The organism is Janthinobacterium sp. EB271-G4-7A (assembly GCF_020858075.1).
Lineage (GTDB): Bacteria > Pseudomonadota > Gammaproteobacteria > Burkholderiales > Burkholderiaceae_D > Janthinobacterium > Janthinobacterium lividum.
Genome location: NZ_JACYMI010000006.1, coordinates 1 through 225,952 on the forward strand (window position 1 = coordinate 1; position 225,952 = coordinate 225,952).

The window sequence follows — 225,952 nt, forward strand, 5'->3', positions numbered from 1 at the left end:
ACAGGACCGTGAAACAACTTTGCGCCGATGATAGTGCTGCAACCAGTGTGAAAGTAGGTTATCGTCAGGCTTGTTATATAAAAAAACCCCGCGTGTGCGGGGTTTTTTTTCGTCTGCAGCGTTCATCGGATCAGATGCCCCAGGTGATGCTTTCATTTTCCGCCTTGGCCGAGCGCAGCATTTCCATCAAGGGATAGGCGCGCTGCGAAAAATGCACTTTTTGCGCGCGCGCATGGGCGCCCGTTTCGCCATCTTCCAGGGTTTCCGGCGTATGCGCATCGTGTTCGATGTCGTTTTCCGGATGCAATTTGCTTTCCGCGACTTCTTTTTCCAGCAGGGCCAGGGCATCGCCCGCTTCCGCTGGCGTGATGACGCCGCGCGTGGGGTTCTTGTGCAGGATGTCGAGGATGCGTTGGGCATGTTCCTGGTACATCAGCACTTCTGGGGAGGATTTGGATTTGAATGAGATCAACATAAGCGCTTTCTGAAACTTGTTGTTAGTGTCGAAACAATATCACGACTTGAAATGTCGCACAGGCCGTCCGATTGCCCGGATTGCACATTTGCAAGCCGGATAGGGCCATCTGTTGGACACCGCACGCATTTACAAGAGCTTGTTTATCGTGAAAACACCCGTTTAAGCGATCGTTAAGTCTCAATCTAGTTTCACGGAGTCCATGAAGGTGTCGATGGTGTCACGCGACAGCTTGCTTTCTTCACCGAGAATGATGACCTGGAAGATGCGTTTGTCCTGCGCCACAAAACGGCCGACCAGCAGGACGGGCTTGCCCTGCTGCGTCCCCGTCGCTTCGATGCTCAGCGAACTGCGTTGATGGCTGCCGGCCGCCGTGCTGCTGGCCGCCGAGGCCGATTTTTCGCTGCGCACGGTACCGTTGATATTTTTCAACAGGGCCATCTGCATGGCGGGCAGGGCCGTTTGTGCCTGTTCCGCACTGTCGAGCACGGCGCTGCCAATGGCGAAGGTATTGCCATCGACCTCGCTGGCCGTCATGGTCAGGCTGACTTTCTTGCCATCGAGATCGATCTCGCGCGTCAGCACGGCCGGCTTGCCTGGAAACAGGGCCGTGAACTGGGCATCGGGGCTGCGATAGTCGCGCCAGTCGAATTTCGGACTACAGGCGGACAGGACGCTGGCAGCCGCGAGCGTCGCCAGGACGAGGGAAAGTGATGTTTTTTTCATCAGCAGATGGTAGCAGCGCCGTCCATCACGCGCAATCGTGCACGCGTGGGGCTCATGGCCGCCTTATATTTCACGCAGTACGCGCCGGTACTGGATCGCTTCGGCAACATGTGGCTGCACGATGGCCGGGCTGCCCGCCAGGTCCGCGATGCTGCGCGCCACGCGCAGTACCCGGTGATAGGTGCGCGCGGACCAGTGCAGACGCGTCATGGCGCCATGCAGCAACTGTTCGCCATGCTTTTCAAGGCGACAATGCTGCTCGATTTCCGTGTTGCTCAGCTGCTGGTTCGATTTTCCCTGGCGCGCCAGCTGCAAGGCATAGGCTGCCGCTACCCGCGTGGCGATCCGCTGCGTGCATTCTCCGGCACCGGCCTGCCGGCCCAGCGCGGCCGGCGGCATGGCGGCCACTTCAATCTGCAGGTCGATACGGTCGAGCAGCGGGCCGGACAGGCGATTGTGATAGCGCAGCACGGCGTCTGGCGTGCAGCGGCAGCGGCCGGAAGCGTGCCCCAGATAGCCGCACGGGCAGGGATTCATGGCGGCGATCAGTTGAAAGCGGGCAGGAAACTCGGCCTGGCGGGCCGCGCGTGAAATGCTGATCACGCCCGATTCCATGGGCTGACGCAGCACATCGAGTACCCGGCGCTGGAATTCGGCAATTTCATCGAGAAACAGCACGCCGCAGTGGGCCAGCGAGATTTCTCCCGGGCGCGGTACGTTGCCGCCACCCACCAGTGCCACGCCGGATGCTGTCTGGTGCGGGGAGCGATAGGGCCGCCGTTTCCAGTGTTCCACCTTGAAGTGGCCGCCCAGCGAATGCACGGCAGCCGATTCCAGCGCTTCTTCATCGCTCATGGGCGGCAGCACGCCGGGAAAGCGGCTGGCCAGCATGGTCTTGCCTGCGCCTGGCGGCCCCACCATCAAGACGTTGTGACCGCCCGCTGCCGCCACTTCCAGTGCCCGCCGCGCCTGCTGCTGCCCCTGCACGTCGGCAAAGTCGGGATACGGAAAAGCGTGCGCTACCAGCACGGGCTGGTGGCGTTGCAGGGCGTTCTGGCTGGCGTGCGCGGCAAAATGCGCGCAGACCTCGAGCAGGCTGTGGGCGGGATAGATGCAGGCATCGCCGACGAGAGCGGCCTCGTCCGCGTTTGCCTGCGGCAGGATGAAGGCGCGTGGCGCGCCCGACTGGTTGCGCTGCATGGCAAAGGTCATGGCCAGGGCGCCGCGGATGGGGCGCAACTGGCCTGAGAGCGACAGTTCGCCCGCGAATTCATAGTGATGTAATTGATCGCCCGGCAACTGGCCGGAGGCGGCCAGGATGCCCAGTGCAATGGGCAAGTCGAAGCGGCCCGATTCCTTGGGCAAGTCCGCTGGTGCCAGATTGGCCGTGATGCGCCGCGCCGGCATTTCAAAGCCGCAGTTTTGCAACGCGGCACGAACACGGTCGCGCGATTCCTTCACTTCCGTATCCGGCAAGCCGACAATCGTAAACGAAGGCAAGCCGTTGGCAAGGTGGACTTCGACACTTACCTCGGGCGCCTCCATGCCGGCCAGGGCGCGGCTTTTCAGGACGGCCAGGCTCATCAGACTCCCCTGTAGCGCGGGCGCGGGCAGGATCAGTCTAGCGCTAGAAACGCCGCCAGGCTTGAGGTATGCCAGCAAGGCCGTCAATAACGGGCCCTGCCGGCCGCAGTTTACGCCTTGGTGTCGTTCAGGCGCGTTTCCAGTTCGATCAGGCGCAATTCCAGTGCGTCCAGTTTGGCGCGGGTCTTGGCCAGTACTTGCGCCTGGATATCGAATTCCTCGCGCGTGACGAGATCGAGGCGGGCGAAGCCCTGGGTCATCATCGACTTCACGTTTTTCTCGATATCCTTGGCCGGCGAGTTTTCGATGGCTTGATGGATCTTGCCTTGCAAATCGTTAAAGAAGGTATTCATGTCCATGGTCAGTCCTTTTATGGTGCGGCCTGTGCATCGCACCATTGCGGTGCACAGCGGCGTTAATCTGGTGCGAATCTGGGCAAATTCACAATGCTTTAGCAGCCCGTACCCGCATGCCCAGAGGCTTGTAGGGTATGTGTGGCCGGAAACGCACCTGTCAAGGTGGCAATGGAGCTGGCACGTATTCTGCTAAAGAAGGTATGAACGCTTTGTGATCTCCAGCCAAGATTTTAAACCTCAACCGCTTTAAAAGTTCAATAAAAGGGAATCGCCATGAAGAATCTGTCCAAGAACATGACTTTAGCTGCAGCGTTGACGCTGGCCATGACCGCCATATGCGGTAGCGCCATGGCCCAGGATGCAGTGGCGGCGCCTGCTGCGGCCGAAGCCGTGCCTGATAACGTGGTGAGCTATAACGTGGCGCTGACCAGCGACTACCGTTACCGCGGCCTGTCGCAAAGCCGCTTGAAACCGGCCATCAGCGGCGGCGCCGACTATACCCATAACCCGACGGGCCTGTATGTGGGCACCTGGTTGTCGAGTATCAAATGGATCAAGGATGGCGGCGGCGACACCAATCTGGAATGGGATATCTACGGCGGCAAGCGGGGCGAGATCAGCAAGGATTTTACCTATGACGTGGGCGGCCTGTACTATTTCTATCCCTCGAATGGACTGAGCACCAATGCCAACACCTTCGAGCTGTACGGCCAACTCGGCTATGGCCCGATATATGTCAAATACTCGCATTCGACGACGAATCTGTTCGGTGTCGCCGACAGCAAGAACAGCGGCTACCTCGACGTGGGTGCCAACGTCGAGGTGCATGATGGCTACATGCTGAACCTGCATGTCGGACGTCAGAAGGTCGAGCACAACGATTCCCTCAGCTACAGCGATTACAAGATTGGCGTGACCAAGGACTTCGGCGTGGCGACCGTTTCCCTGGCGGCCGTCAAGGCCAATAACGTATCGCTGGCTCCGAACGGCAAGAATCTGGCGAAATCCGGTCTCGTGCTGACCGTGTCCAAAACCTTTTAAGCGAGACTGCCATGAAAATGATTACTGCAATCATTAAACCGTTCAAACTGGACGAAGTACGCGAAGCTTTGTCGGCTATCAATGTGCAAGGCATTACCGTCACGGAAGTCAAGGGCTTCGGCCGCCAGAAAGGCCACACGGAACTCTACCGTGGCGCCGAGTATGTCGTTGATTTCTTGCCAAAGACCAAGATCGAAGCGGCCGTCGATGACGCCATTGTCGACCAGGCCATCGAAGCGATCGAAGGTGCCGCGCGTACCGGTAAAATCGGTGATGGCAAGATTTTCGTCTACAACCTGGAACAGGTTATCCGCATCCGTACCGGTGAAACCGGCAACGAAGCGCTCTAAGGGGAATATTGATGCATAAAAATATAACAAAATTGCTAGCTGGGATAGCCTGCCTGTGTGCGTTTGGCATTGCCACGCCAAGCTTTGCCGATGCGCCCGCCAAGACGGAGGCGGCCACAACCACGGCCGTCGCCGCTCCCGCCGTCACGCCGGTTCCTGACGCAGCGCCTGCCGCCGCCGCTCCGGCCCCCGCTGCTGCCGCGCCAGCCGCCGCGCCTGTCGCCAACAAGGGCGATACCAGTTTCATGATGATCAGCACCTTGCTGGTGATCTTGATGACGATCCCCGGCCTGGCCCTGTTCTACGGCGGACTGGTGCGCTCGAAAAACATGCTGTCGGTGCTGATGCAAGTGTTCATGGTGTTCGCGCTGGTCATCGTGCTGTGGTGTATCTACGGCTACTCGATCGCCTTCACGGAAAAAACCGCCTTCTTCGGTGGCTTCGACCGCCTGTTCCTGAATGGTATCTGGGATCCGGCCAAGGGTACGTTTGCCGCCGCCGCCACCTTCAGCAAGGGCGTCGTCATTCCCGAGTTCGTCTTCGTTGCTTTCCAGGGCACGTTTGCCGCCATCACTTGCGCACTGATCGTCGGCGCCTTTGCCGAGCGCGCCAAGTTTTCCGCCGTGCTGGCCTTCGTCGTGCTGTGGTTCACGTTCGCCTACCTGCCAGCGGCTCACATGGTGTGGTTCTGGACCGGGCCTGACCTGATCACCAGCGCCGCCACCTCGGCCAGCGAAGCCCTGAAAGCGGGCTGGATCTGGCAAAAAGGCGCGCTGGACTTCGCCGGCGGCACCGTGGTGCACATCAATGCCGCTGTCGCCGGCCTGGTGGGCGCCATCATGATCGGCAAACGCGTCGGCTACGGCCGCGAATCGATGGCACCGCACTCGCTGACGATGACCATGATCGGCGCGTCGCTGCTGTGGGTGGGCTGGTTCGGTTTCAATGCCGGTTCCTCGATGGAAGCGGGCGACGTGGCTGCCCTGGCCTTCGTCAACACCTTGCTGGCAACGGCCGCCGCCACCCTGTCGTGGGTGTTTGGCGAGTGGATCAGCAAAGGCAAACCTTCCATGCTCGGTGGCGCGTCCGGCGCCGTGGCCGGCCTGGTGGCGATCACCCCGGCGGCCGGCTTTGTCGGCCCGATGGGCGGCCTGGTCATCGGCTTGCTGGCCGGTGTCGTCTGCCTGTGGGGCGTGAATGGCCTGAAACGCCTGATCGGCGCCGACGATTCGCTCGACGTGTTCGGCGTGCATGGCGTGGGCGGTATCCTCGGTGCCTTGCTGACGGGTGTGTTTGCTGCGCCACAACTGGGCGGCCAGGGCGTATTCGACTATGTCACCAACAAGATGTCGGCGGATCCGTACTCGATCGGCCACCAGGTGTGGGTGCAGGCGCAAGCGGTCGGCACCACCATCCTCTGGTCGGCCATCGTCTCCGTCATCGCCTATAAACTGGTCGACATCGTCATCGGCCTGCGCGTACCGGAAGAAGAAGAGCGCGAAGGCCTCGATATCACCAGCCACGGCGAGCAAGCGTATCATGGCTAAATAGCAATTATCTGGCATGCCAGCGCCCCGGCGCGGCATGTTCAGCTGGAAAAGGCACCTCATTGAGGTGCCTTTTTTTCGTTGTGGGAATGTAAAAGGTCTTTAAAACAAGGCTTTTGCCCCGATTTGGGGTACTTACACGGTAATATAGTCGGCAGTTCTGTGTGCTTTTTTGAATACTGCACATAATTTAAGGATGTAACTATGGTTCCCCATCTCGTCACGGCCCTGACCGGACCGCTGCTCGACCTCGAAAAAAAGATTCTGGCCGCGACGCCGGCCATTGAGCGCTGGTTTCGCATGGAGTGGCAAGAACACACGCCGCCCTTCTATTGCTCGGTAGACTTGCGTAACGCCGGCTACAAGCTGGCGCCCGTCGATACCAATCTGTTCCCAGGCGGTTTCCATAACCTGGCCACGGAAATGCTGCCCTTGTCCGTGCAGGCGGCCATGGCCGCCATCGACAAGTATTGCCCGGACGCCCGCAACCTGCTGATCGTGCCGGAATTGCACAACACTACGCCGCAGTATCTGCAGAACGTGGCGCGCCTGATGCAAATCTTCCGCCAGACGGGGCTGCACGTGCGTTTCGGCTCCTGGTCGCCCGACATCACCCAGCCGACACCCTTGGCGTTGCCAGATGGCAACATGCTCGTCATCGAGCCGCTCGTGCGTCTGAACAATGGCCGCCGCCTGGGCTTGAAGGATTTCGATCCGTGCACGATTCTGCTGAATAACGACTTGTCAGACGGCATCCCCGATATCTTGCAAAATATTCATGAGCAAAGCCTGCTGCCGCCCTTGCACGCGGGCTGGGCCTTGCGCCGCAAGAGCAACCACTACACGGCTTACGATGAAGTGGTGAAAAAATTCGGCAAGATGATCGATGTCGATCCGTGGATGCTCAATCCCTTCCACGCCAAGTGCAGCGACGTCAACTTCCAGGAAGGCGAGGGCGAAGATGCGCTGGCCGCCAGCGTCGACGTGCTGCTGGCCAAGATCCGCAAGAAATACAAGGAATACGGCATCAAGGAAAAGCCTTTCGTCATCGTCAAGCCCGATGCGGGCACGTATGGCACGGGCATCATGACGGTGCGCGACGCCAGCGAAGTGCGCGACCTGTCGCGCAAGCAGCGTGACAAGATGTCCATCGTCAAGGATGGCAAAGTCGTCACCGACGTGATCATCCAGGAAGGCGTGCCGACCTTTGAAAGCATCAAGGATGCCGTGGCCGAACCGGTCGTCTACATGATCGACCGCTACGTGGTGGGCGGTTTCTACCGCGTACATGCTGAGCGTGGCGTGGACCAGAACCTGAACGCGCCCGGTTCGCAGTACGTGCCGCTGGCATTTGCCCAGCAGCATGCCGTGCCGGACTTGAAGGCCAAGCCGGGCACGGCCGCGCCGAACCGCTTCTATGTGTATGGCGTGGTGGCGCGCCTGGCCTTGCTGGCCGCGTCGCTGGAAATGGAGCGCACGGACCCGAATCCCGAGGTGTATTGATCCACCAATGAGGCTTGCCGGGCGCGCCGACTACCGCGCCTGGCGATCTCGGCTAGAATCAAGCATTCCTTATCCAGGCTCCCCGATTGGACGCACCATGAAAATTGCATTCCTTGCCGACCCGCTGGCAGGCTTCAAGACTTACAAAGATTCCACCTTCGCCATGATGCGCGAGGCCGCCAAACGCGGCCATGCCGTGTACGCCTTCGAACAGAAGGACATGGCGCTGGAAGAGGGCATCGTCACGGCACGGGTACAGCACATCGAGCTGACGGGCGACGAACACGACTGGTACAAGGTGGTCTCCACCGAGGAAGTACGCCTGTCGGCCCTGGACGCCATCATCGAGCGCAAGGATCCGCCCTTCGACATGGAATACGTGTACGGCACGTATCTGCTGGAGCTGGCGGAAAAGCAGGGCGCCTGCGTCTTCAACAAGCCGTCCGCCATCCGCGACAACAATGAAAAACTGGCCATCGCCCAGTTTTCCGAATTCACCTCGCCGACCCTGGTGACGTCGAACGAAGCGCGCCTGCGCGCCTTCCACGCCAAGCACCAGGACGTCATCTTCAAGCCGCTCGACGGCATGGGCGGCACGGGCATCTTCCGCGTCAAGGCCGATGGCCTGAACCTGGGCGCCATCATCGAGACCCTGAGCGAGAACGGCGCGCAAACCATCATGGCGCAGCGGTTTATCCCCGACATCGACAAGGGCGACAAGCGTATCCTCGTCATCGGGGGCAAGCCGGTGCCATTTTCGCTGGCGCGCATCCCGCAGGCGGGCGAAGTGCGGGGCAACCTGGCCGCCGGCGGCACGGGCGTAGCGCAGCCATTGACGGCGCGCGACCTGGAAATCGCTGAAAAGCTGGGTCCGATCCTGGCCGCGCGCGGCCTGATGCTGGTAGGATTGGACGTGATCGGCGACTATCTGACGGAAGTCAATGTCACCAGCCCGACCTGCTTCCAGGAAATCATGCAGCAGACGGGTTTTGACGTGGCTGCCATGTTTGTCGACGCCGTCGAGCATGGCGTTGCGCAAACGCAGCAGCGCTAGAAAGTGGAATGGCTATGGTAGGGATTTTGCTCATGACACATGCACCGCTGGGACAGGCATTCATCGCCGCTTGCGCGCATGTGTTTCGCGGGCCAACGGAACGTTTTGAAGCCATCGACGTCGTCGCCGACCAGGACCTGGCGGAAGTGCAGAAGCTGGCGTCGGACGCCATCTGCCGCCTCGATGACGGCTCCGGCGTGCTGGTGATTACCGACGTGAAGGGCGGCACGCCGTCGAACTGCTGCAACAAGCTGGCCGATGCGGGTCGGGTGGAAGTCATCGCCGGCATCAGCCTGCCGATGCTGCTGCGCGCCATCACGTATCGCCGCGACACGCTCGACGTGGTGGTGGAGATGGCGCTGGCCGGTGCGCAAAGCGGCGCCGTGCGCGTCGATAACCGCATCCGCGTGGGCGAATAAGGAAGTACATGGCCGCCGCCCTGAAGGCGGCGGGTTTTATAGGCCAAGATTGTCATCAGCGTAGTGCATTCAGGGATAGAGACCATACAAAAATGATTCAAAAAGAACTCGAAATCATCAACAAGCTGGGATTGCACGCACGCGCTTCCGCCAAATTTACCCAGCTCGCCGCCAAGTTCAAGAGCGACGTCTGGCTGACCCGCAACGCGCGCCGCATCAACGCCAAGTCCATCATGGGCGTGATGATGCTGGCCGCCGGCAAGGGCGCGAAAGTGACCCTGGAAGCCGAGGGCGATGATGAGCTGGCATGTGTCGATGCGCTCACCGCCCTGATTAATGACAGGTTTGGCGAAGGCGAGTAATGCCCGCCGAACGCAGCCGCAGCCGCATTCCGACAGGTCACCCCATGGCATCTTTCACGCTCCACGGCATCCCGGTCTCCCGCGGCATCGCCATTGGCCGCGCGCATCTGCTGGCGCCGGCCGCCCTTGACGTCAAACATTACCTGGTCGCCCAGGAACAGATCGAAGCCGAAGTCCAGCGCCTGCAAAGCGCCATCGCCACCGTCCACAAGGAACTGCAAACCCTGTGGAACGAGCTGCCCAAGGATGCGCCCACGGAACTGGGCGCCTTCATCGACGTGCACGCGCTGATCCTGTCCGATCCGATGATTTCCGAAGCGCCGCTCGACATCATCCGCAAGCGCCACTACAACGCCGAATGGGCGCTGCTCACGCAGATCGATGAATTGTCGGCCCAGTTCGACGAAATCGAAGACCCGTATTTGCGCGAACGCAAGGCCGACATCCAGCAGGTTGCCGAACGCGTCTTGAAAGTCTTGCTGGGCACCGAGCAGCTGTTGCCCAAGGCGGCCGCCGAAGATGAATTGATGGCGCAGATGATCGTCGTCGCGCACGACATCTCGCCGGCCGACATGCTGCAGTTCCGCGACCGTTCCTTCATCGGCTTCATCACCGACGTGGGCGGGCAGAACTCGCACACGGCCATCGTCGCGCGCAGCCTGGATATCCCGGCCGCCGTCGGCATGTCGCAGGCGTCGATGCTGATCGAGCAGGACGACTGGCTGATCATCGACGGCGATGCCGGCGTCGTCATCGCCAACCCCAGCGCCCTGGTGCTGGAACAGTACCGCGAGCGCCAGACGGCCATGCAGCGCGCGCGCAAAAAGCTGGGCAAGCTGAAAAAGACGCCGGCCGTGACCAAATGCGGCACCCCCATCACCCTGCTGGCGAATATCGAGTTGCCCGAGGATTGCCCGTTTGCGCTGGAATCGGGCGCCAGCGGCGTGGGCCTGTTCCGCTCCGAATTCCTGTTCATGGGCCGCGCCCACAAGATACCCACCGAGGACGAGCAGTTCGAGGCTTACCGCAACACGGTGCAGTCGATGAAGGGACGCGTGGTGACGATCCGCACCTTGGACATCGGCGCCGACAAGCCGCTCGACCAGGCCGACCATACGGCATTGAATCCCGCCCTGGGCTTGCGCGCCATCCGTTACTGCCTGGCCGAGCCGCAACTGTTCCTGACGCAGCTGCGGGCCATTCTGCGCGCCTCCGCCTTTGGCAAGGTGCGCATCCTGATTCCCATGCTGGCGCATGCGTTCGAGATCGACCAGTCGCTGGCCATGATCGCGCAAGCCAAGGCCAGCCTGCGCGAGGAGGGCGTCAAGTTCGACGACGAGGTCGAAGTGGGCGCCATGATCGAGATCCCGGCCGCGGCGCTGGCCCTGCCCATGTTCGTCAAGCGCATGGATTTCCTGTCGATCGGCACGAATGACTTGATCCAGTACACGCTGGCCATCGACCGCGTCGACTATGAAGTGGCGCATTTGTACAACCCGCTGCACCCGGCCGTGCTGCAACTGATCTCCATGACGATCGCCGCCGGCCACAAGGCGGGCATCGACGTGGCCGTCTGCGGCGAAATGGCGGGCGACGTGAAGCTCACGCGCTTGCTGCTGGGCATGGGACTACGCGAGTTTTCCATGCACCCGGCGCAACTATTGGCGGTCAAGCAAGAGATCCTCAACAGCGACCTGGGCCTGATTGCGCCACAAATGCGCAAAATTATGCGTTCCATGGAACCAAATGTGATCGCGGAAGCCGTACAACAGTTGCAGCTCATGTAAACTGTCACCTATCGGCATCAGGACACATCGCGCGCGGCAAGATGTGTCCTGATGCTAAAGTTGCAGCACCTATCATCGCGGTGCTGCATCGACTATGGCCCGTGGGGCCAACCTCCTTTTATAAACCGACACACATGTCATCCATTGGAATCGTTTCGCCGCAAACCATGTATTTTGCGCAACCCTTGCAGCTGCAAAGCGGAGCATCGCTGCAAGACTATATGTTGATGTATGAAACCTACGGCACCCTGAACGCCGACAAATCGAACGCGGTGCTGGTCTGCCACGCCCTGAACGCCTCGCACCACGTGGCCGGCGTCTACGCGGATGAACCGAAAAGCACGGGCTGGTGGGACAATATGGTTGGTCCCGGCAAGCCGCTCGACACCAACAAATTCTTCGTCATCGGCGTCAACAACCTGGGTTCCTGCTTCGGTTCGACTGGCCCCATGCACACCAATCCCGCCACCGGCAAGCCGTATGGCGCCTCCTTCCCCGTCGTCACGGTGGAAGACTGGGTCAGCGCGCAGGCGCGCCTGGCCGATGAACTGGGCGTCAGGCAGTTTGCCGCCGTGATGGGGGGATCCCTGGGCGGCATGCAGGCGCTGGCGTGGAGCATCATGTTCCCCGAGCGCCTGCGCCACTGCGTGGTGATCGCCTCGACGGCCAAGCTGTCGGCGCAGAATATCGCCTTCAATGACGTGGCGCGCCAGGCCATCCTGTCCGATCCCGATTACCATGGCGGCGATTTCTATGCCCATGGCGTGGTGCCGAAGAACGGCTTGCGCGTGGCGCGCATGGTGGGCCACATCACGTATCTGTCGAACGATGACATGGCAGAGAAATTCGGCCGCAAGCTGCGCGACGCGGCGCAGACGGGCGACTACAAATTCGGCTTCGGCATCGACTTCGAGATCGAATCGTATCTGCGCTACCAGGGCGACAAGTTTTCCGAATACTTCGACGCCAACACGTATCTCTTGATCACCAAGGCGCTCGATTATTTCGATCCGGCGCGCGCGCATGGCGGCGACCTGGCCAAGGCCCTGTCGGGCACGAAGGCCAAGTTCTTCCTCGCCTCGTTTTCCACCGACTGGCGCTTTTCGCCCGAGCGCAGCCGGGAGATTGTCGAAGCGCTCGTATGCAACCGCCGCCAGGTCACGTATGCGGAAATCGATGCGCCGCACGGCCACGACGCCTTCCTGCTGGAAGATGCGCGCTACATGAACATGGTGCGCGCCTATTATGGCCAGGTATGGAACGACATCGGGGCGGGCTTGCCCGCTCCTGCACAGCACACCGCCGTCCGCCAGGGCGCGAAGGAGACCGCATGACTTTTGACGAATTGAGCGCGCTGCGCCCCGACCTGGCCTTCATCGCCCACTGGGTGCCGAATAACGCGCATGTGCTGGACGTGGGCTGCGGCGAAGGCGTGATGCTGCAGTATCTGCAAAGCGACAAGGAGTGCAGCGGCTACGGCATCGAGATCGCCGACGACAAGGTGCTGGCCAGTACCGTGCGCGGCGTGAACGTGATCCAGCAAGACATGGAGAAGGGCCTGGCCATCTTTGGCGACAACAGCTTCGATACGGTGCTGTGCCTGTCGTCCTTGCAGATGATGAAGCAGGTGGAGCCGTTGCTGCGCGACATCGTGCGCGTGGGCGCCGAGGCCATCGTCTCGTTCCCCAACTTCGCCTACTGGCCGCACCGCGTGGCGCTGCTCAAAGGCCGCATGCCCGTGTCGAAATCGCTGCCTTACCAGTGGTATGACACGCCCAACGTACGCTGCGCAACCATCAATGACTTCCGCGAACTGGCCGAGGAATGCGGCCTGGAAGTGATCGAATGCGTGGCCCTGGCCGAAGGCAAGATGGTCTCCGTGCTGCCGAACCTGCGCGGCGACCTGGCCGTCTTTCGCCTGCGTAAAAAAGCGGTGCATTGATGACCACAAGCCCGGCGCCAGGCTGGCGTTCCTATGCCAATGGCCGCATGCTGGCCGTGCTGGTGCTGGGCTTCAGTTCCGGCTTGCCCCTGTTCATCCTGCTGTACCTGCTGCAGGCATGGCTGGCCAAGTCGGGCTTGAACGTCAAGGCGCTGGGGTTGTTCGCCCTAGTGCAGTTCCCGTACATCTGGAAATTCCTGTGGGCGCCCCTGATGGACCGCTACCGCATCCTGGGACTGGGACGCCGGCGCGGCTGGATGGCCCTGACGCAAGTGGCGCTGTTCTTTTCCATCGGCGGCATGGGCATGCTCGATCCGCTCACGCAGATCGGCCTGATCGCGGCGGCCGCCGGCGGCGTGGCCTTCCTGTCGGCCAGCCAGGACATCGTCATCGACGCCTACCGGCGCGAAATCCTCAGCGATAACGAGCAGGGCCTGGGCGCCGCCGTCATCGTCAACGCGTATAAAGTGGCGGGCATGGTGCCGGGTGCGCTGTCGCTGATCCTGGCCGACCGCATGCCGTGGCAGCCCGTTTTCTGGATCACGGCCGCCTTCATGCTGCCAGGCCTCGTGTGCACCTTGCTGATCAGGGAGCCGACCGTGTACGGCTCGCCGCCGAAGACCATGCGCGAAGCGATCATCTTGCCGTTCCAGGAATTCATCGCGCGCGATGGTTGGCGTAACGCAATGTGGATCCTCGCCTTCGTATTACTGTATAAAATCGGCGACAGCATGGCCACGGCGCTGGCGACGAAGTTTTATCTCGACCTGGGTTTTTCCATGACGCAGATCGGCCTGGCCGCCAATACCACGGGTTTCTGGGCCAGCCTGGCCGGCGGCGTGGTGGGCGGCATCTGGATGCTCAAGCTGGGCATCAACCGGGGCCTGTGGGTGTTTGGCGCGCTGCAGGCCATCGCCATCCTCGGATTCGCCTGGCTGGCGCAGGTGGGGCCGAATACCATGCTATTGAGCGCCGTGATCGGCTTCGAAGCTTTCGCCAGCCTGGGCCTGGGTGCGGCCGCCTTTGTCGCGTTCCTGTCGCGCACCACGGACCCGCGCTACACGGCCACGCAATATGCCTTGTTTTCCAGCCTGAGCGCCGTGCCGCGCACCCTGATCAATGCCTCGGTGGGCTTCCTCGTCGCCGAGCTGGGCTGGTTCTCGTTTTTCATCGTTTGCTTCTTCCTGGCCTTCCCGGCCATGATGATGCTGCCTAAAATCGCTCCATGGAGGTCTGCCAATGGCACCAATATCCCTTAAACGTTACACCGTCCTGGCCAGCCTGTGCGCGGCCAACGCGCTGGCGCCCCTGTCCGTCTCCGCCCAGCAGGCGACAGTGCAGGATGGCATCAAGGTGCGTCCCTTGTCGACCTCGCGCATCTTTGCCGGCGGCGCCGATTTCAATGCACAGTCGAAGCAGCAATATACGCAGCTGGTCAACGAAGCGAAGGAAAAAAATGCGCTGGTGCCGGACAGCGATCCGCAAGTGAAACGCCTGCGCGCCATCGCCCAGCGCATCATCCCGTTCGCCACGCGCTGGAACGAGGCGGCGGCCAGCTGGAACTGGCAGATCAACCTGCTCAACTCCGACGAGGTCAACGCCTTTTGCATGCCGGGCGGGCAGATCGCCTTTTACAGCGGCATCATCACCAAGCTGAACCTGACCGACGATGAAGTGGCCGTCGTCATGGGCCATGAAATCTCGCACGCCTTGCGCGAACATTCGCAGGCGCAGGCCGGCAAGGGCAACCTGGCCGCCGTCGGCGCCAAGCTGGCCGGCGCCGGCCTGTCGGCCTGGCTCGGCGTCGACCCGAATCTGACCAGTACCGCCACGAATATGGCGGCCAAGGGGGTGATGCTGAAATTCTCGCGCGACGATGAACGCGAAGCGGACCTGATCGGCATGGACCTGGCCGCGCGCGCCGGCTTCGATCCGCGCGCCGGCGTGGTGCTGTGGCAGAAGATGGCGGCCGTGAGCGCGGGCGCGCCGCCAGAATTCCTCTCGACCCACCCGTCGGGCAAGGACCGCATCTCGCAGATGAACAGCCACATGACGCAAGTGCTGCCCCTGTACGCGCGCAGCAAGGGCGTCAGCGTGGACGCCTTGCCGCCATACCGCAGCAACGCCATCGCGCAGCGCTAGGATGTCGAACCGCCACATCGCCGCACCCTTGCCCATGCGCGACGGTGTGGCGCCCAGCTACCTGTGGCTGCCGGAAGGGCAGTGGCCCGACATGCTGGCGTTTCTGCTCGAGCGCTATCCGCAGATCAGCGCCACGCAATGGCGGGACCGCATGGCGCGCGGCGAAGTGGTCAACGGTGACGGCGCCGTGCTGGCGCCCGACAGCGCATACCGGCGCGGCATGCGTATTTTTTACTACCGCGAGCTGGAGCGCGAAACGCCGATCCCCTTCCAGGAAGAGATCCTGTTCCAGGACGAGCATTTGATCGTGGTCGACAAGCCGCACTTCCTGCCCATGACACCGGCCGGGCGTTTCGTGCAGGAGACCCTGCTGACGCGTCTGAAGAAAAAGCTGGACTGCGCCGAGCTGACGCCGATCCATCGCCTTGACCGCGAGACGGCCGGCGTGGTGATTTTTTCGCGCCAGATCGCCAGCCGCGGCGCGTATCAATCGCTGTTCCAGCGCCGCGAAGTGCGCAAGACGTACGAGGCGCTGGCGCCGCGCCTCGATGGCCGCGATTTTCCATTTGCCTACCGCAGCCGCATGGTCGAAGGCGCGCAGTTTTTCCTCATGCGCGAGGAAGCAGGCGAGCCGAATTCGGAAACCATCATCGACGTGATCGAAGAGCGCGGCGACGTCAACCTGTACCGGCTGCAGCCGCACACGGGGCGCAAGCACCAGCTGCGCGTGCACCTGGCGTCGCTGGGCATCCCCATCGTCAACGATGCGTTTTACCCGGTGGCCCTGCCGTGCAAGGAAGACGACATGTCGCAGCCCTTGCAGCTGCTGGCGCGGGCCATCGAATTTGCCGACCCGTTGACGGGCGAAATGCGCCATTTCGAAAGCCGGCGCGTGCTTGCGTAACCCACACCACCAAGGACACAGCCAACAATGTTGTCGGATTACGGTCCTGCGGACCTAATCCGACCTACGGCAGATCAGGCGTAAGCCGACACCACCCGCGACGTGTCAAAGATCAGCTCTTGAGCGTGTAATCGATGATCAGCGGCGCATGGTCGGAAAAACGCTCGTCCTTGTAGACGCTGACCGTATGCGCCTGGGCCGCGATGCCGGGCGTGGCGACGTGGTAGTCGATGCGCCAGCCCACGTTTTTCGCGTAGGCTTGTCCGCGGTTGCTCCACCAGGTGTACTGGTCTTCGCGCTTGTCCAGGCCGCGGTGCACATCGACAAAGCCCACTTCGTCGAAGACGCGCGTCAGCCACGCGCGTTCCTCGGGCAGGAAGCCGGAATTCTTCTTGTTGCCCTTCCAGTTTTTCAGGTCGATTTCGTGGTGGGCGATGTTCCAGTCGCCGCAGATGACCACTTCGCGGCCCAGCGCCTTCAATGCCAGCAGGTGCGGCAGGAACAGTTCCATGAAGCGGAACTTGGCTTCCTGGCGTTCCGGGCCGGAGGAGCCGGACGGGCAGTACACGGAAATGACGGACAGGTTGCCAAAATCACAGCGCACGTAGCGGCCTTCGGCATCGAATTCGGGGCTGCCGAAACCGATATGCACGGCGTCCGGTTCGACCTTGCTGTACACGCCCGTGCCGGAATAGCCCTTTTTCTCGGCGTAGTGGAAATGGCCATGGTAGCCGTGCGGGTTGAGGAATTCCGGCGTCATGTCGGGCAGTTGCGCCTTCAATTCCTGCACGCAGATGAAATCGGCCGTTTGCGTGCCCATCCAGTTGAAAAAGCCTTTTTTGGCGGCGGAACGGATGCCGTTCAGGTTGGCGGAGATAATTTTTGGCATAGGTCGAGAGTGAAAAGGGCGCTGGACGGGGCCGGCGGGCGCGGCATGGCGATTGTCTCGCCGGTGCGCGCGGATTAAAATACAGGCACTTTTAAAAAATGAGGCTAATGTGAATAATTTACGCCAGCAGTTTATCGCGTTTTCAGTATCCAAGGGAGTCTTGCGGTTTGGCGAGTTCACCACCAAGGCCGGACGCCAGTCGCCGTACTTCTTCAATGCGGGCCTGTTCCACGACGGCGCCACCCTGGCCGAGCTGGCGCAGTTCTACGCGCAGACCCTGCTCGACTCGGGCGTCGAATTCGACATGCTGTTCGGCCCCGCCTACAAGGGCATCACCCTGGCATCGGCCACCGCCGTGGCGCTGGCCGGCAAGGGCCGCAACACTTCGTTCGCCTTCAACCGCAAGGAAGCCAAGGACCATGGCGAAGGCGGCACCATCGTCGGCGCCAAGCTGCATGGCAAGGTTGTCATCATTGACGATGTGATCTCGGCCGGTACCTCGGTGCGCGAATCGGTGGACATGATCCGTGCCGCCGGCGCCGAGCCATGCGCCGTGCTGATCGCCCTGGACCGCATGGAGCGTTCCGGCCCGGACGGCCAGCTGTCGCCAAGTTCGGCGGTGCAGGAAGTGTCGAAACAGTACGGCATCCCCGTCATCTCGATCGGCAACCTGGACGACTTGTTCGGCTACCTGAATGGCGCGGGCGCCGATCCGGAACTGCTGAAACATAAAGAGGCTGTTTCCGCCTACCGCACGCGCTACGGTATTTAAGTCGTCTTGTCCAGCAGCGCCCGCAGCCGCGGGTCGCTGCAGGCGGTGGCAGCTTGCGGATGGCATTGCAGTAGCCGCCGCAGCAGCGCGCCGCCGATGCCGCGCCGCCGGAATGGCGGCTTCACGAACAGCATGTTCACCGTCACCCCGTCCCCGCACTTGCTGATGTCGAGCATGGCCACCTGCTGGCCGTCGATCCACGCACACAGCGCGCTGTCCCCTTGCCAGTCTATCTGCATCACGCCAGCCATGGCTTGAGCGCCGCATGCAAGCCCAGGGCAAACAGCCCGGCAAAAAAACACCGTTTGAATACCTGCTGCGCGATGCGTCCGCGCAGCCATTGACCGGCCAGCATGCCGGCCAGCGCCGGCAGCAGCGCATACGCGGAGGCGCCCGCCGCGCCCAGGCTGAAGTTGCCGTGCAGGGCCAGGCTGGCCGCCAGCGCCACGGTCGATGCCGTAAATGCCAGGCCCAGCGCCTGCACCAGCGCATCGCGCGCCAGCCCCAGTCCCTGCAGATATGGCACGGCGGGGATGACGAACACGCCCGTGGCGGCCGTCACCAGCCCTGTCGCCGCGCCCGCGACGGGCCCCAGCCACGCTTCGTGCCGGGCCGGCACGCGCAACTGCAGCGAGAACAAGCCGGCCAGCGCGTACAGCATCAGCGCCACGCCCAGCGCGACGACGGCCCAGACCCCGCTGTCGGTCGGCAGCAGGGCGCCGCCCGCCAGGGTGCCCGCCATGACGGCCGCCAGCATGGGCCACAAACGGCGCAGCAGGCCGCGCAGGCCCGGGCCCGCCGCCAGTTGCCAGACGTTCGTCACCATCGATGGCACGATCAGCAGGGCGGCCGCCTGCACGGGCGGCATGACAAGGCTGAGCGTGCCCATGGCCACCGTCGGCAAGCCCAGTCCGACTACGCCCTTGACGAAGCCAGCGACGAGGAAGCTGGCGCCGACAGCCAGCAGAAATGACGTCTCCATCTTTTTTATCCAGAGTGATTTTGCGTGGATTCTGCGCTTGCCCGGGGATTTCGCCAAGGTGGATTATTTTGAGTCAGCCTTAGTAAAATACGAAGGCTGATAAGATGGCGAAAAGGAGAGCCGCCATGCGCTTTGATCTGGTCGATTTGCAGCTGTTTGTCAACGTGGTGGAGGCGGGCAGCCTGACGGCGGGCGCCGCGCGCAGCCATCTCGCATTGGCCTCCAGCAGCGCGCGCGTGCGCGGCATGGAAGAGATGCTGGGCATGCCCCTGCTGCTGCGCGGGCGGCGCGGCGTGGAGCCGACGCCCGTGGGCCAGACCTTGCTGCATCATGCGCGCCTGGTGCTGCTGCAAATGGAAAAAATGCGCGGCGAGCTTGGCGAATTTGCGCGCGGCTTGAAAGGGCAGTTGCGGCTGCTGTGCAATACGGCCGCGCTCAGCGAGTTCTTGCCCGAGGCGCTCGGCGCTTTTCTCGACCGCCATCCGAACCTGACCATCGACCTGGAAGAGCGCCTCAGTTACGATATCGTCAAGGCTGTCTCGGAAGGGCTGGCCGACATGGGCATCGTGTCCGACTCGGTCGACATGCGCGGCTTGCAGACGTTCCTGTTCCGCCCCGACCGGCTGGTGGTCATCGCCGCGGCCGACGGCGTGCACCACCGCGCGCTCGGCCAGGATGGCGTCGTTGATTTTGCCAGCGTGCTGGATCACGATTTCATCGGCCTGGCCGACGACAGCGCGATGCAGCAGTACCTGGGCATGCATGCGGCGCGCCTGGGGCGTCCGTTGAAGGTGCGCGTGCGCCTGCGCAGTTTCGATGCCGTCTGCCGCATGGTGGCCAGCGGCGTGGGCATCAGCGTGGTGCCGCTGGCGGCTGCCAGCCGCTGCCAGCAGACGATGGCGCTGCGCTGCCTTGAATTATCCGATCCCTGGTCGGTACGCAATCTTACAATCTGCGTGCGCCAGTTCAGTGAATTACCCCTGTATGCGCGCCAGTTGATCGATCATCTGAAGGCGTGACAGGGCATGACAGGAGCAGCGATGCGTTTTTCAGAAGACAAGATGGCCAGCCTGCTGTGCAGCGACCAGGTCGAGCGGCCAATCCACATCTGGCAGCCGGAGCACATCCCGCCACGTGCAGTGATCCTGGCGATCCACGGCGGCATGGCGCATGCGGGCGATTACGTCACGCCGGCGCTGTATTTCCGCCAGCACGGTTTCGCCACCGTCAGCTTCGACATGGTGGGCCACGATGGCAAGCGCAAGGTCGATATCCCTTCGTTCGATGCCTTCCTCGACGACGCGGAGCTGTTCCTCGCTTGGGTCAAGCAGACGTATGCGGGCTTGCCCGTATTCGTCATGGGCCATTCCATGGGCGGCCTGATCGCCACGCACTTGGGGCTGCGGCGCTTCGCGGGCGACCCGGCGATCAAAGGCTTCATCATCTCATCGCCGTATTACGTGAATGCGATTCCCGTGCCGAAGGTGCTGCAGATGCTGTCGGGCTGGCTGGCGCAGCGCTTCCCCATGATGAAGGTGCCGCTAGGAAACTTGACCATGCTGCTGACGCACGATCAAACCATCACCGCGCGCCATTTCCAGGACGAGCGCGACGGCATACGCGCCAGTGCGGCGTCGGTGCGCTTTGCCCATGCACTGACGTCGGCGCAAAAGGAATTGGCGGGTGGCTTGTCGGACTGGCGCTTCCCCCTGTTCGCCGTGGTGGCGGGCGACGACAAGCTGGCCAACAGCCGCGCCACGGAGAGCATGCTGCGCAGCGTGCCCGATGGCCTGCTCGACTATCACTACTATCCGGCCAATTATCACGAGAACTTCAATGAAGTGAACCGCGACGTGATCTTCGCGGCCATTCTGGCGTGGATGGAGAAACTGCTGGCACCCGTAGCGCCGTGAGGCGCCAGTATCGTTATAATCGGTTCAACTGAATTCACCGCCGGCGCATGCCGGCCCGGTCCCCGCGGTACAGGGGAATACTCAAGGAACGAACGATGCGCTTGCTGATTGCCCTGTTACTCCCGTGGCTGACCTTTTTCACGATCGGCCGTCCGATCGCCGGCATCATTTGCCTGATCCTGCAAATCACCTTGATCGGCTGGCTGCCAGCGACGATCTGGGCCGTATATGCGCTGAGCCAGTACAAGACGGACCAGAAGATCGCCGAGGCCATGCGCCGGCGCTAACCTAAGACTGGCCTAAGCTGCGCTTCCTATCTTGATTCAACCGACATGAGGAGAGTGAGATGGCACCAGACAGACGCGGTACCTTGAACCTGGCGGCGGTAATGCTGGCCGCCGGGCTGTTGCTGGGAAGTGCGGCGCAGGCCCAAACCGACAGCGCACTGCCGCCCGTGCAGAAAAGCGGGGCGGTGGAATACCTGAGCGGCGGCATCGGCCTCGACGAGTCGACGGCCATCCAGAGCGCCAGTCCGCATTGGCCCTTGAGCCTCGTGTTTTCCGTGCAGGCGGCGGGCAAGGCGGAATTTGCCTCCGACGTGAAGCTAGAGATACGCGACGCCAAGGGTGGCGTGGCGCTGGAAACGACGGCCAGCGGACCGTTCCTGCTGGCAAAGCTGCCGCCAGGCCGCTACAGCCTGCGCGCCACGCTGGCCGGCAAGGCACTGGAACGCAAGGTGCAGGTCAAGGCGGGATCGTCCGCGCGCGTGGAACTGGTCTGGCCGGCGGGAACGAACCAGGGCCGGCCTTGATGCCGGGCGACGGCAAGGCACCTGAACGGGACTCGTCGGCGCGGGGCTTGTCGGCGCATATCCTGCCCACGTCGGCGACGATGGTCGGCGTGTGCATGACGGTGCTGTCGATCGGGCACCTGGCACCACGCGGCGAGGTACGCGTGGCCATCGACAAGCTGCTGGCCATCGATGCCATCGTCTTTCTCGTCAGCGCCGTGCTCTCGTTCATGTCGCTGCGCCCCGGCCAGTCGCGCTTGCGCCACGAATGGTGGGGCGAACTGCTGTTCCTTTGCGGCCTGGCCCTGCTGGCGCTGGGCGCCGTGGTGCTGGCCTTCGTTATCAACTGACCGCGAGCACGCGCCCTTCGGCCGCGCTTTGCAGCGCCAGTTCGATCAGGCGTATCGTCGCCGCCGCATCTTCGGCCGCCACGGGCGCCGCTGCGCCGTGCCGGATGGCGTCGGCCATGCCCTGGTAAAAGTCCTGGTAACGGCCCGCCTGCATCTCGAGGTGTTCGACATGTCCGTCCGGCTGCGTACCCAGGTGCAGGGCGCCGCGCACGGGATCCACGCCCCAGCCGGGCTGTCCCGGCCTGCCGCCCGCCTTCAGGGCATCTTCCTGCGGATCGAGGCCAAACTTCACGAAACTGCCCTTGTCGCCATGCACGGCGAAGCGCGCCGTCGGCGCCTTCACCAGGCAGCCCGCTTGCAGCACCACGCGCAGCCGGTCGTAGTACAGGACGATGTGCATGTAGTCGACGGCTTGCGCGCCATCGCGCTGCAGGACGATATCGGCATACAGCTTTTCCGGCTGGCCGAACAGCTGCATGGCCTGGTCCAGCATGTGCGGGCCCAGGTCGTACAGCAAACCGCCGCCCGGCGCGCCGGACTCGCGCCAGCGCTGGCGGATCTCGGGGCGGAAGCGGTCGAAATGCGATTCGACGCTGGCGATACGCCCCAGGGTACCCTGGGCCAGCAGCGCTTTCAGGGTCAGGAAGTCGCCATCCCAGCGCCGGTTGTGATACACGCTGAGCACCAGCTTGCGTTCTTTTGCCAGCGCGATCAGGCTCTGTGCTTCGGTGCTGGAAATGGTGAATGGCTTGTCGACCACCACGTGCTTGCCCGCTTGCAGGGCCGCTTGCGCCAGGCTGAAATGCGCTTCGTTGGGCGCGGCGATGACGACCAGTTCGATGGACGGATCGGCAAACAGTTGCGCGGGCTCCGCATACACGGTCGCGTGCGGCCAATCCTTGTGTACGAGCTCCGGCTTGCTGGAAGCGACGGCCGTCAGTTCCAGGGCTTCGATGGCGGAGAGCACAGGCGCGTGGAAGGTGGAGCCGGCAAAGCCGTAGCCCACCAGGCCGGTTTTGATCTTGTTCATGGCGTGTTCACAGGTGCGTGGAAGAATCCATGATCATACCCGCAAGCGGGCGGCGGCAGCGCTGCTGCGATGTTGCAACGCCGCCGCCGCTGCTTTTAGTTCAGGCTCCAGACGTATTGCACCTGGACGCTGGCGCTGACCGGCTTGCCGCCAGCGAGGGCCGGCTTGAACGTGCACTTGGCGATGCCGCTGCGCGCCGCCTCGTCGAGGGCCGGATGGCCGCTGCTTTTGACCACGCTCGATCCCGTTACCTTGCCGGTGGCATTCACGTCGAAGGACATGTTGACCGTGCCCTCTTCCTTTGCCTGCAGCGATGCGGCTGGCCAGACCGGCTTGCCGCAGACGCCAAAGTCGATGACGGGGCGGCGCTCCAGCACGGGCGCGCTGTCGGCGGCCATGGCCTGGCCGTAGATGCCGAGGCAGGCGCCGGCCAGGGCCAGCAGCGGTATGGCCGCTTTCCAGTTCAGGGTTTGTGGTGCGGGGCGCAGCAATCGTGTGATACGTGACATAAGATCTCCTCCGTTGGCCGCCTGGGCCAGGTGGTGGGTTGAGAACTGGAGACGTTCCAGTTCCGAGAGTGCAAGAGCCAGACGCCGCGGTTCGCCCAGTTGTCTTGCTGCGAAATCATCTGCAATGTGTTCGCGTTCGAGGCGCACGCCGCGTGAAATCCACCAGACGGCCGGGTGGAAGAACAGCAGCGCCTCGATGGCGTTTTGCAGCAGGTTGATCAGATAGTGGTGGCGCCGGATATGCGCCAGTTCGTGCGCCAGCAGCGCGTCGAGCAGGTGCGGCGGCATGCCGGTGACCAGCGAGGCGGGCACCAGCACCATGGGGCGCCAGATGCCGGCCGTGAGCGGGCTGGCGATGCCGTTTAGCACGCGCAGCCGCACGGGCCGCGTCACGCCGGCATCCTGGGCCATGCGCGACAGCCTTGTCTGCAGTTGTCCATGCGTGGCGCCGGTGTTCCTGGCGCTGCGCTCTATCCACAGCATGCCCAGCGCCATGCGCACGGCCAGCACGGCGGCGCACAGGGCCCACACGCCGACGATGGCGCGCAGCAGCAAGTCCAGGTCGGGCAGGCTGTCGGGCGCCAGCAGGGCGGTCGGCAGCAAGGCGCTGGAGTACCGGGCGCCCGTGGCATCGCCGCCGGCCAGGCGCAGACACAAGCCCGCCGCCGGCCATGCCAGGCAGGCCAGCAGGGCGCCGCAACCGACGGCGTAGCGCGCCTCCGGACGCGCATTGCGCAGGGCCGCCCACGCCAGCGCCGTGGCGCAGCCGATCAGCAAGCCTTGCCACAGGAAGTGCAGCAGGGTCCAGCCTAGCGCCGGCACGAAGCCGTTCATGACTGATCGTCCTTGAGCATTTTTTCGATTTCTTCGCGTTCGGTGCGCGACACGCCCGTGCGCAGCGCCGCCAGCACCAGCGCCTTGGCCGAACCGGCAAAGGCTTTCTGCATCAATTCCTTGAGCAGATTCGTCTGTAGGCTGTCCTGCGCCTGGGCCGGCGCATACACGTGCGAACGCTGGCTTGCGTCGCGGATCAGCAAGCCCTTGCCGTGCATGATCTGCATCAGGCGCAACACGGTGCCATACGTGATGGCAGGCTTGGCCAGCGCCATCGCCTCGTGCACCTGCTTGGCCGTGGCGGCGCCCAGCGGCCACAGTGCCTGCAGCAGATCGAGTTCGGCTGCCGTCGGTTTCGGGATGTCGTGCGTCTTGGCCATGCTGTTTTCCTCTTGCCTGAAATTCAATATGGCTAGATTAAACCTTGTAGACAAAAATGTATACTTTAATTTCTGGCGGTCTGAAAACGCCCTTGAATGAAGAGGAAAAGTCTAGACAAGACTGTTTATAAACGATGCGTACAGGCGAAAAAAAAGACGCCGCAGCGTCTTTTTTGGGGATGGGGGAGAGTTAGCCCGCCAGCTTGGCCTTCAGCAGTTCCGTCAGCTGGGCCGGGTTGGCCTTGCCCTTGGATGCTTTCATGGCCTGGCCGATCAGCGCGTTGATGGCCGCTTCCTTGCCGGCGCGGTATTGCTCCACCGACTTGGCGTTGGCCGCCAGTACTTCATCGACGATGGCTTCCAGGGCTCCCGAATCCGAGATCTGCTTCAGACCCTTGGCGTCGATGATGGCGTCGACCAGGTGCTCGTCGCTGGACTTCGCTTCCCACATGCCGGCGAAGACTTCCTTCGCCGCCTTGTTCGAGATCGTGCCGTCGGCGATGCGCTTGAGCATGGCGGCCAGCTGCGCGGCGGAGACGGGGGCGTCATCCAGGTCCACGCCTTCGCGGTTCAGGGTCGACGAGACGTCGCCCATCAGCCAGTTGGCGGCGGCCTTGGCGTTTTCCTTGCCGGCCTTGTCGACCACGGCGACGAAATAGGTGGCCATGGCTTTCGATTGCGTCAGCACCAGCGCATCGTAGTCCGGCAGCGCGTATTCGCTGATGAAACGGGCGCGCATGGCGGCCGGCAGTTCCGGCATCGAGGCCTTGACGGTGTCGATCCACGCTTGCGAGATGACCAGTGGCGGCAGGTCAGGATCCGGGAAGTAGCGGTAATCCTGGGCGTCTTCCTTGCTGCGCATTTCGCGCGTTTCCTTGCGGTCCGGATCATACAGGCGCGTCGCCTGCACGACCTTGCCCCCATCTTCGATCAGTTCGATCTGGCGGCGCACTTCGACGTGCACGGCTTCCTCGATGAAACGGAAGGAGTTCAGGTTCTTGATTTCGCAGCGGGTGCCGAATTCCTTCTGGCCGACGGGGCGCACGGAGACGTTGACGTCGCAGCGGAACGAGCCTTCCTGCATGTTGCCGTCGCACACGCCCAGCCACATGACCAGCGAGTGCAGCGCCTTGGCGTAGGCCACGGCTTCGGCGGCGCTGCGGATTTCCGGTTCCGAGACGATTTCCAGCAGCGGCGTGCCCGCGCGGTTCAAGTCGATGCCGCTCATGCCTGCGTAATCTTCGTGCAGCGATTTGCCGGCGTCTTCTTCCAGGTGGGCGCGCGTCAGGTTGACCGTCTTGGTGACGAATTCGCCATCCTTTTCATAGCCGAAGGTCAGGGCGCCGCCGATGACGACGGGGTCCTCGAATTGGCTGATCTGGTAGCCCTTCGGCGAATCCGGATAAAAATAGTTTTTGCGCGCGAAGACCGAGTGCGGCGCGACGGTGGCGCCGACGGCCAGGCCGAAGCGGATCGCGCGGTCGACGGCCTGCTTGTTCATCACCGGCAGCACGCCTGGCAGCGCCAGGTCGACTGGGCTCGCTTGCGTATTGGCTTCGGCGCCGTACTTGATCGGCGAACCGCTGAAAATTTTGGATTCGGTCGTGAGCTGCACGTGGTTCTCAAGACCGATGACGACTTCCCATTGCATAGTGTTCTCGCTTATTTTTTGGTGGCGCCGCCTGGGCGGCGCGAATTTTTTCTTAAATGCCTGCAGGGCTGCGCGTATGCCAGTCCGTCACTTGCTGGAACTGGTGGGCGATGTTCAGCAGCCTGGCTTCGCCAAAATAATTGCCGATGATTTGCAGGCCGACGGGGCGCTTGCCGTTTTTCTCGCCGTCGCCAAAGCCGCATGGAATCGACATGCCTGGCAGGCCTGCCAGGCTGGTCGACAGGGTGTAGATGTCGGCCAGGTAGTTCGCCACCGGGTCATCCGTCTTGTCGCCCAGGTCCCAGGCGACGGTCGGCGCGACCGGTCCCATGATGACGTCGCAGACGGCGTTCGGGCCATTCAGCACGGCGTCGAAATCCTGCGCGATCAGGCGGCGGATCTTTTGCGCCTTCAGGTAGTAGGCGTCGTAGTAGCCGTGGCACAGCACATAGGTGCCGACCATGATGCGGCGCTGTACTTCCGGGCCGAAGCCCTGCGCGCGCGACTTCTTGTACATGTCCTGCAAGTCCTTGTACTCGATGGCGCGGTGGCCATAGCGCACGCCGTCGTAGCGCGACAGGTTCGACGACGCTTCGGCCGGCGCGATCATGTAGTAGGCGGGAATCGACAGGGCCGTGTTCGGCAGCGAGATATCGACCAGGGTGGCGCCCAGCTTTTCATACTGCGCCAGCGCGCCGCGCACGGCCGCTTCCACGTCCTTGGCCAAGCCTTCGCCAAAGTACTCGCGCGGCACGCCGATGCGCAAGCCCGTGAGGGGCTGGTCAAGGTCGCGCGAAAAATCTTCCGCCACGCCGCCCTGTTCCGGCGACAGGCTGGTCGAGTCGCGTTCGTCGAAGCCGGCCATGGCGGTCAGCAGCAGGGCGCAGTCTTCGGCCGAGCGGGCCATCGGGCCGCCCTGGTCCAGCGACGAGGCAAAGGCGATCATGCCGAAGCGCGAGACGCGGCCATACGTCGGCTTGATGCCGGTGATGCCGCAAAAAGCGGCAGGCTGGCGGATCGAGCCGCCCGTGTCGGTGCCGGTGGCTGCCGGCGTCAGGCCAGCCGCGACGGCGGCGGCCGAGCCGCCGGACGAGCCGCCTGGCACGGCATTCTTGTCCCACGGATTCCGCACGGCGCCGAAGGCCGAGTTCTCGTTGCCGGAGCCCATGGCAAATTCATCGCAATTGACCTTGCCCAGGGTGACCATGCCGGCGGCCTGGAATTTCTCCACCACAGTGGCGTCAAACGGGCTGGCGTAGTCGGCCAGCATTTTCGAGCCGGCCGTCGTGCGCCAGCCTTTGGTGACGAACAAGTCCTTGTGCGCGATCGGCACGCCCGTCAATGGCGTGGCCGTGCCGGCGGCGATGCGTGCGTCCGCTTCGGCAGCCTGCGCCAGGGTCAGTGCACGGTCGACGTGCAAAAAGGCGTTCGAGTTGTCCGCTTCGATGCGGTCGAGGAAATGCGTCGCCAGCGCAACGGCGGAAATTTCCTTGTTCTGCAAGAGCGTGGACAGCTGTTTGATGGATTTTGTATGCATGGCGTTTCTATTTTTATCTATTCGGCAAGGTTGGGATTCGTGCACTGCGCCGTTCTAGCGCCTGACAGAAGCGTAGCGAGCGGAAGTGAGTTGTGGCCGAGAAGCGGAGCTGTGCTTTAGCACAGTGAGCATCGCAGGCCGCAAATCGCGACGCGCAGTAGCTTATGTCAGGTGCCAGTTACTCGATGACCTTGGGCACGAGATACAGGCCATCCTGTACCTTCGGCGCCACGGCCTGGTAGGCATCGCGGCGGTTTTGTTCCGTGGCGATGTCCTCGCGCAGACGCAGGGCGATATTGTCCATGTGGGCGGCCAGCGGGTGGCTCAAGGGCGCCACGCCATCGGTATTGACGGCTTGCATTTGTTCTGCCAGCGCAAAAATCTTGTTCAATTGGGCCAAAGACGTGACGGCCTGGTCGTCGGCCATTTCAAGTTGTGCCAGGTGGGCGATGCGTTTTACGTCGGAGAGTGTCAGGGACATGGCGAATGGCGCGGAGTGCCGCGCATTAGTATTAAGTTGGCGTTTTGATAAAACGCGGGTATTTACTGCTATTTTGCTCACAAAAATCGAGGAATGCCGCGTAACTCGCGGCTGCAAGAGTCGCACTTTTCCATGGTTTTTGAGCAAATCGCATTCAAATTATAAGGTAGAATGGCGGGTTAATGCGTTGCCGGCGCTGATGGACTGCTGCCGCAGCATAGAAAAGATTGCGCAAGCGCCAAGCGAAACCCGGAAAAATCGCCTTTTGGATTTTCAGGGTGCCTGAAAGCGCCCGCTTTGAAACTCCCCATAAACAGCTTTTGCGCAGCTCGATGCGCTACAGGACACTCATGTTTGGTTTTTTACGCAGGTATATCTCCACCGATCTGGCCATTGACTTGGGCACGGCCAACACCCTTATTTATGTACGCGGCCTCGGTATCGTCCTGGACGAGCCATCCGTCGTCGCCATCCGCCAGGAAGGCGGTCCGAATGGCAAGAAGACCATTCAGGCAGTCGGCAAGGAAGCCAAGCAGATGCTGGGCAAAGTGCCGGGCAATATCGAAGCGATTCGTCCGATGAAAGATGGCGTGATCGCCGACTTCACCGTGACCGAGCAGATGCTCAAGCAATTCATCCGCATGGTGCACGACTCGAAATTCTTCCGTCCATCGCCGCGCATCATCATTTGCGTGCCGTGCGGTTCGACCCAGGTTGAGCGCCGCGCGATCCGCGAATCGGCCCTGGGCGCCGGCGCCTCGCAGGTGTACCTGATCGAAGAACCGATGGCTGCGGCCATCGGCGCGGGCTTGCCCGTGTCCGAAGCGACCGGCTCGATGGTGGTCGACATCGGCGGCGGCACCACCGAAGTGGGCATCATTTCGCTGGGCGGCATGGTCTACAAAGGTTCCGTGCGCGTCGGCGGCGACAAATTCGATGAAGCCATCGTCAACTACATCCGCCGCAACTACGGCATGCTGATCGGCGAACAGACGGCTGAAGCCATCAAGAAGGCCATCGGTTCGGCCTTCCCTGGCTCGGAAGTGAAGGAAATGGAAGTCAAGGGCCGCAACCTGTCCGAAGGCATTCCGCGTTCGTTCACCATCTCCAGCAACGAAATCCTCGAAGCGCTGACCGACCCGCTGAACAACATCGTCTCGGCCGTGAAAAACGCGCTGGAACAGACGCCGCCGGAACTGGGCGCCGACATCGCCGAAAAAGGCATGATGCTGACGGGCGGCGGCGCACTGCTGCGCGACCTGGACCGCCTGCTGATGGAGGAAACCGGCCTGCCGGTGCTGGTGGCCGAGGATCCGCTCACCTGCGTGGTGCGCGGTTCCGGGATGGCCCTGGAACGTATGGACAAGCTCGGCTCGATCTTTTCCTACGAATAATCTGACAGAAGGGCCGGAAACCAACTCCGGCCTTTTTTTGGTTTTGGCGCCGGCGTTTGACCGGGGCCTGCACGTTGGCGCACTGCGCCTGGCCTGATTATTGGAAGTCATGGAATACAGTCCTCCGCCACTTTTCAAACAAGGCGCCTCCGCCCGCGTCAAGATGATGGTGTTCGCCGGCATTTCAATCGCCCTGTTGCTGGTCGATTCGCGCATGCACGCGCTGACGGCCGTGCGCCAGGCCGTCGGCACCGTGCTGTATCCGGTGCAGATGGCAGCCCTGGTGCCGCGCGATGTGGCGGTTGGTGTCGGCAACTACTTCTCTTCGCTGTCCGCCCTGGAAAAACAGGTGCGCGACCTGAAACACGAACAGATCGCCTCGGCGCAGATCCTGCAGCAGGCTCAGCTCAACATCGTTGAAAACAACCACCTGCGCAAGTTGATGGAAGCGCGCGAGCGCGTGCCCGTCAAGACCATGATGGCCGAAGTGCTGTACGACACGCGCGATTCGGCCACGCGCAAGATCGTGCTCGACCGGGGCATCCAGCATGGCGTGGAGCTGGGCCGCCCCGTGATCGACAACCTGGGCGTGGTGGGACAAGTCACGCGCGTGTTCCCGTTCACCTCCGAAGTGACGCTCCTGACCGATGAAGAGCAGGCCATTCCCGTGCAGCTGCTGCGCAATGGCGTGCGCAGCGTGGCCATCGGGCGCGGCAAGTCCGGCACCATGGAGCTGCGCTTCACGGCCCCCAGCGCCGACATCCAGATCGGCGACATCGTCATTACCTCGGGCCTCGACGGCCTGTATCCGGCCGGCCTGGCCGTGGCGCGCGTGACCCTGGTCGAGCGCAATGCGCATGGCCCGTTCGGCCGCGTCGTGTGCCAGCCGCTGGCCGGCATTGAACGCAACACCCAGCTGCTCATCTTGATGACGTCGCCGGAAATTCCGCCGCGTCCGCCCGCTGAAGAAGTCAAGACGGGGCGCAAGATCGCCGGCAAGATGGCGCCGATCAAGGATCCCGCCAAGGAGCCTGCCGCTGCGGCACCAGCGGCCGCCAATGCGGTGACCGCGCCGGCCGCGAAACCGCCTGCCAGCCCGGCGCCGAAACCGGCGGCGCCTGCCGCAACACCAGCAGCAACGCCAACACCTGCCGCCGTGCCACCGAAGGAAGCGACACGATGAACCGCCCGCATTACATCCTGCTGCCGGTCAGCCCCCTGTTCATCGGGTTTTCCCTGCTGTGCGCTTTCCTGCTGAATCTGCTTCCATGGGGGCAGTTCGTCGGCGTGCCCGATTTCGTCGCCCTGGTGCTGGTCTTCTGGGGCATCCACCAGCCGCGCAAGGTCGGTATCGGCGTGGCGTTTTTCATGGGCCTGATGATGGACGTGCACGACTCGACCCTGCTGGGCGAGAATGCGCTGGCCTATACCTTGCTGTCGTACTTCGCCATCATGATGCACCGCCGCGTGCTGTGGTTTCCCATCATGACGCAGGCGCTGCACGTGCTGCCGCTGCTGCTGCTGACGCAGGCGCTGCAATTGCTGACGCGCCTGATCGTTTCGGGCCGCTTCCCCGGCTGGCTCAATTTCATCGAGAGCTTCGTCGCCGTCGCCCTGTGGCCCATCGTCACGTGGATCTTGCTGGCGCCGCAGCGCCGTGCCGTGGACCGCGACCATAACCGGCCGATTTGACGGGCGCCTGCCATGACTGAACTTAAGAACACCGAGCGCGAACTGCATTTTTTCCGCATGCGCCTGACCATCCTGGGCGCGCTCGTCTTCGTCTGCTTTTCGCTGCTGCTGGCGCGCTTCATCTGGCTGCAGGTGATCAAGCACGAGGACTACGCGACCAAGGCCGAGGACAACCGTATCGCCGTGGTGCCCATCGTGCCCACGCGCGGCCTGATCCTCGACCGCAACGGCGTGGTCCTGGCGCGCAATTACTCGGCCTATACGCTGGAAATCACGCCATCGAAACTGAGCGCCAGCCTCGATTCCGTGATCGACGAGCTGTCGACCCTGGTGCAGGTCGACATCAAGGACCGCCGCCGCTTCAAGAAGCTGCTGGAAGAATCCAAGAACTTCGTCAGCGTGCCGCTGCGCACGCGATTGACGGACGAGGAAGTGGCGCGCTTCACGGCGCAGCGTTTCCGCTTCCCTGGCGTCGAGGTGCAGGCGCGCCTGTTCCGCCAGTATCCGATGGGCGAGGTGGCGTCGCACGTGGTGGGCTTCATCGGCCGCATCAACCGCAATGAAGCGAAGGCGCTGGAAGAGGGCGAGGACGCGGCCAATTACAACGGTACCGACCATATCGGCAAGGAAGGCCTGGAAAAAAGCTACGAAAAGCAGCTGCATGGCACCACCGGCTACGAAGAGGTGGAAGTGTCGGCCGGCGGGCGCGCCATGCGCACCCTGTCGCGCACGGCCGCCACCCCTGGCAACAATCTGATCCTGTCGATCGACATCGAGCTGCAGAAGGTGGTTGAGGAAGCGTTCGGCGAATGGCGCGGCGCGGCCGTGGCCATCGACCCGGCTACGGGCGACATCCTCGCTTACGTGTCCAAGCCAGGCTACGACCCGAACCTGTTCGTCGACGGCATCGACCAGCAAAGCTGGAACGAACTCAATACCTCGCTGGACCGGCCGATGGTCAATCGTCCCCTGTCCGGCACCTACGCGCCCGGCTCGACCTTCAAGCCTTTCATGGCGCTGGCCGCACTCGAATTGGGCAAGCGCACGCCGAGCCAGTCAATTTCCGATCCCGGTTTCTTCATCCTCGGCGGCCATACCTTCCGCGACGACAAGGTGGGCGGCCATGGCACGGTGGACATGCACAAGTCCATCGTCGTTTCGTGCAACACCTATTACTACCAACTGGGCCGCGACATGGGCATCGACGCCATCCACGACTTCATGAAGCCGTTCGGTTTTGGCCAGCTGACGGGCATCGACCTGAATAACGAAAAGACGGGCGTGCTGCCGTCGACGGAATGGAAGCGCAACCGCTTCAAGACGCCGCAGCAGAAAAAATGGGTGGGCGGCGACACGATTTCGGTGAGTAACGGCTCCGGCTACAACTCGTATACGCCGCTGCAGATCGCCCACGCGACGGCCAACCTGGCCAATAACGGCGTGGTGATGAAGCCGCATCTGGTGAAGATCATCGAGGACGCGGCTACGCGCGCGCGTACCCTGACGGTGCCCAAGGAAAGCTACCGCATCGCGCTCAAGCAGGAAAACATCGACGTCATCAAGCGCGCCATGGTGGGCGTGACCAGCGAGCAGGGTGGCACGGCCGCGCGTATCTTCACCGGCGTGCAGTACACGGTGGGCGGCAAGACGGGTACGGCACAGGTGGTGGGTATCAAGAAAAACGAGAAGTACAATGCCAAGCTGCTGGCCGAACGCCTGCGCGACAACGCCCTGTTTACGGCCTTTGCGCCGGCCGACAAGCCGCGCATCGCGATCGCCATCGTGGTGGAAAACGCGGGCTTTGGCGCCGGCGTGGCCGCGCCGATCGCGCGCAAGGCGCTCGACTACTACCTGCTGGGCAAGCGCCCGAGCGACAAGGAAAAGGACACCACCAAGGTGCCCAAGGAAGATGTCGACGAAGTGCGCACCCTGGAAGAAATCACTGACGAGCAGGCCGCCCCGGCGGTACCTGCCAGGCAATAAGGAAGCACATGCCCATTAACGAGAGGCGCTCGCTGTGGCGGCGCGCCAAACCCTATCTGGCGGTGTTCGATCCGCCGCTGATGATCATCATCCTGATGCTGCTCAGTACCAGCTTGCTGACCCTGTATTCGGCCAGCATCGGCATCCCGGGCAAGATCGAAGACCACCTGCGTAATATTTTGCTGTGCTTTTTCGTCATGTGGGTGGCAGCCAACGTCACGCCGCAGATGATGATGCGCATCGCCGTGCCGGCGTATACGATATCGGTGATCTTGCTGGTGGCCGTGGCGCTGTTCGGCACCATCAAGCTTGGTGCACGGCGCTGGCTGCATATCGGCGTGATCGACATCCAGCCGTCAGAATTCCTGAAGATCGCCACGCCGCTGATGCTGGCCTGGTTCTTCCAGCACAATGCGGGCGCCCTGCGCTGGAAATCGTTCCTGATGGCGGCGATACTGTTGCTGGTGCCCGTCTACCTGATTGCGCGCCAGCCCGACTTGGGCACGGCGCTGCTGGTGGTGGCGGCCGGCTTTACCGTCATCTTCCTGGCCGGTTTGTCGTGGAAGGTGCTGGCCGGCTTGCTGATCACCTTTGTTTCCTGCCTGCCGATCGCCTGGTCGCATCTGCATGATTATCAGCGCGACCGCGTGATGATGCTGATCGACCCGACCAAGGACCCGCTGGGCAAGGGATTCCATATCATCCAGTCCATCATCGCCATCGGTTCCGGCGGCATGACGGGCAAGGGCTGGACGCACGGCACGCAAGCCCACCTGGAATTTGTTCCCGAGCGCACGACCGATTTTATTTTTGCCGTATATTCCGAGGAATTCGGCCTGGTCGGTAACTTGATCCTGATGCTGATGTATTTGCTGCTGGTGGGACGGGGGCTGATGATCGCCGCCAACGCCCCCAGTTTTTTCACTCGCCTGCTGGCAGGAGCGATCACTATGATTTTCTTTACTTACGCCTTTGTAAACATGGGCATGGTCAGCGGCATCGTGCCGGTGGTCGGCGTTCCCTTGCCATTCCTTAGCTATGGCGGCACCGCGCTGCTGACCCTGGGCGTGGCCACCGGTATCCTGATGAGCATTCAGCGCCACCGCAAGCTGGTGCAGACCTGATGCGCGCGCCTTTCGATACTTTCGCCATGCGCGGGTTGGGCCTGACGGTCTTGCTGACCCTGGCCGCTTGCGGCACGACGCCGCAAAAACCCGCATCGAATAACGTGCCGCTGCCGTCCGGCGGCAAGGTCAAGGTGCCCGTGCGCCAGGATCCCACCTTGCCGGCATTGCCGGCGGCCGGCTCCGGGCGCGGCGGCTACTACAAGGATGACGGCCCGGGCGACAATCCGCCGGCCAACCTGCGCGACGTGCCCGATGCGGAAGTGCGCAACGAGCCGTATTCGACGCGCTCGAACCGTCCGTATGTCGTCTTCGGCAAGACCTACACGCCGATCACCGACAATGAGCCCTTCAAGCAAAAGGGCACGGGCACCTGGTATGGCAAGAAATTCCATGGCCAGCGCACCTCGTCGGGTGAGATCTACGATATGTACAAGATGACGGCGGCCCATCCGACCTTGCCGATTCCGTCGTATGCGCGCGTGACGAGCATCGACAGCGGCGAGCAGGTGATCGTGCGCATCAACGACCGCGGCCCCTTCCATGCCACGCGCGTCATCGACGTGTCGTACACGGCGGCGCTGAAACTGGGATTCCTCGGCAAGGGCAGTCACCAGGTGGTGGTCGAACGGCTGCTGCCTGCCGATATCGACGCCATCCTGGCCGCCCGTGCGGCACCGAAGCCGGTGCCGTCCGTGGTGGCCATCTCCATCGATACGCCGGTGGAAACGGGCGCCGTGGTGCAGCCGGAAGTGTCGTCGCAAATGCTGCCCGTCGACGCGACAGTCGCCGCACCGGCACCGGCGGCGCTGGCCAGCGGTTTCTATCTGCAGCTGGGCGCCTACTCGCGCGCCGACAATGCGGAAACGGGCCGCTCGCGCCTGGAACCCTACGCGGCAGCTTTGGGTACCTTGGGCGTGGTGCAGGCCGGGAATCTGTTCCGCCTGTACGGTGGCCCATTCTCGAGCCGCGCCGAGGCGGCCCGCGCGGCGGCGAATTTACCGGAATCGACGGGCATCAAGCCCATCGTCATTCAACGATAGGCGCGGGCCTGGGGTTTATTTGCAGCTGCGCAGTTCCTGGTCAGGGAATTGCGTTTTGATCTTCTCGAGACGCGCGCGCGTGGCGGCGTCGAGGTCGCGGAACTGGTAGGCCAGCTGCTTGCCGGCGCTGTAGCGCGGCGCGACGCGGGCGCTGTGCACGCCCTGTTTGTTGAGCGATGCCAGCTGGCTTTGCGCGCTGGTTTCCGACTTGAACACGCCCAGTGAAATACCCCAGCGCAGCGGGCTGCTTTCATTCATGATGAAGTAATTCGTCACGCCCAGTTGCTTCAATTCGCCGGCCTTGCGGTCGGCGCCTTCCTTGCTGCCCTGCGGCGGGATATACACCATGTAGCTGGAAATCTCCTGGCCGGCCACGTTGCGGCGCGACTGGCGGTCGCCCAGGTCCAATGCCGCCACTTGCGCTTCAAAGCGGCGCCCATCGGCCAGCAGGAAATTGCCCACTTCCGTGCAGGCATACGATGTCGGTGGTGCCGGTGCCGTCGGCGTCGCGCCCTCTTCGGCGGCGGGCGCCGTGGCCTGCTCCTGCGTCAGCAAGGTGAGCTTGCCCGCCTGCAGCTGGTTTTTCAGGCGCGCCGGTTCGCGCGTCTCGGTGCGAAAACTGCCCAGATAACCCTGGCCGATGGCCAGCACCAGCAGGTTGACGCCGGCCAGCAGCCAGAAGACGAATTTCAGCATACGTGGTTTCCTTGTGTTCCTGCGGTCCCGGCGCGCGCGGCCGCCTGCAGGCCGAGCATGACGATATTATCGACCAGATGCAGCGGCACGGCCAGCGCCAGGGCCGGTGCGATGCGCGGTGCGGCGCCGCCCGACAGCAAACAGGCGCTGGCACCATGCATGCGCACGGCCCGTTCGATGGCGCCCGCCTGTGCCGCCAGGCAGCCGGAGAGGATGGCGTCGTCCGTGTTGTCGGCAAAGCCGGCCGGCAGCACGGCGTCGCTGGCGATTTGCGGCAGCTGCGCCGTGTTGCGCGCCAGCGAGCTGGCCATCAATCCCAGTCCCGGCAAGATCATTCCGCCGAGGAAAACGCCATCGGCCGTGATGGCGTCGATGGTGGTGGCGGTGCCGCAATTGGCGACGATGACGGCCTGGCCAGGCGCCAGCGCCTGCGCGCCGATGGCGGCGGCAAAGCGGTCGCAACCCAGCTGCGACGGCGCGCGGTAGCCATTCGTAAGGCCCGCCAGCTGCGGCAGCGATACAAAGTCGCGGGCGACGACCGGCAGCATGGCGCGCAGGCGCGTGCCGATGGCGGCGCCTGCCACGTTCGACAGCAGCGCTTCGCTGATGCCGAGCGTCTCCCACTGCGCGGCCAGGGTGTCGATCTGCGCATGCGCGACGGCGCCGCTGGCCAGCCAGCCGCCGGCGGGACTGCCGGCGGCCACGAGTGCCCATTTGATGCGCGTATTGCCGGCGTCGATCAGCAGTAGCATGCGCTTACTCCCCGGTCAGGCGCAAGGAAACGTCGCCGGACATGATTTCCTGCAGGCCGCCATCGGTGCGCAGCAGCAGGCGGCCAAGGTGGTCCACGCCAGCCGCCACGCCTTGCTGCAGCAATTGGCCATTGTCGAGGATTTTCACGTGCTGGCCTTGCCAGGCGTGCAGCGCGTTCCAGCGTTCGGTAAACGGTGCAAAGCCCGTGTCGTCGAATTCGGCCAGCACGCCGGCCAGGCGGCTGAGCAGGGCGGCCACCAGGGTATTGCGTTCCATCTGCGCCAGCCAGGGCACGGCCGAGACGCTGCGCCCGATCTGCCGTTCCAGCGCATCGGGCATCAGCAGATTGATGCCGCAGCCGATGACGGCCCACACGCCGCCATCCGCTGCCTGCTGGGTCTCGACGAGGATGCCGGCCAGCTTGTGGCCATCCTTGAGCATATCGTTTGGCCACTTCAGCTGCACCGGCACGCCCAGCGACGTCATGGTCTCGGCCAGCGCCACGCCGACGGCCAGCGGCAAGCCGACCAGCTGATGCAGCGGACCCTTGAAGCGCCAGGCCAGCGAAAACATCAGGCTGGCGTCCGGCTGCGACACCCACGGCCGCCCGGCGCGCCCCCGTCCGGCCGTCTGCTGGCCGGCGATGCGCAGGGTGGGGCCGGCCAGGGTGGCGCAGCGCGCCAGCAGGTCGGCGTTGGTCGATCCCGTTTCGTCGACCACCTCAATGGCCACGTGGGAGGCGCCCGTGGCGCAATGGGCGGCGATGGCCGCGCTGTTCAGGTCTGAGTGCTTCGTCATGGGGAGAGGTTGGTTTTACTGGCTGCCGCCGGATGGCTTGCTGCGCGCCTTGTGCGGCGCGTTGGCGAAGGCCATGTCGTAGACGGCATTGGGCAGCGCGCGCAGCAGCTTGGCGACGACGCCCATCTGCCACGGGATCACGCGGTAGCTGTCGCCGTCGGCGATGGCGCGCGCGGCGCGCACGGCGAATTTTTCGGCCGGCATCAGGAATGGCATGCGGTAGGCATTGTGGCGCGTCATCGGCGTGTCGATGTAGCCGGGCGTGATGGTGACGACCTTGACGCCTGCGGGTTTCAATTCCAGGCGTAGCGATTCGCAGTAGCTGATGACGGCCGCCTTCGAGGCGCTGTAGGCTTCGGCGCCGGGCAGGCCGCGGATGCCGGCCACGCTGCCGATGCCTACCAGGCGCCCGCTGCCCTGGCTTTTCATGGCGGCGATGAAGGGCGCGAAGGTGGCGACGGTAGCCGTGACGTTGATGGCGATGAGGCGCGCGAAGGCGTCGAGGTCTTCCGCGTGTTCGCTCAAGGTACCGTAGGACACGCCGGCGCTGGCGATGACGACGTCAATGCCGCCCGCATGGGCGATGAAGTCACCGGCGGCGCTTTTCAGGGCGGCGTGGTCGCATACATCGACGGCGTAGGCGCGGTGGCGTTCAGGGTGGGGCAGGGAGGCGATCAGTTGCTGCAGGGTGTCGCCACGGCGCGCCAGCAAGCCCAAATGGGCGCCCTGGCGCGCGTACTGCAGCGCCAGGGCGGCGCCCAGTCCGCTCGACGCGCCCGTGATGAAAACGCGATGCATCAGGCGATGCCCGGGCGCGCCAGGGAAGTGGCCATGCTTATTTCTTTTCCGCTTTGGCTTTCGCGACCAGCACGTCCATCACGCTGAGCGCCTGGGCGTTCAGCTGCTCTTCGTTCCTGGCAGACTTGCTGCCCTGATCGGCCTGCGAAGGCGAGGTGATGTAGCGGCCGTCGATGGCGATCATGGGCCAGAACGTCACGTTATAGCCCTGCATCATGGCGTCAGCGCGGCGCACGCGGGCCGAGACGCCCATCGAACGGTAGGTGTCGATGAATTTCTGGCGGTCCACGCCCTGCTTGGCGACGAAATCGAATACGGCGTCGTCCGTGTTCAGGCGGTTGCGTTCCACGTGCATGGCGTGGAATACGCTGGTGTGCAGCTTGTCGACCAGGCCCATGGCTTGCAGGGTGAAGAACAAACGCTGCTGCGGCGCCACGCTGTCATCGCGCGACACGTGCACGCGCTTGAAGACGATGTTGTCGCCCTGTTTCTTGACCCAGGCCGCCAGCTGCGGTTCGAGCACGTTGCAATGCGGGCAGTAATAGGCGAAGAATTCCGTCACTTCGATTTTCTTGCCCGATTCCGTCGCCTGCGGCGTGGGCAGGGTTTCGTATTCGACGCCATTTTTCGGCTCGGCCGGCGAGGCAGATGCGCCCATGGCGGCGGTGCACAGGGCGGCGGCGATCAGGATGTTCTTCAGAAAACGCATGCTGGTTCCTTATTTTTGGTTGCGGACGACGGCGACATCGATGCCGTTTTCAGACAGTTTGGTGCGTGCGCGGTTCATCGCTTCGAGCTGGTTGAACGGCCCGATACGCACGCGGTGCAGCACGCCGGCGTCGGTGCTGCGGTCGCTGATGGCCGCTTCGAAGCCGAGCAGCGCCAGTTTGCCGCGCGTGCTTTCGGCGTCCGACATGTCATGGAAGGCGCCGGCCTGCAGATAATAAATCCATTTGTCGCTGGCTGCATCAGCCTTGGCCTCTTTTGCGTCGGCCTTGGCTTGCGGCGCGGGCGCCGCTGGTGCTGCCGCCGGCGTTTTCGGCGCAGGCTTGTCCTTCAATGTACCGATCAATTCCTGCAGCGCGTCCGGCGGCGGCGCCTTCGGCTGCTGCGCTGGCGCCGGCGCAGCAGGCTGCGTTGGCGTGACGATCTCGCGCGGCTCCTTGGAGAAGTCGCGCGCCGCTTCCTTGGCTGCTTCCTTGTTGCCGTACATCGGCTTGTTCGGGTCGGCGATCTGGCCGGCCGTCGGTTCGGTCGATTTGCCGGCCTTGCCCGACTTGTCGGTGAAAGGCGAGGCGCCCTTGGTGATCACCAGGGCGACTACCACGGCAATGCCCAGGCCGATGACCAGGCCAATGATGATGCCGACCAGGGTATTGCCCTGCTGGCGCCGGGTCGAAGAGAAACGGGAAGCGTGATTCATTGACTGTTAGACCTTCGCGATTACATTTTGTTTGGCGCGGACACGCCGATCAGTGCCAGGCCGTTGCGCAGTACCTGGCGCGCGGCGATGACGAGGGCCAGGCGGGCCATCTTGACGGATTCGTCCTCGACCAGCACTTTTTCGGCGAAGTAGAAGCTGTGCAGGTTGGCGGCCAGGTCGCGCAGGTAGAAGGCGACCTGGTGCGGGCCCAGTTCCGCTTGCGCGCGCGCCAGCATTTCCGGGTAGGCGGCCAGGGTCGCCAGCAGGGTCGCTTCGGTCGGCGCTGTCAGGGGAGACAAGTCGACGCCGGCGACCGTGCTGGCATCGCCGCCCCAGTTTTCCAGGATGCGGCAGATGCGCGCATGCGCGTACTGCACGTAATAGACCGGGTTTTCATCGGTGGTTTTCAGCGCCACGTCGACGTCGAAGACGAATTCCGTGTCGGCCTTGCGCGAGATCAGGAAGAAGCGCACGGCGTCGCGGCCCTTGGCGATGTCACCGCCGCCCGACCATTCGATCAGGTCGCGCACGGTCACGTAGGAGCCGGCGCGCTTCGAAATCTTGACTTCTTCGCCGTCCTTCATGACGGTGACCATCTTGTGCAGCACGTAGTCGGGGTAGCCTTGCGGGATGCCCATGTCGACGGCCTGCAGGCCGGCGCGCACGCGCGCGATGGTGCCGTGGTGGTCGCTGCCCTGGATATTGATGGCTTGCACGAAGCCGCGCTGCCATTTCACCAGGTGATAGGCCACGTCCGGCACGAAATACGTGTAGGTGCCGTCCGTCTTGCGCATGACGCGGTCCTTGTCGTCGCCGAAGTCGGTGGTGCGCAGCCACAGCGCGCCATCCTGTTCGTAGGTGTGACCCGCCTTGATCAGGGTTTCCACGGCGCTGTTGACCTTGCCGTCCGCGTACAGCGACGATTCCAGATAGTAATTGTCGAACTTCACGCCAAACGCCTGCAAGTCGATGTCCTGTTCATTGCGCAGGTAGGTGACGGCGAACGGGCGGATCGAATCGATGTCTTCCACGTTGCCATTGGCCGTAGCAGGCTGGCCATCGCTGGCCGAGACGGTCTTGCCGGCCTTGAAGTCGCTGGCGATATCGGCAATGTAGTCGCCGTTGTAGGCGGACTCGGGCCATTCTGCGTCGCCCGGCTTGAAGCCGCGCGCGCGCGCCTGCACGGAGTTGGCCAGGGTCTGGATCTGCACGCCGGCGTCGTTATAGTAGAACTCGCGCGTCACCTGGTAGCCTTGCGCGTCGAACAGCGAGGACAGGGCGTCGCCCAGGGCTGCCTGGCGGCCGTGGCCTACGTGCAGCGGACCGGTCGGGTTGGCCGAGACGAATTCCAGGATGACCTGCTTGCCGGCGCCTGCCGTGCTGCGGCCATAGCTGTCGGCCTCGCTCAGGATGGTGTTGACCACGGCTTGCTTGGCGGCGGCGGAGACGCGCACGTTGATGAAGCCGGGGCCGGCGATTTCCACTGCCTCGACCAGGCCCTTGCCGGCCGGATTGGCCAGCACGGCCGCAACGATGGTTTGTGCCAGTTCGCGGGGATTCTGTTTCAGCTGCTTGGCCAGTTGCATGGCGATATTGCAGGCGACGTCGCCATGCGATGCATCGCGTGGTCGCTCGAGCACTACGCTAGGCGCAAGCGAAGTGCCGGCCAGGACGGGAGCGAGGGCGGCCTGGAACAGGGCGATGATTTCTTGTTTCTGTTGGGCGAGCATGAGCAGGATGGCGGTGGAACCGCGTTAAGAATGAATAGAATGAATCAAAAAGCAAAACGGACGGCAAGTACCCAAGCCGCCCAGACTGCGTTAATTATACTGGTTTGCTGCCGGGAACAATACGCCAGCCGGCAGTGTCCCCGCGCCGGCGTGTTTCACGATATTATCAGGACAGCATGCCCATGTTGGTGCACGAAAACATCAGCATGGGACATTCTGCTTGTATATATGCAGTTTTTTGCCGCAATTTACATGTATCGCTGCAATCGCTTGGGTCAGAGGGCGCCACAAACGCTACAATCGACCCTTTATTGATGACGCGCGGCCGCGACTTTGCCACCATGCAGCCCGCCGCGCGCAGCCACACCGGATAACTATGAACAAGCGCCCCACGCTGAAATTGAAAACCAAGCCGGCGCCAGGCCAGGCTCCTGCCGCACCGAAACTGCGTCCCAGCTACCATCCCGACCTGAAACCGGTCTTGCAGCCAGGCTTCCAACCCGATTTGCGTGCCGATTCGCTGGCGTTTTGCCTGCTCGGCGCGGCCAATGCCGTGGCGCAAGTGCGCACGGGCACGGCCCTGCCGCAGGCGCTGGCCAAGGTGTTTGCGCAATCGAACGCCAGCCCGCAGGCGCGCGGCGCCATCCAGGATATTTCCTACCGTACCATGCGCCAGCTAGGCCGCAGCGAAACCCTGGTCGGCCTGATGACGTCGAAGGCGCCCGAGCCGCCGATGCTGGCCGCCCTGCTGTGCTGCGCGCTGTCGCTGATGTCCGCCGAGCCGGGCGAACAGCCGTACGAAGAATTCACGGTGGTCGACCAGGCCGTCACGGTCGCCACCTCGCACCCCGACCTGGCGCATGCCAAGGGCATGGTGAATGCCGTCTTGCGTCGTTTCTTGCGCGAGCGCAAGTCCTTGCTGGAAGCGGCCCTGCAGCAACCTTTGGCGCAATGGAATTATCCGCAGTGGTGGATCGACTCGCTGCGCCTGGCCTATCCGCGCGACTGGCAAGCCATTCTGACGGCCGGCAATGCCGTGCCGCCATTGACCTTGCGCGTGAATCGCCGCAAGAGCACGGTCGAAGCGTATCTGGCCGTGCTGGCCGAGGCGGGCATTGCCGCGCGCCAGGTGGGGCCGTTCGCCGTGCGCCTGGACAAGCCGATCGGCGTGGCCTTGATCCCCGGCTTCGAGCAGGGCGTCGTTTCCGTGCAGGATGCTGGCGCGCAATTGGCCGCGCCGCTGCTGGATTTGCAGGATGGCATGCGCGTGCTGGACGCCTGCGCGGCGCCGGGCGGCAAGACGTGCCATATCCTTGAGCTGGCCGACGTGCAGGTGACTGCCATCGATGCGGACGCCAAGCGCCTGCCGCGCATCGCGGAAAACCTCGAGCGCCTGGGCCTGGACGCCACCTTGAAGGCGCAGGATGCGCAATCGAGCGCGTGGTGGGACGGCCAGCAGTTCGACCGCATCCTGGCCGACGTGCCATGCACGGCTTCGGGCATCGTGCGCCGCCATCCTGATATCCGCTGGTTGCGCCGCAAGGGCGATGCGTTCCAACTTGCAACACTTTCATCCAAAATTCTGGACAACCTGTGGCAGATGCTGCGCCCCGATGGTAAATTGCTGTTCGTGACATGTTCATTGTGGCCGCAAGAGTCCGAGGCACAGGCGGCGGCATTTGCGGTACGCAATAATGCAACCCGATTGACAGCGCCTGGCCAGCTGTTGCCGACTGGCAGCGCGGAGCAGGACCACGACGGTTTGTTCTATGCGCTATTCCAAAAAAATGCGGCTTGAGCGATTCGTCGATACTTATCCTACGGACTACACCGGCACACTTGTGACAACACGACTCTTCCGACTCCTGGCCCTGCTGCTGATGCTGGCGTGTACCATGCCACGCGCGCATGCCGCCGATATGGTCGAGATCACCCGTGCCTACATCGAGTCGAGCGAAGAGGGCTACAAGCTGGCCGCCACGTATTCCTTCGAGCTCAATCACGACCTCGATGATGCGGTACAGCATGGCGTGCCGCTGTATTTCACGACCGAAATCGAACTGACCCGGCCCCGCTGGTACTGGTTCGATGAAAAAGCCATCGTGGCGCGCCAGACCAGCAAGCTGTCCTACAACGTGCTGACGCGCCAGTATCACGTGTCGGGCGTGGGCTTGCAGCAAAGTTTCCCCACCCTCGACGATGCGCTGTTCCTGATCCGCCGTCCCAGCCGCTGGCTGGTGGCGCGGCGCGGCGAGCTGAAAGTGGGGCAGACATATAACGTCACCTTGCGCATGGGCATGGACCGCGACTACCTGCCCAAGCCGATACAGGTCAATGCCTTCAATAACAGCGACTGGCGCCTGGCTTCGAATAAAAAAACCTTCTTGTATACGGCGGAGTAGTGAGTCAAGCATTGCGCTATCTGCTGGTGGTGGGCGGCGGAATCGTCAGTATCCTGCTGTTCCTGCTGGCGTCGGCTTCCGATAATTCCGGCTTTTTCGACCGCTACTACACCTGGCTGCTGGGCTTGAACGCGGCCGTGGCCGTATCCCTGCTGGCGCTGGTCGGCATTTCCCTGGCGCGCCTGTACGCGCGCTACAAGAGCGGCAAGTTCGGCTCCAAGCTGATGACGCGCCTGGTGATGCTGTTCGCCGCCGTCGGCATCCTGCCGGGCCTGGTGATTTTCCTTGTGTCCGTGCAATTCGTCTCCCATTCCATCGAATCCTGGTTCAACGTCAAGATCGAAGCGGCGCTGGAATCGGGGATTGAACTGGGCCGTGCCGGTCTCGATGCGGCCCTGGTCGAGCTCGACCACCGGGGCCGCAAGGCCGTCGAAGAACTGGGCGCCGACCCGGTGGCCGGCCCGGCCGTGCTGACCAGCCTGCTGCGCGAAGAGGGCATGCAAAATGTCATGCTTGTCAGCGGCGACGGCGTGCTGCTGGCCAGCGCCGGGCCGCATAGCGCAGCCGACTTGCCGACGCCGGCCATGCTGGTGCAGGCGGCCTTGCCGGCCGGCTATGCCTCCGCCGAGGGCGGGCTGGAGCTGCACGACGATGGCACGGAGTCGGGCGGCGGCGGTTTCCGCTCGGGCTTGCCGGCGTCGGTGGAAACGGCGGCCAGCCTGCGCCTGCGCGTGCTGGTGGCCGTGCCGGGGCCTTCCGTCTCGCCCCGCTACCTGCAATTGCTGCAATCGGTACCGCCCAAGCTGGCGACGAATGGCGAAGTGCTGCGCGCCGCCTACAGCGAATACAAGGAACGTTTCGTCGCGCGCGTGGGACTGCGCAAGATGTACATGGAAATCCTCACCTTGACCTTGCTGCTGGCCATCTTTGGCGCCATCGGCAGCGCTTTCCTGATCGCGGGCAACCTGGCCCAGCCCCTGCTGCTGCTGGCCGAAGGCACGCGCGCCGTAGCCGAGGGCGACCTGTCGCCGCGCCCCATCGTCGCCACCAAGGATGAACTGGGTACCCTGACGCAGTCGTTCAACATCATGACGCGCCAGCTGCTCGATGCGCGCACGGCCGTGGAAAGCAACCGCGCCGCCCTGCAAAACGCCAAGGCCCACCTGGAATCGGTGCTGGCGAACATGTCGGCCGGCGTGATGGTGCTCGACGGCGATTTCAAGCTGGTGACCTGCAACGAGTCGGTCGAACGCATCCTGCAGCATTCGGGCATGAGCATGGTGGGCCAGCCGCTGGCGCATATTGCTGGAATGGAAGAATTTGGCGGCGCCATCATCAGCGCCTTCACGGCGCAAAGCGCGCAATCGGCATCGGGCCGCAACCAGCAGCGCCTGCACTGGCAGCGCCAGATCGAGATTCCCCGACGCCTGGGCAGCAGTGCCGACGAGCATGACATCACTTTGCTGGCGCGGGGCTCGCGCCTGCCGCTGGAGTCCGGCAGCGGTTACATCGTCGTGTTCGATGATATTTCCGACGTGATTTCCGCGCAGCGCTCGATCGCCTGGGGCGAAGTGGCGCGCCGCCTGGCGCATGAAATCAAGAATCCGCTCACGCCGATCCAGCTGTCGGCCGAGCGCCTGCAGATGAAGCTCGAAGGCAAGCTGGAGCAGCCGGACGCCGACCTGCTCAGCCGCGCCACCACCACCATCGTCAAGCAGGTCGATGCGATGAAGCGCATGGTCGACGACTTCCGCGACTATGCGCGCACGCCGCCGGCCGTGCTCACGCCGCTGCGCTTGAACGAGCTGATCGAAGAGATACTGAACCTGTACCTGCGCGGCGACGATGGCGACATCATCCACCCGCTGCTGGCGCCGAATCTGCCGATGGTGATGGGCGATCCGACCCAATTGCGCCAGGTGATCCATAACCTGCTGCAGAATGCGCAGGACGCGATGACCGACTTGCCGCCGGACTCGCCGCATCCGCGGATTGACGTAAGGACGGAAGCAATTCATTATCGCAGTGCGGACGGCGGCGTGAATATCGCCGTGCGGCTGGCCATCAGCGACAATGGCCCTGGTTTCGCGCCAAAAATCCTGGCGCGGGCTTTCGAGCCGTATGTGACCTCGAAGGCGCGCGGCACGGGATTGGGCCTGGCGATGGTCAAGAAAATTATCGATGAACACGGCGGACGCATCGATATCGAGAACCGGGTCGACGGCAATGGCGCTTCGGTGGTCATTTTGCTGTTAAAGTTAGCTCCCGACACTCCTGCCCAGGAATTCCTGGCGTGAGGGTCTGGTTTAGTATTTAAAACACTAATAAAATCATAGTTGTCCGCCGCGTGCATCTTGTGCGCGACGGCCGGCGAAATGAGGAAGGCAAGACACGAATGGCAAACATACTCGTAGTGGATGATGAAATGGGTATCCGTGAGTTGCTCTCGGAAATTTTGGGCGACGAAGGACATGCTATCCAGCTGGCCGAAAATGCGCAGCAGGCGCGCGAAGCGCGTGCCGCCGGTGCGCCGGATCTGGTATTGCTGGATATCTGGATGCCCGACACCGACGGCGTCACCCTGCTCAAGGAGTGGCAGCGCGACGGCTTGCTGACCATGCCGGTAATCATGATGTCGGGCCATGCCACCATCGATACGGCGGTCGAGGCGACGCGCATCGGCGCCATGAACTTCCTGGAGAAACCGATTGCCCTGCAAAAACTGCTGAAGGCGGTCCAGCAAGGCTTGACGCGGGCACAGGAAACCGTGCGCGCGCCGAGCGTGGCGCCGCGTCCCGTGGCACCCGTGGTGGCCGAGGAAAGCAGCCATCCCGTGCCCAGCTTTGGCGGCAGCGCGCCGCAACAGCTGATGGTACGCCCGGGCATCGCCGTACCGGCGGTGGCCGAAGGCCATGGCTACAACCTGTCGTTCGACTTGCCCCTGCGCGAGGCGCGCGACGCGTTCGAGCGCATGTATTTCGAACACCACCTGGGGCGCGAAGGCGGCAGCATGACCCGCGTGGCGGAAAAAACGGGCCTCGAACGCACCCATTTGTACCGCAAGCTGAAACAGCTGGGCGTCGAACCGGGCAAGCTGGCCAAGAAAAGCCTGTGACGGCAGCCGTGCGGCGTCCGACGCCGCTGACCCTGGTCAGCGGTGGACGCGCCGCCGGGCGCGAGGCGGCCATCGCGCAAGCCTTGCCGCCGGACCAGCCGGCCGCCGTGATCCTTGAAGGATTGGCTGACGGTAACGGCATCCTGGCCGACCTGGCCGAGCAAGTTTCTCCATCCCCATCATTTCCATTGCAACTGTTGCGCATCGCGCCTGGTTGCCTGTGCTGCAGCGGCAATCTCGTATTGCGTGTAACATTGAATCGTCTGCTGCGCCATCCACCCGCGCGCTTGTTCATCAGCCTGGCCGACGCCTCGCACATCGAACAATTGCGCACCTGGCTCACTGCCAGTCCCTACGATGCCCTGCTGGCGCTGCAAGCAGACATGGTGGTTTCCTGACGATTTCCTGATCGACTTACCGCAAGCGCAGTTTGCATCTCGTTACAACTCTGTAGCCCGCAGGGTGGCATGGCCGCTTGAAATGGCACCGTGTAACCCCACCTCTGTTCTGACACCGCAGGAGCTTCTCCTGCTTGAGCGAAGGATGCAAAATGAACCTGATCTATAACAGCGAACAATATAGCGTCGTGGAATTCGGCGTCGATGGCAACCTGGAAGCCTTGCGCTTTGGCGGCTATGAAATCGTCGACAAGGGGGGCAAGCGGGAAACGTTTATCGCCGGCATCCTTGCGCAAAACTTCCGCCGCGACGTGACGGAGCTGATCGCCAGCGAACCCAGCATGGAAGAGATCGATGAATTTTTGGGCAGCTATGATTCCCTCATGAGCCAGCCCGTGCTGTTGCATTAGGGTGATGGCTATCGCCGCCATACCAATCCGCCAGGCGGCGTGGTATGGTGGCCGTGTTATCCCGCTGCAAACAGACCATGTGCCAACTTCTTGGAATGAATTGCAATGTCCCTACGGACATTGTCTTTAGTTTTACCGGCTTCGCCATGCGTGGCGGCCATACCGATACCCACCATGATGGCTGGGGCATCGCCTTTTTCGAGGGCGCCGGCGTGCGCCATTTCGTCGACCACCAGGCGGCCATCGCCTCGCCCGTGGCCGAACTGATCAAACGCTACCCCATCAAGTCGCGCAATGTCATCGCGCATATCCGCAAGGCCACGCAAGGCCAGGTGGCGCTGGAAAACTGCCACCCCTTCGTGCGCGAACTGTGGGGCCGCTACTGGGTCTTTGCCCACAATGGCGATTTGAAGGATTTCCATCCCGTGCTGACGGGCAGTTACCGCCCCGTCGGCTGCACGGACAGCGAACTGGCTTTCTGCTATCTGCTGCAGGAGTTGCATGCGCGCTTTGGCGATGCCCCGCCGGCGTTGCCGCAACTGCATGCCGCCCTGGTGGAGTTGTTGCCTGGCATCGCCGCCCACGGCACCTTCAACATGATGCTGTCGAGCGGCGAGGCGCTGTTTGCCCATTGCTCGACCAGCTTGCACTATCTGGTGCGACAACATCCGTTTCCAACTGCTAAACTCTCCGATGAAGACCTGAGCGTGGACTTTTCCCAGGTGACGACCCCCCAGGACAGAGTGGCCGTGATCGTTACCCAGCCGCTGACGACGAATGAGCAATGGACGGCGTTTGCGCCGGGTGAATTGAAATTATTTGTCGACGGGATGGTGCAAGAAACCCCTGCGCCCTAATTTGTTGACGACAATAAACTGGATTGCTGCCAAAATACCCACAGCGCGGGCGGAATTCAGCTAAAGTATTGTCAATAGTGAACCTTGATGCGGGCGCGGCGCGGCCGGTGTCACTCGACGTGATTGATGAAGAGTTAATGATCGATATTTCCAGCAACGACATCACCCCGAAACCCTTGCGCGTGCGCGAGTTCTATCTGGGGCGACAACCTATCCTTGACCGCAATCAAGCCTTGTTTGGCTATGAGTTGCTTTTCCGCAACGCTCCGGTCGGTCCCGCCAACATTACCAGCGACCTGTCCGCCACGGCATCCGTCATCGCTCACGCTTCCCAGCTGGGCATGGAAAAGGTCATCGGCGACGCGCTCGGTTTCGTCAACGTCGATGCCGACGTGATCATGAGCGACATCTTCGTGTTTCTGCCGCGTGAAAAAGTCGTGCTGGAAATCGTCGAATCGATGCCCGTCACGCCGGAAGTGCGCGCGCGCATCAGCGAACTGGTGGGCCATGGCTTCACCTTCGCGCTGGAAAACGTCGTATCCGATACGTCGCAAGTGCAGGAACTGCTGCCACTGGTGCAGTACGTCAAGATGGACATGAGCACGGTCGACCCGAAAGTGCTGGCAGCGCTGGCGCCCCGTTTCAAGCAGGAAAACAAGAAACTGGTGGCGGAAAAGGTCGAGACGCGCGAAGAATTCAAGTCGGGCCTGGATCTGGGCTTCGATTACTTCCAGGGCTATTACTTTGCCAAGCCGGCCATCATGACGGGCAAGAAGCTGTCGCCGTCGCAACTGGCCGTCATGGAACTGATGACCTTGGTTACATCGGACGCCGACAACATGGATATCGAGCGCGCCATCAAGCGCGACGTGTCGCTGGCCCTGAACCTGCTGCGCCTGGTTAATACGCCGGCCGTGGGCGCGCGCCAGCGCATCGATTCGCTGAGCCAGGCCGTGACCGTGCTGGGCCGCCGCCAATTGCAGCGCTGGCTGCAAATCATGCTGTACGCGGAACCAAGCAAGCGCGGCCATAGCATGACGCCGCTGCTGATGCTGGCCACCACGCGCGGCCGCCTGCTGGAATTGCTGGCGCATAAACTGCGCCCGAACCACGCCCATTCGGCCGATATCGCCTTTACGGTCGGCATCATGTCCCTGATGGATACCCTGTTCGGCGTGCCGATGTCGGAAATCCTCAGCCAGATCGAAGTCATCGACGAAGTGGCCGAAGCGCTGCTGTCGCGCGAGGGCTTCTACGGCGACCTGCTGCGCTTGGCCGAATGCATCGAGCGCATCGAAGACATGGAAGGCGAAATCGTGCCAACCTTGCGCGACCTGGCCATGTCGCCGGACGACCTGGTGGAGCTGGAAATGGCCGCCTACGAATGGAGCGATAACGTAGTCCGCTACGCGCTGTAGGTCGGATTAGCGCGGCCGCCAGGCCACGCGTCATCCGACTACATTGTTGACGCTGATCGTAGTGATGTCGGATTACGGCCTGCGGCCTAATCCGACCTACCCCATTTATCTAAAAGAGCCCTGCACGGCGTCGCCGTGGCAGGGCTTTTTTGCGCCGCTACGCAGCGGCGCCGGGCCAGTGCTTGTGCAGCTCGGGGTCGGTGCGCAGTTCCCACAGGGCCAGCACGACAACGGCGATACCGACGAGCAACTCGTTCCACATGACGACGGGCTGATCGGCCAGCCGCAGTACCCATGGCGAGGCCGCTACCCAGACGCCGACCAGCAGGTTGACGACGACGGCCCAGAAATAGGTCTTGTACAGGTCGAAGGCGGCCAGTACGGCGATCACCAGTCCCGAGACAAAGGCGTTGATCATCTGCGGTGAACCTTCGGGATAGGAAAAGGCCCAGGGCGAGACGACCAGCCATAGACCCAGCAACAGGATCACTTGATCCTGCCAGCGTTTCAGTTTGAAATTGGTTGCCATATATCCTCCTTGCCGGTTGGGAACGGGCCGGAGCGGGCATGCAGCATGCCAGCCGGCATACTGCGTTAGTGCGCTTCGGCGCGCGATAAGTTCCGCGCGCCTTGTGCATATATTATGACAGATTGGGTGCCAGCCAGCGTTCCACGTCCTCGATGTTGACGTTGCGGCGCTTGGCCATGTCTTCCACCTGGTCCATGCCGATCTTGCCGACGACGAAGTATTTCGACTCCGGGTGGGCAAAATAGAAGCCGGAGACGGCCGCGCCGGGGAACATGGCATACGATTCCGTCAGCTGCATGCCGATTTCCTCGGCCTGCATGACCTCGAACATCTGTTTCTTGACCGTGTGCTCCGGGCAAGCCGGGTAGCCGGGCGCGGGGCGGATGCCGACATACTTTTCGGCGATCATGTCGTCGTTGCCCAGGTGTTCATCCGGTACATAGCCCCACAAATCCTTGCGCACGCGCTCGTGCAGGTATTCGGCAAACGCCTCGGCAAGGCGGTCGGCCAGGGATTTGAGCATGATGGACGAGTAATCGTCGTGCGCATCCTCGAAGCGTTTTTCGTACTTTTCAATGCCCAGGCCGGACGTGACGGCGAACATGCCGATGTAATCCTTCACGCCCGATGCTTTCGGAGCAATGAAGTCGGCCAGGCACTGATTCGGACGCTGCACGCCGTCGACCACGGGTTTGACGCCTTGCTGGCGCATGCCGTAATAGGTGAACGCCACGGTACTGCGCGTATCGTCCGTGTACACCTCGATATCGTCGTCATTGACGCTGTTGGCCGGCAGCAAGGACACGACGCCATTGGCCGTCAGCCAGCGCCCGTCGATGAGTTTTTTCAGCAAGGCCTGGCCTTCCGCGTACACCTTGGTGGCCGCGTCGCCCACCACTTCATCCGTCAAAATGGCGGGGAAGGGACCTGCCAGGTCCCAGGTCTGGAAGAACGGGCCCCAGTCGATATAGTTGGCCAGCGTGGCCAGGTCGACATTCTTGAACACGCGGCGGCCGATGAACTTCGGTTTCACGGGCGTGCAGGGGCCGTCGAACGGCACGACCATCCTGTTGGCGCGCGCCTGCGCCAGCGGCAGGATGGGCAGGGCCTTCTTGTTGGCGTGCTGCTCGCGGATGCGCGCGTAATCGATTTCGATATCTTCCACGTATTTGTCGCGCTGCTCCGGCGTCAGTAAAGATTGCGCCACGGATACGGAACGCGAGGCATCCGGCACGTAGATGACGGGGCCTTCGTAGTTGTGCGCGATTTTTACGGCCGTGTGGGCACGGCTGGTGGTGGCGCCGCCGATCAGCAGGGGGATCTTCAGCATGCGGAAGTGTTCGTCGCGCTGCATTTCCTTGGCGACATACGCCATTTCTTCCAAGGATGGCGTGATCAGGCCCGAGAGACCAATGATGTCCGCGTTTTCCACCTTGGCGCGCGCGAGGATTTCCGAGCACGGCACCATCACGCCCATGTTGACCACTTCGAAGTTATTGCACTGCAGAACGACGGTGACGATATTCTTGCCGATGTCATGCACGTCGCCTTTCACGGTCGCCATGATGATCTTGCCTTTCGGCTTGGCGACGATGCCCGTGCGCTTTTCTTCCAGCAGCTTTTCTTCCTCGATAAACGGGATCAGATGGGCCACGGCCTGTTTCATCACGCGCGCCGATTTCACCACTTGCGGCAGGAACATTTTACCCTGGCCAAACAGGTCGCCGACCACGTCCATGCCGGCCATCAAGGGGCCCTCGATCACATGGATGGGGCGCCCGCCATTGTGCAGCAATTCCTGGCGCGCCTCTTCCGTGTCTTCCACGATGAATTGCGTGATGCCGTGCACCAGCGCGTGCGACAGGCGCGCCTGTACGGTGCCTTCGCGCCAGGCCAGGGTTTGCGCCTCGGCCTTGCCGCCCGCCTTCAGGGTGCCGGCAAATTCGATCATGCGCTCGGTCGAGTCTTCGCGGCGGTTCAGCACCACGTCTTCCACGCGCTCGCGCAATTCCGGGTCCAGGTTGTCATACACGCCCACCATGCCGGCGTTGACGATGCCCATGGTCATGCCGGCCTTGATGGCGTGGTACAGGAAGACGGTGTGGATGGCTTCGCGGGCTGGATCGTTGCCGCGGAAACTGAAGGACACGTTCGACACGCCGCCCGAGATCTTCGCGTACGGCAAGTTTTCCTTGATCCAGCGCGTGGCGTTGATGAAGTCGACGGCGTAGTTGTTGTGCTCTTCGATGCCGGTGGCGACGGCAAAGATGTTCGGATCGAAAATGATGTCTTCCGGCGGGAAGTCGAGCGCATCGATCAATAAATGGTATGCGCGGGCGCAAATCTCGATCTTGCGCTCGAAGGTATCGGCTTGCCCTTTTTCATCGAAGGCCATGACGATGACGGCCGCGCCATAGCGGCGGCACAGTTTTGCCTGGCGCAGGAATTCCTCTTCGCCTTCCTTCATGGAAATCGAGTTGACGATGGCCTTGCCTTGCACGCATTTCAGGCCCGCCTCGATGACGGACCACTTCGACGAGTCGACCATGATGGGTACGCGCGAAATATCGGGTTCCGAGGCGATCAGGTTCAAAAAGCGCGTCATGGCGGCCAGCGAATCGAGCATGGCTTCATCCATGTTGATGTCGATCACCTGCGCGCCGTTTTCCACTTGCTGGCGCGCCACGGACAGCGCTTCGTCGTATTGCTCGTTGAGAATCATGCGCGCAAACGCCTTGGAACCCGTGACGTTGGTGCGCTCGCCCACGTTGACGAACAGCGACTCGTCATTGACGACGAACGGCTCCAGGCCCGCCAGGCGCAAGTCGTGCGATGGGGCGGGCACGGTGCGCGGCGTGTTTTTCGACAGCAATTCGCCGATGGCGGCGATGTGCTCGGGCGTGGTGCCGCAGCAGCCGCCCGCCATGTTCAAAAAGCCCGCGTCGGCAAATTCGCGCAGCAGGGCGGACGTGTCTGCTGGCAACTCGTCAAAGCCCGTGTCGCTCATGGGGTTGGGCAAGCCCGCATTCGGGTAGATGCACACGAAGGTGTCGGCGATCTTGGCCAGCTCTTCCGCGTACGGGCGCATCAGGGCGGCGCCCAGCGCGCAGTTCAGGCCGATGGTCAGCGGTTTTGCGTGGCGCACGGAATTCCAGAAGGCGGGCACGGTCTGGCCCGACAAGATGCGGCCCGAGGCGTCCGTGACGGTGCCGGAAATCATCAGCGGCAGGCGCACGACATCCGGGTTTTGCTCGTAGAACAGGTCGATGGCGAACAGGGCCGCCTTGCAGTTCAGGGTATCGAAGATGGTTTCCACCAGCAGCACGTCGGCGCCGCCTTCCACCAGGCCCTGCGTCTGCTGCAGGTAGGCGGCCACCAGCTGGTCGAAGGTGACGTTGCGCGCTGCCGGGTCGTTGACGTCGGGCGAGATCGATGCCGTCTTCGGCGTGGGACCGAGGGCGCCGGCGACGAAGCGCGGCTTGTCCGGGGTGGAATACTTGTCGCAGGCGGCGCGCGCCAGCTTGGCTGCCTGCACGTTCATTTCATAGGCCAGGTGGGCCATGTGGTAATCGTCTTGCGCGATGGTCGTGGCGCCGAAGGTATTCGTTTCGATCAGGTCGGCGCCGGCCGCCAGGTAGCGCTCGTGGATTTCCTGGATGATGTGCGGCTGCGTCAGGGTCAGCAGCTCATTGTTGCCCTTGACGAACAGTTCGCGCGCGCCACTGTCGGCCGGCGCGGCGAAATCGATGAAGCGGCCGGCGGGGCCGCCGCGATACGCTTCTTCGTCGAGCTTGTACTGCTGGATGATCGTGCCCATGGCGCCGTCGAGGATCATGATCCGCTGCGCCAGAATGGCGCGCAAGGTGGCTTCGGTCGGGGACATGGCGGGGATCACGGTATCGTTCATTTCATGCTTTCAATAGGCAAACGGGCGGCGGCGCGGCGACAAGATTGGTACGAGGCGGATGCGGGCCAGCAGGATCAGCTGACGGAGAGTGCCGGCCGGGTAGGGCAGGCAGAAGGTGGCAATCGCCTGATTTCACCGGGTCTAAAATTATACGGCATCAGGCTGCTTTGGTTTTAAGCAAAAGCGGCCGTTCGCCCCACGGCTGGCCTTCTTGCAACACATCGCCTCCTGCCACGCCTGTTGTTGAAAATTACATTCCTGAAAATCTTACTCAAAACGTTAATTCTTCCGCCAAAGTTGGCAGAAAAATACCGCCCTCTAGGCTGTGGAAAAATTTCCACATTATTTGTGCTGCCTCAGCATATTTTTAATGAATTGAATGGCAATAGCTGCAAAGGAAATTAATTTTGATTTAAGGCAATACAGAGTGAGGGAAATAATGCTCAGAATAAAGTTTGCCAAGCAGATATTTTAACTATTATCAAAACCAATTGAATCAAAAGCATTAATAGTTGTCTTTGGGAATCGAATTAACCCATAATATTGGTTCTTAGAAATTAAATTCTCACCAAAAGTCACCAATATGTCACATTTATCTCGTGTCCTCCCCGGCATCGCGCTGCACAAACATGGTTGCCAGCCATGAAAAACCATCTGCTCGTAGCATTGTTTGTCGTGCTGGGCCTGTCCGCCTGCGGTGGCGGTGGTGGCGGTGGTGGCGACACGGTGGTGGCGACCACCTCGGGCACGCCCGTCCTGACTCCTGCCGTGACGGCCGTCTCGGCGGCGAATGTTGCCGTGGGCGGCAGCCTGGTGGTCACGGGCACAAATCTGGGCCGCGTGACGGCCTTCCAGGTGGGCGGCGTGACCGTTGCCACCAGTGCCGCCAGCGAGACCAGCGTGACCCTGGCCATGCCTGGCGTGCCCGTCACGGGTGCCTTGAGCCTGGTCAGCGCCAGCGGTACGGCGGCCACCAGCTATAACGTCAATGTGTACCTGCCGCTGAGCGTGGGCAGCGTCGCGCCGGCGACGGGCGGTGTCGGCTCCAGCGTGACGATCACGGGCGGCGGCATGGGGGCCGTGACAGCGGTACAGTTTGGCAATGGCGCGGCGGCAACGCCGCAAAGCCAGACGGCCAGCAGCGTGACAGTGGTGGTGCCTGCGGGTGCAGCGACAGGCGCGCTGACGGTGCGCGGTCCCTACAACGATGTGATCAGCAGCGACGCGTACACGGTCCTGGCCAGCGTGGCAGTGACGTCGATCACGTCGGCCGTCAACGGCGCGACCTTGTCGGTGACGGTGCAGGGCAGCAATCTCGACCAGGTCAGCTCGGCTTCGGTGGGCAATACGCCGGCCGTCATCGTCAGCGCCAGCGCCAGCCAGCTGCTGCTGTCCGCGCCAGCCTCGGCAACCGGCAATGTGATGTTGTCGGCCGCTTCGCGCATCGCCGTAAATGCGGGCACGGTGTCGGCCTTTACCTTGGGCAGCATTGATTTCGCGCAAGTACTGAATTTGAACGCCAGCAATACGGCTTTGCGTCTGACGCGCGGCAAGCCGGCCGCCGTGCGCGTGTCCGTGCTGGCCACGCAGGCGGGCCAGGCCAGCCCGGCCGTGACCTTGAATGCGACCGCCGCCAATGGCAGCAATCTGGGCAGCATCGCGATGACGGGGCCGGCGCTCTTGCCGACGACGACGAACGATGACAGTTTCAATGGCAATTTCAGTGCCGTCCTGCCCTCCGGCTGGATCTTGCCCGGCGTGCGCGTGCGCGTGACGGCCGTCGGCAATGACGGCGTGCAAGTGAGCCAGGAAGCGGCACCCATGGTGGCCAGCCTGGCCAGAATCCGTTTGGTACTCGTCCCCTTGAGCACCGACGATGGCGTGGCGCAACTGCCGGACGCCGAGGTGATCCGCGCTGCGCTGTTGCGCGTGTATCCGTATGCGACGGAAAATATCAGCATCACCACGCGCGCCGCGCTGAGCATGCCAGGCAGCAGCACGGCCGACAGCTGGTGGAGCGATACCCTGGGCAAGCTGGAAAACAAGCGCGCGCTGGAAGACAGCGGTGCCTATTACTATGGTTTCGTGCCGAGAATGTCCTCCACCCGCGCCGCCGGCCTGGCCTACATCAACCAGCGCAGCAGCGGCAGCGACTTCACGTCGGCCATCGGCCTGGATGCCCGCTTCAACAGCATCGCATCGGTCGATCCATTCGGCAATCAATGGCCTGAATGGCTGACCACGCTCGTGCACGAACTGGGCCACAACCACTCGCTGCAGCACGTTGCCTGCGGCGGCCCGGCCGGCGCCGCTGCCGACTACCCGTATGCGGATGGCAATCTGGGACCGCAACCCCTGTATAACAGCAACTATGCGGGCAGCATCGGCCAGCTGAGCAAGGCAGTCTATGGCAGCACGCCGATGAAAGACGTGATGAGCTATTGCAGCGGCGCCTGGTTCTCCGACTACAGCTATGCGCGGGTGCAGCAATTCCTGGAAAAACGCAGCACGCAGGGGACGGGCAGCAATGTGCTGGCCGCCAGCATGTCCGTGGCCGAGAACGGCTATCTGACCATTTCCGGCCGCATCACGCCAGCCGGCGTGGCCTTGCGCCCAGCCGTTGCCTCGTCGGCGCGCATCGGCGCCGCTGCCAGCGGCAGCGGCCATGCTTATACCTTGCGCGTGTTGACGGCGTCCGGACAGACTATCGACTTGCCCTTCGATGGCGTCTCCGTGGCCGACCATGGCGGCAACGCTATGAGCCACTTCCGCGTCAGCTTCGCCAATCCGGGCGAAATCAGCGATGTGCAAGTGCTGGCAAATGGCAAGGCTTTGGCCAAGCTGGAACGCCCGGCGCGCCGCAGCAAGGCTGCCGCCAACGATGCCACCTTTGATGCGACGCAAAGCGGCGGCCAATTGGTGCTGGTTTGGAATGCCGAGGCGGAACCGTATGCCGCCGTCATGCACGTGGCTGCCGATGGCCGCAAGACGGTGGTTGCCAGTGACTTGACGGGTGGCAAAGCCAATGTCGACGTGAGCGCCGTGCCGGCCGGTGGCCGTTTTGAAGTCAGCCTGTCGTCGTCCGTGGGCGCACGCCTGATGAAGGTGCAGCGCCGCTAAGCGCTGTGGCTGGATACAAAAAAGGCTTGCCGCGGCAAGCCTTTTTTTATGGCCATCGGCATGATGGCGCGGTGCAACCCGGTGAAGTCAGGCGAAGCGTTTGCCTTCGAGAGGGAAGCCCTTGATGAATTCGGCCGCGGGCAGGCGCTTGCCGCCCGGTTTTTGCAGTTCCGTCAGGCGCAGCGAGCCATTGCCGCAGGCCACGACGATGCCGTGCTGGGCGTCGGCTGCCAGCACCTGGCCGGGCGCTTCCTTGCTATCCGCTTCGAGCACGTCGGCGGCCCAGATCTTGATGGTGGTGCCATCGACCTGGCCGCAGGCGCCGGGAAACGGATTGAAGGCGCGGATTTTCAGGCCCAGTTCCAGTGCCGGCAGGCTGAAATCGAGCGCCGCTTCTTCCTTGGCGATCTTTGCCGCGTAGGTGACGCCCGCTTCCGGCTGCGGCACGGCTTCCAGCGGCTGCTGCTGCATCTTGCGCAGGGTTTCGACAATCATCTTGCCGCCCAGGGTGGCCAACTTGTCGTGCAGGGTGGCGGTGGAATCGCCCGCTTCGATGGGCGTGCGCTCGATGGCCAGCATGGGGCCCGTATCGAGGCCTTCTTCCATCTGCATGATGGTCACGCCCGTTTCATCGTCGCCCGCTTCGATGGCGCGGTGGATGGGCGCCGCGCCGCGCCAGCGCGGCAGCAATGAACCGTGGATATTGATGCAGGGTTTGATGTCGAGCGTGCTGCGCGGCAAGATCAAGCCGTAGGCCGCCACCACCATCACGTCGTAGTCGGTGGCCAGCAGGCGCGCGTGGGCTGCCTTCGCCTCGGCGGCGCGCTGCGGGTCCTTGCTGTCCATGCGCAGCGACAAGGGTTGCAGCACCTCGATGCCATGTTGCTGCGCATATTGCTTGACGGCCGATGCGTGCAGTTGCATGCCGCGTCCGGCAGGGCGGTCGGGCTGGGTCAGCACCAGCGGAATTTCGAATCCCGCTTCGTGCAAGTCTTTCAGGGCCGTGGCGGCAAATTCAGGCGTGCCTGCGAAGATCACTTTCATATGGTTCCTTGACGTGAGGTGTACAGGCCCGCGCCCAAATGCGCCAGGCTGGCGTGGTGTGACGACTTCTGTTGCGGCTTAGTCTATCAGCAGTGGCTTAGAAGCGGCGGTTCTGAGCGCGCAGGCTCGCTTCGCGCTCGAGACCACGGATTTCCTTGATCATCTTGGTCTTGATGCGGTTGCGCTTGAGCGGCGACAGGTATTCGACGAATACCTTGCCCAGCAAGTGATCCATCTCATGCTGGATGCAGACGGCCAGCAAGCCATCGGCTTCCAGTTCGAACTGTTTGCCGTGGCGGTCCAGGGCGCGCACCTTGATGCGGGCCGGGCGCTCGACGCCATCGTAGACGCCAGGCACGGACAGGCAGCCTTCATCGTAGACCTGCTTTTCTTCGCTGGCCCAGGTGATTTCCGGGTTGATGAACACTTGCAGCTGGTTTTTCTCTTCGGTGATGTCGATCACCATCATCTGGATATGCTCGTCCACTTGCGACGCGGCCAGGCCGACGCCCGGGGCGTCGTACATGGTTTCGGCCATGTCGTCGATCAGGGTTTGCAGGCGCGCGTCAAATTCGGTGACGGGCTTGGCGATCGTGTGCAGGCGAGGATCGGGGTAACGCAGGATATTTAATATGGACATACGGATTCGACTGGTTAAGGTGGGCGCCGGTGCGCCGGATTATTCATGCCTGGGCCATGCGAACGATGGCAGGGCTATTTTATTTGAGTACGCTACGGTTGGGCGCGTATGGCACAACGGCGCGGCAGATGCGTTTGCCAGTGCGCTATTCGTCTGCTGCAAAGGGAAATTTTATCACAGACGCCCATGCTCCTGTGGATGACGGGCCGTTTTGCCCGGCCATTGCGCGCATTGTTGCGCGCGTCGGTATCGCGTGCGCGCCATGGCGCTAGCATGGGATGGCACAGCACACAGCGAGGTTGTCATGCATGCAATTGCCACGACGGCAGACGCGGCCACGGAACTGGCGGGCTGGTTGCGCCTGCAGCATCTGCCCGGCGTGGGGCCGGTGGCGGCGCGTGCCTTGCTGGTCAGCTTCGGCTTGCCGCCGGCCATCTTCAGCGCGTCATTCGAGGCCTTGCGCGACGTGGTGCCGGCCAGCGTGGCGCGCGCCATCGTGCAGCCGCCCAGGCCGGTGGCCAACAGCCAGCTCGAGCTTACTCTGCAGTGGCTGCAAGGCCCCGGCAATGCCGTGCTGACCCTGGCCGATGCCGCGTATCCGCCCCTGCTGCTGGAAATCGCCGATCCGCCGCTCTTGTTATATGTACGGGGGCGGGCGGAATTGCTGTCGCGTCCCGGCGTGGCCATCATCGGCAGCCGCAATGCCAGCGCGCAAGGCATGCAGAATGCGGCCGCCTTTGCGCAAGCCCTCAGCACGGCAGGCTTGACCATCATTTCCGGGCTGGCGCTGGGCATCGACACGCACGCGCACGAGGGCGGCTTGCGCGGCGCGGGGGCAACCGTCGCCGTGATCGGCACGGGCGCCGATCTGGTGTATCCGCGACGTAACCTTGATCTGGCGCAAAGAATTGCCGAACAGGGTTGCATCGTCAGCGAGTATGCACTGGGGCTGCCCGCAATGCCAGGTAACTTTCCGCGCCGCAACCGCCTGATCAGCGGCCTGGCGCGCGGCGTGCTGGTGGTCGAGGCGGCCGCGCAATCGGGCTCCCTGATCACGGCCCGCCTGGCCGGCGAGCAGGGGCGCGATGTGTATGCCTTGCCCGGTTCCATCCATGCCACCCTGGCCAAGGGTTGCCATGCGCTCATCAAGCAGGGCGCCAAGCTGGTCGAGTCGGCCGATGACGTGCTGCAAGAGCTGCAGTGGCTGGGCGGCATCCCCGGCGCGCCGGCCGTGGTGGAAGACGAACCGCCGCTGCTGGCCGCGCTGGGCCATGATCCCCTTGATGCCGATACCCTGGCCGCGCGCAGCGGCCTGGCCATGGGCGCGCTGATGGGCGAATTGCTGGCGCTGGAGCTGGCGGGCCGGGTGGAGCGCATGCCAGGAGGACTGTTTCAACGCTGTAAATGACAGCTTGTCACTTGTGTGGCGGCCTTGCCGCACGGCGGCGCTTTGTCGGCGCGCACCCTTGTGTCGCAGCGAACTTAGCTGATAGAGTAGAGCCATGTTCGATATCCTGGTGTACCTCTACGAGACTTACTATCGCCCCGATGCCTGCCCCGAGCCGGCAGTCCTGGCGCGCAAACTGTCGGCCGTCGGTTTCGACGACGTGGAGATTTCCGAAGCGCTTGTCTGGCTGACGGATTTGAATGCCATGGCCGGCGTCGAGCAAACCCTGACGGCCAGTTCCACGGGCACGCGCTTCTATGTACAGCAGGAAAGCGACGTGCTGGGCACGGCCGCCATCGGCTTCATCCAGTTCCTGGAAAGCGCCAAGGTACTCTCGCCGCTGCAGCGCGAAATCGTCATCGAACGGGCGCTGGCGCTCGACGAGGCACCCGTGTCGCTGGGCAAGCTGAAAGTCATCGTGCTGATGCTGCTGTGGAGCCAGGGCAAGGAACCGGATGCCCTGATGTTCGACGACTTGTTCGTCGACGATGAAGACCTCCCGCCGCGCTTATTGCACTAATATATAGCCGTATTCTTCGCTGTCTGCCCGACCCTGGCGCCGCTGCCGCGCCATCCCCTTTACCATGTGCTGCACCAGCGCGCCCGCCAGCCTGTTGTGTTTGCGCTTGCGCATTCTTGCTTGCAGATAACTTGCCGAATTCTTCAATAGGCGCTTATCATTGGCCGCTTGACAAGACCACAAGTCACACGGCCTTGCGCAGACAAAAGCGTCGGCGCCTGGCAATGCACTGTATGATGCGCATGCTGAAACTATCCTAGAGCATTTTTCGAGACTAAAAAATATGACAAAAACCCTCATCATCGCCGAGAAGCCTTCTGTCGCGAACGATATCGCGAAGACGCTTGGCGGCTTTACCAAGCACGATGAGTACTTTGAATCGGATGAATACGTCCTGTCGTCGGCGGTCGGCCACTTGCTGGAGATCGCCGTACCGGAAGAATTCGACGTGAAGCGCGGCAAATGGAGTTTCGCGCACTTGCCGATGATTCCACCGTATTTCGCGCTGAACCCGATCGCCAAGACGGAAGCGCGCCTCAAAGTATTAAACAAGCTGATCAAACGCAAAGACGTCACCACCCTCATCAACGCATGCGATGCGGGGCGCGAAGGCGAGCTGATTTTCCGCCTGATCGCGCAGAACGCGAAAGCCAAGCAACCGGTCAAGCGCCTGTGGCTGCAGTCGATGACGCCGGGCGCCATCCGCGACGGTTTCTCGCACCTGCGCAGCGACGAAGAAATGCTGCCGCTGGCCGATGCGGCCCGCTGCCGTTCGGAAGCCGATTGGTTGATCGGTATCAATGGCACGCGCGCCATGACGGCGTTTAATTCGAAAGAAGGCGGCTTCTATCTGACCACCGTGGGCCGCGTGCAGACGCCGACCCTGTCGATCGTCGTCGAACGCGAAGACAAGATCAAGAAATTCGTGCCGCGCGACTTCTGGGAAGTGCGCGCCGAATTCGTCTGCGCGGCCGGTATCTATGAAGGCCGCTGGCTCGACACGAAGTTCAAGAAGGACGAGAACGACCCCGAGAAGCGCGCCGAGCGCCTGTGGAGCAAGACGGCTGCCGACTCGATCGCCACCGCCTGCCGCGGCCGCCAAGGCATCGTCACGGAAGAGTCGAAACCGACCACCTCGATGGCGCCGGGCCTGTTCGACCTGACCAGTCTGCAGCGCGAAGCGAACTCGCGTTTCGGCTTCTCCGCCAAGAACACCCTGGGCCTGGCCCAGGCGCTGTATGAAAAGCACAAGGTATTGACGTATCCGCGTACCGATTCGCGCCACCTGCCGGAAGACTACATGCCGACCGTGCTGCAGGCGCTGGAAACGGTCAAGGACAACAGCAACTACCACCAGTTCGCCAAGCAGATCATCGACAAGGGCTGGGTCAAGCCGAACAAGCGCATCTTCGACAATACCAAGATATCGGATCACTTCGCGATCATCCCGACGACGATCGCGCCAAAGAACTTGTCCGAGCCGGAACAGAAGCTGTACGACCTGGTCACGCGCCGCTTCATGGCCGTGTTCTTCCCGCCTGCGGAATTCCAGGTCACCACGCGCTACACGGAAGTGTCCGGCCATCAGTTTAAGACTGAAGGCAAGGTCATGACCAATCCGGGCTGGCTGGCCATCTACGGCAAGGAAGCATCGACGGACGCGGACAAGGAAAGCAATGGCAACGGCAATCTGGTGCCGGTCGCCAAGGGCGAGAAAGTACAGACGGAAAGCGTCAACGCCAACGGCCTGGTCACCAAGCCGCCTGCGCGCTTCACCGAGGCAACGTTGCTGTCGGCCATGGAAGGCGCCGGCAAGCTGATCGACGACGACGAGCTGCGCGATGCGATGGCTGGCAAGGGCCTCGGCACGCCAGCCACGCGCGCGGCCACCATCGAGGGCTTGCTGACGGAACGCTATCTGATCCGTGAAGGCCGCGAACTGATTCCGACGGCCAAGGCGTCGCAGCTGATGACCTTGCTCAAGGGCCTGGGCGTCAACGAATTGACGGCGCCGGAGCTGACGGGCGAGTGGGAATACAAGCTGTCGCAGATGGAAAAAGGCAAGATTTCGCGCGAAGAATTCATGCGCGAAATCGCGCAGATGACGCAAATCATCGTCAAGCGCGCCAAGGAATACGATAACGACACGATTCCCGGCGACTACGCGACCCTGGAAACGCCGTGCCCGAATTGCAGCGGCGTGGTAAAGGAAAACTACCGCCGTTTCGCCTGCACCAAGTGCGAATTCTCGATGAGCAAGACGCCGGGTTCGCGCCAGTTTGAAATCGCCGAAGTGGAGCAATTGCTGAAGGACCGCACCATCGGCCCGCTGCAAGGCTTCCGCTCGAAGATGGGCCGTCCTTTCGCCGCCATCCTGCGCATCGTGCGTGATGAAGAGATCAAGAATTTCAAGCTGGAATTCGATTTCGGCCAGAACGACGAGAGCGAAGATGGCGAAGGCGTCGATTTCACGGGCCAGACGCCTGTGGGGCCGTGCCCCAAGTGCAACGCCGGCGTGTACGAAATGGGCCTGGCCTATGTGTGCGAACACAGCGTAGCCAAGCCGAAGACGTGCGACTTCCGCAGCGGCCGCATCATCTTGCAGCAGGAAATCTTGCCGGAACAAATGGCAAAACTGCTCAACGATGGCAAGACGGACTTGCTGCCGGGCTTTGTTTCGCAGCGTACCCGCCGTCCATTCAAGGCCTTCCTCGTGCGTGGCAAGGATGGCAAGGTGAGCTTCGAGTTTGAAGAGCGCAAGGCCAAGCCGGGCGCGAAGACCAAGGCGGCAGCCGTCGAAGCCGAAGGCGAAGAAGGCGCGGCGCCAGCGAAGAAGACGGCCGTCAAGAAAGCGGCAGCCGTCAAAAAGGCGCCGGCCAAGAAAGCCACGGCCGTGAAAAAGCCGGCCGCCAAGAAGGCGCCGGCGAAGAAGGCGGCAGCGGCGGAGTAATCCGGCGCCAGCCAAACAAAAGCCAGGGATGTCCCTGGCTTTTTTTACGTCCCGAGGATAGATTAGTCCAGGTAGTCGGAATACTCGCGCTGCGCGTAGTTCTGCAAATTCGCCCACGGCTGCGCCTTGCTGACGGTCGGCTGCAGCTTGACGTCAACCCGGCGATAGAAGGTATTCGCGCGGTCGCCGCTTTCGATGATCAGGGGAATCTGCTTTTGTTCATCCCACAGGATGCGCTGGAACACGCCATTTTTTTCCACTTCGCGCCAGCGCGCGCCCGCCACGTTCGATGCCTGTTTCGACAGCGGCATGGCGGCCACCAGTTTCGGGTCCAGCAGATAGAAACTGTTTTCCCAGGAGCCGTCGAAATTGACGTTTTCGTATTCCGCCTTCGGGATCGCCACCACCACCTTGTCATGCGCATCGATGTATTCCACGCGCACGGTGTTCTTTTCCAGCATCACATGGCGCGGTATCAGCACGGGATTGAAGTGCTTGTGTTCATGCTGCGTGGCCTTCAGCGCCACTTTGGTGTTGTCGCCGTGCTTGTGGCCTGCATGCGTGTCCGTTGACGGCGCCAGCACGCGCTCGACCCACACGTGGCCGGGACGGCGCAGCATCTTTTCTTCGTAGCGGCTCTCGCGCGTCACGCCTTCTGGCGTCAGGACGCGGCTGTAATAGGTGATGCCCAGGTCCAGGTCGGCAGGAGCGGACGGCGTGGCAGGAGCGGCTTGCGCGCTGGCGGCAAAGCCGGCGGCGAGGAGGATGGCGATCAGGGACGATTTCATGGTGTTGCCTTTACGTGCAGAGGGGCGGAGGGCATACGCCATCCGCCCCGGTGGGGTTGCCGTGTTGATGTGGATCAGAAGCCGAAGGCCGCCTTCAGCAAGTCAAACACCTTGGTGTTGTCCAGGGTGCCCTTGAAGGTCTTGGAGCCGGCGCCCGTGGCCAGCAGCTTGACGTCGCCGCCGCCGTGGGTTTCGCTGGCCAGGCGCACGCCTGTTTCCTGCAGGTAGTTGTCTTTCAGGGCCGTGGCGCTGTCGACGTTGCTGCGCAGGGCAGGGCGGTTCGGGCCGTTGCCGAACACCAGGGTGGTGTAGGTATTGCCGTCCGCATCCTTGCTCGGCTGGTTATCCTTGTAGCCGCGGTTGATGTCGAGGATAGGGTTGCCGCGCTTGCCGTAGCCGTTGAAGGCCAGGGTGTGGTCATGGTCGGCCGTGACGACGATCAGGGTATTTTCCAGTTTCGGATCGGTTTCCCGGATCTTGCCGATGGCTGCCTTGATGGCGTCGTCGAAGGCGATGGTGTCCGTCAGCGCGCGCTTGGCGTTGATGCCGTGCAAGGCGTGGTCGATGCGGCCGCCTTCGACCATCAGGAAGTAGCCGTTGGCGTTCTTCGACAGCAAGTCGATGGCTTTCAGCGTCATTTCCGACAGGCTAGGCTGGGTCGCGCCTTCGCCCAGCGGCGGCGTGGCCGTGCGGTCCAGTTCATATTCCAGGTGGCTGCGGGTGCTGTACAGGCCGATGAATTTCTTGCCGCTCGGCGCTGCCGCCATTTCCGCTTTCGTCGCGGCCACGGTGTAGCCCTTGGCGGCAAATTCCGTCAACAGGTTGCGGCCATCGGCGCGGCCATACTTGTTGCTTGCCGACCAAGGCGTAAAGTGGTTGCGGCCGCCACCCATCAGCACGTCGACGCCATCGCCCAGGGCCGCGTTGTAGCCCGCGCCGCCCGGCGCCGTTTGCGCGGCGATCGCGTATTGCGCATTGCGGTTGCAGATGTGCGAGAAAGTCGTCGCCGGCGTGGCGTGCGTCAGTTCCGTGGTGGTGATGGCGCCCACGGCCTTGCCCTTGGCTTTCGCCAGTTCCAGGATGGTCGGCGCGCTCTTGCCGCCGGCCGGGCAATTGTCCACGCCCAGGTTGCCGTTGGCATCGCGGCTGGGTTCCTTGGCGATCGTGTCCTGCGCCATCGAGATGACTTCATTGTTCATCTTGACGCCGGTCATGTAGGCGGCCATTGATGGCGCGCTGTCCGTCGTTTGCGCATCGTTCGAGAACGTCTTGATGCGCGCCGTGCGTTCCAGCGTGTCCATCGTCAGGCTGCCGTCTTCCTTGTACTGGTAGATGCGCGCCGCCGTCACGACGGACGGGCCCATGCCGTCGCCGAGGAAGAAGATGACGTTCTTGGCGTCGGCGGCGTAGGCGCTGGCAACGCTGGCGGCCACGAGCGTGGTCAGCAAGGAGAATTTCAGGGCCGATTTCAGTGCGGCGGGTTTCGATGCAAGTTTCATGTGCTTGTCCAGTTCTTGTCTCTTGGGGATTACAGACCGCCGGCGGTCTTGACCAGGCCGAATACTTTGGTGTTGTCGATGGTGCCGAGGAAGGTTTCCGAACCTTTGCCGATGGCGCCCAGGAAGACGTCGGTGCCGCCATGGGTTTCATTGCCCGCCGTGGTGCGGATCACAGCTTCCTGGTGGTAATTATTGGCGCTGGTGACGGTTTCATCGAGGCTGGCCATGGCGGCGCGGCTCGACTGGGTGCGGTTTTCGCCATTGCCGAAGCCGATGATCGAATACGGTGCGCCATCGAGGTCTTTCTCGACCGCGCCGGTCACGTAGTTCTTCACCACGCCCAGCACGCCAGGGTTGCCGGCAGCCGTCTTGCCCGTGCGCTTGGCGTAGCCGTTCAGCACCAGGGTGTGGTCATGGTCGGCCGTGACGACGATCAGGGTATTGGCCAGGGTCGGGTCGGTGAGCTTGGCTTTGTTGATGGCCGCCTTGATGGCGTTATCGAATGCGACGGTATCTTGCAGCGCTTTCTTGGCTGTGGTTTCGTGCAGCGCATGGTCGATGCGGCCGCCTTCGACCATCAGGAAATAACCCTTCTTGTTCTTGGCCAATACATCCATGGCCTTGGTGGTCATTTCCGCCAGGCTCGGTTCCTTGGCGGCATCGCGGTCCAGGTCGTAGCTCATGTGGCTGGACGTGAACACGCCGAACAGGCGCTCCGTCTTGGCCGCATCGACGGCCTTGAAGTCGGCGCCCGTGTTGGCGACCGTGTAGCTCTTCGCTTTCAGTTCGGCGAGCAGGTCGCGTCCGTCGGAACGCTTGCCGCCATCCTTGAACGGCTTGAAGAATTGCGCGCCGCCACCGAGGACCACGTCCAGGCCGGCAGTGCCCAGCGCGCTGTTGTAGCCCGTGCCGCCAGGCACCAGGGCCGCGGCGATATCGTTTTCCAGGTCGCGGTGGCAGATGTGCGAATAGGTCGCCGCCGGCGTGGCGTGCGTCACGCGCGCCGTGCTGACGACGCCGGCGGCAAAGCCCTTGGCCTTGGCCAGTTCCAGCAGGGTGGTGGCGGGCGTGCCGTTGCCGGTGCCGCATTTGTTGACCAGCTTGTTGCCGTTCGCATCCGTGCCCGGATCGATGGCGACCGTGTTGGCCGACATCGAGATGACTTCATTGTTCATCTTGACGCCCGTCATGTAGGCGGCCATCGATGGCGCGCTGTCCGTCACTTGCGCATCGTTCGAGAACGTCTTGACGAAGGCTGTTTCCGGCAGGGTGTCCATGGTCAGCGCACCCTCTTCGCCCACCGAATAGATGCGCGCGGCCGTCATGGTGGTCAGGCCCATGCCGTCGCCGAGGAAGAAGATGACGTTTTTCGGCGGTGCTTCAGCCACTACCTCTTCTTTTTTGGCGTCGCTGCCGCAGGCGGCCAGCATCAGGGTGATGGCGACGCTGCAGCCAGCGACGGAAATTTTTCTGCGTGTCATGTGGTTCATCCGGCTAGGTTTGAAAGAGCTAGCAAGATAACAATCCAATGTGACGCCCTCATGACGCTGTGACACATTTGGCCACGCCGGTGCGCGTCCGCCTGGCGTGTTGTTTTAGCGCACGTCCTCGGTGGAAAAGTACACCGTGCCGCGCAAGCGGGCCGTTGTTCCCAGCTGCGCGCGCAAGGCCGCTTGCAAGGTGGCGGACGGAGTTTCCTGCACGCCCCGCTTGGCCGCCACGATGTCGCCATGCGGCGCCTGCGCAGGGCTGGTCCAGGCGACGATATGTTCGAAATCGGGGCGGCTGTCGATGCGCTTGACGAGGAAGCGCTGCGTGCCGTCGCCCACCTGCAGATAGCGCGCGCTGGCGTGCGCGGCGGGTGCCGGCGACAGCTGGCGCATCAGCAGGACGCGCTCGACGATGATGGCGGCGGCGCCGTAGCCGGGTTCGGCTTTTCCAGCCTTCTCGAAGTGCCCGCGCACCACCGTCGCGCGGAACTGGCGCAGCGGCAGCGGCGCGGCGGGCAGCAAGCGCGCCAGCTCGAAATGTTCCGGTTCGAGGGTCCACAGCGCCGTACGGCCATCGAGCTGCTGGCGCAGCCGCGCATCGAGGGCGGGGTCGGCCAGCCGCACTTGCAGCACCGCCTGGTAATCGTGGGGCGCATGGAACATCGGCAGGTGCGAGGCATACAGCCCTTGCTTGCCGCCAAACAGCACCATGCCATGCAGGCCCCAGGTCGGGGGCGCGGCGTGGGAGAGGCTGGACAACATCAGGAGCAGGGCGGGAAGGAAGAAACGTAGCATGGGAGGAATTGATGAGTTTTAATACCAGGATGATAGGGGCGGTATCATGCACGGTACAGCAACCATTTTTCACCTTTCGTGTCCCATTTGGAAATCATCATGCACATGAGCCTTGCCGACCTGCGCGTGTTTTGCAGCGCCGCGCGCCAGCCGACCCTGGGCGCAGCGGCGCTGGAATTGCACCTGACGCCATCGGCCGTGTCGAAAGCCTTGCGCCGCCTGGAGGGGGACATGGGCGCGCCCCTGTTTGACCGGAGCGGCAAGCAATTGCTGCTCAACGACAGCGGCCGTTTGCTGCTCGAGCGTGCGCGCAGCTTGCTGGCGCTGGCCGAACAGGCGCGCCTGGACGTGATGGGCGAACGGGGCGCCATCGATGGCCGCATCGCCGGCCCTGCCTTGCTGCTGTGGCGCCACGCGGAGACCCTGGCGGCGGCACTGGACGCCTATCCGCAGGCCAGCTTGCGTCTGCAACCGGCTTTCGAGGATGCGGCGCTGGCGGCCCTGGCGCGCGGCGATTGCCATGCGGCACTGGTGACGCAGGACGCCATCGCCCAGCGCGGCGCCGACTGGCCTGCCACCTGGCACAGCACGGCGCTGGGCAGCATGCGCATGCTGCTGGCAGCCGGGCGCGGCCATGTGCTGGCGCGCGGCGTGCCGGCAGCCTGCGCATCCGTGCGCTGCGCCATGCAGGACGTCTTGCCGCACGCGTTTGCCAGCCCTGCCCACTCCCTGCTGTGCGGCGAGGAGCGGGGCCGCCATGCCGATGGCTGGCGCGGGGTGGCAGGGCGCACCATCCGCTACTGGAGCGACGACGTGCAGCTGTTGCTGGGCTATGTGCAGTCCGGCCGGGCGCTGGCCTACCTGCCCGACTTCGCCGTGCGCGCGCACGATTTGCTGCAGGTCGAGCTGGCCGGCAGCGTTGATTGCAGCGAACAGGTGCTGCTCGTGTGGGATGGCGCGCTGGCGGGGCAATGGCTGCATGCATTGGCGCGGCAGCTGTCTATTCATCCGAAATAAGCAACAAACTATTGCGCTTTAACGGGTTTTTCTACCGGATTGAGCAACGTAAGATGCATGCATCCCAATCATTTTGTGAAGGCACAGCATGTTCTCCGAATCCATCAGCAGCGTTCTTGTTTCCACCCTGTTTGCCGCCGGCGCCGCTTCGGCCGCCGCCAGCGCTCCCTTGACCCTGGAAGTCTTCAACCCGGGCGAAGCGGCGATCTTCCCTGTCGCTTCCGTGCTGGTTGCGGGCAAGCATGACGCCGTGCTGATCGATGCGCAATTCTCGCGCGCCGAAGCGCAAAAGCTGGTGGAAAAGATACACGCCAGCGGCAAGAAACTGACGACCGTGTACATCAGCCACAGCGATCCCGATTTTTACTTTGGCCTCGACGTGATCAAGGCTGCTTTCCCGCAGGCGAAAATCGTTGCCACGCCGGAAACCGTCGCGGAAATCCGCCGCAAGGCCGACGCCAAGGTCGGCTACTGGGGTCCTATCCTGAAAGACAATGCGCCGAAAAGCATCGTCATTCCCGAAGCGTTGCAAGGCAAGCGCATCAGCCTGGAAGGCCAGTCGCTGGATATCGCCGGCCCGACGCCAGCGCGCACCTATGTGTGGATTCCATCGATCAAGGCCGTCGTCGGTGGCGTGGTACTGTTTGGCAACCTGCACGTATGGACGGCCGATACGCAAAGCCTGCAATCGCGCCAGGACTGGCTCAAGACGCTCGATGGCATCGCCGCCCTGAAACCCGTCACCGTCGTGCCCGGTCACTTCAAGGTGGGTTCGCCCCTGACGCCGGACAGCATCAGTTTTACGCGCGACTATCTGGTGACGTTTGAAGCGGAAACGGCCAAGGCCGCCAATTCGGCCGCCCTGATCGAAGCGATGAAAATGCGCTATCCGAAGCTGGGCCTTGATGGCGCCCTGGAAACGAGCGCCAAGGTGGCCAAGGGCGAAATGAAATGGTAAGCGGCAACAAGGAGTCAAGCATGCCCACACTGCACTACATTTTCGACCCCCTGTGCGGCTGGTGCTACGGCGCCGCGCCGCTGGTCGAGGCGGCGCGCGCCGTGCCCGGACTGACGGTGGTGTTTCACGGCGGCGGCATGATGACGGGCAGTAATCGCCGCAAGATCACGCCCGCCTGGCGCGGCTATGTGCTGCCGCATGACCGGCGCATCGAGCAATTGTCGGGCCAGCCGTTCGGCGACGCCTATATCGATGGCTTGCTGAACGACACGACGGCCATGATGGATTCGGAACCGCCGATCACGGCCATCCTGGCGGCCGAATCGCTGGCCGGCAAGGGCCTGGACATGCTGCAGCGCGTGCAACGCGCTCACTACGTGGACGGCTTGCGCATCGCCGACGTGCCCGTGCTGGTGACCTTGGCGCAAGAGCTGGGCATGGATGGGACGGCATTCCAGGCCGCGTATGCGCGACAGGCGGGCGCTGCCACGCAACGGCATATCGATGCCAGCCGCGCCTTGCTGGCGCAGGTGGGCGGGCAGGGCTTTCCCACGTTCGTGCTCGACGATGGCAGCGGCACGCTGTCCGTGATCGATATCGGCGGCTTTTTGGGCCAGCCCGCGAAGTTGCAGGCGCAACTGGGTGGCGTGTGCCATGCGCAAGGGTGCGCATTGTAAATAGCTATCGATTCGATAAAATCAATTAACTTTTCCTTTGTTGTTGACCTGGTTACACTGGTTCCATTAGTCAACAACGAAGGAAAAGCAGCATGAGCCAACAGCCGCCATTCAGTACCGCCTCGGGCATCCCCGTCGCCGACAACCAGAATTCCATCAGCGCCGGTCCCCGTGGCCCGCTGCTGCTGCAAGACTTCCACCTGATCGAAAAACTCCAGCATTTCAACCGCGAGCGCATCCCCGAGCGCGTCGTCCACGCAAAAGGTTCGGGCGCCTACGGCACTTTTACCGTCACGCACGACATTTCACGCTACACCAAGGCCAAGCTGTTCAGTGAAGTGGGCAAGCAGACGGCGACCTTTGCGCGCTTTTCCACCGTCGGCGGCGAACGCGGCAGTGCAGACACGGAACGCGACCCGCGCGGCTTCGCCGTGCGCTTCTATACGGAAGAGGGTAACTGGGACCTGGTCGGCAACAACACGCCCATGTTCTTCATCAAGGACCCGATCAAGTTCCCCGACTTCGTCCATACGCAAAAGCGCGATCCGCAAAGCAACCTGAAATCGGCCGAGATGATGTTCGATTTCTGGAGCCATGCGCCGGAAAGCCTGCACCAGGTCACCATGCTGTTCTCGGACCGCGGCACGCCGGACGGCTACCGCCACATGGATGGCTTCGGCAGCCACACGTATAGCCTGATCAATGCCGACGGCCAGCGCGTGTATGTGAAATGGCACTTCAAGACGCGCCAGGGCATCAGGAATCTGCCTGCCGCGGAAGCGGGCCGCCTGGCCGGCGCCGACCCCGATTACGCCCAGCGCGACCTGTTCGGTGCCATCGAACGCGGTGATTTCCCCCAGTGGGAAGTCAAGCTGCAGGTGGCGACGCAGGAGCAGCTCGATGCATGGGAGCAGCGCACGGGCTGGAACCCGTTCGACCTGACGAAAGTGTGGCCGCATGCGGACTTCCCGCTGCTGCCGGTAGGCATCTTCGAGCTGAACCGCAACCCGGACAATTACCACGCGGAAGTCGAGCAGGCGGCCTTTTCGCCGGCCAACGCCGTGCCGGGCATGGGATACTCGCCGGACAAGATGCTGCAAGGCCGGCTGTTCGCCTACCACGACGCCCAGCTGTACCGGGTCGGCACCAACCACCAGCATCTGCCCGTGAATGCGGCCCGCTGCCCCTTCCATAACCAGCAGCGCGACGGCGGCATGGCGATCCACAATGGCGGCGCGGCGCGCAACTATGCGAACGTGACGGCAGCGGGCACGCAACCGCAAGGCCTGGGCCACGGCGAGGGGGCGCTGGCGCTCGATGGCGGCGCGGCGCGCTACGATGGCCGCGGCGTGGAAGACGACTTTACGCAGGCCGGCAATCTGTTCCGTTTGATGTCGGCACAGGCCAAACAGAACCTGTTCGATAACCTGGCCGGTCCCTTGAGCCAGGTGCGCGCGGAAACATTGCAGCGTCAGCTGGGCCACTTCGACCAGGCCGATGCCGCCTACGGCGCCGGCGTGCGGGCCGCCCTGCAGGCGCGTGGCGTGACCCTGTAAGCGTGTGGCAGGCGGAACAAGCTGGTTCCGCCTGTTGTTGATCCAGCACAAATTAGAGATGAATACCAAATATTGCCGTATGGACATATTTGCCGCCCATGCGTAGACTTGTCGGTCTGATGATCGCGCAGCCTTCCCGGCGGCGTCCTGACTAGAAAGTCTTGCAATATGAATATGGCGAAGCTGTCGGTGCATGGGGACGACCCCACGCTCAAATCCATCCTTGAAGTCTTGCCCACCGATCCGGAACGGCAATGGCGCAAGGGCGAGGCGAAGGGCGCGGGCCGCGTGCATCTCGATTCCGGCTTCGAGGTGCTGATCGCGCAGGCATCCAAATCACAAGTGTTGCCCTCGCGCATACGCAGCTACCTGGCCGAATGCCGCTCGCGCGGCGTCAGCTTCAGCATGCCGCGCATCGTGGCCGAACTGCAACTGGAGTTGAATGGCGACGATACGCTCGATGCGCCGCTCGACCTCTCGCTGGCCGACATGCAGCACCTGACGGAAATGGGCATCAGCCTGAGTCTGGTGACGCGTTCCGCCGCAGCCTGATGAGCGCCTGACACTTAAAAAATGGCCACCTGTTCAGGGTGGCCATTTTTTGTCATGCTTCGGCGATGTCGACGGTGACCATATTGTCGTCCGGCTTGCGGTCGATCAGCTTGTTGTCGGGATCGATGCCCGCCTTGTCGGGGCGGCTGCCGACGATGACGGTATAGCTCGCTTCGCGCTTCGTCATGCGCAGGCGCTCGCGCAGCAGCGGATGGCCATTCGCGTCGTCGACGCCGATCTCGATCCAGTCGTGCAGGGGCGCGTCGTGTTCCTCGCCCTGTTCGCCGGCCGTCAATTTGCTCGCCTGCACCTTGATGGTGACGGCGTACTTGCCGTCGCTGCGTTTCGTGGCCGTGGCCGACAGGGCGCGGTTGTCGAACAGCACGATTTTCTCGAACAGGTCGTCGATCAGGTAAGCCTGCTCGGGCGGCGCGACCTGGCGCAAGCCGGCAATCAGGGCTGTCACGCTCGCATACGGCGGGCCTTTCTGGCCATAGGTCTTGAGCAAGTCGCGCAGCACACCGTTGACCTTGTCTTCGCCGATGATGTCTTGCAGCAAGTACATGGCCAGGCTGCCCTTGTTGTAGTGGATATACGCCTGGTTTTCATTCTCGGCCAGCGGCAATTCCTTCTTGCGCTCTTCGCTGCGCCCCATCAGGTATTGATTCAGGTCATAGCGCAGGAAGCGGCGCATCTTGGCCGGCCCCACGGTTTTCTTCATCACCATCAGGGCCGAATACTCGGCCAGGGTTTCGCTGAGCACGGTAGCGCCCCGCGTATTGCCGCCCACCAATTGATGCGCCCACCACTGATGCGCCACTTCATGCGCCGTGACGTAGAACGGATAATCGATGTCTTTCGGGTTCTTGTCATCCACCTTGGCGATGAAGCCCAGCCCTTCCGAGTACGGTATCGTGTTCGGGAACGATTGCGCAAACGTGGCGTAGCGGGGGAACTCGACGATGCGCAGGATCTTGTGCTGATAAGGGCCGAAGTTTTTCGTGTAGTACTCGAGCGCTTCCTTGCTGCCGCGCACGAAGCGGTCCAGATTGTATTCATGGCCCGGGTGGTAATACACGTCGATGGCCACGTCTTGCCAGCGTTCGTGCCTGACGGCGTAGCGGGCCGACTGGAACGCGTAGAAATTCAGGATCGGCTGCTCCATCGTGTAGTGGAAGTAATGGCGGCCCTTGGCGATCCAGTCGTTGTCCAGCATGCCAGGCGCGATGGCCGTCTGGCCATCGACGGTGCTGACGGTGGCGTCGAAGTTGATGCGGTCGGCGTCGTTGCTGACGTAATTGTCGGCCAATCCCTTCGCATCGTCGCGCGGCAAGGCCCGTTCGCGCGCCGGCAAGCCGTGTTTCTTGCGGTCGCGCGGGTCCGTCAATTCCTGCTGCGGTTGGTAGCCGATGTGCGGCAGCACGGCATTCGTGAAGAAGGTGCCGTTGGCGACCACGGGCGTGTCCTGGCCCAGGCCGAAGATGCCGCGCGGCGCATAGCGGACGTCGAAATCGAGGCCCAGGGTAGCGCCCGGCGCCAGTGGCGCGGCCAGGCGGTAGCTGTAGAAGCCCAGCTTGCCGTCATCGAGGCCGGGATGCACACGCGCGTCAAAACGCAGGCGCATGGTGGCGGTCGGGTCTTGCTGCACAAAAATGTGGCTGATCGGCAGGCTGGTCTTGTTTTGCAGCACATAGCGGCCCGTGACGGCGAGGGTGCGCTGCGCCGGATAGATGGCCACGTCGAGTTTCACGTCGGTGATTCTCGGCTGCGGCGTGGCGGCAAACTTGCGGTACTGGCGCTCGACACTGGCGCGGTCCGCATCGCGGGCGAATTCGGACTTGTAATCGTTGGCCACGTGGAAGACGTAGAACAGCACCGTGCCGGTGCCGAGGAAGAGCAGGGCGCCGCCGGCAAAGCTGGCCAGTACGCCGTGCGTCAGGCCATGGCGCGCCAGGCGCAGACGGATGCGCCAGCTATCCTGCGCGCCGCGGGGCCAGAACAGCAGGGACAGCACCGTCAGCATGACGGCCGCACCGCTCCAATACAGCAAGTACCAGCGCTCGCGTAACAGATAGTGGCCGGCGCCGTTCATGGCCGAATACACGAAGTCTGGTGTGTTGCCATACAGCAGCAGCGGGTCGCCCAGGCCCAGCGAGGAAAAGCTGATGCTGGCGATGTGGTACAGAATCATGGCGAAATACGCCAGGTACTTGTGGTTGATCAATACCTGCAAAAAGATGGCCAGCACGGCGATCAGCGCGTAGGACGGCAAGTGCGACAGGAACAGCGATTCCAGGTACAGGCCGGGGTCGAGGCGGTAATAGCCCTTGAAGATCTGAATCGACATGCCGCACAGCATGATGACCAGGCTCAGCAGTGCTTGCAGGCCGACCAGCGCAAACAGTTTCGACAGCAGGGGCAGCCAGTTCGGCACGGGCAGGGCGTCGAGCATCTGATACGTGCCCGCTTCCCGTTCGCGCCATACCAGCTCGCCCGCGTAGAAGGTGGTAATGATCAGCATGAACAGGGCGAACGAAGCGTTGACCATGTCCAGCACCTTTTCCGTCACCGGATAGGTATTTGTGCCGTAGATGGAGCCCATGTCCAGCGCGCCCGCATACATGGTCAGCACGCCGGCCAGCACGATGACGACAAAATAGATGTTCTTGATGGTTTCGCGCAGGTTCAGCCAGCTCATCTTGACGAGCAGGGCGGCCAGGCTGCGCTGCGCGAAGTCCGGTGTTTCCTGCGTGGACAGCGAGGCGCTCGACAGGCGCAGCGGGACGTCGCCCTCGCTGCGGCGCTTGCCGGCGCCCGCGTCCGTCGTGGCGTGGAACTGGAAGCGCCAGTAGCCGAGCAGCAATGCCACCAGGGCGAGGCCGGACCAGATGGCGCGGTTCAGCAGGTACACGCCTTCCAAGGTCACCAGGCGCGTGTTGCGCTCCGCGTTTGGCCAGTATTCCGTCAGGCGTATCAGCGCCGTCGTGCCGAAAGGATCGATCAGGGCGGCCAGGGTCTTGTAGTCGAGGTCGCGCGCCAGCGATGGGGCCACCAGGTAGCCGATCAGCATGACCACCGAGCTGATGTACACAGGCAGCATGCGCCGCGTCAGGGCCGCGATGACGAAGAAGATGGCGCCGAAGATGAACAGGTTGGGCAGCAGCGTAAACATATACGGCATCAGGTAGGCCAGCGCCCGTTGCGGCCCCAGCCGTTCCGGATCGATGCCGGGCAGCCAGGCGCCCAGCCAGGCACCGATGACGATGCTGGAAAACACCACGGCCAGCACCAGGTAGGCGCCGAGGAAGCGGCCGAAGACATACTGGTATTTCCTGATCGGCGCGCTGAAGAAGAAATGCTGCATGCCGTATTCGAAATCCTGCTGCACCGAGCGGCCCATCATGGCAGCTACCACCACGGCGCCGAAGCAGCCCAGCAGGCTGCACGTGAACGCCAGCGAGCGGGGCGCGTTGATCAGGAACTTGCCGCCGAAACTGATGCTCGCTTCCTTGAAGACGCCGCCGGCGGCAGCCATCCACAGCATGGCCAGCGCCAGAAACATGGCGAAATACACCCAGGTGGACAGCAGCTTGAGCCGCTGTCGCGCTTCAAAGCGGGCGATGGCAAGCATGGCCGTCCCCTCAGTCGCACTGCGGGGCGACGCGGTGGCGCCCGGCAATGGTGGCGAAATACAGGTCTTCCAGGTCGCCGATGGCTTCCTCGAAGCCATCGCCCGGGTCGTCGTCGCTGTAGACGTGGATCAAGGTGCGGCCCGACAGCAAGCGCGTGGAAATGACGGCGTGACGCTGCTGGAAGCTGGCCAGCTCCTTCTTCTCGACGAAGCGCGCCCAGATCTTGCAGCTGACTTCGTCGATCAGTTCCTGGGTCTTGCCGCACAGTAGCAAATGGCCCTTGTTGATGATGGCCATGTTGGCGCACAGGTCGGCCACGTCGGACACGATGTGGGTCGACAGAATCACCGTCTTGTCTTCGCCGATGTCGGACAGCAGATTATGGAAGCGCACCCGCTCCTGCGGGTCGAGGCCGGCCGTCGGTTCGTCGACGATGATCAGTTTCGGGTCGCCCAGCAGGGCTTGCGCGATGCCGAAGCGCTGGCGCATGCCGCCGGAAAAGCTGCCCAGGCGCTGGTGGCGCACGTCGAACAGATTGGTTTGCTGCAACAGGCCATCGACGACCTCGCGCCGGCGCGCCCGCTGCGACAAGCCTTTCAAGGTGGCGAAGTGGTCGAGCAGCTCGTAGGCCGTCACTTTCGGGTACAGGCCGAAGTCTTGCGGCAGGTAGCCCAGCATGCGGCGGATTTCGTCCTTGTCGTCGAGCACGTCGTAGTCGCCGAAGAAGATGGAGCCGGAATCGCATTCCTGCAAGGTGGCCAGGGTGCGCATCAGGGTCGACTTGCCGGCGCCATTCGGGCCCAGCAAGCCAAACATCCCGGGCGGTATCGTCAGCGACACGTTATCCAGCGCCGCCACGCCATTCGCGTAGGTCTTCGACAATTTGCGAATTTGCAATTCCATACAACTCCTAACTCATGCGTTGCAGCCCGATGGTGCAGGGCTTCTCTATGCTGGCATTGTATTGAATTTAAGACGTACTGGGCAGTTACATGCGATACACGGCATTTTCGCGTGGCCAGAGTGCAGATGGGCGGGGTGGACGGCACCCCGCTTCACCCTGGCTGGCGTGTCTAGTTGCGGAACAATACGGATTCCCGGTTGAACCACCAGCGGCACAGCATCAGCAGGGCGCCCGCGATCACCGTGGTCGAGGCCAGGATCACGCCGAACATGCGGTAATCCATGGTGCCCTTGACCAGTTCCTTCATGGCCAGCGACACGTTGGTCAGCGGCACCATGGCCCACATCCAGTTCAGCTCGACGCCGGGCAGCATGGCCGCCACCGTGGGCAGGATGACGAACAGCATCAATGGCGTGATCATGCCGGCCGCTTCCTTGTAGCTTTTCGCGTAGATCGAGATCGACAGCAGCAGCGAGGCGAAGATGGCGGCTGTCGGCACCAGCATCAGGGTCACCATGGCCAGGTCGGGCAAGCCGATGCTGCGCACCATGACGGCCATGTTGCCTTCCAGCGAACTGCCGAAGATGGCCAGCAGGGCGCCCATGCTGCCCACCATCAGCACGGCCGAGGTCATGCCCACCGTAAACAGCACGAGGAACTTGGCCAGCACGATGGCGCTGCGCGGCACGGGCGCCAGCAGCAGGGTTTCCAGGGTGCCACGCTCCTTTTCGCCGGCGCCCAGGTCGATGGCCGGGTACATGGCCGCCGTCAGGCACACCATCAGCAGCAGATAGGGCAGCATGCCGCCGACGATGGCGCCCATCTGCTCGCGTTCGTTGGCCGTCGATTGCTTGTCGAGCACGATAGGATTGAGGGCAAAGGCCAGTTGGGCCGGGCTCAGGTTCAGGGCCGACAGCGTCCCTTCGCGCAGGCTGGCGTTATAGGTTTCGACGATCTCGCGCACCCGCTGCTGGGTCACGTCGACAGTGCTGGCGCTGTTGTAGTGCAGCACCACCTTGGCTTGTTGCTGTTGCTGCAGCGCCTCTTCGAACCGGGGCGGAATGACGACGGCAAACTTGATGGTGTCGTCGCCGATGGCGCGGCGGATGTCGCCCTCGCTGGCCAGCGGCACTTCGCGCAGGTTGTGCTGCTGGGTAAAACGCGCGCTCAAGCCCGGCGAATGGTCCTTGCCGAACAGCGTGTAGCGCATTTCCGCCGTCTTGGCATTCTTGAACATATTGTTCGAGACATAGGCGAAGCCGCCAAAGATCAGCGGCATGGCAAAGATGGGGATCAGGATGGTGAAGATCAGCGTCTTGCGGTCGCGCGTGAGTTCCAGCAACTCTTTCAGATAAATGGTCCACATGGCTCAGGCTCCCTGGTTGATGACGCTGACAAAGGCGTCGTACAAGTCCGCGCTGCCGCCCAGGTGGCGCAGTTCGTTGACGGTGCCATTGAAGGCGGTGGTGCCGCGGTTGATGATGCAGACGCGGTCGCACAGCTTTTCTACCTCGTGCAGGTGGTGCGTGGAAAAGATCAGCGGCACGCGCAGCGCCTTGTAGCTGGCGATGAAGTCGAGCAGGATCTTGGCCGACATCACGTCCAGGCCCGTCGTCGGTTCGTCGAGGATGACCACCTGCGGCTCGTGCACGACGGTGCGGGCGATCGCGCACTTCTGTTTCATGCCCGTCGACAACTGATCGGCCCGCTTGCCGCCGTATTCTTCCATCTGCAGAAGTGCAAACAGTTCGTCGCAGCGGCGTTTCAGCTTGTCGGCCGGCATGCCATGCAGGCGGCCGAAATATTCCACGTTCTCGCGCGCCGTCAGGCGGCCGTACAGCCCCGTCGAGCCGGACAGGAAACCGATGCTCTGGCGCGCCACCAGCGGCTGGCGCAGCACGTCGACGCCGTTGACGAGGGCGCTGCCCGCGTCCGCTTGCAAGGCCGTCGACAGCAGGCGCAGGGTGGTGGTCTTGCCGGCGCCATTCGGGCCCAGCAGGCCCAGCACTTCGCCGGGGGCGCAGCTGAAACTGACGTCGCGTACGGCGTGAAACCAGCCTTCATGTTCGCGCGGATCGCTGACGTGCACGCCCTTGCCCTTATGGGGCGGCAGGCGAAAACGTTTTGCCAGGTGCTTGACTTCAATCATGTGCTTCATCCATTCGACGGTGAAGAACGAGAGTAGCATGTAAAAAATGTAACTTGCAAGGTGGAAATATCGTTTGGTCTATTGAAAAAAACAGCATCTTCATGCAAGCTGGCCCGGTGGGCGCCGGCGGACGGCGCGGGAGAGCGCAATGCAAACGATCGATCAGGCGATGCAGGACAAGGTACTGGCCGTGGCGCGCGCCGGCATGACCAGTGCCGAAGCCATCGGTTTCTTCCGCGTCAGCCTGGGGCTGTACTACCTGGCCGGCCTGATGACGGAGGAAACCCTCGATTTCAAGCAGATCGACGCGAAGTACAACCGGTTTATCTACCACTCGATAGGTGGCGGGCACAGCATCGCCAGCGTGCTGCAATTCATGAGCGGCGAGAAAGTCTTGCGCGTGCTGCAATCGGAGCGTTTTCGCACCGCGTTTGCCGAATACTGCCCGGACATCCCCGTCGACAGCATTTCTTTCCTGATTTCACTGAACCTGGGCGTGGCGAAAAGCCTGTCCGGCCTGGACGCCGTCGGCCCCGTGGTGGACTGGATCGAGCAGGAAAAAGCGCGCACAAGTCAATAAAGCCCCGTTCACCCTGCGCGCAGCGTGGGGACGGCTGGCCGCTATCGTCCTATAATTCATGCTTTACTACTCATGAGCATAGCCACGATGACCGCGAACCGCTATTTTGACCCCCTGGATCGTTTGATTGTTGGCGCCGACAAGGCCCTGCGCGTCATGGCGGGCGTGGCCTCGGCCTCGCGCCCCACGCCGGCCGCGCATGCGCCCGATGCGGAGCTGAGCCCGGCCGAGCAGCGCCACAGTGCCGGCTTGATGCGCGTCAACCATGTGGGCGAAGTGTGCGCACAAGCCCTGTACAACTCGCAGGCGCGCTATGCGCACAGCCCGGCCATCCGCGCCCAGTTCGACGAAGCGGGACGCGAAGAGGAAGACCACCTGGCATGGACGGCGCAGCGCCTGACGGAGCTGGGCTCGCGTCTGAGCCTGCTCAATCCCCTGTGGTATGCGGGTTCGTTTGCGCTGGGCACCATCGCCGCGCGCATGGGCGACGGCCGCAGCCTGGGTTTTGTGGTGGAAACGGAGCGCCAGGTGGAAGCGCACCTGGCCAGTCACTTGCAGGAATTGCCGCCGCAGGACGCCAAGTCGCGCGCCATCGTCAAGCAGATGGCCATCGACGAAGTGGAGCACGGCGCCGCCGCCCAGCGGCTGGGCGCCATCGATACCCCGGCGCCCGTGAAGGCGTTGATGGGCATCATGGGGAAAGTGATGACAAAAACGGCGTATTACTTGTAGGTCGGATTAGGCCGCAGGCCGTAATCCGACAACATTGCTGGCGTCGGCGGTGTTGTCGGATTACGCGCTGGCGCGCTAATCCGACCTACTCTTCGATAATCTCGAAGGAATGGGTAATTTCCGCCGTCTTCGCCAGCATGATCGACGCCGAGCAATATTTGTCATGCGACAAGGCCACGGCCCGTTCCACGGCCGTCGGTTTCAGGGACTTGCCCCGCACGGTGAAGTGGAAGTGGATCTTGGTAAATACTTTCGGGTCGGTGTCGGCGCGGTCGGCCTTCAGGGTCACTTCGCAGCCGCTGACGGCTTCGCGCCCGCGTTTCAGGATCAGCACCACGTCATAGGCGGTGCAGCCGCCCGTGCCCAGCAAGACCATTTCCATGGGGCGTGGCGCCAGGTTGTGGCCGCCGCCATCGGGCGCGCCATCCATGGTCACCAGGTGGCCGGAACCCGTTTCTGCCCGAAAACTCATGCCCGACGGGCCATTCCAGCTGACTTTGCATTCCATCGTACTCTCCGAAAATTGTAAGCGTTTTGTATTGTAATAGAGGAATGCCTGTCCATGTGCCGCCCGCCGGCCCGCAGCCGGCCTCGATTGCGGCTTGACGCGGCAAGGCAAAGCCGCTTATACTTGTCGGCTTTCCGTTCGCTCAGGAAAAGTAAATAAGGCAGAGTCCGCACGGCAGCATCGGCGGAACCACCATTTGAGCGTGTAATCTATTAGGAAGTCAACATGAAAACATTTTCCGCTAAAGGACATGAAGTCCAGCGCGATTGGTTCGTGGTTGACGCGACGGACAAAGTCCTCGGACGTGTTGCCAGCGAAGTGGCACTCCGACTGCGCGGCAAACACAAACCAGAATTTACTCCTCACGTCGATACCGGCGACTTCATCGTCGTCATCAACGCAGGCAAACTGCGTGTGACCGGTACCAAAGCTACTGAGAAAATTTACTACCGTCACTCTGGCTATCCAGGCGGCATCTACGAAACCAACTTCCAGAAAATGCAACAGCGTTTTCCAGGTCGCGCGCTTGAGAAAGCGGTCAAAGGCATGCTGCCTAAAGGCCCACTCGGCTACGCAATGATCAAGAAGCTGAAAGTGTACGCGGAAGGTTCCCATCCGCACGCTGCTCAGCAACCTAAAGCACTTGTTCTCTAAGGAACTGACATGATCGGTAATTACAATTATGGAACCGGCCGTCGCAAAAGTGCAGTGGCTCGGGTTTTTATCAAAGTTGGCACAGGCTTGATCGTTGTTAACGGCAAACCAGCAAACGAATACTTTTCGCGCGAAACGGGTCTGATGGTCATCCGTCAACCACTGGAACTGACCGGCAATGTCGAGCGTTTCGACATCAAAGTCAACGTCCATGGCGGCGGTGAGTCGGGCCAGGCTGGTGCAGTTCGTCACGGCATCACTCGCGCTCTGATCGACTACGATGCAGCGTTGAAACCGGAACTGGCGAAAGCCGGCTTCGTGACCCGCGATGCACGTGAAGTCGAGCGTAAAAAAGTTGGTCTGCGCAAAGCACGTCGCGCAAAGCAATTCTCGAAGCGTTAATTTCTACGCTACAGCACCTTCCGGGGTGCTGGTCGAAAAGCCGCTGGACTTCGGTCCCGCGGCTTTTTTGCATTTCAGCGGGATGCGCCGTTGCGCTGTAAAATACGCGAAAACCCGCAGGGGTAGCGTTTCCCCTCTTCTTTATGCAATCTTATGCAATCTATACACAAGGAAAGAACATGATCAAAGTTGGCATCGTCGGCGGCACTGGATACACGGGCGTGGAGTTGCTGCGCTTGCTCGCTACCCATCCAGATGTCCAGTTGACGGCGATTACCTCGCGCAAGGAAGATGGCTTGCCCGTTGCTGACATGTATCCTTCCCTGCGCGGCCATGTGAAACTGGCGTTTTCCTCGCCGGACAAGGCGAATCTGGAACAGTGCGACGTGGTCTTCTTTGCCACCCCGCATGGCGTTGCCATGGCGCAGGCACCAGCCTTGCTGGCCGCCGGCGTGAAAGTCATCGACCTGGCTGCCGATTTCCGCCTGAAAGACCAGGCCAAGTTCGAGCAGTGGTACAAGATTCCCCATACGGCTCCCGAGCTGATCGAACAGGCCGTATATGGCTTGCCGGAACTGAACCGCGAAGACATCAAGCAAGCGAAGCTGATCGCCAACCCCGGTTGCTACCCGACCACCATGCAGCTGGGCTTTTACCCGCTGCTCAAGGCGGGCCTGGTCAACGCGGGCGGCTTGATCGCCGACTGCAAGTCGGGCGTGTCGGGCGCCGGCCGCAAGGCGGAAATCGGCATCCTGTTTTCGGAAAGCAGCGACAGCTTCAAGGCCTACGGCGTGGCCGGCCACCGCCACCTGCCGGAAACGACGGCGCAATTGCAGCGTTTCACGGATGAGAAAGTGGCGCTGACCTTCACGCCGCACCTGGTGCCGATGATCCGCGGCATGCATTCGACCCTGTACGCGCAGCTGAACAAGGATGTCAGCAATGAGGAATTGCAATCCTTGTTTGAAGAGCAATACAAGGATGAGCCTTTCGTCGACGTGATGCCGTTCGGCGCGCACCCGGAAACCCGCTCCACGCGCGGTTCGAACATGCTGCGCCTGGCCTTGCACCGTCCCGAAGGCGGCAATACCGTCATCGTGCTGGTGGTGCAGGACAATCTGGTCAAGGGCGCGTCGGGTCAGGCCGTGCAGTGCATGAACTTGATGTTTGGCTTGAAAGAAACGGCCGGTTTGCAACACATCGCCCTGCTGCCGTAATTATCGGCGCCGCTGCTTGCGCGGGTCCGGCGCCTTTTTGCCGGACCTGTGATAAATTGGACTGCCACGTACCCCGACAGGATGACGTTCATGTTCGAGCGCAATGCGAAAAACCCCATCGACACCCTGATCGGCGCTTCCACGCGGATCGAGGGCGACCTGCTGTTTTGCGGCGGCTTGCGCATCGATGGCCATGTGCGCGGCAACGTCACGGGCGAGCCGGGCGAGCCCACGTATGTGGTGCTGGGCGAGGCGGGCCGCATCGATGGCGAAGTGCGCTGTTCGAGCCTGGTCGTCAGCGGCGAGATCAATGGCCCCGTGTATGTGTCGGAAATGCTTGAAATCCAGCCAAAAGCCCGCATTGTAGGAGAGGTCTATTACAAAGTGCTGGAAATGCACAGCGGCGCATTGGTGCAAGGCAAGCTGAGTCGCCACGACAGCGCCGACCCCGTGCTGCACCTGGCCGTATCGGAAATGTGAGCAGGAACAACACCGTCCAGCCGCATCAGCGGCGGCCGCAGCGCGAGTTGCGCCAACAGTCTATAATGACTTAATGTTTTCTAGTAGGAGTGCCTGATATGAATGCCGTCGCTGAAATGCAAGATGTGATCCCTTCCCCTATTATCTTTACCGATAGCGCCGCCGAAAAAGTCGCGCAGCTGATCGAAGAAGAAGGCAATCCCGACCTGAAATTGCGCGTGTTCGTGCAGGGTGGCGGCTGCTCCGGTTTCCAGTATGGCTTCACCTTCGATGAAATCGTCAACGAAGATGACACCACCATGGTCAAGAACGGCGTCCAGCTGTTGATCGACTCCATGAGCTACCAGTACCTGGTCGGCGCGGAAATCGACTACAAGGATGACCTGGAAGGCGCGCAGTTCGTGATCAAAAACCCAACTGCGACGTCCACCTGCGGTTGCGGTTCGTCTTTCTCCGTTTAAGCACTAAACTGGGCAAGCAAGACAATAGCGGATCTTCGATCCGCTATTTGTGTTTCTACGCCGGCTCAGCGCGGATACAGCGCCCCCAGTACGCGTAAGCCCTGCGCACCCGTCACGGCCGGCAAGTTGCCCGGCTTGCGCTGCGTAAAGCGCCAGGCCAGCCAGGCGAACGCCAAAGCTTCGACCTGGCTGGGCGCCACGCCCAGTGCTGCCGTCGATGCCACCGCCATGCCCGGCAATTCACGGGCCAGCGCCGCCATCAGGCTGGCGTTCTGCGCGCCGCCGCCACACACATACACGGTTTCCGCCCGTGCGCCGTCGCGCACGATGGCGTGCGCCAGGCTGGCGGCCGTCAGCTGGGTCAGGGTCGCCTGCACGTCGGCTGGCTTGGCTTGCGGATAGCTGGCCAGCTTGGCGCCCAGCCAGTCGGCATGGAACAGGTCGCGTCCCGTGCTTTTTGGTGCAGGCAAGTCAAAATAGGGCTCGTTGAGCAATTCTGCCAGCAGGGCAGGGATGACCTGGCCCGTGGCGGCCCAGGCGCCGTCGGCGTCGTAGGGCTGGCCCAGGTGCTGCAAGACCCAGCCATCCATCAATGCATTGCCGGGACCCGTGTCGTAGCCCGTCACCGTGCCGTCCGCGTGCAGCACGCTGATATTGCTGATGCCGCCGATATTGGCCAGCACGCGCGTGTGGCCCGGCAGATTGAAGATGGCCTGGTGAAAAGCGGGCACCAGCGGCGCGCCCTGGCCGCCGGCCGCCACGTCGCGGCTGCGCAAGTCGGCGATGACGTCGATGCCCGTCAGTTCGGCCAGCAGGGCCGGATTGTTCAGCTGGCGCGTGAAGCCCAGCTCCGGGCGGTGGCGGATGGTCTGGCCATGCGCGCCGATGGCAGCGATGGCGTCCGGGACTATGCCCGCGTTGCTCAGAAGCATGGCGACGCAATCGGCGTAATGGCGCACGAGTCGGTTTGCCGCCAGCGCTTCGCGTTCGATTTCATTCTGGCCCGCACTTTGCAGCGCCATCAGGTCGGCGCGCAGGCTGGCGGGAAAGGGAATGTACGCGTCGCCCAGGCTGCGCGTGCCCTCGTCGGAAAAGTCGACCAGCGCACCATCGACGCCATCGAGACTGGTGCCTGACATTAAACCGATATACAGCATGGGGTATTCCTTGAATGCGTAAGTGGTGAGGTGCATTGTGCCGCATTTGTGCCGGGCGCAGAAGCGCATGGGGAAAAACAAAGGCACCGGCCATTTGCATGGGCGGTGCCTTTATATGTTGCCCGAAGGCAGTGTTGCTTAGCGCGCAGCCAGTGCCGTGTCGTTCGGACGCAGCAGGGTGAAGCGGTGCATCATGTCAGCCGACACCATGCGGAAACGGCTCAGCTCGGCGGCCGTCAACGGCGCCTGGGCTTGTACGTTCAGCTTGCTTGGATCCTGTGCCACGCCGCCGACGCGGAATTCATAGTGCAAATGGGCGCCCGTCGACCAGCCGGTGGTGCCGACATAGCCGATCACATCGCCCTGGCTGACTTTTTGACCTTTTTTCAGGCCCGAAGCGAAGCGGCTCATGTGCGCGTAGGCGGTGGTGTAGTTGGCCCAGTGTTTCAGGACAACAACATTGCCGTAACCATTTTGCATGCCGACGGAATCGACCACGCCGTCGCCCGACGCGCGGATAGGCGTGCCCGTTGCCGCAGCGAAATCGATGCCTTTGTGCGCTTTCCAGTTGCCGGAAATCGGGTGCACGCGCATGGAGAAGCCGGACGAGATGCGGGAGAATTCGAGGGGGGATTTCAGGAAGGCTTTTTTGAGGGACTTGCCGTCGAAACTGTAGTAACCGCCGCCTTGCTTGCTGGCTGGGTCTTCGAACCAAACGGACTGGTAAGTCGTGCCGCGGTTGGTGAATTCACCGGCCAGGATGCGGCCCGCTCGGACAAATTCGCCATCTTGCCAGAATGTTTCGTAGACAACATTAAACGAGTCGCCGCGTTTCAGGTCGGAGCGGAAGTCGATATTGGTGGAGAACATTTCCACGATTTGCGCGGAAATCGAGTCTGGCAGGCGGGTGCCATCCAGGCTGGAGTCGGTGGCGGCGAACAGGGTGGAAGTAATCTTGCGCGCGTGCATTTCAACGCGGCGTTCCAGCTGGGCAGCTACTTCCGTGGCCACGAACTTGTCGCCCTTGCGGGTGATCAGGATGTTCTTGACCGATTTGTCCGTGCCGTCGACGAGCGTGGCGCGCATCCAGTTGAGGTCGCCGTTTTCGGACGTTTGCGCTTGCACGCGCTTGCCCGATTTCAGCAACATCACGCCGCGCGCGATCTTGTCGGTTTTAATGAAATTGGCGGCCGCCGCATCATCCACGCCGAGACGGGTCAGCAGGGTGGCGAGGGTATCGCCAGCGCGGACTTTTTCTTCGTGGGTGAAATTCTGGTCTACCTGTTCCATCGCGGAAATTTGCGAGGCGAGATCAGGCATTTCCAGGTTCTGGGCGATGGACGTGACCGGCAAGTCCGATGCGTCGGGCGCCATGGGCGACACAGCGACCGCGCCGAAGGCGGCCACGGCGAGCAGCACTGCGGAGGCACCGATAATGCGTGCCTTGCGTGTCGTCGTCAGCTGTGTGTACAAGCGTGAGCCTGTGATTTTATGTATAGGGTTCATGCAATCAGTTAAAATTTGCCCTTGAACGTGACCTGAACTAATGCTCTTTGTTATTGTTATTTTGGTTCGTTTTCATACGGCAAGATTGATGGGATCGAGCATTATAGCAAACTCCGCAAACCTACTACCATTTTGAGATCTACAGTCAAATTTTATGGAAATCAACACCACCGCATCGCCTACAAAGGCTAACGCCGCTCAGACCGCGCTTCCGCTGTCGGACAGAGTACAAGAAGCCCTCGCGATTACCAAGCGTGGCGTCGACGAACTCTTGATCGAAAGCGAATTTGCGCAAAAATTAGCCCGCTCCGAGAAAACCGGTGTTCCGCTGCGCATCAAACTGGGCCTGGACCCGACTGCACCCGACTTGCATCTGGGCCACACTGTCGTGCTGAACAAGATGCGCCAGCTGCAAAACCTCGGCCATCAAGTCATTTTCCTCATCGGCGACTTCACGTCCATGATCGGCGACCCTTCGGGCCGCAACGTCACGCGCCCGCCGTTGACCAAGGAACAGATCGAGATTAACGCGATGACGTATTTCGCGCAAGCATCTTTGGTGCTGGACGCCAGCAAGACCGAAATCCGCTATAACTCCGAGTGGTGCGATCCGCTGGGCGCGCGCGGCATCATCCAGCTCGCTTCCCACTACACGGTGGCGCGCATGATCGAGCGCGACGACTTCACCAAGCGCTTCCAGGGTGGCATTCCTATTTCCGTGCATGAATTCCTGTACCCACTGATGCAGGGTTACGATTCGGTGGCCCTGAAGTCGGACCTGGAACTGGGCGGCACGGACCAGAAGTTCAACCTGCTGGTGGGCCGCGAACTGCAAAAGCAGTACGGACAGGAGCAGCAGTGTATTTTGACCATGCCTCTGCTGGAAGGTTTGGACGGCGTGGAAAAAATGTCCAAGTCGAAGAATAACTATATCGGCATCACGGAACCGGGCAACACCATGTTCGCCAAGCTGATGAGCATTTCCGACGTCATGATGTGGCGCTACTACGAGCTGCTGTCGTGGCGCTCGATCGCCGAACTGGCCCAGCTGAAGCGCGAAGTCGAGGAAGGTCGCAATCCGCGCGATGCCAAGGTTGCGTTGGCGCAAGAGATCGTTGCCCGCTTCCACTCGCAGCAGGCGGCGGAAGAGGCGCTGGCCGACTTCGTCAACCGCTCGAAGGGCGGCATCCCCGACGATATCCCGGAAGTGACGCTGGCTGGCGCACCGCTGGGCATCCCGCAATTGCTCAAGCAAGCGGGCCTGTGCCCATCGACGTCGGAAGCCATGCGCAAGATCGACCAGGGCGGCGTGCGCATCGACGGCACCGTCATCAGCGACAAGGGCTTGCAAGTGGCGGCTGGCCAGTTCGTGTTGCAAGTTGGCAAGCGCAGTTTTGCGCGCGTCACCTTGACGGCATGATCGCGCTGCTGCAGCGCGTTACGCAGGCCAAGGTCGACGTGGCCGGCGCCACCATCGGCGCCATCGATGCCGGCCTGATGGTGCTCGTGTGCGCGGAGCGGGGCGATACGGAGAAGGAAGCGGACGCCCTGCTTATAAAACTGCTGGGCTATCGCGTGTTTGCCGACGAGGCGGGCAAGATGAACCGCAGCGTGACGGACGTGGCCGGCGGCTTGCTGCTGGTACCGCAGTTTACGCTGGCGGCCGACACCAAGTCCGGCACGCGCCCGTCGTTTACGCCGGCGGCCGCGCCGCAGGACGGCTTGCGCCTGTTCGCGCATTTCGTGGACCAGGCGCGCAGCCGCCACGCGACCGTGCAAACGGGACAGTTCGGCGCCGACATGCAGGTGTCGCTGACGAACGACGGGCCCGTCACCTTCTGGCTGCAAGTAAACGCAAAGCAATAACTAAAAAATATAAAGAGGAGCAAGCGATGAAATTGTGGAGCGAGACGTTTCGTGATGGCGGCCTGATGCCGGCCGACCATGCCTTTGCCGAGATCGATCCGGCCAGCCGCGTGCGCCTCGCCGGCAACCGCAATCCTCATCTGGCCTGGGACGAGGTGCCCAACGGCACCGAGTCGCTGGCCCTGTTCTGCATCGACCCCGATGCGCCGCAAGACGCCAGCCTGGCCAACCGCGATGACCAATCGCTGCCGCTGACGGCGCCGCGCGGCGACTTTTATCACTGGAGCTTGCTTGATATTCCCCTGGCCATGCGGGTTATTGCAGCCGGTGAGTTTTCCAGCGGCATCACGCCGCGCGGCAAGCCTGCCGCCAGCGGCGGTGCGTTGCCACTGCGCCAGGGCCTCAACGACTATACGGCCTGGTTTGCCGGCGATGCCGCCATGGCCGGGGACTATTACGGCTATGATGGCCCGTGCCCGCCGTGGAATGACGAGCGCATCCACCATTATATTTTTCGCCTGTACGCGCTCGACGTGCCGCGCCTGGCGCTGCCCGAGCGTTTCACGGGGCAGCAAGCCCATGCAGCCCTGTACGGCCACATCCTCGACGAAGCCCAGCTCGTCGTCGCCTATTCGCTTAACCCCGAATTGGCACTTACCCTGAAGAAATAAAGCATGAGCACCACGATTTTACTGATACGCCATGGCGAGACGGCCTGGAATGCGGGCCGCCGCCTGCAGGGCCATATCGACATCGCCCTGAACGAGGCGGGCCTGGCGCAAGCGGGGGCGCTGGGGCAGGCGCTGGCGGACGAACCGCTGGCCGCCATTATCGCCAGCGATCTGCAGCGCGCGCAGCAGACGGCGCAAGCCGTGGCCGATGTGAAAGATTTGCCCGTGCAAACGGATTCCTTGCTGCGCGAGCGCTGCTATGGCGCCTTCGAAGGCTTGCTGTATGCGGATATTGCCTCGCGCTATCCGCACGAATATGCACAGTGGCAATCGCGCCAGATCGATGCCGTGATGCCGTCGGGCGAGCGCCAGGCCGAAAGTTTCCGCCAGTTCTATGCGCGCGCGAACGGTGCCATCGCCCGCTGGGCCGGGAAATATGACGGCCAGACGATCGCCATCGTCGCCCACGGCGGCGTGCTCGAATGCGCCTACCGCGAGGCGGTCGGCATGACGCTCGACAGTCCGCGCGACTTCCAGGTCAAAAATGCCAGCGTCAACCGCTTTTCTTACGCGGACGGCAAGCTGCATTTGGTGCATTGGGGAAATATCGAACATTTGAGCGCGCCCGCGATGGACGAGCTGGGCTAAGAGCCGGACGAACCGACGGACGGGCTCGCCGAGCCTCTGTTTTGCTGTGCTGCACAAGCGCGGCGCCCGCCCAAGCGCACTGAAGCAAAAAAATAGTGCTTATTAATTAGGCAGGGAATCGGTTAAAATAGCAGGTTCCTCCGTCCATTCCAGGTTCTTCAGTGCAAATCGGCCCTCACATTCTGCGCAACAACGTTTTCGTCGCTCCCATGGCGGGTGTGACGGATCGGCCTTTCCGCCAGTTGTGCAAGCAGTTGGGTGCCGGCTACGCCGTGTCGGAAATGGCGGCGTCGAATCCGCGCCTGTGGGCGACGGAAAAAAGCTCGCGCCGCACGGACCACGAAGGCGAAATGGAGCCGAAGGCCGTGCAGATCGCCGGCGCCGATCCGCAAGACCTGGCCGACTGCGCCAAGTTCAATGTGGACCGGGGCGCGCAGATCATCGACATCAACATGGGTTGCCCCGTCAAAAAAGTGTGCAACAGCTGGTGCGGTTCGGCCCTGTTGCAAGATGAAAGCCTCGTCGAAAAGATCTTGCACGCCGTCGTCAATGCCGTCGATGTGCCCGTCACCCTGAAATTTCGCACGGGCTGGAACCGTTCCAACAAGAATGCCCTGACCATCGCCCGGATCGCCGAGCAAGCCGGCATCCAGATGCTGACTTTGCACGGCCGCACGCGCGCCGATGGCTACAAGGGTGATGCCGAATATGAAACGATTGCCGCCGTGAAAGCATCGGTGGGCATCCCCGTGGTGGCCAACGGCGACATTACCAGTCCTGAAAAGGCCCGCTTTGTGCTGGATCAAACGGGCGCCGATGCCGTCATGATCGGCCGCGCGGCGCAGGGCCGGCCGTGGATTTGCCGTGAAATCGACCATTTCCTGCGCACCGGCACCTTGCTGCCGGCGCCGTACGTGGATGAAGTGCGTACCCTGATGGACGAGCATTTGCGCGCCCATTACGCGTTTTACGGCGAATTCCTCGGCGTGCGCACGGCACGCAAGCACATCGGCTGGTATGTCAAGGATCTGGAAGGCGGCGAAGCGTTCCGCCAGCAAATGAACTTGCTGGAATCGACGGACGCGCAATTGCTGGCCGTCGATCAATTTTTTGAGTCGCAATGGAAATTTGGCGAACGGTTACAATACCGCCTCTCCGAATCCAGTGAAAGTGGCCTGATCGATGTGATCAAACCTGTGGCCACGGCAGCATGAGCAGATAGCAAGGCAGTGATATAAGTTATAAGCAATAGTGACAAGCAAGAGTGATCAGCAGTACAAGGGCGAGCGCCTATACAGAGCGTCATGCAATATTAATTACAACACCGAGGCAAGAGGGCAGCACGCGGACCGCATGGGCGGCGCGGCGCCGGATTGCCAGGTGTTCAGCCGGTTGAAGCATAAAAATGAGCAAAGAAAGCATTCAGGAAGTCGTACAGAAAAGTCTAGAAGATTACTTCAATGACCTGGGCGAACAGCAAGCATCGAATATCTATGACATGGTCGTGCTGACCGTGGAAAAGCCCATCCTGGAAGTCGTGATGACACGCGCCGATGGCAACCAGTCGCACGCCGCGCAGATGCTGGGCATCAACCGCAATACCCTGCGCAAGAAATTGCAGGAGCACGGTTTGCTGTAATGCCGGCATGCAAGTGACGCCAAGATTTGAATCCGCCGCAGCCCGGCACCGGGCCTGCGCCATTCGCCAAGAACACTTAACCACCTAGCCACAGCCATGATCAAACAAGCTCTCCTCTCCGTTTCCGACAAGACCGGCGTTCTCGAATTCGCCCGCGCCCTGTCCGCCCTCGGCGTCAACCTCCTGTCCACCGGCGGCACCGCCAAATTGCTGGCTGACAACGGTGTTCCCGTCACGGAAGTTGCCGATTACACGGGTTTCCCGGAGATGCTCGATGGCCGTGTGAAGACCCTGCACCCGAAAGTGCACGGCGGTATCCTGGCGCGCCGCGATTTCCCTGAGCACATGTCGAAACTGGTCGAGCACGACATGCCGACCATCGACATGGTGGTGGTCAACCTGTACCCGTTCCAGGGCACGGTCGCCAAGGCCGATTGCACCCTGGAAGATGCGATCGAAAATATCGATATCGGTGGCCCGACCATGCTGCGTTCGGCAGCCAAGAACCACAAGGACGTGGTTGTCATCTGCGACCCGACCGACTATGACGTGGTGCTGGCGGAAATGCGTGCGGCCGACGGCAAGGCAGGCGACGTCAGCTACGATACCAAGTTCATGCTGGCGAAAAAAGTCTTTGCGCACACGGCGCAATACGATGGCGCCATCACCAACTACCTGACCAGCCTGGGTCCGACGAAAGTGCACGCCGAGCGCGGCGCCTATCCGCAAATCTTGAACGTTGCCTTTGAAAAAGTGCAAGACATGCGCTACGGTGAAAACCCGCACCAGAGCGCCGCCTTCTACCGCGACCTGGTCGCCATCGATGGCGCGCTGGCCAACTACCGCCAGCTGCAAGGCAAGGAATTGTCGTATAACAACATCGCCGACGCCGATGCTGCCTGGGAATGTGTGAAGAGCATGGGCGGTTTCGAGCAAAGCGCCGCCTGCGTCATCGTCAAGCACGCGAATCCATGCGGCGTCGCCCTGGGCAAGAATGCGGCGGAAGCGTATGCGCGCGCCCTGCAGACGGACCCGACCTCGGCATTCGGCGGCATCATCGCGTTTAATACCGAACTGGATGGGGCCACGGCCGGCGAAATCGCCAAGCTGTTCGTCGAAGTGCTGATCGCCCCGTCGTTCTCCGCGGAAGCGAAACAGATTCTGTCGAGCAAGCAAAACGTGCGCATGCTGGAAATCCCGCTGGGCAGCGGCGTGCACGCCATGGACTTCAAGCGCGTCGGTGGCGGCTTGCTGGTGCAATCGCCGGACGCGAAAAACGTCGGCATCGGCGACTTGCGCGTGGTCAGCAAGCTGCAGCCTACGCCGCAGCAACTGGCCGACCTGATGTTCGCCTGGAAAGTGGCGAAATTCGTCAAGTCGAACGCCATCGTCTTCTGCGGCAATAACATGACCCTGGGCGTGGGCGCTGGCCAGATGAGCCGTATCGACTCGGCCCGCATCGCTTCCATCAAGGCGCACAACGCCGGCCTGTCGCTGACGGGCTCCGTCGTGGCGTCGGACGCCTTCTTCCCGTTCCGCGACGGCCTCGACGTTGTCGTCGACGCGGGCGCGACCTGCGTCATCCACCCGGGCGGCTCCATGCGCGACCAGGAAGTGATCGATGCGGCGGACGAGCGCGGCGTCGTGATGCTTTACACGGGCACGCGTCACTTCCGTCATTGATAATTGAACCCAACGGCAATGATCGGGGTCGGACCCTAAGGGTCCGACCCCAGATGTTGGTTTGGGTTGCTGCGACACAATACGGCAGGCACCGGTTATTCACCGGTGCCTGCCGTATTCATTATAGAATCTGGCGATGATTATTCTTGGCATCGATCCTGGCCTGCGCACGACCGGCTTTGGGGTCATTGAAAAACACGGCAACAAGCTGCGCTATATCGCGTCGGGTACCGTCAAGACAGGTTCCGAAGGGGAATTACCGCCGCGCCTGAAGGTCATCCTGCAGGGCGTGAGCGAAATCGTCGGCACCTATCAGCCCGACTGCGCGGCCATCGAGAAAGTGTTTGTCAACGTCAATCCCCAATCGACCTTGCTGCTGGGCCAGGCGCGCGGCGCGGCTATTTGCGCGCTGGTCAACGCCGACCTGTCGGTGGCCGAATACACGGCGCTGCAAGTGAAGCAGGCCGTCACGGGCCATGGCAAGGCGGCCAAGGAGCAGGTGCAGGAGATGGTGTCGCGGCTGCTGTCCTTGCCAGGCTTGCCCGGCACGGATGCGGCCGATGCCTTGGGCGTGGCCATTTGCCACGCCAACAGCATCGATGCGCTGGCCATGCTCGGCGCGCTGGCGCCCCAGCTGCAGGGGCTGCGCATGAAGCGCGGCCGTTTAGTGGGATAGCTGCATGGCCCTCATATATATATACACAACATTAGGAACACGCGATGATAGGCCGTCTCTCCGGTATTTTGCTTGAAAAGAATCCGCCACAATTGCTGGTCGATTGCCAGGGCGTCGGCTATGAAGTCGACGTGCCGATGAGCACGTTTTACAACCTGCCCCACGTGGGCGAAAAAGTCGTGCTGTTCACACACCAGGCCATCCGCGAAGATGCGCACCTGTTGTTTGGCTTCGGCAATGCAGCCGAGCGCGCCGTGTTCCGCCAGTTGATCAAGATCACGGGCGTGGGCGCGCGCATGGCCTTGTCTATCCTCTCGGGCATGACGATTGCCGACCTGGCGCAAGCCATCACCCTGCAGGATTCCGGCCGCCTCGTGAAAGTGCCGGGCATCGGCAAGAAAACGGCCGAGCGCCTGTTGCTGGAATTGAAGGGCAAGCTGGGTGCGGACATTGGCGCCGGCGGCGCGCACGCGGCGCCGGATGCGCAATCGGATATTTTGAATGCCCTGGTTGCGCTCGGCTATTCGGACAAGGAAGCGCTGGCCGCCGTGAAAAACGTGCCGGCCGGCAGCGGCGTGTCGGACGGCATCAAACTGGCGCTGAAAGCGCTGTCGAAAGGCTGATAGGGCATGAGCATCCAGACCGACAGTTTCACGGAACAGCGCATCATCGACGCGGCCCCCATCTCGCACAACGAAGAGGCCATCGAACGGGCCTTGCGCCCCAAGCAGCTCGACGAGTATGTGGGGCAGGAAAAAATCCGCGACCAGCTCGAGATTTTCATTACGGCTGCGCGCCAGCGCAAGGAAGCGCTCGACCATACTTTGCTGTTCGGCCCGCCGGGCCTGGGCAAGACGACCCTGGCGCACATCATCGCGCGCGAAATGGGCGTCAATTTGCGCCAGACCTCCGGTCCCGTGCTGGAGCGCCCGGGCGACCTGGCGGCGATCCTGACGAACCTGGAAGCGAACGATGTCCTGTTCATCGATGAAATCCACCGCCTGTCGCCCGTCGTGGAAGAGATTTTGTATCCGGCGCTTGAGGATTATCAGATCGATATCATGATCGGCGAAGGCCCGGCCGCCCGTTCCGTGAAACTCGACCTGCAACCGTTTACATTGGTGGGCGCCACTACGCGCGCCGGCATGCTGACCAATCCGCTGCGCGACCGCTTCGGCATCGTCGCGCGCCTGGAGTTTTATAACACGGGCGAATTGACGAAGATCGTCACTCGCAGCGCGGCCTTGCTGAAAGCACCGATCGACCCGGAAGGCGCGATTGAAATCGCCCAGCGCGCGCGCGGCACGCCTCGCATCGCCAACCGCCTGCTGCGCCGCGTGCGCGATTTTGCGGAAGTCAAAAGCAATGGCGAGATCACCAAGGTGGTGGCCGACCGCGCGCTGGCCATGCTCGACGTCGATTCCGCCGGCTTCGACGTGATGGACCGCAAGCTGCTCGAAGCCGTGCTGTTCAAGTTCGGCGGCGGCCCCGTCGGCATTGGGAATCTGGCGGCGGCCATCGGCGAAGCGGCCGATACCATCGAAGACGTGCTGGAACCGTATCTGATACAGCAAGGCTTTTTGCAGCGCACGCCCCGTGGCCGCGTCGCCACGCCGGCCGCCTACCTGCACTTTGGCGTCAGCGCCCCGCGCATGGGTCCGGGCGGCGAAGCGTGGGAACTGTGATGGCGGAAGGCAGCCAGCAGACCATGCCGGGCATGCAGATATGGATCGACGCCGATGCGTGTCCCGTCGTCATCAAGGAAATTTTGTATCGCGTGGCCGACCGTCTGGAATTGCCGCTCACCCTGGTCGCCAACCAGGGCTTGCGCGTGCCGCCCTCGCGTTTCATCCGCACCGTGCAAGTGCCGTCCGGCGCGGACGTGGCTGACCAGGAAATCGTGCGCTTGTTGAATCCCGGCGACCTCGTCATCACGGGCGACATCCCGCTGGCTGCCGACGTGCTGACCAAGGGCGGTTTTGCGCTGAACCCGCGCGGCGAGTTTTACACGAAGGACAATATCGCCCAGCAACTGACGATGCGCGCTTTCATGGAAGAATTGCGCAGCGGCGGTGTCGACACGGGCGGTCCTGCCGCCTTCAGCCAATCCGACCGGCAACAGTTTGCCAATAGCCTGGACCGGCATCTGAGCAAGCATCACCGCAAGCCGGCCCCGGCGCAGTAAGCGGTGGACGAAAAAAACGTGGACTAAAAAAAACCGGCGCAAGCCGGTTTTTTCATGTGCATGCAACTTAGCGTGCAACTTTGCGCGTGCCTACCACTTCCACCGTCACGCGGCGGTTCTTGGCGCGGCCGGCGGCACTCGTGTTGTCGGCCACCGGTTGCGTTTCTCCCTTGCCTTCCGTGTAGACGCGGCTCGTTTCCACGCCTTGCGCCACCAGATAGGCCTTGACGGCTTCGGCGCGGCGCTGCGACAGTTTCTGGTTGTACGCGTCGGAACCGACGGCATCCGTATGGCCGACCGTGACGATGACCTCCAGGTCCATGCCCGTCAATTGACCGAGCAGCTGGTCCAGCGCCGCCTTGCCTTGCGGCTTGAGTGTCGATTGATCGAAATCAAACAGCGCTTCGGAGGCAAACGACACTTTTTCCGCTACGGGGACAGGCGCCGGTGCGGCCACGATGACAGGTGCCGGCATGGCGACGACAGGGGCGACTTCGGGCGCCGGCTGGTAGGCGGGCGTGGCGCTGGCCGGGCGGCCCAGTTTATACACGAGGCTGACGGAATACAGGTCCGCATCGCCGCGGTTGCCAACGGCGTCGTTCAGGCGATAACGCTCGACTTCACCGCGCAGGGCCAGCGCTTCGCTGAACTTGTATTCCAGGCCGAGGCCCAGCTTGGCATTGAGCTTGCGCTCGCTGGCATGGGTATTGGTCGAACCCAGCAGGCGGTTACCGCTGAACTCCGTGTTGGTCTTGGTGTAGTGCATGCCGACACGGCCCAGCAAGGACAGGCGCTGCGACAGCGGCAGCTGGCCCAGCAAATCCAGGTTTACGCCGCGAAAGGCTGCTTGTCCGTTGAGCACGCCGTTGCCGCTGGTGGTCGACTGGAAATCGAACTTGCCCAGGTCAAAGTAACCGGCTTCCACGGCGACATACTGGTTCAGTTGGCGGCCGACAAACAGCTTATAGCCGGTGTCGCGCTGGTCCTTGCTGAAGCCGGTGACGGTTTCGCCGTTGGCGGCCAGGCTGGCGCGCAGGCGCGGTTCGTCGATGGTGGCGCGCGACTGGCCCACGCCCGCGCCGATGTACCAGGCGCTGTTGGCCCAGTCCGGGTTGATGAAAGTGTTGTCCTGCGCCTGCGCCGATTGCGCCGCCAGCAAGGCGCCGGCCATGACGCTCAGGGCGCCCAGTGTGTGTGCGATAGTCATCGTCATGTCCCGATTATTTGGTGATCTGGTTGTTGCGCAGGGTAACGGCGGCAGCCGTCAGCACGCGGCCATTGAGCAGGGTCGTGTTGTCGCCCACCGTGATGGCGGCCGACTGGCCCAGGATATTGCCCTTGAAGACGCTGTTCGCGGCCAGGGTGGTCGGGCCGACAGGCAGCCAGCTGACGTTGTCGGCCGTGGCGCCGTTATTCAGGGCAACCACCGAATTGACGGTCGAGTCCAGGGTCAGCGCCGTGCGGAAGATGTACACGCCGGGACCGTTCAGTGTCAGCGTGCCTGTAATGCTGATGGCACCGGCATAGCAATACACGCCGGGGCCGAAGGTCTGGCCACCGAGGTCGATGCCGCCGGCAAAGGTGACGTCGCAAGTCCGGCTATTGCCGTCCGTGATCGCCGCTTGCAAATCCGTCATGGCGCCGGCCAGGATGGGGCCCGACTTGTAGTTGGTAAAGCCGGCCGCCTGGGTCGGATCGGTGGTCTGCGAAGGCGCACCGACGTCGCCCGTGATCAGGGTGGTGCCGCCCGAGTTGTTCGTGATCGAGGTGCCGGCCAGTACGCCGAACGGCGCCGCGCGGCCCAGGATGATCGGATTGAGGACGGGCGGGATGGCGACGGCCGTGACCGTCAGCAACGCGCTGCCCGACTGTCCGCCGGCCGTGGCCGTGATGCTGCTGGTGCCGGCGGCGATGCCGGTGGCGACGCCCGTGTTCAGTACACTGGCGTTGGCAACGGTGCCCGACGTCCAGGCGGCGCTGTTGGTGACGATGGCGTTCGAGCTGTCCGAATACGTTGCGGTGGCAATGAATTGCTGTTGGGCACCAACAGCGATGCTGGCCGTGGCTGGCGTGACGGCGATGCTGACCAGGGTGAGGGCAGGTACGGTCACGGTGGTGCTGGCCGTCTTGCCGTTGAAGCTGGCATTCATGACGCTGGTACCAAAGGCAACGCCGGTGACGAGGCCGCCGCTGGCGACGGTGGCCGAGGCGGGCGTGACTGAAACGAAGGTGCTGCCGGTCGTGACGTCCACGCTGCTGCCATCCGAATACGTGGCAAGGACGGCCAGCTGGCGCGTCGCGGCGGCCGGGATGATGGGGTTTTGCGGCGTGACGGCGATAGCCAGCAGGGTCGCTGGCGTGACGGTCAACACGGTGCTGGCTGTCAAGGTGCCCGTGGTGGCCGTGATCTGTGTCGTGCCGGCAACCTTGCCCAGCGCCAAGCCGCCAGCGGCGATGCTGGCCGTGGTAGGGCTGGCCGAAGCAAAGGTCGACACGGCCGTGACGTCGCGCGTGGCGCCGTCGCTGAAGCTGCCGCTCACCGTGAATTGCTGTGTTGCGGCGATGGCGATGGATGGCGCGAGCGGCGTGATGGCGATCGCCGTCAAGGTGGCTGGCGAGACGGTCAGCTGGGCCGCCGCGCTCTTGCCGCCGAACGCGGCGCTGATGCTGCTGCCGCCGGCAGCGATGCCGGTACTCAAGCCTGTGGCGCTATTGACTGTCGCACTGGCTGGCGTGGCCGACGTCCAGGCCGACTTGGCGCTGACGTCTTGCGAGGAGCCGTCGCTATACGTGGCGATGGCCGTGAATTGCTGGCCCGCGCCGATGGCGACCGTGGCCGTGGCTGGCGTGACGGCCAGGCTGGACAAGGTGGCAGCCGGCAAGCCGAGGATGGGATCGCGTCCCTGGTCGCCGCCGCCACAGCCGGCCAGGGCGGCCATGGCCAGCAGACCTGCCGAGACGAGCAGCGGGTTCAGATATCGCTTGAAGAGATTCATATAATTCCTTTGTGCATGGCAGTCATTGCCGGGCATCCGCGGATGAGGTCATCCGGCAGAGCCATGCCGCCTTTCGCTACAGGGCGATGGCGTCACAGGCATGCACTATTTCATTTAGGAAACTGAAGGTATGTGCGCTGGCGCGCTTAGCTTGTCTTTGACGGGGAATGGGTTCAAAAGGGAACGATTCGGCCTGAAAAACAACGGCCGTGTGCGGAAAGCAGGCACAAAAAAGCCGGCGCAGGGCCGGCTTCGACAGGGCGGGGCGGTTGCTTACTCTTCGCGCACCCACGTTTGCGAGCGGCCAAACATCGGCACGCCGACATAGCCGCGCACTTGCAGCTTGGTGCCGCCTTCCGTCAGTTCTGCCTTGCTCTTGTAGACCTTGCCGCTGGCCGGGTCCGTGATTTCGCCGCCCGTCCATTCCTTGCCGTCATATTTCAGGCCGGACAGGATCACCAAGCCGATGATGGGCTGGTCCTTGTTGGCGCCCGTGCACTTGTCGCACTTGGGATTTTGATCTTCATTCGGGCCACGGAACAGCTTTTCGATCTTGCCTTGCAAGACACCATTGTTTTCCGTGATGACAACGAGGGATTTCGGCTTGCCGCTGGCGTCATCGATGGTTTTCCACGTGCCGACGGGGGTATAGTTGCCGTCGCGCGCGGTGGCGCTGCCGGCGATGGCCAGGGCGGCCACCAGTACGCTTGCTTTGAATAGTTTATGCATCGCTAGTCTCCTGTGGTTTTTTTGATCTGTTACGAAACAGTATAGATACCAAGGCAAGACCAGCAGTGCTGCGCGGCGTCAGGAGATGACGCCGCGCAATCCTTCCAAACTTGCCTTATGCGCTGGCTAGTTTAGCAAACTGTTCGCGCAGTTTTTCAATTGTCGCCGAAAAACTGAGCAAACGCTCGTTTTCTTGCGCAACGATGGCGGCAGGGGCGCGCGCAACGAAACTTTCATTGCCCAACTTGCTGTTGACCTTGGCAATTTCCGCTTCGATGCGGGCGATTTCCTTGCCCAGGCGTTCGCGTTCGGCGGCCACGTCGATTTCCACTTTCAGCATCAGCTTGGTGGTGCCGACGATGGCGACGGCCGCTGGCGAGTCCGGCAGCGCATCGACGATCTGCACTTCAGCCAGCTTGCCCAGCGACTGGATGTACGGTGCGTACGACGCCAGCGCGGCCTTTTCCGTGGCATTGCCCGCTTCGACGATCAGCGGCACGCGCACGGAAGGCGAGATCTGCATTTCGCCGCGCAGGTTGCGCGTTGCGTCCGTCAAGGCTTTCAGCTGCTGCATCCACGCTTCCGCACTTTCATCGATCTTCTCGGTGTTGGCGATCGGATACGGCTGCATCATGATCGAATCGCCCTCTGGCTTGAGCGTCTTGCCGGCCAAAGGCGCCACCGTCTGCCACAACGCTTCCGTAACGAACGGGATGATCGGATGGGCCAGGCGCAGCACGACTTCCAGCACGCGCAGCAGGGTGTGGCGGGTGGCGCGCTGCTGGCCTTCCGTGCCCTGTTGCACTTGGACTTTCGCGACTTCCAGGTACCAGTCGCAATACTCGTCCCAGACAAATTTGTAGATGGTGGCGGCGATATTGTCGAAACGGAAGTCTTCAAAGCCCTTGGCCACGTCCAGTTCCGCCTTTTGCAGCAGGGAAATAATCCACTTGTCCGCTTGCGACAGGTCGGCGTCATTCGGCGTGCAGTCCTTGCCTTCCGTATTCATCATGACGAAACGGGTGGCATTCCACATCTTGTTGCAGAAGTTGCGGTAGCCTTCGCAGCGGCCCAGGTCGAAATTGATGTTGCGGCCCAGCGATGCATAGCTGGCCATGGTGAAGCGCACGGCGTCCGTGCCGTAGGCGGAAATGCCTTCCGGGAATTCCTTGCGCGTTGCCTTGGTGATCTTTTCCGCGTCGCGCGGGTTCATCAAGCCCGTGGTGCGCTTGACGATCAAGCCTTCCAGGTCGATGCCGTCGATCAGGTCGATCGGGTCCAGCGTGTTGCCCTTCGACTTGGACATCTTCTGTCCCGTCGAATCGCGCACGAGGCCGTGCACGTAGACGGTTTCAAACGGCACCTTGCCCGTGAAGTGCGCCGTCATCATGACCATGCGCGCGACCCAGAAGAAGATGATGTCGAAACCCGTCACCAGCACGGACGATGGCAGGAAGGCTTTCATGTCCGGCGTTTCTTCCGGCCAACCCATGGTCGAGAACGGTACGAGCGCCGACGAGAACCACGTGTCGAGCACGTCGTCGTCGCGTTTCAACGGGCCCGTGCTGCCGGCCGCCTGCGCCTTGGCGATGGCTTCCGCTTCCGTCTTGGCCACGAAGATATTGCCGGCATCGTCGTACCACGCCGGGATTTGATGGCCCCACCACAGCTGGCGCGAGATGCACCAGTCCTGGATGTTGTTGAGCCACTGGTTGTAGGTGGTGCTCCAGTTTTCCGGCACAAACTTGATTTCGCCGCTGGCGACCTTGTCCAGCGCCGTTTCCGCGATCGACTTGCCTGGGAAGAAGGTGCCTTCCGGGGCCGGTTTGCTCATGGCGACAAACCACTGGTCCGTCAGCATCGGCTCGATGACGACGCCCGTGCGGTCGCCGCGCGGCACCATCAGCTTGTGCGGCTTGACTTGTTCCAGCAAGCCTTGCGCGTCGAGGTCGGCGACGATCTGCTTGCGCGCGGCGAAGCGGTCCATGCCGCGGTAGGCTGCCGGCGCGTCGTCCGTGATCTTCGCGTCCAGGGTCAGGATGACGATCTGCGCCAGCTTGTGGCGCTGGCCCACGGCGTAATCGTTCATGTCGTGCGCCGGGGTGATCTTCACGCAGCCGGTGCCGAATTCCTTGTCGACGTATTCGTCGGCGATGATGGGGATTTCGCGGTCCGTCAGCGGCAGTTTCAGCATCTTGCCCACCAGCGCCGTGTAGCGCTCGTCCGTCGGATCGACGGCCACGGCCACGTCGCCCAGCATGGTTTCAGGACGGGTCGTGGCCACCGTCAGGAAACCGCTGCCGTCGGCCAGCGGGTACTTGATGTACCACATGGAACCGTCTTCTTCCTCGGACACCACTTCCAGGTCGGACACAGCCGTGCCCAGCACGGGGTCCCAGTTGACGAGGCGCTTGCCGCGGTAGATCAGGCCTTGCTCGAACAGGCGCACGAAGACGTCGGTGACGACTTTCGAGCGCGGTTCGTCCATCGTGAAGTATTCGCGCTGCCAGTCGGCCGAGGCGCCCAGGCGGCGCATCTGGCCAGTGATGATGGAACCGGATTTTTCTTTCCATTCCCACACTTTTTCCACGAATTTCTCGCGGCCCAGGTCATGGCGCGAAATCTTTTGCGCATCCAGCTGGCGTTGCACGACGATCTGCGTGGCGATGCCCGCGTGGTCGGTGCCGGGTATCCAGGCCGTGTTGTGGCCCAGCATGCGGTGGTAGCGGGTCAGGCCATCCATGATGGTCTGGTTGAACGCATGGCCCATGTGCAGGGTGCCGGTGACGTTCGGCGGCGGCAACTGGATGCTGAAGGAAGGTTTTCCCGCATCGAGGGTGGCGGTGAAGTAACCGCGCTGCTCCCACTCGGTGCGCCAGAATTGTTCAATGTCGGCGGGCTCGAAAGACTTGGCTAATTCCATGATTTGGCGTGTGATTGGCAAAAGGAACCATTATAGATGACGCGGCATCGCCTGCAGCGTGGCAAGCCGCTTTTTTCAGTGTTTTGGCGGCTTTGCGGGCCGTTGACGGGCAACAGAACGGCGATAAAAGCGCTGCCGATGTTATAATGCCGGCCTTGGCGCCTCCTGCCCTATCTTTGCGGACGGCGCCAGCGGGCGCAGTTGTATCAAAGTTTCACTCCAACTCTCGTCCGCGTCACCCGGCCAGCGCATCTGCGATGCCAGCCACTTTCAGAGCGTCCCCTGCGGGCTGGGCGCCTGAGCCACGCGCACCGCCAGCGGTGCACCATTCACGGCGGAATCAAGGCGGCTCGTCATTGCACGCCGCTGCCGCCACAGCTTAGCCAGGAATGTTGTTATCTGGCCCGTCGTCTTTCGATACGGCATGTTCCACAGCGCCTGGCCGCTGTGGCTATGCCATGGCCGCGCGCTTTCCCGGTTTTGCCTGCATAAGGAAACCAGCATGAAAAAACTCTCGATCAGTGTCGGCCTCGTTTCGACCATCGCCACCCTGGGCGCCTTGCCTGCCGCCCATGCCCAGTCCTCCGTCAACGTGTATGGCTTGATGGATGCGGGCCTGGTGCAGGAAGGCGGCGTCAGCAAGCTCACCAGCGGCGTGTCGGCCGGCTCGCGTCTGGGCTTGCGCGGCACGGAATCCCTGGGTAACGGCTTGCAAGCCGTGTTCACGCTGGAAGCGGGTGTCTTGAGCGACACGGGCCGCTCGGACCAGGCAGGCCAGTTGTTTGGCCGCCAGGCGTTTGTCGGCCTCGACAGTCCGCTGGGCATGCTGACCGTGGGCCGCCAGTACAACCTGCAGAGCCAGGCGCTGACCGACGTGGCCGATCCGTTCGAGGGCGGCATGGCGGGCGCGTCGACCAACCTGGCCGGCTATTCGGCCACGCGCATCGACAATACCGTGCGCTACACCTCGCCCGAGCTGCGCGGCGTCACGGCCACGGTCATGGTCGGTTTTGGCGAACACACGGGGATTGCGGCGGACCAGCGTTCGCTGGGCCTGGCCCTCGGTTACGTCAACGGTCCATTGACCTTGCGCCTGGCGCGCCAGAGCCGTGCCGGCGAGCCGGGCAAGGCCGACGTGAACAACACGATATTGGCCGGTAACTACAACTTCGGCGTGGCCACGGCGTTTGCCGGCTATGGCCGCAATACGGGCGATGGCAGCAGCATGTTCTTTGCGGAAAATCCGTACGGCGCGGCGCAGGCGCCGGCCCAGTCCACCGACAGCCGCGACGCCATCGTCGGCGTGTCCGTGCCGTTCGGCGCGGCGACCTTGCTGGCCTCGTATGTGCGCAAGGATGACCGCGACGCTGCCAACCGCGATGCGCAGCAGCTGGCCATCGGCGCCACGTATGCCTTGTCCAAGCGCAGCAAGGTGTATGTTGCCTACGCGCACATCCGTAACCGCAACGATGCCGCCTACATGGTGGGCAATGCCACCGAAGTGGGCAGCGGCAACCGCGCCTTCAACCTCGGCCTGCGCCACGCGTTTTAAACCGTCACGCTAGGCGGGCAGCATGCTGCCTTCGTGCAGCAGCGCTTCGAAGGCGGGGGCGGCGAGTGGGCGGCTGAACAGGTAGCCCTGCATCTGGTCGCAGCCTTGCTGGCGCAGGAAGGCCAGCTGCTGTTCCGTTTCCACGCCTTCGGCGATGACTTTCAGGCGCAAGCTGTGCGCCAGCGAAATGATGGCGCGCACGATGGCCGCGTCATCGTCGCTGTGCGTGATGTCGCTGACGAAGGTCTTGTCGATTTTCAGTACGTCGATGGGGAAGTGGCGCAGGTAGGCCAGGCTGGAATAGCCGGTGCCGAAGTCGTCGATGGACAGTTGCACGCCCAGCGCCTTCAGGTTGGCCATGATGGCCGTGGCTTGCTCCACGTCATGCATGACCATGCTTTCCGTCAATTCCAGTTCCAGATGGGCCGCGGCGAGTCCCGTTTCCGCCAGCGCCAGCGCCACCGCGTGCAGCAGGTTCTTTTGCTTGAATTGCCTCGCAGACAGATTGACGGCCAGGCGCAGCGGGCCATGGCCGGCCAGTTGCCAGGCGCGCGCCTGGGCGCATGCCGTGCGCAGCACCCAGTCGCCAATGGGCGTGATCAAGCCCATTTCCTCGGCCAGGCCGATGAAGCTGGCAGGTGGAATCCGTCCCAGCTGCGGATGTTGCCAGCGCAGCAGCGCTTCCATGCCCACCACGGCGCCGCTGGCCAGGTCCAGCTGGGGCTGGTATTCGAGGTGGAATTGCCCGCGTTCCAGGGCATGGCGCAACTCGCTCTCCAACCCCAGGCGCTCCAGGGTGCCCGCATTCATGCCCGAGGCATAGAATTGCCAGTTGCCCCGTCCCTGTTCCTTCGCGCGGTACATGGCGATGTCGGCGTGCTTGATCAAGGTGTCGGCATCGTCGCCATCATCGGGATACACGGCCACGCCCATGCAACAGCTGAGGAAAAATTCATATTCGCCCAGTTGCAGCGGCTGCGCCACGGCGTCCTGGATGCGCTGCAGAATGGCCGCGCCCGGTTCGCCATTGCCATGCTGGGGCAGCAGCAGCACGAATTCGTCGCCGCCCAGGCGTGCCACCGTGTCGACTTCGCGCGTGGCGTCGCGCAGGCGTTCGGCCACGCTTTTCAGCACCAGGTCGCCTGCATCATGGCCCAGGGTATCGTTGACAAATTTAAAGCGGTCGAGGTCGATGAAAACCACCCACAGGGGAAGGCCGTTGCGCCGCGTCACGGCCATCGCCTGCTCCAGCCGTTCGCGCAGCAGTGCCCGGTTGGCCAGGCCCGTCAGGATATCGTGCCTGGCCTGAAATTCCATTTCCTGTTCGAAACGCATGACGGTGCTGATGTCGTATTGCGCCACGACAAAGTGACTGAGCGCGCCATCGCCATCGTCGCGCACGGGTGCCACGAACAGCTCGCTCCAGTAGCTGCTGCCATCCTTGCGGAAATTGCGCACGATGGCCTTGCCTTCGCGCTGTTCGCGCAGGGCCGCCGTAATGGCGTGCATGTCTTGCCGCCCTTGCTCGGGACCTTGCAAGTCTTCCAGGCGCTGGCCGATGACTTCGCTGGCCGCATAGCCGGTGATGCGTTCGAAGGCGGGGTTGACGTATTCGATCAGGTAGCCGGGCGCGTCGGCGCTGCACAGGATGATGGCATTGGCCGATACTTCGATGATGCGTTCGCGCAAGCGCAGCGACTTTTCATTGTGCATGCGCGCGGCGATATCTTCGGACAGGCGCAGATTGGCAAACTGCAGCGCCGCCGTGCGTTCGCCCGTGATGCGGGCAATCACGGAATTGCGCGACACCAGCTGGTATACATACGCTGTTGCCAACAGGCTCGACAGTAATCCGCCCAGCAGCACATACAGCGAGCCGCGATGGTTGGCATCCAAGGTCATGCCCTTGGCCGGCAGCAGGGCGGCGCCCAGGGTGTGTCCGCTGGCGTGGTACTGCAGCAGCAGCCTGGCGCTTTCCGCTTCGATCTGGCGCGCCGAGGCGTAGCACAGGGCCGTCAGGCACAGCCCGACCGCCAGGGTGATCAGGGCCGAGGTGGAAACGGAAATGGAGATGCGTTTGAAGAATGATTGCATGATGGCGTCCGGTAAGCAGCACCGCTACCGATCCGTGATCCGGCAGCCCTGGCAGTGATTGACTGTAGGGCGCGCGGTGAATGAACGTCCGTTCGCTACCGAACGGACGTTCATGCCACCAAGAAATATAGTGGGGGCATTGTGCGGGCGCTGTGTTACGCTGCTGCATATGGCGCCCCTCGTTCGGACGTCTTTCATTTATCTCCCTAGCTGACGACTGGAAACCAGGAAACCTGCCCATGTCGAGTCCGCATGCCCAGCTGCACAACCCGAATCAAAACCATTTGCTCGCCGCCATGCTCGACGCCGATTTCGCGCGCCTGGCTCCCCACCTGGAGCAAGTCTCCATGCTGCTGGGCGACGTGATCTACGACTCGGGCGACAAGCTGCAGCACGTGTACTTTCCCACCACGGCCATCGTTTCCATCCATTACCTGCTGGAAAACGGCGGCTCGTCGGAAATTGCCGGCGTCGGCAACGAGGGCATCGTGGGCGTGTCGCTATTTATGGGCGGCAACTCGACGCCGAGCCGTGCCGTCGTGCAGACGGGCGGCGTCGGCTACCGGCTCAAGGCCAATCTGCTGATGGAAGAATTCGACCGCGCCGGCCCCGTCATGCGCTTGCTGCTGCGCTATACGCAGGCGCTGATCACGCAAATGTCGCAGACGGCCGTATGCAACCGCCACCATACTGTGGAACAGCAATTGTGCCGCTGGCTGCTGCTGACCATGGACCGCCTGCCGAACCGCGAGCTGACCATGACGCAGGAACTCATCGCCAACATGCTGGGCGTGCGCCGCGAAGGCGTGACGGAAGCGGCGGGGCGCCTGCAGCAGCGCGGCCTCATCAGTTATCGGCGCGGCCATATCACGGTGCAGGACCGCGCCGGCCTCGAAGGCAATGTGTGCGAATGCTATGGCGTGGTGAAGAAGGAATTCGCGCGCCTGCTGTCGGACGTGCGCCAGCGCCAGGCGTCTTGAACACCGCTTCTTTCCTCTTATCGTAGTCACAGCCCAGGCTAGCTCATGCAATCTGTCGAAAAAATTCCCCCGCGCGCCCCGTCGCGCTGGCCCATGGCGCTGGCGTTTTCGTTCAGCGCCATCGCCCTGCTGGCCGTCGGCGCGCTGGCCTGGCGCGCGCCGTTCGAGACGGCTTGCGTCATCGACGCGCTGGTCTTCTTGCTGCTGATGCTGCTCGTGGCGCTGTACCGGCGCACGGTGTCGGCCAGTCTGCCGCGCCAGCTGCTCAAGGCGGGCGCCTTGCAGGACGCGATCTTCAACAGCGCCAATTTCTCGTGCATCGCCACCGATGCGCAAGGCGTGATCCAGATTTTCAATGTGGGCGCCGAACGCATGCTCGGCTATGCCGCCAGCGACGTGGTCGACAAGCTGACGCCGGCTGGTATTTCCGACGCGCAAGAAATCGTCGCCCGCGCGGCCGCCCTCAGCGCCGAGCTCGACACGGTTATCACGCCCGGCGTGGAAGCGCTCGTGTTCAAGGCCATGCGCGGCATCGAAGACATCTATGAGCTGACCTACATCCGCAAGGATGGCAGCCGCTTCCCCGCCATCGTCTCCGTGACGGCCTTGCGCGACGCGCAGAGCAAGGTCATCGGCTATCTGCTGATCGGCACCGACAACACGGTGCGCAAGCAGGTCGAGGCGGAACAGGCGCTGCTGGACCAGCGCCTGCGCGAGCAGCAGGCGTATACGCGCTCGCTGGTCGAGACCAACAATGCGGAGTTGAAAAAGGCGCGCCTGGTGGCGGAAAAGGCCAACCGCGCCAAGTCCGAATTCCTGTCGAGCATGAGCCACGAATTGCGCACGCCGCTGAATGCCGTGCTGGGTTTCGCCCAGCTGATGGCGTCCGACGTGCCGCCGCCGAGTCCGCCGCAGCAGCGCTCGATCGAGCAGATTCTCAAGGGCGGCTGGTACCTGTTGCGCTTGATCAATGAAATCCTCGACCTGGCCATGATCGAATCGGGCAAGGTCACTTTGTCGCAGGAAGCCATGTCGCTGCTCGACGTGCTGCAGGATTGCCAGGCCATGATCGCGCCGCAGGCGGAAAAGCGCGGCATCCGCATGCATTTCCCCCGCTGCGGCCAGGCTTTCTACGTGCATGCGGACCGCACGCGCGTGAAACAGGTGATGATCAACCTGCTGTCGAACGCCATCAAGTACAACCAGGGCGGCGGCGCCGTCACCGTCGAATGCAGCCGGCACGGCGAGAAGGTGCGCGTGAGCGTGCGCGACAGCGGTGCCGGCCTCGATGCGCAGCAAGTGGCGCAGCTGTTCCAGCCTTTCAACCGCCTGGGGCAGGAAAACAGCACGGAAGAGGGCACGGGCATCGGCCTCGTCGTCACCAAGCAGCTGGTCGAATTGATGGGCGGCACCATCGGCGTCGACAGCACGGTGGGCGTGGGCACCACGTTCTGGTTCGAGCTGGCCGCCAGCCGCGCGCCGGCACTGGCGCTGGACGATGGCGACGCGCTGCCGCAGGTGCAGGAGCCGCAGGAAAGCCTGCGCACCCTGCTGTACGTGGAAGACAATCCCGCCAACCTGGCGCTGGTGGAGCAATTGATCGCCCGCCGCAGCGATTTGAAGTTGCTCACGGCCATCGATGCGCACCTGGGCATTGACCTGGCGCGCACGTATCAGCCGGACGTGATCTTGATGGATATCAACCTGCCGGGCATCAGCGGCTTTGGCGCGCTGCATATCCTGCACAACGACCCGCTCACCAGCCACATTCCCGTGATGGCGCTGTCGGCCAACGCCGTGCCGCGCGACATCGAGAAAGGCCTGCAAGCGGGCTTCTTCCGCTACCTGACCAAACCGATCAAGGTGGTCGAATTCATGGATGCGCTCGACGTGGCCCTGCACCACGCGGCCGCGCTCGGCCTGGCCGACGACACTCACGTAATACGCTAATTCAGCACTTATTTTTAGGAATACCGCCATGCTTCAAGCCACCGAGATCCTGAACGCCAGCATCCTCATCGTCGATGACCAGGAGGCCAACGTCATGCTGCTCGAGCAGGTGTTGCGCAACGCCGGCTATACGCGCATCACCTCCACCATGGACCCGCAAGCCGTGCGCGCGCTGCACCAGCAGCACCGCTACGACCTGATCCTGCTCGACTTGCAGATGCCGGAAATGGATGGCTTCGAAGTGATGGAAGGCTTGCGCGACATCGAGGCGGGCAGCTATCTGCCCGTGCTGGTGATCACGGCCCAGCCCGGCCACAAGCTGCGCGCGCTGCAGGCGGGCGCCAAGGATTTCGTCAGCAAGCCCTTCGACCTGGTGGAAGTAAAGACGCGCATCCACAACATGCTGGAAGTGCGCTTGCTGTACCAGAAGCTGGCCGAATACAACAAGTCGCTGGAACTGAAGGTGGAAGAGCGCACGGCGGAGTTGCGCGAAAGCGAAGCGCGCTTCCAGCGCTTTACGGAACTGTCGTCCGACTGGTACTGGGAGCAGGATGCGCAGGGCAATCTGACGCGCTTTTCCGGCCCCGTGGCTGAAATGCTGGGCATCGGCAGCGAAGAAGAGCCGCAGCGCTGGAACGCCGCCGAGCGCGCGCTGCTCGACGCAAAAATTGCCGCGCGCGAACCGTTCCTCGATTTTATCTACAGCCGCGCCAACCTCGACGGCAGCATGCAGTATCTGCAGGTCAGCGGCGAGCCGATGTTCGACAATGGCAGCCGCTTCATCGGCTACCGCGGCATCGGCCTCGATGTCACGCAGCGGCATCGGAGTGCCTGATTTATACTTGGTGCCATCGATACTGACCAGGAAAAATCATGACTGACAAATCTCCTTCCTACTGGTTCCCCGCCAAGACCTATGGCTGGGGCTGGGGTTTGCCCATCACCTGGCAAGGCTGGCTGGTGTTCCTGGCCGCGCTGGCGCTGTTCGCCTGCGGCGCCTTCCTGTTCCCGCCGCAAGAATCGCTGGCGCTGTACATCATCTATGAAGCGGCCATCGTCGCCGTGCTCATTTTCATCTGCCAGCTGAAGGGCGAACCGACCGCCTGGCGCTGGGGCAAGAAGAAATAGATGTGATGGCATCTGCTGCATTGCAGCAGATGCGCAAACACGACACCTGCAAGAAATCATCTGGCCGCGCGGCGTGAACCGCGTATAATTGGCTCGCTGCCGCAAGGCGGCAAACGCTAGGGGTCCTGCCTTTCGCTGTGAAAACACAGTGCAAGCGCGGGTGAGAAATACCCTCCGAACCTGATCTGGATAATGCCAGCGAAGGGAAGCTTTAGGATGAACGCACCCCGCTTTTCCGCGTGCGCGCAGCCGAACCTCCTTAGCTGGCTCCAGGCTTAAAAATAGTCTAGCCAAGGAGCCAAAATGAACGCCAACCCGAAATTCCTCTCCGCCACCGCCACGGTCGACGAAGCCGCCATCGCGCCGCTGCCCAATTCGCGCAAGATCTACGTCGAAGGCAGCCGCCCCGACATCCGCGTGCCCATGCGCGAGATCAGCCAGTCCGACACGGAAGCGTCGTTCGGCGGCGAAAAGAATCCGCCGATCTACGTGTACGACACGTCCGGCCCGTACACGGACCCGGACGTGCAGATCGATATCCGCTCGGGCCTGGACACGCCGCGCCTGCCATGGATCATGGAGCGCGCCGACACGGAAGAATTGCCCGGTCCCACTTCCGACTACGGCATCGCCCGCCTGGCGGACCCGAAACTGGCCGAGCTGCGTTTCAACCTGCACCGCAAGCCGCGCCGCGCCATTGCCGGCAAGAACGTGACGCAAATGCATTACGCGCGCCAAGGCATCATCACGCCGGAAATGGAATTCGTTGCCATCCGCGAAAACATGCGCCGCCAGGAATATTTGCGCGAACTCAAGGCTTCCGGCCCCATGGGCGAGCGCCTGGCCGACCTGATGGGCCGCCAGCACCCGGGCCAGTCCTTCGGCGCCAGCATCCCGGCGGAAATCACGCCGGAATTCGTGCGCGAGGAAATCGCCCGCGGCCGCGCCATCATTCCCGCCAACATCAACCACCCGGAAGTGGAACCGATGATTATCGGCCGCAATTTCCTGGTGAAGATCAATGCGAATATCGGCAATTCCGCCGTCACCTCGTCGATTGGCGAGGAAGTGGAAAAAATGACCTGGGCCATCCGCTGGGGTGGCGACAATGTGATGGACCTGTCCACAGGTAAACATATCCACGAGACGCGCGAATGGATCGTGCGCAACAGCCCCGTGCCCATCGGCACCGTGCCCATCTACCAGGCGCTGGAAAAGGTCAATGGCAAGGCCGAAGATTTGACGTGGGAAATTTTCCGCGACACCCTGATCGAGCAGGCCGAGCAGGGCGTCGACTACTTCACCATCCATGCGGGCGTGCTGCTGCGCTATGTGCCGATGACGGCCAAGCGCCTGACGGGCATCGTCTCGCGCGGCGGCTCCATCATGGCGAAATGGTGCCTGGCGCACCACCAGGAATCGTTCCTGTACACGCATTTCGAAGAAATCTGCGAAATCATGAAGGCCTACGACGTGTCGTTCTCGCTGGGCGACGGCTTGCGCCCCGGCTCCATCTACGACGCCAACGACGAAGCGCAGCTGGGCGAGCTGAAGACCCTGGGCGAGCTGACGCAAGTTGCCTGGAAGCACGACGTACAGGTGATGATCGAGGGGCCGGGCCACGTGCCCATGCAATTGATCAAGGAAAACATGGACTTGCAGCTGGAACAGTGCGGCGAAGCGCCGTTCTATACCCTGGGGCCGCTGACGACGGATATCGCGCCCGGCTATGACCACATCACCTCGGGCATCGGCGCGGCCATGATCGGCTGGTATGGCACGGCCATGCTGTGCTACGTGACGCCGAAGGAACACCTGGGCCTGCCCAACAAGGCGGACGTCAAGGACGGCATCATCACGTATAAAATCGCGGCGCATGCGGCCGACCTGGCCAAGGGCCATCCGGGCGCGCAAATCCGCGACAACGCGCTGTCGAAAGCCCGCTTCGAATTCCGCTGGGACGACCAGTTCAACATCGGCCTGGACCCGGACAAGGCGCGCGAATTCCACGATGAAACCCTGCCCAAGGATTCGGCCAAGGTGGCGCATTTCTGCTCCATGTGCGGCCCCCATTTCTGTTCGATGAAGATTACGCAGGAAGTGCGCGAATACGCGGCCGGCATGGGCATCGCGGAAGACAAGGCGCTCAAGCAGGGCATGGAAATCAAGGCCATCGAATTCATCAAGAACGGCGCCGAGCTGTACCGCAAGGTCTGAAGGAGAGCGTGATGCCTGCATTGATATCCATCACGCTCAACGGCGCGCCGCACCAGGTGCCGCCGGGGCAAACCCTGGATCAATTGATCGCCGCCCTGTCGCTGGAAAACCAGGCGCTGGCGCTGGCCGTCAACCGCAACGTCGTGCCGCGCAAGGCGTGGCCAGGGCAGGTCTTGCAGACGCAAGATCAAGTGGAGATAGTACGCGCCATCGGCGGCGGCTAAGTTGAGAATAGACAAGGAAGAACACATGAACACCGCAACAAACAACGACCTGCTGACCATCGCAGGAAAGCAGTACCCATCGCGCCTGCTGGTGGGCAGCGGCAAGTACAAGGATTTGCCGCAGACGCGCGAAGCAACGGATGCGGCGGAAGCGCAGATCATCACGGTGGCAATCCGCAGGGTCAATATCGGTCAGGATCCGAACGCGCCCAGCCTGCTCGATTTCGTGCCACCGGACCAGTACACGATCTTGCCGAACACGGCCGGCTGCTACAACGCCAAGGATGCCATCTACACCCTGCAACTGGCGCGCGAGCTCCTGGGCGGGCGCAATCTGGTGAAGCTGGAAGTGCTGGGCGACGAAAAAACCTTGTTTCCGCACATGCCGGAAACCCTGGTCGCGGCCGAAGCGCTGGTCAAGGATGGCTTTGACGTGATGGTCTATTGCAGCGACGACCCCATCCAGGCGAAGATTCTGGAGGACATCGGCTGCGTGGCCGTCATGCCGCTGGCGTCGCTGATCGGCTCGGGCATGGGCATATTGAATCCGTGGAACTTGTCCTTGATCATCGATCAGGCGAAAGTACCCGTGCTGGTGGACGCAGGCGTGGGCACGGCGTCGGATGCGGCCATTGCCATGGAACTTGGCTGCGATGGCGTGCTGATGAATACAGCGATTGCCGGCGCGCGCGACCCCGTGCGCATGGCGCGTGCCATGAAGCTGGCCGTGCGGGCCGGGCGCGAAGCATTCCTGGCGGGCCGCATGCCGCGTAAATTTGCTGCTTCGCCATCGTCGCCGATGGCGGGCCGCCTGGCGTGATGGCGCGCGCGCTGCCGACGGTGCTGGTGTTTGCCGGCGCCGACCCGTCGGGCGGCGCCGGCATCGCCGCCGATGTCGTGGCGATTGCGGCGCAGGGCGCGCATGCCTTGCCCGTCATCACGGCGCTGACGGTGCAGGACAACGACCGCGTGTTTGCTGTCGAACCGGTGGCGCCGGAATGGCTGCGTCGGCAGGCGCAGGCGCTGATCGACAAAATCAGCATCGATGCCGTGAAGATCGGTATCCCTGGCAGCGCGGCGAATGCGGCCGTCATCGCGCAACTGATCGCGCAATTGCGGCTGGCCCGGCCAGATTTGCCTGTCGTGCTCGACCCCGTGCTGGCCAGCGGCCATGGCGACGTGCTCAGCCGGGACGACGCCGTGCTGGCGCTGGCGCCCTTGCTGCCGGTGACTACCGTCATCGTACCGAACGGGCCGGAAGCGGCGGCTCTGGGCGGCGAGAAAAACCTGCGCGCGCAAGGCTGCAAGAACGTGCTGGTGACGGGCGGCCATGGCGAAGGCGAGGTGATCGTCAACCGCTGGCACGATGGCGAGGACAGGGCGCGCGAGTGGCGCTGGCCGCGCCTGCCCGGCGAATTCCACGGCAGCGGCTGTACCCTGGCGTCCGCCATCGCGGCGCGCCTGGCACTGGGCCAGGCATTGCCCGAAGCGCTTGATGGCGCGCAAGCCTATTGCCATGCGGCCCTGGCCGGCGCGTATGCGGTTGCGCCAGGCCAGCTGATGCCGCAACGATTCATTCAATAAGGAAAACATCATGCGTGGACTGTATCTGGTTACCCCGAACTGGGATGACACCGACCGCCTGCTCGATATCACGGAACAGGCTTTGCACGGTGGCGTGGCCCTGCTGCAATACCGCCACAAGAGCGCCGAGGCGGAACAGCGGCACGAGCAGGCGGGCGCCTTGCTGGCACTGGCCCGCAAGTATGGCGTGCCTTTCATCATCAACGATTTTATCGAGCTGTGCGAAGAGCTCGACGCGGACGGCGTGCACGTGGGCGGCACGGATGCGTCCGTCGCGCAGGTGCGCGCGCGCCTGGGCAAGGACAAGCTCGTCGGCGCCTCGTGCTATGGCGACATGGCCCTGGCGCGGACGGCAGAGGCGGGTGGCGCCAGCTATGTGGCCTTCGGCGGCTTTTATCCCTCGCTGGTGAAAAAGTATCCGGTCACGACACCATTGGATATCGTGCTGCAGGCCAAGCGCGAGATCGCCTTGCCCTGCGTGGTGATCGGCGGCATGACGCCGGAGAACGCGGCGCCGCTGGTGGCGCGCGGCGCCGACATGGTGGCGGCCATCAGCAGCGTCTTTGGCAAAGAATACCAGGCGGACGATGTGAATATTGCGGTGCAGCAATTCAATCACTTGTTTGCGGCATGAGCATGCGGGTGCAGGGCTGGTTTGGGCGGATAATCGGCATATAATAAGAGCATCATTCATTACCGAGGTCCCTTTGCCCATGAGTCAGCCAGCCGCCGCGAAACGCCTTATCCTGATCGTTGACGATGACCAACTCCTGTTGGAATTCCTCGGCGAAGTCCTGCGCCATGCCGGCTACGAGACGGCCCTGGCCCATTCGGCCGAAGTGGCGCTGCAGCTGATTGCCCAGCGCGAGCCCGACCTGGCCTTGCTCGACATCCACATGCCGGGCATGTCGGGCCTGGAGCTGGCCAAGCGCCTGCATGGCGAAACGGCCGTGCCGTTCATGTTCCTGTCCGGCAGCGGCGACAGCGAATCGGGCAAGCAGGCGGCCGCCTATGGCGCCGTCGGCTATGTCGTCAAACCCGTCGATGAAGGCCGCTTGATGCCCGCATTCGAAGCGGGCCTGGCGCGCGCCGATGAAATCCGCCAGCTGCGGCGCACCGAACTGAACCTGAATGCGGCGCTGGCCGCCGGCCGCGAAACGAGCCTGGCTGTCGGTTTGCTGATGGGTAAGTTCCAGACGGACCGCAACACGGCGTTCGAAGTGCTGCGCGACCACGCCCGTTCCAGCCGCCGCAAGATCAATGAAATCGCCAGCCAGCTGCTGCTGGCCGAAGAAACCCTGAACGGCCTGCACGGCGCCTTTTTGAACCGGGCGAAAACCAAGTAAGCGTTGCACCGGCGCCAGCGTGGCACGTCGGCGCCTGCCTTGTTATGATGTGGCGATACGGCGCGCTGGCGCGCCTGGTTCAACCATAGACAGGACACACATGAAAACCAAAGCAGCGATTGCATGGAAGGCGGGCGCTCCGCTGACGATCGAAGAAGTCGACCTGGCCGGCCCGCGCGAGGGCGAAGTACTGGTCGAGATCAAGGCCACGGGCATTTGCCACACCGATTACTACACCCTGTCGGGCGCCGATCCGGAAGGCATCTTCCCGTCGATCCTCGGCCATGAAGGCGCCGGCATCGTCGTCGACGTGGGCCCGGGCGTGAAAAGCCTGAAGAAGGATGACCACGTCATTCCCCTGTACACGCCGGAATGCCGCCAGTGCAAATTCTGCCTGTCGCAAAAAACCAACCTGTGCCAGTCGATCCGCTCGACCCAGGGCCGCGGCCTGATGCCGGACGCGACCTCACGCTTCTCCATCGACGGCAAGCCCATCTTCCACTACATGGGCACGTCCACCTTCTCGAACTACATCGTCGTGCCGGAAATCGCCCTGGCGAAGATCCGCGAAGATGCGCCATTCGACAAGGTCTGCTACATCGGCTGCGGCGTGACGACGGGCGTGGGCGCCGTGCTGTTTACGGCCAAGGTAGAAGCGGGCGCCAATGTGGTCGTCTTCGGCCTGGGCGGCATCGGCCTGAACGTGATCCAGGCGGCGAAAATGGTTGGCGCCGACAAGATCATCGGCGTGGACATCAACCCGGCGCGCCAGGCCATCGCGCGCAAGTTCGGCATGACGCATTTCGTCAACGCCAACGAGGTGGAAAACGTTGTCGACACCATCGTGCAGCTGACGGACGGCGGCGCCGACTATTCGTTTGAATGCATCGGCAACACCACCACCATGCGCCAGTCGCTCGAGTGCTGCCACAAGGGCTGGGGCCAGTCCATCATCATCGGCGTGGCGGCGGCCGGCCAGGAAATTTCCACCCGTCCATTCCAGCTGGTGACGGGGCGCGTGTGGAAAGGTTCCGCCTTCGGCGGCGCGCGCGGACGCACGGACGTGCCGAAGATTGTCGACTGGTATATGGAAGGCAAGCTCAATATCGACGATTTGATCACGCACCGTTTGAAACTGGAAGATATCAACCAGGGTTTCGACCTGATGAAGAGCGGCGAATCGATCCGCTCCGTCGTGCTGTATTAATTGACATACGCCGTACCACGGCGTTTTTGCGGAGGCTGCGGCCTCCGTTTTTTTGCCGCCGCGTTTGCCATCCATCGGGCCAGGCTGTCGCCTAACCCTTCATCCCGGCACTTCATCGCACGGCGCTGGCGGTACTGGCCGCCAGCGCTTATCGTGATTCTCGTCGCTGTACCACAGCGGCTTTACGGAGGCCCCTGGCCTCCTTTTTTTTACCCGTGCTTTGCCACTCATCGCGCAAGCCTGCCGTCCAGGTGCGCCTTTTTGCAGCCTGTCGCACCGCGCTGGAGCCGTGAGCTTTCCGTCGTTAAAGTCAATGCTCCACTACTTTTGCGACGAGGCAGCCATGTCCACTTCCCACCGTTTGATCCTCAGCCTGGCCGGTATCCTGCTTGGCGGCAGCGCGCTGGCCGTGCAGCCGCCGCAACCGCCCGCGCCACCGGCCGCACCAGCCGCACCAGCCGCGCCCAGCGTGCAGGTCAGCCGTTCGCTCGACAAGGGTGAAAGCTATGCGCTCGTTGATGGCGCCAGGGATGGCGAGGGCGTCATCGTCATCGACAGCGATATTCATTCGCAGCAGGTGGAAAAGCTCAAGCGCTCGATCAAGGGACCCTTCCTGTGGTTCCGCGACCAGGGACAGGCTTACGTGCTGCAGGATGCGGCCTTGCTGGGCAAGGTGCGCACGGCATGGCTGCCCTCGAAACAGCTGGGCAAGGAGATGGGCGCGCTTGGCGATCAAATGGGCGCGCACGGCAAGGCCATGGGTGAAATGGGTCGCAAGATGGGCGCCCGCAGCCTGGAAAAAGGCAGTGCGCGCGAGTCGGAACAGTTGCGCGCACTGGGCCGCCAGCAGCAGGAGCTGGGCCGCAAGCTCGGCGACGCCTCGCGCCGCCAGGCGCTGGCAACGAGCGGCACGGCGCGCCGCGCGGCCGAGCGCGACGTGGAACGCCTGCAGCAGCAGATGGAAGATGCGCAGGAAGAAATGGAAGAGATCAACGACCGCATCGCCGACGTGCACGAGCGCGAGGCCGAGAAAATGGAGCAGATGTCGCGCCAGATGGAGCAGCGCAGCAAGCCGATGGAAGCGCTGGGCAAGCAAATGGACGACCTGGGCCGCCAGCAGGAAAAAGTCGTCAAGATCGCCGACAAGACCACGCGCCAGGTGATCGCCCAGGCGCTCAGCGAAGGCAAGGCAAAGCTGGTGCGCTGAATGTTGTGCTGAATCAGCGGGCCAGTGGCTTGCGCATCAGGCAGCGCAGCGCCGGGTCGTGCCCGTCCTGCGCTTCGCGCGCCAGCTTGAGCGCGTGACCCGCGCCCAGCGCCGCGGCCTCGATTGCGCTGAAACCGTGGCGCGCATAGTAGGGCGCGTTCCATGGCAGGTGGCGATACGTGCTCAGTGTCAGGCATGCGCAGCCCAGCGTCCGGGCATGGGCCGCCGCCGCGTCGAGCAGGCGCGCCCCCAGGCCCTGCCGTTGATGCGGCAGGGCAACTGACAATTCCACGATGAACCACTGGCCGTCGAGCGGCTGGGCGGCCAGGAAACCCGATGGCCGGTCCAGGCCATCGGCGGCCACCCATATGCCGCCATGCTGCTGCAGCATCTGCAAGGTGCTCAGTGGCAAGGGTTCTCCCTGCACCAGCCACGCCAGTTCGGGGCCTGCGTGGGCAAACAGAGCTGCGGCGCTGCGCTCGACCTGGGCCAGCAGGGGCAGGTCGGCGCCGGTGGCTGCGCGGATGGCGTAACTCACGGTGTGTTCCACACGGCGGCCACGGCGCGGTATTGCGCCGGCAGCTGCTCCCTGGCGTCGTCCTCGCTGGCATACACCTCATCCTGTACCGTTTCCCAGTGCGCGTCGCAGCTGAAACGGTAGACTTGCGCCTCGTCCCCGTAGCGGCACACGGCCAGACCGTGGATGGCGATGGGGGCGGCGCCGTCTTCATTGGTGACGTGGCCGAAAGGCAAGTCGGACCAGGCCCAGGCCAGTACGCGGGCGCCGTCGAGGTGGCTGGGAGGTGTCATGGGCATGTTTTCGTCAGCTGTGCAGTGATGCCGATTGTAGCGCGCACGCGGCGAATGCGGCGCGACCGCTGGACAAATGCACAGTATTTTTAGCCATGCCGGTATAATCACGGGATGCAAAATCTTCTTCACAACCTCAATCCCGAACAATTGGCTGCCGTCACCTTGCCGGCGCAGCATGCGCTGATCCTGGCAGGCGCCGGTTCGGGCAAGACCCGCGTGCTGACCACCCGCATCGCGTGGCTGATCCAGACCCAGCAGGTATCGCCGCCCGGCATCCTGGCCGTGACGTTTACCAATAAAGCCGCCAAGGAAATGCTCACGCGCCTGTCGGCCATGCTGCCGATCAACACGCGCGGCATGTGGATCGGCACCTTCCACGGCCTGTGCAACCGCTTGCTGCGCACGCACTACCGGGACGCGGCCTTGCCGCAGACGTTCCAGATCCTCGATTCCCAGGATCAATTGTCGGTGATCAAGCGTTTGTTGAAGGCAAACAATATCGATGATGAAAAATTCCCGCCGAAGACGGTGATGTATTTCATCAACAATGCCAAGGACCAGGGCTTGCGCGCCACGGATGTGGAAGCGTACGACGCGCACGAGCGCAAGATGGTCGAGCTGTATCAGCTGTACGACGACCAGTGCCAGCGTGAAGGCGTCGTCGATTTCGCGGAATTGTTGTTGCGCACGTATGAATTGCTGAGCCGTAACCAGCCCCTGCGTGAACACTACCAGGCCCGTTTCCGCCACATCCTCGTGGACGAGTTCCAGGATACGAATAACCTGCAATACAACTGGCTCAAATTGCTGGCCGGCCACGGCAGCCGCGATGGCGGCGCCCTGTTTGCCGTCGGCGACGATGACCAGAGCATCTATGCGTTCCGCGGCGCCAACGTGGGCAACATGAGCGCCTTCGAGCACGAGTTCCAGGTCAAGAACTTGATCAAGCTGGAGCAGAACTACCGCTCGCACGGCCACATCCTCGACAGCGCCAACGTGCTGATTGCGAACAACAGCAAGCGCCTGGGCAAGAATCTGCGCACGGACGCGGGCCATGGCGAGCAGGTGCGCGTGTATGAAGCCAGTTCCGATCTGCAGGAAGCGCAGTGGATCATCGAAGAGGCGAAAAGCTTGATCGCCGATGGCGCTTCGCGCAGTGAAATCGCCATCTTGTACCGCTCGAATGCGCAGTCGCGCGTGATCGAGCATGCGCTGTTCTCGGCCGCGATTCCGTATCACGTGTATGGCGGCCAGCGCTATTTCCAGCGCGCCGAGGTCAAGCACGCGATTGCCTATTTGCAATTGATGGACAATCCGCACAACGATTCGGCCTTCTTGCGCGTGGTCAATTTCCCCACGCGCGGCATCGGCATGCGCTCGATCGAGCAATTGCAGGCCGCGTCGGAACAGTACGGCATTTCGCTGTATGCATCCGTGCCGTACGTGGCGGGCAAGGCGGGTAGCGTGCTGGCCGGTTTCGTCAAGCTGATCGAGGGCGTGCGTTTCGAAACGCAGCAATTGTCCTTGCCGGAAATGGTCAGAGTGGTGCTGGAAGCGAGTACCTTGCTGCAACACTATCAAAATGAAAAAGAGGGCGCTGACCGCATCGAGAATCTGGAGCAGATGGTCAGCGCGGCCAGCCAGTTCATTTCCGAAGAAGGCTTTGGCCAGGGCGCGCCGGCCCACCTGGGCCCAAGCGCCCAGGCGCAATCGGGCGCACCCGTCGTCAACCAGGATGGCATCGAAATCCTCGATGCCGACGCGCCGCTGCCGGCCGTGATGTCGCCGCTGTCCGCCTTCCTGTCGCACGCGTCGCTGGAAGCGGGCGACAACCAGGCGCAGGCGGGCCAGGATGCGCTGCAGATGATGACCGTGCACTCGGCCAAGGGCCTGGAATTCGACAATGTGTTCATTACCGGCCTGGAAGAGGGCCTGTTCCCGCACGAAAGCAGCTCGAAGGAAGACAACGGCGTGGAAGAGGAACGCCGGCTGATGTATGTGGCCATCACGCGCGCGCGCAAGCGGTTGTACATGAGCTTTTCGCAGACGCGCATGCTGCATGGCCAGACGCGCTACAACATGAAATCGCGCTTCTTCGACGAATTGCCGGAAGAATCCTTGAAATGGCTGTCGCCGAAGGTGCAGGCGAACTGGTTCGGCAACCGCAAGTCGGCCTGGGACGAGGCGCCGAAGCTGGTCAGCCTGGGTTCGGACAATGCGATTGCACAAAAGATCGCGCAAAAAGCCACGGGCGGCGGCTGGCGCATCGGCGAATCCGTGGCGCACGCCAAGTTCGGCGAAGGCGTGATCGTCAATATCGAAGGCGGCGGCGGCAATGCGCGCGCGCAAATCAATTTCGGCCAGCACGGCATGAAGGTGCTGGACCTGGGTATCGCCAAGCTGGAACGCCTGGGGCGGTAATGGACGTAGGTCGGATTAGCGGCGAAACGCCGCGTAATCCGACGCTGCGAGGCCAGCAATGGCGTCGGATGAGGCCTTCGGCTAATCCGACCTACGTGTGGCATTGCAAGGCATTCGGCAAATAAAAAAAGGGCAGCCTGCGCAGGCTGCCCTTTTCTTATGCGGCGTAGCAATCAGTCGTTCGGCTTATCCAGCGACACCGTCTTGCTTTCATCGACGGGCAAGCCGAAGATCTGGCGGTAGGCGGCGTAGAACGAGCAATGCATGATGATGGTAAGAATCATCGACAGCGGCATCATCAGCTGCATCATCAGCGGCGTGCGGCCAAAGATGACGGCCAGCAACTGGCTGGTGACGACGCTGATGGCGAACCAGGTGGCGGCGAAGACGATGAAGGCCGACAGCGAACGCCAGACGGCGAAAAAGCTGAAGAACAGCGCCTTGCCCAGCCCGGTTTGTTTCCAGTAGATCAGCGGTGCGGCAAAGCAGAAGGCCATGGCGGCCGGCACGTACAGCACGATGGCCAGCAGGATGCCGAGGCCCAGGCGCGATTCGGGGATGGCGGTGCGCGCCGCCTCTTCCGTCAATTGCCCGGTGACCAGTTGCCACAGCAAGCCGTCGTCCACCAAAGTCGAGGCGCCGATGGCCACGATGGCCATCAGGATGTACAGCACGCCCAGGCCGAACAGGGAAGGAAACGCGGGCTTGCGGAAGCCCGAGATCAAGAGGCTGGGCAAGACGCGCTTGCCCTGGTCGATGTTCAGGCAGCCTTGCACGAAGGCGACAGAAAAGACGGGGACCAGGATGACGGGCAGCATCTGGCCGAGCACGGGCACGATGCTGACGGCCAGCATGCAGAACATATAGCCGAGAAACAGCATCGACATGCCGCCAGGTTGCTTGCGAAACAGGGCGAAGCCTTGTTTCACCCATTGCCAACCTGTACTTGCAGGTAATTTTTCCATGTTTAAAACAGTTCCGGAGCAGGTGTGGCGATACGTTCGCGCAGAATGCGTTCGAAATGCGTGGGATCGTGCGGGGTCAGCATTTCCGCTTCGCGCGGCTGGTAATAATCGTACAGGCGCGACAGCCAGAAGCGCAGCGCGGCGGCGCGCAGCATCGGTTGCCATGCCGTTTGTTCTTCGTGCGTAAACGGGCGCACGGCCTGGTAGGCGTCGAGCAGGGCGCGCACGCGCACCGTGTCGAGCACGCCCGTGTCCAGGTCCACGCACCAGTCGTTGACGGTGACGGCCACGTCGAACAGCCAGGTGTCGCAGCCGGCAAAGTAAAAGTCGAAAAAGCCCGTCAGTTGCTCGCCGTCAAACATGACGTTGTTGCGGAACAAGTCGGCATGCACGGGACCGCGCGGGATGGCTTTATACGTATCGCAGGCAGCAAACGCGTCCTGGAAATGGATTTCCGCGCGCAGCAAGTGCGCCTTGGCATCGTCGAGGTGGTGCAAGACCAGCGGCGTGGTGGTGTTCCACCAGTCCAGTCCCCGCAGATTCGGCTGTTGCAGGGGGAAGTCCTGCGCCGCCAGGTGCATCTTCGCCAGCATGGCCCCCACGGCCGCGCAATGCACGGCTTGCGGCGCCATCTGCGAGCTGCCGTCGAGTTTGCTGACGATGGCGGCCGGCTTGCCTTGCAGGGCCGTCACCAGTTCGCCGTCCGCATTGGCGATCGGCGCCGGCACCAGTACGCCCCGGTCCGCCAAATGGCGCATCAGTTGCAGATAAAACGGCAATTGCTCGAAGCTGAGGTTTTCAAAGATCGTCAGCACGTACTCGCCGCGCTCCGTGCTCAGGAAGAAATTGCTGTTTTCGATGCCGGACGCGATGCCCTTGAGCGCCAGAGGTTTGCCGAGTGGAAACTGCGTGATCCACTGGCCGATATCGTCCAGGTGTAGCGCGGTAAAAACTGCCATGGGAAAGAGAGGATTGGTCTAAAAGGTCAAAAAAAGCCGGCTGCCCCGCAGGTGGCCGGGGCAGGGCAGAAGAGAGTGGCTGCTTACTTCGCTGGTGCGGGCGGTGCTGGCGCGTCCGCTGCCTCTTCGTCGCGTTGTTTCTGTTTCTTTTTGCCCAGGTCAAACTCCAGCACTTTCCATTGCGGACCGCGTAAGGCGCCGCCGTGGGCCGGGTCGCCGCCGGCGGCCGGCTTCATGTAATAGGTGCTGCCGCCGCTCGTGACTTTCACTTCGGACGTCACGCCCGCTTCGCGTTTCTCGGTAATCTGCTGCTTGGCTGCGGCCGGTGCCACGGTGATGGGCGCTTCGCCCATTTCCTCGATACGTTCGAGCTGTGGCGGCGCGTCGCTCGGTTTGGCCGGCGTCTGGGCGCTGGCGATGGCCGAACATGCCAGCAGGGGCAGGGCGAGGAATGTCCAGAGTGTCGATGTACGCATCATGATGGGTTCGCTTCCATGTGAGGGACTGCAGCGCGTGCAGTGGTGTAGTGCCGTCAATTTATCTATAAGGCATTGTAACAAACTGGTAGGCAATGCTGCTTAATACGGCTGATTAATGCGCCGAAATGGCCCGCAGCGGCCGCCCGCGCGCCCGCATGGGGCTGCCGGGGTGATAAAAACGCCAGGAACGGCACGTGTTGCGGCCGGTGGCGTGGCCCTAAACTCTGCGATAATTGTGCGATATTCCGCCCGTCCGCCGCTGTTTCTTCCCGGCTGGCGCGGCTCACCTTATTTTATTGGCATTATGCAAAACACCCTGCTGTTAGTCGACGGTTCCAGTTACCTTTATCGTGCCTTCCATGCGCTGCCCGACCTGCGCAGCCCGGATGGCTATCCCACGGGCGCCATGCACGGCATGGTCAACATGCTGCGCCGCCTGCGCGCCGATTACCCGGCCGCCTATATCGCCTGCGTGTTCGATGCCAAAGGTAAAACTTTCCGTGACGACATGTATCCCGAATACAAGGCCACGCGCGCCTCGATGCCGGACGACCTGCGCTTGCAGATCGAGCCGATCCACGAAGCCGTGCGCGCCATGGGCTGGCCGATATTGATGGTCGACGGCGTGGAGGCGGACGACGTGATCGGCACGCTGGCCGTGCAGGCGGCCGCCGCCGGCATGAACGTGGTGGTGTCGACGGGCGACAAGGACCTGGCGCAGCTGGTCAACAGCCAGGTGACCCTGATCAATACCATGAGCAATGAAAAGCTCGATGAAGCGGCCGTGCTGGTCAAGTTCGGCGTGCCGCCGAACCGCATCATCGATTATCTGTCGCTGATTGGCGATACCGTGGACAACGTGCCGGGCGTATCGAAATGCGGCCCGAAGACGGCCGTCAAATGGCTGACCTTGTACGACAGCCTGGAAGGCGTGATGGAAAACGCGGCCAAGGTGGGCGGCGCCGTGGGTGAAAACCTGCGCACGGCCCTGCCATGGCTGCCGCAGGCGCGCGCCTTGATCACCGTCAAGACCGATTGCGACTTGTCCGAACACATGACGACCATCGCCGACTCGCTGGTGGCGAAACACGAAGACAAGGAAGCGCTGCTGGCCTTCTTCCAGCGCTACGGCTTCAAGGCCCTGCTGCGCGAACTGGGCGCGGTGCCGCCGCCGATGTCGCCTGTTGGCGCACCGGCAATTGCCGGTGCCGCTGCTGCCAACACGACGGGCGACATGTTCGCCGATGCCGCGCCAGCGGTGGAAGCCGCCTATGAAACCGTGCTGACGGACGAGCAGCTGGACAAATGGATCGCCCTGATCGATGCGGCCCCGCTGACGGCTGTCGACACGGAAACCACCTCGCTGGAGCCGATGACGGCGCAGATGGTCGGCATTTCCCTGTCCGTGGCCGAGCACGCCGCCTGCTACATCCCGCTGGCCCACGACTACGCGGGCGCGCCCGAGCAATTAACGCGTGAACACGTGCTGGCGAAATTGCGCCCGTGGCTGGAAGATGCGAACAAGCCCAAGCTGGGCCAGAACCTCAAGTATGACAGCCACATCTTCGCCAATCACGGCGTGACGTTACGCGGCATCGCCCACGATACCCTGCTCGAATCGTATGTATTCGAGTCGCACAAGAAGCACGACATGGACAGCCTGGCCCTGCGCCACCTGAATTACACGACGATCCCGTTCGAGGACGTGTGCGGCAAGGGCGCCAAGCAGATCACGTTCAATCAAGTCGAGGTAGAGCAGGCGGCGAAATATGCGGCCGAGGATGCGGACGTCACCTTGCGCTTGCACAATGCCATGTGGGGTAACGTGGCGAACGATGACAAGCTGACCTTTATCTATGAAAAGATCGAGATGCCGACGGCTGTGGTCTTGCAAAAGATCGAGCGCAACGGCGTGCTGATCGACGACGAATTGCTCAACATCCAGTCGGCCGAGCTGGCCGTGAAAATTCTCGAACTGGAAAAGAAGGCGTATGAACTGGCCGAGCAGCCATTCAACCTGGGTTCGCCCAAGCAGATCGGCGAAATCTTCTTTGAAAAGCTGAAACTGCCGGTGGTCAAGAAAACTCCGACGGGCGCGCCATCGACGGATGAAGAAGTGCTGCAAAAGCTGGCCGAGGATTATCCATTGCCCAAAGTGCTGCTGGAATACCGCGGCATGGCCAAGCTGAAGTCGACGTACACGGATAAATTGCCGAAGATGATCAACGTCACCACGGGACGCGTGCATACGAACTATGCGCAAGCCGTGGCCGTGACGGGGCGTCTGGCATCGAATGACCCGAACTTGCAGAATATTCCCATCCGCAGCGCGGAAGGCCGGCGCATCCGCGAAGCGTTTATTGCGCCGCCGGGCAGCCATATCGTCTCGGCCGACTATTCGCAGATCGAATTGCGCATCATGGCGCATATCTCGGGCGACGAAGCCATGCTGCGCGCATTTGCCGACGGCATCGACATTCACCGCGCCACGGCCGCCGAGATCTTTGGCGTACCGGCTGCGGAAGTACAAAGCGAGCAGCGCCGCTACGCCAAGGTCATCAACTTTGGTTTGATCTACGGCATGAGCGCGTTCGGCCTGGCCGGTAACCTAGGCGTGGACCGCACGGCCGCGCAAAGCTATATCGACCGCTACTTTGCCCGCTTCTCCGGCGTGAAACAGTATATGGAAGACACGCGCCAGCAAGCCAAGGCGCGCGGCTACGTGGAAACCGTGTTCGGCCGCCGTTTGTGGCTGCCGGAAATCAATTCGCCGAACGGCCCCCGCCGCCAGGGCGCGGAACGGGCGGCCATCAACGCGCCGATGCAGGGCACGGCCGCCGACCTGATCAAGCTGGCCATGATCGCCGTGCAAGGCTGGCTGGAAACGGACAACTTGCAAACGAAGATGATCATGCAAGTGCACGATGAACTGGTGCTGGAAGTGCCGGACGCGGAGCTCGAATTGGTCAAGCGCAAGCTGCCGGAACTGATGGCGGGCGTGGCCGCGCTGAAAGTGCCTCTGACGGCCGAGGTGGGCGTCGGCAGGAACTGGGACGAAGCGCATTGATGCTGCGTCGGCTTACGCGGGGCATGCCCCGCTAAGCCGATCTACATGTTTACTTGAGCAATGACCGTAGGTCGGCTTAGCGCAGCGTAAGCCGACATTTCCAAACGCAATACCTTCAGGAGAAACGCATGAGCGACATGATCACCGATTGTGAAAGTTTGCTGGGCCGGAGCAGCTTGTCCGGGCCGGATGGCCGGCGTGGTTTCCTGAAGGTGGCGCTGGGCACTGGCTTTGCCGTGGCCGTCTTGCCCGTGGCGGCGCAAAACGTCATCAAGACGGATTCCGCCGGGCTCGTCACGGGCCACATGTCGGTGATGGTCGATGGCCAGGCCGTGCCCGTGTATGCGGCGCAGCCGGAGGGCAAGACGGGTTTGCCCGTGGTACTGGTCATTTCGGAAATCTTTGGTGTCCATGAACATATCGCCGACATGGCGCGCCGTTTTGCCAAGCAGGGTTATCTGGCGCTGGCGCCCGATTTGTTCGTGCGCCAGGGCGATCCCACCAAGGTGGCCAGCATCCCGGAGTTGATGAAAGGCATCATCGCCAAGACGCCGGACGCGCAGGTGATGGCGGACCTCGATGCGGTGGTGGCATGGGCGAAACAGAATGGCGGCGATACGAGCCGTTTGGGCATCACGGGCTTTTGCTGGGGCGGGCGCATCACCTGGCTGTACGCGGCGCACAATCCGGCCGTCAAGGCGGGCGTGGCCTGGTATGGCCGCCTCGTCGGCGAACCGACTGCCTTGCAGCCAAGCAATCCCATCGATATCGCCGCTACCTTGAAGGTTCCCGTACTGGGCTTGTATGGCGGCAAGGATACGGGCATCAGCCAGGAATCGATCGGCAAGATGAAGGATGCGCTGGCCAAGGGCGGCAACCAATCCGAGTTTGTCGTGTATACCGATGCGGGCCATGCCTTCAACGCCGATTACCGCCCCAGCTATGTGGCGGCCGATGCGAAAGACGGTTATGCGCGCTGCCTGGCCTGGTTCAAAAGCCACGGCGTGGCGTGATCTGCAACAGAAACATACCGCATCTTCCATAAATTGACGCGAAAGACGCACCGGGCTGTAAAATGCCCGGTGCGCGCCAATGCAGTACAATTGCATCTTCACCGCGCTACGCTGCAGCCAAACGCGCAAATGTAAACAATAGATAACAACGCATTCATCAGGCCAGACGCCAGCATCGCGGGCGCCAGTGACCCGGCGCCATTTTGAGGTAAGAAAATCATCGATCCCGTCCTTATATCCATTTTGCTCGCGACCACGATCGCGGGCGTGTTGAGCATTACCGCGGCGGCGATCTTTTCGTTTGCATTCCTGTCCAAAGTGGTCGAGCGCATGGTCAGCTTGTCCGTCGGCATCATGTTGTCGACGTCCTTGCTGCATGCCTTGCCCGAAGCGTTCGAATCGCAGGCGGACCCGCGCAGCCTGTTCGCCACCTTGCTGGCCGGTTTGCTGGCCTTTTTCATGCTGGAAAAATTCGCCATCCTGCGCCATTCGCACCACCACGAAGGCGATGGCCACCACCATGCGCACGGCCACGACAAGCACGAGGCGGGCAAGGCCGGCTGGATGATTTTAGTGGGCGACGGCATGCACAACTTTACGGACGGCATCCTGATCGCCGCCGCCTTCCTGGCCGACCCGAAACTGGGCCTGGTGACGGGCCTGGCCATCATCGCGCATGAAATCCCGCAGGAAATCGGCGATTTTATTGTACTGCTCAATGCCGGTTTCTCGCGCCTGCGCGCCTACATCTTCAACCTGCTGTGCAGCCTGATGGCGGTGGCGGGCGGCCTCCTCGGTTATTTCACCCTGGACCGCGCCAGCAATTTGATTCCTTATGTGCTCGTGTTCGCCTCGTCCGGCTTCATCTATATTGCCTTGAGTGATCTGATGCCGCAGATGCAGCGTCGCGCCACCTTGCGCGAAACTATTCCGCAGGTGCTGTTGATCGCACTGGGCGTGTGCATCGTGCTGTTTTTGACGCATAAGCGCCACGGCGGTTGATACGCCATTCTGTCGGCGCAGTGCTACCTATGCTATATTGCCTTTCTGACTAACTTGCACAGAAAGGAGGAAAATATAATGGAAGAAAACTTGTTGCTCGCCTTGTGGCGCGCACGCTCTTTAAGCGCATTTGCCAGCTCTTGCCCACGTTCTATCGCGCTGCGATAACCTGGCCAGAGCAAAGTCACCCTCCTAGACGAGTCCTTTCCTGGTACTCCGTTGTCGTTAGCGCTCCTGTTAACGCGGATGCTTGCATCCCGAACAAAGACAAGAGCCATGACTACCCTTATCTCTACCCAAGCTTTACAGCTGGATACCCACGACGGTTTCCTCTTCAACGAACTCGCCTTTACCTTGCGCCAGGGCGACCGCATCGGCCTGATCGGCCACAATGGCTGCGGCAAATCCACCTTGCTGGGATTGCTCAGCGGCACGCGTGTAGCCACTGCCGGCACCATCCACTATGCTCGTGCCTGCCGCTTGCAGCACGTGGAGCAGCACTTGCCGGCGGAACTTGCCAAGCTGAGCCTGTACGACGCCTTGCTGGCGCCCGTGCTGGAGCAGCCGGAATTGCATTGGCGGGTCGACAGCCTGCTGGCCGAACTGGGTTTTGACCAAGAAACGGCGCAAGTGCCCGTGCATTCGCTGTCCGGCGGCCAGCACACGAGACTATTGCTGGGGCGTGCCCTGTTGCAGGAGCCGAATGTGCTGCTGCTCGACGAACCGAGCAATCACCTGGACTTGCCGTCACTGCTGTGGCTGGAGCAATTCCTGCTGGCCTGGCGCGGCGCCTTTATCCTCGTCTCGCACGACCAGCGCCTGCTCGACAACGTGGCGACGCGCAGCTGGATCTTGCGCGATAGCCGCCTGTACGATTTCGACTTGCCGTGCGGCCCCGCGCTGGCGGCGCTGGCCGAGGCGGACGTAGCCGCTGCCGCCCGCCATGCGGCCGAGCAGAAGGAAATCGACCGCCTGTCGGCCAGCAGCGCCCGCCTGGCCTTGTGGGGCCGCACCTATGACAATGAAGACCTGGCGCGCAAGGCCAAGACCATGCAGCGGCGCATCGACAAGCTGAAGGATGTGCAATCGTTCGTCAGCGACGGCGCGCCCTGGCGCTTGAGTCTGCGCGGCAAGGCGCTGGCAGCCGACCAGCTGCTGGCGCTCGACGGGTTGGATGTGCGCGCCGTGCCCGCGTCTCCCGTGCTGTTCCAGGTCGGCCAGCTGTGGCTGAAACCGGGCGACCGGGTCGCCTTGCTGGGCGCCAACGGCAGCGGCAAGTCGTCGCTGCTGCGCCTGTGCTGGCAAGCGATCCAGGCACAGGAGGAGCGCAGCGACTTGCGCTATCACAAGGCGGCGAACATCGGCTATTACGACCAGTCGCTCAAACAACTGGCCGATACGGCCGACCTGTCCGACGCCCTGTACCCGTTTGCCGTGCAAAACGAAGCTGCGCGCAGCCAGGTGGCGCGCAAGCAGGCGCTGATCGCGGCCGGCTTTCCGTATGCGCGCCATGGCCAGACGGTGGCGACCCTGAGCGGCGGTGAGCGGGCGCGGCTGCTGTTCCTCGGGCTGTCGCTGGCCAGCTACCACTTGCTGCTGCTGGACGAGCCCAGCAATCACCTGGACATGCAGGGCAAGGCGGAACTGGGGCAAGCGCTGCAGGGATTTGCGGGCGGCTGCCTGCTGGTGTCGCACGACCGCGACCTGATCGAGACGGCCTGCAACCGCTACTGGGTGGTGGCCGATGGCGGGCTGGAAGAGTGGCCGGATGCGGCCGGCGCGTATGCACGGCTGAGTCTTGAGGATGGGCAGGCTCCGCCGTCCCCGGCGCGAATGGAAACGGCTGCGCTGGCGCTAGCGCACAGTGACGTGGATCAACAGCTGGAACGCTTGTGCGAACTGGAGCAATTGCTGGCGCAAGACCTGGCGAGAAAACCGCGCCACCAGAAGCTGGCCAGCCAGCAGGCGTGGCTGGCGGAACTGGAGCGCTTGAATCAAGTGCTGGGGATAACGTCGTAGTTACCCACAGGTGAAATGGCGGACCAGCTGGTCCGCCATTTTTTTAACTCCCGGTCGCCACGGGCCGCGCCGGATCGGCGCACCATTCGCTCCACGAGCCCGGATACAGGGCCGCGCCAGGCAAACCCGCCACTTCCATTGCCAGCAAGTTGTGGCAAGCCGTCACGCCGGAACCGCATTGCAGGATGGCCGCTTGCGGTGCATCAAACAATGCGCTGAAATCGTGTCGTAGCTCCTCGGCGCCCTTGAAACGGCCGTCCGCTTGCAGGTTGTCCTTGAAGAAACGGTTTTTCGCGCCGGGGATATGGCCGCCCACGGGGTCGATGGTTTCGTTTTCGCCGCGATAACGGTCGGGCGCGCGCGCGTCGATCACCGTCAACGCCTGGGTTTCCAGGTTGGCAACGACGTCCTGCACGCTGGCCGTGCGCGTCAGGCTGGCTTTTTCCGTCAGGTTGCCGGCAGGGCGGGGCGCCACCGGTGTGACCAGCGGCAAGCCTTGCGCCTGCCAGCCGGCCAGGCCACCGTCGAGCACGGCCACGGCTGGATGGCCGACCCAGCGCAGCAGCCACCACAAACGGGCGGCGAACATGCCGCCCTGGCCGTCGTAGGCGACCACTTGCGTATCGTCATTGATGCCCCAGCCGCGCAGGGTGGCCAGCAGGGCGTTGCGGTCGGGCAGCGGATGGCGTCCGGTAAAGTCCGCGCCGCGCGCCGTCTTGGGGCCGGACAGGGCCGTGTCGATATCGGCGAACTGGGCGTTCTGGATGTGGCCGGCGGCAAACGCATCGCTGCCGGCCCTCGGGTTGAGCAAGTCGTGGCGGCAATCGAGGATGACCCAGTTGCTGTCATTCAGGTGGCTGGACAAATCATTGCTGTTGATCAAGGTCGTATACAAGGTCATGACTCCTTACACTTCGCTGGCGATGGGATCCGTGCGCGCGATCGCCGCGCCACGGGCCGTGTTGCGGGTATTGTAATAGGTTGCCGCGATGCCGGAAGCGAGAATGATGGCGATGCCGGCCCAGCCATGCCAGTCGAACAGGTCGCCAAAGATCACCACGCCCCAGAAGCTGGAAAAGACGATGCCCGTGTATTGCAGGTTTGCAACCACGAGGGTCTTGCCCAGGCGATAGGCGCGCGTCATGGCCATCTGCGCCATGGTGGCGCACAAGCCGATGGCGGCCAGCAAGCCGATGCCGTAGGCGCTCGTGTGCGCATGCCAGACGACGGGGCCGCCGCCGGCGCTGGCCACGTGGCCGATCACGCCGGCGAGGAAATTGACGACCGAGAAATAGAACACGACCCGGTATTCGGGCTCGCCCAGCAAGCCCAGCTTGCGCACCTGCAAGTAGGCGAGGGCCGACAGCATGCCGGAAATCAAGGCCGTGATGGCGCCAGCCGCCTGGTCCGTCTCGAACACGGGCTGCAGCAGCAAGGTCACGCCGACAAAGCTCATGGCGATGGCCGCCACCAGCGGCCATTCGACCTGCTGCATGCCCTTGAACCAGCCGCCGGCGAGCAGGATCACGGCGATCCAGATGGGCGCCATGTAATTCAGGGTCATGGCCGTGGCCAGCGGCAGGATGGCGATGGCATAAAACCACAACCACAGGGCGATCACGCCCACCACGCCGCGCCACAGATGCTGGCCCGGCATCGTGGTTTTAAAACTGCCGCCCTGGTACAGAATCGTGCAGCTCATGACGATCATGCCGATGATGCCGCGGTACATGACGATTTCGGAGGTCGAATACAGATCCGACGCCAGTTTCACGCACACGCCCATGATGGCAAACATAAAGCTGGCAAACAGCATCCATAAAGATTGCATGAGTAAATCCTGACCATGAAAATGAAAAAGGGCCGCGCAATGCGACCCTTGAGGAACTACAGTTCGATATTGTTGCGATACCACTCGTGGAAATGCTGCATGCCGTCTTCCATGGGCGATTGATAAGGGCCCACTTCGTTCACGCCGCGCTGCATCAGAACCTTGCGGCCCGCATCCATGCGCTGGGCGATTTCATCGTCCTCGACACAGGTTTCCATGTAGGCAGCCCGTTCCGCTTCGACGAAGTCGCGCTCGAACAGCACGATTTCTTCCGGGTAATAGAACTCTACCACGTTGCGCGTTTTTTGCGGACCGTCGGGCCACAGGGTCGAGACGACCAGCACGTGCGGATACCATTCGACCATGATGTTCGGATACAGGGTCAGCCAGATGGCGCCATACGGCGGCGCTTCGCCGCCGCGGAATTGCAGCACCTGCTCCTGCCATTTCTTGTAGGCAGGCGAGCCGGCTTGCTGCAAGCCGCGGTGCACGCCCACCGTTTGCACGCTGTAATCCTTGCCGAATTCCCAGCGCAGGTCGTCGCAGCTGACGAAGCTGCCCAGGCCCGGGTGGAACGGTTCCACGTGATAGTCTTCCAGATAGACTTCGATGAAGGTCTTCCAGTTGTAGTCGCACTCGTGGATTTCCACGTGGTCGAACATATAGCCGGAAAAATCGAGGTCTTTCGAGACGGACAAATCTTTCAATTTTTCCATCACGTTGTAGCCGTTTTGCTCGAACAGCAAGCCATTCCAGCTTTGCAGCGGCGTTTTCGACAGGTTCAGGCACGGCGTCTCGGGGAAATGCGGCGCGCCGATCAATTCACCCTTGAGGTCGTAGGTCCAGCGATGCAGCGGGCAGACGATATGATTCGCATTGCCGCGGCCATTGAACATCAGCGCCTGCCGGTGACGGCACACGTTGGACAGCACTTCGATGCCATTGGCGTTGCGCACGAGCATGCGCCCTTCGTTCTCAGACGCCAGGGTCGCAAAATCGCCGGTTTCCGGCACCATCAGCTCATGCCCGACATAGCGCGGGCCGGCTTGGAACAATTGCTGCATTTCACGCTGCAACAGCGTTTCGTCAAAATAGACGTGGACCGGAAGTTGCGCGTTTGAACGCGCCAGCTTGGCGTGAGTAGCCAGATCGGACATCCCAACCCCCCATAAATGTACAACGGTCAGCAGTGCCCCAGGCCATTCCCTGGGCAACCGCTACAGAGAGAAAGAATCCGCAAAGACCTGAATTCAAATTTGTTGAAACGGTATTTCGGACAGAACCGGCGATTATAGCGCGGATCGGCCTCGGCATTATCAAACTCCCCCGCGAAATAGCCTATTAATGAGAAACATTGTCATTTGGCGCGCAATTTTCGGCAGAGAGGGGGGATTCGGCTAAAATTCACTGACAAGCTGGCAACGCTATTGACTTTGAGCGCGTCGATTGCGCTTTAGTTTTCACTTAATAGTGTGGTTTGTTCTAAAATAACGCTTCTATGCTGGCCGGGAATCCCCGGCGTCTCCCTACAAGCCCCTCGTGCCACGAAGAGATCTGAGTCTATGTCGAAGAAATTAACTGCCGCTGCCGCAGCGCCGGCCTCGTTTGAAGAGGCAATGGCGGAACTGGCGCAGCTGGTAACGCAAATGGAAGCGGGCCAGTTGCCGCTGGAAGCATCGGTCGCGGCGTATCAGCGCGGCTCGGAACTGGTCAAGTATTGCGCAAGCCAGCTCGACAGCGTCGAAGCGCAGGTGAAAGTACTCGAAGGCGACATGTTGAAACCGTTCGTGGATGCCGGCGAGGCCGCCCAATGATGGCCAGCATGCAACAAGATGGCGTGACCTTCGGCGACTGGATGCAAGCCACCCAGTCCGGCGTGGAAGCCCGGCTCGACCAGTTCCTGCCGGCGGCCGATACCGTGCCGCACAAGCTGCACGCTGCCATGCGCTATGCGCTGCTGGGCGGCGGCAAGCGCGTGCGTCCGTTGCTGGTGATGGCGGCTGGCGAACTGTTTGATGCCGATCAAGATACCCTCGCCCGTGCTGCTTGCGCGCTGGAAATGATTCACGTGTATTCGCTCGTGCATGACGACATGCCGTGCATGGATGACGATGCCTTGCGCCGTGGCAAGCCCACCGTGCACATCGCCTACGATGAAGCGACGGCCCTGCTGGTCGGCGACGCGTTGCAATCGCAAGCGTTCATGCTGCTGGCCGATGGCGCTGCCATTCCTCCGGCGCGGCAAATGGCGATGATCAAGCTGCTGGCGCACGCCTCCGGTTCGGCCGGCATGTGCGGCGGCCAGGCGATCGACCTCGATAGCGTCGGCCTGGCCTTGACCTTGCCGCAGCTGGAACAGATGCATCAACTGAAAACGGGCGCCTTGCTGCGCGCGGCCGTGATTCTCGGCGCGCTGGCCGGCAAGGACTTGACGGCGGACGAGATGACGGCGCTGAACGCGTATGCGCGCGCCGTCGGACTGGCGTTCCAGGTGGTCGACGATGTGCTCGACGCAACGGCTGATTCGGCCACCCTGGGCAAGACGGCAGGCAAGGATGCGGCCGCCAACAAGCCCACTTACGTATCGATACTGGGGCTGGAACCATCGAGAGCCCTGGCAGAACAATTGCGGTGCGACGCCCATGCGGCGCTGGCGCCATTCGGGGACAAGGCACGCCGTTTGCGCGAGCTGGCGGACCTGGTCGTGCAGCGGAAGGCATAAATGAAACTGTTAGAAACCATCAATGAACCAGCGCAAGTGCGCAAGCTGGCCCGCTCGCAACTGGTGCCGCTGGCCCAGGAACTGCGCAGCTTCCTGCTCGACTCCGTTTCCAAGACGGGTGGCCACTTGTCGTCCAACCTGGGCACGGTCGAGCTGACTGTCGCGCTGCATTACGTGTTCAACACGCCGCACGACCGCATCGTGTGGGACGTGGGCCACCAGACCTATTCGCACAAGATCCTCACGGGCCGCCGCGAGCGCATGCACACGCTGCGCCAGAAGGATGGCATTTCCGGCTTCCCGAAGCGCGACGAAAGCGAATACGACACCTTCGGCACGGCGCACTCGTCGACGTCGATCTCGGCCGCGCTGGGCATGGCGCAGGCCGCCAAGATCAAGGGTGACCCGCTGCATGCGATCGCCGTGATCGGCGACGGCTCGATGACGGCCGGCATGGCTTTCGAGGCGATGAACAATGCGGGCGTGCAGGAAGACGTTAACTTGCTGGTGATCCTGAACGACAACGACATGTCGATCTCGCCGCCCGTGGGCGCCCTGAACCGCCACCTGGCGCGCCTGATGTCGGGCCAGTTCTACGCGGCAGCGAAAAATGTCGGCAAGTCCGTCTTGCCCGGCCCCGTGCTGGAACTGGCGAAGCGCTTTGAAGAGCACGCCAAAGGCATGGTCGTGCCCGCCACCATGTTCGAAGAGTTCGGTTTTAACTATATCGGTCCCATCGACGGCCACGACCTCGATTCGCTGATCCCGACCTTGCAAAATATCAAGCAATTGAAGGGCCCGCAATTCCTGCACGTGGTCACCAAGAAGGGGCAAGGCTACAAGCTGGCCGAGGCGGAGCCGATCCTGTATCACGGCACGCCGAAGTTCAATCCGCTGGAAGGCATCAAGCCAGCCACGGCGCCGGGCAAGATGACGTACACGGAAGTGTTCGGCAACTGGCTGTGCGACATGGCCGCCCACGACAAGCGCCTGGTGGGCATCACGCCGGCCATGCGCGAAGGCTCGGGCATGGTCAAGTTCGAACAGCAATATCCGAACCGTTACTTTGACGTCGGCATTGCCGAGCAGCATTCCGTGACGTTTGGCGCGGGCCTGGCCTGCGAAGGCTTGAAACCCGTCGTGGCCATCTATTCGACCTTCCTGCAGCGCGCCTACGACCAGCTGATCCACGACGTGGCCCTGCAAAACCTGGACGTGACGTTCGCGCTGGACCGCGCCGGCCTGGTGGGCGCCGACGGCGCCACGCACGCGGGCAATTACGACATGGCATTCCTGCGCTGCATCCCGAACATGGTCATCATGGCCGCGTCCGACGAAAACGAATGCCGGCAAATGCTGACGACGGGCTACCATTATCCTGGCCCGGCCGCGATCCGCTATCCGCGCGGCGCCGGCGCTGGCGTGGTCATCGTGCCGGAACTGACGAGCATTGAAATCGGCAAGGGCGAGATCAAGCGCCAGGGCAAGCGCATCGCCATCCTGGCCTTCGGTTCCATGGTGGCGCCTAGCGTGGCGGCGGGCGAGAAGCTCGACGCGACGGTGGCGAACATGCGCTTCGTCAAGCCGCTCGACGTGGCACTGGTGAAACAGCTGGCCGCCGACCACGATTACCTGGTGACGGTGGAAGAGGGCTGCATCATGGGCGGCGCCGGCTCGGCCGTGGCCGAGGCGCTGGCAGCGGAAGGCATCGTCAAGCCGATCCTGATGCTGGGCTTGCCCGACACCTTCATCGACCATGGCGACCCCGTGCAACTGCTGAAAAGCGTGGGCCTGGACGCCGTCGGCATCGCCGCGTCGATCGAGCAGCGCTTTGGCGGCACGCAGCCGCCGCGCCTGGCAGCTGTCAGCTAAGCTGGCTTGCATACGGAAAAGCGACATCGCGGTGTCGCTTTTTTTTCGTCTGCAGTCCATTTACGCTGCACTGCAACATTTTTCGCTTGGGAATGCTACGATGACGCTTTGATACCTTTCAAAGCCGATCTTGCATTTCAGGAAACTTCACCGCCGTTCGCGCGCGCTGGCCAGCCGCTGGCTGACGGGCATGCACGCCTATACCGATACCCTGGCGCAGCGCCGCCCCCTGTGGATGGTCAGCCTGGCCATCGACGAAACGAACCTGTCCGAGGGCTTGCGGGCCGCCTGCGCTTCGAGCGCCATGCTGCTGCTGGGCCTGCTGTTCGACCACCCCGATTTTTCCTGGGCCGCCATCGGCGCCTTCTGGACTTGCCTGGCAGACGCGGCGGGCACGCGGCGCATGCGCTTCGTCTCGATGGTGGGCTTCGGCTTGCTGTCGACCGTGGCCGGCGGCCTGACGGCGCTGGCGGCCGGCCATGGCGTGACGGCGGCGGCCATCGCCGTGCTGCTGTTTTCCTGGGCCGGCGCGCTGGCGCGCATCTGGGGCGCGGCCACGGCGCAGGTGGCCATCCTGGCCGCCACGGCGTGCGTGGTGATGGTCACGCATCCGCTGGAATCGATGACGCAGACGGCGCCTTTCCTGGGCCTGTACATGTTCGGCTGCCTGTTCGCCACCGTGCTCAGTTTTACCATCTGGCGCATCCACCCGTTCAGCCCTGCCCGGCGCGCCATCCGCGCCGCGTATTCGCGCCTGGCCGGCATCGCGCGCGACAATGCGCGCTTTCTCGAACATGATGCCGCGCAGGCGGACGCGGCAGCGCATGGCGCCAGCTACCGTTCGCAGGCGCGCGCCGCGCTGGAAGCGGCGCGGGTGGCGCTGGCCGCCGTGCCGCCCGCGCGCGCGGGCCGCAGCGCCCTGTACGACAACCTGCTGCTGGCGCTCAGCGACGCCGAGCGCATCTTCGCCTATCTGATCGCCGTCACGCATACGTGCGAGCGCGAGCAGCAGCGCCTGCGCCAGGACCCGCGCGCGCGGCGCAGCCTGGAAGTGATGGCCGTGCTGCTGCGCCGCCTGGGGCAAGCCGTGCAGCGCCAGCCGGAAACGCCGCCGCTGGCCTTGCAGCGCCGCCTGGCCGGCTGCGGACGGCGCCTGGAAGCGGCGCTGGGCGCCTTGCTGCCGCTGCGCCTGAACGTGGACTTCATGGAGCTGGGCTTGCCGCGCGCGGCGCAGCTGCCGTGGCGCGAAGCGGCCTTCCTGGCGCTGGGGCAGGCGTGGCAGACGGCAAAAGTCAATGCCACGCCGCAGTCGCTGAGCTGGCGCCATGCGGCGCGCGTGTCGCTGGCGACGACGGCCGGCTTCCTGCTGGTCGAGGCCTTGCATATTCCGTTCGGCTACTGGGCCACCATGGCGACCTTGCTGATACTGCAGCCGTCCGTGTCGACCACCTGGCCGCGCGGCATCGAGCGGGTCGCGGGCAGCGTGCTGGGCGCCGTGCTGGCCGTGCTGATCGGCCTGGTCATTTACACGCCGCTGGGTATTTCGCTGGTGGTGTTTCCCCTGATCGTCGCCACCATGGCCTTGCGCCGTGTCAGCTACAGCCTGCACGTGCTGTTCATGACGCCGGCCTTCGTGCTGGTGGCCGATTATGCGGCGCCAGCCAGCGAGATGGTGTATGCGATGAGCCGCCTGGGCAACAATGTGCTGGGCTGCGTGCTGGCCCTGCTGGCCACGTTTTTCCTGTGGCCGGACCGCGAGGCGGACGACCTGGACCAGCGCCTGGCGAAAGCCGTGTCGGCCAACCTGAAATACCTGCTGGCCGTGCTGGCGGCGGGTGGACGCTGGGATAGCGCCATCGCGCGCCTGCGCCGCGAGGCGGGACTGGCCAGCAATAACGCGGAACAGGTCTTGCAGCGCTTGCGCATCGAGCGCCGCCTGGACCGCAGTAGCGGCGTGGGTCTGGCGGCGCTGCGCACCCTGCCGTTGCTGCGCCGCGTGGCGGGCAGCACGGCGCGCATCAGTCTGAGTCCCCAGGCCGAGCCGGCGCCGCCCGAATTGCAACGGTGGATTGCCGCCGTCAGCGGGGAAATCGATGCCTTGCTGCGTGGTGAAGCCGATGCCAGCGCGCCTGGTCCCTGCATTGCCGAGGGATTGACTGCTCTGCAGGCCGATGCCGTGGCCCAGGTGCAGCTGCTGCGCGGCTTGCTGCGCGAGCATGTGCAGGCGCTGGCTGGCGGCGCGCGGTGACGCCATCGTGCTGACGCGTTTTTTCGGCGTCGTGTAGCCGCTCGGCCGGCTGCGCCCGCAACCGGCCTTTACTGATTGCGGCGCCAATATTGTATAGACGTTTGGCGCCTTCCAATCTCTCCAAATTCCACATTTCATGGGCTGTCCCGATATATTTTCCAAACTGGAAATTTATCGAAAGGAAACGTTGACTCTAAAATAAGTGCGGTCTATATTCGATTTTGTAGCAAGCAAAGATGAAATTTCTTACGACTGGTCTGATGCGATTGCCTGGTGCAATAGCTCACATGGAGAGTAGTAAATGAAAAAGATTGCCGCATTTATTTTTACCGTGGGATTGAGTGCTTCCTATGCCATTGCTTCGGATATCGGCTGCTCCAGCTGCGAAGAGGAATTGCGGGAATGCACGATGATGAATGGCGACAGATCCCCCTTTTGCATAGGCAGTTACAAAGCCTGCCTGAAAGTCTGCCAAATCGGCGCCTGATATCCATGTTGCATTGCGAGGCGGCCGGCAAGCGCACGCTAGGCCGGCCGCCCTCGATCATTGACGCCTCTGACAATACTTATGATGCAGAAAAAAATTAAAACCATCGCCATGTATGGCTTGATCCTGGCCGCCGGCCTGGGCAGCGGGTATGGCCTGTCCTTGTTGCCCGGTTTGCTCAAGCCGAATTACACCGAGGGTAATTACGCCGCATATTTCCCGAATGCCCAGGCGAAGGTGGTGTTGTACGGTACGGATTGGTGCGGCTATTGCGCCAAGACGCGCGCGTATTTCAAGGAAAACAAGATCGAATTCGTCGATCTCGATATCGAGAAATCACCGGAAGCGAGAAAAGCCCATGAAGAACTCGGCGGCGGCGGCGTACCTGTGGTCTTGATCGGTAACCGCAAGATCCAGGGTTTCAATACTGGCGCGCTGGAAGCGGCGCTGAAGAAAATCTGACGTTTCAACTTGTCAACCTGAAAGGCTCACCATGTTCAAAAAGATTGCCGCTTTCCTGTTTGCCGCCGGCGCTGCGCTGTCCTTCAGTGTCCATGCCGGTGGCCCTGACTGTACCTTTGTCTGCGAACGCAACCTGCTCGATTGCGTGGAATTCGGCCAGCCGGCCTGCATGGAAAATTATCAGGCTTGTCAGAAGGAATGCCTGCGTCCGCCGCATAACTGACGCGCGGAGGCACTTATGGATGACGCGTAAGGGACGGCGCGCCATGGATGTTGCTCATCGTCTGATATTTCCACAAAGGAGTACCAATGTTTAAAAAACTGGGTTTCTTTTTGTTTGCCATGGGCGTGAGCGCCTCGTATGCCATCGCTGGCGGCGGCGAGCCGGAATGCTACGCGCAGTGCGAGGACGATCTGGCGCAGTGCATGACGGATCATCCGAGGGCGCCAGGCGCTTGCTTCAAGATTCACCAGATGTGCAATAAGAGCTGCGATCCATACTTGCCGTAAATAATGATTGCCGGTCTGCGTCTGCCAGTCTCCTGGCCAGGCCGACCGAATCAACTCATCCGTCCTGCAGTCTCTCATTTCCAAAAAGGAGTGTGTATGTTCAAAAAGCTGGGTTTCTTTTTGTTTGCCATGGGCGTCAGCGCCTCGTATGCGATGGCCAGTAGTACCGCCGACATTTCCGAATGCCAGTCCGAGTGCTATATGGCGCTCGATGCCTGTGTCATGGAGTTCAGTGTTCCTTCATGCGTCCGCGCCAATAAAGTGTGTCTTCAGGCCTGCGGCTGAGTAACACCCTGCCAGCTGGTAAAGCACGGCGATGCGGTTTGACAGGCATCGCCGTTTTTTATGTCATCCCCGCGTGCGGTCATGCCGCCACAGCACGTCGCTGCCGCCGGCAAAGCGGTTGAGTACGCGCGACAGCACGAACAGCAGGTCCGACAGACGGTTCACGTACTGGCGCGGATGTTCGTGGAGGGGTTCCGCATTGGCCAGCGCGACGATGCTGCGTTCGGCGCGGCGGCACACGGTACGGCACACATGCGCCAGCGAAGCGGCACGCGAACCGGCCGGCAGGATGAATTCACTCAAGGCCGGCAAGTCCGCATTGTATTTCGCCAGCAGGTCGTCGAGGCGCAGCACGTGCTCTTCCTTGATCAGCTGGTAGCCGGGGATGCAGATTTCTCCGCCCAGGTCGAACAGGTCGTGCTGGATGGCCACCAGCTCGTCGCGCAAGGCGTCCGGCATGGCTTCGCACAGCAGCAGTCCCAGGTTCGAATTGAGTTCGTCCACGTCGCCCATGGCGTGGATGCGGGCGCTGTCCTTGCTGGTGCGGCTGCCGTCGCCCAGGCCGGTGCTGCCATTGTCGCCCGTGCGCGTGGCGATTTTCGAAAGTCGGTTGCCCATGATGTCGATCCTGTAAAGAAGAATGGGGGCAGCATACGACACCGCGCGCCGCCTGGCCCCGGATTTGCGGGCAAATCGGACAAAAAATGCGGCGCGCGCCACTTTTGTGCTTACAATCGTTGCACGCCCATGCCCATTTGCCCTCCATCTTATGCTCAATGCTGCCCCTGAATCCGGATTGACCGCCGCGCGCCAGCAAGCCGTCGTCGCGGCCCTGCTGGCCGTGCTGCCGGCACGCTGCGTGCTGTCCGACGCGGAAGATACGCGCCCGTATGAATGCGATGGCCTGGCCGCCTACCGCCAGCTGCCGATGGTGGTGACCTTGCCGGACACGGAAGAACAGGTCATCGCCATCCTCGGCGTCTGCCGCGCGTTGAAGGTGCCGATCGTGCCGCGCGGCGCCGGCACGGGCTTGTCGGGCGGCGCCTTGCCGATCGCCGATGGCGTGGTGCTGTCGACGGCGCGTTTGAACCGCATCGTGCGCGTCGATGCGTATGCGCGCACGGCCGTGGTGCAGCCGGGCGTGCGCAACCTGGCCATTTCCGAAGCGGCGGCGCCCCACGCGCTGTATTACGCGCCCGATCCTTCCTCGCAGATCGCCTGCAGCATCGGCGGCAACGTGGCGGAAAACTCGGGCGGCGTGCATTGCCTCAAATACGGCCTGACCGTGCACAATGTGCTGCGCGTACGCATCGTCACCATCGATGGCGACGTGCTGGAACTGGGCGGCGAATGCCTGGACGCTCCGGGCCTCGACCTGCTGGCCGTCTTCATCGGCTCCGAAGGCATGCTGGGCATCGTCACGGAAGTGACCGTGAAACTGATACCGAAACCGGCCACGGCCAGGGTCATCATGGCATCGTTCGAGGACGTCGTCACGGGCGGCAACGCGGTTGCCAACGTGATCGCGGCCGGCATTATTCCGGCCGGGCTGGAAATGATGGACCGGACTTCTTCGCGCATGGTCGAACCATTCGTCAAGGCCGGCTACGACATCGACGCGGCCGCCATTTTGCTGTGCGAAGCGGACGGCACGCACGAGGAAGTGGAAGAGGAAATCGCCCGCATGACGGCCGTGCTGGAAGGGGCGGGCGCCAGCGCCATCGCCGTCTCGCAGTCGGAAGCGGAGCGCATGAAATTCTGGTCTGGCCGCAAGAACGCCTTTCCCGCCGCCGGGCGCATCTCGCCCGACTACTATTGCATGGACGGCACCATCCCGCGCAAGCGCCTGGCGGAAGTGCTGACGGGTATCGCCGGCATGGAAACGACGCATGGCTTGCGCTGCGCGAACGTGTTCCACGCGGGCGACGGCAATCTGCATCCCCTGATCCTGTTCGACGCCAACATGCCCGGCGAATTCGAGCGCGCCGAAGCGTTTGGCGCGGACATCCTGGCCCTGTGCGTGGCCGTGGGCGGCACCATCACGGGCGAACATGGCGTGGGCATGGAAAAGATCAATTCCATGTGCGTACAGTTTACGCGCGCCGAACTCGATGCCTTCTTTGCCGTCAAGCGCGCCTTCGATCCGCATACCTTGCTGAACCCGGACAAGGCGATTCCCACCTTGAACCGCTGCGCCGAATTCGGCAAGATGCATGTGACGGCGGGGCGGCTGCCGTTCGCCAACCTGCCCCGTTTTTAATTTTCCGGAGACACCTTTGCAAGCGATAGCGGAACAATTCAGGCAGCGGATCCTGGCGGCCAGCGCGGCGGGCAGTCCCTTGCGCCTGCGCGGCGGCGGCACAAAAGACTGGTATGGCCAGCAGTTCGATGGCGAGGTGCTCGATACGCGCGCGTATGCGGGCATCATCGACTATGAACCGACGGAGCTGGTGATCACGGCCCGCTGCGGCACGCCGCTGGCGGAAATCGAGGCGGCGCTGGCCGCGCGCAACCAGATGCTGGCATTCGAGCCGCCGCACTTCGGCCAGGGCGCCACGGTGGGCGGCGTCGTCGCCAGCGCCTTGTCCGGCCCGCGCCGGGCCAGCGCAGGAGCCTTGCGAGACTTTGTGCTGGGCGCCGTGCTGATGGATGGCCATGGCGAGCGCCTGGCGTTTGGCGGGCAAGTCATGAAGAACGTGGCCGGCTACGATGTCTCGCGCCTGCTGGCGGGGTCCCTGGGCACCCTGGGCCTGATCCTGGAAGTGTCGCTGAAAGTGCTGCCCTTGCCGCTGCGCGAAGTGACGTTTCGCGTGGCCTGTGCGGAAATCGCCGCCTTGCGCATGCTCAATGAATGGGCTGGCAAGCCGCTGCCGATATCGGCCAGCTGCTGGCATGACGGCGTGTTGACGGTGCGCCTGTCCGGCGCCGAGGCGGCCGTGTCGGCGGCCCTGCAAGCCTTGAAAGGCGAGCTGCTGGCAGCCGATGACGCGGCCGCCTTCTGGCTGTCCGTGCGCGAGCAAACGCACGATTTCTTTACTGGCGCGGGCAGCCTGTGGCGCTTGTCGTTGCCGCCGCACGCCAGCGCCATGATTCTAAAGGGGCGCCAGCTGATCGAGTGGGGTGGGGCGCAGCGCTGGCTGAAGCTCGATGGCGGCGCCGATGCCGATGGCGCACGGCACATCCGCCAGGTCGTGGCGGCCGCCGGCGGCCATGCCACCCTGTTCCGCGGCGCCGACAAGGCCGTGGGCGTGTTCCACCCGCTGGCGCCGGCCGTGGCCACCATCCACCAACGCCTGCGGCAGGCTTTCGACCCGGCCGGCATCTTCAACCCGCACAGAATGTATTGAGCGCGCATGCAAACCAATCTCGCCGATTTCATCAAGAATACGCCGGCAGGCGACGAAGCCGAAGCCATCCTGCGCGCCTGCGTGCATTGCGGCTTTTGCACGGCCACCTGTCCCACCTACCAGCTGCTGGGCGACGAACTCGATGGCCCGCGCGGGCGCATCTATCTGATCAAGCAAGTGCTCGAAGGCGCGCCCGTCACCGCCAAGACGCAGACGCACCTGGACCGCTGCCTGACCTGCCGCAACTGCGAGTCCACCTGTCCGTCCGGGGTGCAGTACGGTCGCCTGGTCGATATCGGGCGCAGCGTCGTCGAGCAGCGCGTGCAGCGGCCCTTGCGCGAACGGGCCTTGCGCTTCGCCCTGAAGGAAGCCTTGCCGCGCCGCTGGCTGTTTACGCCCGTGTACAAGGCGGGGCAGGCGCTGCGGCCGCTGCTGTCGAAAAGCTTGCAGGATAAATTGCGACCCGGCGCCGCCGCTGGCGCATGGCCGGCGCGCCGGCACGCGCGCACCATGCTGCTGCTCGACGGCTGCGTGCAGCCGGCCATGTCGCCGAACATCAACGCGGCCACGGCGCGCGTGCTCGACGCGCTTGGCGTGCAGCTGATCGTCGCGCCGAAGGCGGGCTGCTGCGGCGCGCTGCGCCATCACCTGAACGACCAGGAGGCGGCGCTGGACGACATGCGCCGCAATATCGACGCCTGGTGGCCCTACGTAGACTGCGCGGACAGCGCGGAAGCCATCGTCATGACGGCGTCCGGCTGCGGCGCCACGGTGAAGGAATATGGCCATCTGCTGGCGCACGACGCCCGCTATGCGGAGAAGGCGCGGCGTATCGCCGCACTGACGCGCGATTTGTCCGAGATCATGCCGGCCTTTGAAGCGGAGCTGGTGGCGCTGCTGAAAGGACGCATCGGCAAAAAAGTGGCGTACCACCCGCCATGCACCCTGCAGCATGGCCAGCAGGTGCGCGGCAAGGTGGAGCAGGTCTTGCGCGCCGTCGGCGTCGACGTGCGCCTGTGCGCCGACAGCCATCTGTGCTGCGGTTCGGCGGGCACCTATTCGATCCTGCAGCCGGCACTGTCGCAGCAGCTGCGCGACAACAAGGTGGCGAACCTGGAAGCGTGCGAGCCGGAGATGATCGTGTCGGCGAATATCGGTTGCCTGAGCCACCTGCAGTCGGGCACGGAGACCCCCGTGCGGCACTGGATCGAATTGATCGACTCCGCCTTGACCCCGGTCAAATAGGCACTTCGTTGTATTGCGCGATGCGCCATTGCGGCGCAGGGATGAAATTGTTGGCCCACTCCAGCACGGCGTCGGCCGGCATGGGGCGGGCGATGCCGTAGCCTTGCGCCAGGTCGCAGCCCAGCTGGATCAGGCGCGCGCCATGCTCGACGCTTTCCACGCCTTCGGCGATCACCGTCAAGCTGAAGGAACGGGCCAGGCCGATGACGGCGCGCACCAGGTGCAGGTCATCGCGGTCGTTGAGCATGTTGCGCACGAAGCTCTGGTCGATCTTGACGATATTCGCCGGCAGGCGTTTCAGATACGACATCGACGAGTAGCCGGTGCCGAAATCGTCGAGCGCGAACGTGATGCCCAGCGCCTGGCAGGCGCGGATGATGCGGCGCACGTCTTCGATGTCGTGCAGGGCCGACGATTCGAGGATTTCCAGTTCCAGCATGCTGGCGCGCACGCCGGGAAATTCGCCGAGGATGGTTTCCAGGCGCGAAACGAAGTCCGGTTGCTGGAAGTGGCGCGCCGCGATATTCACGCTGACCACCCAGTGCTTGCCGCAAGCGACCCAGCGCTGCATCTGCCACAGGGCCTGGCGCAGCACCCATTCGCCGATGTCGATGATCAAATCCGTCTGTTCCACCAGCGGCAGGAATTGCGCGGGCGCCAGCACGCCGCGGCGCGGATGCTGCCAGCGCAGCAGCGCTTCCATGCCCACCACCGTGCCGGCGCGCATATTCACCTTGGGCTGGTAGTACAGCCGCAGTTCGCCATTGATCAGGGCCTGGCGCACTTCCGTGCGCTGGTTGTGGTGGGTGCGCACTTCCTCATCGAGATTGGTATCGAAGAAGTGATACTGGTTGCGCCCCGTCAGCTTGGCCTGGTAGACGGCGTGGTCGGCGTGGCGCAGCAGGCTTTCCGTATTCAGGTCCTTGCCCGCGTAGACGGCGATGCCGACGCTGGCCGTCATGTGCAGCGCCTGCTGGTCGCAATGATAGGGGCGGCTCAGTTCCTGCATCAATTGGGTGATGTTCTGTTCGATGCTGGCGATGCTGGCCTGGCCGCACAGCAGCAGGACGAATTCATCGCCGCCCAGGCGCGCCGCGTAATGGATCTGGCCCGTAAAGGCGTGCAGGCGGCCGGCCACCTGCTTGAGGATTTCATCGCCCGCTTCTGCGCCGTAGCGGTCGTTGATGGCCTGGAAATGGTCGAGGTCGAACAGGCAGACGGCCAGCAGGCGCTGGCGTTCGCGCGCCAGGAACAGTTCCTGCTCGAAGCGGGCGGCCAGCGCGGCACGGTTGGGTAGACCCGTCAGCACATCATTGTAGTTTTGCCAGGACAGCTTTTGCAGCGCCTGCTGCATGTGCACGGTTTCGTTCAGCTGTTCGCCCAGCTGGCGCTGGCTGGTTTTCAGCGAGGTCAGCAGTTCTTCGATATCGCCGGCCATGCCGTTGAACGACTGCGATACGGCTTGCGCCTCGGGCGTGGCGCCAGCCGCCAGGCGCACGGCGAAGTTGCCATCGCGAAAGCGGTCCGTCGCTTGCACAAGCCGCGCCAGCAGCTTGCGGTGCGACGCCAGGATCAAGCCCAGCAGGAGGAAGACGAGGACGATATTGATGGTGCTGAGCACGGCCTGCTCGCGCACCCTTTGCCACACCTGGGCCAGGGGCCGGCCGGGCGTGTAGTGCAGGTCGAGGATGCCGTCGCCGCCGTCCGGCAACGCCACCGTCAGGCGGCTGCGGATGGCCGCCATGCCCGCCAGGCGCGCAAACCACGCCGGCACGCCGTCGGCCAGCGCATCGCTCAGCTTGTTGTCAGCCAGCACTTCGACATGCCCGCCAGCCGTATCCCAGCGCACGGAGGCGAGGCTGCGGTTCAGTGGCAGGGCGCTGCGCAGCGCTTGCTGCACGCTGTCGTGCATCGCATGCCGGTCCGTATGCACGGCCAGCGGCAGCACGCTATTGGCCAGGAACAGGTCGAGTTGCCGGGCGTCGCTCTGGTAGCGCGCATTGGCCAGCGCCGTTTCCGTACCCAGCAGGGCGTGATAGCGTACAGCGGAAACGGCGAGTATCAGGAAGGTAATAGGGATGAAGAGGCGGGAATAACTACCCATCCGCATCCATGAAGATAATATTTTCCCAAAGACTGGCATCGTTTTTTGATCGATATCTGCGAATAATTATGTAAACATTATCACCGATATTTGCTATTTGAAACACAATATTGATATCAGGCATGAAATAAATACGGTTTTATAGATTTCGCATGATTGTTGTCTTAAATCAAAGTATTGCGTTTTTTACTCCTGTAGCAATTGCCGTATGTCGGCCGCCAGACTGGCCGGTTTGCTGGCCGTCGCATAGCGGCGAAAGACGCTGCCATCCTTGCGCACCAAAAACTTGGTGAAATTCCATTTGATCGACCGCGTGCCCAATATGCCGGGCGCCGCCTGTTTTAATTGCGCAAACAGGGGATGGGTATGCGGGCCATTCACGTCGACCTTGCCAAACAGGGGGAAGGTGACGCCGAAGTTTTTCTCGCAAAAGGCGCCGATCTCCGCATTCGAGCCCGGTTCCTGCTGGCGGAATTGATTGCAGGGAAAACCCAGCACGACCAGGCCCTGGTCGTGAAATTCGCGGTACAGCGCTTCGAGCCCCTGGTATTGCGGCGTGAAGCCGCAGGCGCTGGCCGTATTGACGATCAGCAGCACCTTGCCTTTGTATTGCGCCAGGTCGATCGGCGTGCCGTCCAGCGCCTCGGCCTGGAAATCGTGGATGCTGGTCATGTCAGAGGAGTCCCAGTTTGGTGGCGCCCGTTTGCGGGGGCGGTTCCGGCGCCGTTGCGCCCTTGAGTTTGATCGTCAGGCGCAGGTCGTTGACGGAGTCCGCATTGCGCAGCGCGTCTTCATAGCTGATGGCGCCCCCTTCGTGCAGGTCGAACAGGGCCTGGTCGAAGGTTTGCATGCCATGCTCGCGCGATTTTTTCATCAGTTCCTTGATCTCGTGCACCTGGCCCTTGAAGATCAGGTCGCTCATCAGCGGTGAGTTGAGCAGGATTTCCAGCGCCGCCTTGCGCCCGCCGCCTTCCTTGCTGGGGATCAAGCGCTGCGAAATCATGCCCTTCAAATTGAGCGACAGGTCCATCAGCAATTGCTGGCGCCGCTCTTCGGGGAAGAAATTGATGATGCGGTCCAGCGCCTGGTTGGCGTTGTTCGCGTGCAAGGTCGCCAGGCACAGATGGCCCGTCTCGGCAAACGCGATGGCGTGGTCCATGGTGTCGCGGTCGCGTATTTCGCCGATCTGTATCACGTCGGGCGCCTGGCGCAGGGTGTTTTTCAGGGCCGTGGCCCAGTCGTCCGTATCGACGCCCACTTCGCGCTGGGTGACGATGCAGTTGCCGTGCGGATGGATGAATTCCACGGGGTCTTCGATGGTGATGATGTGGCCGTGGCTGTGCGCGTTGCGGTGGCCCACCATGGCCGCCAGGGTGGTCGACTTGCCGCAGCCCGTGGCGCCCACCATGATGACGAGGCCCCGCTTGCTCATCACGATGTCTTGCAGGATGGAGGGCAAACCCAGCCCATCGAGTGTGGGGATGGCGGTATTGATCAAGCGCAAGACCATGCCTGCCTGGCCCATCTGCACGAAGGCGGATACGCGGAAACGTCCGAGACCGTCCGGGCTGATGGCGAAATTGGCTTCGCGGCTGGACGCGAACTCGGCCGCCTGGCGTTCGTTCATGACGGCGCGCACGTAGCCCGCCGCCTGTGCCGCGTCAAGCGCGCCTCCCGCCAGCAGCGTCAGCTTGCCGTCGAGCTTGATGGAGGGCGGAAAGCCGGCCGTGATGAACAGGTCCGAGCCGCCCCGTGCGCGCATCTGCGCCAGCAGCGCGTGCATGGCGCCATAGTGTTCGTGCGTCGTCTGCATGGCTTATCCGGGGAAGTTTTCAGGCGCCTTGGCGGCCGAGCGGGCTGTTTCCGCCGAGATCGTGCCGCGCCGCACCAGGTCGGTGAGGCACTGGTCCAGGGTCTGCATGCCCACGTTGCTGCCCGTCTGGATGGCCGAATACATTTGCGCCACTTTTGCTTCGCGGATCAGGTTGCGCACGGCCGGCGTGGCCAGCATGATTTCATGCGCGGCCACGCGGCCCGCACCATCCTTGGTTTTCAGCAAGTTCTGCGAAATGACGGCTTGCAAGGATTCGGACAGCATGGCGCGCACCATTTCCTTTTCCTCGGCGGGGAAGACGTCGATGATGCGGTCGATCGATTTCGCCGCCGACGAGGTATGCAGGGTGCCGAACACGAGGTGGCCCGTCTCGGCCGCCGTCAGCGCCAGGCGGATGGTTTCCAGGTCGCGCAACTCGCCCACCAAAATCACGTCGGGGTCTTCGCGCAGGGCCGAGCGCAGCGCATTGCTGAACGAATGCGTGTGCGAGCCCACTTCGCGCTGGTTGATCAGGCATTTCTTCGGTTCATGCACGAATTCGATCGGGTCTTCGATGGTCAATATATGGTGGTTCAGGCGCTCGTTGACGTGGTTCACCATGGCCGCCAGGGTGGTCGACTTGCCGGAGCCCGTCGGGCCCGTCACCAGCACGAGTCCCCGCGGGCGCATGGCCAGCTCGCCGAAGATGCGCGGGGCGTTGAGTTCTTCCAGGGTCAGCACTTTCGACGGAATCGTGCGCAGCACGGCCGAGGCGCCGCGTTCCTGGTTGTACGCGTTGACGCGGAAGCGGGCCAGGCCGGGAATCTCGAACGAGAAATCGCATTCCAGCGCTTCTTCATACGCCTTGCGCTGGCTGTCGTTCATGATGTCGTAGATCATGCTGTGCACTTCCTTGTGCTCGAGCGGCGCCACGTTCAGGCGGCGCACGTCGCCGTTGACCCGTATCATCGGCGGCAGGCCGGAAGACAGGTGCAAGTCGGAAGCCTTGTTGCTGACGGAGAAAGCGAGTAGTTCGGAGATGTCCATTTATAATCCCTGTGCCTGCATTGATGGGCTGGCGCACTGTGCCGCCGCCCCTATACACTAGAAAATGATTATGTCCACAATCGAACAGAACTTGCAAGCCGTGCGCGACAGTATTGCGCAGGCCGCCGCTGACGCGCAGCGCGCGCCGGCCGACGTGACCCTGCTGGCCGTCTCGAAGACCTTCGGCGCGGATGCCGTGCTGGCAGCCATGCGCGCGGGCCAGGCGGCGTTTGGCGAAAACTATCTGCAGGAAGCGCTCGACAAGATTGCCTTTGTGAAGGAAGCCGCACCGCAGCAAGCACCGGCCTGGCATTTCATCGGCCCCATCCAGAGCAACAAGACGCGCCCCATCGCCGAGCATTTCGACTGGGTGCACACGGTGGAACGGGAAAAGATCGCAGCACGCCTGTCCGAACAGCGCCCGGCCGGCTTGCCGGACCTGAATATCTGCCTGCAAGTCAATATCAGCGGCGAGGCCAGCAAGAGCGGCGTGACGCCGGCCGAATTGCCAGCGCTGGCGCGCGCCGTGGCGCAGCTGCCGCGCTTGCGTTTGCGCGGCCTGATGGCCATCCCCGAGCCGGAAACGGAGCTCCAGCTTCAGCGCGCTGCCTTTGCGCAATTGCGCGCGCTGTACGAACAATTGAAGGCCGAAGGGCTGGCGCTCGATACCTTGTCGATGGGCATGTCGGCCGACTTGCGCGCCGCCGTGCTCGAGGGCGCCACCATCGTGCGCGTGGGCAGCGCCATCTTCGGCTCCCGCAACTATTCCTAACTGATTGACAGAAAGCATAACCATGACGACAGAATTGAATATCGCCTTTGTAGGCGGCGGCAACATGGCGGCCGCCCTGATCGCGGGCCTGGCGGGCAAATTGACCCTGGGCGGCAATATCCACGTGATCGACCCGCACGCGCCGGCGCTGGAAAAACTGCAGGCGCAATTCGGCGTCACGACGGCGGCTTCCGCCGGCGAGGCATTGCGCGGCGTGGATGTGATCGTGCTGGCCGTGAAACCGCAAAGCATGCGCGAAGTGGCGGCCCAGTTGCTGCCTTTCCTCGACGGGGATAGGGCGCCATTGATCCTGTCGATCGCGGCCGGCATCCGCGCGCAGGACCTGTCGCGCTGGCTCGGCGACTACCCCGCCATCGTGCGCTGCATGCCGAATACGCCGGCCCTGATCGGCATGGGCATCACGGGCATGGTGGCCAGCAGCGGCGTGAGCGAGGAACAGAAGAAGATGGCGGACGCCATCCTGCGCGCCGTCGGCCAGACGGTCTGGCTCGATGACGAAGCCAAGATCGACCCCGTCACGGCCGTGTCGGGCAGCGGTCCCGCCTATGTGTTTTACTTTATCGAAGCAATGCAGCAGGCGGCCGCCGAACTGGGCTTGACGCCCGAGCAGGGCACCCAGCTGGCGATTGCCACCTTTACGGGCGCCGCGCAACTGGCGGCGAACTCCAGCGAACCCGTGTCGCTGCTGCGCGAGCGCGTCACGTCGAAAGGCGGCACGACGTATGCGGCGCTCACCAGCATGGAAGAGAGCGGCGTGAAAGCGGCCATCGTCAAGGGCATCAAGGCGGCCGCGCAACGGGGGCGCGAGATGGGTGACGAGCTGTCGAAGTAATTAGATCACCTTGACGGCGCGGCCTATGTATAAAATCGGTCCTGTCGGCCGCCCCGTTGGCGAGCCCGCTTCCGGCTCCAGGGTGATTTCAAACAGTTGATCGGCTTGCAGCGGCGGCAGCTTATCCAGGGTCAGCTTGAGGCTTTGCCCCGGCTTGACCAGGCCCAGCGAGACGGGCGCGCCCCAGTCCTTGCCCTTGGTCCAGAATTGCAGGGCTTTTTGCTGCGGCACGTTTGTCGGGCCCAGCGGGATCAGGCTCAGGTCGCGGTTCTTGCCGCCGCGTCCGCCCGCCTGCACGATCCAGCCCGGCGATTTATCCTGCGGCGCCACCAGCACCACCAGATAACCGGGGCCGCCCGGCGCTTGCAGTTGCACGCTGACCAGCACGGCCAGCACAGCCGTGGCCACCAGGCCGCCGCCGGCCAGCAGTCTCCAGAAGGCCAGGCTGTTCCACCACGCTTGCCAGCCGCCCGCCTGCTGCACGGCTTTCGGCGTGAACAGGCTGGCGCTGATGCGCGGCCACAGTTGCGCCGAGGGCGTTTCGGGCGGCGCCAGGGTGGTCAATGGCAGCAAGCGCTGTTCCCAGGCATCGACGGCGTCGCGCAAGGCGGCATCGCGCGGCAAGCGCCGTTCCACTTCCGCGCGTTCGGCCAGCGCCAATGTGCCCAGCACATATTCGCTGGCCAGCCTGTGCAATTCCTCGTCGCTGTTGATCATCCCATGCACTCCCGCAAGGCGGCCAGGCCCCGCTTGACCCAGGCTTTGACGGTCCCCAGCGGCGCTTGCAGGCGCTGCGCGATTTCGCTGTGGGAACAGCCATCGACGTAGGCGTACAGGATGCTATTGCGCTTGGCTTCATCCAGGTGGCCGAGGCAATCGTGCAGCTTGCCCAGGTCCGCCTGGTCGGCATAGGCCTCGCCCGCGTCGTGGCCTTGGCGTTGGTGCAGCAGGGTTTCCACGGTATCCTCGTCGGCTGACAGTTCATGGGCACGGGCGCGCGCCATGTCCAGCGCCTGGTGCCGCACCACCACATAGATCCAGCCCTTGCCGCTGCCGCGCGTGGCGTCGAAGCTGCCGGCGCGGCGCCAGATATTCAGGAAGGCGTCGTGCAGCACGTCTTCGGCCAGGGCCCGCTGGCGCACGATGCGCAGGGCCACGCCCAGAAGGTAGCGGCTTTCCTGCTGGTACAGGCCGTGCAATGCCTGCTGCTCGCCTCTGGCGCAGGCGCGCAGGGCGGCATCGTAATCGTAAGGGGCGGCTAGCGTTGGCAAGGTTGGCGCAATCGTCAAGAGTAAACGGTTAGCAAGTTTTCAAGGCCGAGTATAGGCCAGAAACCCGCTTGCCAACCGTCGCTTTCACTGATTTATGCGGCCTTCCAGAAAATGTAGTCGGCTTGATAGGGCACCCATTGTTTGGCGCCGATGCTTTCCATGCCGCAGGGGCTGCTTGGCGCCACGCCACCGCTGGTGGCCACGCGCTGGATGTAGCTGACGCCCTGCATGGCGCCGCTGCCCGTGGCCGGGTTGGCTTTCACCAGCTGATACGGGATGTTGCCGGCGCCGGCCGGCGCCACGGCCACTTGCGTTGCCGTCACTTTCGAGCCGTCCAGGTTGGCCCAGGTGGCAGGTGGGCCGACATACGTGCCAACCTGCATCCCGCTGCGGTCGTTCAGGGCCGCGTCCGGGCCCACGAAGACCCATTCATGGCCCGTCATGTCTTTCTTGGCCTTGCATTCGTAGGCGATCTTGCCCACGCCCACCGTTTGCATGGCTACCTGGTGGCCATCGGGCACCTTGACGGCATTCGGTAATTGTTCCTGCGAATAGCGGGCACTCATGGGGGCACAGGCGGCCACGAGCAGGGCGGCGCACAGCACGGTGAGCGAAGGGGCGGTATGGCGTGGGGCGATGGTGGCAAGCATGGCGAACTCCTGGTAGTTGGCTCAACCGGCTGGTTGATACCATTACTACGCATGGGCTGGCCATTTGGATGCAGCCAGAGAAAAATATTCTAAGGCGGCGGCGTTTCTTTCTTGCTGAACCGCCGCGCCAGGGCCAGCACGACGGGCATGGCGGTGGTGGCGTGCTTGAGCAGCGCGCCGCTGGCCCGCAGCAGCGGCAGGAAACGGCGCGGGCGCACGAGCAGCAAACCCAGCACGGCGCCCCCTATCATCAGGGGAATTTTAAAGCGCGTGGCCAGGGTGTGGCGCAGATTGCCGCCCGTTAAAGGCTCCAGCAATTGGTGCGCCTGCACGCCCAGGGCCAGGCGCTGCAGCGCGCATTCGGCCAGCAGCGCGTCGCGCCGCTGCGCCAGGCTGGCGGCCGTGTGCACATGCGATAACTTGGTGGGATGCGTGGTCATGGCCGCTCCGATCTCCGGCGCGCCAGCAGTTGCAGCTCGTCCAGGTCTTTGTTCAGTTCGGAAAGTGTGAAGGACAGCAGTTTCGGCTTGCTGCGGAAACTGGCGCGCACGCCCAGCAAGGTGGCGATGGCGGCGCCGATGAAGACGGCGGCCGTGATGGCGATGGCGGCGATGCGGTGCGTATCCCAGAACAGCACGATGACGAGGAACACGATCAAGACCAGGCCGACAAACAGGCACAGCAGTGCCAGCATGGCCAGCGCCAGATAGGACAGGAAGCGCAGCGACTCTTCTTCCATTTCCACGGCCGCCAGGGCCAGACGGGTCTGGACGATGGCGGCGAGGGTCGCTGCGACTTGGGCGACATGGTGCAAGATAGCCATATGCTGCCTTTCGCGTCAGGAGACGGCCTGCGCCGTCGGTGCTGCGTCGGTACTGCGCCGTTACTATCTAGCGGCGTGACGAGGAAAGCAGCAGGCCGAACAGCACGCCGATGACGGCGCCCGCGCCCACGGCTTTCCATGGATTGTCCTGCACGTATTCATCGGTGGCTTTGGCCGCCTGCTTGGTACGTTCGAGTAAGTCTTCTTCCAGCTTGATCAAGTCTTTCTTGGCCGTTTCCAGGGTGGCGATGAACTTGTCCTTGACGGCTTTGACATTCTCGCCCGTCTGATCCTTGGCGCCATCGAGCCAGCCTTCCGCTTCATTGATGACGGTTTTCAGGTCGCCGACCAGTTTGTCGCGGGCCTTGTCGGCGTCGGCGAGGATGCTGTCGCTGCTGGATTTTCCGGTATGTATCGAGCTCATGTATTACCTCATGGAAGTGAAACTGCACAGTGAAATACCAGTGTAGGCAGCTGCGGCCAGGCCTGTCTTGCGCCGCCTCAAGGGCTGCCGCGGCGCAAGGGTTTTTGCTTAGCGGAAAGCAAAGTCCAGTACCACGCCCGCAAACACCGCCGCTCCTAGCCAGTTATTATGCCGGAATGCCGCAAAACACGGCATACGCTCGCGTGCGCGGATCAGGGTGTAGTGGTAAACGGCGCAGCCGGCCGCCACCAGCAAGCCCGCGACGAACCAGTAACGCAAGCCCAGGTACCAGCCGCATGCCAGCCACAGCAGCAGGAAAACGGCATAGCAGGCCATGACGATGGCCACGTCGTAGCGGCCAAAGGTGATGGCCGAGGTCTTGATGCCGATCTTCAGATCGTCGTCGCGGTCGACCATCGCGTATTCCGTATCGTAGGCCACGGCCCAGAAGACATTGCCCAGCAGCAGCAGCCAGGCGACGGCGGGCACGGCATCCGTGATGGCGGCAAAGCCCATGGGGATGCCGAAGCCGAAGGCGATGCCCAGGTAGGCTTGCGGGATGGCAAAGAAACGCTTGAAATAGGGATAGGTGCCGGCGATGATGACGGCGGCCACGGACAACTGCTTGGTCAGCGCGTTGAGGGGCAGGATCAGGCAAAAGGCCAGCACGGTCAGCACGCCAGCCACGGCCAGCGCTTCCTTGCCGCTGATGCGGCCGCTGGTGATCGGGCGCTCGGCCGTGCGCTTGACGAATTTGTCGATATCCTGGTCGGCGTAGTCATTGATGGCGCAGCCTGCCGAGCGCATCAGGAAAGTGCCAAGAGTAAAGATCAGCAGCAGCCGCCAGTCCGGCACGCCCTGCTGCGCCAGCCACAGCGCACACAGGGTAGGCCACAGCAGCAATACGGTACCGATAGGCTTGTCCAGCCGTATCAGGCGGAAATACAGCGCCAGCTTGTTCATGGAAGACTCGATCTTGTTGAAGAGAAAGGTCGATTATCGCAAATAGTATGTAAATGTACTATTTTGCGCCTGGGGCGCTAGTCTTCGTCCTCGCAGAGCGGCGTAATGCCCGGCAAGTTGCAGCTGGCGATGGCCGCGCACAGGGCGTCGATGGCGGCCTTGCGCGTAAAGCTCTTGCGCCACAGCATCACCACGCGGCGCGATGGCACGGGGGCGGCGAAGGGCCGGTATTCGAGCATGCCGTCGGTGGCGTGCATATTGGCGACGGAGGCGCGCGGCAAGACCGTCAGGCCGATGCCGCTGGCCACCATGTGGCGGATGGTTTCCAGCGAGGAACCTTCGAACGTGCGCTGCATGCCGTTGCCGGGCGAGGAAAAACGCGCCATTTCGGGGCACACTTCCAGTACCTGGTCGCGGAAACAGTGGCCATTGCCCAGCAGCAGCATGGTTTCCGATTTCAAGTCTTGCGCGGCGATTTTGTCGCGCGCCGCCCATGGATGCTGGCGCGGCATGGCGACGACGAACGGTTCGTCATACAGTTCCTGCATGGCCATGCCGTGGTCGGGCAGGGGCAGGGCCATGATGGCCACGTCCAGTTCGCCCTGGCGCAGCAATTCGAGCAGGCGAACCGTGAAGTTTTCCTGCAAGATCAAGGGCATCTGCGGTACCTGGTCTATCATGGCCTTGACCAGCGGCGGCAGCAGGTAGGGGCCGATCGTGTAGATCACACCCAGGCGCAGGGGGCCGGCCAGCGGATCCTTGTTTTGCTTGGCGAGTTCCTTGATGGCGGCCGTCTGTTCCAGCACGCGCTCGGCTTGCGCAATGATCTGCGCGCCCAGTGGCGTGACGGAGATTTCCGCGCCGCCCCGTTCGAACAGGACCACGCCCAATTCGTCTTCGAGTTTCTTGATGGCCACTGACAGGGTGGGCTGGGCAACGAAGCAAGCTTCGGCGGCATGGCCGAAGTGCTTCGCTCGCGCGACTGCAACGATATATTTCAGTTCAGTCAGTGTCATAGGTTGATTGAAACACAGGAAGTGCTTACTTGCAATGAATGAAAGGTGGCGCAAACGTGAAACTGTGGCGCCGATGGCGTATTGTAGCGGATCGCCCCCTATAATGCGGGACCGGGCAGCGAAGGGAGATGGCGATGGAATTGCACCTGCAGGCGCTGGAAGCGGCAATTAATTACTGGCGTGCCAGGCAACCGGCGCGCGGCAATGAATATGCACTGTCGCCGTCCGTCAGCCGCCTGGCCGGCGTGTATGCGCTGATGATTTACTACCGGCAAGATCGCATCGCCGAAGAAGGGCTGGACCCGGCCGTCGTGGCCTTGATCGATGCCTGGCGCCGGGATGCCGGCGGCATCCAAGGCGATAGTCACGCCTGAGCGTGACCGTATCGTCACCCTATTTAACCCAACAAGAGATATCCATGCCTGATTTTGAAAACAAACTGTGCGGCCGTGACGAACTGCGCGCCCGCGCCGCGGCCCTGCCGAAACCGGTGGTGGTGACGAACGGCGTGTTCGACATTTTGCACCGTGGCCACGTAACGTATCTGGCGCAGGCGCGCGCGCTGGGCGCCTCGCTGATCGTTGCCGTGAATACCGATGCTTCAGTGAAACGCCTGGGCAAGGGCGATGACCGTCCCCTGAACAGCTGCGAAGACCGCATGGCCGTGCTGGCTGCCCTGGAAGCGGTGAGCCTGGTCGTGCCATTCTCGGAAGACAGCGCCCTGGAAGTGGTGCTGGACATCGAACCGGAAATCTATGCCAAGGGCGGCGACTACGACATGGCGGCCATTCCGGAAGGCAAGGCCGTGCTGGCGTATGGCGGCCAGGCCGTGGCCATCGATTTCGAGCACGACCGTTCGACCACCAAGCTGTTGACGAAAGTGCGGACGCAGCAGGGCTGAGGAAGCTCGTCAATGTTTCCATACAGATAAAAAGACGTTACTATGAGAACTGCCAGGGCTGCGACCTCGTTTCGTCAGCCCCAGTACGTTCCACCGTCTGAATGCATTGCTTGTCATAGAAAATAAATGGATCATAAAACTTCTGGGGATTGGCCACTGCCCTCCGGCGCCTGGCACGTGGATGACGATGGCGCGTGGAGCATGCAGCGCAGCGCGGACGGCCAGAACGTCTCGCCCTTGGTGAGCCATGCCGATATCGGCAAGCTGATGCTCGCGCGGCGCCTGCCCGCAGCCGCCGGCGCGCCCGTGCGGCAGTTTCCGCCCGAATTTTCGTTCGATCCCGCCTCGGGCGCGGCCTTGCAAGTGCCGCCCGACACGGCCCCCACGCCGCCCTGGGTGCCGCCCTACGGCGCATATCCCGTCAGCGACGTGCCGCCAGCGGGCCCGGCCGGCTTGCGCCAGGCCAGCGTGCCCCTGAAACTGGCCGACCAGCGCGCCCGCGAAGAGCATGCGCAAGCCGATGCCTCGCTGCCCATGCCGCCGCCCGGCGAATACGAATTCTTTTCCGCGCAGTTCGGCACCAGCGCGCCTGCGCTGCTGGCGCTCGACCCGCGCAAGGCCGTCTTGCACGCCTGGCTGCCCGCCTCGAAACGCTGGCTGGCGCTGGACCCCGACTATGGCAGCTTGCTGGCCGAATCGGACCTGGCCCACGGCGCCTGGCGCGCCGAGCTGGTACCTGAGTTCAACAGCGTGCTGGTCTTGCCGACCAGCCATGGCCTCGCTTGCATCCGCCCCGACGTGCCTTCGCTGACCTACGTGGTCGAGCATGTAGGCGGCGCGCCGTGCGCGGCCGCGCCCGTCTGGTTCCAGAACCGTTTGTGGGCGCCGCTGCGCGACGACGATGGCCGCATCCGCTTCGTCAACCTTGATGCGGCGCAAAAGCCGGGCAGCGACGTGCTGCTCGACAGCGTGGTTGAGCTGGGTACCGTCAGCGCGCCCGTGGCTTACAACCGCATGGCCGTGTGGCCGTGCGCCAATGGCCAGCTGCGCCTGCAATTGCAGCCGGACGGCAACGTGGCCGCTTCGTTTACGCCTTGGCCCGAAGGGCTGGTGCCGCATTTCGAATTCGGCAGCCCGTACGTGTCGCGCGACGGCGGCCTGTGGCAGCTGTGCTTCGAGCGTGGCCGCGGCACCTATGTCTACGTGAAACTGGGCGCGCAGTCCGAACGGGCCGATGCGCTGGCGCCGCGCCTGTGTTCGGGCAGCTTCAATTACCGTTTCGCCACCAAGCTGAAAACGGCGCCGTGGGAAGAGCCGGAACATGGCGACGATGGCGGCAAGAACCAGGCTGTCATGCCGCTGCTGGAATCGGGCGCGGGGTCGGGCACCAGCAGCAGCGTCTTTGGCGTGAAGTTTGCCACCAGCGCCGGCCTGTCGAGCGTGCTGCGTTCGAACGAGCGCCTGGCGGCCCAGCTGGTACAGGACGACGAGTTGCGCGAAACCGTGTTTCATACCTTTGCCGTCAGCGAGCCGTGGCGCGTGCGCCTGTTTGTCCATGAAGGCACCTTGTGGGCGTACCACCCGCTGCTGTCGCGTATCGATGGCTGGGCCTTGCAGGCATGAAAGCGCGCGTCCTGATCGCGGCCGGCGCCGCCTTCCTCTCCTTCGCCTTCGCCAGCGCCAGCGTGCAGGCGGCCGGCATCCAGCAAGCGTTCCTCGTGCAAAACTCGGGCTGGATGGAGCCGTTTTACACGGATGAACATTCGCAACTGAAAGCCCTGGTGGGCGCCGTGGCGCAGGCCGCGACGAGCCCGTCCGACAAGGTCTATACGCTGGCCTTCAGCCAGAGCAGCGGCGCGCACGTGTCGCCGTCGCTGCTGGGGCAAGGGCAGGGCGGCGCCGGCGTGGCGGGCCAGCTGGCCAATCTCGGCCTGGCGCGCAAGAGCGCCGGCGGCGCGCTGGCCGACACGGATTTCCAGGAAGCCGTGACAAAAACCATCACGGGGCCGTTCCAGTCCGCTTCCGGCATCGTGTGGATCTTTACGAATAACAAGAACAGCCCGAACAACGACAGCCAGACGGCCGAGCGCAACCGCGACTTTTACCGCTTGCTGCATCTGGAGCCGTCGATCACCAAGACGGTGGTGTTTCCACTGCGCATGCCTGTGCAGGGCAAGCTGTACAGCGCCAGGGGCTTGATGGTGTATGCACTGGCGTATGGCCAGCCGGCATCCGAGGCTTTGAACCGCATCCTGGCCGAAGGGCGGCTGTCGCAAGTGCTGACGCGCCCGCCCGCGCGCCTGAAACCGGTGGACCAGGATGCCGTGCGCATCGTGCCCCAGTCCGTCAAGAACAGCGCCAACGTACACGCCAGCCTGGGCCGCGACGGCCGCACCATCGTGCTCGACGTCGATGCGGCGAACCTGGTGCCGCAAGTGGTGCTGCAGGCGTCCTTGCAAAACATGTTTTTCCCGTACGTGATCGACAGCGCCAGGGTGCACGCCAGCCTGGCCGGGCAGAACGCGCCGCTGCACGTTGCGCCGGATCAAATCCGCCAGCTGCAGCCGGGCGCCAGCCAGTCCGTGCAGGTACAGTTTGCGCTGCCGATGGCGCAAATTCCGTCGCCGTGGTCGGCGCAGGCGATCGCCGCCATGGGCAAGCAGGTGATGCTGCCCATGCAGGCGCAGGTGGGCCTGTCGGAACAGCGGCTGGCGCTGGCGTCCAGCTTTGGCAAGGATTTGCAGGAATTGTTCCCTGGCGACCCGATATCCAGCATGTTTACGCCGCCCGACAGCGTGCGCGCCTCGCAGGCAACGATACCGTTGCTGGTGCGCATACAGTATCCGCTGCTGCCCGTGCTGGTGATACTGGGCAGCGTGCTGGCGCTCGTACTGGGCTTGCTGGCGCTGGGCCTGGTCGGCACGCGCGCCACGCGCTACAAGGTGCTGGCCGACGGCGTGCAGCGGCAAGTGTTATTAAAACCGTTCAAGAGCGTGCAGATCCGCGATGATGACGGCCGCGACATTGGCGAACTCAAGCGTGGCCTGGGCAAACCGGCCGTCGTGCGCGTGGTCGAAGGCCATACCCTGAGCCTGGCCTGATAACGATTTCCTTTTAAACTATTCAAATCCACCAGAGGCATACCATGGCGCAAGAGACTCCAAAAGACAACGCAGGCTTTACCTTGCCGGTGCCGGCTTCCGCACCGCCCGCCGCAGACGCACCGGCGGCCAGCGCAGCCACCACGGCCACCACCGAACCGGCGCCCGCGTTCGATGCGGCCGGGACGACAGATACCTCGTCGCGCGACACCCTGGTCGGCGGCGTGGTGTTGTTGCTGCTGTTTATCGCCTTTTTCTTTGCCAAGAATGCCTACGCGAATGGCCTGGTGGCCAAGCGCGTGCCGCCGAACAAGGCCAATGCCTCGGGCTGGTGGCTGTTCATCTTCCTGGCCAGCCTGGCGACCGGTGTCGTGCTGGCCGCCGTGAACGCGCATAAATTCCTTGCGCCACTGTTCATGGGACCGCTGGTGCTGGTGGGCCTGGTTGCCCTGTTGCTGACATTTACCTCCAGCCGCCGCTAAGAACACACCGTTGCACGCATCATCGAAGGAATCACCATGGCAGAGAACCTGAACCAAACCATCACCGGCGGCGCCAGCGAGCGCAAGCAGGACAAGATCATCGAATTGCGCCCGACCCTGTTCATCGGCATCGGCGGCACGGGCATGCAGGTGCTGATGCGCGTGCGCCGGCGCATCCTCAACACCCTGTGGGGCGGCGCGGGCAACCGCACGCGCATCGAGGGGCTGGCCGACTTTCCCATTGCGCAATTCATCCATTTCGACCTCGACAATGGCGCCGTGATCGAAAGCGGCGAGTCGCAGGCGAAGGACTTGCAGTTCGACCAGGTGAAGTTCACGGACGACGACAAGGTGGTTGAATCGTTCGACATGGACAAGTACAGCCGCGATGAAGATTCCCTGGAGAAGTATCCGCACATCAAGGAATGGCTGCCGCTGACGCCGCAGCGCATCCGCGAACTGCGTTTCGACATGAGCAGCGGCGCGGGGCAGATCCGCGCCGTGTCGCGCCTGTATTTCTTCGACAAGTATGCCAAGATCCGCGACAAGATCCGTTTGAAACTGAAAGCCCTGAAAGCGGGCCTGTCGCACGAGCGCCAGCTGGCCGAACTGGGTTTACGCATGGAAACGAACCGTTTCCGCATCGTCATCGTCGGTTCCGTGGCGGGCGGCACGGGTTCCGGTTCCTTCCTGGACATGGGCTTGCTGGCGCGCTGGCTGGCGCGCAGCGAAGTGGGCGCGGCCGACGTCGAGCTGATGCTGTTCTTGCCGACCGGCTACACCAAGGCCAACAAGGACCGGGTCGAAGCCAACGGCTACGCGGCGCTGATGGAACTGGAATCGGCCATGATGGGCAACAAGGGCTATGTGGGCCGCTGGGATGCGTATGACCGCCCGGAACTGACGCGCGAGCCGTACAGCGAGGTTTACCTGATCGATTCGGGCAACCTGGCGCAGCAGCACACCAAGGATGTCAGCGACGTCTACCATATGGTGGCCGATTCGCTGTTCGAGGATTTCGCCTCGGCCGACTTCGCGCGCGCCAAGCGTTCGATCGCCGTCAACCAGGCGCAGCACAAGAACTCGCTGTACAACGCGCCCGTGCCGCAAGACCGCTTCGGCGACATGCGCCTGTATTTTTCGAAACGCTTTTCCTCGTTCGGCATGGCCGTGCTCGATACGCGCCAGGAAGCGGCGCGCGACGAGCGGGCTCACCGCTGGGCCGGCGCCATGCTGCAAGCGTTCTTTGGCGTGGGCGGCACGGATGCGGGCGCCAACCGCGCCACGGATACGCAGCGCGATAATTTCCTCGCAGCCAACATGTTCCTGAAGGGCACGCCGTTCAGCGATTTCCCCGAGTTTTCCGACAAGAGTATCGAACTGAAGCGCTCCAGCGGCGACTTCATCGATTTCCGCGTCGTCGACGAATTGCTGGAAGACCGCCATGGCCACTTGCTGGCCGGCGTGGAAAACCGCGTCAATACGCGCATCAACGATATCCGCACGGGCTTCGACCGCAGCGAATGGCCGGCGCAGGTGCGCGACGCCATGAAGCACCTGGAACGCGACGCCGTGCGCGACCAGGATTCCACGGCTGACACGACGGAAGACCGCATCAGCAAGCGCCGCCGCGAAGTGCTGGAAGACGTCAAGAAAGTCGTGCGCGACCAGCTGTATGGCTACCTGGACAACAAGGAATTCGGCGGCCTCGAATACGTGCTGTCGCTGGTGGAACAGATCAAGGACCGCATCGAGGCACCGGGCAGCGGCTTGACGGCGCAGATCGGCAACAATGCCGAGCGTTACCGTGAAATCAAGGAAGCCGTGCGCTCGCGCGAATACGAGCGCCTGCTGAACAACCTGGAACAGACGCGCAGCACCTTCGGCTTCCTCAGCAATGGCGAAAAGCAGGCGGGCGTGGTGATGGACCATTTGCGCACGGAAATGGCGAATGCGTTGAAATTCCATCTGCGCGCCAAGGCGGCGGACGAGTCCGTGCTGCTGCTGGGCGAACTGTCGCGCTGGCTGGGCAACCGTATCGGCGTCGACGCGCAAGGCCGCGCGCAGTGGAATGGCCTGGTGGGCGAACTGCAAACGGGCCGCGAAGGCGTGCTGGCCATGCTGGCGGAATTGAAGACGGCCAATACCATCCTGCAAAAGGACCTGGACAAGGAACACGCGACCCTGATCGTCATCCCCGTCACGGAAAAAGACATTGCGCTGCCATCGGCGGCCACCTTGCGCCAGTGGGCCGATGAAGCGTTCAAGGACATGGGCGGCTCGAAAGCGCTGTTCCCCATGTTGGCCGAACCGGCGCAACGGGGCTTGATCCTGGCCAAGGTCACGCGCATGGCCGAAAACATGATCGCCACGGCGGGCCTGACAGAAGGCGCGACGAGCACGCCCGACCCCCTGTTCGAAGCACTGGAACAGATGGATGTGTCCGAACGCCTGGACCGTTTCCGCAAGCTGCTGGCCTGCTCCATGCCGTGGATCGACGCCAATATGGCGGGCGACTTCACGGTCGTGTCGGACCAGTTCAAGTGCGTGATCGGCGTGGCCAACGCGGCCGCCTTCAAGGCGAAGTTCGGCGCCGAGCTCGAATCGTGCGTGCCGACCCAGGTGGGCATCACGGTGAGCCAGCTGGAAATCGTCGAGACGGGCATCCGCGGGCGCGCCGTCTGCTACTGCGAACTGGCCGGCGTGCCGATGACGGTGCTGCGCGGCCTGGAAGGCTGGCGCACCAGTTACCGCAAGGAAGGCGACAATGACAAGGCGCCGACCCACACGCACATCGATCCGACGCAATTCACGCACCCGATCGCGCCGAACACGGACGAGATGAAGCGCCTGGCGGAAGACTTCGGCGAATTCCTGCAAGCGATCATGCTGGGCGTGCTGACACGCCACACGGGCCGGGTCGTGCCGCCGGGCCAGTACCAGTTTGCCGTCGAACCGGGCGACTTGCGCCGCATCGGCAATGAACGGGCCATCCGCCAGAACGGCATGCCCGCCTCGTACGAGAAGAATATCGCCTTGCGCATCGAAGAAAAATTGACGGCGCTTGACGCCGTGCAGACGGCGGCCATGGCTGCGCTGGCAAAATACTACGAGCGGGGCGTGTATGCGCCCAAGCTGGTGGCGCAGGCCGATGGCTCGCAGCTGCCGTATATCGGTTTTGGCAGCGCCATTGCCGCCGAAGTGGGCACGCGCCTGCGCGAGTCGGCGCGCCGCAAGGGCATGGCCAGCGACGAGCTCGACCACACGGTGCAAGCCTTGCTGGGACGCCTGAAGGAGTGGGCGAATGTCATCGGCGACTCCGACAGCGATGCCTACGACTGGGAAGTGCGCGAGCCGGAAGCGGACGGCCAGCCCCGCCTGAAATATGCGATCAAGGCGGAAATGCTGGAAGCGGGGCGCCTCGAGCAATTGCTGCGCCCGGCAGGTGCGGCCGCTGCCCCGGCGGCAATCGCGTTCGGCATGCCACCACCGCTGGGCGGCATGCCGCCGCCGCTGGTGGAATACCAGTATTTCCTGGGTATAAACGGCCAGCAGCAGGGACCGTTCACGGCCCAGCAGATCGTGCAGTACGTGCAGGCAGGGCAAGTCGCACCAAGCACCACCAAGGTGTGGCGCGCCGGCTTGCCGGCCTGGGCCGACCTGGCCCAGTTCCCCGAACTGGCGCCTTTGTTCCTCGGCGCGCCGCCACCGTTGATGCCGCCGCCTCTGTGAACGCTGGAATGACGTTGGAATGAAGGATTAGTTTTGGATATCTGCAACAAATGCAAGACGGGCCTGTGGACCGTTGTCAGCCATTGCCCGTACTGTGGTCACGCGGTGGCTGGCGCTGTCCGGGCAGCTGCGGCCGTGCCGCCGCCGCTGCCTGTTCCCGCGCCGGTACCAGCGCCCCCGCCGGTAGCGCCCAAGCCGCCGCCCGTGCCGGTGCTGCCTGTGCCTGCGCCGAAACCGCCGCCGGTGCCGGTGTCCGCGCCGGCTGCCGTGCCGCCGCCAGCGCCGCCGAAGCCGGCCCAGTCGAAAGCCATGCCGAAGCCCGTGCCGGCAGCTCCACCTGCGTCAACCGAAGCACCGCCACCGCCACGCAAGTGGCTGCGCTGGCTGGGCGGTATTGCCGTGCTGGCAGCTGTCATCGTCTACATGAATGGGAAGCCGGGCGGAAAGAATGAGTCGGCCTGCAATGACGCCATCGACAGTGGCTTGCAACTGGTGGCGAATGGCAGCCTGGACGGCGCCCGCCAGAAGCTGGCGACGGCGAAGAATGTGTGTACGGGCAAGTCCAGCGCCAAGGCGGACGACTTGCAGGTGGCCATCGGCAAGGCGGGCGCCGCATCGGGCAGCTGCCAGCGGGGCTTGCGCGCCATCGAGCGCAACATTGATGGCCATCAATTGCAAAGTGCGGCCAGGGGCATTGCCGCGCTCGACGCCGATTGCGCGGGCGCTGCCAGCGTGGATTCCCTGCGCAAACAGCTGGCGCGCCAGCAGGCGGCAGCCGCGTCCGTGCTGGTGGGAGTGCGCCAGGCGCTGGACGGCAAGGATGCGACGGCGGCAAGGAATGGCATCGCCAGGCTGGAAGCGATCGACCGCGAAGCGCTGGAATTGCCGCAGTTGAAGGCCGACGTGCAGGCGCTGTCGGCGGCCGCGGAGCCTGCCCCGGCGCCCGTTTCAGCCCCGGTGCCAGCGCCGATGCCAGCAGCGCAGGAACCTGCGCCCGCGCGCGCGGTCGAACGTTCAGCGGTGGCCGAACGCCGTCCGCCGGAAACGTCGCCCGTCGATAGCGGCGCGGCCATGCGCAACGAGATGGCGCAATCGTTCTTGCGCGATGCCGAGCGTTCTTTGCTGGAAGGGAAATTCGATGCGGCCAAGACGTATCTGGAAAGCGCGCGCCGCGTCGATCCGGGCAATGCGCGCATCGACAATCTGTCGCGCCGCATCCGCGAGCGCGAACGGCAAGTGCTGCAGACGGAAACAACGATCAATTAGCTCTCTGGGGAATCACCATGCTGAACCACACCACCTTGCGCGCAGCCGCTGCGCTGACCATTGCGGCCATGCTGGCCGGCTGCGCCACGGCGCCGATGAACCCGAATGGCGTGCGCCAGGACAGTTCCTATCCGCAAGGTGGAAGCCAGGCGGCCACGGATGAGGACCCGTGCAGCATGGGCGCGACGGCGGCTGCCGGCGCGGCCGTGGGAGCGCTGCTGGGCGCGCTGGCGGGCGGCAAGAATAGCGCGCTGAAGGGCGCGGCCATCGGTGGCGGTCTGGCGGCGGCCGGTTGCCTGGCCATCAATGTCAATTCGCGCCAGACCAAGACGGCGGCGCAGGCGGACCGCGACTACATCCGCACACGCGGCGCGCTGCCGCGCGAACCGCAAGTGGTGTCGTACACGCCGCAGCTGAGCGCATCGACCGTCAAGCGCGGCCAGCCGTTCAAGGTCAATTCGGTGGTGGAGCTGGTCAACGGCAGCGCGCAAAGCGTCAACGACGTGCGCGAAGAGCTGGTGGTGCTCGACCCGCAAGGCCAGCCATTCAAGTCCGGCTCGAAAGCCCTGGCCAGCAACAACAAGTCGGGCGGGCGCTTTGAAAACTCGTTCGAGCTGACCTTGCCGGCCGGCGTGTCGCAGGGCGTGTATGGCGTCAAGACGAACCTGTACGTGAACGGCAAGCTGGCCGCCACGCGCGACCTGCGCACGCAACTGGTGATGCTGGATGTGGATACGGGCATTGACGCGCAGCTGGCGCTGCGCTGATTGCCGTATGCAAACGCGTAGGTCGGATTAGCGGGGTAAAGCCCCGCGTAGTTCGACAACACCACTAACGCCAACAATGTTGTCGGATTACGGCCCCTTGGGCCTGATCCGACCTACGCGCCGCCCTGGTAGCCATGCTGGCGCCAGGCCTCGTAAACGACGACGGCCACCGTATTCGACAGATTCAAGCTGCGGTTGTCCGGGCGCATCGGCAGGCGGATGCGTTGCTCTGCAGGAAAGCCGTCGCGCAGGGCCGGATCGAGGCCTTTCGTCTCGGAACCGAACACGAACACGTCGCCCGGCAGGAAGGCCACGTCGCCGAACGGGCGCGAGCCGCGCGTCGTCATGGCGAACATGCGGGCCGGGTCGGGCTGGGTGTCGGCCAGGAACGCTGCCCAGTTCTTGTGCACCTTCATCTTGGCGTAATCGTGGTAATCGAGGCCGGCGCGCTTCATCTTGGCATCGTCGAGCGGAAAACCCAGCGGTTCGACCAGGTGCAGCTGCGCGCCCGTGTTGGCGCACAGGCGGATGACGTTGCCCGTATTGGGCGGGATTTCAGGTTCTACCAAAACAACGTGAAACAAAATGCTCTCCTTGGGTCTGTCTGTATCTAATATATAGCGAATTCAATGCGGCGGCGTGCGCGCCACCACCAGTATGCTGACCCTGGCCGCGCCTTCGCTCTTGCAGGCGGCGGCCAGCGCGTTGACGGTATGGCCGCTGCTCATCACGTCGTCGACGATGCCGACATGGCATCCTTGCAATAATGGCGCGTGTTCCGGCGCGATGGCGAACGCGTGCGCCAGGTTGGCTTGCCGTTCCTGCGGCGCGACGCCGCTTTGCGCCCGGGTTTCGCGCACGCGCAGCGCCAGGCGGGGCTGTAAATGCACGTGCAGCAGGCGCGCCAGCGGGCGGGCAATTTCCAGCGCCTGGTTAAAGCCCCGTTCGGCCAGCCGGGCCGGGCCCAGCGGCACCGGGCACAGCAACTGCGGCGCCTCCCAATCCGGCTGTTGCTGAATGGCAACATGCAGCAATTCTGCCAACAGGGGCGCCAGCGCCAGGCGCGCGCCGAATTTCAGCTGCAGCAGCAACTGGTCGACGGGCGCCGCATAATCAAACGCCGTGACGGTGGCGTCATACGCGGGCCGCAGGCGCAAACAGCGTCCGCACAGCGTTGCCACATCGTCGAGCGGATTGGCGCACTGGCGGCAGCGGTGCCGCAGCAGGCCCAGGTACTGTGCGCGGCAGGGCGGGCACAGCACTTCCGGACAGCCGATGCCGCACAGCGCGCACTGGGCCGGCAGCAAGGTGGCGCCCAGCCACAGCCGCAGCGCCTGCCACGCGGCATCAAGGCGGTGCTGGGTGGCGGTCCGCATCGCGATGGCGTCGTTCCATGTACACTGCCGACATTATCTCACCTCACCCGATTCAACATGCCAGTTCCCACCAGTCCGCCCAAAATGAGTGCGCCCATCGATGCGGTGCAAGTACGCGATTTCTTTTCCCGTCCGGCGCGCATCGCGCCGTCGGACTTCCTGCGCCGCGAAGTGTCGGCACGCATGCACGAGCGCCTGGAGCTGGTGAAAATCACGCCGCACCGTGTGCTTGACGCCGGCTGCGGCCCCGGTGCGGACCTGGCGCAGTTGCAAAAGGATTATCCCGCCGCGCAGATTATCGGTCTCGATGCAGCGCAAGTGATGATGCAGGCGGCGCGCGCGCCCGCGTCGAAACTGGCCAGCCTGAACCAGTTCCTCAGCAAACTGCTGCCGGCCAAGGCGGGCGTGGATTTGCTGTGCGGCGACCTCGGCGACCTGCCGCTGGCGCAGGGCAGCATCGACCTCGTGTGGTCCAACCTGGCGCTGCACTGGCATGCCCAGCCCGACCGCGTGTTTGCCGAATGGCGGCGCGCGCTGCGCCTCGATGGCTTGCTGATGTTTTCCTGTTTCGGTCCCGACACCTTCCGCGAAGTGCGCGACGCCTTTGCCGAGGCCGATTTATATCCGCACGCCTTGCCCTTTGTCGACATGCACGACTTTGGCGACATGCTGGTCGAGACGGGTTTTTCCACGCCCGTGCTGGACATGGAAATCATCACCGTCACCTACGATACGGCGGAAAAACTGCTGGCGGACGTGCGCGCCTTCGGCGGCAATCCGCTGACCACGCGCCGGCGCGGCCTGATGGGCAAGGCGGCCTGGCAGCGCATGCTGGCCGCGCTGGAAAAGATGCGCCGTCCCGACGGCAAGCTGGGCCTGAGTTTCGAGGTGATTTATGGCCATGCCTTCCGTCCCGCGCCGCGCGTGACGCGCAATGGCGAGGCGATCATCCGCTTTGATTTGCCGAGAAAGCCCAAATAAAAGGCTAAAGAAACCGACACTTGGTCGCATTCGCGCATGGATGCAGCAGCAAGCGTTGCAAAGCGCGCGGCGGCCGGGAGAAGGGCGCGCACAAAGCCGATTATTGCTTGATGGATTCAAGTTTACTTGATTATAATCGTTGATTGTTTGTCAGCTTGCTAAGTAGAAAAAACAAGGGCTGCATACAAAATAAAAAAAACAAAGCAAGACTAATTCGAAGTTACTGCATTAGTATAGTAACCATCTTCCACACAAGGCCATTTCAGTGTGGGGAAGAAAAACAGGGTTCCAGCATGGTTGCGCGCCGCCGTTTTTGCTGCGGCAGCCAGCATGGAATTCGCTGGTGCTTGACGCACATGGCCGTATTCTGGCCGTGTTGCTTTCATGGAGGAGCGGCAGCGGTCCAGTACGGAGAAGTCCGCAGCCGTTTAAAATATCATTATTTTTGGGTGGTTGGGGAAAACATGACACATGCAAAGCGACTTCAATCGTTGCTGCTCGGGCTGTCTTTGACAGCGTTTGGCATCGGGCGATGGGCCACGGCGGCACCGGCTGCCGGCACCTATCCCGGCACCGGCGGTCCCGTGCCGTTCGAAATGAATCTGCAACCGCCGGCGACACAGATCGCCCATGAAATCTACGATTTGCACACCCTGATGATGATCATCTGCCTGGTGATCTTCGTAGCCGTGTTCGGCGTCATGTTTTATTCCATCTTCAAGCACCGCAAGTCCCTGGGCCACAAACCGGCCACTTTCCACGAAAGCACCACCGTCGAGATCGCCTGGACCGTCGTGCCTTTCCTGATCGTCATCGGCATGGCCCTGCCTGCCACGCGCACCGTCGTCGGCATGAAGGACACCTCGAACGCCGACATCACCATCAAGGCCACCGGTATGCAGTGGAAATGGGGCTATGACTACCTGAAAGGCGAGGGCGAAGGCATTTCCTTCCTCTCCAACCTGGCCACGCCGCGCTCGCAAGTGGGCGCGCCAGGCGTGCCGCCGACGGAAAAACGGGGCGAAAACTACCTGATCGAAGTCGACAACGAAGTTGTCGTGCCGGTCAACAAGAAGATCCGCGTGGTGCTGACGGCCAACGACGTCATCCACGCATGGTCCGTGCCCGCCTTCGGCGTCAAGCAGGATGCGATTCCCGGCTTCGTGCGCGACACCTGGTTCAAGGCCGACCATATCGGCACCTTCCGCGGCAATTGCGCCGAACTGTGCGGCAAGGAACATGCATTCATGCCCATCGTCGTCAAGGTCGTCTCGGCCGATGACTACAAGGCCTGGGTTGATGTAAAACAAAAGGAAATGGCCGCATTGGCTGATGATCCAAGCAAGGTGTGGACCATCGACGAGTTGAAGGTCAAGGGCGAGAAAGTGTATGCGGCCAACTGCGTGGTCTGCCACCAGGCGACAGGCAAGGGCGTGCCCGGTGCATTCGCGCCGCTGGACGGCTCGGCCGTGGTGAACGGTCCGAAAGCGGAACAGATCCATGTCTTGCTGAACGGGCAAAAGAGCGGCAAGTATCCGGCGGAAATGCCAGCCTGGAAACAGCTGTCCGACACGGAAATTGCCGCAGTGATCACTTACACGCGCAATACCTGGTCGAACAAGGCCGAAGAGAACATCGTTCAACCAGCCGAAATCGTGGCTGCACGCAAGTAATTAGGAGTCGCATATGAGTACTAGCACGAGCACTAGCACCTTGGACCACGCCGGTCACGATCACGACCATGCCCACGATCATCCCACTGGCTACCGCCGCTGGCTGTTTGCCACCAACCACAAGGATATCGGTACTTTGTACCTGTGGTTCTCGTTCATCATGCTGCTGTCGGGCGGCGTGCTGGCCCTGATGATCCGGACGGAACTGTTTCACCCAGGCTTGCAATTCTTTCACCCGGAATTTTTCAATCAACTGACCACCATGCACGGCCTGGTGATGGTGTTTGGCGCCATCATGCCGGCCTTCGTCGGCTACGCCAACTGGATGATCCCGCTGCAAGTGGGCGCGTCCGACATGGCCTTTGCCCGCATGAACAACTTCTCGTTCTGGCTGCTGCCGCCGGCCGCCATCCTGCTGGCCACGTCCTTCCTCGTGCCGGGCGGCGCCACGGCTGCCGGCTGGACCCTGTATGCGCCGCTGTCGACGCAGATGGGCCCCGGCATGGACATGGCGATTTTTGCCATGCACCTGATGGGCGCCTCGTCCATCATGGGTTCGATCAACATCATCGTCACCATCCTGAACATGCGCGCACCGGGCATGACCCTGATGAAAATGCCGATGTTCTGCTGGACCTGGCTGATTACCGCGTATCTGTTGATCGCCGTCATGCCCGTGCTGGCCGGCGCCATCACCATGACCCTGACGGACCGCCATTTCGGCACCTCCTTCTTTAACGCGGCAGGCGGCGGCGATCCCGTCATGTACCAGCACATCTTCTGGTTCTTCGGCCATCCCGAGGTCTACATCATGATTCTGCCGGCCTTCGGCATCGTCTCGCAGATCCTGCCGGCGTTTGCCCGCAAGCCCCTGTTCGGCTACGCATCGATGGTCTACGCTACCGCTTCCATCGCGATTCTGTCGTTTATCGTCTGGGCGCACCACATGTTTACCACCGGCATGCCGGTGACCAGCCAGCTGTTCTTCATGTACGCGACCATGCTGATCGCCGTGCCGACGGGCGTGAAAGTGTTCAACTGGATCGCCACGATGTGGAAAGGTTCCATGACGTTCGAAACGCCGATGCTGTTCTCGGTCGGCTTCATCTTCGTGTTTACCATGGGCGGCTTCACGGGCCTGATCCTGGCCGTCACGCCGATCGACATCCAGCTGCAGGATACCTATTATGTGGTGGCGCATTTCCACTACGTGCTGGTGGCCGGTTCGCTGTTTGCCCTGTTCGCCGGCTTCTACTACTGGTCGCCGAAATGGACGGGCCACATGTACAACGAGACGCGCGGCAAGATCCACTTCTGGCTGTCGCTGATCACGTTCAACGTGACCTTCTTCCCGATGCACTTCCTGGGCCTGGCCGGCATGCCGCGCCGCTACGCCGACTATCCGGCGCAGTTCACCGACTTCAACATGATCGCCTCGATCGGCGGCTTCGGTTTTGGCCTGATGCAGGTGTACTTCCTGTTCTTCGTGGTCTTGCCGACCATCCGCGGCGGCAAGGCTGCGCCAGCGAAACCATGGGAAGGCGCGGAAGGCCTGGAATGGACCGTGCCGAGCCCGGCGCCTTTCCACACGTTTGAAACGCCGCCGACAGTGAAATAAGGTATCCCGGGCCGGCGTGTTCCGCGGCCCGTCTTGAATAAAGTGCCTGTCATGACCGAACGTAAAAAACCGAACAACCTGCGTACCGGACTGATACTGGGGGCCCTGGCGGCCTTCTTCTTCCTGTCCGTATTCGTCAAGCGCATGTGGCTCTGACGTGACGACGCCCGACCAACAGGAAACACGCGGCCTGAACCGCAAGATGCTGGGCAAGCTGCTCGTCATTGCCGTGCTGATGTTCGGCTTTGGCTATGCCCTGATTCCCGTCTACAAGCAGATTTGCGAAGTGATGGGCATCAACGTGCTGACGCAAAAAGATGGCACGGTGGCCTACGACAACAATACGCAGGTCGACACGACGCGCAGCATCACCGTCGAGTTCGACGGCAATGCGCAGGGGCCATGGCGCTTCCGCCCGACGGTGTCGAGCATGCAGGTGCATCCGGGCGAACTGGTGACCGTCATGTATGAAGTGGTCAACACGCAAAACCGCGTCGTCAACGCGCAAGCCATCCCCAGCTACGCGCCACAGAGCGCCACGCCGCATTTCAAGAAGGTCGAATGCTTCTGCTTCAAGCAGCAGACCTTGAAACCGAACGAAGCGCGGCAGATGCCGGTGGTGTTCTTCCTCGATCCGGCCCTGCCGAAAGAGGTGAAAACCATCACCCTGTCGTACACGTTTTTCGAGATAGCCGGTCTGAGCCAGGCTCAGACGCCGGCCGTCCAATAGGAGAGTGGCATGGGCGAATCCAAGCAGCCTGAAAAAGCGTCGTTCCTGTATTCGCTGCGGGCCGTCGTGTGGTCATTCACGGGACTGCGCCGCAAGAGCGATTTCGACACGGATTCGGCCAAGCTCAACCCCGTGCACATCGTCATCGCCGGTTTCCTGGTGGTGGCTTGCCTGATCGGCATATTGATTTCGATTGTCAAATTCGTCGTTTTATAAATTATAAAAAACCACCCTATAAGTTTTTGAGGAGATGATGATGAGTTCCAACCACGCCGCCGTACCTTATTATTTTGTGCCCGGCCCGTCGCGCTGGCCCATGCTGGGCGGCGCCAGCCTGCTGCTGACCATGATCGGCGCCTCGGCCTGGGTCAACGACGTTTCCTGGGGTCCGTACCTGAATTACCTGGGCCTGGCCGGCATCCTGCTGGTGCTGTATTTCTGGTTCGGCGACGCCATCAGCGAATCGGAACAGGGCCTGTACAGCGAGCGCATCGACCACTCCTTCCGCTGGAGCATGAGCTGGTTCATCTTTTCGGAAGTCATGTTCTTCGCCGCCTTCTTCGGCGCCCTGTTCTACGCGCGCAGCATCTCCATGCCGTGGCTGGCCGACCTTGACCACAAGGTGATCTGGCCCGATTTCGCCGCTCACTGGGGCAATACGGGGCCGGCCGGCACGGTGCAGGAATTCACCACCATGACGCCGTTCTGGATTCCGACCATCAACACGGCCTTGCTGCTGCTGTCAGGCGTGACCCTGACCATTTCGCACCATGCGCTGCGCGCCGGCCATCGCGGCATGACGGCCCTGTTCCTGTTCGCCACGATCTTGCTGGGCGCCATCTTCATGGGCTTCCAGGTGTATGAATACATCCACGCTTACAGCGAACTGAACTTGAAATTGACGTCGGGCATCTACGGCGCCACCTTCTTCATGCTGACGGGTTTCCACGGCTTCCACGTGACCCTGGGCGCCATCATGCTGTCCGTCATCCTGTACCGCGTGCTGAAAGGCCACTTCACGCCCGAGCACCACTTCGGCTTCGAAGGCGCTGCCTGGTACTGGCACTTCGTCGACGTCGTCTGGCTGGGCCTGTACGTGGTCGTGTATTGGTTATAATGGCGGGGCAGGGCGCGCGTTGTTGAGGGGCGCGCCGGCACCATAAAAAAAGCCGTACCGGGACATCCTGGGTACGGCTTTTTTCTTAGTCTGAAGAATTTGCCAATCAGGCAAGAAGCTTAGTGTATGCCCGTCGGCTGGATATAGCCGAGCTTGTGCGCCAGCAGGATCAGCAAAAACAGGGTGATCGACAAGCCCACGCGCAGGGCCAGCGCTTGCACGGTGCGGTTGCTCTTGCCCTTGTCGCGCATGAGGAAGAACAGGGCCGAGCCCAGGCTGCCCAGGATCAGGATGAAGGCAATGGCAACGAGGATTTTCATGGATGGTAGCGCCTGGCTTGAGGAGGTTTCATTGTAATGCGTATCCGCTTCCATTTTAGATGGATTCCACTTGTTGTAATGCTGCTACTGGTGGCCCTGGGGTGCTCTTTGGCGCAATGGCAGCAGCGCCGTGGCGACGAGAAAGTCGCCCGCGCCGCCCGGCTCGAGGCGGGCAACCTGGCCGCACCGCTGGCATTGACGGCCGCGCCCATGCTGCCGGCCGATGCGCAAGCGATCGAATATCGCCGGATCACCGTCACCGGCCATTTCGTGCCCGCCTGGACGGTGTACCTGGACAACCGCCCCTACAAAGGGCAAGCGGGCTTCCACGTGCTCACGCCATTCCAGATCGACGGTTCTGCCATGCACGTGCTGGTGGCGCAGGGCTGGTTGCCGCGCAACAATGCCGAGCGCACGCGCATTCCCGATTACGCCACGCCCACGGGCACGGTGACGATTTCCGGCATCGCGCGGCTGAACGCGGGCCATGTGATGGAACTGGGCACGGCGCCCGCCCTGGCGCCGCACGCCATCGTGCAAAATGCCGATATCGCCCAACTGGCCCAGGCGAGTGGCCTGGCCTTGCAGCCATTTATTCTCGAACAAACGGCTGATTCAGTGGATCCTTCAGCGACGGCGCCAGCATCCGGCCAGCTTCCCGTGCGCGACTGGCCGGCGCCCGACCTGGGCGCCGACAAGCACCGCGGCTATGCATTCCAGTGGTATGCACTGGCACTGATGGCCTTTCTATTTTTTGTCTTTACAGGATTTCGACGTGCAAACAAACAGCCCTGACACAACGCAAGACAGCACCAATAAACAGGCACAAAATACGGGACGGTGGAAATTGCTGGCCGTCGTGGTCGTGTGCGCGTTTCCCATCATCGCCTCGTATTTCACGTATTACATCATCAAGCCCACGGGCCGCAACAATTACGGCGCCCTGATCGACCCGCGTTTGCATCCGATACCGGAAGCGCAATTGCAGGTGACGGAACTGGACGGCAAGGCGGCACCGCTGGCGCAATTCAAGGGCAAGTGGGTGCTGCTGCAAACGGGACCATCCGATTGCCAGGAAGCATGCAAGAAGCAATTGTTTGACATGCAACAACTGCGCCTCATGCAGGGCAAGGAACGCGAACGCCTGGAACGGGTCTGGCTGGTGACGGATGCCCAGCCGCTCGACACCCTGGTGATGCGCGAATTCGACGGCACCAGCATGCTGCGCGTCAATAGCGACGCCTTGAAAGCGTGGTTGCCCGTGGAGCCGGGCGGCAAGACCAGCGACCATTTTTATTTGATCGATCCGCTGGGCAATCTGATGATGCGCTTCCCGAAAGACGCGGACCCGAACAAGATCAAGAAAGACATCGCCAAGCTGCTCAAAGCTTCGGCGATCGGTTGAGGAGTCTGCATGCCGACGATGCATCTCTCCGCGCTGGCCCAGCTGGGCTTGACGGGTCTGCTGGTGGCGCTGCTGCCGCTGACCATGGTCTGGGTGTCCGCGGACGCCAATAAATACCGCAAGCTCGTGTGGATCGCCGTCTTCCTGACGGTCGACCTGATCATGTTTGGCGGCTTTACGCGCCTGTCCGATTCCGGTCTGGGCTGCCCGGACTGGCCAGGCTGCTATGGCTCGGCCAATCCTTTCCTCGCGCACGAGCACATCGTGGCGGCGGAAACCCTGATGCCGACGGGGCCCGTCACGGTGGTCAAGGCGTGGATTGAAATGACGCACCGCTACCTGGCCATGGCCATCGGCGTGCTGATCGTGGCGATGATGGTGCAGGCGTGGCGCCAGTGGAAGAAAAGCAAACGCGAAGAATTCGCTCCCGCGCTGCCGACGGCGCTGTTTTTGTTCGTCTGCCTGCAGGGCGCGTTCGGCGCCTGGACCGTCACCCTGAAGCTGCAACCGGTGATCGTCACCATCCACTTGCTGCTGGGCATGGGCTTGCTGGCCATGCTGACGTGGCTGGGCGGACGCCAGGATCATGCCGTCAAACCTGTGCTGCGCGCCGATGCGGACGCTGCCGTGCTGCGCCCCGTGCGCGCGCTGGCGATTTTTTCGCTCGTGCTGCTGACCGTGCAGATCGCGCTGGGCGGCTGGGTGAGCACCAACTACGCCACGCTGGCTTGCACGGATTTCCCCCTGTGCGGCGGCAAGGTGATTCCGGAGATGGATTTCGAGCATGGTTTTCATCTGTGGCGCGAACTGGGCAAGACGGCCGCCGGCCATTATTTGCCGTTTTCCGCGCTGACGGCCATTCACTGGGTGCACCGCAATTTCGCCTTCATCGTGCTCGCTGGCATCGGCTACACGGTGTTTCGCGCGTGGAAGCTGCCGTCCTTGCGCGGCACGGCCCGCTGGGTGGCGCTGGTGCTGGCACTGCAGGCGGCCACGGGCCTGGCGACCATCTACCTGAGCTGGCCATTGTCGATTGCCGTCATGCATAACGGTGGGGCGGCGCTGCTCGTGTTATTGCTGACCATGTTAAACTACAAGGCTAAATTCCAACTCGATGTAGCGCGGAAATCTGCTTCCGCCGCCGCGCCAGTGCCCTCGGCACCAGCCAGTCCTTCCCGTATCGCATAAATGACTACTCAGACCATCAGCCGTAAACCATCCCCCCGCATCGCCCAGTATTGGGCGCTGACCAAGCCCCGCGTGACGCAACTGGCCGTGTTTTGCGCCGTCATCGGCATGTTCCTGGCCAGCGAGGAGTTGCCTGACTGGCATGCGGTGGTGTTCGGCACCATCGGCATCTGGCTGCTGGCCGGCGCCGCGTTTGCCGTCAACTGCCTGGCCGAGCGCGAGATCGACGCGCGCATGGCCCGCACGGCGCGCCGCCCGATGGCCATGGGCGACATCACGGTGAAACAGACGGTGGTATTCGCGCTGGTGATCGGTGGCCTGGGCATGGCGATCCTGTATCACCTGGTCAATCCGCTGACCATGTGGCTGACCTTTGTCACCTTTGTCGGCTACGCCCTGATCTACACCATGGTGCTCAAACCCGCGACGCCGCAAAACATCGTCATCGGCGGCCTGTCCGGCGCCATGCCGCCCGCGCTGGGCTGGGCCGCCGTCGCCAACGACGTGCCGATGCAGGCGTGGCTGCTGGTCCTGATCATCTTTGTCTGGACGCCGCCGCATTTCTGGGCCCTGGCCATGTACCGCCGCGACGATTATGCGCGCTCGGGCTTGCCCATGCTGCCCGTCACGCACGGCTTGAAATTCACGCAATTCCACGTCTGGCTGTACTCGATCGCGCTGGCCGCCACCACCTTGCTGCCGTACGCCGTGCGCATGAGCGGCCTGATCTACTTGGCTTCGGCCGTGGTGCTGAACGCCGGCTTCCTGTATTACGCGTGGAAGATGTACCGCCACTACACGGACTTGATCGCGCGCAAGGCCTTTACGTATTCCATCATCTACCTGGCCTTGCTGTTCGCGGCTTTGCTGGTTGACCACTACATTCCTCTCGGCACATGAAAAAATACCTGACTCTGTTGCTGGCGGCCGCGCTGGTCGCCGTCCTGGCCGGCTGCGGCAAGCCTGCCGCGCCGAAGCTGGCCTTCAAGAACACGGACGTGACGGGCCTCGGCTACGCGCGCGAGTTTGCGCTGACGGACCATACGGGCCATCCGCGCACCCTGGCCGACTACAAGGGCAAGCTGGTGCTGATGTTCTTCGGCTACACGCAATGCCCGGACGTGTGTCCCACCACCATGGCCGACATGGCGCAGGTGATGCAGGAAATGGGGCCGCAGGCGGACCAGGTGCAAGTGCTGTTCGTCACCGTCGACCCCGAGCGCGACACGCAAGCCTTGCTGGCCGAATACGTGCCGGCCTTCGACAAGCGCTTCGTGGGACTGTATGGCGATGCGGCCGCGACGGCCAAGGTAGCCAAGGAATTCAAGGTGTATTACGCCAAGGTCGAGGGCGAGACGGACGAGAGCTACACGGTCGACCACACGGCCGGCACCTATGTCTTCGACCGCGAAGGCAAGATCCGCCTGTTCGTGCGTCACGGCGAAAAGCCTGCCGCCATCGCGCACGATCTTAAACTTCTGCTATCCTGACCTGATCGCGCCCCCGGGCGCCATCTTCAGGATACGCAGTACATGGATAAACGTTTCGAGCCGCACGCCCGCCTGGCAGCCATCATCTTCCTGTTGATCGGCTGCTTTTTTGTCTTGCGGCCCTTCCTCGCCGCCATGCTGTTTGCCGCCTGCGTGGGCATTTCCAGCTGGCCCCTGTATCTGCTGCTGCTCGAACGCCTGAAAGGCCGGCGCAACTGGGCGGCCGCCATCATGACCCTGTCCTTGATCCTGGTCATCGTGCTGCCGCTGGCCCTCGTCACCTACAACCTGGCCGACAATGTGTCGCGCATCTATGAACAGTTGCGCACGGCGCTGGAGTCGGGCGGCCTGCATCCGCCGGCCTGGCTGGCCAGCATTCCCGTGGTGGGCGAAACCATCGCTGGCTACGTGGAGCGCCTGCTCGCAGACCGCGAGGAATTATTGAATTTGGGCAAGACGATGCTGGAACCGGCGCGCCATTTCCTCGCTTCCGGCGGCATCCTGCTGGGCACTGGCCTGGCGCAGACCAGCCTGGCCGTGTTCGTCAGCTTCTTCCTCTACCGCGATGGCCAGCAGCTGAGCCGTGCCCTGATGACGGGCGCCGGCCGCATCATCGGCGACAGCGCGCCCGGCGTGGGCCTGACCATCAGCCGCACCGTGCGCGGCGTCATGTACGGCTTGCTGGGCACGGCGCTGGCGCAAGCCCTGGTGGCCGTGGTGGGTTTCCTGATCGCCGGCGTGCCGGCCGTGGCGCTGCTGGGCGTGGCCACCTTCATCTTTTCGCTGATTCCCGTGGGGCCGCCGCTGATCTGGGGCGGCGCCGCCATCTGGCTGTTCAATGACGGCCAGACGGGCTGGGGCATCTTCATGCTGGTGTGGGGCGGTTTGCTGATCAGCGGCGTGGACAATGTGGTCAAGCCCATGCTGATCAGCCGCGGCAGCAGCCTGCCCTTCCTGCTGGTGCTGCTCGGCGTGCTGGGCGGCGTGCTGGCCTTCGGCTTCGTCGGCATTTTCATCGGGCCGACCCTGCTGGCGGTACTGTACAGCTTGCTGCAAACGTGGACGGTGGGCGAGACCACCGTGCCGCAGGGAAAAGATACCCTGACGAGCAAGAAGTAATCAGTCGCGCAAGTCTGCGTCGAGGTCGCGTTCCTGCTTGGGAATCACCTTGATCAGCACGATGCGGGGTCCGTTCATCTTCTTGACGACGATGTCGAAGTCGACAAAGGTGATGCGCTGGCCCTGCTTCGGAATGTCGCCCAGCTTGACCATGATCAAGCCGCCCACCGATTCCACGTCGTCCAGCCCCAGTTCCTCGTTTTCGATATCGATGCCGAGGATGCGTTCGAGCGAGAAGATGGGCAGGCTGGCCTTACCGATCAGGGTACCGTCGCTTTGCTTGAGCCAGTCGTTTTCATTGCGGCGGAATTCATCGCGGATTTCGCCGACCATGGCGCCGAGCAAGTTATCCAGGGTGATGAAACCCAGCGGGCGCTTGCCCTTTTCGCCGATCAGGGCGAAGTGGGGCGCGCCGTCGCGGAAGCGGCGGAACAGTTCCAATGCCGGCGTGCGCGCGGAAATGATGTCGACGGGACGCAGAAACGGCGTGAGCGAAGTGATCGGCTTACCCGCCTGCTGCGCAAAGAACAGGTCTTTCAAGTGCACCACGCCCAGCACGTCGTCTTCATTCATGTCGAAATACGGGTAGCGGCTGAAGCGGTTGCGCAGCACCGTGTCGAGGTTTTCTTCCAGGGTGTTTGAAGCGTGCAGGGCGATCACTTCATTGATCGGGCGCATCAGGTCCGACACCGTCATCTGTTCGAAATCAAGCGATTGCGCCAGGATGTTGCGCTCGTCGCGCGTGAATTTCTCGCCCGGCTGGCTGGTGCGCAGGATCAGTTTCAGCTCTTCGGACGAATAATGGGCGTCGTGGCCGCCCTTGCCGGACAGGCCCGCCATGCGCAGCACCCAGTTGGCGCTGGCGTTGAGCAGGTAGATGGCCGGATACATGGCCCAGTAAAAACCGTACAGGGGAATCGCGCTCCACAGGCCGACGGCTTCCGGGTTGCGGATGGCCATCGATTTGGGCGCCAGTTCGCCCACGACGATATGCAGGAAGGAAATCACGCTGAAGGCAACGACAAACGAGACGCCGTGGATCAGCTCTTGCGAGGTGACGCCGATGGCGCCGAACAGCGGTTCGAGCAAGCCGGCAAACGCCGGTTCGCCGACCCAGCCCAGGCCCAGAGAAGCGAGGGTGATGCCCAGCTGGCAGGCCGACAGGTAGGCGTCCAGCTGGCCATGCACCTTGGCCAGGATGCGGCCCCGCAATCCCTGTGTCTTGGCGATGGCGCGGATGCGTGTGCGCCGTAAGGTGACGATGCCAAATTCGGCGGCAACAAAAAAACCGTTCAGCGCGACCAGGAAGAGGGCGAGCAGGACTAGCAAGACATTGTGCATGGGGGCGCTGAAGATGGGCTGTAAAAACGTCATCTTAAACGACGAAGGGCGCCATAGCCTAATTTAGCCGCGCTCGCCGCCCGTGCAGGCGGGCGGGCGCGGCAGGTTTTTCACGCTTGTTCAGCCTTTGGCCGCCGTTTGCGGCCCGCCGCGCATGGCAAACACCATGACGGCCGAGACCACCGCCGGGATGGCGACGACGAGGAAAATCGTGCTGTTGGGCCAGTTCAGGCGGATCAGCTCGCCACCGAGCACGGGGCCGATGATGGAGCCGATGCGCCCGATGCCCAGGCTCCAGCCGATGCCCGTCGAACGCAGGGTGGTCGGGTAGTAGCTGGCCGCCAGGGCATTGACGGCCGGCTGGCCGCCCACCACGCAGAAACCGGCGATGAAGATCGTGATGAACAGGAAAGCGAGCGAGACGTCCGGACGGCCGATCAGGGCAATCGCCACGGCGGCGACGAGGAAGCATGGCAGCAGGATGCGGCGGAAGCTGGAGCGGTCGATCAGCTGGCCCATGACCAGGGTGCCGATGGTGCCGCCCACTTGCAGGGCCGTGCCGGCCAGCACGGCGTTGGCCGTGGACAAGCCCGCTTCCTTGGCAATCGTTGGCAACCAGTTGGACAGGAAATACAAGTTGAGCAAGTTCATGAAGTTGATGACCCACAGCAGGATCGTCATCTTTGCGCGGCCGCCCGTAAACAATTGCAGCACGGGCGCACCCTTGTGCTCTTTCTCGTGCACGAGGTATTGCGTGTCGGCCGTGATGGTGACCGTCGGGTCGATGCGTTTCAGCCACTTGGCGACTTTATCGAGCTTGCGTTTCTTGAGCACCAGGAATTGCATCGATTCCGGCAGCAGGAAGAACATCAGCACGCCGATGGCGAGCGGCACCACGCCGCCCACGTAAAACACGGATTGCCAGCCGAAGGCGGGAATCAGCGCGGCGGACAATAGACCGCCCAGCACGGCGCCCAGGGTAAAGCCGCACGAGACCAGCATCATCAGGGTGACTTTCTTGCGCAGGGGGCTGTATTCGCCGGCCAGCGCCATGGCGTTCGGCATCACGGCGCCCAGGCCCAGGCCCGTGATGAAACGGATCAGCTGCAATTGCTCGATGGTGGTGGCCAGCGGCGTGACCAGCATGCACAGCGAAAAGAAGATGGTCGAGCCGATCAGCACGGGACGGCGGCCGAACTTGTCGGCCGTGATGCTGAAGACGAGCGAGCCCACCAGCATGCCCAGGAGACCCGCGCCGAACACGGGACCCAGGTTGGCCTTGCTCACATGCCAGTCGGCAATGATGGCCGGCGCCACATAGCCCATGGCCTGCACGTCGAAGCCATCCATGATGACGCACAGCCCGCACAGGATCAGCATGCCGATCTGGAAGGAGCCGATCTTGTTGTTATTGATGAGATCGGGAATATCGATCGTCGTGCCTGCCGTGGACATGCTGCCGCTCCTGTTTTTATGGTGATCGCGCCCTGCCGGCGAGGGACGGGCGCGTGTTTGTCTCAGGCTTTATTACAATCGCTTTTGATTGATTATTCAAACGTTATTTTCGAATGGATTTATCGGATTAGCTAATGAATATGGCGCAAAAGTAATCTTGCCTGCATGCTAAGATCGCGCCATGAAAAATCTGCTCAGTCACTTTCTTGCCTTGCAAGCCAGCCTGCCGGCGCACGGTCCCGGTTTCAGCGCGCTGATCCAGTGCGACGGCGAGACCTTATTGGAACTGCATCATGGCCTGGCGTGCCTGGAACTGGGCGTGCCCCTGACGGCGCAGTCGCGCTACTACCTGGCGTCGGAATCGAAGCAATTCACGGCCGCCTGCGTGCTCGACCTGGTGCGCCAGGGCGCCATCGGCCTCGACGACGACGTGGCGCCCCATCTGCCCGAAGTGCGCCAGTTCGGCGCCGTCATCACGGTGCGTCAATTGTTGAATCACACCAGCGGCATTCCCGATTATTTCGACTACCTGGCATGCCAGCTGGGCCGCCACGACAGCGATTATTTTGACAATGTGCTGCTGCTGCGCCTGATCGCGCGGATGGAGGATCTGACATTTCCGCCCGGTAGCGCGCATGCCTACAGCAATTGCAATTACATCTTGCTGGCCAAGCTGGTGGAAGCGGTCGCCGGCCAGCCGCTGGCGGCGCAGGCGCGCGAACGCCTGTTCGCGCCGCTGGGCATGCACGCCACGGCCTTCGATGTCGACCGGCAAGCTGTCATGCCCCAGCGCGTGCGCAGCTATAGCGTTGATCCCGCGCAGGCGGGCGGTTATCGCCAGCACCTGGGCAATGCGAATACGGTCGGTGACGGCGGCGTGTATGCCTCGCTGCACGACCTGGCCCTGTGGGAGCGCGACTGGCAGCGCCAGTACCGCGATCCGTCCAGCCTGGTGCGCGCGCAGCTGGCGGAAACGCCGGGCCCCGATGGCCTGAGCTGGTCCTACCGCTACGGGCTGGAGCAAATTGAGCATGGCGGACGCACGGTGGTGTTCCATGACGGCGGACTGTGGGGTTTCCGGGCCTTGCTGCTGCGCGTGCCCGAGGCGGGCCTGTCCGTGATCCAGCTGGCGAATGTGGACAGTTGCGAGCCGGACCAGGCGGCCTGGCTGGCGGCCATCGCTGCCGACCTGGGCGACTGATCAGTGCCGGCTCGGCACAGCTGCCAAAATGACATCGAGTGCCGGGTGCATGATCTTGCGCTCGTTCGAGATGACGTAAAACTGCTCGCGCAGGGACGAGGCGTCGCCGACCAGCACGGCGCCAAATTGCTCCTCGATGTCGGCGGCCAGGCTGGCGGACGCGAAGAACAGGCCCAGGCCCTTGCGGCCGAACGCGTTGAGCATGGCGTTATCCTCGAATTCGCCGACCACATCGGGGCGCACGCCTTGCTGCACCATCCACTCGTCGATGCGCCCGCGCAGGGCGTTATTGCGCGCCGGCAGCAGGAAGGGGGCGCCACTCAGGCGGTGCGGGAAATCCTCGCGGTAGCGCTCGGCCAGCGCGGGGATGGCGAACAGCTTCATGGCGCTCTCGCCCCACAAATGGCTCGAGACGCGCAGGCTGGCGCCGGCCGGCACGGCACGGTCCGTCAAGACCAGGTCCAGCTTGTGCAGGGCCAGGTCGGCCAGCAAGGATTCGAATTCATCTTCCAGGCACACGAGCTTGACGGGCTTGTCCAGGCTGCGCGTGGCGTCGAGCATGCGATACGCCATCAGTTTCGGCAGCGAGTCGGAAATACCTACCGTCAGGCGCATCTTTTCCGCGTCGGTGTCGGCCAGCGCTTCCTGCATCTGCTCGCCCAGCAGGAAAATCTGGTCCGCGTAGCCGAGCGCCAGGCGTCCCGCTTCCGTCGGTACCAGGCGCCGTCCCTGCGGCTGCAGCAGCGACTTGCCCAGCTCCTTTTCCAGCAAGGCCAGCTGCGTGCTGATGGTTTGTACGGCCAGTCCCAGCCGCTCGGCCGCGCGCGTCACGCCGCCTTCCTTGGCAACCACCCAAAAGAAGTACAAATGGCGGTAATTGAAGCCCGTGGTTTTCATCGCGTAGTCCTATCTTCTGTTTTTACGAAGTAATGCTTCTATTATCTTCTATTTTTAAATGTGTCACACGTCCCTATACTACGTTCCATTGAATTTGGATAAAGGGGAACTATCGATGAAACATTTCAGAGTGTCATTTCTAGTGACATTTATCTGTCTGGGCATTTCCGCCTGGTGGGGTTACACGCACGGTGGCGTGCAGACGATGCTGGCGGCGCTCGGTATCGCGGTGATCCTGGGCGTGATGGAAGTCTCGCTGTCGTTCGACAACGCGGTGGTCAATGCTTCGGTGCTGAAGAATTGGGACAAGTTCTGGCAGGGCCTGTTCCTGGGCGTCGGTATCATCATCGCCGTCTTCGGCATGCGTCTGGTATTCCCGCTGGTCATCGTGGCGCAAGCGGCGGACCTGGGTTTGATGGAAGTATGGAATCTGGCACTGAGCAATCCTGAACAGTACTCGATGCACCTGACGAATCACCATGCGGAAGTGGCGGCCTTCGGCGGCATCTTCCTGCTGCTGGTGTTCCTGAACTTCCTGCTGGACTCGGAAAAAGAAACGCACTGGCTGGGCCGTATTGAAGAAAAACTGGGCGCGCTGGGCAAGATCTCCTCGATTTCCGTGATGATCGCGCTGGGCACCCTGATGGCCAGCCTGTCGATGATCGAAGAAGGCCAGAAACTGGTGGTGCTGACGGCCGGCCTGTGGGGTATCTTGACCTACGTGGGCGTCGATGTGGTCAGCGGCTTGCTGGAAGGCGATAACGGCGACGGCAACGTGGGCGACATCGTCAAGCGCGGCGGTATTGGCGGCTTCCTGTACCTGGAAGTGCTCGATGCTTCGTTCAGCTTTGACGGCGTGATCGGCGCGTTTGCCATCACCAAGGATGTCGTGATCATCATGCTGGGCCTGGCTATCGGCGCGATGTTCGTGCGCTCGATGACGGTGTTCCTGGTCCGCAAGGGCACGCTCGACGAGTTCGTTTATCTGGAGCACGGCGCGCACTATGCGATCGGTATCCTGGCCGTGATCATGTTGGTCAGCATGAAGTTCCACATTCCCGAGATTTTCACGGGTCTGATCGGGGTGGCCTTCATTCTCGCCTCGCTGTGGTCGTCGATCCGCTACAAGCGCAGGATGGCGCTTGAAGAAGGCCAGGCGGAAGCGCTGGAACCGGCCAAGACAGCAGCAGTGTAAAGAATGCGCGGCAAACGACTACACCGGTTTGTCGGCAAGTTGTAGCAAGCGTCGCCGCCGGCCTGGGGAGTCAGGCCGGTGGAGGACGCCAGGTGTTTGGTCATATACAACCCACATAGGAGAAATACATCATGGCAATCAGTCTGCAAAAAGGCGGCAACGTCAACCTGAGCAAGGAAGCCCCTGGCATTTCGAAGATGATCATCGGCCTGGGCTGGGATGCCCGCGCCACCGATGGCGCCGCGTTCGACATCGACGGTTCCGTGTTCCTGCTGAAGGCCGACGGCAAGGTTCGCGCCGACGTCGACATGATTTTCTACAACAACCTGAAATCGAGCGACGGTTCCGTCACCCACTCGGGCGACAACACCACCGGTGCCGGCGATGGCGATGATGAAACCGTCATCGTCGACCTGGCCACCGTGCCAGCCGAGATCGACAAGATCGCCGTCTGCGTCACGATTCACGATGCCGAAGCGCGCAAGCAAAACTTTGGTATGGTATCGAAGGCGTATGTACGCTGCGTGAATGCCAATGGCAACACGGAAATCGCCCGCTTCGACCTGTCGGAAGACGGTTCGGCGGAAACGGCCATGGTCTTCGGCGAAATCTACCGCAACGGCGCCGATTGGAAATTCAAGGCCATCGGCCAGGGCTATAAAGGCGGCCTGGGTCCACTCGCAGCATCGTTCGGCGTCGGCGTGTAAGTCGTCAATAGTAAATAGCACAGGCGGTCCGCAGTGCGGGCCTCCGCCATCACCATCATCGTTGAGGAAGGAATAGGTATGCCAGTTTTTAGTATTACCGGGGACGTCGATCCGTTCCTGCATGTGTCGCTTGCCAAGGGCGAGAAGATTTATTGCGAATCCAACGCGATGGTGATGATGGAAACCAATCTTGAGCTGAAAGGCAAGATGACCGGCGGAATAGGCGCCGCGCTGATGCGCACCTTTGCCAACGGGGAATCGTTCTTTCAGCAGCATATCGAGGCCATGCGGGGCGATGGCGATTGCTTGCTGTCGCCCACCTTGCCTGGCGCGATGCGGGTGCTCGAGGTTGGCGCCCAACAATACATGATCAGCGACGGCGCTTTCGTGGCGGCCACGTCTGGCGTGGAATTGAAGGTGCGCACGCAAAGCCTTGGCAATGCGCTGTTTGCCCAGAGCGGTGGTTTTTTCATCACCGAGACGGCAGGCAGCGGCCAGTTGGCGGTGTCCGGTTTTGGCGCGATGTCGATACTGGAAGTGACGCCTGGCAAGGACGTGGTGATCGATAACTCGCACGTCGTATGCTGGGACAACCGCCTGCAATACGAAATTTCCATGACGACCGGCAGCAGCGGCGGCTTTCTGGGTAACCTGATCAATAGCCAGACCAGCGGCGAGGGCATGGTACTGAAGTTTTCAGGCACGGGAAAAATCCTCGTGTGTTCGCGCAACCGCGCGGCCTTCCTCGCCTGGACGCAAAGCAAGCCGGCGTAAGAGTACTTGATGCAACCAACCTAACAGGAGCAATGCGTATGTCTGTCAATTTGAGCAAAGGCCAGAAGATTTCTCTGGACAAAGAAGCTGGTACCACCCTGACCCGTATCACCATGGGCCTGGGCTGGGATGCGGCCAAGACCAAGGGTTTCCTCGGTTTCGGTTCGAAGACGGAAGCCGTCGACCTGGACGCCTCATGCGTCATGTTCGATGACAACAAGAGCACGTCCGACATCGTCTGGTTCCGCCAGCTGAAAAGCAAGGACGGCAGCATCGTTCACACGGGCGACAACCGTACGGGCGCGGGCGATGGCGACGACGAACAGATCAATGTCGATCTGTCGAAAGTGCCGGCGCACGTGAAAAGCCTGGTCTTCACCGTCAACAGCTTTACTGGCCAGAACTTCTCGCAAGTGGAAAACGCTTATTGCCGCATCTTGAATGCCAGCAATAACCAGGAAGTCGCGCGTTTCAACCTGTCTGTGCAAGGTTCCCACACGGCGCAGATCATGGCCAAGCTGTACCGCCATAACGGCGAATGGAAGATGCACGCCATCGGAGAAAACGGCAACGGTCGCACCTTTGACGACTTAATGCCCCAGATTTCCGTGCATCTATAAGGAGCAGTACGCAGCGGGCGGGGGACGGACCGGATACCGGCCCTTGTCCGCTGCTCTATATTGAAGGAGAGTATGTCGTGATGCGATTGCTGATAGCCTTGCTACTTCCGTGTCTCACGTTTTTTATGCTGGGGCGCCCGCTGGCCGGTGCCGCCGCCTTGATCTTGCAGTGCACTGTGATCGGCTGGGCGCCGGCGGCCCTGTGGGCCCTGTACACGGTGAACCAGCATAAAACGGAGCAGGAACTGGAAGGTGCGTTAAGCCGCAGCTACATGCGCAGGCGTAGTCGGTTGATCTAGATCAACCGGGCGCTTGGAATCCTTGCGCTAAAGCCCGCACGAGCGATCGTGCGGGCTTTTTTGTGGGCGCTCACTTCTTGCAGCGTATCGGCACGTTCACGGAATTGCCGTCCGAACTCAGGTTGCGGTACTGCAAATCTTCGCTTTCGATGGCAAAGCGGGGCACGGCGTGCACGTAGCGCTGCTTGCAGACGGTGTCGTCATTGATCAGCTGGCCCGCCAGCATGTAGTCGCACAGGGCAAAGCGCGATTCTTCGTCGTCGAGGATCAGCACGCGCGCGGCGCTGTACAGGGCCGATTGCAGCACTTCCGGGCTGCAATTTTCCGGACCCGTCAGCTTCAGATGGGTTTTCGTTTGCGTGGCCAGGCGTTGCAGCTTGACGAGGGCGGCGCGCTCTTCCTTGCGCGCACCGTCGACGTGCACGTCCTCGCTGGCCAGGCGCAGCGCCAATGAGGCGATCTGGTCGATGGAAATATGCCAGGCAAAGCCTTCCAGCCGCGTGCGGATCTGGCCGGGCAAGGGATCGGCCGCATCGACTTCGCAGCGGTACTGGCCCAGATGGGGGCGGCACAGCACGGGAATGGCAAAGGCCGAGGTGCGCTTGCCCTTCACGAATTTCTGGCTCAGGTCGCCAAAGTTTTCATGCGTGATGGTATCGAAGCGGGCTTGGCCAAAGCCCATCTTGACGAGGTTTTCCTTGCGCTGGCGCGAGAACAGGGCGTCGACGGCATCGTAGATATTCTTGTTGAAGATGCGGTCCAGCGGCTGGCGCTCGTCCGACATCTTTTCAAACACGGCGCTGGAATTGGGCGCGTTGGCATCGATGGAAATGAGGATGAAGGGCTTGCTGTTCAGGCGCGGCGGCACGACGGCCATGTCGTTGCCGTACAGCTGCGTCAGGGCCACGTCCCACAGGGTTTCCACGCCCAGGTTGTCGGCCGCGCCGCCATCGAACAAATGCACGTACGACGGCGATTCGCGCGATTCGGAGCCGAGTTCCGGCACGAAACTGTTTTTCGGGCGGAAGCGCTCGAAGGTGACGGAATCGAACACGCCGGGAAAGGCGGCCGAGGTGGCCACGGCTGTTGCCAGGCGGATATCCTGGATCGGCGAATGCAGGGTGCTGTAAAAATACTCGTAGGAAAACACCACGCGCTTGCCGCCATCGGTGGCGTCCGTTGCGTTGGCCAGGAAGATGGGGCCGTCGTGCGGCAAGTCCTGGTAGGTTTTCTTGTCGTACAGCACATCGTCGAGCACGTCGGACAGGAACGAGGTGCGCGTCTTGTTCGTCAACAACATCGTCGTCAGGTTGGCGGGTTTCAAGATGGTCTGGCCAAAGAAATCCGTTTTCAGCTTGCTGCGCAGCAAGGGCCAGTCCGTCTGCTTGCCATGCAGCGCATAGTAGCCGCCCGCGATGGCGCCGCCCGACACGCCGGAAATGGCCGAGGCGCCGCTGACGAGGCCGAACTGTTCCAGCTGTTCCAGCGAGGCGGCCGAGAAATTGGCTGCGCGGCTGCCCCCGCCGGACAGGGCGATGCCGATGAAGTGGTCATTCGGCATGGGATTCTGGATGCGCGCCTTGGGCGCGTCGATGCGCAGGCGCGGGGTTTCCTGCACGGTAAACGTGCGGTTTTCGACGCCGCGGTTGGGGCGCAGGGCGAGTACCGTGCAGCCGCTCAGCAGCGCAACGAGGATAAATGGGACGAACAAGCGTGGATTCATGCGTGATCTGTGCGTAGTCATTGGTTGGGATACGGACGGAAACGTGTGGGATTCTAGCAAACCCGGCAACAATCAGCTATTCATCTGATAGCCGAGCATGGCGGCATTGTAGAGCGCGTGCGCGAGCATGGGCGCCAGCAGCGCGCCGCCGCGCTCGTATGCGATGCCCGTGCACAGGCCCAGCACGAAGACGGGCAGCATGGCGGCCGGTGGATGCACGATGGCAAACAGCGCGGCGGCGATGCCGATCGCTTGCCAGGCGGGCAGAGAACGGCGCAAGCCGCCCTGGAGCAAGCCGCGGAAGATGAATTCCTCGCACAGGGGCGCGGCCAGCACGCCCACGGCCAGCAGCCACAGTCCGTCGCTATTGATCTGCATCAATGGTGCAGCGGGCGGCGGCAACAGGGCCGCGTAGCCGATGCCGAACAGCACCGCGGCACAGGCGCCCGCGACTCCCCGGCGCCACGGCTGGCGGCCCTGTCCGATGCGCGGCACGCCGGCCGTCCTGGCGCGCCAGTAGACGAGGCGCAGCAGCACATACGTGAGGGTACCGGCCGCGCCGAAGGCGATGGCCAGCTGCGCCAGCGGCGTCGCACTGCTCCCTTTGAGCAGGATCAAGGAAAGTGTCTGCAAGATGAAAAACAGCATGGCGGCGATCAGGCCGTCGGCCGCCGCTATTCTCGCTGGCGGCGAAGCGGCAGGATCGAGCAGGCAGGGCAGCGCGTCGCGCGCCTTTTGCCACAGGGCCACGGCCAGCGCGCCCGTGAACACGACAAACACCAGTTGCTGCACCAGGCTGCCGGCGGCCAGCGCGGCGATGTACAGGCCGGTGAGCAGCAAATACAGGTACATATACGTGGGGCGCACCTTTGCCGTGGTTTCCGTGGCCAGCGGGTCGCTGGCAAACACGCCCAGCGCCACGGCGATCAGCGCATACAAGGGGATGCCGGCCAGGGCCAGCAGCATCAGGCCCGCCGTTTGCCACGACCACGCGGGCAGCCAGGCCAGCGCCGCACCGAACAGTATCAATGGATACAGCAGGGCCAGCAGGGCCCACAGCTGCGCCTTTTGCCGCAGCGCCTGTTCGATGGAGACGGGAAACGTGTACAGCAGCCACAGCGCGCCGCCGTCCTTGTTCAGCGTCTGGAAGGCCGACATCAGCAGCACATACGTGCCGAGGAAAAAGCCGGTGGAGGCCAGCAAGACGGGGCTGGCCAGCAGCGCGTGCACGTCGCGCACCTGGCCCGTAAACAGGGCTTGCCCGCCGAGGATCAGCAAGGGCATCAGCAGGGTCTGCACGAGAAAATTGCGGTCGCGCAAGAGCAACGTCAGCTCGCGCCGCTGGATCGCCGTGCCGATGCGCGGGCGCCACCGCTGCGTGGGCGATGGCGCAGCTGCCGGCTTGCGCGCGGCTTCGCGTTGGCCCGCACCCACGACGCCGTGGCGCAACTGGCGGCGCAGGATGGCCATGCCCAGCAGCATCAAGCACAGGCATTGCGCCAGCAGCAGGACGGCGGGCAGCAAGGCGGCCACGCCATCGGCATTGAGCAGGCGCAGCAGCAGGCCCGGCGGCGTCCAGCCGCTCCAGGCGGGCATGGCCGCCGCCCAGGCATACGCGAAGCCGCCCGTGCCCATGCCGAACGACATGCCCATATACATGGGCAACAGCCCGGCCAGCGAAATCACTGCCTGCAGGTTGCCCAGTCGGGATGGCGTGAGCGACAGGCGCAAACCCGTGTCGACCAGGGTGCGCAGCATGGCGGCCAGGGCCAGCAGGACGAGGCTGGCGAGCAGGCCGGACAGTGGTGAAAACCAGCCCTGGCCCGAATACCAGGCGATGACGGTCGTGCTGGGCCACAGGGCCAGCAAGCCGGCCGGATTGACGAGCGTGCGTTCGAGCACGCGCGCCCACAGCAGAGTGCTTTTCCTGACGGGCAGGGTGACCAGCCATTCCAGGTCCCAGTCCGGCTTCGATAGTTCCCCCATGCCTAGCGGCAGCAGGACGCTGACCAGCCACAACAGCCCCAGCTGCAGGGTCAGCCCGCCGATCAGCGTCGCGCTGAACGGCGTGGCTATCAGTTGCGTGATGACGGGGTCGAGCAGGCCGCTGTCCGTGTGCAGGCTGCCGCGCGCCTGGCAGGCGGCGACCTGGTCCAGCAAGCAATGCATGTTCAGCACGCTGTGGCGGGCGATGCTGCTGAAGGAAAACAGCATGGGCAGCAATAGCAGCGCGCCCAGCAGCCAGCGTCCGCCGCGCTTGCCCGGCGTGGCGGGGCGGCTTTTACTGTTTTTCTTGAAGGAAAGCCCCCGGCCGCTGATGTTGAGCAGGCGCTGCAGGCGCAAGCGGGTCAGCAGCCAGACGGCGCGCCAGGCGGTGGGCGGCGCCGCTGTCATGCCGTCGACGTTTCATCGGTGAGTTGCAAGAAGAGCTCTTCCAGGCTGCCATCGCTGGACAACTGCTGGCGGATATCGTCCAGGCTGCCCGTGGCGACGAGGGCGCCCCGGTGGATGATGGCGACCCGGCTGCACAGCTTTTGCGCCATGTCGAGCAAATGCGTGGACACGAAGATGGTGGTGCCGGCGGCGGCGCAGCGCAGCAGGCGTTCCTGCACGTCGCGCGAGGCACGCGGGTCGAGGCCGTTGATCGGTTCATCGAGGATCAGCACGGCCGGATCGTGGATCAGCGCGCAAGCCAGGCCCAGTTTCTTCTTCATGCCCAGCGAGTAATTGACGGCGAAATCCTCGCTCGCTTCGTCCAGGCCGAATTCCGTCAGCAGGCGCGCCGCGCGGGCGGCCGCTTCCGCGCGCGAAAAACCATGCATTTCAGCCACGAATTGCAGGATTTCACGGCCGCGCAAATAATCGTAAAAGATGGGATTGTCGGGCAGGTAGCCCACCTTGCGCTTGACGGCGGCGCCATCGCGGTGGCAATCGAGGCCATCGACCAGCACGCGCCCGGCGCTGGGCACAAGGATGCCCATCAGCATGCGGATGGTGGTGGTTTTTCCCGCCCCGTTCGGACCCAGGAAGCCGAAGATCTCTCCTTTTCCTACCTGCAAGGTCAGCGGCTTGACGGCCTCGAACGCGCCGTACTGTTTGGACAAACCTTCGAAGCTGATCATCATGCATCCCAAAAAAGATAGCGTGCAGGATGATAGCCTGATACGGCGCCGCCAGAGCGTCCCTTAGTGGCGTAACTTAATGCCGCAGCATCACGCCGATGGCGATGCAGGCCAGGATCGCCAGGCTCATGGCGAGGCTGTAGGCGACCATCAATAACAGCCAGCGGCAGACGGTGGCGAGTTTGCCGCTTGGATACACGCGCCACATGGCCCAGGGCAGATAGGCCAGCAGCCAGGCGCCGAGCACGAGGCGGACAAGGTCGACGGGGATCAGGATCATCAGCGCCATCGTGATGAAGGCGAAGGCATTCGTATGCAAGGCGAACAGGAAATGCTCGCCATAGCGGCGTCCGCTGCCCAGGTAAAGGATTTTCAGGAACAGGGCGAACAGCGGCATCAGGCAAAACATGGCATACGGCGCGTAATGAAAAAAGCTTTCCACCACGAGTTTTTGTTTCTCGGCCGTGGGCAGTTGCTCAAAGTCTTGCCATTGGCGCGGCAGGGTGGGCGTCTGGCCCAGAATGCTGACCTGCATGGTCGATGTCTTGTTTTCCGCAATGTGGCGGGGACCATGGGCGCCTACCTGGGCTTGCTGGTCGTGGACGGTGAGGAACACGCCGGGGCTGCTGAACTTGAGGATGGCAAAGAACAGGATGCTGAAGGTCAGGTAGACGCGCAGCGGCTCGACGTAGCGCACGCGGCGTCCCGCGAGGTATTCATTACTGAGTGCGCCTGGGTGGAACAGCAGCAGGGCCAGGGTACGCCAGAGCTTGCCTTCGAGCGCCACATAATGGGCGACGAATTCATGCAGGAATTCACGCGCGCTGGGCATGTGCAGGGTAGTCGTTTGGCCGCAGGCGCTGCAGAAGTTGCCTGGCGCATCGGTATTGCAGTTATGGCAGGTGCTGGCGGGATGCGTGCTGGATGACACTGTTTTCAAGATGGACTCTTTCCATGGCCGAAAGGTAAAGATGATCGCTCAAGGGCGCAGCATATGATGAATGAAAAGAATGATAAAAGCGCATTTTTTTGCGTTCTAGTTGCTTCCGAGATACAAAATGCCTGTGCCGTTCAGCGGCCACCGAAGGCGGCCAGCAGGCGCCGTTCGCCGTCCGGTGTGAGGCGCAGGGCGCGGCTGTCGAGTTCGCGCTCGGCCCAGCGCTGGCGCAGGGCCAGCTGCAGGATGGCCGCCCCCAGCGCGCCGCCCAGGTGGGCGCGCCGTTCGCTCCAGTCCAGGCAGGCGCAGGCGAAGCGGCGGCGCTGGCGCTGCAATTGCGGCACGTCGATGCCCAGGGCCGCCATGCCGGCCGCCCCCGATGCCGACAGCCGATACTCGCCTTCGCCGCCATCGGCCAGCAGCCAGCCTTGCGCTTGCAACTGGTCATGCAGGGCGACGGCCACCGTGCCGGCCATGTGGTCGTAGCAGGTGCGCGCATGGCGCAAGCGGTCCGGCGTGGTGGGCGTAAATGGCGTTGCCGCCACGCCGGCCACCACCAGCAGCGCTTCGAGGGCCTGGCCCACTTCCGCGCTGGCGAGGCGGTAGTAACGGTGCTTGCCCTGCGCCAGCATCGACAGCAAGCCATCGTCGCGCAAGCGCGCCAGATGGGCGCTGGCCGTCGAGGCGCCCACCTCGGCCAGCGCCGCCAATTCCGTGGCCGTGCGCGCATGGCCGTCGAGCAGGCTGCACAGCATGCGCGCGCGGGCCGGTTCGGCGATGGCGCCGGCCAGTTGCGCCAGTCCCATGTCGGCCGAGGGAAGCTTGTCATCCATGATTCGTTCCAGGGCGAAGTGTAGTGGTGGAAGGGGCAGCATACTCGTGTCCCCACCTCACTGCAATGGAATGCGCATGCCGCTCGCCGACTTTGTTATCGACCCCGCCGACCCTTTTTCAGCCGTTACCCACGCGGCGCCGTATGACTACTATCGCCGCCTGGCGGACGGCCCGCCGCTGCGTTTCGATGTGCGGCTCGACTGCTGGCTGGCGACGGGCGCGGCCGGCGTGCACGCCGTGCTCGAGCATCCCGATTGCCGCGTGCGCCCGCCCGGCCAGCCGGTGCCGGATACCCTGGAGGGCACGCCGTGCGGTGCGATTTTTGCGGAATTGGTGCGCATGAATGAAGGGGAACGGCATGCCGTGCCGAAGCAGGTGCTGGCGCGTTCGCTGGGACAGGTGGACCTGGCGCGCCTGCAGGCGCGGACATGGCGCATGGCCAGCGACCGCGTGCCCGCCAGCGCCGCGCAATTGAACGGCGCGCTGTTCGAACTGCCCCTGTTTGCCATGGCGGACTTGCTGGGTTTTGCGCCAGCGCAATGGCCGGCGCTGGCCGCCTGGACGCGCGATTTCGTCGCCTGCCTGTCGCCGCTGAGTAATGGAGAACAACTGGCTGGCGCGCAAGTGGCAGCCGACGCCTTGCTGCAAGGTTTTACCGCGTTGCTGCGCGAGGCGGATGCATTGCCCGGCAGCTTGCTGGCCAAGGTCGTGTCCGAGGCGGAAGCGCTGGGCTGGCAGGCCTCGGGCGGCGTGCTGGCCAACCTCGTGGGTCTGCTGTCGCAGACCTGCGACGCCACGGCCGGCTTGCTGGGCAATGCCATAGTTGCCTTGCGCACGCAACCGCAGTGGTCCACGCAAGTGGGTGCCGCCCCCCGGCTGTGGCCAGCCCTGCTGCGCGAGGTCAGCCGGCATGACCCCTCCATCCACAACACGCGCCGCTACACGGCGCAAGACGTGGAGTTCGATGGCGTGCGCGTGGCGGCCGGGCAGATGATCGTCGTCGTGCTGGCCAGCGCCGGCCATGCAGAGTGCGGTTTTGGCCATGGCCGCCACGCCTGTCCGGGCCAGTCCATCGCGCAGGCCATCGCCACGGCTTCCCTGCAGGCGTGGGCCGACGGGCTGGACCGTGTGCCGCTGGCGTGGCGTTATCTGCCGTCGCTGAACGCGCGCATCCCTGTTTTTAGCCTGGGAGAAATGAAATGATTGCCGTGATTTTCGAAGTCTGGCCCGGCGCGGAAGGGCGCCAGCAGTATCTGGACCTGGCCGCCGCGCTGCGTCCCTTGCTCGATGAAGTGGACGGTTTCATTTCCATCGAGCGCTTCAGCAGCCTGAGCGAGCCAGGCAAATTGCTGTCGCTATCCTTCTTTCGCGACGAGGCGGCGCTGGCGCAATGGCGGCAGCTGGAAGCGCACCGCGCGGCGCAATCGGCAGGCAGGCAGGGTGTGTTTGACGACTACCGGCTGCGCATTGCCGCCGTCGTGCGCGATTACGGCATGCTGGACCGGCAGCAGGCGCCGGCCGACAGCCGGCGGCGCCACAGCGTTTAGCGGGGCAGTGCGCCCTGCGTGATTTTCACTTTGACCCGGTACGTGGGCTCGGCCGCATTCAGGGCGGGCGGCGTGGCCGGATCGACGTCGAGCAGGGTAAACGTCAGGTGGTTGACGGTGACGGAACTGGCGGCGCCGGGCATGGAGTCGGACAAGACGATGTCCGCGGCGCCTGCGCTGTTGAGCAAACTGAAACTGTAGCTGACGTAGCCTTTCCACACGCACACGGCGCCCTTGCGGCAGCGGCTGTCGTTGACACGTTCGAGTTTCAGGGTGTCGGTGGCCGTGATGGCCACCTGTTCGCCCGGCGAGAGCACGTGGGTGACGCTGCGCGGCGTGTTTTCCGCGTCGCCGGCGCTGCCGGCCGCGCCGCAGCCAGCCAGCACGGCCAGGCAGGCGAAGAACAGGGGAAGCAGCACGGTGCGGTAAGAGCGGGTCAGATAATGCATGTTTTTCCTTTCAGGTGGAGCGTCCCCGGCGTGCTTGTTCACGCGTGGGATGAAAATGATAGTAACAAAATGATATTTTTACGGCGCACTATTGGCGTGCTGCCGGTGAATTGATGCGCCAGCCACGCGGCGCGCCGATTACTGCGTAGAATGGCTGTTTTGAAAATCAGGAAACAACCATGAAAAAAACCGACCTGGCCAAAAGCGATGCCAAGAAACTGATGGGAAAGATGAATGTTCCCGGCGCCGGTGCATTCGGTAAGGAAGCGGTGGTCATCGACCGCCGCGAGCAGCGCAAGCGCGATCAGGCCCTGGGCCTGGTGCCATTCGCCGTCAAGCTGAACAGCGATCTGGTCTTGCAATTGCAGACCCTGGCCAAGGAACGCGGCGCGGATCTGAATGAATTGGTCGCCGAACTGATCACCAAGGGCTTGGCTGCAGCGTAAGGGCTGACAATGTTTATCTGTTGATAAATATCAAGTTATAAAACTAAAAGGCGCCTTGCGGCGCCTTTTGCATTGCGGCATTGCTTGCGATTACACGTAGGCGGCCAGGGCGCCCTTCATTTTTTTCAGCGCCGCCACTTCGATCTGGCGGATGCGTTCGGCCGATACGCCGAACTCTTCTGCCAGCGCGTGCAGGGTGGCGCCGGAGCCGTCGTCGTTGGCCAGCCAGCGCGCTTCGATGATGCGGCGCGAACGGGCGTCCAGCTTCGACAGTGCCGTTTCCAGGCCTTCCGATTGCAGACGCGTCACTTGTTCCGCTTCCAGTACCTTGGTCGGCTCGCTTTGCTCCGACGACAGATAGGCGATCGGCGAAAACTTGTCGTCTTCATCGTCGGTCGGCGATTCCAGTGCGATGTCGCGGCCGCTCAAGCGGGTTTCCATCTCGATCACTTCTTCGCGCTTCACGTCGAGCAGCTTGGCCAGCGCATCGATCTGCTTTGGCGTCATCGCGTCCAGGCCCGTCTTGTGGCTGCGCAGGTTGAAGAACAGCTTGCGCTGCGCCTTCGTCGTCGCGACCTTGACCAGGCGCCAGTTTTTCAGGATGTACTCGTGCATCTCGGCTTTCACCCAGTGCATGGCGTACGACACCAGGCGCACGCCCTGGTCCGGATCGAAACGCTTCACGGCTTTCATCAAGCCGATATTGCCTTCCTGAATCAGGTCGGCGTGCGGCAAGCCATAGCCCAGGTAGCCGCGGGCAATCGAGACCACCAGGCGTAGGTGCGACAGCACCAGTTCTTGCGCGGCGGCCAGGTCATTTTTTTCACGCAGGCGTGTCGCCAGCGAAATTTCTTCGTCATGGGTCAACATGGGCAGGCGGTTCACGGCCGAAATATAGGCGTCGATATTGCCCAGATTGCCAGTGAACCCGAGGCCCAGCGCATTACTTTTGGTCGGAACCAATGCGGACGTTGCGGACATCATAGTCATGTTTTCTCCCTCGTAGTCTTGCTTTGTTCCAGTTGGCCACGTCACGCGACGTGGCAGCTCGTATCTTCGTTTTTGCGTATTCGGTCTTGCACTTTGCAGATCGCGGCACCATCTTGATCTGGCGTCCATGGCGGTTCTGCTATTGGTATGTCCCTATATTAGCACTCTCTGCTTGAGAGTGCCAATCAGCACATTTAATCGACCTGATAGCCTAAATGCTATGGCGAATGAATGCTTGATATACATCTTTAAAAAGCGATCTGAACAGCGCCGCAGGCCGCTTTACGACAACATGGCCAGTCTACGGCCTCTGGCTGAAGCGAGCCTTAAGAATACTTGCTTAATATCAATATAGCAGCAATATGGGGATGGCGAGACGCATGGCGGCGCGGGAGCGCCGCCATGGAAAGGAAGGTCAGTTCAGGCGCGCCAGGTGGCGCTGCACGCAGAGGAAGGCGCCGATCAGACCCAGGCCGGCGCTGAGGGCCAGCAAGCCGGCCATCGGCAGCGGCGCCAGCGGCACCAGCTGGAATTCGGACGCATACAGGCGGGCAAACTCGGCAATCGCGGTATTCAGCGGCTGCAAGGCCAGCGCCACGGCGCCCAGGGCCAGCGCACCGGCGCACAGGCCCAGCAGGGCGCCCGTGTAATAGAAGGGGCGGTGGATGAAGGTATCGGTGGCGCCGATCAATTTCGAGATGCTGATTTCATCGCGCTGCTGCATCACCTGCAGGCGGATGGTATTGAAGACCACGGCGATCACGGCCACGCCCAGCGTGATCGCCAGCAGCAGCAGCACCAGGCGCAGCACGCCCAGCAGGGCCGCCAGGCGCTTGACCCAGGCCGAATCGACTTGCGCCGATTCCACGAATGGAAGCTGGCGCAACTGTTCCGCCACCGCATCGACATCCTGCGCTTCGCTGGCGCTGCTGAAGGCATCGAGTTTCAGCACATAGCTGTCGGGCAGGGGATTGTCGCCCAGGGTGCTGAGCACATCGGCCAGGCCGCTCTTGTTTTTCAGCGAGTCCAGCGCCTGTTCGCGCGGGATGAAGACGATCTTCGCCTTTTGCGGGCCCACGATCTTGCGCATGGCGCCCGCCAGGGCCACGGCTTGCTCGCGCGGCGTGTCGATCTTCAGGAAGACGCTGATTTCCGGGTCGACCGACATCTGTTCCGACATGGGGCGGACATTGTCGAGCATGGTCAAGCCGGCGAACGGCAGCGACAGGGCGATGGCGACGACGAGCACGTTCAATAGAAAGCCGCCCGGCGACTTGCGCAAGTGAATCAGCGCCGAACCGAGGGCGAAGCGGTGTTGACGGAACCAGCCTCTCATGCCTGCTCTCCCTGCGCGTCGTCCTGGTCGGGAGAGGGTGCAAAATCGGGATCGGGCGGGGCGAAGACGGGCGCCTGCGTGGCCTTGTCGATGGCGACCAGCTGGCCGTTTTTCAGGTGGATCACGCGGGCGGCGGCGTCGAGCATCTGTTCGTCATGGCTGGAAATGAGGCAGGTCACGCCCACGGAGTGGAATGCTTTCAGGGCGTCGAGCACCTTGTTGGCGCTGGCGCGGTCCAGGTTGGCCGTCGGTTCGTCGGCCAGGATGATCTGCGGCCGGTTGACGATGGCGCGCGCGATCGATACGCGCTGCTGTTCCCCGCCCGACAGCGACAGCGGTCGCGCCATGGCGCGGTCCAGCAGTCCCACCTTGTCGAGCGCGGCGCGCGCGCGCTGTTCGGCGGCCGCCTTGTGGGCGCCGACGACGAGCAGCGGCAGCATGACGTTGGCCAGGATGGAGCGGTCGTTGAGCAATTTTTGCTGCTGAAAGATCAGACCCATGTTACGGCGCAAAAACGGCACGCCGGCCGGCTTGATCTTCGCCATGTCCTGGCCATTGACGATCAGCTTGCCCGACGTGGGGCGTTCCATGGCGGCGATCATTTTCAGCAAGGTGGATTTGCCGGCGCCGGACGGGCCAGCCAGGAACACCAGCTCGCCCTTGGCAATACTGAGCGAAATGTCGCTGAGCGCCACGGCATCGGGGGAGTATTGCTTGGAGACGTGCTGAAATTCAATCATGTATGGGCTTATCCGAGCAGCGCTTCGACAAATTCGGCAGCCACGAAAGGCTGCAAGTCTTCAATTTTCTCACCGATGCCGATGAAATACACGGGCACGGGGCGTACGCGGGCAATTGCCGCCAGCACGCCGCCCTTGGCGGTGCCGTCCAGCTTGGTGATCACCAGGCCGCTCAACTGCAGGGCATCGTCGAAGGCCTTCACTTGCGTGAGGGCGTTCTGGCCCGTGTTGCCGTCGATGACGAGCAAGGTTTCATGCGGTGCGCCATCCATGCCCTTGCCGATCACGCGCTTGATTTTCTTCAATTCTTCCATCAGGTGCAACTGCGTCGGCAAGCGGCCTGCCGTGTCGACCATGACCACGTCGATGCCGCGCGCTTTCGCCGATTGCACGGAGTCGTAGGCCACGGCGGCCGGGTCGCCCGATTCCTGCGAAATCACGGTGACGTTGTTGCGCTCGCCCCAGACCATCAGCTGCTCGCGTGCGGCGGCACGGAAGGTGTCGCCCGCGGCCAGCAGCACGGACTGGTTATTCGACTGCATGTGCTTGGCCAGCTTGCCGATGGTGGTGGTCTTGCCGGCGCCATTCACGCCGGAAATCATCATCACCAGCGGCTTGTGGCGGCCCAGCTCGAAGCGCTTTTCCAGCGGCGAGAGCAGGTCGATCAGCAGCACTTTCAGGGCGGCCTTGACGGCGGCCGCGTCGAGCAGCTTGTCTTCCTTGACCCTTTTCTTCAATTCCGTCAGCAGGAATTCCGTGGCGTCGATGCCGGCGTCGGACATCAGCAGCGCCGCTTCCAGCTCTTCGTACAGGGCGTCGTCGATCTTCGCGCCGACAAACAGCACGGACAGGGTGTTCGAGGTTTTCGACAGGCCTGCCTTGAGGCGTGTCATCCACGATTTTTTCTCGGGTTCGGCGGCCACGATCACGGGCACGAGCTCGGCCGGCGCACCGCTGAGGGGCGTCGCGGCAGGCTGAGAGGCAGGCGGCGTGGCGGCGGGAAGGACGAGAGGCTCGGCTGGTGCAGCCTCGGGAGCGATGGGTTTTTTCTTGAAGAAACTAAACATGGATGTGTGGTGGCGGGTGCTGACCTAAGGCCCGGCGGCGCCGGACACTGTGTTACGGGCTATTCTACCAGAGCGCGCCCGGCCCTTCATGCTTTACTGTTCGATTGGCAACATTGCGCCGCTATCCACGGAGATCGCCGCAGTTGCCGCGCTTTTCAGCCGGTTCAGTGGGTTTGCAGGGCCAGTGCCTGGTGGCGGCGGCGCCAGTCGGCGATGCTTTCGTCGACTTGCCGCAGGTCCAGCACATGCAAAAAGTGTGGCGGCTGCCTGGTCAGCACAGGACTGCGTCCGCCGGCCCACAATTCCATGTTGGGCGGCAAGCTTGCATGCAGCTGCTGCAGGCTGTCGCGCGTCTGCCGTTGCTTGCTGGCGCTGGAAAACGATAGCGCCACGATGTCCGCCCGTTGCGCGCGGGCGGCCGCGACGATGTCCGTCAGCGGCGTTTCCACGCCCAGCGACATGCAATGGGCGCCGGCCGCCGCGCACAGCGCCTCGGCCATCAGCAGCCCCAGGCCATGACGCTCCTGCGGCAAGGTACTGAGGACGATGCGTGGGGAGCGCGTGGACGGGCTGCTTGCTTGTGGCAGGGAAAAGATGGCGTGGCGCATTACCGTTTGCAAGGTTTCGCTATACAGATGCTCTTCATATACGGCCAGTTCGCCGCAAGCCCACGCTTCGCCCACCATGCCGGTGAGGGGGGCGATGACGTCGATGGTGAACGCTTTCAGGCCCAGCACGGCCAGCGCCTGGCGCAGGGCGTCGCCCAGTTCGGCCATCTGGTGGCCACGGCACAGGGACAGGTAGTGTTCGAGCTGGGGGGCCGGCGTTGACGGCGCCGCGCTGCTGGCGCTGGCCAGCTGCTGCAATTGCACGGTGCTGTGCTGCATGATTTTGCCCGGGCGGAATCCGAGGTCCAGCAAGCGCTTGACCATGCGCAACTTCTGCACTTGCTCGGCCGGGTAGCTGCGCTCGCCAAAGGCGTCGCGCTGGGGCTGGGGAAAGGCGTAGCGGCGCTCCCACACACGCAAGGTTTCCTTGGCCAGTCCGGTATCGCGTTCGACATCGCTGATGCTGAAGGCGGAAGTGGGTTGCAGGTCAGTATCCATACCAGGGTGGCTTTGCTCGCTTGCGGAAGAACGTGGCATGCATTTTACGCCTTCCGCCGCCCCATACCAAATAGCTGAATCCGATTGGAAAGTGCGGGCGTATGAGTTTTGGAGCGGCTCGCACACTCATTGACATGAATCAATAATTCATCGATTATCCATGAAGCTGATTTTGTCCAGGACAAACTTAATGCAGGTGTACTCATGAAAATTGCCGTCGTCGGAGCAGGAATCGCAGGTTTGTCGTGTGCCTATCGCCTGGCGCAATCGGGCCAGGACGTCACCTTGTACGAGGCGGGCGATTATTTTGGCGGCCACAGCCACACGGTCGATGTCACGCTCGATGGCGTCACGCATGGCGTCGACACGGGTTTTCTCGTGTTTAACCACGCCACGTATCCGCACCTGGTGCAACTGTTCCAGGAACTGGGCGTCGAAGCGGCCGACAGCGACATGTCGTTTTCCGTGAAGATGCCGCTGGGCGCGACGCCGGACGCCCGCGTGCTGGAATGGGCGGGCGCCAATCTGGACACCGTGTTTGCCCAGCGCAGCAATCTGCTGCGCCCCGCCTTTCTGCGCATGTTGCGCGACATTCTGCGCTTCAACCGCCAGGCCAGCGCCCTGGCCACGGCCGCCTTGCCGGCGCCGGCCATGCCGCTGGGGGAATTCCTCGACCTGCACGGCTATGGCGACGAGTTCCGCCATTGGTATCTGTTGCCGATGGCCGCCTGCATCTGGTCGTGTCCGGCGCGCCAGATGCTGGCCTTTCCCTTGGCCACCTTCATCCGTTTCTGCCACAACCATGGCTTGCTGCAAGTGAGCGACCGGCCGCAATGGCGCACGGTGCGGGGCGGCTCGCGCGTGTACGTGGAAAAATTGCTGGCAGGCATCCCACAGCAGCGCCTGGCTTGCCCCGTGCTGGCCGTGCGCCGCCAGCCGCACGGTGGCGCGCGCATGGTCGAGCTGCAGACGGCCGCCGGCGTCGACCACGTCGACCACGTCGTGCTCGCTTGCCATAGCGACCAGTCGCTGGCCCTGCTGGGAGATATCCGCGACGACGAACGCGGCGTGCTCGCCGCCGTGCGCTACCAGCCCAACCGGGCTGTGCTGCATACGGATGCGTCCTGCCTGCCGCAGCGCCGCCGTGCCTGGTCGGCCTGGAATTACCAGGGCCGGCCGGCCGCGCACGGGGATGCGCCGCAGGTGTGCGTGCATTATTTGCTGAACCAGTTGCAGCCTTTGCCCTTCACCACGCCTGTCATCGTTTCGCTCAATCCGCTCGACGAGCCCGATCCGGCAAGCATCATCGACGAGTTTTCGTATGCCCATCCCGTGTTCGATGGCGCGGCCATTGCGGCCCAGGCGCGCCTGGCCAGCTTCCAGGGCGCGCAGCACACGTGGTTCGCGGGCGCCTGGACCGGCTATGGCTTCCATGAAGACGGCTTGAAGTCGGGCCTGGCCGTGGCGGAAGCACTCAATGGCCTGGCGTCGGCGGAGCTTGGCCATGCCGCGTGATCCCAAGCAGCCGCTCCGGCCGCAGCCCCAGCTGTGCCTGGGACGGGTGCGCCATGCGCGGCTGCGTCCGCGCGCGCATGCCTTTGCTTACGGCATGTTTTATGTGCGTTTGCCCTTGCGCAGCCTGGGCGCGCACGATTTTGCTGCCCGTTTGATTTCGCGCAACAGCGCCAATGTGCTGTCCTTCCGCGACAGCGACCACGGCGATGGCACGACGCCGCTGCTGGACTGGATCGACGGCTTGCTGCGCCAGCATGGCGTGGTCGACGCGGGCGGCGAAATCTGGCTGCAAACCATGCCGCGCATGTTCGGCTATGTCTTCAATCCCGTCAGTTTCTGGTTTTGCCACGGGCTTGACGGCGCGCTGCGGGCTGTGCTCTGCGATGTGCGCAATACCTTTGGCGAGCGCCATTTGTACTTGCTCGAGCAGGGCGGCGCCATCGCGTATGGCAGCGAACTGGTCGCCAAGAAAATTTTCCACGTGTCGCCGTTTTGCAAGGTGGAAGGCCAGTACCGCTTCCGTTTCCTGCGCAATCACGCTCAGGGCGGCGAGCGCCACCTGGCCAGGGTCGATTACGACGACCTCGATGGCCCGCTGCTGCAGACGAGCTTGTCCGGCACGGCGCAGCCGCTGCGCGATGGCGCCATCGCCTGGGCCTTGCTACGCTACCCCCTGATGACGTTTGGCGTGATGGCGCGCATCCATTGGCAGGCATTGCGCCTGTGGCTGCGCCGCGTGCCGTTTTTCAGCAAACCCCACCCTCCACAAGAAAAGGTGTCCCGATGAGCTCCGATTCCCTGCCGACCGGCCTGCATGCGCGCAGCAGTTCCACTCCCTTGCATCGGCATGCGCACGTGGACATGCCCGCTGCCGGGCGCATGATCGTGCGCCTGCTGGAAAAATTGCAATATGGCGCTTTGCGCCTGCGCACGCCTGATGGCAGCATCTTGCTGTACGGCGATGGCAGCCACCCCGTCACCCTGGACTTGCACAACTGGCGCCTGTGTGCGGCCGTCCTGCGCTCGGGCGACATCGGCTTTGCCGAAACGTTTATCGCGGGGGACTGGCGCACGGACAATTTGCCGGGCTTGATCGAATTGATGATACGCAACCGTGCGCACATCGAATCCCTGATCTACGGCAACTGGTGGGGCAACCTGATCTATAAGGTGCGCCATCTGCTGCACCGCAATTCGCGTGCCGGCAGCAAGAAGAATATCCACGCCCATTACGACATCGGCAACGCCTTTTACCAGCTGTGGCTGGACCCGTCGATGACGTATTCGAGCGCGCTGTTCACCGAAGGCGCCAGCCTGGAGCAGGCGCAAGGTGCCAAATACCAGCGCATCGCGGACCAGCTGCAACTGCAGCCGGGCCAGCGCGTGCTGGAAATCGGCTGCGGCTGGGGCGGCTTTGCGGAAACGGCGGCGCGCGACTGCGGCGCGCACGTGACGGGTCTGACCTTGTCGACGGAACAGCTGGCCTATGCGCGCCAGCGCCTGCACGATGCGGGGCTGGCAGGGCAGGCCGACCTGCAGCTGTGCGATTACCGCGACAGCCATGGCCAGTACGACGCCATCGCCTCGATCGAGATGTTCGAAGCCGTGGGACAAAGCTACTGGCCCGGCTATTTCGAGTGTGTGGCGCGCAACCTGAAGCCGGGCGGACGCGCCTGCATCCAGACCATCGTCATCGCCGACGAACTGTTCGAGCGCTACAGCAAGAGCACGGATTTCATTCAACAGTACATTTTCCCGGGCGGCATGCTGCCTTCGCCGGCCGGGTTTCGCCGCGCCGCCGAGGCGCAGGGCTTGCGCGTGGAAGACGCCTTCAGCTTTGGCCTCGATTACGCGGAAACCTTGCGCCAGTGGCGCGCCAGCTTCCTGGCCCAGCGCGCGGCGCTGGAAAAGCAGGGTTTCGATGGCCGTTTCCTGCTCACCTGGGAGTTTTACCTCGCGTATTGCGAGGCCGCCTTCCAGGCGCACAACACGGATGTGATGCAATTTACCCTGATCAAGGACTGACCATGCGCCGCCTGCTTGCCACTGTTGTGCTGTCATTGACCATGTTGGGCGCCGCTGCCGCGCCGCCAGCCTTTATCGCTGCCGACGTACCCGAGGCCCGCCTGGCGGGCGAGGGCGAATACACGTGGTTCGGCATGCGTATTTACCGCGCGCAACTTTGGGTGGGACCGCAAGGCTACCAGGGTACGGCATCCGAATCGGCGCCGTTTGTACTGGAACTGCGCTACGCGCGCGCGCTCGACGGCAAGAAAATCGCCGAAGCCAGCTACGAACAGATGCAGAAAATCGGCGCGGGTACGTCGGAGCAGCGCCTGGCCTGGCTGGCCACCATGCAGCGCATCTTTCCTGACGTCAAGGAAGACCAGCGCATCGCAGGCGCCTACCGGGCGGGCATCGCGCCCGGCGTGCGTTTTTATCTCGATGGCAAGGTGCTGGCCGACGTGACGGATGGCGACTTCGCGCGCGCCTTCTTTGCCATCTGGCTGTCGCCGTCGAGCACGGCGCCGAAGCTGCGCGCGGCCTTGCTGCAGAGTGCGGCGCCGCTGCCATGAACGCCGGGGCCAGCGCCTTGACCTTGCCTGCCTTGTTCAGTTATGGCCTGTTCGGCCTGCCGCTGGCCATGCTGGCGCTGCCCATCTATATATATGTGGCGCCGTTTTATGCGCAGCGCAGCAGTCTTGACCTGGCGCAAATCGGTGCCGTGCTGCTGGCGGCACGCATCGCCGCCGCCTTCATCGATCCTGCCCTCGGTGTCTGGATGGCGCGTGGCGGGCGCGGCTATGCAATATATGTTGGCGCCTCGCTGCCCTTGCTGCTGCTGGGCTTTGCTGCCCTGTTCCATCCGCCGGCCATGCGGGAAGCTGCCACCCTGGCCTGGTTCCTGGCCGCCTTGCTGCTCGTGTATGCCGCCTATGGCCTGGCCGGCATCGCGCACCAGAGCTGGGGCGCGGCCCTGAGCCAGCTGCGCGCGCAGCGGGCGCGGGTGACGGCCGTGCGCGAAGGCTGCGGCTTGCTCGGCGTGATCCTGGCAGCGGGGCTCACTTCCGTGCTCGGCTACGACGGCTTGTCGCTGGCCTTCGCCATCTGCCTGCTGGCGGCGGGGGCGCTGCTGCTGGCGCGCGCGCCGCGTCCGGTGTTGCGCCAAGGCCCGCAGGCGCTGCCCGCTGGCGCCTGGCGCCTGCCGTTTCGCCAGCGCGCCTTTCGCTGGCTGTTTGCCGTCTTGCTCGTCAATGGCGTGGCAGCCGCCATTCCCGCCACCCTGTTCCTGTTCTTTGCCACTGACTACCTGCGCCTGGGCCATTACGCAGGGCCGTTCCTGATCGTCTACTTTTGCGCGGCGGCCGCCTCGATGCCCGTGTGGGTGGCCCTGGCGCGACGCTTTGGCGAAGCCCGTGCCTGGGGTGGTGCCATGCTGCTGGCCGCAACCGTGTTTGTCTGGGCGTATGGCCTGGGCGCGGGTGCCGCCTGGGGTTTTGCCGCCATCTGTCTGCTGTCGGGCCTGGCGCTGGGCGCCGACCTGGCCTTGCCGCCGGCCCTGCTGGCAGGGCTGATCGGCGCGGCCGGTCATGCCGGGCGGCACGAAGCGGCGTATTTCGGCTGGTGGAACTGGGGCGTGCAGATGAGCCTGGCGCTGGCGGCCGGCATCGCCTTGCCCCTGCTGGCCTGGCTCGGCTATGTGCCGGGCAGCAGCAAAGGCTTGCCAGCCCTGGCTGCCGCCTACGCCTTGCTGCCCTGCGCCTTGAAACTGCTGGCGGCGTTACTGTTGTGGCGTGCACCCTTGCAACATATATATAGTGACCACCTGGAGAATCGCGCATGCGCTTCATGAGTTATTGCAAACACCGTTTGCCGCTGGCGGTCCTGATGCTGGCGCTGGCCGCCTGCTCCACGCCGCCCACGCCGGCCATGTATGCGCAGGAATTGCCCATACTGGATCTGCAACAGTATTTCAATGGCACGCTCGATGCCCACGGCATCTTCCAGGACCGCTCCGGCAAGGTGGTCAAGCGCTTCACCGTGGTGATGCGGGCCAGCTGGGTGGGCGAGACGGGCACCCTGGATGAAGACTTCACGTATTCGGATGGCAGCCGCCAACGGCGCGTGTGGACCTTGCGCAAGACGGCGCCCGGGCGCTTCATCGGCACGGCGCCCGACGTGATCGGGGAAGCTGTCGGCGAAGTGGCCGGCAATGCGCTGCGCTGGCAATACGTGCTGGCGTTGCCCGTCGACGGCACGGTTTACCACGTCGACTTCGAGGACTGGATGTTCCTGATGGATGACAAGGTCATGCTGAACCGCGCCGCCATGAGCAAGTTCGGCTTCAGCCTGGGCGCCGTCACTTTATCGTTCAGCAAGCGTCCGCAGGCGGCCCCATGAATCGCAAGGTTACCAGCTGGGCCGGCAAGCGCGTATGGATCATCGGCGCTTCCAGCGGCATCGGTGCCGCGTGCGCCACCTTGTTGCTGGAGCAGGGCGCCAGCGTGGCCTTGTCAGCCCGCCATCGTGCCAGCCTTGAGCGGCTGTGCGACGGACAGGCGCTGGCGCAGGCATTGCCGCTCGATATCACCCAGCACGCGCAGCTGCGGGCCGTCTGCGTAGAATTGCAGCAGCAGTGGACGCATATCGACCTGATACTGGTGGTCGCCGGCGGCTATCAGGCGATGCGCGCCGATAGCTTCGACCTTGAGGCAGCCCAGGGCTTGCTGGCCTTGAATGTGGGCGGCGTCTTCAATTGCCTGGAGCAGGCTTTGCCGTGGCTATTGCGCCAGGGCAGTGGCGGCATCGGCATCGTCGCTTCGGTGGCCGGTTATGGCGGCTTGCCCAAGGCGCTCGCGTACGGCGCCAGCAAGGCGGCGCTGATTAACCTGACAGAGTCGCTGTATCTGGACCTGCATCCGCGCGGCATCGGCGTGTACCAGATCAACCCCGGCTTTGTCGCCACGCCCTTGACGGCGGACAACGATTTCACCATGCCGGCCCTGATGACGGCGCGTGACGCGGCCGCCGCCATGCTCGACGGCATCGAGCGGGGCCAGTTCCATATCCACTTCCCCAAGCGCTTTACCAATGCCATGCGCCTGGCGCGGCTGTTGCCGTACCGCGCCTATTTTTGGCTGATCCACAAGGTGACGGGCCTATGAGCGCAACCATGGAAGGCGCGCTGGCGCGCCTGGTGGCGTTTTACGAGCATCTGAGCCTGGAAAGCCTGGCCCAGCTGGGCGCCGTGTATGCGCCGGACGCCCGCTTCAAGGACCCGTTCAACGAGGTCGAGGGCCATGCCGCCATCCTGGCCATCTTCGAGCACATGTTTGTGCAAGTCGATGCGCCACGGTTTGTCGTGCTGGAAAGCCTGGGGCAGGGAGAGCAAGCGTTCCTGACGTGGGAGTTTCGCTTTCGCATGAAACGCCTGGTATCTGGCGAACAATGTATTCGTGGCGCAACACATGTGCGTTTCGATAGGCAGGGACGGGTGGTAATGCACCGCGATTATTGGGATGTGGCGGAAGAATTGTATGAAAAACTGCCGGTGCTGGGCCCTTTCATGCGCATGCTCCGCCGCGCAAGCCAGCGTTAAGGCTGATTCTTGATGCTTATAAGCAAAAAATGCGAAAAAGAAAAAGTAAATTGTGTGGTATCGGGTCGGCGAAAACTTGATTTCGGTCAATGTGTCGTTTTTTAGACACAAATATGTCGAAATATTGAGAAGGCAACATTGTAAGAATTTGTTTCAACTGATGCGCAATTTGCAAGCAAGAGTCGTCCTCATCGGTTCTAGGCGGGTGGCTGAAGAGTTAGCCGGAAAACATGAAAAACATTTCTATGTGAGCAATTTAAATTACCGGAAAGTCAGTAATTGTGTTGATACTCTGCCTATTTTCCTGACGCGCGCGCCGACGTCAAAAATGGCGTCTACGCCCCTGAATAATGCGGCAACGCACCAAAACAGGGCGTGATATTTCCCGTTTTTGGGCATCCGGCAGCAAACATTGGCGATGCCGTGTATGCTTCGTTCCGTTTATCCATTATCGCCTGACAAATTGTGCGCTTTGTCGCGTAAATCATGCAGGGTAAATGATGGGTAAAGCATGTTGATGTTTTAATCACGCGCCTGATACTGTTGCACTAATACAACGGGTGTCGACAAGGCATGCGCTATGATGGAATGGTCAATCAGGCCAATGCATTGGTTGGCAAGGGGCACTGGCTCTGTCGCGTAGTACGGTTGGCGATGGTCGGGATGCCTGAAAAAGCCCTCGGCCTGGTACCGGAAGTAACATGTTGGAACTTGATGGAATGTGAAACGGTCGTTATAGTGCCGCTTCCGGTGCCCTTTGAGCACCGAACCGGCGCATCAAAATACGGTCGCTCTGCAGCCTTCAAGCTTATCGGTGCAATAGCGTGCCGATACCGATGTGAATTGTTCCCCTGACCGGAACAGCAATGTGGCAGGTGGAGACCTTGCCCTCACTCATAAAAAGCGCTCTGTTAGAGCGCAGCTCGAGATGCATAGGCTGTATTACTTTTTGCTTCAAAATTAAAGGAAATCGCAATGAAAAAAACTCTGATCACCCTGGCAGTTCTGGCAGCAGCCACTGGCGTAGCCCAAGCTCAATCGAGCGTTGTTATCTACGGTACCGTTGACGCTGGTTTCGTCAGCGAGCGCGGCGGCGCAGCCGGCACCACCAACAAAGTAGACAGCGGCATTGCTTCGGCTTCCCGTCTGGGCTTCAAAGGCACCGAAGATCTGGGCAACGGCCTGTCGGCTCTGTTCGTTCTGGAAGCTGGTTTCGGTGTTGACAGCGGCTCGCAAGGTAAAAACGAAGCCCTGTTCGGTCGTCAATCGTACGTAGGTCTGAGCAGCAAAACGACCGGTACCCTGACCCTGGGTCGTCAATACACGCCTTGGTACAACACCCTGTCGAAAGTTGCTGATCCATTCGCAGTGGGCTACGCTGGTTCCGCCAAGAACCTGTTCCCAGCGAACACCCGCACCAGCAACACCGTGCTGTACACCTCGCCAAACTTCAACGGCTTTGACGCTGATGTGGCTTACACCTTCGGCGAACAAGCTGATTCGAACAAATACGGCCGTCAAATCGGCGCGTCGGCTGGCTACTCGAACGGTCCTTTGAACGCACGTCTGGCTTACAACACCACCAGCAACGAATCCGCTATCAGCAACAAAGGTAGCGCACGTAACTGGTTGGCTGCAGCTAACTACGACTTCGCAGTTGCCAAGGCTTTCCTGGCATACGGCGTCAACAAAGGCGACAACAGCGCAACCTACAACTCGGGTCTGAGCAACACCAACGCAGTTGTTGCTGGTCAAGCTTTCGGCACCACCGGCAGCCTGAACGCGTACGGCTACAACGCTGCTGCTCCTAGCACCGACAGCGCTAACCTGTTGGTCGGCGCGACCGTACCAGTTGGCCCAGCTGGCACCGTGATGGCTTCGTACATCAAGACCAACGACAAAGGCATCGCTAACGCTGATGCTGATCAATGGGCACTGGGTTACTCCTACGCTCTGTCGAAGCGCACCAGCACCTACGCTTCGTACGCTAAGATCAAGAACAAAAACGGCGCAGCTTACACCGTTGGTAACAACAGCAACATCGGTTCGGGCGACAAAGCCTTCAACGTTGGTGTTCGTCACTCGTTCTAATATTCGCGCAAGCGAAGCTTAGTACCGCTGCCAGCATCCCTTCGGGGATGCTGATAAGCAAGGAAACGCGCTGTCTGGCTTCGGCCTGGCGGCGCGTTTTTGCATGTGCGGCGCCAGTTATAATCACGCCGTTACTCAAGTAAAGGAATGCCATGTATTCATTCACCTCGCCGCGCCTGGCCGCCTTGCTGGCCGCGCTGCTGCTTGCTGGCGCCACGGGCGCCGCTGTCGCTGCCGTCAAGGGCAAGAAGCCGGCCGGACTGGAGCGCTACGGCGTGGCCGTCTACTCCGACCTGTGCCTGCAAAAGGATAGCGGCGAAATCGGCGGCCAGCGCGTGACGCTGCACCGCTTTGCCGAAGCCGATTCCGTCATCTATGAATTCACGGCCGGCGCCCTGAGCTGGCCCATCGTGGCCAACGACGTCAACCTGGACGCCGCCACGGGCGCCTTCGACTTCACCATCGCCGGCGCCGACAGCGAAGAGCGCACCATCGTCGGCAAGTTTTCCAAAGATGGCCAGACCCTGACCCTGGAAGGCGATTACTGCGGCGGCAACGTGCGCATGCCGATGAAACTGAGCCGCGTGCGCGATTTCGGCCGTCCCCTGAAGCATTGCACGCCATGCCCGCCGGTGCCGCAAGCGCCCGCCGAGGCAGCGCCTGCCGAGGAAAGCGCGCCCGTGCCCGCCGCCTGAGCGATTGCTGCGGTTACAAAGAAAAAGGCCCGGTATCGACCGGGCCTTTGTTATTTCTCGCCTTGCGGGAGGCTTATTTGGCGGCCTGCGCCTTTTCCGCCGTGGCGCGGATGGTGGCCAGCGTCGCGTTCGGCGTGATCAGGTTGCCGTCGTAGCGCAGTTCGATCAAGGCCGGCAAGTTGTGCGCCTTGGCGTGCGCCAGCGCCCGTTGCAGGGCGGGGGCGAACTCTTCTGTCGTATTCACCACTTCGCCATGTGCGCCATACGCTTGCGCCAACGCCGCAAAATCCGGGTTGTGCAGGGTCGTGCCCGACACGCGGCCCGGGTAGTCGCGCTCCTGGTGCATGCGAATGGTACCGAACATCTGGTTATTGAAGACGATGATGACCACGCCCGCCTGGTATTGCACGGCCGTGGCCAGTTCCTGGCCATTCATCATGTATTCGCCATCGCCGGCGAACGTGATCACGGTGCGCTCGGGGTGCACGATCTTCGCCGCCACGCCGGACGGCACGCCGTAGCCCATGGCGCCATTCGTTGGCGCCAGCTGGGTGCGCATGCCGCCGTAGCGATAGAAGCGGTGCGCCCACGAGGCGTAATTGCCGGCGCCGTTCGTCAGGATGGTGTCAGCGGGGGCCTGCGCCATGATTTCTTGCGTCACTTGCCACAGGTCCAGCGGCGCCTGGCTATCCTGGAAGATGGGCGGGCGCTCCTGGTAGGCGGCCAGCTCGGCCTTGGCTTCGGCTGGCGTATGCTGCCAGGCGGACGCATCGACGGGCGCCATGGCGGCCAGCATGGCGCATACTTGCGGCATGCCGCTGTTGATCATCAGCTCGGCCTGGTAAACGCTGCCCAGTTCCTCGGCATCCGTATGGATGTGCACCAGGCGCTGGCGCGGCACGGGTGAGTCGAACAGGGTGTAACCGCCTGTCGTCATTTCGCCCAGGCGCGGGCCGATGGCGATGACCAGGTCGGCGTTTTTCACGCGCGCGGCCAGTTTCGGGTTGATGCCGATGCCGACGTCGCCGATGTAGTTCGGGTGGGAATTGTCGAGCAAGTCCTGGAAGCGGAAGGCGCAGGCGACGGGCAGGTGGTTGCTTTCCGCGAACTGCTGCAGGTCGGCGCACGCTTGCGGCGTCCAGGTGGTACCGCCCAGCAAGACCAGCGGCTGCTTCGCGGTCGCCAGCATGCCGCGCAACTGCTGCAGCTGGGCATCCGATGGCGCCGCCTGCACGGGCTGGTAGGCGCGCGTGTCGGCCACCGTGGCCAGCGCAATGAGCATGTCTTCCGGCAGGGCCAGCACGACGGGGCCGGGGCGGCCGCTGGTGGCGACCTGGAAGGCGCGCGCCAGGTATTCGGGAATGCGCTCGGCGCGGTCGATCTGCGCCACCCACTTGGCCATCTGGCCGTACATGCGGCGGTAGTCGATTTCCTGGAATGCTTCGCGGTCGACGAAATCATTGCCCACCTGGCCGATGAACAGGATCATCGGCGTGGAATCCTGGTAGGCCGTGTGCACGCCGATCGAGGCGTTGGTGGCGCCCGGTCCCCGCGTGACGAAGCAGATGCCCGGCTTGCCCGTCAGCTTGCCGTAGGCTTCGGCCATGAAGGCGGCGCCGCCTTCCTGGCGGTTGATGATGAAGCGGATGCCCGAATCGTGCAGGGCGTCGAGCACGTCGAGGTAGCTTTCGCCAGGCACGCCAAAGGCGGTGTCGACACCGTGGATCTGCAGGGCATCGACCAGGATCTGGCCGCCGGTACGGGGTTGTTGCGTCATGTTCGGCTCTTTATATTCTAGTGGGTGGCAAAGAAATGGGGCAAGCGGTGCGCATGCGCCTGCATGCAAGCAGCTTGCCTCATTCTATGTGAGCCGATTTGGCCCGGCTTTTGAAATGGCGACACCGAATTACACAATCCCCCGGGCCGGGACCCGACGAGGGGCCCGGCGAGCGGTGTCGCGCGTGCACAGGCCTTTTTGCAGAAACATGCTGCGGCGCGGTACAATGGCGGGTGAAGCAGGCCAGACAGTCGCTGGCCGGCGCAGCAATGCGCTGGCGGGAGGAAGGTCCGGACTCCATAGAGCGGGGTGACGGTTAACGGCCGTCCGTCGAAAGCCGCAAGGTATAAGGCGAGGAATAGGGCCACAGAGACGAGCGTATTAAGTTACGGTGAAACGCGGTAACCTCCACCTGGTGCAATTTCAAATAGGCACGCGATGATGCTGCTCGCGGAGCGTGCGGGTAGAAAGCTTGAGCGCCCGAGTAATCTGGCGCCTAGAGGAATGACTGTCATAGCGCCAACCTGCAAGGGAAGGCGCCGTAACAAAATCCGGCCTACCGGCCTGCTTCACTTGAATTCCTGTTTCCTGGCTTGCCAGGGAGCGTATCGCCCGCAGCGTTTTTCATGCTGTGCGCCGTCCAAAAAGCCCCCGCAACGGGGCTTTTTTTGTATCTAAAAATATAGCATCCGCGATAAAGTTGTATAGACAACTAAAAATGAATAATTGGTTAAAGTTTCCTGGTTACAATTAATTGCTGCGTTGCAAAAATAGTTTTCCTGCGACAGGCCAGGCCCGGAAAACAGGGGCGATACGCGCCAAGGATGATTTTCTTTTGCTTTAAACCAAGTCTTTTCCGATGCTTGATTGCTGTTGTGTCCGGATGACGAAACTATTGTCATGCGTCAACTAACTGTAAAAAATTCAATTTTTTGATTTCGTTTTTTTCGATGTTTACGGTAGGAAAACACATGTGTGCAGATGAGGTAGCACATTCACTATCTTTCATAAGTATCTAATTTATCGATATATTTTTATTTGAGACTCCTTCAACGATATGCGCTAAGTCCTTAATTTCATTAATAAAATTCCTGTTTTGCCAATCGGAAACCGCTTGACCACTATCTTTGCTTCCTCTAAAGTGGGCAACTGTGTGAAAAAGTGTGTTTTTGTGGGAAATTTTCCCTTTTCATCGCGATGCGCAAGCGTCGCAACCCAAGCTCAAAAAGGTCTTCCGTGTTTCAAGGCGCGTCCGCAATCAATCTCGATGCCAAAGGCAGGATGTCTATCCCTGCCAAGCACCGTGACGCGCTGGCGATTCAATGCGAAGGCCGCTTGACACTCACCAAACACCCCGATGGCTGCCTGCTGTTTTTTCCCCGTCCCGTGTGGGAAAGCCACCGCCAGCAAATCGCCGCCTGGCCGATGTCGGCGCGCGCCTGGCAGCGCATCTTCCTCGGCAACGCCGTCGACGTCGAGCTGGACTCGGCCGGCCGCGTGCTGATCTCGCCCGAATTGCGCAACGCCGTCGGACTGGCGCGCGAAGTCATGATGATCGGCATGGGCAGCCACTTTGAAATATGGGATGCCGCCAAGTTGGCCGACAAAGAACAGCAGGCGATCGATGCCGGCACCCCCGATGTACTTTCCAATTTTTCTTTCTAAGGCTCCGTAATGACACAACTCACGGTGCCGGAATTTCAGCATCGCACGGTGCTGCTCGATGAAGCGGTCGATGCGCTCGACCTGTCGGGCGACCGCGCGCACGGCATTTATGTCGATGGCACGTTTGGGCGCGGCGGCCATAGCCGATTGATCTTGTCGCGCCTGGCGCCCGACGCGCGCCTGATCGGCTTCGACAAGGATTTGCAAGCCATCGCCACGGCCGAACAGATCGGCGACCCCCGCTTTGAAATCGTCCACGACAGTTTTGCCACCATGACGGCCAGCCTGGCCGAACGCGGCGTGCAGCAGGTCGATGGCATCCTGCTTGACCTGGGCATCTCGTCGCCGCAAGTCGACGACGCGGCGCGCGGTTTCAGCTTCCGCAACGACGGACCGCTGGACATGCGCATGGATACCACGCGCGGCATCTCCGCGGCCGAATGGCTGGCGGTGGAAACCGAGCAGAATTTAGAGAAAGTGATACGCGATTATGGGGAAGAACGGTTTGCTTTTCAGATTGCAAAGGCGATTGTTGCTGGCCGGGCAGTCCAGCCAATTTCAAGCACACGACAGCTTGCCGGCATCGTGGCAGGCGCCGTCAAGACCCGCGAGAAGGGTAAGGACCCCGCTACCCGCACCTTTCAGGCCATACGCATTTTCATTAACAAAGAGCTCGAGGATCTCGAGATCGGTCTGAGCCAGGCGTATGCCTGCCTGGCGCCTGGCGCGCGCATGGCCGTGATCAGTTTTCACTCGCTGGAAGACCGCATGGTCAAGCGCTTCTTCGCCTCGAAGGCGAACGTGGAGCAGCCTGACCGCCGTCTGCCGATCCGCGCGGTCGACTTGCCGCAGCCGGAAATGAAGCTGATTTCGAAGATGAAGCCGTCCGACGCCGAGATCGAGGGCAATCCGCGCTCGCGTTCGGCCGTGATGCGCGTGGCGCAGCGTTTGCCCATTCCAGTTCGTGGCGGCGCCCGATGACTGGCAAGCTGTGTGTCGTGCTGTCGGCCCTGCTGGTGTGCTGCGGCCTGTCGCTGGTGAATGCGCAGTATCAGTCGCGCCACTTGCTGATCGACCTGGAGCGCGCGCAAGCGCTGTCGCGCCAGCTCGACATCGACTGGGCGCAATTGCAGCTGGACCAGTCCACTTTGGGCAAGCATGAACGCATCGAATCGATCGCGCGGCGCGACCTGAGCATGACGCCGCTGACGGCGGCGCGTACGCAATACCTGACGGAGGGCGAATAATGAAGTTGGGCGGTAATAGCAACGGCCGGGTGGCGGCATCGAAAGGCGTGCCATTCTCGAAGAACCCCGTACTGGCGGTGCGTCTGCCCGTCTGGCGTTCGCGCGTCGTGCTGTTCCTGCTGTTCTTCGCTTTCGCCGGCCTGGGCGCGCGCGCCCTGTGGCTGCAGGGCGTATCGACGCAGTTCCTGCAAAAGCAGGGCAAGGCGCGCTATGAGCGCACCCTGGAATTGCCGGCCACGCGCGGCAAGATCACCGACCGCAATGGCCAGGTGCTCGCCTCGTCCGTCCCCGTGAAAGCCATCTGGGCCATTCCCGACGACGTGCTGCAGGCATCACCCGAAAAAATCAATGCGCTGGCCGGCCTGCTGGAAATGAATGTCAACGAATTGCGCAAGAAACTCGATTCGGACCGCAGCTTCGTTTACCTGAAACGCCAGGTCGAGATGGACGTGGCCGACAAGATTTCCAAGCTGGGCATCGACGGCATCGACGAGCGCAAGGAATACAAGCGCTTCTATCCACAGGGCGAAGTGATGACCCACGTGGTGGGCTTTACCAACGTGGAAGACGTGGGCCAGGAAAGCATGGAACTGGCGCAGCAGAAAACCCTCGTCGGCACCACCGGCAGCCGCCGCGTGATCAAGGACCGCCTGGGCCACATCGTCGAAGACATCGGCTTCATCCACGAACCGCATGACGGCAAGGACCTGACCCTGTCCGTCGACAGCAAAATCCAGTACATCGCCTTCACCCAGCTGAAGGAAGCGGTGGAGAAATTCAACGCCAAGGCTGGCGGCGCCGTGGTGCTCGACGTGCACACGGGCGAAGTGCTGGCCCTGGCCAATTACCCGAGCTACGACCCGAACGACCGCCGCAAGCTGACGGGCCAGCAGCTGCGCAACCGCGTCATGACCGATACTTTTGAGCCCGGTTCGACCCTGAAGCCGATCACGGTGTCACTGGCGCTCGACACGGGCCGCGTCAAGCCGGGCACCCTGATTGACACGGGTCCGGGCCGCTATACCATCGCCGACCGCACGATCACCGATACCAAGCCGCACGGCGTGATCAATGTCTCGGAAATCATCGAGATGTCGTCGAACATCGGCACCTCGAAAATCGCGCTGGGCATGCCGTCGCAGGAAATGTGGGAAATGTTTACCAAGGTCGGCTTCGGCCAGCAGCCGAAATGGGGCTTCCCTGGCGCCGTGGCCGGCCGCGTGCGTCCGTATAAATCGTGGCGCCCGGTGGAACAGGCCACCATGAGCTACGGTAACGGCATTTCCGTGTCGCTGATCCAGCTGGCGCGCTCTTATATGATGTTCGCGCGTGATGGCGACACGATTCCCCTGTCATTCCAGAAGGTCAATGAACTGCCCGTGGGCCAGCAAGTGATCAAGCCGAAGACGGCCGCCGAAATGCGCGCCATGCTGGAACTCGTGGTCTCCGGCGCGCACGGCTCGGCCAAGCGCGCCCAGGTTGCCGGCTACCGCGTGGGCGGCAAGACGGGTACCGCCTATAAAGTGGAAAACGGCCGCTACGCGATGCCGCGCAAATATATCGGCTCGTTCGTGGGCATGGTGCCGATGTCGGCGCCGCGCTTCATCATTGCCGTGATGATCGATGAACCGACCGGCCCCGCCCACTATGGCGGCCAGGTTGCCGCTCCCGCTTTCGCGGCGATTGCGACCAACGCGCTGCGCGCGATGAACGTACCGCCCGATTCCTCCGTTACCGAAATCGTGGTCCCGGCCAATGCCGGCCCGGAGGCCATGTGAAGTCACTCATGACCATACAAGACATCAGTTTGTGGATCAAAGCGGCTGCCCCGTCCGGGCAGCTGACGTCCGATTCGCGCCGCGTGCAGCGCGGCGACGTGTTTTTCGCCTACGCGGGCGCCACCCATTTCATCGACGCCGCCATCGAGCAGGGCGCCGCCGCCATCGTGCATGATGCCGTCGAGTGGAACGCCGCATGGGCCGTGCCGCACCTGCTGGTCAGCGACCTGAAACGCCTGGCCGGTCCCGTGGCGCATGCTTTCTACGACATGCCCGACAGCGCCATGTTCAGCGCCGGCGTGACGGGCACGAATGGCAAGACATCGTGCGCGCTGTGGCTGGCGCAAGCCCTGGCGCGCCTGGGCGAAACCTCGTCCGTCATCGGGACCCTGGGCGTGGGCTTGTGCAAGCCGCGCGGCGCCATCGAATTCGACGTCACCGGCTACACCACGCCGGACGCCGTGCTGCTGGCGCGCAAACTGGCCGCCATGCGCGACGCTGGCGCCAAGGCCGTTGCCATCGAAGTGTCGTCGATCGGTCTGGACCAGGACCGCGCGGCCGGCATGCATTTTGATGTCGCCATGTTTACCAATCTGACGCGCGACCACCTCGACTACCATGGCGACATGGCGGCCTACGAGGCGGCCAAGGTCAAACTGTTCGACTGGCCCGGCCTGAAAACGGCCGTCATCAATCTGGACGACGCCATGGGCCTGCGCCTGGCGCGCCACGTGGACGGCAGGCTGGCCGGTGAATACCCGGTCATCGGCTACACCTTGCAGGACGCGGCCAGCTTGCCCGATCTGCCTGGCGTGCTGATGCTGCGCGCCAGCCAGTTCCGCAGCCGCCATGCCGGCACCGACTTCCACCTGGAATGCGCGCTGGGCGTGGCGCTGGTCAAGACGCAGCTGGTGGGCCACTTCAATATCAGCAACGCGCTGGCCGTGCTGGGCGCCTTGCTGGCGCACGGCACCGGCCTGCGCGCCGCCATCGACGGCATCGAATCCCTGCAGCCGGCCCCCGGCCGCATGCAGCAGGTGGGCGGCCAGGAAGCGCCGATGGTCGTCATCGATTACGCGCATACGCCGGACGCGCTGGAAAAGACCCTGGCTGCCTTGCGCCAGGTGGCGCAGGAGCGGGGCGGCCAGTTGTGGTGCGTGTTCGGTTGCGGCGGCGACCGCGATCCGGGCAAGCGTCCGCAGATGGGCGCCATCGCGCAGCTGGCCGATCACGTGCTGGTCACCAGCGACAATCCGCGCAGCGAAGATCCGCACGCCATCATCGCGCAGATCGTTGCCGGCATGCGTGCCGACGGTCCGCAGCCGCAAGCCATCGAAGACCGTGCCGGCGCCATTTTGTCGGCCATCAAGCACGCGGCCAAGCCGGACGTGATCCTGTTGGCGGGCAAGGGGCATGAGCCGTACCAGGAAATCAAGGGCAAGAAACTGCCGTTCTCCGATGCCGACCATGCGCAGCTGGCCTTGTCCGCGCGCCTGACGATGATGAGGACGAACTGATGGATAGCCTGATGCACGCAAGCCTGCTTGAACTGATGCCGTCGCTGGACGGCGCGCAGCTGACGGGCGACGCATCCTTTGATGGCGTCTCCACCGACAGCCGCAGCGCCCAGGCCGGCTCGCTCTTCGTTGCCCTGCGCGGCGAGAGTTTTGATGCCCACGATTTCCTCGACCAGGTGGCTGCGCGCGGCGTCGCCGCTGTGGTGGTCGAGCGCCTGCCCGAAGGCTGGGACAGCGCCACGGTGCCCGCCATCGTGGTGGCCGATACCTTGGTGGCGCTGGGCCGCATCGCCAACCATTGGCGCGGTCGCTTCAATTTACCAGTCATCGGCGTCACCGGCAGCAATGGCAAGACCACTGTCAAGGAAATGATTGCGGCCATCCTGGCGGCGGCCTTTGGCGAAGAAGGCCGTTTGGCCACGCGCGGCAACCTGAATAATGAAATCGGCGTGCCATTGACGCTGTTCCGCCTGAGCGCCGCGCACAAGGCGGCCGTCATCGAGATGGGCATGAACCATCCGGGAGAAATCGCCCGCCTGGCCGCGATTGCCGCGCCAACCCTGGCGATGGTCAACAACGCGCAGCGCGAGCACCAGGAATTCATGCATACGGTGGAAGCGGTGGCGCGCGAGAACGGCGCCGCGCTGGCGGCCCTGGCGCATGACGGCGTGGCCGTCTTCCCGCATGATGATGAATTCACGCCCGTGTGGCGCGAATTGGCAGGCGCGCGCGCCGTCATCACCTTCGGCCTGTCGAAAGAGGCGGACGTGAGTTGCACGCACCGCGCGGCCGAGGATTTTGGCAGCGACCTGTTCGTCAGCGTGCGGGCGCAGGATGGCAGCTTGCGTCAGTTTTTTGTCGGCTTGCAGGCGGCGGGCGAACACAATGTGCGCAATGCGCTGGCGGCCGTGGCATGCGCGATTGGCGCCGGCATCGCGCCAGAACATATCAAGCAGGGCCTGGAGGCGTTTTCTCCCGTGAATGGCCGGCTGCAGAAAAAACGGGCCGCCAATGGCGCCACCATCATCGACGACACGTATAACGCCAATCCGGATTCGGCGCGCGCGGCCATCGATGTGCTGGCGCAGGCCGCGGCACCGCGCATCCTGGTGCTGGGCGAGATGGGCGAAGTCGGCACGCAGGGGCAGCAGTTCCACGAAGAGATCGGCGCCTACGCCGCCGCCAAAGGCATCGAACACGTGCTGGCGACGGGCGGACTGGCGCGCCATCTGGTGAATCCGGCGCAGGAAGCCGCCAGCCAGGAATCAGGCACGGTCGTGGAGTATTTCGAACAGTTCGACGGTTTGCTGGCGGCGCTCGATGCGCATTTGTCCGGCCGTTCGGATGCAACAGTATTGATCAAGGGCTCCCGTTTCATGAAGATGGAACGGGCCGTGCAGCATTTGATTGGTTCAAACAACAATAACAAGGAAGCTCACTAATCATGCTGCTCTGGCTCGCTCATTATTTCCAGGACGACATTGGCCCACTGCGGGTCTTTAACTTCATCACGTTCCGCGCCGTCTTCGCCACCTTGACGGCGATTTTGATCGGCCTGTGCGCCGGTCCCGCCGTGATCCGCATGCTTACGCGCATGAAGGTCGGCCAGGCCGTGCGTACGGACGGCCCGCAAACGCACCTGAAAAAACACGGCACCCCCACCATGGGCGGTGTGCTGATCCTCATCGCCATCGGCATTTCCACCTTGCTGTGGGCTGACCTGTCGAACCGCTTCATCTGGCCCGTGCTGATCGTCACCTTGGGCTTTGGCGCAGTCGGCTGGGCCGACGACTACCGCAAGGTGGTGCACCAGGATCCGGAAGGCATGCGCTCGCGCGAGAAATACTTCTGGCAGTCGCTGATCGGCATCGCCGCCGCGTTTTACCTGGCGTTTTCCGTCTCCATCTCCGAGCCCAATGCTGGCCAGGTATGGAATCTGATCTACGCCTGGGTGCAATCGGGCTTCGCCATGGACTTGCCGCCGAAGGCCGACCTGATCGTCCCGTTCTTCAAGACCATCAGCTATCCGCTGGGCGTATGGGGCTTTATCGCGCTGACCTATTGCGTCATCGTCGGCACCAGCAACGCTGTCAATTTCACCGATGGCCTTGACGGCCTGGCCATCATGCCGACCGTGATGGTGGGCACGGCCCTGGGCCTGTTCGCCTACCTGACGGGTAACGCCACGTATGCGCGCTACCTGTTCATCCCGCACATCCCGGGCGCCGGCGAACTGGTGATCTTCTGCGGCGCGCTGGCCGGTTCCGGCCTGGCCTTCCTCTGGTATAACACGCACCCCGCGAAAGTGTTCATGGGCGACGTGGGCGCGCTGGCACTGGGCGGCGCACTGGGCACCATCGCCGTCATCGTGCGCCAGGAAATCGTCCTGTTCATCATGGGCGGCATCTTCGTCGTTGAAACGCTGTCCGTGATCATCCAGGTCGTCTGGTTCAAGTACACCAAGAAGCGCTATGGCGCGGGCCGCCGCGTCTTCCTGATGGCGCCGTTGCATCATCATTTTGAACAAAAAGGCTGGAAAGAGACGCAGGTTGTCGTGCGTTTCTGGATCATCACCATGATGCTGGTGCTGCTCGGCCTGACCACCTTGAAGCTGCGCTGATGATGTACGACGCTAAAACCGCACTGGTACTGGGCCTCGGCGAGTCGGGCCTGGCCATGGCCCTGTGGCTGGCCCGCAGCGGTGCCTGCGTGCGCGTGGCCGATACGCGCCAGGCGCCCGAGCGCCTCGCTGCCCTGCAGGCCGCCGTGCCGCAGGCGCAGTTCATCGCCGGCGCCTTCACGGCCGAATTGCT

The 225,952-nt window shown here is 62.6% G+C and carries 219 protein-coding genes, 1 other RNA gene and 1 riboswitch (1 of these 221 cut by a window edge); of the genes, 141 read left to right on the forward strand and 79 right to left on the reverse strand.

Going from position 1 to position 225,952, the window contains the following annotated elements:
* Positions 1-130 precede the first annotated feature (130 nt).
* The 4 genes from IGS58_RS26270 to IGS58_RS26285 form a co-directional block, all read right to left on the reverse strand.
* Positions 131-475 (reverse strand): DUF1840 domain-containing protein, encoded by a 345-nt coding sequence (locus tag IGS58_RS26270; RefSeq protein ID WP_034749443.1) that lies wholly within the window; start codon positions 473-475, stop codon positions 131-133.
* A gap of 180 nt (positions 476-655) precedes the next feature.
* Entirely contained in the window at positions 656-1,201 is a 546-nt protein-coding gene (locus IGS58_RS26275) for a hypothetical protein (RefSeq protein WP_230523087.1), read from the reverse strand.
* A gap of 63 nt (positions 1,202-1,264) precedes the next feature.
* Complete coding sequence (locus tag IGS58_RS26280; protein WP_070254363.1) at positions 1,265-2,785, reverse strand: YifB family Mg chelatase-like AAA ATPase; 1,521 nt, start codon at positions 2,783-2,785, stop codon at positions 1,265-1,267.
* Between the two features lie 110 nt (positions 2,786-2,895).
* Entirely contained in the window at positions 2,896-3,144 is a 249-nt protein-coding gene (locus IGS58_RS26285) for an accessory factor UbiK family protein (protein WP_034749434.1), read from the reverse strand.
* A gap of 270 nt (positions 3,145-3,414) precedes the next feature.
* Between IGS58_RS26285 and IGS58_RS26290 the strand changes: the two genes are divergently transcribed.
* The 13 genes from IGS58_RS26290 (at position 3,415) to IGS58_RS26350 (ending at position 16,192) form a co-directional block, all read left to right on the forward strand.
* Positions 3,415-4,182, forward strand: a complete 768-nt coding sequence (locus IGS58_RS26290; RefSeq protein ID WP_230523088.1) for a TorF family putative porin — start codon at positions 3,415-3,417, stop codon at positions 4,180-4,182.
* Between the two features lie 11 nt (positions 4,183-4,193).
* Positions 4,194-4,532, forward strand: coding sequence for a P-II family nitrogen regulator (locus IGS58_RS26295; protein WP_010393464.1), 339 nt, complete (start codon positions 4,194-4,196; stop codon positions 4,530-4,532).
* Positions 4,533-4,543: 11 nt separating this feature from the next.
* Complete coding sequence (locus IGS58_RS26300; RefSeq protein WP_034784678.1) at positions 4,544-6,079, forward strand: ammonium transporter; 1,536 nt, start codon at positions 4,544-4,546, stop codon at positions 6,077-6,079.
* A 204-nt stretch (positions 6,080-6,283) separates the two neighbouring features.
* A complete protein-coding gene (gshA, locus tag IGS58_RS26305) occupies positions 6,284-7,582 on the forward strand; it encodes a glutamate--cysteine ligase (protein ID WP_070254361.1) in 1,299 nt (432 codons plus the stop codon).
* 97 nt (positions 7,583-7,679) lie between these two features.
* Positions 7,680-8,636 carry a glutathione synthase gene (gene gshB, locus IGS58_RS26310; protein ID WP_092612705.1) on the forward strand — a complete coding sequence of 319 codons (957 nt, stop codon included), beginning with the start codon at positions 7,680-7,682 and terminating at the stop codon, positions 8,634-8,636.
* A 14-nt stretch (positions 8,637-8,650) separates the two neighbouring features.
* Positions 8,651-9,055, forward strand: a complete 405-nt coding sequence (locus IGS58_RS26315) for a PTS sugar transporter subunit IIA (protein ID WP_035824452.1) — start codon at positions 8,651-8,653, stop codon at positions 9,053-9,055.
* A gap of 92 nt (positions 9,056-9,147) precedes the next feature.
* Entirely contained in the window at positions 9,148-9,417 is a 270-nt protein-coding gene (locus IGS58_RS26320; RefSeq protein WP_070254359.1) for an HPr family phosphocarrier protein, read from the forward strand.
* 44 nt (positions 9,418-9,461) lie between these two features.
* Positions 9,462-11,204, forward strand: a complete 1,743-nt coding sequence (gene ptsP / locus IGS58_RS26325; RefSeq protein ID WP_034785303.1) for a phosphoenolpyruvate--protein phosphotransferase — start codon at positions 9,462-9,464, stop codon at positions 11,202-11,204.
* Between the two features lie 134 nt (positions 11,205-11,338).
* Positions 11,339-12,538, forward strand: coding sequence for a homoserine O-succinyltransferase MetX (gene metX, locus IGS58_RS26330; protein ID WP_071653281.1), 1,200 nt, complete (start codon positions 11,339-11,341; stop codon positions 12,536-12,538).
* On the forward strand, positions 12,535-13,146 hold the full coding sequence (metW, locus tag IGS58_RS26335; protein WP_034784683.1) for a methionine biosynthesis protein MetW: 612 nt from the start codon (positions 12,535-12,537) through the stop codon (positions 13,144-13,146). Before metX ends, metW begins: the two co-directional genes overlap by 4 nt.
* Complete coding sequence (locus tag IGS58_RS26340) at positions 13,146-14,405, forward strand: AmpG family muropeptide MFS transporter (RefSeq protein ID WP_070278331.1); 1,260 nt, start codon at positions 13,146-13,148, stop codon at positions 14,403-14,405. The genes metW and IGS58_RS26340 overlap by 1 nt, the downstream gene beginning before the upstream one ends.
* Positions 14,386-15,288, forward strand: coding sequence for a M48 family metallopeptidase (locus IGS58_RS26345; RefSeq protein ID WP_230523089.1), 903 nt, complete (start codon positions 14,386-14,388; stop codon positions 15,286-15,288). Before IGS58_RS26340 ends, IGS58_RS26345 begins: the two co-directional genes overlap by 20 nt.
* Before the next feature lies 1 nt (position 15,289).
* Positions 15,290-16,192 carry a pseudouridine synthase gene (locus IGS58_RS26350; protein ID WP_230523090.1) on the forward strand — a complete coding sequence of 301 codons (903 nt, stop codon included), beginning with the start codon at positions 15,290-15,292 and terminating at the stop codon, positions 16,190-16,192.
* A 112-nt stretch (positions 16,193-16,304) separates the two neighbouring features.
* Here IGS58_RS26350 and IGS58_RS26355 read toward each other — a convergent pair whose 3' ends face one another.
* Positions 16,305-17,081, reverse strand: coding sequence for an exodeoxyribonuclease III (locus tag IGS58_RS26355; protein WP_034784687.1), 777 nt, complete (start codon positions 17,079-17,081; stop codon positions 16,305-16,307).
* 109 nt (positions 17,082-17,190) lie between these two features.
* On the opposite strand from IGS58_RS26355, the gene pyrE reads away from it, so the two are divergent.
* Positions 17,191-17,853: an orotate phosphoribosyltransferase gene (gene pyrE / locus IGS58_RS26360; protein WP_035824465.1), complete on the forward strand. Its 663-nt coding sequence runs from the start codon at positions 17,191-17,193 to the stop codon at positions 17,851-17,853.
* Here pyrE and IGS58_RS26365 read toward each other — a convergent pair.
* Positions 17,850-18,104: a GNAT family N-acetyltransferase gene (locus IGS58_RS26365; RefSeq protein WP_070278325.1), complete on the reverse strand. Its 255-nt coding sequence runs from the start codon at positions 18,102-18,104 to the stop codon at positions 17,850-17,852. The two genes, pyrE and IGS58_RS26365, sit on opposite strands and share 4 nt — an antisense overlap.
* Complete coding sequence (locus IGS58_RS26370; RefSeq protein ID WP_230523091.1) at positions 18,092-18,835, reverse strand: sulfite exporter TauE/SafE family protein; 744 nt, start codon at positions 18,833-18,835, stop codon at positions 18,092-18,094. Before IGS58_RS26370 ends, IGS58_RS26365 begins: the two co-directional genes overlap by 13 nt.
* Positions 18,836-18,960: 125 nt before the next feature.
* Between IGS58_RS26370 and IGS58_RS26375 the strand changes: the two genes are divergently transcribed.
* The 5 genes from IGS58_RS26375 (at position 18,961) to IGS58_RS26395 (ending at position 21,888) form a co-directional block, all read left to right on the forward strand.
* Positions 18,961-19,854 carry a LysR substrate-binding domain-containing protein gene (locus IGS58_RS26375; protein WP_034749390.1) on the forward strand — a complete coding sequence of 298 codons (894 nt, stop codon included), beginning with the start codon at positions 18,961-18,963 and terminating at the stop codon, positions 19,852-19,854.
* 21 nt (positions 19,855-19,875) lie between these two features.
* Entirely contained in the window at positions 19,876-20,748 is an 873-nt protein-coding gene (locus IGS58_RS26380; protein ID WP_230523092.1) for an alpha/beta fold hydrolase, read from the forward strand.
* A 95-nt stretch (positions 20,749-20,843) separates the two neighbouring features.
* Entirely contained in the window at positions 20,844-21,035 is a 192-nt protein-coding gene (locus IGS58_RS26385) for a YqaE/Pmp3 family membrane protein (RefSeq protein WP_034749384.1), read from the forward strand.
* Between the two features lie 59 nt (positions 21,036-21,094).
* A complete protein-coding gene (locus IGS58_RS26390) occupies positions 21,095-21,559 on the forward strand; it encodes a carboxypeptidase-like regulatory domain-containing protein (RefSeq protein ID WP_070254349.1) in 465 nt (154 codons plus the stop codon).
* Positions 21,559-21,888 carry a hypothetical protein gene (locus tag IGS58_RS26395; protein WP_070254348.1) on the forward strand — a complete coding sequence of 110 codons (330 nt, stop codon included), beginning with the start codon at positions 21,559-21,561 and terminating at the stop codon, positions 21,886-21,888. The genes IGS58_RS26390 and IGS58_RS26395 overlap by 1 nt, the downstream gene beginning before the upstream one ends.
* Here the strand turns inward: IGS58_RS26395 and IGS58_RS26400 are convergent.
* The 6 genes from IGS58_RS26400 to gatC all read right to left on the reverse strand — a co-directional run bounded on the left by IGS58_RS26400 (position 21,881) and on the right by gatC (position 28,310).
* A complete protein-coding gene (locus IGS58_RS26400; protein ID WP_230523093.1) occupies positions 21,881-22,918 on the reverse strand; it encodes an oxidoreductase in 1,038 nt (345 codons plus the stop codon). The two genes, IGS58_RS26395 and IGS58_RS26400, sit on opposite strands and share 8 nt — an antisense overlap.
* A gap of 95 nt (positions 22,919-23,013) precedes the next feature.
* Complete coding sequence (locus IGS58_RS26405) at positions 23,014-24,261, reverse strand: M56 family metallopeptidase (protein WP_230523094.1); 1,248 nt, start codon at positions 24,259-24,261, stop codon at positions 23,014-23,016.
* Entirely contained in the window at positions 24,258-24,641 is a 384-nt protein-coding gene (locus IGS58_RS26410) for a BlaI/MecI/CopY family transcriptional regulator (RefSeq protein WP_230523095.1), read from the reverse strand. Before IGS58_RS26410 ends, IGS58_RS26405 begins: the two co-directional genes overlap by 4 nt.
* Before the next feature lie 190 nt (positions 24,642-24,831).
* The gene (gene gatB, locus IGS58_RS26415) at positions 24,832-26,307 is read right to left on the reverse strand and encodes an Asp-tRNA(Asn)/Glu-tRNA(Gln) amidotransferase subunit GatB (protein ID WP_275527760.1); all 1,476 of its coding nucleotides are present in this window, start codon (positions 26,305-26,307) and stop codon (positions 24,832-24,834) included.
* Between the two features lie 37 nt (positions 26,308-26,344).
* Positions 26,345-27,829: an Asp-tRNA(Asn)/Glu-tRNA(Gln) amidotransferase subunit GatA gene (gene gatA / locus IGS58_RS26420; protein WP_230523096.1), complete on the reverse strand. Its 1,485-nt coding sequence runs from the start codon at positions 27,827-27,829 to the stop codon at positions 26,345-26,347.
* Positions 27,830-28,007: 178 nt separating this feature from the next.
* Positions 28,008-28,310, reverse strand: coding sequence for an Asp-tRNA(Asn)/Glu-tRNA(Gln) amidotransferase subunit GatC (gatC, locus tag IGS58_RS26425; protein ID WP_034784699.1), 303 nt, complete (start codon positions 28,308-28,310; stop codon positions 28,008-28,010).
* Positions 28,311-28,660: 350 nt separating this feature from the next.
* Here gatC and IGS58_RS26430 point away from each other — a divergent pair, with 350 nt between their 5' ends.
* The 6 genes from IGS58_RS26430 (at position 28,661) to IGS58_RS26455 (ending at position 35,546) form a co-directional block, all read left to right on the forward strand.
* Positions 28,661-29,704, forward strand: a complete 1,044-nt coding sequence (locus IGS58_RS26430) for a rod shape-determining protein (RefSeq protein ID WP_010393186.1) — start codon at positions 28,661-28,663, stop codon at positions 29,702-29,704.
* A 109-nt stretch (positions 29,705-29,813) separates the two neighbouring features.
* Entirely contained in the window at positions 29,814-30,887 is a 1,074-nt protein-coding gene (mreC, locus tag IGS58_RS26435) for a rod shape-determining protein MreC (protein ID WP_115057408.1), read from the forward strand.
* Complete coding sequence (gene mreD, locus IGS58_RS26440; RefSeq protein WP_034749354.1) at positions 30,884-31,396, forward strand: rod shape-determining protein MreD; 513 nt, start codon at positions 30,884-30,886, stop codon at positions 31,394-31,396. Before mreC ends, mreD begins: the two co-directional genes overlap by 4 nt.
* Before the next feature lie 12 nt (positions 31,397-31,408).
* Positions 31,409-33,379 carry a penicillin-binding protein 2 gene (gene mrdA / locus IGS58_RS26445; RefSeq protein WP_230523097.1) on the forward strand — a complete coding sequence of 657 codons (1,971 nt, stop codon included), beginning with the start codon at positions 31,409-31,411 and terminating at the stop codon, positions 33,377-33,379.
* 8 nt (positions 33,380-33,387) lie between these two features.
* Positions 33,388-34,503: a rod shape-determining protein RodA gene (gene rodA, locus IGS58_RS26450; RefSeq protein WP_034784703.1), complete on the forward strand. Its 1,116-nt coding sequence runs from the start codon at positions 33,388-33,390 to the stop codon at positions 34,501-34,503.
* Complete coding sequence (locus tag IGS58_RS26455; RefSeq protein WP_070253849.1) at positions 34,503-35,546, forward strand: septal ring lytic transglycosylase RlpA family protein; 1,044 nt, start codon at positions 34,503-34,505, stop codon at positions 35,544-35,546. The genes rodA and IGS58_RS26455 overlap by 1 nt, the downstream gene beginning before the upstream one ends.
* Before the next feature lie 15 nt (positions 35,547-35,561).
* On the opposite strand, the gene IGS58_RS26460 is transcribed toward IGS58_RS26455, so the two are convergent.
* Genes IGS58_RS26460 through argS form a run of 7 tightly spaced genes read right to left on the reverse strand, consistent with a single transcriptional unit; the run spans position 35,562 to position 41,744 of the window.
* Entirely contained in the window at positions 35,562-36,242 is a 681-nt protein-coding gene (locus tag IGS58_RS26460) for an SPOR domain-containing protein (RefSeq protein WP_230523098.1), read from the reverse strand.
* Entirely contained in the window at positions 36,236-36,994 is a 759-nt protein-coding gene (locus IGS58_RS26465) for a type III pantothenate kinase (protein ID WP_230523099.1), read from the reverse strand. Before IGS58_RS26465 ends, IGS58_RS26460 begins: the two co-directional genes overlap by 7 nt.
* Before the next feature lie 4 nt (positions 36,995-36,998).
* Positions 36,999-37,793 (reverse strand): biotin--[acetyl-CoA-carboxylase] ligase, encoded by a 795-nt coding sequence (locus tag IGS58_RS26470; protein ID WP_099395696.1) that lies wholly within the window; start codon positions 37,791-37,793, stop codon positions 36,999-37,001.
* 15 nt (positions 37,794-37,808) lie between these two features.
* Positions 37,809-38,591: an SDR family oxidoreductase gene (locus IGS58_RS26475; protein WP_070278298.1), complete on the reverse strand. Its 783-nt coding sequence runs from the start codon at positions 38,589-38,591 to the stop codon at positions 37,809-37,811.
* 37 nt (positions 38,592-38,628) lie between these two features.
* Positions 38,629-39,300, reverse strand: coding sequence for a thiol:disulfide interchange protein DsbA/DsbL (locus tag IGS58_RS26480; protein ID WP_230523100.1), 672 nt, complete (start codon positions 39,298-39,300; stop codon positions 38,629-38,631).
* 9 nt (positions 39,301-39,309) lie between these two features.
* Positions 39,310-40,014, reverse strand: a complete 705-nt coding sequence (locus IGS58_RS26485) for an SPOR domain-containing protein (protein WP_034784711.1) — start codon at positions 40,012-40,014, stop codon at positions 39,310-39,312.
* A 20-nt stretch (positions 40,015-40,034) separates the two neighbouring features.
* Positions 40,035-41,744, reverse strand: a complete 1,710-nt coding sequence (gene argS / locus IGS58_RS26490; RefSeq protein WP_230523101.1) for an arginine--tRNA ligase — start codon at positions 41,742-41,744, stop codon at positions 40,035-40,037.
* A gap of 376 nt (positions 41,745-42,120) precedes the next feature.
* Here argS and rsmB point away from each other — a divergent pair, with 376 nt between their 5' ends.
* The 8 genes from rsmB (at position 42,121) to IGS58_RS26530 (ending at position 50,344) form a co-directional block, all read left to right on the forward strand.
* On the forward strand, positions 42,121-43,542 hold the full coding sequence (gene rsmB / locus IGS58_RS26495; RefSeq protein ID WP_034784714.1) for a 16S rRNA (cytosine(967)-C(5))-methyltransferase RsmB: 1,422 nt from the start codon (positions 42,121-42,123) through the stop codon (positions 43,540-43,542).
* A 97-nt stretch (positions 43,543-43,639) separates the two neighbouring features.
* Positions 43,640-44,146, forward strand: a complete 507-nt coding sequence (locus IGS58_RS26500; RefSeq protein WP_225317180.1) for a DUF4390 domain-containing protein — start codon at positions 43,640-43,642, stop codon at positions 44,144-44,146.
* Positions 44,146-46,443, forward strand: coding sequence for a sensor histidine kinase (locus IGS58_RS26505; protein WP_070253843.1), 2,298 nt, complete (start codon positions 44,146-44,148; stop codon positions 46,441-46,443). The genes IGS58_RS26500 and IGS58_RS26505 overlap by 1 nt, the downstream gene beginning before the upstream one ends.
* Positions 46,444-46,541: 98 nt before the next feature.
* Positions 46,542-47,261 carry a response regulator gene (locus IGS58_RS26510; RefSeq protein WP_034784724.1) on the forward strand — a complete coding sequence of 240 codons (720 nt, stop codon included), beginning with the start codon at positions 46,542-46,544 and terminating at the stop codon, positions 47,259-47,261.
* The gene (locus tag IGS58_RS26515; RefSeq protein ID WP_052140360.1) at positions 47,258-47,659 is read left to right on the forward strand and encodes a hypothetical protein; all 402 of its coding nucleotides are present in this window, start codon (positions 47,258-47,260) and stop codon (positions 47,657-47,659) included. Before IGS58_RS26510 ends, IGS58_RS26515 begins: the two co-directional genes overlap by 4 nt.
* A 152-nt stretch (positions 47,660-47,811) precedes the next feature.
* Positions 47,812-48,069, forward strand: a complete 258-nt coding sequence (locus IGS58_RS26520) for a BTH_I0359 family protein (protein WP_070253841.1) — start codon at positions 47,812-47,814, stop codon at positions 48,067-48,069.
* A gap of 77 nt (positions 48,070-48,146) precedes the next feature.
* Positions 48,147-48,926, forward strand: a complete 780-nt coding sequence (locus IGS58_RS26525) for a class II glutamine amidotransferase (RefSeq protein ID WP_230523102.1) — start codon at positions 48,147-48,149, stop codon at positions 48,924-48,926.
* Between the two features lie 137 nt (positions 48,927-49,063).
* A complete protein-coding gene (locus tag IGS58_RS26530; protein WP_034784728.1) occupies positions 49,064-50,344 on the forward strand; it encodes an EAL and HDOD domain-containing protein in 1,281 nt (426 codons plus the stop codon).
* A 157-nt stretch (positions 50,345-50,501) separates the two neighbouring features.
* Here IGS58_RS26530 and IGS58_RS26535 read toward each other — a convergent pair whose 3' ends face one another.
* On the reverse strand, positions 50,502-50,873 hold the full coding sequence (locus tag IGS58_RS26535; RefSeq protein ID WP_070253839.1) for an SPW repeat protein: 372 nt from the start codon (positions 50,871-50,873) through the stop codon (positions 50,502-50,504).
* Positions 50,874-50,985: 112 nt separating this feature from the next.
* A complete protein-coding gene (metH, locus tag IGS58_RS26540) occupies positions 50,986-54,780 on the reverse strand; it encodes a methionine synthase (RefSeq protein WP_174718091.1) in 3,795 nt (1,264 codons plus the stop codon).
* 642 nt (positions 54,781-55,422) lie between these two features.
* Between metH and IGS58_RS26545 the strand changes: the two genes are divergently transcribed.
* On the forward strand, positions 55,423-57,900 hold the full coding sequence (locus tag IGS58_RS26545; RefSeq protein WP_115057409.1) for an IPT/TIG domain-containing protein: 2,478 nt from the start codon (positions 55,423-55,425) through the stop codon (positions 57,898-57,900).
* A gap of 87 nt (positions 57,901-57,987) precedes the next feature.
* On the opposite strand, the gene fmt is transcribed toward IGS58_RS26545, so the two are convergent.
* Both fmt and def read right to left on the reverse strand, forming a co-directional pair.
* Positions 57,988-58,944, reverse strand: coding sequence for a methionyl-tRNA formyltransferase (gene fmt, locus IGS58_RS26550; protein WP_070278290.1), 957 nt, complete (start codon positions 58,942-58,944; stop codon positions 57,988-57,990).
* A 97-nt stretch (positions 58,945-59,041) separates the two neighbouring features.
* On the reverse strand, positions 59,042-59,584 hold the full coding sequence (gene def / locus IGS58_RS26555) for a peptide deformylase (protein WP_034784735.1): 543 nt from the start codon (positions 59,582-59,584) through the stop codon (positions 59,042-59,044).
* A 304-nt stretch (positions 59,585-59,888) separates the two neighbouring features.
* Between def and dprA the strand changes: the two genes are divergently transcribed.
* The 3 genes from dprA to IGS58_RS26570 all read left to right on the forward strand — a co-directional run bounded on the left by dprA (position 59,889) and on the right by IGS58_RS26570 (position 64,501).
* Positions 59,889-60,992, forward strand: coding sequence for a DNA-processing protein DprA (dprA, locus tag IGS58_RS26560; RefSeq protein WP_230523103.1), 1,104 nt, complete (start codon positions 59,889-59,891; stop codon positions 60,990-60,992).
* Between the two features lie 94 nt (positions 60,993-61,086).
* Positions 61,087-61,551: a DUF494 family protein gene (locus tag IGS58_RS26565; protein ID WP_034749287.1), complete on the forward strand. Its 465-nt coding sequence runs from the start codon at positions 61,087-61,089 to the stop codon at positions 61,549-61,551.
* Positions 61,552-61,834: 283 nt separating this feature from the next.
* Positions 61,835-64,501 carry a DNA topoisomerase III gene (locus IGS58_RS26570; protein ID WP_034784739.1) on the forward strand — a complete coding sequence of 889 codons (2,667 nt, stop codon included), beginning with the start codon at positions 61,835-61,837 and terminating at the stop codon, positions 64,499-64,501.
* Between the two features lie 62 nt (positions 64,502-64,563).
* Here IGS58_RS26570 and IGS58_RS26575 read toward each other — a convergent pair whose 3' ends face one another.
* The 4 genes from IGS58_RS26575 to IGS58_RS26590 all read right to left on the reverse strand — a co-directional run bounded on the left by IGS58_RS26575 (position 64,564) and on the right by IGS58_RS26590 (position 69,073).
* Entirely contained in the window at positions 64,564-65,289 is a 726-nt protein-coding gene (locus IGS58_RS26575) for a hypothetical protein (protein ID WP_230523104.1), read from the reverse strand.
* A 74-nt stretch (positions 65,290-65,363) separates the two neighbouring features.
* Positions 65,364-66,749, reverse strand: coding sequence for an alkaline phosphatase (locus tag IGS58_RS26580; protein ID WP_442908384.1), 1,386 nt, complete (start codon positions 66,747-66,749; stop codon positions 65,364-65,366).
* Positions 66,750-66,817: 68 nt separating this feature from the next.
* On the reverse strand, positions 66,818-68,269 hold the full coding sequence (locus tag IGS58_RS26585) for an alkaline phosphatase (RefSeq protein ID WP_442908382.1): 1,452 nt from the start codon (positions 68,267-68,269) through the stop codon (positions 66,818-66,820).
* A gap of 114 nt (positions 68,270-68,383) precedes the next feature.
* Entirely contained in the window at positions 68,384-69,073 is a 690-nt protein-coding gene (locus IGS58_RS26590; RefSeq protein ID WP_230523106.1) for a hypothetical protein, read from the reverse strand.
* Positions 69,074-69,172: 99 nt separating this feature from the next.
* Here IGS58_RS26590 and IGS58_RS26595 point away from each other — a divergent pair, with 99 nt between their 5' ends.
* The 5 genes from IGS58_RS26595 to IGS58_RS26615 all read left to right on the forward strand — a co-directional run bounded on the left by IGS58_RS26595 (position 69,173) and on the right by IGS58_RS26615 (position 73,833).
* A complete protein-coding gene (locus IGS58_RS26595; RefSeq protein WP_230523107.1) occupies positions 69,173-70,090 on the forward strand; it encodes a LysR family transcriptional regulator in 918 nt (305 codons plus the stop codon).
* 88 nt (positions 70,091-70,178) lie between these two features.
* A complete protein-coding gene (locus tag IGS58_RS26600) occupies positions 70,179-71,048 on the forward strand; it encodes an MBL fold metallo-hydrolase (protein ID WP_230523108.1) in 870 nt (289 codons plus the stop codon).
* 20 nt (positions 71,049-71,068) lie between these two features.
* Entirely contained in the window at positions 71,069-71,725 is a 657-nt protein-coding gene (locus IGS58_RS26605) for a DsbA family protein (protein WP_230523109.1), read from the forward strand.
* A gap of 92 nt (positions 71,726-71,817) precedes the next feature.
* Positions 71,818-73,281 (forward strand): catalase, encoded by a 1,464-nt coding sequence (locus IGS58_RS26610; protein ID WP_230523110.1) that lies wholly within the window; start codon positions 71,818-71,820, stop codon positions 73,279-73,281.
* A 168-nt stretch (positions 73,282-73,449) separates the two neighbouring features.
* Positions 73,450-73,833 carry a hypothetical protein gene (locus IGS58_RS26615; RefSeq protein ID WP_070253828.1) on the forward strand — a complete coding sequence of 128 codons (384 nt, stop codon included), beginning with the start codon at positions 73,450-73,452 and terminating at the stop codon, positions 73,831-73,833.
* Between the two features lie 52 nt (positions 73,834-73,885).
* On the opposite strand, the gene IGS58_RS26620 is transcribed toward IGS58_RS26615, so the two are convergent.
* The 4 genes from IGS58_RS26620 to IGS58_RS26635 form a co-directional block, all read right to left on the reverse strand.
* Entirely contained in the window at positions 73,886-77,464 is a 3,579-nt protein-coding gene (locus IGS58_RS26620) for an ABC transporter permease/M1 family aminopeptidase (RefSeq protein ID WP_230523111.1), read from the reverse strand.
* Positions 77,465-77,474: 10 nt separating this feature from the next.
* Positions 77,475-78,368: an ABC transporter ATP-binding protein gene (locus IGS58_RS26625; RefSeq protein WP_034784750.1), complete on the reverse strand. Its 894-nt coding sequence runs from the start codon at positions 78,366-78,368 to the stop codon at positions 77,475-77,477.
* 170 nt (positions 78,369-78,538) lie between these two features.
* Positions 78,539-79,735 (reverse strand): ABC transporter permease, encoded by a 1,197-nt coding sequence (locus IGS58_RS26630; RefSeq protein ID WP_034784752.1) that lies wholly within the window; start codon positions 79,733-79,735, stop codon positions 78,539-78,541.
* Positions 79,736-79,738: 3 nt separating this feature from the next.
* Positions 79,739-80,518 (reverse strand): ABC transporter ATP-binding protein, encoded by a 780-nt coding sequence (locus tag IGS58_RS26635; protein ID WP_070253857.1) that lies wholly within the window; start codon positions 80,516-80,518, stop codon positions 79,739-79,741.
* A gap of 148 nt (positions 80,519-80,666) precedes the next feature.
* Here IGS58_RS26635 and IGS58_RS26640 point away from each other — a divergent pair, with 148 nt between their 5' ends.
* Both IGS58_RS26640 and coq7 read left to right on the forward strand, forming a co-directional pair.
* Positions 80,667-81,098, forward strand: coding sequence for a hypothetical protein (locus tag IGS58_RS26640; protein WP_230523113.1), 432 nt, complete (start codon positions 80,667-80,669; stop codon positions 81,096-81,098).
* 87 nt (positions 81,099-81,185) lie between these two features.
* On the forward strand, positions 81,186-81,830 hold the full coding sequence (gene coq7, locus IGS58_RS26645) for a 2-polyprenyl-3-methyl-6-methoxy-1,4-benzoquinone monooxygenase (RefSeq protein ID WP_230523114.1): 645 nt from the start codon (positions 81,186-81,188) through the stop codon (positions 81,828-81,830).
* 85 nt (positions 81,831-81,915) lie between these two features.
* On the opposite strand, the gene IGS58_RS26650 is transcribed toward coq7, so the two are convergent.
* The gene (locus IGS58_RS26650; protein ID WP_070253826.1) at positions 81,916-82,338 is read right to left on the reverse strand and encodes an OsmC family protein; all 423 of its coding nucleotides are present in this window, start codon (positions 82,336-82,338) and stop codon (positions 81,916-81,918) included.
* Between the two features lie 225 nt (positions 82,339-82,563).
* Between IGS58_RS26650 and rplM the strand changes: the two genes are divergently transcribed.
* The 5 genes from rplM (at position 82,564) to erpA (ending at position 85,552) form a co-directional block, all read left to right on the forward strand.
* Entirely contained in the window at positions 82,564-82,992 is a 429-nt protein-coding gene (gene rplM, locus IGS58_RS26655) for a 50S ribosomal protein L13 (RefSeq protein WP_010393282.1), read from the forward strand.
* 9 nt (positions 82,993-83,001) lie between these two features.
* Positions 83,002-83,394 (forward strand): 30S ribosomal protein S9, encoded by a 393-nt coding sequence (rpsI, locus tag IGS58_RS26660; RefSeq protein ID WP_010393285.1) that lies wholly within the window; start codon positions 83,002-83,004, stop codon positions 83,392-83,394.
* A gap of 179 nt (positions 83,395-83,573) precedes the next feature.
* Entirely contained in the window at positions 83,574-84,611 is a 1,038-nt protein-coding gene (gene argC / locus IGS58_RS26665) for an N-acetyl-gamma-glutamyl-phosphate reductase (RefSeq protein WP_230523115.1), read from the forward strand.
* A gap of 90 nt (positions 84,612-84,701) precedes the next feature.
* Positions 84,702-85,091: a bactofilin family protein gene (locus IGS58_RS26670; RefSeq protein ID WP_034785332.1), complete on the forward strand. Its 390-nt coding sequence runs from the start codon at positions 84,702-84,704 to the stop codon at positions 85,089-85,091.
* 98 nt (positions 85,092-85,189) lie between these two features.
* Entirely contained in the window at positions 85,190-85,552 is a 363-nt protein-coding gene (erpA, locus tag IGS58_RS26675; RefSeq protein ID WP_029496047.1) for an iron-sulfur cluster insertion protein ErpA, read from the forward strand.
* Positions 85,553-85,617: 65 nt separating this feature from the next.
* Here erpA and IGS58_RS26680 read toward each other — a convergent pair whose 3' ends face one another.
* Entirely contained in the window at positions 85,618-86,745 is a 1,128-nt protein-coding gene (locus tag IGS58_RS26680; protein ID WP_230523116.1) for an anhydro-N-acetylmuramic acid kinase, read from the reverse strand.
* A 102-nt stretch (positions 86,746-86,847) separates the two neighbouring features.
* Positions 86,848-88,215 (reverse strand): M23 family metallopeptidase, encoded by a 1,368-nt coding sequence (locus tag IGS58_RS26685; RefSeq protein ID WP_230523117.1) that lies wholly within the window; start codon positions 88,213-88,215, stop codon positions 86,848-86,850.
* A 154-nt stretch (positions 88,216-88,369) separates the two neighbouring features.
* On the opposite strand from IGS58_RS26685, the gene tyrS reads away from it, so the two are divergent.
* From tyrS to IGS58_RS26740, 11 genes are all read left to right on the forward strand, one after another.
* A complete protein-coding gene (tyrS, locus tag IGS58_RS26690) occupies positions 88,370-89,635 on the forward strand; it encodes a tyrosine--tRNA ligase (RefSeq protein ID WP_034784765.1) in 1,266 nt (421 codons plus the stop codon).
* On the forward strand, positions 89,632-90,081 hold the full coding sequence (gene dtd, locus IGS58_RS26695; RefSeq protein ID WP_230523118.1) for a D-aminoacyl-tRNA deacylase: 450 nt from the start codon (positions 89,632-89,634) through the stop codon (positions 90,079-90,081). Before tyrS ends, dtd begins: the two co-directional genes overlap by 4 nt.
* A 26-nt stretch (positions 90,082-90,107) precedes the next feature.
* Positions 90,108-90,752, forward strand: coding sequence for a YbhB/YbcL family Raf kinase inhibitor-like protein (locus IGS58_RS26700; RefSeq protein ID WP_034784769.1), 645 nt, complete (start codon positions 90,108-90,110; stop codon positions 90,750-90,752).
* Between the two features lie 3 nt (positions 90,753-90,755).
* Positions 90,756-91,400, forward strand: a complete 645-nt coding sequence (locus tag IGS58_RS26705) for a histidine phosphatase family protein (protein ID WP_230523119.1) — start codon at positions 90,756-90,758, stop codon at positions 91,398-91,400.
* Positions 91,401-91,561: 161 nt separating this feature from the next.
* A complete protein-coding gene (gene dusB / locus IGS58_RS26710; RefSeq protein ID WP_071653278.1) occupies positions 91,562-92,614 on the forward strand; it encodes a tRNA dihydrouridine synthase DusB in 1,053 nt (350 codons plus the stop codon).
* A 191-nt stretch (positions 92,615-92,805) separates the two neighbouring features.
* Positions 92,806-93,039, forward strand: a complete 234-nt coding sequence (locus IGS58_RS26715) for a helix-turn-helix domain-containing protein (protein WP_008445162.1) — start codon at positions 92,806-92,808, stop codon at positions 93,037-93,039.
* A 96-nt stretch (positions 93,040-93,135) separates the two neighbouring features.
* Positions 93,136-94,722, forward strand: coding sequence for a bifunctional phosphoribosylaminoimidazolecarboxamide formyltransferase/IMP cyclohydrolase (gene purH / locus IGS58_RS26720; protein WP_230523120.1), 1,587 nt, complete (start codon positions 93,136-93,138; stop codon positions 94,720-94,722).
* Between the two features lie 136 nt (positions 94,723-94,858).
* The gene (gene ruvC / locus IGS58_RS26725) at positions 94,859-95,398 is read left to right on the forward strand and encodes a crossover junction endodeoxyribonuclease RuvC (RefSeq protein ID WP_230523121.1); all 540 of its coding nucleotides are present in this window, start codon (positions 94,859-94,861) and stop codon (positions 95,396-95,398) included.
* A gap of 44 nt (positions 95,399-95,442) precedes the next feature.
* Positions 95,443-96,021, forward strand: a complete 579-nt coding sequence (gene ruvA / locus IGS58_RS26730; RefSeq protein WP_070222695.1) for a Holliday junction branch migration protein RuvA — start codon at positions 95,443-95,445, stop codon at positions 96,019-96,021.
* A gap of 6 nt (positions 96,022-96,027) precedes the next feature.
* Positions 96,028-97,083 (forward strand): Holliday junction branch migration DNA helicase RuvB, encoded by a 1,056-nt coding sequence (gene ruvB, locus IGS58_RS26735; protein WP_046683444.1) that lies wholly within the window; start codon positions 96,028-96,030, stop codon positions 97,081-97,083.
* A 32-nt stretch (positions 97,084-97,115) separates the two neighbouring features.
* Positions 97,116-97,583: a YaiI/YqxD family protein gene (locus IGS58_RS26740; RefSeq protein ID WP_092613064.1), complete on the forward strand. Its 468-nt coding sequence runs from the start codon at positions 97,116-97,118 to the stop codon at positions 97,581-97,583.
* 67 nt (positions 97,584-97,650) lie between these two features.
* On the opposite strand, the gene IGS58_RS26745 is transcribed toward IGS58_RS26740, so the two are convergent.
* From IGS58_RS26745 to IGS58_RS26760, 4 genes are all read right to left on the reverse strand, one after another.
* Positions 97,651-98,790, reverse strand: coding sequence for an OmpA family protein (locus IGS58_RS26745; RefSeq protein ID WP_230523122.1), 1,140 nt, complete (start codon positions 98,788-98,790; stop codon positions 97,651-97,653).
* A 13-nt stretch (positions 98,791-98,803) separates the two neighbouring features.
* Positions 98,804-100,579, reverse strand: a complete 1,776-nt coding sequence (locus IGS58_RS26750) for an ice-binding family protein (protein WP_230523123.1) — start codon at positions 100,577-100,579, stop codon at positions 98,804-98,806.
* 273 nt (positions 100,580-100,852) lie between these two features.
* A complete protein-coding gene (locus IGS58_RS26755; protein ID WP_034784781.1) occupies positions 100,853-101,308 on the reverse strand; it encodes a DUF2147 domain-containing protein in 456 nt (151 codons plus the stop codon).
* 115 nt (positions 101,309-101,423) lie between these two features.
* The gene (locus IGS58_RS26760) at positions 101,424-104,231 is read right to left on the reverse strand and encodes a valine--tRNA ligase (RefSeq protein WP_070278376.1); all 2,808 of its coding nucleotides are present in this window, start codon (positions 104,229-104,231) and stop codon (positions 101,424-101,426) included.
* A gap of 502 nt (positions 104,232-104,733) precedes the next feature.
* On the opposite strand from IGS58_RS26760, the gene IGS58_RS26765 reads away from it, so the two are divergent.
* Positions 104,734-105,783, forward strand: coding sequence for a porin (locus IGS58_RS26765; protein ID WP_230523124.1), 1,050 nt, complete (start codon positions 104,734-104,736; stop codon positions 105,781-105,783).
* Between the two features lie 9 nt (positions 105,784-105,792).
* Here IGS58_RS26765 and IGS58_RS26770 read toward each other — a convergent pair whose 3' ends face one another.
* Positions 105,793-107,877 (reverse strand): putative bifunctional diguanylate cyclase/phosphodiesterase, encoded by a 2,085-nt coding sequence (locus IGS58_RS26770; protein ID WP_230523125.1) that lies wholly within the window; start codon positions 107,875-107,877, stop codon positions 105,793-105,795.
* Positions 107,878-108,116: 239 nt separating this feature from the next.
* On the opposite strand from IGS58_RS26770, the gene IGS58_RS26775 reads away from it, so the two are divergent.
* The 12 genes from IGS58_RS26775 to IGS58_RS26830 all read left to right on the forward strand — a co-directional run bounded on the left by IGS58_RS26775 (position 108,117) and on the right by IGS58_RS26830 (position 119,720).
* Positions 108,117-108,857, forward strand: a complete 741-nt coding sequence (locus tag IGS58_RS26775) for a Crp/Fnr family transcriptional regulator (RefSeq protein ID WP_230523126.1) — start codon at positions 108,117-108,119, stop codon at positions 108,855-108,857.
* A gap of 45 nt (positions 108,858-108,902) precedes the next feature.
* Positions 108,903-110,807 (forward strand): hybrid sensor histidine kinase/response regulator, encoded by a 1,905-nt coding sequence (locus tag IGS58_RS26780; protein WP_230523127.1) that lies wholly within the window; start codon positions 108,903-108,905, stop codon positions 110,805-110,807.
* 28 nt (positions 110,808-110,835) lie between these two features.
* A complete protein-coding gene (locus tag IGS58_RS26785; RefSeq protein WP_230523128.1) occupies positions 110,836-111,642 on the forward strand; it encodes a response regulator in 807 nt (268 codons plus the stop codon).
* Positions 111,643-111,680: 38 nt separating this feature from the next.
* On the forward strand, positions 111,681-111,935 hold the full coding sequence (locus IGS58_RS26790) for a hypothetical protein (protein ID WP_230523129.1): 255 nt from the start codon (positions 111,681-111,683) through the stop codon (positions 111,933-111,935).
* 108 nt (positions 111,936-112,043) lie between these two features.
* A riboswitch (TPP riboswitch) is annotated at positions 112,044-112,159 on the forward strand.
* Between the two features lie 79 nt (positions 112,160-112,238).
* The gene (gene thiC / locus IGS58_RS26795; protein WP_230518322.1) at positions 112,239-114,152 is read left to right on the forward strand and encodes a phosphomethylpyrimidine synthase ThiC; all 1,914 of its coding nucleotides are present in this window, start codon (positions 112,239-112,241) and stop codon (positions 114,150-114,152) included.
* Between the two features lie 20 nt (positions 114,153-114,172).
* Positions 114,173-114,376 (forward strand): sulfur carrier protein ThiS, encoded by a 204-nt coding sequence (gene thiS / locus IGS58_RS26800; protein WP_070222852.1) that lies wholly within the window; start codon positions 114,173-114,175, stop codon positions 114,374-114,376.
* Positions 114,377-114,401: 25 nt separating this feature from the next.
* Positions 114,402-115,196: a thiazole synthase gene (locus IGS58_RS26805; RefSeq protein ID WP_230523130.1), complete on the forward strand. Its 795-nt coding sequence runs from the start codon at positions 114,402-114,404 to the stop codon at positions 115,194-115,196.
* A complete protein-coding gene (gene thiD / locus IGS58_RS26810) occupies positions 115,196-115,960 on the forward strand; it encodes a bifunctional hydroxymethylpyrimidine kinase/phosphomethylpyrimidine kinase (protein WP_230523181.1) in 765 nt (254 codons plus the stop codon). Before IGS58_RS26805 ends, thiD begins: the two co-directional genes overlap by 1 nt.
* A gap of 10 nt (positions 115,961-115,970) precedes the next feature.
* Complete coding sequence (thiE, locus tag IGS58_RS26815) at positions 115,971-116,594, forward strand: thiamine phosphate synthase (RefSeq protein WP_230523131.1); 624 nt, start codon at positions 115,971-115,973, stop codon at positions 116,592-116,594.
* A gap of 79 nt (positions 116,595-116,673) precedes the next feature.
* Positions 116,674-117,306: an ANTAR domain-containing response regulator gene (locus IGS58_RS26820; protein WP_034749164.1), complete on the forward strand. Its 633-nt coding sequence runs from the start codon at positions 116,674-116,676 to the stop codon at positions 117,304-117,306.
* Positions 117,307-117,406: 100 nt separating this feature from the next.
* Entirely contained in the window at positions 117,407-118,513 is a 1,107-nt protein-coding gene (locus tag IGS58_RS26825; protein WP_070253806.1) for an S-(hydroxymethyl)glutathione dehydrogenase/class III alcohol dehydrogenase, read from the forward strand.
* 343 nt (positions 118,514-118,856) lie between these two features.
* Positions 118,857-119,720 (forward strand): hypothetical protein, encoded by an 864-nt coding sequence (locus tag IGS58_RS26830; protein ID WP_139144057.1) that lies wholly within the window; start codon positions 118,857-118,859, stop codon positions 119,718-119,720.
* Positions 119,721-119,733: 13 nt separating this feature from the next.
* Here IGS58_RS26830 and IGS58_RS26835 read toward each other — a convergent pair whose 3' ends face one another.
* Both IGS58_RS26835 and IGS58_RS26840 read right to left on the reverse strand, forming a co-directional pair.
* A complete protein-coding gene (locus IGS58_RS26835) occupies positions 119,734-120,258 on the reverse strand; it encodes a GNAT family N-acetyltransferase (protein ID WP_070253804.1) in 525 nt (174 codons plus the stop codon).
* Positions 120,255-120,530, reverse strand: coding sequence for a hypothetical protein (locus IGS58_RS26840; protein WP_176374694.1), 276 nt, complete (start codon positions 120,528-120,530; stop codon positions 120,255-120,257). Before IGS58_RS26840 ends, IGS58_RS26835 begins: the two co-directional genes overlap by 4 nt.
* A 114-nt stretch (positions 120,531-120,644) precedes the next feature.
* Here IGS58_RS26840 and IGS58_RS26845 point away from each other — a divergent pair, with 114 nt between their 5' ends.
* Positions 120,645-122,954, forward strand: coding sequence for a UvrD-helicase domain-containing protein (locus IGS58_RS26845; RefSeq protein ID WP_230523132.1), 2,310 nt, complete (start codon positions 120,645-120,647; stop codon positions 122,952-122,954).
* A gap of 173 nt (positions 122,955-123,127) precedes the next feature.
* Here the strand turns inward: IGS58_RS26845 and IGS58_RS26850 are convergent, their stop codons facing one another.
* The 3 genes from IGS58_RS26850 to IGS58_RS26860 form a co-directional block, all read right to left on the reverse strand.
* Complete coding sequence (locus IGS58_RS26850) at positions 123,128-123,919, reverse strand: BPSS1780 family membrane protein (protein WP_034784808.1); 792 nt, start codon at positions 123,917-123,919, stop codon at positions 123,128-123,130.
* A 2-nt stretch (positions 123,920-123,921) separates the two neighbouring features.
* Entirely contained in the window at positions 123,922-124,878 is a 957-nt protein-coding gene (locus IGS58_RS26855) for a homoserine kinase (protein ID WP_070278248.1), read from the reverse strand.
* Positions 124,879-124,961: 83 nt separating this feature from the next.
* Positions 124,962-125,357: a hypothetical protein gene (locus tag IGS58_RS26860; RefSeq protein ID WP_230523133.1), complete on the reverse strand. Its 396-nt coding sequence runs from the start codon at positions 125,355-125,357 to the stop codon at positions 124,962-124,964.
* Positions 125,358-125,661: 304 nt separating this feature from the next.
* On the opposite strand from IGS58_RS26860, the gene polA reads away from it, so the two are divergent.
* From polA to IGS58_RS26880, 4 genes are all read left to right on the forward strand, one after another.
* A complete protein-coding gene (polA, locus tag IGS58_RS26865; RefSeq protein ID WP_230523134.1) occupies positions 125,662-128,424 on the forward strand; it encodes a DNA polymerase I in 2,763 nt (920 codons plus the stop codon).
* A gap of 128 nt (positions 128,425-128,552) precedes the next feature.
* Positions 128,553-129,437 carry a dienelactone hydrolase family protein gene (locus IGS58_RS26870; protein ID WP_070253799.1) on the forward strand — a complete coding sequence of 295 codons (885 nt, stop codon included), beginning with the start codon at positions 128,553-128,555 and terminating at the stop codon, positions 129,435-129,437.
* A 243-nt stretch (positions 129,438-129,680) separates the two neighbouring features.
* Positions 129,681-130,439 carry a ZIP family metal transporter gene (locus tag IGS58_RS26875; RefSeq protein ID WP_051959370.1) on the forward strand — a complete coding sequence of 253 codons (759 nt, stop codon included), beginning with the start codon at positions 129,681-129,683 and terminating at the stop codon, positions 130,437-130,439.
* Positions 130,440-130,715: 276 nt separating this feature from the next.
* On the forward strand, positions 130,716-132,458 hold the full coding sequence (locus IGS58_RS26880) for an ABC-F family ATP-binding cassette domain-containing protein (RefSeq protein WP_230523135.1): 1,743 nt from the start codon (positions 130,716-130,718) through the stop codon (positions 132,456-132,458).
* 43 nt (positions 132,459-132,501) lie between these two features.
* On the opposite strand, the gene IGS58_RS26885 is transcribed toward IGS58_RS26880, so the two are convergent.
* Genes IGS58_RS26885 through IGS58_RS26895 form a run of 3 tightly spaced genes read right to left on the reverse strand, consistent with a single transcriptional unit; the run spans position 132,502 to position 135,446 of the window.
* On the reverse strand, positions 132,502-133,353 hold the full coding sequence (locus IGS58_RS26885) for a sulfurtransferase (RefSeq protein ID WP_230523182.1): 852 nt from the start codon (positions 133,351-133,353) through the stop codon (positions 132,502-132,504).
* Positions 133,354-133,365: 12 nt separating this feature from the next.
* Complete coding sequence (locus IGS58_RS26890; protein ID WP_070253796.1) at positions 133,366-134,289, reverse strand: DMT family transporter; 924 nt, start codon at positions 134,287-134,289, stop codon at positions 133,366-133,368.
* 56 nt (positions 134,290-134,345) lie between these two features.
* Complete coding sequence (locus IGS58_RS26895) at positions 134,346-135,446, reverse strand: aromatic ring-hydroxylating oxygenase subunit alpha (protein WP_070253795.1); 1,101 nt, start codon at positions 135,444-135,446, stop codon at positions 134,346-134,348.
* A gap of 405 nt (positions 135,447-135,851) precedes the next feature.
* Between IGS58_RS26895 and IGS58_RS26900 the strand changes: the two genes are divergently transcribed.
* From IGS58_RS26900 to IGS58_RS26940, 9 genes are all read left to right on the forward strand, one after another.
* Positions 135,852-136,103 carry an exodeoxyribonuclease VII small subunit gene (locus tag IGS58_RS26900; protein ID WP_034784821.1) on the forward strand — a complete coding sequence of 84 codons (252 nt, stop codon included), beginning with the start codon at positions 135,852-135,854 and terminating at the stop codon, positions 136,101-136,103.
* 8 nt (positions 136,104-136,111) lie between these two features.
* Positions 136,112-137,011, forward strand: a complete 900-nt coding sequence (locus tag IGS58_RS26905) for a polyprenyl synthetase family protein (RefSeq protein WP_099395721.1) — start codon at positions 136,112-136,114, stop codon at positions 137,009-137,011.
* The gene (dxs, locus tag IGS58_RS26910) at positions 137,012-138,883 is read left to right on the forward strand and encodes a 1-deoxy-D-xylulose-5-phosphate synthase (RefSeq protein WP_070253794.1); all 1,872 of its coding nucleotides are present in this window, start codon (positions 137,012-137,014) and stop codon (positions 138,881-138,883) included.
* Positions 138,884-139,013: 130 nt separating this feature from the next.
* Positions 139,014-141,131, forward strand: coding sequence for an FUSC family protein (locus IGS58_RS26915; protein ID WP_329958023.1), 2,118 nt, complete (start codon positions 139,014-139,016; stop codon positions 141,129-141,131).
* Between the two features lie 301 nt (positions 141,132-141,432).
* Positions 141,433-141,618 carry a hypothetical protein gene (locus IGS58_RS26920; protein ID WP_034784824.1) on the forward strand — a complete coding sequence of 62 codons (186 nt, stop codon included), beginning with the start codon at positions 141,433-141,435 and terminating at the stop codon, positions 141,616-141,618.
* Positions 141,619-141,699: 81 nt separating this feature from the next.
* Entirely contained in the window at positions 141,700-142,080 is a 381-nt protein-coding gene (locus IGS58_RS26925) for a glutaredoxin family protein (protein WP_034784825.1), read from the forward strand.
* Positions 142,081-142,111: 31 nt separating this feature from the next.
* Entirely contained in the window at positions 142,112-142,303 is a 192-nt protein-coding gene (locus IGS58_RS26930) for a hypothetical protein (protein WP_070278226.1), read from the forward strand.
* Positions 142,304-142,389: 86 nt separating this feature from the next.
* On the forward strand, positions 142,390-142,590 hold the full coding sequence (locus tag IGS58_RS26935) for a hypothetical protein (RefSeq protein WP_070258768.1): 201 nt from the start codon (positions 142,390-142,392) through the stop codon (positions 142,588-142,590).
* Between the two features lie 96 nt (positions 142,591-142,686).
* On the forward strand, positions 142,687-142,875 hold the full coding sequence (locus IGS58_RS26940; RefSeq protein WP_034749095.1) for a hypothetical protein: 189 nt from the start codon (positions 142,687-142,689) through the stop codon (positions 142,873-142,875).
* A 63-nt stretch (positions 142,876-142,938) separates the two neighbouring features.
* Here IGS58_RS26940 and IGS58_RS26945 read toward each other — a convergent pair whose 3' ends face one another.
* Positions 142,939-143,493: a cob(I)yrinic acid a,c-diamide adenosyltransferase gene (locus IGS58_RS26945; RefSeq protein WP_034784827.1), complete on the reverse strand. Its 555-nt coding sequence runs from the start codon at positions 143,491-143,493 to the stop codon at positions 142,939-142,941.
* Between the two features lie 151 nt (positions 143,494-143,644).
* On the opposite strand from IGS58_RS26945, the gene IGS58_RS26950 reads away from it, so the two are divergent.
* From IGS58_RS26950 to glcF, 3 genes are read left to right on the forward strand one after another with little or no spacing between them, the layout of a single operon-like run.
* Complete coding sequence (locus IGS58_RS26950) at positions 143,645-145,135, forward strand: FAD-linked oxidase C-terminal domain-containing protein (RefSeq protein WP_230523136.1); 1,491 nt, start codon at positions 143,645-143,647, stop codon at positions 145,133-145,135.
* Between the two features lie 16 nt (positions 145,136-145,151).
* Positions 145,152-146,222, forward strand: a complete 1,071-nt coding sequence (gene glcE, locus IGS58_RS26955; protein WP_230523137.1) for a glycolate oxidase subunit GlcE — start codon at positions 145,152-145,154, stop codon at positions 146,220-146,222.
* 6 nt (positions 146,223-146,228) lie between these two features.
* Complete coding sequence (glcF, locus tag IGS58_RS26960; RefSeq protein WP_230523138.1) at positions 146,229-147,467, forward strand: glycolate oxidase subunit GlcF; 1,239 nt, start codon at positions 146,229-146,231, stop codon at positions 147,465-147,467.
* Here glcF and IGS58_RS26965 read toward each other — a convergent pair.
* From IGS58_RS26965 to IGS58_RS26980, 4 genes are all read right to left on the reverse strand, one after another.
* Positions 147,460-149,571 (reverse strand): putative bifunctional diguanylate cyclase/phosphodiesterase, encoded by a 2,112-nt coding sequence (locus IGS58_RS26965; protein WP_092612856.1) that lies wholly within the window; start codon positions 149,569-149,571, stop codon positions 147,460-147,462. The genes glcF and IGS58_RS26965 overlap by 8 nt on opposite strands.
* Before the next feature lie 186 nt (positions 149,572-149,757).
* Positions 149,758-150,243: a glutathione peroxidase gene (locus IGS58_RS26970; protein WP_230523139.1), complete on the reverse strand. Its 486-nt coding sequence runs from the start codon at positions 150,241-150,243 to the stop codon at positions 149,758-149,760.
* Between the two features lies 1 nt (position 150,244).
* Complete coding sequence (locus tag IGS58_RS26975) at positions 150,245-151,384, reverse strand: PilT/PilU family type 4a pilus ATPase (protein WP_329958024.1); 1,140 nt, start codon at positions 151,382-151,384, stop codon at positions 150,245-150,247.
* A 3-nt stretch (positions 151,385-151,387) separates the two neighbouring features.
* Positions 151,388-152,431 (reverse strand): type IV pilus twitching motility protein PilT, encoded by a 1,044-nt coding sequence (locus IGS58_RS26980; RefSeq protein ID WP_070258779.1) that lies wholly within the window; start codon positions 152,429-152,431, stop codon positions 151,388-151,390.
* A gap of 70 nt (positions 152,432-152,501) precedes the next feature.
* Between IGS58_RS26980 and IGS58_RS26985 the strand changes: the two genes are divergently transcribed.
* Positions 152,502-153,203: a YggS family pyridoxal phosphate-dependent enzyme gene (locus tag IGS58_RS26985; RefSeq protein ID WP_230523140.1), complete on the forward strand. Its 702-nt coding sequence runs from the start codon at positions 152,502-152,504 to the stop codon at positions 153,201-153,203.
* Between the two features lie 22 nt (positions 153,204-153,225).
* Entirely contained in the window at positions 153,226-154,056 is an 831-nt protein-coding gene (gene proC, locus IGS58_RS26990) for a pyrroline-5-carboxylate reductase (RefSeq protein WP_034784843.1), read from the forward strand.
* Here the strand turns inward: proC and IGS58_RS26995 are convergent, their stop codons facing one another.
* The 8 genes from IGS58_RS26995 to IGS58_RS27030 all read right to left on the reverse strand — a co-directional run bounded on the left by IGS58_RS26995 (position 154,057) and on the right by IGS58_RS27030 (position 159,203).
* A complete protein-coding gene (locus IGS58_RS26995) occupies positions 154,057-154,773 on the reverse strand; it encodes an anti-sigma factor (RefSeq protein ID WP_230523141.1) in 717 nt (238 codons plus the stop codon). It lies immediately after the preceding gene.
* Positions 154,770-155,327 carry a sigma-70 family RNA polymerase sigma factor gene (locus IGS58_RS27000; protein ID WP_092613087.1) on the reverse strand — a complete coding sequence of 186 codons (558 nt, stop codon included), beginning with the start codon at positions 155,325-155,327 and terminating at the stop codon, positions 154,770-154,772. Before IGS58_RS27000 ends, IGS58_RS26995 begins: the two co-directional genes overlap by 4 nt.
* A gap of 92 nt (positions 155,328-155,419) precedes the next feature.
* The gene (locus IGS58_RS27005) at positions 155,420-155,977 is read right to left on the reverse strand and encodes a DUF3455 domain-containing protein (RefSeq protein ID WP_034784851.1); all 558 of its coding nucleotides are present in this window, start codon (positions 155,975-155,977) and stop codon (positions 155,420-155,422) included.
* 89 nt (positions 155,978-156,066) lie between these two features.
* A complete protein-coding gene (locus IGS58_RS27010; RefSeq protein WP_230523142.1) occupies positions 156,067-156,417 on the reverse strand; it encodes a hypothetical protein in 351 nt (116 codons plus the stop codon).
* Positions 156,414-156,800, reverse strand: coding sequence for a phage holin family protein (locus tag IGS58_RS27015; protein WP_230523143.1), 387 nt, complete (start codon positions 156,798-156,800; stop codon positions 156,414-156,416). The genes IGS58_RS27010 and IGS58_RS27015 overlap by 4 nt, the downstream gene beginning before the upstream one ends.
* 67 nt (positions 156,801-156,867) lie before the next feature.
* Positions 156,868-157,224: a DUF883 family protein gene (locus IGS58_RS27020; RefSeq protein ID WP_034784857.1), complete on the reverse strand. Its 357-nt coding sequence runs from the start codon at positions 157,222-157,224 to the stop codon at positions 156,868-156,870.
* Positions 157,225-157,332: 108 nt separating this feature from the next.
* Positions 157,333-158,187, reverse strand: coding sequence for a 4-hydroxybenzoate octaprenyltransferase (gene ubiA, locus IGS58_RS27025; RefSeq protein WP_034784859.1), 855 nt, complete (start codon positions 158,185-158,187; stop codon positions 157,333-157,335).
* A gap of 77 nt (positions 158,188-158,264) precedes the next feature.
* Positions 158,265-159,203: a hydrogen peroxide-inducible genes activator gene (locus tag IGS58_RS27030; RefSeq protein WP_230523144.1), complete on the reverse strand. Its 939-nt coding sequence runs from the start codon at positions 159,201-159,203 to the stop codon at positions 158,265-158,267.
* A 134-nt stretch (positions 159,204-159,337) separates the two neighbouring features.
* On the opposite strand from IGS58_RS27030, the gene IGS58_RS27035 reads away from it, so the two are divergent.
* The 8 genes from IGS58_RS27035 (at position 159,338) to IGS58_RS27070 (ending at position 169,452) form a co-directional block, all read left to right on the forward strand.
* On the forward strand, positions 159,338-159,577 hold the full coding sequence (locus tag IGS58_RS27035) for a DUF3717 domain-containing protein (RefSeq protein WP_034785368.1): 240 nt from the start codon (positions 159,338-159,340) through the stop codon (positions 159,575-159,577).
* Positions 159,578-159,621: 44 nt separating this feature from the next.
* Positions 159,622-160,104, forward strand: coding sequence for an adenylyltransferase/cytidyltransferase family protein (locus IGS58_RS27040; RefSeq protein WP_034784861.1), 483 nt, complete (start codon positions 159,622-159,624; stop codon positions 160,102-160,104).
* Positions 160,105-160,230: 126 nt separating this feature from the next.
* Positions 160,231-161,727: a hypothetical protein gene (locus tag IGS58_RS27045; RefSeq protein WP_230523145.1), complete on the forward strand. Its 1,497-nt coding sequence runs from the start codon at positions 160,231-160,233 to the stop codon at positions 161,725-161,727.
* Positions 161,724-163,205, forward strand: a complete 1,482-nt coding sequence (locus IGS58_RS27050) for a hypothetical protein (RefSeq protein ID WP_230523146.1) — start codon at positions 161,724-161,726, stop codon at positions 163,203-163,205. The genes IGS58_RS27045 and IGS58_RS27050 overlap by 4 nt, the downstream gene beginning before the upstream one ends.
* A gap of 44 nt (positions 163,206-163,249) precedes the next feature.
* Positions 163,250-163,687 carry a hypothetical protein gene (locus IGS58_RS27055; protein ID WP_230523147.1) on the forward strand — a complete coding sequence of 146 codons (438 nt, stop codon included), beginning with the start codon at positions 163,250-163,252 and terminating at the stop codon, positions 163,685-163,687.
* Between the two features lie 36 nt (positions 163,688-163,723).
* Positions 163,724-167,419, forward strand: a complete 3,696-nt coding sequence (locus IGS58_RS27060; protein WP_230523148.1) for a tubulin-like doman-containing protein — start codon at positions 163,724-163,726, stop codon at positions 167,417-167,419.
* Positions 167,420-167,452: 33 nt separating this feature from the next.
* Positions 167,453-168,685 carry a hypothetical protein gene (locus tag IGS58_RS27065; RefSeq protein WP_230523149.1) on the forward strand — a complete coding sequence of 411 codons (1,233 nt, stop codon included), beginning with the start codon at positions 167,453-167,455 and terminating at the stop codon, positions 168,683-168,685.
* A 17-nt stretch (positions 168,686-168,702) separates the two neighbouring features.
* Entirely contained in the window at positions 168,703-169,452 is a 750-nt protein-coding gene (locus IGS58_RS27070; RefSeq protein WP_070258793.1) for a hypothetical protein, read from the forward strand.
* Between the two features lie 113 nt (positions 169,453-169,565).
* On the opposite strand, the gene trmL is transcribed toward IGS58_RS27070, so the two are convergent.
* On the reverse strand, positions 169,566-170,036 hold the full coding sequence (gene trmL / locus IGS58_RS27075; RefSeq protein WP_034784868.1) for a tRNA (uridine(34)/cytosine(34)/5-carboxymethylaminomethyluridine(34)-2'-O)-methyltransferase TrmL: 471 nt from the start codon (positions 170,034-170,036) through the stop codon (positions 169,566-169,568).
* 42 nt (positions 170,037-170,078) lie between these two features.
* The gene (locus IGS58_RS27080) at positions 170,079-170,828 is read right to left on the reverse strand and encodes a ComF family protein (protein WP_230523150.1); all 750 of its coding nucleotides are present in this window, start codon (positions 170,826-170,828) and stop codon (positions 170,079-170,081) included.
* A gap of 57 nt (positions 170,829-170,885) precedes the next feature.
* On the opposite strand from IGS58_RS27080, the gene IGS58_RS27085 reads away from it, so the two are divergent.
* The 7 genes from IGS58_RS27085 (at position 170,886) to IGS58_RS27115 (ending at position 176,947) form a co-directional block, all read left to right on the forward strand.
* A complete protein-coding gene (locus IGS58_RS27085; protein ID WP_230523151.1) occupies positions 170,886-171,809 on the forward strand; it encodes a methyltransferase domain-containing protein in 924 nt (307 codons plus the stop codon).
* Between the two features lie 464 nt (positions 171,810-172,273).
* Positions 172,274-173,482: a cytochrome c oxidase subunit II gene (gene coxB, locus IGS58_RS27090; RefSeq protein WP_034784872.1), complete on the forward strand. Its 1,209-nt coding sequence runs from the start codon at positions 172,274-172,276 to the stop codon at positions 173,480-173,482.
* Positions 173,483-173,495: 13 nt separating this feature from the next.
* A complete protein-coding gene (ctaD, locus tag IGS58_RS27095) occupies positions 173,496-175,100 on the forward strand; it encodes a cytochrome c oxidase subunit I (protein WP_034784874.1) in 1,605 nt (534 codons plus the stop codon).
* A 51-nt stretch (positions 175,101-175,151) separates the two neighbouring features.
* On the forward strand, positions 175,152-175,256 hold the full coding sequence (locus IGS58_RS27100) for a cytochrome oxidase small assembly protein (RefSeq protein ID WP_211551746.1): 105 nt from the start codon (positions 175,152-175,154) through the stop codon (positions 175,254-175,256).
* A 1-nt stretch (position 175,257) separates the two neighbouring features.
* Positions 175,258-175,830: a cytochrome c oxidase assembly protein gene (locus IGS58_RS27105; RefSeq protein WP_071653728.1), complete on the forward strand. Its 573-nt coding sequence runs from the start codon at positions 175,258-175,260 to the stop codon at positions 175,828-175,830.
* Between the two features lie 9 nt (positions 175,831-175,839).
* Entirely contained in the window at positions 175,840-176,046 is a 207-nt protein-coding gene (locus IGS58_RS27110) for a DUF2970 domain-containing protein (protein WP_034749002.1), read from the forward strand.
* Positions 176,047-176,086: 40 nt separating this feature from the next.
* Positions 176,087-176,947 carry a cytochrome c oxidase subunit 3 gene (locus IGS58_RS27115; protein ID WP_034784877.1) on the forward strand — a complete coding sequence of 287 codons (861 nt, stop codon included), beginning with the start codon at positions 176,087-176,089 and terminating at the stop codon, positions 176,945-176,947.
* Between the two features lie 119 nt (positions 176,948-177,066).
* On the opposite strand, the gene IGS58_RS27120 is transcribed toward IGS58_RS27115, so the two are convergent.
* On the reverse strand, positions 177,067-177,267 hold the full coding sequence (locus IGS58_RS27120) for a twin transmembrane helix small protein (RefSeq protein WP_034748996.1): 201 nt from the start codon (positions 177,265-177,267) through the stop codon (positions 177,067-177,069).
* Between the two features lie 36 nt (positions 177,268-177,303).
* On the opposite strand from IGS58_RS27120, the gene IGS58_RS27125 reads away from it, so the two are divergent.
* Genes IGS58_RS27125 through IGS58_RS27150 form a run of 6 tightly spaced genes read left to right on the forward strand, consistent with a single transcriptional unit; the run spans position 177,304 to position 182,469 of the window.
* The gene (locus IGS58_RS27125; RefSeq protein ID WP_070258799.1) at positions 177,304-178,062 is read left to right on the forward strand and encodes an SURF1 family protein; all 759 of its coding nucleotides are present in this window, start codon (positions 177,304-177,306) and stop codon (positions 178,060-178,062) included.
* Entirely contained in the window at positions 178,043-178,672 is a 630-nt protein-coding gene (locus tag IGS58_RS27130; protein ID WP_092612909.1) for an SCO family protein, read from the forward strand. The genes IGS58_RS27125 and IGS58_RS27130 overlap by 20 nt, the downstream gene beginning before the upstream one ends.
* Before the next feature lie 18 nt (positions 178,673-178,690).
* On the forward strand, positions 178,691-179,860 hold the full coding sequence (locus IGS58_RS27135; RefSeq protein WP_070258803.1) for a COX15/CtaA family protein: 1,170 nt from the start codon (positions 178,691-178,693) through the stop codon (positions 179,858-179,860).
* Complete coding sequence (gene cyoE / locus IGS58_RS27140) at positions 179,861-180,760, forward strand: heme o synthase (RefSeq protein WP_176381875.1); 900 nt, start codon at positions 179,861-179,863, stop codon at positions 180,758-180,760.
* Positions 180,757-181,350, forward strand: a complete 594-nt coding sequence (locus tag IGS58_RS27145) for an SCO family protein (protein ID WP_034784885.1) — start codon at positions 180,757-180,759, stop codon at positions 181,348-181,350. Before cyoE ends, IGS58_RS27145 begins: the two co-directional genes overlap by 4 nt.
* Positions 181,351-181,392: 42 nt before the next feature.
* A complete protein-coding gene (locus tag IGS58_RS27150) occupies positions 181,393-182,469 on the forward strand; it encodes an AI-2E family transporter (RefSeq protein WP_034784887.1) in 1,077 nt (358 codons plus the stop codon).
* On the opposite strand, the gene IGS58_RS27155 is transcribed toward IGS58_RS27150, so the two are convergent.
* Both IGS58_RS27155 and IGS58_RS27160 read right to left on the reverse strand, forming a co-directional pair.
* A complete protein-coding gene (locus IGS58_RS27155) occupies positions 182,470-183,810 on the reverse strand; it encodes a hemolysin family protein (protein WP_034785374.1) in 1,341 nt (446 codons plus the stop codon).
* A 120-nt stretch (positions 183,811-183,930) separates the two neighbouring features.
* The gene (locus IGS58_RS27160; RefSeq protein WP_070258807.1) at positions 183,931-185,265 is read right to left on the reverse strand and encodes an MFS transporter; all 1,335 of its coding nucleotides are present in this window, start codon (positions 185,263-185,265) and stop codon (positions 183,931-183,933) included.
* 181 nt (positions 185,266-185,446) lie between these two features.
* Between IGS58_RS27160 and IGS58_RS27165 the strand changes: the two genes are divergently transcribed.
* Positions 185,447-186,466, forward strand: a complete 1,020-nt coding sequence (locus IGS58_RS27165; RefSeq protein ID WP_230523152.1) for a serine hydrolase domain-containing protein — start codon at positions 185,447-185,449, stop codon at positions 186,464-186,466.
* Here IGS58_RS27165 and nhaR read toward each other — a convergent pair whose 3' ends face one another.
* Complete coding sequence (gene nhaR / locus IGS58_RS27170) at positions 186,467-187,363, reverse strand: transcriptional activator NhaR (RefSeq protein ID WP_070258811.1); 897 nt, start codon at positions 187,361-187,363, stop codon at positions 186,467-186,469. It abuts the gene before it with no gap.
* Between the two features lie 115 nt (positions 187,364-187,478).
* Between nhaR and IGS58_RS27175 the strand changes: the two genes are divergently transcribed.
* The 5 genes from IGS58_RS27175 (at position 187,479) to IGS58_RS27195 (ending at position 190,958) form a co-directional block, all read left to right on the forward strand.
* Positions 187,479-188,558, forward strand: coding sequence for a DUF475 domain-containing protein (locus IGS58_RS27175; protein ID WP_070278187.1), 1,080 nt, complete (start codon positions 187,479-187,481; stop codon positions 188,556-188,558).
* 131 nt (positions 188,559-188,689) lie between these two features.
* Entirely contained in the window at positions 188,690-189,265 is a 576-nt protein-coding gene (locus tag IGS58_RS27180) for a TerD family protein (protein ID WP_034784897.1), read from the forward strand.
* Between the two features lie 78 nt (positions 189,266-189,343).
* Positions 189,344-190,039 carry a TIGR00266 family protein gene (locus IGS58_RS27185; RefSeq protein WP_070258816.1) on the forward strand — a complete coding sequence of 232 codons (696 nt, stop codon included), beginning with the start codon at positions 189,344-189,346 and terminating at the stop codon, positions 190,037-190,039.
* Positions 190,040-190,077: 38 nt separating this feature from the next.
* Entirely contained in the window at positions 190,078-190,659 is a 582-nt protein-coding gene (locus tag IGS58_RS27190; protein ID WP_099665451.1) for a TerD family protein, read from the forward strand.
* A gap of 80 nt (positions 190,660-190,739) precedes the next feature.
* Positions 190,740-190,958, forward strand: a complete 219-nt coding sequence (locus IGS58_RS27195; protein WP_034784905.1) for a hypothetical protein — start codon at positions 190,740-190,742, stop codon at positions 190,956-190,958.
* Positions 190,959-191,028: 70 nt separating this feature from the next.
* Here IGS58_RS27195 and IGS58_RS27200 read toward each other — a convergent pair whose 3' ends face one another.
* From IGS58_RS27200 to IGS58_RS27220, 5 genes are all read right to left on the reverse strand, one after another.
* Entirely contained in the window at positions 191,029-192,681 is a 1,653-nt protein-coding gene (locus IGS58_RS27200; RefSeq protein WP_070258818.1) for a patatin-like phospholipase family protein, read from the reverse strand.
* A gap of 72 nt (positions 192,682-192,753) precedes the next feature.
* Positions 192,754-195,075, reverse strand: coding sequence for a type II CAAX endopeptidase family protein (locus IGS58_RS27205; protein ID WP_230523153.1), 2,322 nt, complete (start codon positions 195,073-195,075; stop codon positions 192,754-192,756).
* Positions 195,072-195,806: an ABC transporter ATP-binding protein gene (locus IGS58_RS27210; RefSeq protein ID WP_230523154.1), complete on the reverse strand. Its 735-nt coding sequence runs from the start codon at positions 195,804-195,806 to the stop codon at positions 195,072-195,074. Before IGS58_RS27210 ends, IGS58_RS27205 begins: the two co-directional genes overlap by 4 nt.
* A gap of 73 nt (positions 195,807-195,879) precedes the next feature.
* Complete coding sequence (locus tag IGS58_RS27215) at positions 195,880-196,734, reverse strand: DUF3667 domain-containing protein (protein ID WP_230523185.1); 855 nt, start codon at positions 196,732-196,734, stop codon at positions 195,880-195,882.
* A 140-nt stretch (positions 196,735-196,874) separates the two neighbouring features.
* Complete coding sequence (locus tag IGS58_RS27220) at positions 196,875-197,573, reverse strand: ArsR/SmtB family transcription factor (protein WP_230523155.1); 699 nt, start codon at positions 197,571-197,573, stop codon at positions 196,875-196,877.
* Between the two features lie 76 nt (positions 197,574-197,649).
* Here IGS58_RS27220 and IGS58_RS27225 point away from each other — a divergent pair, with 76 nt between their 5' ends.
* Both IGS58_RS27225 and IGS58_RS27230 read left to right on the forward strand, forming a co-directional pair.
* Positions 197,650-198,777: a cytochrome P450 gene (locus IGS58_RS27225; protein WP_230523156.1), complete on the forward strand. Its 1,128-nt coding sequence runs from the start codon at positions 197,650-197,652 to the stop codon at positions 198,775-198,777.
* Positions 198,774-199,121: an antibiotic biosynthesis monooxygenase family protein gene (locus tag IGS58_RS27230; protein WP_230523157.1), complete on the forward strand. Its 348-nt coding sequence runs from the start codon at positions 198,774-198,776 to the stop codon at positions 199,119-199,121. The genes IGS58_RS27225 and IGS58_RS27230 overlap by 4 nt, the downstream gene beginning before the upstream one ends.
* On the opposite strand, the gene IGS58_RS27235 is transcribed toward IGS58_RS27230, so the two are convergent.
* Complete coding sequence (locus IGS58_RS27235) at positions 199,118-199,570, reverse strand: hypothetical protein (protein WP_070258830.1); 453 nt, start codon at positions 199,568-199,570, stop codon at positions 199,118-199,120. The genes IGS58_RS27230 and IGS58_RS27235 overlap by 4 nt on opposite strands.
* Positions 199,571-199,749: 179 nt before the next feature.
* On the opposite strand from IGS58_RS27235, the gene IGS58_RS27240 reads away from it, so the two are divergent.
* Positions 199,750-200,016, forward strand: coding sequence for a hypothetical protein (locus tag IGS58_RS27240; RefSeq protein ID WP_034784922.1), 267 nt, complete (start codon positions 199,750-199,752; stop codon positions 200,014-200,016).
* Positions 200,017-200,106: 90 nt separating this feature from the next.
* Here the strand turns inward: IGS58_RS27240 and rpoH are convergent, their stop codons facing one another.
* The 5 genes from rpoH to IGS58_RS27265 form a co-directional block, all read right to left on the reverse strand.
* Positions 200,107-201,000, reverse strand: coding sequence for an RNA polymerase sigma factor RpoH (rpoH, locus tag IGS58_RS27245; RefSeq protein WP_034784924.1), 894 nt, complete (start codon positions 200,998-201,000; stop codon positions 200,107-200,109).
* A gap of 421 nt (positions 201,001-201,421) precedes the next feature.
* Positions 201,422-202,342 carry a permease-like cell division protein FtsX gene (gene ftsX, locus IGS58_RS27250; RefSeq protein WP_230523158.1) on the reverse strand — a complete coding sequence of 307 codons (921 nt, stop codon included), beginning with the start codon at positions 202,340-202,342 and terminating at the stop codon, positions 201,422-201,424.
* Positions 202,339-203,082 (reverse strand): cell division ATP-binding protein FtsE, encoded by a 744-nt coding sequence (locus IGS58_RS27255; RefSeq protein WP_034784934.1) that lies wholly within the window; start codon positions 203,080-203,082, stop codon positions 202,339-202,341. Before IGS58_RS27255 ends, ftsX begins: the two co-directional genes overlap by 4 nt.
* Before the next feature lie 8 nt (positions 203,083-203,090).
* Positions 203,091-204,149, reverse strand: a complete 1,059-nt coding sequence (gene ftsY, locus IGS58_RS27260) for a signal recognition particle-docking protein FtsY (RefSeq protein ID WP_230523159.1) — start codon at positions 204,147-204,149, stop codon at positions 203,091-203,093.
* A 164-nt stretch (positions 204,150-204,313) separates the two neighbouring features.
* On the reverse strand, positions 204,314-205,294 hold the full coding sequence (locus tag IGS58_RS27265; protein ID WP_230523160.1) for a MerR family transcriptional regulator: 981 nt from the start codon (positions 205,292-205,294) through the stop codon (positions 204,314-204,316).
* A 165-nt stretch (positions 205,295-205,459) separates the two neighbouring features.
* Here IGS58_RS27265 and IGS58_RS27270 point away from each other — a divergent pair, with 165 nt between their 5' ends.
* The 10 genes from IGS58_RS27270 (at position 205,460) to IGS58_RS27315 (ending at position 215,155) form a co-directional block, all read left to right on the forward strand.
* Positions 205,460-206,770 (forward strand): NAD(P)/FAD-dependent oxidoreductase, encoded by a 1,311-nt coding sequence (locus IGS58_RS27270; protein ID WP_230523161.1) that lies wholly within the window; start codon positions 205,460-205,462, stop codon positions 206,768-206,770.
* Positions 206,760-207,557 carry a DUF1365 domain-containing protein gene (locus tag IGS58_RS27275; protein ID WP_070258926.1) on the forward strand — a complete coding sequence of 266 codons (798 nt, stop codon included), beginning with the start codon at positions 206,760-206,762 and terminating at the stop codon, positions 207,555-207,557. The genes IGS58_RS27270 and IGS58_RS27275 overlap by 11 nt, the downstream gene beginning before the upstream one ends.
* A complete protein-coding gene (locus IGS58_RS27280) occupies positions 207,554-208,795 on the forward strand; it encodes a class I SAM-dependent methyltransferase (RefSeq protein ID WP_442908383.1) in 1,242 nt (413 codons plus the stop codon). Before IGS58_RS27275 ends, IGS58_RS27280 begins: the two co-directional genes overlap by 4 nt.
* A gap of 2 nt (positions 208,796-208,797) precedes the next feature.
* A complete protein-coding gene (locus IGS58_RS27285) occupies positions 208,798-209,346 on the forward strand; it encodes a chalcone isomerase family protein (RefSeq protein ID WP_070258836.1) in 549 nt (182 codons plus the stop codon).
* Positions 209,343-210,623 (forward strand): MFS transporter, encoded by a 1,281-nt coding sequence (locus IGS58_RS27290; RefSeq protein ID WP_230523162.1) that lies wholly within the window; start codon positions 209,343-209,345, stop codon positions 210,621-210,623. The genes IGS58_RS27285 and IGS58_RS27290 overlap by 4 nt, the downstream gene beginning before the upstream one ends.
* A complete protein-coding gene (locus tag IGS58_RS27295) occupies positions 210,611-211,171 on the forward strand; it encodes a DUF3833 domain-containing protein (protein ID WP_081345821.1) in 561 nt (186 codons plus the stop codon). Before IGS58_RS27290 ends, IGS58_RS27295 begins: the two co-directional genes overlap by 13 nt.
* A complete protein-coding gene (locus tag IGS58_RS27300; RefSeq protein ID WP_070258840.1) occupies positions 211,168-211,935 on the forward strand; it encodes an SDR family NAD(P)-dependent oxidoreductase in 768 nt (255 codons plus the stop codon). Before IGS58_RS27295 ends, IGS58_RS27300 begins: the two co-directional genes overlap by 4 nt.
* Complete coding sequence (locus IGS58_RS27305) at positions 211,932-212,369, forward strand: nuclear transport factor 2 family protein (RefSeq protein WP_070258842.1); 438 nt, start codon at positions 211,932-211,934, stop codon at positions 212,367-212,369. Before IGS58_RS27300 ends, IGS58_RS27305 begins: the two co-directional genes overlap by 4 nt.
* Positions 212,370-213,344: 975 nt before the next feature.
* A complete protein-coding gene (locus tag IGS58_RS27310) occupies positions 213,345-214,460 on the forward strand; it encodes a porin (protein ID WP_070258844.1) in 1,116 nt (371 codons plus the stop codon).
* A 152-nt stretch (positions 214,461-214,612) separates the two neighbouring features.
* A complete protein-coding gene (locus IGS58_RS27315) occupies positions 214,613-215,155 on the forward strand; it encodes a hypothetical protein (RefSeq protein WP_070258846.1) in 543 nt (180 codons plus the stop codon).
* 73 nt (positions 215,156-215,228) lie between these two features.
* Here the strand turns inward: IGS58_RS27315 and IGS58_RS27320 are convergent, their stop codons facing one another.
* Positions 215,229-216,932, reverse strand: coding sequence for a thiamine pyrophosphate-binding protein (locus IGS58_RS27320; protein WP_230523163.1), 1,704 nt, complete (start codon positions 216,930-216,932; stop codon positions 215,229-215,231).
* 235 nt (positions 216,933-217,167) lie between these two features.
* Here IGS58_RS27320 and rnpB point away from each other — a divergent pair.
* The 9 genes from rnpB to murD form a co-directional block, all read left to right on the forward strand.
* Positions 217,168-217,507: RNase P RNA component class A (gene rnpB, locus IGS58_RS27325), an RNA gene on the forward strand.
* A gap of 661 nt (positions 217,508-218,168) precedes the next feature.
* Positions 218,169-218,597 carry a division/cell wall cluster transcriptional repressor MraZ gene (gene mraZ, locus IGS58_RS27330; RefSeq protein ID WP_034748899.1) on the forward strand — a complete coding sequence of 143 codons (429 nt, stop codon included), beginning with the start codon at positions 218,169-218,171 and terminating at the stop codon, positions 218,595-218,597.
* A gap of 9 nt (positions 218,598-218,606) precedes the next feature.
* On the forward strand, positions 218,607-219,578 hold the full coding sequence (rsmH, locus tag IGS58_RS27335; RefSeq protein ID WP_070258850.1) for a 16S rRNA (cytosine(1402)-N(4))-methyltransferase RsmH: 972 nt from the start codon (positions 218,607-218,609) through the stop codon (positions 219,576-219,578).
* Entirely contained in the window at positions 219,575-219,844 is a 270-nt protein-coding gene (gene ftsL / locus IGS58_RS27340; RefSeq protein WP_034748894.1) for a cell division protein FtsL, read from the forward strand. Before rsmH ends, ftsL begins: the two co-directional genes overlap by 4 nt.
* A complete protein-coding gene (locus IGS58_RS27345) occupies positions 219,844-221,622 on the forward strand; it encodes a peptidoglycan D,D-transpeptidase FtsI family protein (protein WP_034748891.1) in 1,779 nt (592 codons plus the stop codon). The genes ftsL and IGS58_RS27345 overlap by 1 nt, the downstream gene beginning before the upstream one ends.
* Before the next feature lie 8 nt (positions 221,623-221,630).
* Positions 221,631-223,139, forward strand: a complete 1,509-nt coding sequence (locus tag IGS58_RS27350; RefSeq protein WP_034784966.1) for a UDP-N-acetylmuramoyl-L-alanyl-D-glutamate--2,6-diaminopimelate ligase — start codon at positions 221,631-221,633, stop codon at positions 223,137-223,139.
* Between the two features lie 11 nt (positions 223,140-223,150).
* Positions 223,151-224,581, forward strand: a complete 1,431-nt coding sequence (locus IGS58_RS27355) for a UDP-N-acetylmuramoyl-tripeptide--D-alanyl-D-alanine ligase (RefSeq protein ID WP_211551872.1) — start codon at positions 223,151-223,153, stop codon at positions 224,579-224,581.
* A gap of 2 nt (positions 224,582-224,583) precedes the next feature.
* The gene (gene mraY, locus IGS58_RS27360; RefSeq protein WP_034784967.1) at positions 224,584-225,759 is read left to right on the forward strand and encodes a phospho-N-acetylmuramoyl-pentapeptide-transferase; all 1,176 of its coding nucleotides are present in this window, start codon (positions 224,584-224,586) and stop codon (positions 225,757-225,759) included.
* Positions 225,759-225,952: the beginning of a UDP-N-acetylmuramoyl-L-alanine--D-glutamate ligase gene (murD, locus tag IGS58_RS27365; protein ID WP_230523164.1), read on the forward strand. It continues 1,363 nt past the right edge of the window; only the first 194 of its 1,557 coding nucleotides appear in the window; its start codon is at positions 225,759-225,761; its stop codon lies off the right edge, out of view. The genes mraY and murD overlap by 1 nt, the downstream gene beginning before the upstream one ends.

What these genes read in the sequence shown, in the direction of transcription:
- IGS58_RS26270 (WP_034749443.1), bottom strand. Translation starts at nt 475, where the DNA reads ATGTTGATCTCATTCAAATCCAAATCCTCCCCAGAAGTGCTGATGTAC.
- IGS58_RS26275 (WP_230523087.1), bottom strand. Translation starts at nt 1,201, where the DNA reads ATGAAAAAAACATCACTTTCCCTCGTCCTGGCGACGCTCGCGGCTGCC.
- IGS58_RS26280 (WP_070254363.1), bottom strand. Translation starts at nt 2,785, where the DNA reads ATGAGCCTGGCCGTCCTGAAAAGCCGCGCCCTGGCCGGCATGGAGGCG.
- IGS58_RS26285 (WP_034749434.1), bottom strand. Translation starts at nt 3,144, where the DNA reads ATGGACATGAATACCTTCTTTAACGATTTGCAAGGCAAGATCCATCAA.
- IGS58_RS26290 (WP_230523088.1), top strand. Translation starts at nt 3,415, where the DNA reads ATGAAGAATCTGTCCAAGAACATGACTTTAGCTGCAGCGTTGACGCTG.
- IGS58_RS26295 (WP_010393464.1), top strand. Translation starts at nt 4,194, where the DNA reads ATGAAAATGATTACTGCAATCATTAAACCGTTCAAACTGGACGAAGTA.
- IGS58_RS26300 (WP_034784678.1), top strand. Translation starts at nt 4,544, where the DNA reads ATGCATAAAAATATAACAAAATTGCTAGCTGGGATAGCCTGCCTGTGT.
- gshA (WP_070254361.1), top strand. Translation starts at nt 6,284, where the DNA reads ATGGTTCCCCATCTCGTCACGGCCCTGACCGGACCGCTGCTCGACCTC.
- gshB (WP_092612705.1), top strand. Translation starts at nt 7,680, where the DNA reads ATGAAAATTGCATTCCTTGCCGACCCGCTGGCAGGCTTCAAGACTTAC.
- IGS58_RS26315 (WP_035824452.1), top strand. Translation starts at nt 8,651, where the DNA reads ATGGTAGGGATTTTGCTCATGACACATGCACCGCTGGGACAGGCATTC.
- IGS58_RS26320 (WP_070254359.1), top strand. Translation starts at nt 9,148, where the DNA reads ATGATTCAAAAAGAACTCGAAATCATCAACAAGCTGGGATTGCACGCA.
- ptsP (WP_034785303.1), top strand. Translation starts at nt 9,462, where the DNA reads ATGGCATCTTTCACGCTCCACGGCATCCCGGTCTCCCGCGGCATCGCC.
- metX (WP_071653281.1), top strand. Translation starts at nt 11,339, where the DNA reads ATGTCATCCATTGGAATCGTTTCGCCGCAAACCATGTATTTTGCGCAA.
- metW (WP_034784683.1), top strand. Translation starts at nt 12,535, where the DNA reads ATGACTTTTGACGAATTGAGCGCGCTGCGCCCCGACCTGGCCTTCATC.
- IGS58_RS26340 (WP_070278331.1), top strand. Translation starts at nt 13,146, where the DNA reads ATGACCACAAGCCCGGCGCCAGGCTGGCGTTCCTATGCCAATGGCCGC.
- IGS58_RS26345 (WP_230523089.1), top strand. Translation starts at nt 14,386, where the DNA reads ATGGCACCAATATCCCTTAAACGTTACACCGTCCTGGCCAGCCTGTGC.
- IGS58_RS26350 (WP_230523090.1), top strand. Translation starts at nt 15,290, where the DNA reads ATGTCGAACCGCCACATCGCCGCACCCTTGCCCATGCGCGACGGTGTG.
- IGS58_RS26355 (WP_034784687.1), bottom strand. Translation starts at nt 17,081, where the DNA reads ATGCCAAAAATTATCTCCGCCAACCTGAACGGCATCCGTTCCGCCGCC.
- IGS58_RS26365 (WP_070278325.1), bottom strand. Translation starts at nt 18,104, where the DNA reads ATGGCTGGCGTGATGCAGATAGACTGGCAAGGGGACAGCGCGCTGTGT.
- IGS58_RS26370 (WP_230523091.1), bottom strand. Translation starts at nt 18,835, where the DNA reads ATGGAGACGTCATTTCTGCTGGCTGTCGGCGCCAGCTTCCTCGTCGCT.
- IGS58_RS26375 (WP_034749390.1), top strand. Translation starts at nt 18,961, where the DNA reads ATGCGCTTTGATCTGGTCGATTTGCAGCTGTTTGTCAACGTGGTGGAG.
- IGS58_RS26380 (WP_230523092.1), top strand. Translation starts at nt 19,876, where the DNA reads ATGCGTTTTTCAGAAGACAAGATGGCCAGCCTGCTGTGCAGCGACCAG.
- IGS58_RS26385 (WP_034749384.1), top strand. Translation starts at nt 20,844, where the DNA reads ATGCGCTTGCTGATTGCCCTGTTACTCCCGTGGCTGACCTTTTTCACG.
- IGS58_RS26390 (WP_070254349.1), top strand. Translation starts at nt 21,095, where the DNA reads ATGGCACCAGACAGACGCGGTACCTTGAACCTGGCGGCGGTAATGCTG.
- IGS58_RS26395 (WP_070254348.1), top strand. Translation starts at nt 21,559, where the DNA reads ATGCCGGGCGACGGCAAGGCACCTGAACGGGACTCGTCGGCGCGGGGC.
- IGS58_RS26400 (WP_230523093.1), bottom strand. Translation starts at nt 22,918, where the DNA reads ATGAACAAGATCAAAACCGGCCTGGTGGGCTACGGCTTTGCCGGCTCC.
- IGS58_RS26405 (WP_230523094.1), bottom strand. Translation starts at nt 24,261, where the DNA reads ATGAACGGCTTCGTGCCGGCGCTAGGCTGGACCCTGCTGCACTTCCTG.
- IGS58_RS26410 (WP_230523095.1), bottom strand. Translation starts at nt 24,641, where the DNA reads ATGGCCAAGACGCACGACATCCCGAAACCGACGGCAGCCGAACTCGAT.
- gatA (WP_230523096.1), bottom strand. Translation starts at nt 27,829, where the DNA reads ATGCATACAAAATCCATCAAACAGCTGTCCACGCTCTTGCAGAACAAG.
- gatC (WP_034784699.1), bottom strand. Translation starts at nt 28,310, where the DNA reads ATGTCCCTGACACTCTCCGACGTAAAACGCATCGCCCACCTGGCACAA.
- IGS58_RS26430 (WP_010393186.1), top strand. Translation starts at nt 28,661, where the DNA reads ATGTTTGGTTTTTTACGCAGGTATATCTCCACCGATCTGGCCATTGAC.
- mreC (WP_115057408.1), top strand. Translation starts at nt 29,814, where the DNA reads ATGGAATACAGTCCTCCGCCACTTTTCAAACAAGGCGCCTCCGCCCGC.
- mreD (WP_034749354.1), top strand. Translation starts at nt 30,884, where the DNA reads ATGAACCGCCCGCATTACATCCTGCTGCCGGTCAGCCCCCTGTTCATC.
- mrdA (WP_230523097.1), top strand. Translation starts at nt 31,409, where the DNA reads ATGACTGAACTTAAGAACACCGAGCGCGAACTGCATTTTTTCCGCATG.
- rodA (WP_034784703.1), top strand. Translation starts at nt 33,388, where the DNA reads ATGCCCATTAACGAGAGGCGCTCGCTGTGGCGGCGCGCCAAACCCTAT.
- IGS58_RS26455 (WP_070253849.1), top strand. Translation starts at nt 34,503, where the DNA reads ATGCGCGCGCCTTTCGATACTTTCGCCATGCGCGGGTTGGGCCTGACG.
- IGS58_RS26460 (WP_230523098.1), bottom strand. Translation starts at nt 36,242, where the DNA reads ATGCTGAAATTCGTCTTCTGGCTGCTGGCCGGCGTCAACCTGCTGGTG.
- IGS58_RS26465 (WP_230523099.1), bottom strand. Translation starts at nt 36,994, where the DNA reads ATGCTACTGCTGATCGACGCCGGCAATACGCGCATCAAATGGGCACTC.
- IGS58_RS26470 (WP_099395696.1), bottom strand. Translation starts at nt 37,793, where the DNA reads ATGACGAAGCACTCAGACCTGAACAGCGCGGCCATCGCCGCCCATTGC.
- IGS58_RS26475 (WP_070278298.1), bottom strand. Translation starts at nt 38,591, where the DNA reads ATGCATCGCGTTTTCATCACGGGCGCGTCGAGCGGACTGGGCGCCGCC.
- IGS58_RS26480 (WP_230523100.1), bottom strand. Translation starts at nt 39,300, where the DNA reads ATGCGTTTTCTGAAGAACATCCTGATCGCCGCCGCCCTGTGCACCGCC.
- IGS58_RS26485 (WP_034784711.1), bottom strand. Translation starts at nt 40,014, where the DNA reads ATGAATCACGCTTCCCGTTTCTCTTCGACCCGGCGCCAGCAGGGCAAT.
- argS (WP_230523101.1), bottom strand. Translation starts at nt 41,744, where the DNA reads ATGCTCGCCCAACAGAAACAAGAAATCATCGCCCTGTTCCAGGCCGCC.
- rsmB (WP_034784714.1), top strand. Translation starts at nt 42,121, where the DNA reads ATGAACAAGCGCCCCACGCTGAAATTGAAAACCAAGCCGGCGCCAGGC.
- IGS58_RS26500 (WP_225317180.1), top strand. Translation starts at nt 43,640, where the DNA reads ATGCCACGCGCGCATGCCGCCGATATGGTCGAGATCACCCGTGCCTAC.
- IGS58_RS26510 (WP_034784724.1), top strand. Translation starts at nt 46,542, where the DNA reads ATGGCAAACATACTCGTAGTGGATGATGAAATGGGTATCCGTGAGTTG.
- IGS58_RS26520 (WP_070253841.1), top strand. Translation starts at nt 47,812, where the DNA reads ATGAACCTGATCTATAACAGCGAACAATATAGCGTCGTGGAATTCGGC.
- IGS58_RS26525 (WP_230523102.1), top strand. Translation starts at nt 48,147, where the DNA reads ATGTGCCAACTTCTTGGAATGAATTGCAATGTCCCTACGGACATTGTC.
- IGS58_RS26530 (WP_034784728.1), top strand. Translation starts at nt 49,064, where the DNA reads ATGATCGATATTTCCAGCAACGACATCACCCCGAAACCCTTGCGCGTG.
- IGS58_RS26535 (WP_070253839.1), bottom strand. Translation starts at nt 50,873, where the DNA reads ATGGCAACCAATTTCAAACTGAAACGCTGGCAGGATCAAGTGATCCTG.
- metH (WP_174718091.1), bottom strand. Translation starts at nt 54,780, where the DNA reads ATGAACGATACCGTGATCCCCGCCATGTCCCCGACCGAAGCCACCTTG.
- IGS58_RS26545 (WP_115057409.1), top strand. Translation starts at nt 55,423, where the DNA reads ATGAAAAACCATCTGCTCGTAGCATTGTTTGTCGTGCTGGGCCTGTCC.
- fmt (WP_070278290.1), bottom strand. Translation starts at nt 58,944, where the DNA reads ATGAAAGTGATCTTCGCAGGCACGCCTGAATTTGCCGCCACGGCCCTG.
- def (WP_034784735.1), bottom strand. Translation starts at nt 59,584, where the DNA reads ATGTCCATATTAAATATCCTGCGTTACCCCGATCCTCGCCTGCACACG.
- dprA (WP_230523103.1), top strand. Translation starts at nt 59,889, where the DNA reads ATGCATGCAATTGCCACGACGGCAGACGCGGCCACGGAACTGGCGGGC.
- IGS58_RS26565 (WP_034749287.1), top strand. Translation starts at nt 61,087, where the DNA reads ATGTTCGATATCCTGGTGTACCTCTACGAGACTTACTATCGCCCCGAT.
- IGS58_RS26570 (WP_034784739.1), top strand. Translation starts at nt 61,835, where the DNA reads ATGACAAAAACCCTCATCATCGCCGAGAAGCCTTCTGTCGCGAACGAT.
- IGS58_RS26575 (WP_230523104.1), bottom strand. Translation starts at nt 65,289, where the DNA reads ATGAAATCGTCCCTGATCGCCATCCTCCTCGCCGCCGGCTTTGCCGCC.
- IGS58_RS26585 (WP_442908382.1), bottom strand. Translation starts at nt 68,269, where the DNA reads ATGACACGCAGAAAAATTTCCGTCGCTGGCTGCAGCGTCGCCATCACC.
- IGS58_RS26590 (WP_230523106.1), bottom strand. Translation starts at nt 69,073, where the DNA reads ATGCTACGTTTCTTCCTTCCCGCCCTGCTCCTGATGTTGTCCAGCCTC.
- IGS58_RS26595 (WP_230523107.1), top strand. Translation starts at nt 69,173, where the DNA reads ATGCACATGAGCCTTGCCGACCTGCGCGTGTTTTGCAGCGCCGCGCGC.
- IGS58_RS26600 (WP_230523108.1), top strand. Translation starts at nt 70,179, where the DNA reads ATGTTCTCCGAATCCATCAGCAGCGTTCTTGTTTCCACCCTGTTTGCC.
- IGS58_RS26605 (WP_230523109.1), top strand. Translation starts at nt 71,069, where the DNA reads ATGCCCACACTGCACTACATTTTCGACCCCCTGTGCGGCTGGTGCTAC.
- IGS58_RS26610 (WP_230523110.1), top strand. Translation starts at nt 71,818, where the DNA reads ATGAGCCAACAGCCGCCATTCAGTACCGCCTCGGGCATCCCCGTCGCC.
- IGS58_RS26615 (WP_070253828.1), top strand. Translation starts at nt 73,450, where the DNA reads ATGAATATGGCGAAGCTGTCGGTGCATGGGGACGACCCCACGCTCAAA.
- IGS58_RS26620 (WP_230523111.1), bottom strand. Translation starts at nt 77,464, where the DNA reads ATGCTTGCCATCGCCCGCTTTGAAGCGCGACAGCGGCTCAAGCTGCTG.
- IGS58_RS26625 (WP_034784750.1), bottom strand. Translation starts at nt 78,368, where the DNA reads ATGGAATTGCAAATTCGCAAATTGTCGAAGACCTACGCGAATGGCGTG.
- IGS58_RS26630 (WP_034784752.1), bottom strand. Translation starts at nt 79,735, where the DNA reads ATGTGGACCATTTATCTGAAAGAGTTGCTGGAACTCACGCGCGACCGC.
- IGS58_RS26635 (WP_070253857.1), bottom strand. Translation starts at nt 80,518, where the DNA reads ATGATTGAAGTCAAGCACCTGGCAAAACGTTTTCGCCTGCCGCCCCAT.
- IGS58_RS26640 (WP_230523113.1), top strand. Translation starts at nt 80,667, where the DNA reads ATGCAAACGATCGATCAGGCGATGCAGGACAAGGTACTGGCCGTGGCG.
- coq7 (WP_230523114.1), top strand. Translation starts at nt 81,186, where the DNA reads ATGACCGCGAACCGCTATTTTGACCCCCTGGATCGTTTGATTGTTGGC.
- IGS58_RS26650 (WP_070253826.1), bottom strand. Translation starts at nt 82,338, where the DNA reads ATGGAATGCAAAGTCAGCTGGAATGGCCCGTCGGGCATGAGTTTTCGG.
- rplM (WP_010393282.1), top strand. Translation starts at nt 82,564, where the DNA reads ATGAAAACATTTTCCGCTAAAGGACATGAAGTCCAGCGCGATTGGTTC.
- rpsI (WP_010393285.1), top strand. Translation starts at nt 83,002, where the DNA reads ATGATCGGTAATTACAATTATGGAACCGGCCGTCGCAAAAGTGCAGTG.
- argC (WP_230523115.1), top strand. Translation starts at nt 83,574, where the DNA reads ATGATCAAAGTTGGCATCGTCGGCGGCACTGGATACACGGGCGTGGAG.
- IGS58_RS26670 (WP_034785332.1), top strand. Translation starts at nt 84,702, where the DNA reads ATGTTCGAGCGCAATGCGAAAAACCCCATCGACACCCTGATCGGCGCT.
- erpA (WP_029496047.1), top strand. Translation starts at nt 85,190, where the DNA reads ATGAATGCCGTCGCTGAAATGCAAGATGTGATCCCTTCCCCTATTATC.
- IGS58_RS26680 (WP_230523116.1), bottom strand. Translation starts at nt 86,745, where the DNA reads ATGCACCTCACCACTTACGCATTCAAGGAATACCCCATGCTGTATATC.
- IGS58_RS26685 (WP_230523117.1), bottom strand. Translation starts at nt 88,215, where the DNA reads ATGAACCCTATACATAAAATCACAGGCTCACGCTTGTACACACAGCTG.
- tyrS (WP_034784765.1), top strand. Translation starts at nt 88,370, where the DNA reads ATGGAAATCAACACCACCGCATCGCCTACAAAGGCTAACGCCGCTCAG.
- dtd (WP_230523118.1), top strand. Translation starts at nt 89,632, where the DNA reads ATGATCGCGCTGCTGCAGCGCGTTACGCAGGCCAAGGTCGACGTGGCC.
- IGS58_RS26700 (WP_034784769.1), top strand. Translation starts at nt 90,108, where the DNA reads ATGAAATTGTGGAGCGAGACGTTTCGTGATGGCGGCCTGATGCCGGCC.
- IGS58_RS26705 (WP_230523119.1), top strand. Translation starts at nt 90,756, where the DNA reads ATGAGCACCACGATTTTACTGATACGCCATGGCGAGACGGCCTGGAAT.
- IGS58_RS26715 (WP_008445162.1), top strand. Translation starts at nt 92,806, where the DNA reads ATGAGCAAAGAAAGCATTCAGGAAGTCGTACAGAAAAGTCTAGAAGAT.
- purH (WP_230523120.1), top strand. Translation starts at nt 93,136, where the DNA reads ATGATCAAACAAGCTCTCCTCTCCGTTTCCGACAAGACCGGCGTTCTC.
- ruvC (WP_230523121.1), top strand. Translation starts at nt 94,859, where the DNA reads ATGATTATTCTTGGCATCGATCCTGGCCTGCGCACGACCGGCTTTGGG.
- ruvA (WP_070222695.1), top strand. Translation starts at nt 95,443, where the DNA reads ATGATAGGCCGTCTCTCCGGTATTTTGCTTGAAAAGAATCCGCCACAA.
- ruvB (WP_046683444.1), top strand. Translation starts at nt 96,028, where the DNA reads ATGAGCATCCAGACCGACAGTTTCACGGAACAGCGCATCATCGACGCG.
- IGS58_RS26740 (WP_092613064.1), top strand. Translation starts at nt 97,116, where the DNA reads ATGCAGATATGGATCGACGCCGATGCGTGTCCCGTCGTCATCAAGGAA.
- IGS58_RS26745 (WP_230523122.1), bottom strand. Translation starts at nt 98,790, where the DNA reads ATGACTATCGCACACACACTGGGCGCCCTGAGCGTCATGGCCGGCGCC.
- IGS58_RS26750 (WP_230523123.1), bottom strand. Translation starts at nt 100,579, where the DNA reads ATGAATCTCTTCAAGCGATATCTGAACCCGCTGCTCGTCTCGGCAGGT.
- IGS58_RS26755 (WP_034784781.1), bottom strand. Translation starts at nt 101,308, where the DNA reads ATGCATAAACTATTCAAAGCAAGCGTACTGGTGGCCGCCCTGGCCATC.
- IGS58_RS26760 (WP_070278376.1), bottom strand. Translation starts at nt 104,231, where the DNA reads ATGGAATTAGCCAAGTCTTTCGAGCCCGCCGACATTGAACAATTCTGG.
- IGS58_RS26765 (WP_230523124.1), top strand. Translation starts at nt 104,734, where the DNA reads ATGAAAAAACTCTCGATCAGTGTCGGCCTCGTTTCGACCATCGCCACC.
- IGS58_RS26770 (WP_230523125.1), bottom strand. Translation starts at nt 107,877, where the DNA reads ATGCAATCATTCTTCAAACGCATCTCCATTTCCGTTTCCACCTCGGCC.
- IGS58_RS26775 (WP_230523126.1), top strand. Translation starts at nt 108,117, where the DNA reads ATGTCGAGTCCGCATGCCCAGCTGCACAACCCGAATCAAAACCATTTG.
- IGS58_RS26780 (WP_230523127.1), top strand. Translation starts at nt 108,903, where the DNA reads ATGCAATCTGTCGAAAAAATTCCCCCGCGCGCCCCGTCGCGCTGGCCC.
- IGS58_RS26785 (WP_230523128.1), top strand. Translation starts at nt 110,836, where the DNA reads ATGCTTCAAGCCACCGAGATCCTGAACGCCAGCATCCTCATCGTCGAT.
- IGS58_RS26790 (WP_230523129.1), top strand. Translation starts at nt 111,681, where the DNA reads ATGACTGACAAATCTCCTTCCTACTGGTTCCCCGCCAAGACCTATGGC.
- thiC (WP_230518322.1), top strand. Translation starts at nt 112,239, where the DNA reads ATGAACGCCAACCCGAAATTCCTCTCCGCCACCGCCACGGTCGACGAA.
- IGS58_RS26805 (WP_230523130.1), top strand. Translation starts at nt 114,402, where the DNA reads ATGAACACCGCAACAAACAACGACCTGCTGACCATCGCAGGAAAGCAG.
- thiD (WP_230523181.1), top strand. Translation starts at nt 115,196, where the DNA reads ATGGCGCGCGCGCTGCCGACGGTGCTGGTGTTTGCCGGCGCCGACCCG.
- thiE (WP_230523131.1), top strand. Translation starts at nt 115,971, where the DNA reads ATGCGTGGACTGTATCTGGTTACCCCGAACTGGGATGACACCGACCGC.
- IGS58_RS26820 (WP_034749164.1), top strand. Translation starts at nt 116,674, where the DNA reads ATGAGTCAGCCAGCCGCCGCGAAACGCCTTATCCTGATCGTTGACGAT.
- IGS58_RS26825 (WP_070253806.1), top strand. Translation starts at nt 117,407, where the DNA reads ATGAAAACCAAAGCAGCGATTGCATGGAAGGCGGGCGCTCCGCTGACG.
- IGS58_RS26830 (WP_139144057.1), top strand. Translation starts at nt 118,857, where the DNA reads ATGTCCACTTCCCACCGTTTGATCCTCAGCCTGGCCGGTATCCTGCTT.
- IGS58_RS26840 (WP_176374694.1), bottom strand. Translation starts at nt 120,530, where the DNA reads ATGACACCTCCCAGCCACCTCGACGGCGCCCGCGTACTGGCCTGGGCC.
- IGS58_RS26845 (WP_230523132.1), top strand. Translation starts at nt 120,645, where the DNA reads ATGCAAAATCTTCTTCACAACCTCAATCCCGAACAATTGGCTGCCGTC.
- IGS58_RS26850 (WP_034784808.1), bottom strand. Translation starts at nt 123,919, where the DNA reads ATGGAAAAATTACCTGCAAGTACAGGTTGGCAATGGGTGAAACAAGGC.
- IGS58_RS26855 (WP_070278248.1), bottom strand. Translation starts at nt 124,878, where the DNA reads ATGGCAGTTTTTACCGCGCTACACCTGGACGATATCGGCCAGTGGATC.
- IGS58_RS26860 (WP_230523133.1), bottom strand. Translation starts at nt 125,357, where the DNA reads ATGATGCGTACATCGACACTCTGGACATTCCTCGCCCTGCCCCTGCTG.
- polA (WP_230523134.1), top strand. Translation starts at nt 125,662, where the DNA reads ATGCAAAACACCCTGCTGTTAGTCGACGGTTCCAGTTACCTTTATCGT.
- IGS58_RS26870 (WP_070253799.1), top strand. Translation starts at nt 128,553, where the DNA reads ATGAGCGACATGATCACCGATTGTGAAAGTTTGCTGGGCCGGAGCAGC.
- IGS58_RS26880 (WP_230523135.1), top strand. Translation starts at nt 130,716, where the DNA reads ATGACTACCCTTATCTCTACCCAAGCTTTACAGCTGGATACCCACGAC.
- IGS58_RS26890 (WP_070253796.1), bottom strand. Translation starts at nt 134,289, where the DNA reads ATGCAATCTTTATGGATGCTGTTTGCCAGCTTTATGTTTGCCATCATG.
- IGS58_RS26895 (WP_070253795.1), bottom strand. Translation starts at nt 135,446, where the DNA reads ATGTCCGATCTGGCTACTCACGCCAAGCTGGCGCGTTCAAACGCGCAA.
- IGS58_RS26900 (WP_034784821.1), top strand. Translation starts at nt 135,852, where the DNA reads ATGTCGAAGAAATTAACTGCCGCTGCCGCAGCGCCGGCCTCGTTTGAA.
- IGS58_RS26905 (WP_099395721.1), top strand. Translation starts at nt 136,112, where the DNA reads ATGCAACAAGATGGCGTGACCTTCGGCGACTGGATGCAAGCCACCCAG.
- dxs (WP_070253794.1), top strand. Translation starts at nt 137,012, where the DNA reads ATGAAACTGTTAGAAACCATCAATGAACCAGCGCAAGTGCGCAAGCTG.
- IGS58_RS26920 (WP_034784824.1), top strand. Translation starts at nt 141,433, where the DNA reads ATGAAAAAGATTGCCGCATTTATTTTTACCGTGGGATTGAGTGCTTCC.
- IGS58_RS26925 (WP_034784825.1), top strand. Translation starts at nt 141,700, where the DNA reads ATGATGCAGAAAAAAATTAAAACCATCGCCATGTATGGCTTGATCCTG.
- IGS58_RS26930 (WP_070278226.1), top strand. Translation starts at nt 142,112, where the DNA reads ATGTTCAAAAAGATTGCCGCTTTCCTGTTTGCCGCCGGCGCTGCGCTG.
- IGS58_RS26935 (WP_070258768.1), top strand. Translation starts at nt 142,390, where the DNA reads ATGTTTAAAAAACTGGGTTTCTTTTTGTTTGCCATGGGCGTGAGCGCC.
- IGS58_RS26940 (WP_034749095.1), top strand. Translation starts at nt 142,687, where the DNA reads ATGTTCAAAAAGCTGGGTTTCTTTTTGTTTGCCATGGGCGTCAGCGCC.
- IGS58_RS26945 (WP_034784827.1), bottom strand. Translation starts at nt 143,493, where the DNA reads ATGGGCAACCGACTTTCGAAAATCGCCACGCGCACGGGCGACAATGGC.
- IGS58_RS26950 (WP_230523136.1), top strand. Translation starts at nt 143,645, where the DNA reads ATGCTCAATGCTGCCCCTGAATCCGGATTGACCGCCGCGCGCCAGCAA.
- glcF (WP_230523138.1), top strand. Translation starts at nt 146,229, where the DNA reads ATGCAAACCAATCTCGCCGATTTCATCAAGAATACGCCGGCAGGCGAC.
- IGS58_RS26965 (WP_092612856.1), bottom strand. Translation starts at nt 149,571, where the DNA reads ATGGGTAGTTATTCCCGCCTCTTCATCCCTATTACCTTCCTGATACTC.
- IGS58_RS26970 (WP_230523139.1), bottom strand. Translation starts at nt 150,243, where the DNA reads ATGACCAGCATCCACGATTTCCAGGCCGAGGCGCTGGACGGCACGCCG.
- IGS58_RS26975 (WP_329958024.1), bottom strand. Translation starts at nt 151,384, where the DNA reads ATGCAGACGACGCACGAACACTATGGCGCCATGCACGCGCTGCTGGCG.
- IGS58_RS26980 (WP_070258779.1), bottom strand. Translation starts at nt 152,431, where the DNA reads ATGGACATCTCCGAACTACTCGCTTTCTCCGTCAGCAACAAGGCTTCC.
- IGS58_RS26985 (WP_230523140.1), top strand. Translation starts at nt 152,502, where the DNA reads ATGTCCACAATCGAACAGAACTTGCAAGCCGTGCGCGACAGTATTGCG.
- proC (WP_034784843.1), top strand. Translation starts at nt 153,226, where the DNA reads ATGACGACAGAATTGAATATCGCCTTTGTAGGCGGCGGCAACATGGCG.
- IGS58_RS26995 (WP_230523141.1), bottom strand. Translation starts at nt 154,773, where the DNA reads ATGATCAACAGCGACGAGGAATTGCACAGGCTGGCCAGCGAATATGTG.
- IGS58_RS27005 (WP_034784851.1), bottom strand. Translation starts at nt 155,977, where the DNA reads ATGCTTGCCACCATCGCCCCACGCCATACCGCCCCTTCGCTCACCGTG.
- IGS58_RS27010 (WP_230523142.1), bottom strand. Translation starts at nt 156,417, where the DNA reads ATGACCACGCATCCCACCAAGTTATCGCATGTGCACACGGCCGCCAGC.
- IGS58_RS27015 (WP_230523143.1), bottom strand. Translation starts at nt 156,800, where the DNA reads ATGGCTATCTTGCACCATGTCGCCCAAGTCGCAGCGACCCTCGCCGCC.
- IGS58_RS27020 (WP_034784857.1), bottom strand. Translation starts at nt 157,224, where the DNA reads ATGAGCTCGATACATACCGGAAAATCCAGCAGCGACAGCATCCTCGCC.
- ubiA (WP_034784859.1), bottom strand. Translation starts at nt 158,187, where the DNA reads ATGAACAAGCTGGCGCTGTATTTCCGCCTGATACGGCTGGACAAGCCT.
- IGS58_RS27030 (WP_230523144.1), bottom strand. Translation starts at nt 159,203, where the DNA reads ATGACACTGACTGAACTGAAATATATCGTTGCAGTCGCGCGAGCGAAG.
- IGS58_RS27035 (WP_034785368.1), top strand. Translation starts at nt 159,338, where the DNA reads ATGGAATTGCACCTGCAGGCGCTGGAAGCGGCAATTAATTACTGGCGT.
- IGS58_RS27040 (WP_034784861.1), top strand. Translation starts at nt 159,622, where the DNA reads ATGCCTGATTTTGAAAACAAACTGTGCGGCCGTGACGAACTGCGCGCC.
- IGS58_RS27045 (WP_230523145.1), top strand. Translation starts at nt 160,231, where the DNA reads ATGGATCATAAAACTTCTGGGGATTGGCCACTGCCCTCCGGCGCCTGG.
- IGS58_RS27050 (WP_230523146.1), top strand. Translation starts at nt 161,724, where the DNA reads ATGAAAGCGCGCGTCCTGATCGCGGCCGGCGCCGCCTTCCTCTCCTTC.
- IGS58_RS27055 (WP_230523147.1), top strand. Translation starts at nt 163,250, where the DNA reads ATGGCGCAAGAGACTCCAAAAGACAACGCAGGCTTTACCTTGCCGGTG.
- IGS58_RS27060 (WP_230523148.1), top strand. Translation starts at nt 163,724, where the DNA reads ATGGCAGAGAACCTGAACCAAACCATCACCGGCGGCGCCAGCGAGCGC.
- IGS58_RS27070 (WP_070258793.1), top strand. Translation starts at nt 168,703, where the DNA reads ATGCTGAACCACACCACCTTGCGCGCAGCCGCTGCGCTGACCATTGCG.
- IGS58_RS27080 (WP_230523150.1), bottom strand. Translation starts at nt 170,828, where the DNA reads ATGCGGACCGCCACCCAGCACCGCCTTGATGCCGCGTGGCAGGCGCTG.
- IGS58_RS27085 (WP_230523151.1), top strand. Translation starts at nt 170,886, where the DNA reads ATGCCAGTTCCCACCAGTCCGCCCAAAATGAGTGCGCCCATCGATGCG.
- coxB (WP_034784872.1), top strand. Translation starts at nt 172,274, where the DNA reads ATGACACATGCAAAGCGACTTCAATCGTTGCTGCTCGGGCTGTCTTTG.
- ctaD (WP_034784874.1), top strand. Translation starts at nt 173,496, where the DNA reads ATGAGTACTAGCACGAGCACTAGCACCTTGGACCACGCCGGTCACGAT.
- IGS58_RS27100 (WP_211551746.1), top strand. Translation starts at nt 175,152, where the DNA reads ATGACCGAACGTAAAAAACCGAACAACCTGCGTACCGGACTGATACTG.
- IGS58_RS27110 (WP_034749002.1), top strand. Translation starts at nt 175,840, where the DNA reads ATGGGCGAATCCAAGCAGCCTGAAAAAGCGTCGTTCCTGTATTCGCTG.
- IGS58_RS27115 (WP_034784877.1), top strand. Translation starts at nt 176,087, where the DNA reads ATGAGTTCCAACCACGCCGCCGTACCTTATTATTTTGTGCCCGGCCCG.
- IGS58_RS27120 (WP_034748996.1), bottom strand. Translation starts at nt 177,267, where the DNA reads ATGAAAATCCTCGTTGCCATTGCCTTCATCCTGATCCTGGGCAGCCTG.
- IGS58_RS27125 (WP_070258799.1), top strand. Translation starts at nt 177,304, where the DNA reads ATGCGTATCCGCTTCCATTTTAGATGGATTCCACTTGTTGTAATGCTG.
- IGS58_RS27135 (WP_070258803.1), top strand. Translation starts at nt 178,691, where the DNA reads ATGCATCTCTCCGCGCTGGCCCAGCTGGGCTTGACGGGTCTGCTGGTG.
- cyoE (WP_176381875.1), top strand. Translation starts at nt 179,861, where the DNA reads ATGACTACTCAGACCATCAGCCGTAAACCATCCCCCCGCATCGCCCAG.
- IGS58_RS27145 (WP_034784885.1), top strand. Translation starts at nt 180,757, where the DNA reads ATGAAAAAATACCTGACTCTGTTGCTGGCGGCCGCGCTGGTCGCCGTC.
- IGS58_RS27150 (WP_034784887.1), top strand. Translation starts at nt 181,393, where the DNA reads ATGGATAAACGTTTCGAGCCGCACGCCCGCCTGGCAGCCATCATCTTC.
- IGS58_RS27155 (WP_034785374.1), bottom strand. Translation starts at nt 183,810, where the DNA reads ATGCACAATGTCTTGCTAGTCCTGCTCGCCCTCTTCCTGGTCGCGCTG.
- IGS58_RS27160 (WP_070258807.1), bottom strand. Translation starts at nt 185,265, where the DNA reads ATGTCCACGGCAGGCACGACGATCGATATTCCCGATCTCATCAATAAC.
- IGS58_RS27165 (WP_230523152.1), top strand. Translation starts at nt 185,447, where the DNA reads ATGAAAAATCTGCTCAGTCACTTTCTTGCCTTGCAAGCCAGCCTGCCG.
- nhaR (WP_070258811.1), bottom strand. Translation starts at nt 187,363, where the DNA reads ATGAAAACCACGGGCTTCAATTACCGCCATTTGTACTTCTTTTGGGTG.
- IGS58_RS27175 (WP_070278187.1), top strand. Translation starts at nt 187,479, where the DNA reads ATGAAACATTTCAGAGTGTCATTTCTAGTGACATTTATCTGTCTGGGC.
- IGS58_RS27180 (WP_034784897.1), top strand. Translation starts at nt 188,690, where the DNA reads ATGGCAATCAGTCTGCAAAAAGGCGGCAACGTCAACCTGAGCAAGGAA.
- IGS58_RS27185 (WP_070258816.1), top strand. Translation starts at nt 189,344, where the DNA reads ATGCCAGTTTTTAGTATTACCGGGGACGTCGATCCGTTCCTGCATGTG.
- IGS58_RS27190 (WP_099665451.1), top strand. Translation starts at nt 190,078, where the DNA reads ATGTCTGTCAATTTGAGCAAAGGCCAGAAGATTTCTCTGGACAAAGAA.
- IGS58_RS27195 (WP_034784905.1), top strand. Translation starts at nt 190,740, where the DNA reads ATGCGATTGCTGATAGCCTTGCTACTTCCGTGTCTCACGTTTTTTATG.
- IGS58_RS27200 (WP_070258818.1), bottom strand. Translation starts at nt 192,681, where the DNA reads ATGAATCCACGCTTGTTCGTCCCATTTATCCTCGTTGCGCTGCTGAGC.
- IGS58_RS27205 (WP_230523153.1), bottom strand. Translation starts at nt 195,075, where the DNA reads ATGACAGCGGCGCCGCCCACCGCCTGGCGCGCCGTCTGGCTGCTGACC.
- IGS58_RS27210 (WP_230523154.1), bottom strand. Translation starts at nt 195,806, where the DNA reads ATGATGATCAGCTTCGAAGGTTTGTCCAAACAGTACGGCGCGTTCGAG.
- IGS58_RS27220 (WP_230523155.1), bottom strand. Translation starts at nt 197,573, where the DNA reads ATGGATGACAAGCTTCCCTCGGCCGACATGGGACTGGCGCAACTGGCC.
- IGS58_RS27225 (WP_230523156.1), top strand. Translation starts at nt 197,650, where the DNA reads ATGCCGCTCGCCGACTTTGTTATCGACCCCGCCGACCCTTTTTCAGCC.
- IGS58_RS27230 (WP_230523157.1), top strand. Translation starts at nt 198,774, where the DNA reads ATGATTGCCGTGATTTTCGAAGTCTGGCCCGGCGCGGAAGGGCGCCAG.
- IGS58_RS27235 (WP_070258830.1), bottom strand. Translation starts at nt 199,570, where the DNA reads ATGCATTATCTGACCCGCTCTTACCGCACCGTGCTGCTTCCCCTGTTC.
- IGS58_RS27240 (WP_034784922.1), top strand. Translation starts at nt 199,750, where the DNA reads ATGAAAAAAACCGACCTGGCCAAAAGCGATGCCAAGAAACTGATGGGA.
- rpoH (WP_034784924.1), bottom strand. Translation starts at nt 201,000, where the DNA reads ATGATGTCCGCAACGTCCGCATTGGTTCCGACCAAAAGTAATGCGCTG.
- ftsX (WP_230523158.1), bottom strand. Translation starts at nt 202,342, where the DNA reads ATGAGAGGCTGGTTCCGTCAACACCGCTTCGCCCTCGGTTCGGCGCTG.
- IGS58_RS27255 (WP_034784934.1), bottom strand. Translation starts at nt 203,082, where the DNA reads ATGATTGAATTTCAGCACGTCTCCAAGCAATACTCCCCCGATGCCGTG.
- ftsY (WP_230523159.1), bottom strand. Translation starts at nt 204,149, where the DNA reads ATGTTTAGTTTCTTCAAGAAAAAACCCATCGCTCCCGAGGCTGCACCA.
- IGS58_RS27265 (WP_230523160.1), bottom strand. Translation starts at nt 205,294, where the DNA reads ATGCCACGTTCTTCCGCAAGCGAGCAAAGCCACCCTGGTATGGATACT.
- IGS58_RS27270 (WP_230523161.1), top strand. Translation starts at nt 205,460, where the DNA reads ATGAAAATTGCCGTCGTCGGAGCAGGAATCGCAGGTTTGTCGTGTGCC.
- IGS58_RS27275 (WP_070258926.1), top strand. Translation starts at nt 206,760, where the DNA reads ATGCCGCGTGATCCCAAGCAGCCGCTCCGGCCGCAGCCCCAGCTGTGC.
- IGS58_RS27280 (WP_442908383.1), top strand. Translation starts at nt 207,554, where the DNA reads ATGAGCTCCGATTCCCTGCCGACCGGCCTGCATGCGCGCAGCAGTTCC.
- IGS58_RS27285 (WP_070258836.1), top strand. Translation starts at nt 208,798, where the DNA reads ATGCGCCGCCTGCTTGCCACTGTTGTGCTGTCATTGACCATGTTGGGC.
- IGS58_RS27290 (WP_230523162.1), top strand. Translation starts at nt 209,343, where the DNA reads ATGAACGCCGGGGCCAGCGCCTTGACCTTGCCTGCCTTGTTCAGTTAT.
- IGS58_RS27295 (WP_081345821.1), top strand. Translation starts at nt 210,611, where the DNA reads ATGCGCTTCATGAGTTATTGCAAACACCGTTTGCCGCTGGCGGTCCTG.
- IGS58_RS27300 (WP_070258840.1), top strand. Translation starts at nt 211,168, where the DNA reads ATGAATCGCAAGGTTACCAGCTGGGCCGGCAAGCGCGTATGGATCATC.
- IGS58_RS27305 (WP_070258842.1), top strand. Translation starts at nt 211,932, where the DNA reads ATGAGCGCAACCATGGAAGGCGCGCTGGCGCGCCTGGTGGCGTTTTAC.
- IGS58_RS27310 (WP_070258844.1), top strand. Translation starts at nt 213,345, where the DNA reads ATGAAAAAAACTCTGATCACCCTGGCAGTTCTGGCAGCAGCCACTGGC.
- IGS58_RS27315 (WP_070258846.1), top strand. Translation starts at nt 214,613, where the DNA reads ATGTATTCATTCACCTCGCCGCGCCTGGCCGCCTTGCTGGCCGCGCTG.
- IGS58_RS27320 (WP_230523163.1), bottom strand. Translation starts at nt 216,932, where the DNA reads ATGACGCAACAACCCCGTACCGGCGGCCAGATCCTGGTCGATGCCCTG.
- rsmH (WP_070258850.1), top strand. Translation starts at nt 218,607, where the DNA reads ATGACACAACTCACGGTGCCGGAATTTCAGCATCGCACGGTGCTGCTC.
- ftsL (WP_034748894.1), top strand. Translation starts at nt 219,575, where the DNA reads ATGACTGGCAAGCTGTGTGTCGTGCTGTCGGCCCTGCTGGTGTGCTGC.
- IGS58_RS27345 (WP_034748891.1), top strand. Translation starts at nt 219,844, where the DNA reads ATGAAGTTGGGCGGTAATAGCAACGGCCGGGTGGCGGCATCGAAAGGC.
- IGS58_RS27350 (WP_034784966.1), top strand. Translation starts at nt 221,631, where the DNA reads ATGACCATACAAGACATCAGTTTGTGGATCAAAGCGGCTGCCCCGTCC.
- IGS58_RS27355 (WP_211551872.1), top strand. Translation starts at nt 223,151, where the DNA reads ATGCACGCAAGCCTGCTTGAACTGATGCCGTCGCTGGACGGCGCGCAG.
- mraY (WP_034784967.1), top strand. Translation starts at nt 224,584, where the DNA reads ATGCTGCTCTGGCTCGCTCATTATTTCCAGGACGACATTGGCCCACTG.